Here is a 230,686-nt window from a genome sequence, read left to right as displayed (position 1 = left end):
CATAGATACAGGGTTGTACCGATCACAGCCAGGATGATGACCGGCAGGAGCCACGGTGTCGCGGTTTCCGCAGGCGTCACCACAGGCGTCGCCTGATCGAACCCGGGTATGAAGAGTTCGTAGGTGCTGAAGTGAGTGATCGCGGCAGAGACCCACACGTGGGTTTCATTCCCTTCGATCGATGCGATCGGGATCTCCTCCCATGCTCCAGCCGCCGAACCCTGCCACATGATTGACATGTTGGCCGTATCCAGCGTCGCCCAGACGTCCCGCGGGACGTTGAAGGTCAGGGTGATCGGGGAGCTGAAGGTCGCGCCGTCGGGTCCGACCCGGTAGGCGTACTGCCCGAAGAGATATGCGGAGGCGGTATCCTCCGTGACATCGTGCGCTTCGGTGAGGTTGACCGTATCCATAGGCTCGATGACGATCTCTCGCAGGGTCCCTCCGTGTGCGTCCCACCCCTGCACACCGCCGGGGATGGTCAGCACGCCGACCGTATCCGAGGCGACAATCTCGATGGTCTCCACAACCCTGCCTTCAGTATCCGTAGGCAGATCGGCTACGACCGGGACCGGCGCCGGAGTCGGGTTCGGGGTTGGGATCGAGGTCGGAGTCGGTACCGGGGTGGACGTGGGAGTCAGTACCGGGGTAGAGGTCGGAGTCGGCGCTGGGGTCGAGGTATCCATCGGAGTAACCCCTCCGCCTCCTCCGCCACGCCTGTGCGACGTGACGATAACTGCATCCGGCACCGTCTGGGTGTCCCATCCGTAGGCATTGCTGACATTCAGTGAGACCGTATAAGCGCCTGCAGGGGCGTAGATATGAGCAGGGCTCCGCTCAGTGGAGGTCGTCCCGTCGCCAAAATCCCAGCGCCACGTCGTGATGTCGCCAGTGGAGGTGTCCGTGAATGTTACGCCCAGAGGCTCGTTTCCTTCATTCGGGGTGTAAGCGAAGCTCGCCGCCGGGGCAGGAAGCACATTGACCGCATCCGCAACCGTCGAGATATTGAACCCGTAAGTGTTGCTCGCGTTTAGCGAGACCGTGTAGGTGCCCACGCTTGCGTAAGTGTGAACCGGGCTCCGGTCTGTCGACTCATTCCCGTCGCCGAAGTCCCAATACCAGGCAGTGACGTTGCCCGAAGAGGTGTCGGTGAAGGCTACGGTCAGGGGGGCATTTCCCTCGCCCGGGGTGCAGGTGAAGTTCGCTACGGGTGCCGGAAGCGCCAGGACGGCGTCCGTGACCGTAGAGACGTTCCAGCCGTAGGCGTTGCTCGCGTTCAGCGAGACGGTGTAAACTCCCGCGCTCACGTAGGTATGCACGGGGTTCTGTTCGGCGGAGGTCTGCCCGTCACCAAAAGCCCAGAGCCAGGCGGTGACGTTGCCCGAGGATGTGTCGGTGAAGGTCACTGCCAGGGGTGCATTTCCTCCCTCCGGCGTGTAAGCGAATCCAGCAACCGGTGCCGGAAGCGCCAGGACAGCATCCGTGACCGCAAAGATGTCGAACCCATAGGTGTTACTGGCATTCAACGAGACGGTGTAGGTGCCTGCGGTCGCATAGGTGTGCAACGGGCTCCGCTCGGCTGAAGTCTGCCCGTCACCGAAATCCCAATACCAGGCGGTGACGTTCCCGCTCGAAGTGTCGGTGAACTGCACCGCGAGGGGTGCATTCCCTTCGCCCGGCGCGTAGGCAAACCCTGCCACAGGTGCCGGGAGTACCCGGACGGCATCGGTGACCGCGGAGACGTTGAACCCGTAGGCGTTGCTCGCGTTCAGGGAGACCGTATAACTCCCGGCGCCCGCGTAAGTGTGCGATGGGTTCTGTTCAGTTGAAACCTCTCCGTCGCCAAAGTCCCAGACCCATGCTGTAATGTTCCCCACAGAGGCATCAGTGAACGTCACGGTCAGGGGCGCATTTCCTTCGTCCGGGACGAACGTGAACCCCGCTGAGGGAGCCGGAAGTACCCGGACTGCATCGGTAATCGTGGTGACGTTGAACCCATAGACGTTGCTGGCGTTCAGGCTAACCGCATAGATCCCGGCGTTCGCGTAGATATGGACCGGGTTCCGATCGGTCGAGGTATTCCCGTCACCGAAATCCCAGGCCCACGCCGTGACATTCCCGATGGAGGCGTCATTGAACTGCACCGCCAGGGGCGCGTTGCCTTCAGAGGGAGCGAGCGTGAAGCCCGCCGCGGGCGCCGGGAGCACCTGGACGGCATCCGCGACCGTGGAGACATCGAACCCGTAGGCGTTGCTGACATTCAGCGTGACGGTGTAGGTCCCCGCGTTCGTGTAGGTGTGGGTTGCGTTCCGGTCGGTGGCGGTCTGCCCGTCCCCGAAGTCCCAGAGCCACGCGGTAATGTTCCCGATCGAGGCGTCATTGAACTGAACCGTCATGGGTGCATTTCCTTCACCGGGCGTATAATTGAAGTTCGCGGCAGGTGGAGGGAGTACGAGAACCGTATCAGAAACGGTTGAGATATTGAACCCATAAGCGTTGCTGGCGTTCAGCGAGATAGTGTAGGTTCCAGCCGTCACATAGGTGTGCGACGGGCTCTGTTCACTTGACTCGTTCCCGTCACCGAAACCCCAATGCCAGGCAGTGACGTTGCCCGAAGAGGTATCGGTGAAGGCCACGGTCAGGGGAGCATTCCCTTCTTCCGGCGTGTAGGCGAAGTTCGCTACGGGTGCCGGGAGCACACTGACGGCGTCCGTGACCGTAGAGACGTTCCAGCCGTAGGCGTTGCTCGCGTTCAGCGAGACGGTGTAGGCCCCTGCATTCGCGTAGGTATGCACGGGATTCTGCTCGGCGGAAGTCTGTCCGTCACCAAAAGCCCAGAGCCACGCGGTGGCGTTGCCCGCGGAGGTGTCCGTGAACTGTACCACAAGAGGCGCGTTCCCTTCCTGAGGAGCGAGCGTGAAGCCCGCTACCGGGGGAGGGAGGACGAGAACCGCATCGGAAACAGTTGAGACGTCGGACCCGTAAGCGTTGCTGGCGTTCAGCGAGACGGTGTAGGTGCCGGCGGCCTCGTAGATATGAACCGGGTTCTGGAGCAAGGAGATGTTGCCGTCGCCGAAGTCCCAGGTCCATCCTGTTACATTGCCCGATGATGTGTCGTTGAACTGCACCGCCAGGGGCGCGTTGCCTTCAGAGGGAGCGAGCGTGAAGCCCGCCGCGGGTGCCGGGAGCACCTGGACGGCATCCGTGACCGTGGAGATGTTAAACCCATAAGCATTGCTCGCGTTCAGGGTAACTGTGTAGATACCTGCAGTCGCGTAAACATGCACGGGGTTCTGCTCAGACGATACGTTCCCGTCACCGAAGTTCCAGGTCCACGCCGAGATGTCGCCTGCCGAAGAATCGTTGAACTGCACTGTGAGAGGCGCGTTTCCTTCGGAAGGAGCGAACATGAACCCGGCAACAGGTGCTGAAAACACCCGGATATCGCTCGCTGCTGTGGAGACGTTGAATCCGTAGGCGTTGCTCGCGTTCAGCGAGACGGTGTAAGTCCCCGCAGTCGTGTAAGTGTGCAACGGGCTCACCTCAGTGGAGGTGTTCCCGTCACCGAAGTCCCAGGTCCACACGGTGACATTCCCGTTCGAGGCATCCGTGAACTGCACTGTCAAGGGAGCGTTCCCCTCGCCCGGACTGTAGATAAACTCCGCGACTGGTGCCGGAAGCACGTGAACAGCGCCTGCCGCCGTGGAGACATCGAATCCATAGGGGTTACTGGCGTTCAGGGTAACCGTGTAGGTTCCCGCACCTGTGTAGACGTGCGACGGGCTCGCTTCGGTGGAGGTGTTTCCGTCACCGAAGTCCCAGAGCCACGCCGTAACATTGCCCGCGGAGGTATCATTGAACTGCACCGTGAGAGGCCCGTTCCCTTCGGCCGGGGCATAGTTGAAGTTTGCTACCGGCGCGGTGAGAATGTTGATTGCGCCCGTGGTCGTGAAGACGTTGAACCCGTAGGTGTTGCTCGCATTCAACGAGACGGTGTACGTTCCGGCGGTCACGTAGGTGTGCGTGGGGTTCTGCTCGGCAGAGGTCTGTCCATCGCCGAAATCCCAGGACCATGCAGTGACGTTGCCTGCGGATGCGTCGTTGAACTGCACCGCAAGAGGCAGGTTTCCTTCAGAAGGAGTAAACGTAAAGTCTGCAACCGGAACAGGGAGAACGCTGATCGCATCCGCGACCATGGAAATGTTGAATCCATAGGCGTTGCTCGCATTCAGCGAGACGGTGTAGGTCCCGGCGATTGCATAGGCATGCGACGGGCTCGCTTCAGTGGAGGTGTTCCCGTCGCCGAAGTCCCACTGCCATGCCGTGACGCTCCCCGCAGAAGTGTCGATGAAGGTTACGGTCAGCGGTGTGTTCCCTTCAGCGGGCGCAAAGGTAAACCCGGCAGCAGGGGGCTCAAGCACCTGAACGGCGTTCGTAATCGTCGAAATATCGGATGCATAAGCATTGCTTGCGTTCAGCGAGACCGTATAGGCCCCGGCATCGGTATAAGTATGGCTCGGATTCTGCTCGGTGGATGTATTCCCGTCGCCAAAGCTCCAGAACCAGGCGGAAACATCCCCTGACGAGGTGTCATTGAACTGCACCGCGAGCGGAGCGTTGCCTTCGGAGGGGGCAAACGTAAAGTCCGCCGCCGGTGCAGAAAGCACCCGGATGCAATCGGCGACCGTGGAGACGTTGGACCCGTAAATATTGCTCGCGGTCAGGGAGACCGTGTAGTTTCCGAGAGCGGCGTAGGTGTGGACCGGGTTCTGCTCGGTGGAGGTCACCCCGTCGCCGAAGTTCCAGGCCCAGGCTGTCGGGTAACCAGTGGAGTTATCCGTGAACGCCACCGTGAGCGGGGCGATCCCGGCGGTGACGTTCGCAGTGAAGTTCACGGCCGGGACGGTGGGGCCGATGGCATAGACCTTGCCGTCGACACTCCCGACGTAGACGACGCCGTCGCTCACGCACGGGGAGGAGTATATTGCATCTCCCGTCGTGACGTCCCACTTCGGCGCACCTGTCGCGGCGTCGAGCGCGTAGACCTTTGCGTCGCAGCTGCCGACGTAGACGACTCCGTCGCTGATGGAGGGTGAGGACCAGACCGCATCCCCGGTCGGGAAGGTCCACAGCTCCGTCCCTGTCGCAGCATCCACTGCATAAATGTTGTTATCGGTGCTCCCGACGTAGACGACACCGTCGCTCACGCACGGCGAGGAGAAGACATACAAACCCGTCGTAAAGGCCCACTTCTGTGCCCCCGTTGCGGCGTCGAGCGCGTAGACCTTGCCGTCGCCGCTCCCGACGTAGATGACGCCGTCGCTCACGCTCGGAGAGGAATCAACCACGCTTCCGGTCGGGAAGCGCCATAGTTCCATCCCTGTCGCGGCATCGACGGCGTAGACGTTGTTATCGTAACTCCCGGCGTAAACGATGCCGTCGCTCACGCTCGGAGAGGAGATTACGGCATCCCCGGTCGCGAAGTTCCAGACATTCGTCCCGGTAGCGGCATCGATAGCGTAGACGTTGCCGTCGAGACTTCCGACGTAGACGACCCCGTTGCTGATGCACGGGGAGGACTGCACCGCTTCCCCTGTCGGGAAGGCCCATATCTTTGTCCCGGTGGCGATATCTATTGCGTGGAGACTGTTGTCGGCGCTCCCGACGTAGAGGACGCCGCCGCTCACGCATGCAGAGGACCAGACGACATTCTCCATCGCGTAGTTCCACACCTTCACGCCCGTAGCGGCGTCGATAGCATAGACGTTTGCGTCACTGCTCCCGATATAGACGATGCCGTCATACACGACCGGAGAAGGATATCCTACCGGACCTTCGGTTGAGAACGTCCACTTCACGGTGCCCGGGATATCCGCCCCGGTGTCGGGGTAGGCGCCACTCCGGTAGTGGTCGGCGCGGAACATTGACGGGGGAACGGTGTAGACCGTAAACCCACCGGCGAGAGTGCCGGTGCCGTTCGCGGTCGTTACGTTCACGTCGTACGCTCCCGCCAGAGCAGTCGCGAGATCGAAGGTGCAGGTGAGCTTCGTGTCCGAGACGATGGTGACGTTCGCGGCCGCGATCGTCGTCGCCCCGTCCACGAGGGCCACGTCAGGCATCCCGGTAAACCCGGTTCCCCGGACGATCCTGACCTTCGGGTCGCTTGATGCGGCCATCCCGAAGTCGGGCTCGATCCCGGTCACCGTCGGGGCGTCGATGACGGTGATGTAGCCGACGACTGTGGATGCGTTGCAGCCGCCGGCGTTGTATGCCTGCAGCGTTACCGAGTAGGTGCCCGGAGTTGTGTAGGTGTGCGACGGGCTCTGCTCCGACGACCCTGCGGGCTGGAGGCGCCACACGTCGTTCAGGCTGTCACTGTCGCCATCACCGCCCATGAGGACGATGCTGCCGTCCGGCAGTGCCACGCTGGTATGACACATTCGTGCCGTCCACCCGGCACCGGGTAACTGCGTCCAGGTCGCGCCGCCATCGGGCGACCGCCACACGTCGTTCATATTGATACCACCACTGGCAGACCCGCCCATGAAGACGATGTTCCCGTCCGGCAACGCCACGCTGGTGGCATACATACGCGGCGACCACCCGGCGCCGGGTAACTGCGTCCAGGTCGCGCCACCATCGGTCGACCGCCACACGTCGTTTTTAGTGTTGCCGCCCATGAGGACGATGCTCCCGTCCGGCAGCACAACGCTGGTATGGCCGTTTCGTCCAGTCCACCCGGCACTCGCGTTCATGCAGGTCCAGGTAACGCCGTTATCGGTCGACCGCCACACGTCGTTCAGACTGGCGGAGCCGTTACTGCCGCCCATGAGAATGATGCTGCCGTCCGACAGTGCCACGCTGGTATGACCGTTTCGTTCAGTCCACCCGGCACTCGCGTTCACGCACGTCCAGGTAACGCCGTTATCGGTCGACCGCCAGACGTCGTTCAACCGGCTGCCGCTGGTGCTGGTATACCCGCCCATGAGGACGATGCTCCCGTCCGGCAGTGCCACGCTGGTATGAGACCTTCGTGCCGACCAGCTGGCACTCGCGTTCACGCACGCCCAGGTCACGCCGCCATCGGTCGACCGCCACACGTCGCGCATACTAATGCCACCGCGAGTTCCCCCCATGAGGACGATGCTCCCGTCCGGCGTCACGACGCTGGTTGAGAAGTATCGTCCCGTCCACCCGGCGCTCGCATTCTGCTCTGTCCAGGCTTCGCCATACGACTCATCGCCGAAGAACCACGCCCACCCGGTCGGGCTCCCGGTCGATGCGTCGGTGAAGTTCACCGTCAGTGGTGCGATGCCGGTACGAGGCGTCCCGTTGAATGCGGCTATCGGCGGCGGGACCATGACCGTGACGTACCCGGTCCGGGAGAGGGTGTCGGTTCCCACCGCGTTGTCGGCCGTCAGGTTGACGGTGTAGGTCCCGGCGGTCGCGTAGGTGTGGACCGGGTTCTGTTCGGTGGAGGTCGCCCCGTCGCCGAACGTCCAGTTCCACCCGGTCGGACTCCCGGTGGAAGTATCGTTGAACTGCACCGCGAGCGGAGCCGTTCCGCCGGTGACGTTCGCGGTGAAGTTTGCGGTCGGGGGGGAGACGACGGTGATGTAGTCGACGGCCGTAGATGCGTTGCAGCCGCCGGCGTTGTATGCCTGCAGCGTTACCGAGTAAGTGCCCGGAGTTGTGTAGGTGTGCGACGGGCTCTGCTCCGACGATCCCGCGAACTGGAACCGCCACACGTCGTTCATATTGCCAATATCGGTGGCAAACCCGCCCATGAGGACGATGCTTCCGTCCGCCAGCGCCACGCCGGTGGCAAACACACGTACCGCCCACCCGGCGCTCGCGTTCACGCACGTCCACGTCGCGCCGCTGTCGGTCGACCGCCACGTGTCGTTCAGTTTGGTGCTGGTCATGTCGACACCGCCCATGAGGACGATGCTCCCGTCCGGCAGCGCAACGCTGGTGTGCATGTGCCGTCCCGTCCACCCGGCACTCCCGGTCATCTGCGTCCAGGTTGCGCCGCTGTCGGTCGACCGCCACACATCATTGAATGTAGTAGTGCCGTCACTGCCGCCCATGAGGACGATGCTCCCGTCCGGCAGCGCAACGCTGGCGGGGTTCCACCGCCCCGCCCATCCGGCACTCGCGGTCACCTCGGTCCACGTTGCACCGCCATCGGTCGACCGCCATACGTCGTTCTCATAGGCGTTGCCGACCCTGCCGCCCATGAGGACAATGCTCCCGTCCGGTAGCGCAACGCTGGTGTGGAAGATTCGTGCATCCCATCCGGCACTCGCGTTCACCTCTGTCCAGGTTGCGCCGGAATCGTGCGATCGCCACACGTCGTTCTCGCCGCCACTCCCCCCCATGAGCACGATGCTGCCGTCCGGCAGCGCCACGCTGGTGGCATACATACGCGCCGCCCACCCGGCACTCGCGTTCATGCACGTCCAGGTCGCGCCGTTATCGTGTGACCGCCACACGTCGTTCTCGCCGCTACTCCCCCCCATGAGGACGATGCTGCCGTCCGGCAGCGTGACGCTGGTGTGGCCATAGCGTGCATCCCATCCGGCACTCGCGTTCACCTCAGTCCAGGCTTCGCTGTACGACTCATCGCCGAAGAACCAGGCCCAGCAGGTCGGGCTCCCGGTCGATGCATCCGTAAAGGTTACGGTCAGGGGCGCCATGCCGCTGGTCGGCGCGCCGGAGAACGCCGCTGCCAGTGGGGCTGTGACCGCGACGTACCCGGCCCGGGAGAGAGTGTCGGTTCCCGCCGCGTTGCTGGCCGTCAGGTTGACGGTGTAGGTCCCGGCGCTCGCGTAGGTGTGGACCGGGTTCTGCTCCTCGCTGAAGGAGCCGTCGCCGAACGTCCAGTTCCAGGTGGTCGGGCTCCCGGTGGAGTTATCGTTGAACTGCACCGCGAGCGGGGCCAATCCAGCGGTGACGTTCGCGGTGAAGTTCGCGGTCGGGGCGGCCGGGGCGTCGATGACGTTAATGTAATCGACGGCCGTGGAAGCATTGTACCCGCCGGCGTTGTACGCCTGCAGGGTTACTGAATAGGTGCCCGGGGTCATGTAGGTGTGCGTGGGGTTCCGGTCCGGCGAACCTACGGGCTGGAGGCGCCATGTATCGTTCAGGGGAGCAAAGGTGCCGTCCAGACCACCCATGAGGACGATGCTCCCGTCCGCCAGCGCCACGCTGGTAGCATAGAAACGTCCCCCCCATCCGGCATTCGCGGTCACCTCCGTCCACATCGCGCCGTTGTCGGTCGACCGCCACACATCATTGAATGTAGTGGTGCCGTCACTGCCGCCCATGAGGACGATACTCCCGTCCGGCAGCGCCACGCTGATGGGACTTAACCGTGCCGGCCATCCGGCACTCGCGTTCACGCACGCCCACGTGGTCCCACCGTCCGTCGACCGCCAGGTATCGTTCTGCATGGTGAAAGTACCGTCCATACCGCCCGCAAGCACGATGCTCCCATCCGGCAGCGCAACACTGGCGTGATATCTGCGTGCCGTCCACCCGGCACTCGCATTCACCTCCGTCCAGGTTGCGCCGCCATCCGTCGACTGCCACACGTCGTTCTTGAGATTGCCACCCAAACCGCCCATGAGGACGATGCTGCCGTCCGACAGCGCCACGCTGGTGGGACCGTATCGTGCCGGCCACCCGGCATGCTCGGTCACCAGCGTCCAGGTTGCGCCGGAATCGGTCGACTGCCACACATCATTGAATGTAGTGGTGCTGTCCCAGCCGCCCATGAGCACGATGCTGCCGTCCGGCATCACGACGCTGGTGTGATCGTATCTTGCATCCCACCCGGCACTCGTATTCACGCATATCCAGGTCGCGCCGTCATCGGCCGACCGCCACACGTCGTTCAGGGGGTTGCCGTCATAACCCCCCATGAGCACGATGTTCCCGTCCGGCAGCGCGACGCTGGTTGAGAAGTATCGTCCCGTCCACCCGGCGCTCGCGGTCTGTTCAGTCCAGGCTTCGCCATAGGTCTCATCGCCGAAGAACCAGGCCCACCCGGTCGGGCTCCCGGCGGAGGTATCGTTGAACTGCACCGCAAGGGGGGCAGTCCCGCTGGTGGCGTTCGCCGTGAAGTTCGCGGCTGGGGCGGGGGTCGGGGTGGGAGCGGAGACCGCGATGTAGTCGACAGCCGTGGAAGCATTGTACCCCGCGGCGTTGTACGCCTGCAGGGTTACTGAGTAGGTGCCCGGTTCCGTGTAGGTGTGCGACGGGCTCTGGTCCGACGACCCTGCGGGCTGGAGGCGCCACACGTCGTTGGACTGGGTCCAGTCGGCACTCGTACCGCCCATCAGGGCGATGCTCCCATCCGGCAGCGCTACGCTGGTGTGCTCCATGCGTGCCGCCCACCCGGCATCAGGTAACTGTGTCCAGGTCGCGCCGCCGTCAGTCGACCGCCACACGTCGTTCTGCTGATCAATATCACCGTCCAGGCCGCCCGCAAGCACGATGCTCCCGTCCGGCAGCGCTACGCTGGTGTGCCCTTGCCGTCCGGTCCACCCGGCACTCGCGTTCACGCAGGTCCAGGTCGCGCCGGAATCGATCGACCGCCACACGTCGTTGTACCAGGTGGTGCCGTCAGACCCGCCCATGAGGACGATGCTCCCGTCCGGCAGCGCAACGCTGGCGTGGCTGAACCGTGCCGGCCACCCGGCACTCGCATTCATCTCCGTCCAGGTGGCGCCGTTGTCGGCCGACCGCCACACGTCGTTCTGCTGATTAATATCACCGTCCAGGCCGCCCGCAAGCACGATGCTCCCGTCCGACAGCACAATGCTGGTGTGAAAGGTTCTTGCCGCCCACCCGGCACTCGCGTTCACCTCAGTCCACGTGGCACCGTTGTCGGTCGACCGCCACACGTCGCTGAAGCAATTTAGGGCGTCCCGGCCTCCCATGAGTATGATGCTGCCGTCCGGCAACGCAACGCTGGTGTGGCCGAACCGCGCCGCCCACCCGGCGCTCGCGTTCACCTCAGCCCACGTGGTGCCGTTGTCGGCCGACCGCCACACGTCGTTCCTGATGTCGCCATCAGCCTCACCGCCCAGAACGAGGATGCTCCCGTCCGGCAGCGCGACCGCCGTGTGTCCCTGGCGTGCCGTCCACCCGGCGTTCGTGTTCTGCTCTGTCCAGGCTTCGCCATAGGTCTCATCGCCGAAGAACCAGGCCCACCCGGTCGGGCTGCCGGCGGAGGTATCGTTGAACTGCACCGCAAGGGGGGCAGTCCCGCTGGTGGCGTTCACCGTGAAGCTCGCGGCTGGGGCGGGGGTCGGGGTAGGAGCGGAGACCACGATGTAGTCGACGATGGTGGAAGCATTGTATCCAACGCCGTTGTACGCCTGCAGGGTTACTGAGTAGGTGCCCGGTTCTGTGTAGGTGTGCGTGGGGTTCTCTGCCGCCGATCCTGCAGGCTGGAGGCGCCGCACGTCGTTCAACAGGATCCAGTTGCCATCGTACCCACCCATGAGGATGATGCTCCCATCCGGCATCGCGACACTGGTGTGTCTGGCTCTTCTCGACCCGGCATCAGATAACCGTGTCCAGGTCGCGCCGTTGTCGGTCGACCGCCAGACGTCGCGCTTCCGATTTCCGTCATCGCCACCCATGAGCACGATGCTGCCGTCCGGCATCGCAACGCTGGTGGGGGAGTCTCGTGCCGTCCACCCGGCATGCTCGGTCATCTGCGTCCAGGTTGTGCCGTTGTCGGTCGATCGCCACACGTCGTTCAGGGTGCTGCCGTCCCAACCGCCCATGAGGACGATGCTGCCGTCCGACAGCGCAACACTGGTGTGATCGTATCTTGCATCCCACCCGGCGTGCTCGGTCACCCGCGTCCAGGTTTCACCACCATCGGTCGACCGCCACACGTCGTTCAGGGGGCTGCTGCCGTCAAAGCCGCCCATGAGCATGATGCTTCCGTCCGGCATCACGACACTGGCGTGGGCGTTCCTTGCCTCCCACCCGGCACTCGCGGTCACCAGCGCCCACGTTGCGCCGCCGTCGTCCGATCGCCACGTATCGTTCTGGTTGGCGTAGGTGTTGCCGTCATACCCGCCCATGAGTATGATGCTTCCGTCCGGCAACGCGACGCTGGTGTGCTGGGATCGTGCCGTCCACCCGGAACTCTCGTTCACCTTCGTCCAGGTTTCGCCACCATCGTCCGACCGCCAGGTGTCGTTGTACCAGGTGTTGTCGTCACGCCCGCCCATGAGCACGATGCTTCCGCTCGGCAGCACCACACTGGTGTGATCGGATCTCGCATCCCACCCGGCGCTCGCGGTCTGTTCCGTCCAGGCTTCGCCATAGGTCTCATCGCCGAAGAACCAGGCCCAGCCGGTCGGAGTACCGCCGGTCGAGGCGTCGGTGAAGGCTACGGTCAGAGGTGCCGGGCCGGATCTCGGCGTCCCGGAGAACGCCGCGGTCGGGGCGGAGGGGGGGATCCCGAAAGGGGCGCCAAACGCCTCAAACGCCTCAAACGCCGGCTCCTCGGGTGTGGCCGCCTCGATATAGTCTTCCCTGACAGCGGTCGCGGACTCTTCCGCATCCGCCACGGTCAGGGAGACGGTATACGTCCCCGCATCAGCATAGGTGTGGACCGGGTTCTGCTCGACGGAGACCTCCCCGTCGCCGAACTCCCAGAACCATTCGACCGGGGTGCCGGCGGACTCGTCCGTGAACCCGACCACAAACGGGACCGTCCCGGAGGTCGTGTTGGCCGAGAAGGAGGGGTCGAGCGGGTCTTCATCCCTGCCGGTCTCTGCCGTCAGGTCGAAGTGGACCGCGGTCGTCCCGCCGGCCATACCCTCGACAGTCTCGTTGATGCCGGAGAGGTAGCCGTCCAGAACGACGGTGACGTTATGCACCGAGAGGGACATGTCGCCGATCTCGGCCGGCGTGGTCGCCCCGGTATCGCTCCCGTCCAGAAGAATAGATGCACCGGAAGGATTCGAGGTGACCGAGAGGGTAAAACCGGCCACGGCCTCCGCAAGCATCATCGGACCATCCAGCAGGAGGTGCCAGAGGAAATCCATGGTGCCGCTCACGGCCCCGATGAAAGGGGTCGTCGCCATCCCGGGGGGGATGTTTTCTTGTTCAAAAGCCTGTACAGAGAAGATGCAACTGGCTACCAGCAGTAAACAGACAAAAAAGGCAAGTCGGTGGTGGGACATAACGTTCTCCACGATAGATATACACCTCTCTGCAGATCGGCGTAAAAAGGTATCTTAAACGATTTTATGTTCCGGAGACCCTTTCTAGAAAAATAGTTTCAAATTTTGACGAACACAGGAAATGCTAACGTCCCGACCTCCACAACCCAGACCGTGCATCGCAACAGTTTCAGGGCAGCGCTGCGCCGATTTCCACAATTCATGTGCGGGAGGCCGGAAAAGCTCACCCAGGAGGGCCGCCGGCCGTCGGAGACAGATCGTTTCCCCGCACCGGGACGGGTTTTGACCGGAGAGGGCTGCCGCCTTCCGGCCGGTCCCGGGACCCCGCTCACCCCTCGACCGTGACCTCCGAGATGTAGGCCACGCCCACCTTCGCCCGCCGGATCCTGGTGCTCTCTTTGAGATGCCGCATATCGACGAACTCGCCCTCGCTCACGATCCGCTCGATCTGCCGGGAGAGGTCAAGCGTCGCGTCCCACGGCACCCCCCGGAAGATGACGCCGTGATTGTGAAGCTGCAGTTGCTCCGTCTTTGGACGATTCCGGTCGATGAGGGCGGAGAGGTGCTCGGCGTTGCAGGCAGAGTAGTCTATCCCGAACCCGAAGCTGACCATCGTGTCTCCGTGGTACTTCGGCTCGTCATTATCCTCGAGCCATTCTTTCGCGTTCTCTTCAGCATTGATGGGAAGACCGTTTGCCGGAGCGGATGCAGCGACAGGCGATCTCTTCATGCTCAGACTGCAGACCCCATCGACGACGGCCCACATGGCAAGTGCGGCGATACCGGCAAAGTCACGCCTCTTCTCCCGGGCAAAGTCGAAGATTGTGCGGTATACATCAGAGAGTGCGATGCTGCCCTTATCCCCGGCATCGATGGTGACGATCTCGTGAAACGGCCCTTCGAGCGCTACGTTATATCCGGAGTAGATGGCAAGTTCCCCGGTCTCCTTCACCGGCGTAAAGAAATCCGGTGTGGCGTTCCCGTCCGTCGGCAGCCATACCACCGAGCCGTGCAGCGTGATCATCTCCCCAAGGAGCGGGAGCGTCTCCGCCACGCCCTCTCCGAGCGCGCCGATGCCGAGCGAGTAGTGGAGATCCGAGAACGGTATCGCACGGATATCGCCTTCGGTCAGGCGGGCGCGCAGCATCTTATCCAGACAGCCGGTGACCCGGAGCGACGAACTCCGTGTAGAGACCGGCTCGATGGTATAGGCGACGCCGTCCCTGACGACCGGGGTCCGGGCGATCTCGTTGATGACCGAGAGGCTGTCCTGCGATCTCCTGCAGGCGCTGACGGCCTCCTCGACCCCGGGGTAGAAGGAGAATATCTGCGTCACTCCCGCCATATCGAGGACATTCCTCGGGTACTCCTGCATCCCGGCCAGGGCCAGGGTGCCGCTCCGCTCCTTCAACCGCTTCTTTGCGGCGAGGAGAACCCGGATGCCCGCACTGCTCAGGTAACTTACTCCCGCAAGGTCGAAGACGATCGACCGGTCGTCGTCCTGCAGCGACGCCTGCAGGGCATCGGAGAGCCGGCTCGCACCGTAGCCGTCGAGCCTTCCGCGCATCACAAACGTCAGGATTCCGTCTCTTCTCTCGGTCGCTAGGTCCATGTGTATCCCGGTACAGGTATCGGGCCGGTCTCGGTTATTTGTTCCGGACCTGTTCCGGCTCGCAACACCCCGCCGCACCGGCAGGTCGTCGCCAGCCGGGACGGCGCTTCGCGTCGCCGCAAAAACACTTCAACAAACTCAGGAAAAGATAGAATGCGAGGGGAGCGATTCGAACGCTCGAACTCCTACGAGACTAGGCCCTCAACCTAGCGCCTTTGACCTGGCTTGGCAACCCTCGCACTGGTCTTCTCTATACAACGCTGTGCAACCTAAAATAGGTTGCTCTCCGGCCCGCCGGACAGACCTGCACCCGGGCGCCCCGATACCGGCTTCGGTGTATATTTATCTGCTCCGGCCCAACATTCCTGCATGTGGGCCGACATCTCACGGGAATTCGCCGATTCCCCTTCCCAGGGCCGGGTTGTCCGGTTCCTGCTCGAGAACGGGTTCGGCATCAATGAAGAGGGGCGTATCGTCTGTAACGGCATCGAGATCCCCGCGACGCACATAGGGAGGGCGATCGAGACCGATCGGAGGGTCGTGGACGCGACTGCCCGCCGGATCCTCGAGAATCCCGATTTGCGGGAGGTCTTCCTCAGGATGCGCGCCTCGCCCGACCTCTCACGGGTCGCCGAGGCCCTCGGCCTCTCGGTCATCACGCTCTACCCCAAAGACGCGCACCAGAAAGGGATCGTCGGCGCGGCGGTCAAGGTCCTGGTCGACCACGACCTCTCCATCCGCCAGATCTTCGTCACGGATCCCTATCTCGCACAGGACCCGAAACTCGTCTTGATCCTCGACGAGCCGCGGATCCCGGCATCGGTCTACGAAGACCTGCGCGCGCTCCCGCAGGTGAAACGGCTGATCATCTGAAGAGTTCCATCTCAAGGCCGAGGCGGCAGATCCGCTTCCTCTGCCGCCGGGGAAGAGCGATCGCGTGCATCATCCGCTCTTCCATCACGATGACGCGGGTCCCTTTCACCAGGTTGTCAGCGTGGGCGACGATCTTCTCCTCAAGCGTCTGAGGCATGCAGTCGCGCGGCAGAAGACCGAGGAGCGAGCACTCGTCGGCTGTCAGCCCTCCGCCGATGTGCCGCTCGACGATGGCGACGATCGCCTCGTCAAGGCCGAACGAACGGCATAACGCGCCGCCAACCTCGGCGTGACGGATCTCGTGCGTCGCGCCCCGGCCGATGTCGTGGAGGAGGGCGCCGGCCGCGACAAGGTCGCGGTCGACGAGACCGTCGGAGGCGTAGGTGAGGGCAAGGTCGCGCACCGCCCGGCAATGCGCGATGACCCCCTCTGAGCACCCGGCGCGCCGGAGGAGGGCGATGCAGTCCTCCTCACGCACTCCCGAGGCTCTCCTTGATCCGGTTGACTCTCCTCTTGAGAGCGGTGGCGATGAGTTCGTTGTCGAAGTGCTCGAGCATCACCTCGCAGTTCGGGCACTCGAAGTTCCAGTTCGCCGCGTCCGTGAAGGTGTAGATGACGCTGCAGTTCTTGCACATGTAAAAGTCGTTCTTCTCCTCGTAAGAGAGCCGCGCGTCGAGGTGCTCGAGCGCGTCGCGGATCTCCTCCTCGAGCACGTCGTGGACGCGGTCCAGGCGGAGGTGCCAGAGGTAGGTGAGCCAGCCGGTCTCGGTGTTCTTCAGCCTCCGATACTCGGCGAGGCGCTTCTCGTAGAGGGTGTAGAGGGTGTGGCGGACGGTGTTGAGATTGACCCCGGTCTTCGCGGCGAGATCCTCGTCGCTGTGCTCCCCCTCTTCGGGGAACCGCCTGAGGAGTTCGATGCCATCCTCCCCGATCATCCGCTGGATATAAGCGGTTATTGCCGGATCGTTTAACAGTTCGGTGACGGATACCATGCTCAGATCTCCCCCGTAAGTGATATTCTATAATAGATGTTGGGTTCGGTACCCAGCATACTGTGCGCTCAATATATAATTCCCTTTCCCGTCTCCGGGAGACGGGCGGCCTCTCCCGGCAGGGATAAAACCCGGCCGGGGCTCACGCCCCGATCAGTCGCCGGACGGCCGCAATATTCTGCTCCAGGGCATCGAACGCCGCCGCCTCGTCCGCTCCGCACCCGAAGACGCTCACGAGGGCCTGGCCCTCCTCGAATTCGGCCCCGGGCCAGGGGATATCGGCGACGTGAGGCGCAAGCACCGAGAGGTCCGCGTCGAGCCGGATGTCGCGCTCCGCAAAGAGGATCCGCCGGACCGCGACCTGACGGGGCCGCGGTCTCTCCGCCGGGAGCACCCCGCGGCAGGCGTCCATGTGCATCGCAAAGAGGTTCTCCCCGATCGCCATCTCGACCGTATCCACGGTCGCCTGGAACCGGGGGTTGATCTCGATCGCCCAGGGCTTCTCCCCGGCCATGAAGTCGATCCCGACCGAGCCCACGCAGCCGCTTGCCGCCGCGATCTGTTCCGCGACCGCGACCATCTCCCCGGCGAGCGGGTGGGCGAACGGGGTGACCGACCCGGCGAACCCGTGTGCGGATTCACCGTTCCCGCGCAGGATCTGGCGGTTGACCGCGACGGCCCGCGCGCGCCTGCCGTCCGCGACGCAGGAGACGCTCGAGGGGATACCGTCGACGAGGTGCTGCGCGACATAGGGCACGTCCGGCCAGGCCCCCTCCCACCGGCGGAGGTCTTCTGCGGTCTTCACGACGGCGTTCCGCCATCCCCCGGCTCCCCGCCGCGGCTTGACCATCGCCGGAAAACGATCGTTCCCCGCAAGCGGCGGGACCGGGACCTCCAGCCCCTCGAAGAACCGCTGGATCTCCAGTTTGTCGAGGAACCGCTCCACCTTCGCGGGCGGCGTGCCGCAGAGCGGGATCGTTGTCCCGATGGATTCGGCGCCCGATGTAACGACCAGCGCGTCGACCGGGTGGCGGGCGGCGAGTTCCGCGATCGTATCGGGAAGCTCGTCGAGTTCCCCGAACGAGAGACAGTCCTCCGTGTACCAGGCGAGGTCCTGGTCGCAGAAGTGGTCGACGGCGTAGACCGCATAACCGGCCCGGCGGGCCGACTGCGCCACGTGCCGCGTGGCGAACCCGGCAACCAGGACCCGGCCCTTCACCGCTCCACCGTCTTCTTGCCGACCTTCGTCGGCTCGATCCGGATCTTCGCGTCCGGGTACTCCCGGTTGAGCTCCTTCCCCTCGAAGAGGTGGTCGAGGAAGAGGGCGAGGCTCGATATCTCCGAGTGGGGCTGGGTGGTCACCGAGACGTTGTAGTCGGCGAGCCCGTATATGTCTCCCGGCACCTTCTCCGCCCCGACCACGATGAGCACCCGCTCCTCTCCGCGGATCTCGTCCATGACGTCGGTCATCCGGAGCCCGTACATCGTGAGGTGGGCGACCTTGCCGCCGTCCGCTTTCCAGTCCTGGATGCACCGCCGCCACTTCACGTCGTTCTCGACGAAGAACTCCCCTCCCCACCGGGAGGCCACGTCCTCGATGCTCTTGATGACGCCGGGGTCGTTTGCGGCGAGATACATCCCGCGGGCACCGAGCGCCCGCGCCGCAAGCCCAACATGGGTCGTCACCCGCTGGTCGCGTTCGGGCCGGTGGCCTATCCGGAGCACCGCTACGGTGGGCGTGTCGCTCAACTCTCTCGCCTCTTGGCCCTGACGACGCCGTTCTCGATGACGAACGGCAGGTCTTCCGTATGCCGGCACTGGCACTCGATCAACGACTCCTGGACGGAGAGGAGGCGCACCGCCTCCCCGGACCGCCGGATCAGGATATAGCGCTCGAGGCGCTCAAGCGATGCCGTGACCGCATCGGGTTCAAACCCGGTGACTGCTGCCAGGTCTTCGACCGTGGTGCTCCCGGTTTCGGGAATCCCGTGGTATACGGCCCAGTCCAGATCTTCCTCACGCACACCTATTCTTTTTTCCGGACGGACCGATATAGTTATTCATGCGCCGCCTGCACCGTTTCGGCCATCCGGCCGGTAATCCGGCCGGGGAGGGGTGCGGGCGGCATATGCCGTGGCGGGAAGACGTATGAGTACCTATGCTGAACTTGCGGACCTTGCCGAGGAGCTCTTCGAGGCAAGCGGCGACGACGACGAACGCCTCGCGAAGAGGCTCGATGCGCTTGATGCAGAGACACGGGAGGCGCTGCTTGCTTCCGACCTCCTCAATGCCTACCAGGCCTTCTACTACTACTTCCAGGAGACCCCTGACGAACTTACGATGGAGCGGATGCAGCTCCACGCGGCATCGGACCTCGCACGGGGGGTCGTCATCGAAGAGTTCGACATCTACGAGGTGGTCTTCCTCCGGCAGGACGCGACGCCCGTCCTCGTCCTCACCGACGGCGAGAGCGTGCTCGCCCGGTTCGAAGGGAAGGGGGCGTATGCGGAGATGGTCAGGCACCTGGATGAAGGTCTGTAAAAATCTTCCCCGTAAAGGCGATGGTGCCGCCCTCCATGAATGACGGGGATAGACCGGAAACGGACGAAAGATCTTTCGGAGCCCCCGCCTCGTCGTCTCACGCGAAGCCGCGAAGAACGCGAAGGACGACGAGAATAATCCTGACTTCGCGCCTTCGCGTGAGTCTGCACTGATACGTTCTAAACCGGCCGTCTGCCGGCTGTGATCAGCCGCTCGTCCACCCTTGCCCGGACGATCGGCGGGAGGTCTCCCCAGCGGATGACCGCGTCGCCGATGACAGCGAGCACCCCCCGGACGCCCGCTCCCGAAAGGGTGTCGAGGACGGAGGTGTCTTCCGCCGTGATCCGGTTGCAGATCGCCGTCGCCCAGGCGTCCGCGACGGCGACGTCGGGGGCAAAGACCGTCACGGCATCGGCAACGCCGAGGCTGATCGACGGGCCCACCGTCGCCGAGGAGGTGCAGATGCCGAGGATCTCCTCCTGCGGCGGGACGCGGAACGCTATCTGCCCGCTCAGGGGCGACGCGCCCGCAAAGACGCCCACCTTCACCTCCCGGTCGCTCACGAGGGCGATGTCCCCCCCGTTGTCGACGAGCCCGAACGACGCGCCGGCATCGACCATAGCCTCGACACCCGACCACGCGACGGCGCCCGCCACCGCCGCCATCGGCCCGACCCCGGCCCCTGCGGCGGCCCGGACCATCCGCCCGACGGCCTTCTCCGATGCCGTGACGGTATACGGCTCAAACGTCGCCTGAAAATAAGGGTCGAGGGCGATCCGCCGCTCGACCTCCTGCCGGGCAGCGAGCATCCCCGACTTCGCCGCCGCGACCGCCCCCGCATCGTCGGCGAGGATGGTCGCGATCGTCTGCCGGAACTCGAAATGCTCCCGGATCATTCCTGCTGCGAGAGGGCGCCGTGCGGGCACGCCCGGATGCACCTGCCGCAGAGGACGCACCGCTCGGCGTTCACCCTGAGGCGCCACCCGGGATCGAAGGAGAAGACCTCCTGCGGGCAGATGCTGATGCAGGCCCCGCAGTCGATGCACTCCGCCTCGTCGCGGGCAACGGCGTTCTCCATCACGCGGACCGAAACACCCATCTCCTCGAGGCGGCGCCTGACGAGGGCCGCGTCGGCGTCGGGGACGTCGATCAGGACCTCGCCGGCCATCGAATCGATGTTCGCCTTCTCGACGTTGATGAGGACCCCGGTCTCCTTCACCACCCGGGCGATCACCGGCTCCCGTCCGGGGTCGTACTGCCCCTTCCGCGAGAACGTCAGCAGAAGTTTCATCGCCGCCGCCTCCCGCCGAAGAGCTTCCCGAGATCGATCGCCGAGAGGATCCCGACCACCCGGTTCGTCGCGTCCACCACCGGAAGGGCGCTGATGTTGTTCTGCTCCAGTTTCTGCGCCGCGATATCCACCGGCTCGTCGGGGGTCGTCTTGATCACCTTCCGGGTCATGATGTCCTTCACCTGCTTTAACCTGCCGTCGTTCACCACGGCCTTCGAGACGTCGTAGGTGGTGATGATCCCGACGAGCGCCCCGTTGCCGTCGAGGACCGGGAGGTGGTTCGTCTCGTCCTTCAAGAGCCGCTTTGCCGCCACCCGGATCTCCTCGTCCTCCGTGATGCTGATCACCTGCCGGTTCATGATGTCGCTGACGCGGGGGGCGACCGCCGTCTCCCGCATGGGTTTTGCCCGCTTCGCCGGGTCGAGCCGACGGGTGGGAAGGGCGAGTTCCATCTTCCCCGCCTCGAGCCAGGCCTTCAACTCCTGCGCCACCGCCCGGGCTCCCCGGTAGCTCGAGAGCGATGACGCCCGGACCGTCTCGCCGCCGATCTCGACCGAACCGCTCTTTAAGTCGGCATAACTGACCCTCGCCATCGAGGGCCGGTCCCGCCGGGGCGTGCCGTAATCGATCACTTCGGTCATGATATCTTCGTCGCGGACTGCGGTGCTCCGGACGATCCTGGTATCGAGGACCGGGATCGGGACGCCGACGCCGATATAGAGCGTCACGCCGTAGCCGTTCATCACCGCCGCCCGGAGGAACTCCTGGCGCATCCGCTTCATGTCCCCGGTCACCATCAGCGTCCCAAAGCCGCCCCCGGCCGAGTGCTGGGTGCCCTCGCCGACGATCATCCCCTCCGCGCCGGCAAGGAAGATCGGGACCCCGCTCCCGATGACCCGGAAGCCGGGATCGTTCACCAGCGGCGAGAGGGTCCCTGCGCCGGAGTAGGAGACGTTCCCGCACCGCGGGAGGAGGGTGCCCATGTAGGTGTGGAGCGTCCGGTCGGTGGTGTTCGTCGCCGCGTTGTAGCGCTGGTAGGAGTTCCGCGGGTTGACCATGATCGCCTGGTTCATGTCCTCGAGCAGGAGCTCCGTCGTGATGCCCCGGCGCGGGTAACAGTCGGTCCCGCGGGAGGTCGCCCGCAGTTCGACGGTGCCTCCGGCGACGAGGTCTTCGAGGACATGGGCGCCGCCGTAGGGCCGGTCCTTCGTATCGGCCTCCTGGGTCGCACCCAGGTAGGCGTCGACCGCGGCTATCCCCGCGTACGCCTCAACGTCGTTGAGCCAGACGCGCTCCATCCTGATGGGGGGGTCGGCGTGCCCGAAGTTGAAGAAGGCGCCGGAGGAGCACATTGCCCCGAACGTCCCGGTCGTGACGACGTCGACCTCCTCCAGAGCCCCTTCCTCTCCCAGCTCGTCGACGATGCCCGGCATCTCGTCGGCGGTGACAACTCGTGCGCTACCGTCGCGGATCCGGGCATTGATGAGGTCAAGGGACTTTTCCATGAACGTATATTCATTTTGGAATATTTATAGATGTTGATTATTACTTTTAGTAATATTGTGCCCCGCTACCGGGGCATCCCGGGGGTTGTTCCCGATACAGAAGATGCACGTCGACCGATCTCTTCGCACCAAGTCCGGGAGCGGTCGGTATCGAAAAAAGGGGGAGTTTCTCGCGTTTCAGTCCCGCTTCCGCAGGCCCGCGAGGAGGCCGAGAACGGCGAGCGCACCGATCACGGCGAGGGGCGCCATGCCTGCGCTGGGGGCCTGGGTCGGGGTCGGTGCAAGCGAGGCCGAGACGGAAGCGGTGCTTCCGGCGCCGACCTGGACGCTGGTCGACCAGTCGCTGTATCCGCCGAGCGCCAGCATGACCGTGTGGGTGCCGGCACCGATACCTTCGACGGTCAGCGGGGTTATGCCCTTATAGGCGTTGTCGACGTAGATCTCGGCGCCCGAGGGGGAGGAGGTGACCGCGATGGAACCGGACGAGGTCACCGGGGCGGGCTGGAGAGCCGCGCTGACGTGGCTCGTGGTCGCCGGGCTGACGGTCGCCGAGGTCGTGTAGTCCTGGTAACCGGCGAGGGAGACCCTGACGGTGTGGGAGCCGGTCGCGACGTTCGAGATCACGTATGCTCCTGCCGAGGGGGTCTTCCCCTGCAGCTTGCCGTCGAGGTAGACGTCCGCGCCCGCCGGGTAAGAGACCACGTCGATGGCTCCGGCGGACGAGGGGAGGGCCGTGAGCTGGGCGTTGACGTAACGGGTCACGCCGGACGTCACCGAGACGGTCGTCGTCCAGTCGTAGTAGCCGGAGAGGTCGAGCTCGATGTTATGGTTCTGCGCCGAGACGCTGTTGAGCGTCAGGGGCGTCCTGCCCTTGTAGACCCCGTCCATGTAGACGTAGGCGCCGGAGGGGTTCGAGGAGATGCTGACCGAGCCGTACTGCTGGACCGGCGTCAGGGTGAACTGGACGGTCGACTGCTGCCCCGCCCGGACGGTGACGCTGCTCTGGTCGGAGAGGTAGCCGGCCCGGTCGGCACGGAGCGAGTAGGTGCCGGGGGAGAGGTTCGGGATCGTGAGCGGCGCCGTTCCCTGGTAGTTGCCGTTCAAGTAGATCGCCGCACCGGAGGGGCTCGAGGTGGCGTAGATCGAACCGGAGGTCTCGACCGGCTGCAGGGTCGCGTAGACGTTCACGGTATCACCCATCCCGGGGGCCGAGGGGAGGCTGCCGGAGTATGCCCGGTAGCCGCTCCTCTCGACACGGATAGTGTTGTAGGGCGTCCCGGTGCTGTAGACGGGCACGTAGAGCACTCCACCGGACGTGATACCCATGTACTGCCCGTCAAAGTAGACGGAGGCACCATCGACGTTGCAGTTGACGGCGTACCATCCTTCATCTCCTCCGATCTCTGCGGATACGGCGGGGATGCCGGCACAGAGGACGAGAAGCGCGATTCCAAGTAAAAACTTTCTGAACATGGTTCTATCTCCGATAGACAATACTCGAATGTCTATTTTTTTAGATATAACTCTTTCCTTTGCAGATTTCCAGAATTCGCGACGTTAGAATGATACTGCACGTTTTTTATCGGCGAGTTCTCAAACGTGCCGGGAGACAGGGGCCGCCGGGACGACAGGTATGCGCGAACCCTCCCAGTTGCCCTCATTCACCCTTTTTATTCTCCGGGGTCGAGGGGTATGGTATGGAGATTCAGAGGTTCGTCACCGCACTGGAGCAAATTGCTCCACCCGAACTGGCCGAGGAGTTCGACGCCGGGAGGATCGGCCTCGTCGTCGAGGGGACCGACGAAGTCGGAACCGTCTGTTGTGCGCTCGACGCCACGGAGCGCGTGGCGGAGGCCGCCGTCAGGGCCGGGGCGGATATGCTGGTCGTCCACCACACGCCCATCTGGAGCCCGGTCACGGCGGTCAGGGGCCCGATCTCGCATCTGCTCCGGACCATCCTTGCCGCCCGCATGAACCTCTATGTAATGCACACGAACTTCGACCACGCGGAGGGCGGGGTCAACGATGTCCTCGCGGAGAGGCTCGGTCTCACCGGAACGAAGCGGATGACCGCCGGCCTCGTCGGCGACTGCTCCCTCGACGCAGAAGAGATCGCCCGCCGCCTTCCCGGCGGGGGGATCCGGGTCTACGGCGAGGTGGAGACGATCCGGCGTCTCGCCGTCGTCGGGGGGAGCGGGTTTGACCCCGAACTCCTCCGGGAGGCCGTCGACCTCGGGGCGGAGGCCTTCCTTTCGGCGGAGTTGAAGCACAACGTCGCCCGCGCCTCGCCCATACCCTGCCTCGAGGCCACTCACTACGCGCTCGAAGCCCCCGGCATGGAGGCGCTCGCCTCCCGCATGGGGTGGCATTATATCCCCGACCCGCCACACGTAGTGGTAATTTTATGAGCGGGATCTGGCAGAAGATGGATCGGGACCAGAGACTGACGCCGGAGTTTCGCGCCTGCATCGAACAGGCCTACGGGGAGCGGGGGAGAAAAGCCCTTGCTGCAGTCGACGCCGGGCAGGTGAAACGCTACCGGGACTTCTTCGTCGTCGTCGGGCGGAGCGCCGAGTACGTCATCGAGGGCGACTTCTGCACCTGCAGCGATTTTCTCTTCCGGGGACGCGAATGCTGGCACATTCTTGCGGTACGCATCGCCGAACGGACGGGGTTATACGAATCCTACGATCTCTGGTACCAGGACACCTGGAAACCTTGAACAATCGGCACAAACAACTATATCGCTCCCAATCATACAGAATTATGCTGCGTGATTTTCAATGCTCGAGGAAGAATATACGCTCGACTATTTCAGAAGCCAGGGGTTTGAGCGGAAAGTCTGCAAGAGCTGCGGGGCAGCCTTCTGGACCCGCGACCCCGAACAGGAGCTCTGCGGCGACGCTCCGTGTGTTACGTATAACTTCATCGGCAACCCGGTCTTCAAGCCCCATACCGTCGATGAGATGCGGGAGGCGTTCCTCTCGTTCTTTGAGCGGCACGGTCATACACGCCTCGCACGATACCCCGTGGCCGCCAGATGGAGGGACGACATCTATCTTACGATCGCGTCCATCGCCGACTTCCAGCCCTTCGTCACGAGCGGGGTCGTTCCCCCGCCGGCAAACCCGCTGACCATCTCCCAGCCCTGCATCCGCTTGAACGACCTCGACTCCGTCGGCAGATCCGGGCGTCACCTGACGCTCTTTGAGATGATGGCTCACCACGCCTTCAACACCCCCGAAGAGCAGATCTACTGGAAGAACGAGACGGTCTCCCTCTGCGACGAGTTCATCGCGTCGATCGGGGGCGACCTCTCGCGGGTCACCTACAAGGAGCACCCCTGGTACGGCGGCGGGAACGCCGGAGCCTCTGTCGAGGTGCTCATCGGCGGCCTTGAGGTCGCGACGCTGGTCTTCATGAACCTCGGCCGCCAGAAGACCGATAAGCCGCCCGTCGACGTCAACGGGGTACCTTACTACCCGATGCGGCTGAACATCGTCGATACCGGCTACGGTCTCGAGCGGTTCGTCTGGGCCTCGAAAGGTTCCCCGACGATCTACGACGCGGTCTTCCCGAAGATGGTGAGCCGGCTGATGCGGTCGGCCCACCTCGAGGACCTCCTCGACAACCCGGAGTTCACGAAGATCATGGGCCTCAGCGCCCGGTGCGCCGGCGTGATGGACATCTCCGGGACGAACCTCCACAACTTGCGGAGGAAGGTCGCCGAGTCGATCGACGTCCCCGTCGATAGGCTCGAGCGGATCGTCGTCCCGATCGAGAAGGTCTACGCGATCGCGGACCACACCCGCTGCCTCGCCTACATGCTCGGCGACTGCATCGTCCCCTCGAACGTCCGCGAGGGCTATCTTGCCCGGCTCGTGCTGCGCCGGACGCTCAGGATGATGAACGATCTCTCGATGGACGAGGATCTCGGCGACCTGGTAGAAGCCCAGATGCAGGCCGTGGGGATCGCGAACTTCGGGCAGGACGCGGGCGTGGTCAGGGAGATCGTGGAGAACGAGAAGGTCCGCTACGCGAGCACGCTCGAGCGCGGGACCCGGATCGTCCAGAAGATCGCCCGGAACTACAAGGCGAAGAGCGCCAGCGTCCCGCTCGACGAGGTCATCACCCTCTACGACTCTCACGGCATCCCGCCGGAGATGATCAAGGACGTCGCCGCCGCCGAGGGCGCCGTGGTGGAGATCCCCGACAACTTCTACTCGCTGATCGCCGATGTCCACTCCGAGGCGCAGAAGGAGGCGGAGGGACAGGACCCGCTCGCTCCCTACCGGGAACGGGCAAAGACCCTCCCCCCGACGAAGAAACTCTACTACGAACTGCCGTGCGAGATCGAGTTCGAGGCGATGGTGCTCGACTACTTCGACGGGATGGCGGTGCTGGACCAGACGCTCTTCTACCCCGAGGGAGGCGGCCAGCCGTCCGATACCGGGACCCTGGTTGCGGCCAATCACATGGTGCGGGTGGAGGAGGCGACGAAGATCGGCGAGGTGATCCTCCACCGCGTCACCGGCGGCCCGCTGAGGCGCGGCGACCGGGTGAAGGGCATGGTGGACGAGGAGCGCCGGCTCTCGATGATGCGCCACCACACGGCGACCCACGTCCTCCTGCACGCCTCGAAAGTGGTGCTCGGCGCCCACGTTCACCAGGCCGGCGCCCAGAAGGGAAGCGAGGCGTCCCGCCTGGACATCCGGCACTACAAGCATATCACGACCGACGAACTGAAGCGGATCGAGGTCGAGGCGAACCGGCTGGTCATGGCCGATTCCCAGGTCTGCATCAAGATCGAGGAGCGGACGAAGGCCGAGCAGAAGTACGGGTTCGGCCTCTACCAAGGCGGCGTCCCGCCGGGCCGGGATATCCGGACGGTCCAGGTGGGAAGCGACGTCCAGGCATGCGCGGGAACGCACGTCCGGTCGACCGGGGAGATCGGGCCGGTCAAGATCCTCGGCCTCGAGCACATCCAGGACGGCGTCGAGCGGCTGGTCTTTGCGGCCGGCGTCGCCGCCGTGCGCGCGATGCAGGGCATGGAAGACCTCCTGCGGACCTCCGCCGAGGTCGTGAGCGTCCAGCCCGACAACCTGCCGGCGGCGGTGACGCGGTTCTTCGGTGAGTGGAAGGACCAGAAGAAGGAGATAGAGCGCCTCCAGAAGAAAGTGGTGGAGCTTGAGATGCAGAACCTCGACGGCGAGGTCGTGGACGGGATCCGGGTCGTCGTCCGGCAGGTGGATGCGGCCCAGAAGGAACTCGTCGCGCTTGCGACCACCATCGCGAACGAAGGCGGCGTGGCGCTCCTTGCATCAGGGGACGGGAACGTGAAGGTGGTGGCGACGTCGGGCAACCCGGCGGTGAACGCCGCAGAGATCGTGAGCGAGGTCTGCGGCGTCCTCGGCGGGAAAGGCGGCGGCAAGCAGGGCCTCGCGCAGGGCGCGGGAGCGGATGCATCCCGGCTCGGCCAGGCGCTCGAGCACGGGCGGAGCAAGATTCTCGAAGCACTCCATGGTTGACGATGTCGTAGTAATCCAGCCGGGCGATGAGCGGGCACAGAAGATCGCCCGGGCAATGGCGAGCCAGACGGCGAACGCGGTCATCCAGGCCTTCGGCGGAGGGCCGCTGACCTCGTCTGAGATCGCCCGGCTGATGAAGATCCCCATCACCACCGCCTCTTACCACATCGACAACCTCCTCGATGCCGGGCTCATCGAGGTGGCGGAGACCCGCTGGAGCGAGAAAGGGCGCGAGGTGAAGGTCTACGCCCTGGCAAACCAGGTCCTGATCATCGCACCGCCGGTGAGCGATCTCCGGTCGGTCCTCCAGAAGTACGCGACGCTTTTTGGCATCCTCATCTTCGCGAGCCTGAGCCTTCTGACGTTCCTTCCGCTGGTGCTCTCCGGGCTCCAGGGCATGCCGACGGGCCCCGGAGATTCGTCTGTCGACCCGAAGTTTGCCGGCGGGAACGGCGAGGAGTTCTCAACACTCCGGTCGGTTGCCTTCGAGACCGCAGGCGCCCCGCCGGTCCACGATCTCGTGATGGGCTTCTTCTTCGGGGCCTGCGCGGTGCTGTTTGCGCTGCTGGTCTACGAGGTCTATTACTGGTGGCGCACGTCGCCACGGGCAAAAAAGGAGCAGGAAGGATAAGGGAGAGCCGGGGAAGGCGTAATCGGAGCCTTCACCGCCGCCTCCCGGCAACTGCGGCTTCCTGCGGTCTTCCGCTCCCCGCTTCAACTTTCGCCCCGCATTTTGGGCATCTCGTCTTCTTCTCGTTGATCTCCGCACCGCAACTGTAGCACTTCATGGTGGTTCACCACGATGCCGGATCATGCTGTTCCATCATAAGGCTATCTTTGGGGGGTTGCGGCCGGTACTCCGGGAGTGGTTCGTAAGGCCCGGAAAGCCCGCCCGGAATGTACCGGACGGGGCTCTCCTTTCAGGGGGTTTCACCGGTTCGATTTATGGACCGGAGCGAGCTCTCCGACGAACTCCACCGGCATCAGTGTGCGTCCGGCGACCTCTTCGACGGAGAGCCCGCTTGCGAGGAGCCTCTTTGCCACGCTCTCCATGGGTTCCCCGACCTCGACGATGTGCTGGTCGGGGTCGTAGAACCTGACGACCCGCTGCTCCCAGGGCTGCTCCCGGAGCTCGTGTACGTAGTCGAGATCGACAGATTCAGGCCGCTCGAGAAAGGCGTCGAGATCGTCCTCCTCGAAGTAGAGTTCGGCGTTCTTCGGTCCCTCCACGATCTCGCTCTCATCGACGCCAATGAGGCCGGAAAAATGTGACCGGAGATGGATCGCAAACCCGCCCTCGAAGAAGACGTTCTCGCCGAGGTCGTAGAGAACTTTCTGGCCGAGCACCGTCTCATAGAAGGCTCTTGAGACCCCGATCTCGCGAACGACGATCAGGGGACATACAAACTTCATCCTGATTCCTCCATACGGCAGCCCCGGTTCCGTCTGCCGGACGGTCCTCCGCCCTGTAACGGCGATCCCGTGCCGGGCACCCCGGCTGCCCCGTATCTCTCATAGGAAAACGCCGAAGTTCAATCTTCCGGTACGCAGGGTGAAACCCGCGAAACCCGTTGCAGAAGAGGTTCCTGTAGGCCGGCCCGGCCGGGAGGCGGTCCACCCGCTGGAAACGCATATCTCCCTTCCTGCAAGATAACTCCTCATGCGAGTCAGCGAACAGACACAGAACCAGATCATGGAGATGCTCCGGCGCCTGACGGAGGCCACGGGAAAGAAAGACGTCGACGCCATCCTGGCTTTCACCGACCCTGAGTTCCGCGGTCTCGGGACCGGCATCGACGAGAAGGTGATCGGGAAGGAGGAGTACCGCCGGCACCTCGAACGCGACTTCGCGCAGGCCGAGGAGGTCGCGCTCGAACTCTCCGGGATTCATATCGGTGCCGAGGGGACGATCGCCTGGGTGATGGCCGATATGACCTACCGTTTCGTCGTCGACGGCGTTCCGCGGACCATGGACGGGCGGATGACGGCGGTGCTCCGGGGGACGGGACACGCGTGGATCTTTGCCCAGCTGCATTACTCCTTCCCGGCGGCGGGCGAGGAAGCCGGGCAGTCGTATCCGACGGCGTAACGGATTTTTATCTATAGAACCTCCCTGCGCCAAAACTCACGCGAAGGCGCGAAGTGCGACTATCCGTAGGATAGGAGCTCGAGCACCGTTCAGGTGCGAGGGACGCGAAGCCTGGTCGAGCGATGAGGGTGACTCCCTTCGCGGCTTCGCGCTCTTCGCGTGAGGCCCTATTGCTATCTGTTCCCGTTAGCTCGCGCGAAGCCGCGAAGAGCGCGAAGTTCGGTAAATGGGTGTGCAATGCTCCTCCGCACCTGACGGTGCTCCAACTCCGCTCCATAGGAGCATCGTCCTTCACGGCTTCGCGTCCAACGCGAGAGGCTGTATCACCCTGCCCGCATCTTCACCTCACACGAAGGTGCGTAGAACGACTCCCCCGGAGGGAAGGAATTCGAGCACCGTCAGGTGCGAGATCTGCTACCCTGCGTCCCGGAGAGACCCCCCGCCGGATTCCGGCGGAGTCGACGCTCACCCTTCCGCTTTGAAGAAGAGGATCGCCCGGCCGTTACCGTCGATGACCGCCAGGGTGTCGCCGACGATCCGGTAGCCCGCGGCCGTCCGGAGCAGGGCGAGGTAGGCGGCCTCCTGCTCCATGATCCCCGCGGGCTCGGTGGCGGAGGCTTTCGTCGCGACGATCCGCTCGACGGCGATCCCCGTCTCGTTGACCAGGTAGGGAGCCGAGTAGGCGTTGCACCCCGCAGACCCGGAGAGCGTGCCGTCGGGGTCGAACGTCAGGTTGACGCCGGTGCCGGGGACCGGCGAGGCGACGGTGCTGCCGGTCGTGCTGTAGCGGGCGAGTTGCCACTCCGTCCCGAGGAGCGGCACGCTCGCCGGCTCTCCTGACCGGGCAAAGATCAGCAGTTCCCTCCCTGACGGTCCGTAGAAGATCAGCCGGTCGCCTTCGACCCGGTAGGAGGCCGCCGCGACGAGGAGCTCATGGTAGCGGCTCTCCTGCTGCATGAGTGCCTGCGCCTTTGCGGGGTATGCCGCCGTGACGGCGACGGGCTCCACTTTGATGCCGGAGCCGTTGATCCGGTAGGTGGCCGAGTAGAGGTTACATCCTGCGGAGCCCGAGAGCGTGCCGCTGTCGCCGAAGATGATGAGCGGTTCGGCCCCGGAGAGGGGCGTGGCGACGGAGCCGTTATCGGCACGGAACGCGACGAGATCCCATGCCGTTCCCGCAAGCGGCTCCGCGACCCGGCCGACGCTGTCGGGGGGCGTCTCCGTCCCGCCGGAGTAGCCGACCGAGACGAGGCAGGCCGCCACGATGATCAGGAACGCAACCTTTGAGAGTATATTGTGCCCGCCTCCGCCCATCGGTACCACGGATAGGCGTGGGGAGCGGGGGAAGAAAAACTAACCGATTCCCATCGGAATTCTCTCAATCCCCCGCATCTTTACGGCAGAAAGGAGCCGGCGCCGATCCGCCGTGAGAGCCCGCTCCGGCACCGGAGATGCCGGATGGCCTTTACTACAGAGACGATCGAGAAAGGGGGGCGGGAGCAGGCCGGTCTCCGCCCCGAAGTCGGAGGGCCGATCAGGGCCGCGCCGCGCCGCCGGCCCGGTAGGAGAGCAGGGCCCGGCCGGACCCATCAAGGAGGTCGAGCCGGTCGCCGTCGATCCGGTAGCCCGTGACCGATTCAAGAAGACTGAGGTATCTATTCTCCTGTTCCATAACCCCTTCCGGTTCGCCGCAATGCATCTTCGTGCTGATCGGCGGCTCGACGGTGAGGTTCGCGCCGTCGAGCAGGTAGCCGGCCCCGTACCTGTTGCACCCGGCAGAGCCGGTGACGTTCCCGTCATCGCTGAAGGCCGCGGTGATCGCGGTCCCGGCGATCACCGAGGAGGCCGAGACCCCGTCGGTGCTGTAGGACTCGAGCGTCCACCCTGTCCCGGTGAGGGGGGCCGCCGGCACCTCTTCCGCCTGGACGAAGAAGAGGAGATCGATCCCCGCCGCGTCCGTGAGGGTCAGGCGGTCGCCCTCGACCCGGTAGGAGGAGACGTTCGCGAGGTGGCCGAGGTACCTCGCCTCCTGCTCCATGGTTCCCGCCGGCTCCTCGCAGTACATCAGGGTGCTGTAGACCGAGGAGACCGAGAGGTTCGTTCCATCGAGGAGGTAGTTGCCGCCGTAGTGGTTGCACCCGGCGTTTCCGGTGACGTTCCCGTCAGGCGAGAAGGTCGCGGTGATCGTCGTCCCGGCGATCACCGAGGAGACCGCGTCTCCCCCGGTGCTGTAGCCGTCGAGCACCCAGTCGGTCCCGGCGAGCGGGAGATCGGGCGTCGGGAAGACCGGTTCGAAGACCAGGATGTCGGTGCCGTTCCGGTCCGTGAGGATCAGCCGGTCGCTCTCCGTCCGGGAGGAGATGGTGGCGCCAAGAGAGATCCTCTCGCCGTTCTCCGTCACCCGCTCCACCCGGTAGGAGGCGGCTTCCGTCAGGAACGCGAGGTAGCGGTCCTCCTGGTCCATGAGACCCGGCGGCTCGCTGCAGTACATCTCGGTCCTTATGGGCGGTTCGATCCGGAGGTTCGCGCCGTCCACGGCGTAATCGGCGCCGTAACTGTTGCACCCGGCCGAGCCGCCGAGCCTGCCGTCGGCATCAAAGTTCGCCGTGACGTTCGTGCCGGAGATGACCGGGGTCATCGTGCCGTTCTCGCCGGCGAGGCTTGCGAGCCTCCAGGAGGTTCCGGAGAGTGCCACGGGTTCGGCTCCCTTCACGAAGACGAGCGTCGTCGCGCCGTCGGCACCGGTGATGAGGAGCCGGTCACCCTCAAGCCGGTAGCCTGCCGCCGAGCCGAGGAGGTCCAGGAACCGCTCCTCCTGCTCCATGATGCCTTCGGGCTCCAGGCAGAGTTTCAGCGTCCGGGCGAGCGATGAGACCGAGAGGCTCGTCCCGTCGAGACGGTAGTCGCCACCGTAACCATTGCACCCGGCCGAGCCGGTGACCTTGTCGTCAGGGCCGAAGGCCGCCGTGACCTCCGTTCCGGGCAGGGCCGGGACGAGCGTGCCGTTCCCGGCGAGGTAGGAGTCGAGCGACCACGAGACCCCGGTCAGCCCGGCAGTCGCACCGGGGGCGGACGTTCCTGCCGTGCATCCCGCGGTGATGATGCTCGCCACGACGATGACGAGGAGCGACGCCGTCGCGAGGATGTAGTTTCTGTTCCTTCTTCTGTTGGGTGCCATACACCTGCATATGGGCAGGAAAGGGAGATAAAAGCATGGTTGACTTCGAAAAAAATCGAACATATACGGGAGTTATTCAGCAAACCGGCAACGTATAGTGATTATCCCGGTTCAGGCCACCCCACGCCTCCGCCCGGGGCGTGGCCCGGCGGGTGGGAGCGGAGGAAGATCATATATACCGTCCTGTACAGTGGACCCCCTGTCCGAAGAGGGGGGAAGATTCATGACGGTTGTTTTCAACGAGTTCGGGCGGGCCGGGAGACGGGCAGCGGAAGGGTGGTACCCGCATGGTTAACCTCGTCTTCTTCGGCCTCGACGAGCACGAGCAGGAACTGGTCGGGGAAGCGTTCGCCGGTGAACGCGGCTACGACGTCGCCCTTCACGCCGAACCGCTCACGGTCGCGAACGCCCCGCTTGCCCGGAACGCCGAAGGCGTCGGGATCTTCGTCCGATCGTATGTCAACCGGGAGGTCCTCGACCGGCTGCCGAACCTCAGGGTGATCGCCGCCATGTCCACCGGGTTCGACAACATCGATCTCGACGCCTGCCGCGAGAGGAAGATCACCGTCTGCAATGTCCCGCGCTACGGCGACAACACGGTCGCGGAGTTTGCATTCGGGCTCATCCTGGCCCTCGCCCGGAAGTTTAGGCCGACGTTTGCGCGAACCGACCGGGGCAACTTCTCGCGGGCCGGCCTCGCAGGGACGGACCTCGCCGGAAAGACCCTCGGCCTGGTCGGGACCGGGAACATCGGGTCGCACCTCGCCCGCATCGCCCACGCGGCGGGGATGGAAGTGATCGCCTACGACCTGCGGCCGAACCCGGCGCTCACGGACGAGTACGGCGTCCGCTACGTGGACCTCGAGGATCTCCTCCGAGAGGCCGACGTCATCAGCCTGCACGTCCCCTACACGAAGGTGACGCATCACCTGATCGATGCGGACCGGCTGCAGCTCGTGAGGAATACCGCGCTCCTCGTCAACACCTCGCGGGGCGGCGTGGTGGATACGGGAGCGGTCGCGAGCGCCCTCCGCGAGGGCCGGCTCGGCGGGGTCGCGCTCGACACCTTCGAGGGCGAGGAGGTCTGGATCCAGGAGGAGTTCCAGGGGGCCGGCGAAGCGTCGGAGGACGAACTGCGGGATGCGCTCGATAGCTTCGGCCTGCTGCACTCCGATAAGGCGATCCTGACCCCGCACAACGCCTTCAACACGCGGGAGGCGGTCGACCGGATCCTGGCCACCAGCGTCGAGAATTTACGGGCATTCTTTGCCGGGAGCCCGCAGAACGTCGTCGCGGGGACCTACCCGGTTCCCGCGCCGCCGCCCGCAGGGGGCGGGGGAGGGTGAGTCAGGACGCGGCCTGCATCCGGCGGTTCGCCGAGACCGGGAGTGAAGGCGTCTGCCGGATCGCCCGGCGAGATGTGCGGCCCCGGTGCAGCAGCAGGGAGGCGCTCCGATCGGCCCAATTGTCCTCCGTAACACAGATGTTACAGAGAACTCCGGCAGCGTAACATAACTGTAACAGCCATACCCCCTCGCGTAACAAAACTGTAACACATAAATCCGCGGCCGGAAAACCTCTCCCTCATGTCGAAGGTCGTCCGGATCGACGAAGAGGCGCTGGAGGTCGCCCTCAAGTACGGGAAGAGCCTCTCAGTCGGGGTCATGAAGATGGAGGAACTCCTGAAGAAGCAGGAGAAGGCCAGACGCGACTACACCGCCATCGAGGAGATGGTCCGCCGGACCATCCGCGAGGAACTCGAGGCCCTGAGCAGGTACTGAAGAGGCCAGCAACGCCCTCGGAGGCAACTGATGCCAGAGCGTGCCCACAGAGGTTGGGAGGGTAAACGAAAACTCACGCGAAGCCGCGAAGAACGCGAAGATTGGTGATGGGTATGCAACTTGCCTCGCACCTGACGGTGCTCGAGCTCGCTACGCTCGTACTTCGCGGCTTCGCGTCTTTCGCGTGAGATAGCGGGTACGGATAACGATACGGCCCTATGCGAAGGCGCGAAACGTGGCGGGCCGGAGTGCGACTGGCCGAAGGGTGCGGGATCGCGATGGTTGTGGAACTGCGTTCTCCCTCCTCTTTGCGCTCTTCAAGGCTCACCCCCGCCCCGAGAGTTCCGTGAGCCCCCTGAGCCACTCGAACGGGGCCTCCTCGAACTCCTCCGGCGTCATCCGCCAGACCCAGTTCCCCTCGGCCGTTGAGGGGTAGTTCATCCGCGCCGCCGCGCCGAGGCCGAGGATATCCTGCATCGGAACGATGCAGGCCCGGGCGACCGAGGTCATCCCGAGCCGGACGAACTCGCGATGGACGGTATCCGCCCCCATCTCCTTCCCGATGTAGGCGTAGAGCCGTTCTCTGTCCTCTTCGGACGCCTCCTCCTCAAACCACCCCCGTGCCGTGTTGTTGTCGTGCGTCCCGGTGTAGCAGATGAGGTTTGGAATATAGTTGTGCGGGATGTGGGCGCTCTTTGCGATCCCTTCCCCGAAGGCAAAGAGGAGGATCTTCATCCCCGGCAGATCGAACTGATCGAGGAGCGCCTGGACCGCCGGGGTGTTCGCCCCGAGATCCTCGGCGACGATGGCAAAGCAGGGGAGCCGCCGGGCGAGCGCCTCGAAGAAGTCTGTCCCCGGCCCGTCGACCCAGGTGCCCCGTTCGGCCGTCGCGTCGCCCGCCGGGATCTCGTAGTAGTCCGCGAACGCCCGGAAGTGGTCGATCCGGAAGAGGTCGTAGAGCTCGCCGGAGCGGGCGGTCCGGCGCACCCACCAGTCGTAGCCCTGTCCCCGGAGCGCGGCCCAGTCGTAGACCGGGTTCCCCCAGAGCTGCCCGGTGCTGCTGAACATATCCGGGGGCACCCCGGCGACCACGGTCGGGCGGAGGTCGTCGTCCAGTTTGAAGATCCCCGAGTTCGCCCAGACATCGGCACTCTCGTAAGCGACGTAGATCGGTATGTCGCCGATGACCTGGACCCCGTGCTCCGTGCAGTGCCGGCGGAGGGCCGACCACTGCCGGTCCGCGAGGTACTGGAGGAAGGTCTCCTTCCGGATCCGGTCGGCGAGGCGCTCCCGCATCTCCTCGAGGGTCCCCGGCTGCCGGGTCCGGACCTCCTCCGGCCACCGGTTCCAGGGGAGGCCGTGGAGGTGGTCCGTGAGCGCGACAAAGAGCGCGTAATCGTCGAGCCACCATCCCGCCCCGGCGCGGAACGTCTCGTACCCGCTCTCCGGCTCCGATTCGGCGAACCGCCGGTAAGCGAGCGCGAGGAGCCGGTCCCGGTACCAGGCGGCCGCCTCAAAAGCGACCCGGTCCTCCGGGAAGTCGGGGTGCGGCTCCAGGTCTCCGGGGTCGACGAACCCGTCCCGGGCGAGGAGTTCCGGACTGATGAGGAGGGGGTTCGCGGCGAACGCCGACGGGCTGCTGTAGGGGGAGTTGCCGTAACGGGCCCGGGTCGGGTTGAGCGGCAGGATCTGCCAGTAGTGCTGCCGGGCTCGTGCCAGCGCCTCGACGAACCGGTATGCCGCCGGGCCGAAGTCCCCGATGCCGTACGCCGACGGCAGGGAGGTGATGTGCAGGAGTATGCCGCTTCCCCGTGTGTAGATCATCCTCTATCTCTCCCGATGAACGGCCCGGACTTCTGGCGTACATCCTGATATACCCTCGGGTCGGCGGGGAGAGGACCAGAGAGGTTCCCGCATACCGGGACAGAAGAGATGGTGCTCGAACAGCTGCCCGAACATCGCGACCGGGGCGACAGGGATGATAGTATGGGGGCCGGGTCAGGGTTTCCCGGCAAGCAGCCACCCGCGCCCGACCAGCCCCCGGCCGGCGGCCTTCTCCCAGAAGCCAAGCCCCCGGAGAGCGTCGTCGTAGGCCTCCTCCCCGATGAGCCCGACAATGTTATCCCGGCCGCGACGGAGCGCTGTAAGCATCTCACCGACCCGCCGGGCCGGATCGCCCGGAATCTCCCCCCGGCCGGTGACAGAGAACCCGTTCCGTTCGAGGACGTTTGCGTAGCTCTCGACCGTCTCAAGGTGCGGAAAGACCCTGAAGGTCTCCGGGGTGTGCCACTCCTCGTCGCCGGCCCGGACCTGGACCCAGTCGGTGAAGGCGAGGACGCCGCCGGGCTTTAAGACCCGGTAGATCTCGCGGATCATCCGGTCTTTATCGACGACGTAGCACCAGGCGTCCTCGCCCCAGACGGCGTCGAAGACCCCATCGTGAAATGTCATATCGAGGGCGTTCCCCTGCTGGAAATCGACCCTCGCGGGGAGTCCGGCCGCCTCCGTCCTCCTGACCGCCTCATCGACCACCTGCGGCACAGCGGCGAGGCCGATCGCGGTCGCGCCGTAATCCCGCGCGAGTTGCCGGGCGGCTTCCCCCGCCCCCGGCAGGAGGACGAGCACCCGGCTCCCCTTTCCGATCCCCGCTCGCTCCGCAAGGGTGCCGGTATCGCGCTCCGTCTCCTCGCCCGCGAGCATCTCCCAGACGAGCCCGACGGGTCCCCCATAGACCCGCTCGACTGCGCCTGCGTGGACGTCCATCATCGTCATCCACTTCCGGCGCACGATATCGCCCATAGACCCTCACCGTGCCGCCGCGGGCACCTCCTCGCGGGGGGTGAAGAGGTCGCGCAGGGAGTCTTTGATGCAGGCCTCGAAGATATCCCGCACGTGGGTGTGGGCGATCTCGAGCCAGTCAGCGACCCCGTCCGGCGGGACGCCCTGCCCTTCCGCGAGGAAGTAGTCGATGTTCAAGAGGAACGCGTTGTTCTCCGTCGATGCCGGGACGGCGTCGGTCAGTTCCACCCGACAGCTGTCCCGGTTGTCATGGAACATGAACTCGCACCCGGTGATGAACCCCTCCGGGACCCGCGGGAGTTCCGCAGGGAGGGTCGGGTAGAAGGCGAAGTAGTCCGAGAGCGTCACCTCCCGTTCCGGGATCTCGATGACGTTGACGTAGCGGAGGTTCATGGTCCCGATGGCCTCGACCCCGATGACGTCGCGGAACCGGTCAAAGACGCTCATGATCTGCTCCGAGAAGGCTTCCCAGTGGACGTAGGGCTTCTCGCAGCTCACCGAGAGGAGGCGGGACCCGACTTGGACGGCGCAGCCCTCGTCCTCGGCGAGGAAGATCGACCGTTCGGTGACCAGGAGTTCTTCGCGGAGCCCTTCGGGGCCGACGAGCATCACCACCTCCCGGACGTAGCGCTGGTCCCGCTTCGGGTAGGTCTCCTTCAGGCTGTTGTAGAGTACGCCGGGATACGTCATGTCCCAGGGAGTCTCCTGGGGGAACCGGAACTCGCATATCACCTCAGCCGCAGGCGGGTTCATGTATTTTCGTACCTCTGCCATGATCTTCTCCTCACGGGGTGTAGGATAGAAGGAGACTACTTTAAGGTGACTGCTGCCGGGGGAGCGACCGGGTCCCGGCGGCGGCGAGCACCCGTACTTTATCATCCGGGGCGGCCATCCTGGTGCGATGGGCGAGACGTTCCGCCAGACAGCCCACCTCCTGATGGGGGTCACCGGCGCCGGGGTCATCCTCCTCCTCGACGACCGGTGGGCGTTCATCTTCGTGAGCACCGTCCTCGTCGCCGTCTTCCTCCTCTGCGACGCCTTCACCCGCGGCTACGACGTCCCGGTCTTCTCGCGGATCCTCGGCGAGTCGGAACGTGAGGGGAAGATCCCGCTCAAGGGCGCCATCGCCTATACCGTCGGCGCCCTCTTCTGCCTCGCGGTCTTTTCACGGGAGTACGCCGCGGTCGGGCTCGTCACGGTCGGGGTGCTCGACAGCGTCTCAACGCTGGTCGGGCTCCGGTTCGGGAGGCACACCCTCCGGGGCAAGAAGTCGCTTGAGGGGACGGTTGCCGGGGCGGCGGCCGCCGCTCTCGCGCTCGCCCTTCTGGTCCCCTGGTGGGCGGCGGTGGCGGTGGCAGGGGTTGCCAGTATCGTCGAAGCCTACTCCCCGCTCGACGACAACGTCGCGGTCCAGGTAGGGGCGTGCGTGGCGCTCGCGGCGGTGGGAATTATCGCGGCGTGATTCTGAGGCAGAAGTTGAGAAGAGCAGGGCCGTCTAACTGCGGCGGAGGGGGGCACCCGGTGAAGAGGGGAAAAGGGGCCCCCTTCAGTGCTTGACGCCCCGCTTCTTGAGTTCCTCGGACTTCTTCTTCGAGCACTCCTCGCACCGGAACTCGGGTGCCGGGTCGTCGGACTTGTCGTAGTTCTCAGCCCGGACCAGGCGGTAGCCCCGCGCGACCTTGCCGCAGTCCACGCACCGGACCTCCTCCCTGACCTCCCACTGGGCGTCGAGCGCCCGGGAGGTGAAGATGAACCGGTCGACCCAGAAGAAGATCAGGCCGCCGATGAGGTTGGCGACGATGGTGGCGGCCAGTGCTCCGAGGCCCGCGAGCAGGTAGAGGACGCCGGCGAGGAGCGGGGTCGAAAGCTGCCACCGGACGAGATAAAGGCCGTATCGTTTAAAATTTACTTCCACATATAAAATTCGCCCGGGGACCTCTTAAAACCGGGGCCGGCATCGGTAATTCGCTAATGATCTTGGGGAAACCTCCTGCTCACACTTAGCCCGAGGTTCTACTTCCCCTCTACACCAAAAAACTCACGCGAAGCCGCGAAGTGCGACGTTCCGCAGGAACGGAGCATGAGCACCGTCAGGTGCGAAGAACGCGAAGTTCGGTAAGGGCGTACAACTCTCCTTCGCGGCTTCGCGGCTTCGTGTGAGATCGTATCGCTATCCGCACCCATTAGCTCGCGCGAAGCCGCGAAGAACGCGAAGCCGGTTGGTTGTTAGTAATTCCCTTCGCGGCTTCGCGGCTTCGTGTGAGACTGTATCGCTATATTCGAGCCGTAAATTCCGATATCTGGGTGCTGCTGACTCCGTGCCAGGGCATCACCCGAGCACCAGGATCCGGCGCGTCAGGCTCCTGTGGACGCGCTGCTCGTGCTCCTGGAGGACGGTGAAGTGCCGGGCGGCGATCGGCGCGATGTCGCGGTGCGTGACGACGACCGCGCGCCTCCCGGGCTTGAGGATCCGCCGGATCTCCGCGAGCGACCCGTCGTAGAGCCGGTCCATGCTCTCCCCGTGGATCCGGACCGACTGGCCGTAGGGGAGGTCGGTCACGACCGAATCGAGGGCGCCGTCGCAGACCGGGACCGCCGTGGCGTCGGCGATCATCACGTCCGAGCCGGGGAGGTTCTGCCGGTAGCCCGCGACCATCGCGGGGTCGAAGTCGCTGCCGAGAACCCGGACGCCGATCTCCCGCGCCTCGAGGAGGATCCCGCCGGTACCGCAGAACGGATCGAAGATCAGTTCGCCGGGCCGGACCAGGGAGATGTTGACGAGCGCGCGGCCCATCCGGGGCATCATCACGCCGGGGTGGAAGAACGGTCGGCGCATGGGGTTCCGGAACTCGAACCCGCCCCGGTCGATCCGCGCAATCACGCGGCCGAAGTAGCAGCGGTCATCCGAGACGACGGCGCGGTACTCTTCGACGGGGTCGCGGAGCGAGACCGGGCCGGCGACGAGCCCCCCGATCAGCTTCTCGACCTCAAGGCGCGGCACGTCCATGTGGGCTCCCTGGATCAACTTCACCCGGCCGGCAAACGGCTTCTCGGTCCGGATGGCAAGGTCGCGGAGGAGGCCTGTGAGCCCCTCCTTCGAGGGCTCGCACTCGCCGAGGTACTCCATCACCACGTGCGTCAGGGCAAGCCGCCCGACGGCCCGGGGGTCCGGGCACTCCGCGACCGCGACCTGGGTCCGCCGGTCGAGGACGGTGCCCACGCACTCCAGTTCAGCGGCCGGGAGGTCGGGGTGCTCGCCGGAGAGTTCGAAGAGCAGTTTCATTCGTATGATATTGGCCCTGCGGGGCGATAAAGCGGGGGGATGGGGAAGAAATGTATTTTGGTGTGTGCAGGGACATTCGCGCTCGTATTGTGCAGGACCTCACGCGAAGACGCGAAGGCCGCGAAGGGAAGTAACTGGCAACCTCACAGACTTCGCGTTCTTCGCGGCTCGAAGCCCAATAGCGTCTCACGCTCCGGTCCTGACGGACCATCGCGGCTCGCACCTTCGATGCTCAAAGTTACGCTTACGCTCGCACTTCGCGTGAGACGGAGTCACCGCCCCTACACCGACATTTCAGCGAAGTTCAGACAGGGATCGTGACGAAAACAGGAAGTTAAAAACCGAACCGCTGAAGCGAGAGGATCCCCCCCTCACTTCACCGACTCTTTCATCTTGTCGACGACGTCCTGGAAGAAGCCCTTGCCCTTCTTCGCGCCCTTCGCCGAGGGTTTCTTCCCCTCAAGCTCGAGCAGGCGCGTATAGAGTTCGCGCTCCTCGTCCGTCAGCCGTCCGGGCACGACGATCCGGACCCGCACCACCATATCGCCGGGCTTCGTCTGCCACCGCACGCCTTCGCCCGCGATCTTCAACCCGGTGTTGTGCTGCACCCCGGCCGGGACGTCCAGGACGACCGTCCGCCCGTCGATCGTCTTCACCTCGACCTCGGACCCCAGCGTCGCCTGGGCGGGGGTGATATCGATCGTCGTCTCGAGATCGTCCCCCCGCCGGGTGAAGGACCGGTGCTGGGAGACGCTGATCTCGATGTAGAGGTCGCCCGCCGGTGCGCCGTACTCCCCGGCGTCGCCGTAGCCCTCCATCCGGAGGCGCATGCCCGTGTCCACGCCCGGCGGGACCCGGACCTTCACCGTCTGCCGGGCACGCCGGTGCCCGCTCCCGCCGCAGGTCTTGCACCGGGACTCCGGCATCCTCCCCCGCCCGCCGCAGGCGGTGCAGGGGCTCATCCGGACGAAGTTCCCGAAGATGGACTGGCTCATCTGCCGCATCTGCCCGCTTCCGCCGCAGGTCGGGCAGGTCGTGAACTTCCTCGTCTCGCTCCCCGACCCGTCGCAGGCGGGGCAGGGCTCGATGTGCTCGACGGAGATCTCCTTCTCGGTCCCGAACGCCGCCTCCTCGAGCGTGATACGCATCCTCATCAGGAGGTCGGCGCCGGGGCGGGGGCCGGCGCTCTGCCTGCCTCCGCCGCCGAAGAACGAGTCGAAGATATCTCCAAAGCCGGAGAAGTCGGCGTTGAATCCCCCGGAGTATCCCCCGCCGCCGGCGTACGACCCCTTCGAGGCGTTGCTGTAGGCGCTGTGCCCCATCTGGTCGTACTGGGCCCGTTTCTGGGCGTCGGAGAGGACGCTGTAAGCCTCGTTGATGCTCTTGAACCTCTCCTCGGCCCCGTCCTCCTTGCAGACGTCGGGATGGTATTTCCGTGCCAGGTCCCGGTAGGCCTTTCTGATCTCCTTCTCGTCGGCGTCCCGCGAGACGCCGAGGATATCATAGTAGCTGTCCGGACCCATCAGCCTCACTCTTTGACTTCGTAGTCGGCATCAACGACGTTATCATCTTTCTTTGCGGCCCCTTCCGTCTTCTGCTGGGCAGCCTGCTGCTGCTGCGCCTGCTGGTACAGCTTCGTCGTGACCGCATATACCGCTTCGGTCAGGGCATCCATCTTCTGCTTGATGGCCTCGAGGTCGTCGCCCTCGAGCGCCTTCTTCAGGTCGGCGATCGCGGCCTCGATCTTCTCTTTGTCCGCGGCGTCGACCGTATCCTTCGCGTCCTTCATCGCGCGCTCGGCGGTGAAGATCGCGGTGTCGGCGGTGTTCCGCAGATCGATCTCCTCGCGCTTCTTCTTGTCCTCTTCCTCGAACTTCTGCGCGTCGCCCATCATCCGCTCGATCTCGGCCTCGGACGGCCGGGAGTCCTGCGGCTTGATGGTGATCGACTGCTGGTTCCCGGTGCCGAGATCCTTTGCCGAGACGTGGACGATGCCGTTCGCGTCGATGTCGAAGGTGACCTCGATCTGCGGGATGCCCCGGGGCGCGGGCGGGATGCCCGTGAGCTGGAACCGGCCCAGGGTGAAGTTGTCCTTCGCGAGCGCCCGCTCACCCTGCGCGACGTGGATCTCGACGGAGGTCTGGCCGTCCGCGGCGGTCGAGAAGATCTGGCTCTTCCTCGTGGGGATGGTGGTGTTGCGCTCGATCAGTTTCGTCGCGATCCCGCCGAGCGTCTCGATGCCGAGCGAGAGCGGGGTCACGTCGAGGAGCAGGACGTCTTTCGTCTCCCCCGTCAGGACGCCTGCCTGGATGGCGGCGCCGAGAGCGACGCACTCGTCGGGGTTGATCCCCTTGTCGGGATCTTTCGCGAGGAGCTTCTTCACTGTCTCCTGGACGAGCGGCACCCTCGTCGACCCGCCGACGAGGAGGACGTGGTCGATGTCGCCGGCGCTCATCTTCGCGTCGGCGAGGGCCTGCTTCACCGGCCCGACCGTCGACTCGACGAGGTCGCCGATGAGCTGCTCGAACTTTGCCCGGGTCAGATCGACGTCGAGGAACTTCGGGCCGCTCTCCGTCGTCGTGATGTAGGGAAGGTTGATGGTGGTCTTCTGGACGGTCGATAGCTCGATCTTCGCGTTCTCTGCCGCGTCGCGGAGACGCTGCATGGCGACCGGGTCTTTCCGGAGGTCGACGCCCTCCTTCTTCCTGAACTCGTCGGCCAGGTAGTCGACGACCAGCTTGTCGAAGTCGTCGCCGCCGAGACGGTTGTTGCCGGCGGTCGCCTTGACCTCGAAGACGCCGTCGCCGAGCTGGAGGATCGAGACATCGAACGTGCCGCCGCCGAGGTCGTAGACGAGAACCGTGGCCTCGCCTTCCCTGTCGATGCCGTAGGCGAGCGCGCTCGCGGTCGGTTCGTTGATGATCCGGAGGACCTCGAGGCCGGCGATGGTGCCTGCGTCCTTCGTTGCCTGCCGCTGGGCGTCGTTGAAGTATGCGGGGACCGTGATGACGGCCTTCGTGATCTTCTCGCCCAGGTAGGCCTCCGCATCGAGCTTAAGTTTCTGGAGGACCATCGCGGAGATCTCCTGCGGCGTGTAGCTCTTCTCGCCGATCTCGACCTTATCGCTCGTGCCCATCTTCCGCTTGATCGACTGGATGGTGCGGCCGGGGTTCGTGATCGCCTGCCGCTTTGCGACGTTGCCGACCAGCCGCTCGCCCTCCTTGGTGAAGGCCACGACGGACGGGGTGGTCCTGCCGCCTTCCGCGTTGGCGATGACGGTCGCCCGGCCGCCTTCCATGATTGCCATGCACGAGTTGGTCGTTCCAAGATCGATACCAAGGACTTTCTCTGAAACCATCTGTTTATTCCTCCTTTCCTCTAGATACCACAACTTTTGCGCATCTGATGACTTTATCCTGCATACAGTATCCGCGGATGGCCTCGTCGATGACGGTGCCTTCCTCTGCCTCCGAAGGGACGTAGGCGACCGCCTCGTGCCTCTCCGGGTCGAAAGGAAGGTTCCGGCACTCGATGGGCCGGATACCGTGCCGCTCGAGGATGGCAGCGAAGAGCTTCCTGATCTGCTCCATGCCCTCCCTGAGACCTGCATCCTCGGCTCTCTCTGCCCGCTCGAAGTTGTCCACGACGTCGAGCAACTCCACCGCAAACTCCTCGATGGCGAAGGTCGTGCGGGCGTCAAGTTCCCGGGCCATCCGTTTCCGGTAGTTGTCGAAATCGGCTGCGAGGCGGAGGTGACGGCTGTTTAAGTCGTCATACGCCTTCTGCAGCTCTTCAAGCGCCGGAGATGCTGCATCCGCTACCTTGCCGAGATCCTGCTGCTTCTCGTTTGATTCGGATGTATTCTCCTTCATACGCCTAACCTGCTTCAGAATGATTGTACCAATATTGGTCCGAATATTTATTGTAATGTAGTTCTATATAATATTAACGGATACGGCAGGCATCAGACCCCGGTAACCGGCCCGATCCCGGATTGGAGACTCATTCAGCGACATTCTCACGCCGATCAGTCCACCGACGGGAGAGGGGCTGCCTTCCCTCCCGCCGGCTCCGGCACCCCCGCAACCGGGCCGCGGCGGGATGCAGGACGGCCGGATCTGCGGGCAACGCCAGTTATATCTCCCCGTGCCGCTCACGTGTACCCATGAAGTGGGCACTGCTGTCCGTCTGGGACAAGACGGGCATCGTCGATCTTGCAAAGGTGCTTGTTGAGCACGATTACAGCATCCTGAGCTCCGGCGGCACCGGGGCGGCGCTCGCAGAGGCAGGCGTCCCGTATACCGACGTCTCGGCCTATACCGGCTCGCCCGAGATGATGCACGGGCGGGTCAAGACCCTCCACCCGAAGATCCACGGGGGCATCCTCGGCCGCCGCGGCATCGACGACGCCGTGATGCAGGAGCACGGCATCGACCCGATCGACCTCGTGGTGGTGAACCTCTACCCCTTCGAGGCGATGCGGGACGCGGGGCTCGGACCCGAGGAGATCATCGAGTACATCGATATCGGCGGCCCGGCGATGGTGCGGGCGGCGGCGAAGAACCACAAGTTCGTCGCGGTCGTGGTGGAGAGCGCCGACTACGCGACGGCCGCGGACGCCGTCCGGCGGGGCGGGTTTACGGCAGAGGAACGGCTGGCCCTCGCCGCGAAGGCTTTCGCCCGGACAGCGGCCTACGACGGCGCGATCACGAACTACCTCACCGGCATCGACCGGCCGTTCCCCGACGTCCTCACCGTCCAGTACCCGAACGGGAGGACGCTCCGCTACGGCGAGAACCCCCACCAGGCAGCCGCCGTCTACGGCGATGCCGGCATCGCGGGCGAGCAGCCCCTCCAGGGCAAGCAGATGTCCTACAACAACTACCTCGACGTCCACGCCGCGGTCGGCCTGCTCCGTGAGTTCGAGGAGTGCGCCGTGGTCATCGTCAAGCACAACAACCCCTGCGGCGTCGCGACCGGGGAGAACCTCCTCGATACCTACCTCGCCGCCCGCGAGGTCGACCCGGTCTCGGCCTACGGCTCGATCGTCGCGATGAACCGCGAGGTCGGGGCGGACGTCGCCCGCGAGCTCACCGGGACGTTTGTCGAGGTCGTCGTCGCCCCGTCCTACACGGTCGAGGCGCTCGAGATAATGAAGGCCAAGGAGAACATGCGGGTCCTCCGGCTCCCCGAACCGGTGGAACGGGACGAGATCCGGAGCATCGACGGCGGCGTCCTGGTCCAGCGGACGGAGGCCCACCGCGAGGACTGGCAGGTCGTGACCGAGCGTGAGCCCACCGCTCACGAGATGAAAGCGATGAAGCTCGCCATGAAGGTCTGCAAGCACACGAAGAGCAACGCCATCATCTTTGCAAACGAGAAGACGGTCATCGGGATCGGGGCCGGACAGATGAACCGGGTCGAGTCCGCGGAGATCGCGGTCCGGAAGGCCCGGAGCCCCCTCGCCGGCTCGGCGGTCGCCTCGGACGCCTTCCTCCCCTTCCCCGACACGATGGAGGTCGCGGCGGCGGCGGGCGCGACGGCGCTCGTCCAGCCCGGCGGCTCCATCCGCGACCAGGAAGTCATCGACGCGGCAAACCGGCTCAATATCGCGATGGTCTTCACCGGCGTACGGCACTTCCGGCACTGAGACCTGCCGGAACCCTCTTTTTAAACCTGTATTCCGAAGATCCTTATCAGCCGGGGTTACCATGAAGATCGAACAGATCCAGAGCAACAGGAAGCGGTTCCTTGACCTGCTGCTCGCAGGGGACGAGCAGGAATCCATGATCGATACCTACCTGGACCGGGGGGAGATGTTTGCCCTCTATGACGGCGGCCCGAAGTGTGTCTGCGTGGTGACAGACGAAGGCGACGGCATCTGCGAGTTGAAGAATATCGCCACCTACGAAGAGTACCGGGGACAGGGCTACGGCAGGCGGCTTGTGGAGCACATCCTTAAACACTACCGGAGCAGGTGCCGCGTCATGGTCGTCGGCACGGGAGACTGTCCCCGGATCCTCCGGTTCTACGAGCGTTGCGGTTTTACCGTATCCCATCGCGTCGAGGACTTCTTTGTCGACCATTACGACCACCCGATCTTCGACGGCGGCGAACAACTCGTCGATATGGTCTACCTGAAGAAGGAGTTGTGACCGTCCGGGCGTTCTGTCGAACCCCGGTTACGGGGCGGATTGCCGCCGTCGCCTCTTCGCGCCTTCGCGCCTTCGCGTGAAGCCGTATCACTGCTCATAAGCCGCCAGATCACGCGAAACCGCGAAGGACGCGAAGATTGGTTTAACTGAAAGTAACGCCCCTTCCCGTAAGATTTTATTGCCATCCCTATGACAAACCCACGTGAGATCGCGTCCAAACTGTTATATTCCCCGCCCCCTCTCCACGCTCGAAGGTGGTATCTCATATGAACTACGGCAGCCTCATCTCCGGGTCGGCCGGCTACATGAAAGACGCCCTCCTGGGGAAGTGGGGGCGGTGGCTCCTTCTCGTCCTCCTCTCGCTCGTCCAGACGTTCACGCTCTACCTGGTCCCGCTTTTTTCCGGCTACACCGTCCGGGTCCTCGCCGGCGAGCGCCCCGCTCCCGACGTGAAGGGGTGGGGCAGGCTCTTTCTCGACGGGTGGAAGAGGAACATCATCACCCTGATCTACCTGATCCCGGTCATCCTGGTCCTGGCAGTCTTCGGGGGGGTTGCGTTCGTCTCCTCCATAGCGGCGCGAGGGCTGGACAACCCCGACGTCTGGGCGTCGGCAGCCGCCGCCGCCGCCTTCGGGCTCCTCGCCGCGGGCGTCGTCTGGGTCATCATATCGTTCATATCACTCTTCGCCGTCGTGCGGTTCGCCCACACAGGAAGCCTCCTTCAGGCGTTCAACATCGTCGCGATCGCAAGACACATCGGGCGGATCGGGTGGGGGTCCTGGATCGTCGCGGTCCTCATCCTCGTCCTCATCCGCCTCGTCTACATGGTCGCGACCGCCCTCATCATGTCGGTACCCGTCGCCGGCTGGATCGTCAACCTCTTCTTAGGGGTGGCGTTCGGGATCTTTTACGCCCGCTACCTCGCGGCGGCTTACGAGAGCGTCCCGGCGCCGGCGTGACGCGGGGCTCTCCCCCCGCCCGCACCACCAGCGTTGACGGTAATATCCGGCGTATATATCCCGGCGCCCCACGAAGCGCTCTGCAACCCGATTGACCCGGATCTGCGTGAATTAACGCCGGATTTCAGCAAATAAAGGATATTAGGCAACAGATCATAGCAACGCTTTTATACCATCGTATCTCAAGAAGATTCGTAGGTGATATTCCTATGGATTTCGGAGAAATGCTGAGCGACTCGTTCGGCTATGCAAAAGACGCTGTCTGGGGCAAGTGGGGCCGGTGGGCCCTGCTCGTCGTCAGCACGATCATATTCCCGCTCATCATGGGATATATGGTCCGTATTTACAGCGGTGCAAGGTCTGCTCCCGAGGCGGATAACTGGGTAGGGATGTTCGTTGACGGCTTAAAACTCCTCGTCATCGGCATCATCTATGCCATCCCGGTCTTCATCATCATGGCCATCTTCATGGTCCCGGCGATCATCGCCGGCGGCAACGGAGACTCCATGCTCGCCCTCGGGTCGCTGGGTATCGGCCTGCTGCTCATGATCGTCGTCGCGATCATCATCTCGCTCGTCTCGGCGATCGGTATGATCCGGTTCGCGCAGAAGGACAGTGTGGGCCAGGCGTTCGCCTTCGGCGCCATCCTCGAGCACATCGGCAAGATCGGCTGGGGAAGCTACATCATCGCCCTCATCGTCCTCTGGATCGTCGGGATCGTCTTCTCGGTCATCACGACCATCCTGAGCGCGATCCCGATCCTCGGCTGGCTGATCACGCTCTTCCTGTACCCCGTCTGGATGATCTTCGCGGCGCGGTACATGACGCTGATCTACCAGAGCGCCCCTGCACCAGCCTAAACCCACACTCCTTTTTTCTGCCTCAAACCGACTTATCCCGTTCTCCCCCACGGCACGTGATCGCCGCAGTGCCGGCGCCGGAGCACGTACCGCGGCGCTCCCGGAAATATTATAGAGATTAAGGAGATTTCGTTTCCCAATTTCCGGAAAAAGCAGGGTTCCGCGTCCGGATTTTACCCATACGCATATATATCGACTTCTCACATCTACTCGTAGGTGAAACACCTATGGACTACGGAACTGTAATCTCCAGGTCATTCGAGTACACCAAGGATGCCCTGGTAGGAAAATGGATGCAGTGGGTCATCCTGGCCGTCCTGTCGCTCGTGCAGGGGCTCACGCTCTCGCTGATCCCGCTCCTCAGCGGATATACCGTGCGTATCCTCTCAGGAAAGACGCCGGCTCCCGAGATCGACGACTGGGTCAGGCTCTTTGTCGACGGGTGGAAACTGAACATCATCTCGCTGGTCTACATGCTCCCGGCGATCATCGTCTTCCTGATCTTCGGCGGGCTCGGTGCAATCGGGATGCTCGCGAGTGAAGCAGCGGGCGGCGACCCGGCAGCAGCAGGCGCTGCTGCGCTGAGCCTCATCGGAGGCGCCCTCATCGCGGTGGTCGTCGCGCTCATCATGTCGCTCATCGCCCTGTTCGCCATACTGCGGTTCGCCCACACGGACAGCCTCGGCGAGGCGTTCAACTTCAGCGCGATCTTCAGCCACATCGGCAGCCTCGGCTGGGGAACCTGGATCATCGCGGTCATCGTCCTCATCGTCATCGCGGCGGTCTACGGGTTCGTGGTCGGCCTTCTCGGTGCGATACCCTTCATCGGCTTCATCATCGCCCTCTTCCTCAACGCGGCGTTCGCCATCTTCTACGCCCGTTACCTGGCCCAGGCCTACGAGGAAGCACCCGCTCCCGCGTGATACGGGATAACCCATCCATTTTTCTGCAATCCGGCCCTCCGCCACCGGGCAGTTCCCCGATCGGGATTCATATTATCCGACGAGCAAAACAACGCCTTTATCCCTACAAACAAACGATCCTTCCCATAACATGCGGTGATATCCATGGATTACGTCCGATACCTCAACGAGTCCTTCGACTACACAAAGGAGGCCCTCTGGGGCAGGTGGGTCCGCTGGCTCCTCCTGCTCATCGCCTCGATCCTCTTCCCGTTCATCTACGGCTACAGCGTCCGGGTCATGAGCGGCGCAAAACCCGCCCCCGAACCAGAAGGCTGGATCGGCCTCTTCATCGACGGCATCAAGATGATCATCATCTCGCTCGTCTACACGATCCCGGTCTACGTCCTCGCGGCCGTATCCCTCCTCGCGTACCTCGTCCCGGTCTCGTCGACGACGACCCCGGCGGGAACGAGCTCCGGCGGGCTTCTCAGCCCCGAACTCAGCATCGTCGTGGTCCTCGCCATCCTGGTCCTCTTCGTCGTCGCCATCATCGTCTGCGGCATCCTCGCGACCTTCGGGGTGGCACGGTTCGCCCGGACGGGAAGGATGGGCGATGCTTTCAGGATCGGCACCCTCCGCGACCATATCGGGAGAGTCGGGTGGCTCGACGTCTTCATCGCCCTCGTCGTGCTGACGGTCGTCATCGCGATCGTGCAGTTCGTCCTGATGTTCATCCCGGTCGTGGGCTGGTTCCTCCTCTTCCTCCTCTCGCCGGCGTTCATCATCTTCGCCTCCCGCTACATCGCCCTCGTCTACGAGAGCGCCCCGGCGCCGGCGTAACACCCCCCTCTTTTTTGGTTCGCGGCTTCGCGTGATCTAACTTGTTCGGATAGCGATACAGTCTCACGCGAAGGCGCGAAGCCGCGAAGTGCGACTGCCTGCAGGGCAGGAGCATGAGCGCCGCCAGGTACGGAGGGGACTGCCAGCACCCATTCACCGAACTTCGCGTTCTTCGCGGCTTCGCGTGAGGGAAAGTACAGGGACTGATAAGATCTCACGCGAAGAGCGCGAAGCCGCGAAGTGCGACGGACGGGACGTCCGGAGTTCGAGCACCGAAGGTGCGAAGTGCGATGGCCCAAAGGACCGGAGCATGAGAAGCCCTCAGGCTTCGAACCGCGAAGGACGCGAAGAGCGAGGTTGGATTATCACCCGTCATACGAACTCCACATCTTCGCCTCAGCCGGTCGGCGATGGAGGGCCGGGACCCTGGCCCGGACGGGAGATCTTCCAGAAAATCTTTTATCCTGCACCAGATTCCCCGGCTGCCCAACCTTTAAGTAACGCCGCCGCCAATTCTTTGACGGTGAATTGCACTATGTGTGATTGTTTTATTTGGCGAATCGACACGCTTTTTTGACACCACGTTACGGGACGGCGAACAGACACCGGGTGTCTGCCTGACGCCGGCCGAGAAACTTGAGATTGCAACGTACCTCGCCGAGGTAGGCGTCCACGTCATCGAAGCAGGCTCCGCGGCCGCATCCGTAGGAGAGCGCGAGTCCATCCGCGCCATCGCCGATGCCGGGCTTGCCGCCGAGTGCTGCACCTACGTCCGGGCCCTTGCCGGGGACATCGACCTTGCCGCCGACGCCGGCGCCGACTCCGTCCACCTCGTCGTCCCGGTGAGCGATCTCCACATCGCCACGAAGCTTCGGAAGACCCGCGAGCAGGTCTGCGAGATGGCCTGGAGCGCCGTCGAGTACGCGAAGAGCCGCGGGCTTATCGTGGAACTTTCCGGCGAAGACGCGTCCCGCGCCGACCAGGCGTTCCTCGCGGAGGTCTTCCGGGAGGGGGTCGAGCGGGGAGCCGACCGGCTCTGCTTCTGCGACACCGTCGGGCTTCTCACGCCCGAGCGGGCCGCGGCGATCATACCGCCGCTCCTCTTTGCCCCACTCTCGATCCACTGCCACGACGACCTGGGGTTCGGGCTCGCAACCACCGTCGCCGCTCTCCGTGCCGGGGCCACCTGCGCCCACGTCACCGTCAACGGCCTCGGAGAGCGGGCGGGAAACACATCCCTCGAAGAACTGGTGATGGCGCTCGAGGTCCTCTACGGGAAGAAGACCGGGATCCGGACCGAGGAGCTCTACCACCTCTCGACCCGCGTCGCCCGGCTGACCGGGGTGCCGCTCGCGACCAACAAGCCGATCGTCGGCGAGATGGCCTTCACCCACGAGAGCGGGATCCACGCCCACGGGGTGATGCGGGACGCGAGCACCTACGAGCCGCTCCAGCCCGAGCGGGTCGGCAGGAAGCGCCGGATCGTCCTCGGGAAGCACTCCGGGTCGGCAGCGGTCGAGGCCGCCCTCCGCGAGATGGGGTATGCCCCGGATGCAGCGCAACTCGCCGAGATCGTCGCCCGGATCAAGCAGGTCGGGGATACCGGGATGCGGATCACCGACGCCGACATCATGGCGATCGCCGATACCGTGATGGAACTCGAGTTCACGCCCTGCCTCGCACTCCGCCAGTTCACCATCGTATCGGGGAGCAACGCGATGCCGACCGCTTCGGTGACGATGCTCGTCAACGGCGAGGAGGTCACCGGCGCCGCAGTCGGGACCGGACCGGTGGATGCCGCTATCCGCGCGCTCCAGCGATCGGTCGCAGACGTCGGAAGCGTACGGCTCGATGAATACACCGTCGACGCGATAACGGGCGGTACCGACGCCGTCGTCGACGTATCGGTGAAACTCAGCAAGGACGGAAAGACCGTGACATCGCGAGGTGTGAGGACCGACATCATCATGGCGAGCGTCGAAGCAGTTATCGTCGGGATGAACAGATTACTCAGGGAAGAGCATGAAGACCGGAGCCAGGACTCTGATTGAAGCGCTGCAGCGTGAGGGGGTCGATACCATATTCGGCTACCCCGGCGGCGTGGTGTTGCCGATCTACGATGAACTCTACGACTCGTCGATCCGGCACATTCTGGTAAGGCACGAGCAGGCAGCGGCGCACGCGGCCGACGGCTACGCGCGCGCGAGCGGCCGCGTAGGAGTATGCCTTGCCACCTCCGGCCCCGGCGCCTGCAACCTGGTCACGGGGATCGCGACGGCCTACATGGACTCGATCCCCGTCGTGGCCCTCACCGGCCAGGTGCCGACCGCGCTGCTCGGGAACGACGCCTTCCAGGAGTCGGACATCACCGGGATCACGATGCCGGTCACAAAACACAATTACCTGGTCAAGGACGCGAACGACCTCGACCAGGTGATCCGGGAGGCGTTCTACGTCGCCCGGACCGGCCGGCCCGGCCCGGTGCTGGTCGACCTCCCCAAAGACGTCAGCACGAGCGTGGTGAAGGGCAACAGGCCCCTTCCCGAGACGGTCTCCCTCAGGGGCTACCAGCCCACCTACGAAGGGCACGTCCGCCAGATCGACAAGGCCATCGACCTGCTCGTCGGAGCGGAGCGGCCGCTCGTCTACGCCGGCGGCGGGGTGGTCCTCTCGGAGGCCTCGCCCGAACTCCTGGAGTTCATCGAGACGGCCGCGGTCCCGGTGACGACGACCCTGATGGGCCTCGGCGCCGTCCCCGGCGACCACCCGCTCAACCTCGGGATGCTCGGGATGCACGGCACCCAGTCGGCAAACTACGCGGTTACGGAGTGCGATCTCCTGATCGCCGTCGGCGTCCGGTTCGATGACCGCGTGACGGGCAAGATCGAGACCTTCGCGCCGAACGCCGCGGTCGTCCACATCGACATCGACCCGGCAGAGATAGGAAAGAACAAGAAGGTCGACGTCCCGATCGTCGGCGACGTGAAGGCGGTGCTCCGGGCCATCCTCAGGCGGATGAAGAAGCGCGGCGACACGGCGAACTGGGTCGCCCGGATCAATACCTGGAAGGCGCAGTTCCCGCTCCGGTTCCGCGACGACGAGCGGCTCCACCCGCAGTACGTCGTCCGGCAGCTCTCCGACGTCCTGCAGGGCGAGGGGATCATCACGAGCGAGGTCGGCCAGAACCAGATGTGGACCGCCCTCTACTACCGATTCACAAAACCCCGGACCTGGATCACGTCGGGCGGCCTCGGCACGATGGGCTACGGGTTCCCGGCAGCCATCGGCGCCCACTTCGCCCGGCCGGACCTCCCGGTCGTCGACGTCGCCGGCGACGGGAGTTTCCAGATGAACATCCAGGAGCTCGGGACGGTGGCGCACTACAAGATCCCGGTCAAGGTCGTGATCTTAAACAACATGTACCTCGGCATGGTGCGGCAGTGGCAGGAACTCTTCTACGACCGCCGCTACTCCTACACGGAGCTCCCGCCGGTGGACTTCGTCAAGATCGCGAACGCCTACGGGGTCGAAGGGATCCGGGTCGAGGAGAAAGGCGGCGTCAGAGAGGCGATCGAGACCGCGCTCGCCACCGACGGGCCGTTCGTCCTCGACTTCCGGGTCGAGCGGGAGGAGAACGTCTTTCCGATGGTCCCGGCGGGTGCCGCAATCAACGAGATGATCGGGGTGCGTGAGGAATGAAGTCGCACACCCTGAGCGTTCTCGTCGAGAACCGGGCAGGCGTCCTGAGCCGGGTCGCCGGGATGTTCTCGCGGCGGGGGTTCAACATCGAGAGCCTCGCCGTCGGGCCCTGCGAGGAGCCGAACATGAGCCGGATCACGATCGTCGTGAACGGCGACGACGGCGTGGTCGAGCAGGTGACGAAGCAGACCAACAAGCTCATCGACGTCATCAAGGTCTCGGACCTGACGGAGCGGGAGAGCGTGGAGCGGGAACTCGCCCTCATCAAAGTGGCCGCCGAGTCGGGCACCTCCCGCGCCGAGATCCTGCAGATCGCCGAGATCTTCCGGGCCCAGGTCGTGGACGTCGGATCGAAGACCCTGGTCCTCCAGGTGGCCGGGGATACAGGGAAGATCGATGCGCTGGAGAAGCTCCTGCGCCAGTACGGCATCAAAGAGCTCGTTCGCACGGGTAAGATCGCTCTCCTTCGCGGGGCAAAGACCGTGAAGAGCTCAAAATAACTTTCTTTTGATCCGGTCGGCCGGGCCTTTCATCGGGGAGGGCTCCCCATCCCGATCGATCGTGTTATATGTTAGCATGCCACATAGTGACAGGCATGTTCTTCGCGCTACCTTTCCATACGGGAGTGATCGTGACCGGGGCGGTCGCCCTGGCCTTCGTCCTGCTCGCCCTCTGGGGGCTCCGATTCAAGGAGGTCTCATAATGGCGGACGCACTGACGCTCGCCCTGATCGTGCTCTACTTTGTCGTGCTCGTCGGCATAGGGAGCTGGGCATCGAAGAAGATCCACAGTACCGAGGATTACATCCTCGCCGGGAGGTCGCTCGGCTTCTGGGTCTTCACGATCCTGATCGTCTGCTCGATCTGCAGCGGGATGACGCTGCTCGGCGTCAGCGGTTTCGGGTACGCATCGGGCTGGCCGGGCATCTGGGAGCAGATCTTCGTCCCGCTCGCGGCCGCGTTCTGCATCATCTTCTTCGGGGTGAAACTGAACGCCATCGGGAAGACGCGGGGCTACCTGACCGTCCAGGACTACCTTGCAGAACGGTTCGAGAGTCCGCGGGCGCTCAGAGGCCTCTCCGCCATCGCGGGCATCGTCGTCTCGCTGATCTACCTTGTCGGGCAGTACGCCGCAATCAGCATCGTCCTCGTCTGGCTCTTTGAGATCCCCCACTGGGAGGCGCTGCTCATCTCCGGGGTCATCATCACCGCCTACACGGTCGTCGGGGGACTCTACGCCGTATCCTGGACGACCCTCTTCCAGGGCGGGATCCTGATCCTCGGCGTCCTCCTGATGGCGCCGGCCGTCATCATGAGCGCCGGCGGGCTTGAGCATATCAATACCGTCCTTGCCGGGGTCGACCCGAACTTCGTCGAGCCCTGGTTCCCGAGCCCGGCCTACGCCCCCTACGCCTACGCGACGCCGGAGTTCCTGGTCTCGTTCGGGATCCTCCTGATGGTCGGGCTCGCCTGCGCCCCGCACGTCATCAATAACGTCCTCGCCGCAAAGGAAGCCCGGTTCTTCAAGTGGGCGCCGCTCATCGCGTTCGGCATCTACGCGGTCGTGATGTTCTTCGTCAAGTTCAGCGGGTTCGCCGTCCGGTCGCTCGTCGAGGAGGGGACGCTGGTGCTCCCGCAGGCCGTGAACGCGCAGGACTACTCCTTCATCGTCGGTGTCGAGCACGCGATGCCGAGCGTGGCGTTCTGGGCGTTCTTTGCGGTGATCGTCCTTGCAGCGGTGATGTCGACGACCGACCGGCTCATGCTCACCGTTGGGACCTCGTTTGCGTGGGACGTCTACAAGAACATTCTCCGCCCCTCGGCATCAGACAAAGAGGTGCTCCTCGTCTCGAAGGTCGCCATCGTCCTCGGTGCCGGCGGTACGCTCCTCCTCGCCATCAACCCGCCGGCGATGCTCGCCTGGCTGATCTGGATGGGCATCGGGGTGATGCTCGCGACGTTCGCGGTCCCGCTGCTCGCCGGGCTCTACTGGCGCGGCGCGACCGGACAGGGTGCGATTGCGAGCATGGCGACCGGGCTCGTCGCGGCCGGCGTCTTCGGCTACTACTCCAAGTTCGTAGGATCGCTTCCGGTGCACTTCAGCCTCTACGCGCTCATCCTCTCGGCCGTCGCGATGGTCGTCGTCAGCCTCATGACCGCGAAGAACTCCGCGGAGATACTCGACAATACCCGGACAGGCTGGTTCATCCAGTCGCCCGGCCAGCCTTCACGAAAGAGCAGCCCGGGAGAGACCCTGTTCGTCGACCAGGACTCCCCCCGCCGGCAGTAACCACAGAACACTCCCGAAATCCCAATTTTTTCTAGCCCTCTGCTCTCGTCGTCTGTTTTGCAGATCAGGATCTCCGTCTGCCCCACAAAGAATATATCCGTATAAGCATACACTTATGCAGTTCACATGGACGACTGCAACGGGTGCGATCCCTGCACCGGACTCTGTAAGATTGCCCCGGAGATGGCCGGGGCCTTCAAGGCCCTCGGTGATGCGAACCGGCTCCGGATCATTCACCTGCTCGCGACGGACACGACCGGGACGCTGGGCGTCTCCGACCTTGCGGATATACTCGGCATCTCGCAGCCGGCCGCCTCGCAGCACTTAAAAACGCTGAAGAGCGAGGGGTTCGTGACCTCGCGGCGGGAGGGGTTCCGGGTCTATTTCTCGTTCAACCGCGACCGGGTACTGAAGTTCCGGGAGCACTTCGACCTGATGTGCGGGGCCGTCATGGACCGGTGCGACCGCGAACTCGTCCGGAAGACGGCGCAGAAGACGTCGCTGAATGCCTGCGTCGTCTTCTACTCGTATACCGGCGTGACCCGGGGCGTCGCGGAGCGGATCCGGAACGCCTGCGGGTGCGACCTCGTCGAGGTGAAGACAGTGACCGGATACTCGACGTTCACGGCGTATACGACCGGGGTCCTGCACTCCCGCCGGGGAGTCTGCGACCCGATCCTCCCCGACCGGATCGACGTCTCACGCTACGACCTGCTCGTCATCGGAACGCCGGTCTGGGCCTGGAAACCCGCGCCGGCCATCAATGCCGCGGTCAGGGCGCTCTCGGGCTGCGAGGGGAAGCGGGCCGTGGTCTTTTGCACGAACTGCGGCCAGCCCGGCGAGACCCTCCCGCTCCTCCGCTCGGCGCTCGCCTCGCGGGGGGTCGAGGTCGCGGCGGCGGTCAGCCTGACACAGGAGGACCTGGCGGCCCGGACGGCGGAGAACGACCTCATCGAGCGGATCGTCGAAGCATACCCGCTCCCGGTTGAGGACGGACAGAACACGAAAACCGGATTGACGTGATACCATGAAGACCGTCATCTACTATTTCACCGGGACCGGCAACTCGCTTGCAGCGGCAAAGAAGATCGCCGGGGCCCTCGGGGACTGCGAAGTCGTCCCGATTGCATCGTTTACGAATACCGTGGGGTCTATCACCCCGGATGCCGGCCGGGTCGGGATCGTCTGTCCTGTCTACTTCGCCGGGCTCCCGGCGATGGCGGCATCATTTGCAGAGCGGCTCGACCTCGCCGCGGCAGACTACGTCTTCTTGGTCGTCACGCACGGGGGAGGCGGAGGTGCCGCCGCCCTCCGGCAGCTCGACGGCATCCTCCGCGACCGGCAGGGCCGGGGGCTCGATGCCGGGTTCACGGTGCATATGCCGGGCAACTACATCCTGATGTACGAGTCGCCCGCAGGGGAGAAGCGGGACCGCCTGCTTGATGCGGCGGAGGCGGAACTCGATGCGATCGCGGGCCGGGTCCGGCAGGGTGAGAGGCCGAAACTCCCGAACTCGCCGGTCGTACGGATCGTCAAGGCCCTCACATACCCCTGGTTCCGCTCCCATGTCCACGGGGACGACCGCAAGTTCACGGTGAGCGAAGGGTGCACTTCGTGCGGCACCTGCGCGGCGGTCTGCCCGGCCGGCAACATCGAGATGGTCGACGGAAAACCTGTCTGGAACCACCGCTGCGAGCTCTGCTGCGGGTGCATCCACCTCTGCCCGGCGGAGGCGATCCAGGCAGGGAGAGGCACCGGGAAGAGGCAGCGCTACCGGAACCCCTCGGTCGGCATCGCGGAACTGAAAGGTCAGCGGGGAGACGAACCATGAAGACCGTCATCTACTACTTCACCGGGACCGGCAACTCCCTTGCCGCTGCAAGGAAGATCGCCGCATCCCTCGGAGACTGCGACGTCGTCGGAATCGCGTCGCTTGCGGATACCGCGGGCGCCGTCATCCCGGACACCGACCGGGTCGGTATCGTCTGCCCGGTCTACGACTTCGGGGTGCCGATCATGGTCGCCGGCTTCGCACGAAGACTCGACCTTTCGCGGGCGAACTATACGTTCGCGGTCGTCACGATGGGCGGCATGGGCGTCTCGGCACTTCACCAGCTCGACGGGATCCTCCGGGAGCGGCAGGGCCGGGGGCTCGATGCCGCGTTTGCGGTCAGGATGCCTGCCAACTTCCCGCCGCTCTTCCGGCCGCCGGAGAACAGGGAGCGCGATAAGGTCCTTATCAGAGCGGATGAGCGGCTCAGCGAGATCGCGAGGGAGATCGGGAGCGGCCGTGCCGTCTCCCCGGGGTTCGCACCCATCTCCCGGCTCGTGAGAGCCCTGACCTGCGGGCCGTTCGCAGCGAGCGCCCGCGGTGCGGGCGAGAAGTTCTCCGTATCGGACGCCTGCACCGGCTGCGGCACCTGCACGAAGGTCTGCCCGGCGGGCAACCTCACCCTCGTCGACGGTCGCCCGGCGTGGGGCCGGCAGTGCGAGATCTGCTGCGCCTGCCTCCACTTCTGCCCGACGGAGGCGATCCAGCTCCACGTGATGCTCGGGACCGAGGGCCGGGGGCGGTACCGACACCCGGACCTCACGGTTGCGGATATGGAGGCGCAGCGGGGGCAAAACGTGCCGGCTCCGGATACTCCGGCCGTGCAGAGACGGTTGCCTGGAACCCGGGGTGAGCGCCCGGGGGAAGTGTAATCATCAATAAATATCAGAGTATAACCGGATCAAAGTGACAGAGAACACTCTTTCACAGAAACCGCGACTCTCGCGCCAGAAAATCAGGAAAGCGCTGCTCATCGTCTCTTTCCTCCTCATTCCGGCCACGATCTTCTACATCTCGCCCATCGTCATCCTGATGGGGGCGGCCAAAGGCATCGCCACCGGCAGCCTGCTCCTCTTTGCCGCGCTCGCTGTCCTCTCGCTCGGCGTCTCCCGCCTCTGGTGCGGCTGGCTCTGCCCGATGGGAGCATGGCAGGAGATCTGTTCGCCCGTCATGAAGCGCACCGTCAAGGACGGCCGGCGCACCCTGGTCAAGTACGGCGTCACGGTGCTCTGGCTTGTGCTGATTGCGTACCTCTTCATCGGTGCCGGCGCGGTATCCTCGCGATCGATCCCCTTTACGGCACGGTAAACGGTCTCTCGATCACCTCCTTCGAGACCCTGATGATCGTGGGCTTCATCTTCTTCGGGATCTTCGCCGTCGCGTTCGTCATGGGCCGTCGCGGTTTCTGCCGTGTCGTCTGCCCGATTGCCGCCCTGATGATCGTCGGCCGGAAGATAAGGAACGCCGTCGGCTGGCCCGCCCTGCAGCTCGCCGCCGACGCCGGCCGCTGCATCGATTGCGGGAAATGCTCGCGGGCCTGCCCGATGGGCCTCGACGTCCACGGCAGGGTCCGGGAGGGGGATATGGAGAGTGCCGAGTGCATCCTCTGCGCTGCTTGCGCGGACGCCTGCCCGGAGGGGGCCATCACGTACGCGTGGACGGGGAGAGGGCCGTGACCACCTGCCCTCTTCAGGTCATCGATACGATCTCATCTGTCATACGAAAGATCTCCTCGGGAAGGGCGGTGCTCGCATCGTTCACCGCCTTCGCCACCCTCGCAGCCCTGATCAACGGGCGGCCGTTCGGTACCGCGCACCTTGAGGCGATCACGGGCGGTGCAGGTATTCTCGACATGGCGTTCACCTACACCCCCGAGCAGGCGTACGCGATGCTTGCGGCGCTCGGGGAAGCGGGGCGGGCGTTTTACCTGACGTCCATCGTGCCGCTCGACCTCGTTTTCCCGGCGGCATACACGGTCTTTTATGCCGTAACGATATCCTGGCTCCTCTCGCGCTGGCTGCAGGCAGAGAGCCCGTGGATGCGGTCAAATGTCGTCCCGCTCGTTGCAGGCGCCGCCGACTACTGCGAGAACGCCGGGGTTATCGCGATGCTCCTCGCATACCCGGCGGAACTCTACGGGGTTGCAACGTTCACCGCCGTGATGTCGCCGGTCAAGTTCACGTTCATCGCGCTCAGCATGCTGCTCGTCCTCGGCGCACTCGCCGGATGGGCCGCGAACATTCTACGGCGGCGATGAGGCGGTCACTGCCCGGGAGCGCCGGCGGAATGCCGAGGTCGGCCGGTTCGATCTCTGCTTGACCCTGCCGCCCGGTCTCTTGAAGCAGCCTTCCCGCGCGAAATATATAACCGGAGGCGGGTCGCCAACCCGAACATGCAACCCTTCACCATCGCCGTTCCGGAGACGACCCTCGACGACCTGCGCCGGCGGCTCGCCAATACCCGCTGGCCCGACGACGGCGCCGGGTGGGAGTACGGCACCGCCCTCTCCTATATGAAAGACCTCGCCCGTTACTGGGAGCACTCCTACGACTGGCGGGCCCGCGAAGCGGAGTTGAACCGGTTTGCTCACTTCATGGCGGAAATCGGCGGGACGGGGGTCCACTTCGTCCACGAGCGCGGGAGGGGGCCGGACCCGGTGCCGCTCCTCCTGCTCCACGGATGGCCCGACTCCTTCTACCGGTATCACCGCGTCATCCCGCTCCTGACCGATTCCTTCGACGTGGTCGTCCCGTCCATTCCCGGCCACGGGTTCTCCGACCGGAAGGCCATGACCACCGACGAGGCCGCCGACCTCTTCGCCGAACTGATGACGGACGTCCTCAAGTATCCGAAGTTCATCGCGGCCGGCGGCGACGCCGGGACGCTGATCGCTCAGTCGCTCGCGGAACGGCACCCCGATGCCCTGCTCGGCATCCACCTGACCGACGTCGGCTACCCGGACGGGTCGACCGACTTCTCGGCCCTCACGGAGCCCGAGCTAGCGTTCGCGAACTACATCCAGGAGTGGTGGATGAACGAAGGCGCCTTCAATATGGTCCAGTCGACCAAACCCCAGAGCCTCGCCTACGGCCTGGCCGACTCGCCCGCAGGCCTTGCGGCCTGGATCATGAGTTTCATGGTATCGGGAGCGACCGGCGAGGAGGTTGAAGCGCGCATCGGCCGCGACGACCTGCTCACGAACATCACGATCTACTGGGTCACGGAGACGATCGCCTCCTCCGTCCGCCGGTATTACCTCGACACCCACGCGCCCACCGGCCCCTGGCGGCGCACCCCCGTCCCGGCGGCCGTCGCCCACCCGCCCCTCGACGCCCCGCTGCCCCGCGAGTGGGCGGAGCGGAGGGTGAACCTCGTGCGCTTCACCGATCTGGCCCGCGGCGGGCACTTCGCGGCCTGGGAAGAGCCGGAACTCTACGCAGAGGACCTGCGGGCGTTCGCGAAGGAACTGCAAAAATTGTAGGCGGTCTTCCGTTCCCGGCCCGGTCCTGCCGAATTTTCACGCGAGAGAGGGGGCAACCCCGACCGGGCGGATGGTCAACCATATATGGCTTCGGCATAAACAGTATGAGCGTGAAATCGGCGGTACTGGGTGGCGGTCTCACCGGGGTCACGGTAGCCCGCCTGCTCCACGAGCAGGGCGACAACGTGACCGTTCTCGAACGCGACGGGACGATCGGGGGGCTCTGCCGCTCGAGAACACAGAACGGTTTCACGTTCGACACCGGGGGATCGCACATCATCTTCTCCCGCGATACGGAAGTCCTCTCCTTCATGCTCTCGGTCCTCGCCGGGAACGCCGACAGAAGGAAGCGGAACACGAAGATCCTCTATAAAGGCCGCTACGTCAAATATCCCTTCGAGAACGGCCTCTATCAACTCCCCGACGAAGACCGCTTCTTCTGCCTCAACGAGTTCGTGAAGAACCTGATCGCCGTCGAGAAGGGCGAGGTCCCCCCGCCGGAGAACTTCGCCGAATGGATCGTCCACACCTTCGGCCGGGGGATCGCCGACTGCTACATGCTCCCCTACAACGAGAAGATCTGGAACTATCCTGCGGAGCGGATGTCGCACCACTGGGTCGAGGGGCGGATCCCCCGGCCGCCGGTCGAGGATATCATCCGGTCGGCGGTCGGGATCGAGACCGAGGGCTACACCCACCAGGCGGTCTTCTCCTACCCGGTGGAGGGCGGGATCGAGGCGCTGGTCCGGGCGATAGCAGAGCCCGTCCTCCCCGCCGTCCGGACCGGTTTTTCGGTCGCATCCGTCCGCGAGGAGGAGGGGGGGTTCGCCGTCAGCGACGGGAAGGAGACCGTCCACGCCGACCGGCTGGTCTCAACGATCCCCCTCCAGAACCTCCTCCCCTGCCTTGCGGATGTCCCGGCAGAGGTGCAGGCGGCCTGCGACGCCCTCCGTTACAACTCGCTCTGCTCGGTCTTCATCGGCCTTGAGGGCTCTGTCCCCGACATCTCGTGGCTCTACGTCCCCGACCCGGCGACCGGCCTCTTCAACCGGATCTCGTTCCCCTCGAATTACAGCACGGCGGTCGCCCCGCCCGATCACGCCTCGATCCTCGCCGAGATCACCTACAACGACGGCGACGCGGTATCACAGATGACGGATGCCGACGTCATCGAGCATACGGTCGGTTCTCTCGTCGCCGCAGGGATCATTCCATCGCGGGATAACGTCGTCTACACCGGCGTCGCCCGCGAAAAGTTCGCCTACGTCGTCTACGATACGGAGTATCTCAGGAATATCGAGATCGTCAGGACGTTCTGCCGGGAGAAGGGGATCGACCTCGTCGGCCGGTTCTCGCAGTTCGAGTACCTGAACATGGACGGCTGCATCCGGAGCGCGCTCGACTTCGCGAGGGCGAGCCGATGAAGGTCAACATCTTCGTCGAGGACTTCCGCTTCCTGCGCTACATCGGGTGCGCGACGGCCGCACGGACCCTCCACAACCACCTTGCCCGGCTTCCGGGGATGGAGATCGCCCGCAACTCCTACTACGGCGACTTCGACCTGACCCACTACCACACCTTCGGCCCCTGGGCGATGTACCACCTGAAGTTCACCGAAGGGGTGAAGGTCCTGACGGCCCACTCGACACCGCGGTTGAACGAGGGAAACGTCGCGTTCTCCAAAAGGATCAACAAGATCTACCCGAAAATCTACCGCCAGTTCGACCACATCATCACGATATCGGACCCCTGCCACCGGGAGACCGAGCAGCTCGTCCCCGACGTCCCGATGACCCTCATCCCGAACGGGATCGACCGGGAATACTTCAGGCGGGACAGGAAGAAACGGCGGTCGTTCCGCGAGGAGTACGGGATCGACCATGACCGGCGGGTGGTCCTCTCCGTCGGGCAGCAGACCCCCCGGAAGGGGATCTACGACTTCCTCACCCTCGCCGACCAGCACCCCGATATGACCTGGGTCTGGGTGGGCGGGTTCCCCTACGGGACGCTCTCGAAGGATTACGCGAAGATCCAGATGCTAAAGGCCCACACCCACCCAAACGTCATCTTCACGGGGGTCATCGACGACATCTCCCGGGCTTACAGCGGCGCGGACGTCTTCTTCATGCCCTCGCACGCGGAGACCTTCGGCCTCGTGATCGTGGAGGCGCTCTCGGCGGGCCTCCCGGTCATCGCCCGCGACATTTACGAGTTCCGTGAGATCTTCGGGGACTCGGTCCTCTTCTTCCGGAACAACGACGAGGCCCGGGCCCTGGTCAACGACGACACGGCCCTGCACCACTGCGCCGGAGGAGCCCGCGCCTCGACGGAGCGATACGACATCACGCTTATAGCAAAACGGCATCAACAACTATACCGGGAGTTGATCGAGCGATGATCTCGATCGTCGTGCCGACGTACAACGAAGAGCAGAATATCGAGCGCTGCCTGCGGTCCCTGAACGACCAGACGGTGCCGAGGAACACCTACGAGATCATCGTCGTCGACGGGAACTCAAAGGACCGGACCCGGGAGCTCGCGGAGCCCCTCGCCGACAAGGTCTTCATCCAGACGAGCAAGCGGGTGGGGGGAGCCCGGAACGACGGGGCGATGGCCGCGGCCGGCGATATCGTCGCGACGACGGACGCCGACTGCATCCTTCCCCGGGACTGGGTGGAGCGGATCGAGAGGGATTTCGCGGAGAAGGAGATCGTGCAGCTCTACGGCACGGTCTACCCGATCGAGGGCGGATCCAGGAATCACCTCTCGCTCCTCGGCGCAAACACCTTCGCGCGCCTGGGCTATTACACCCGGACGATCTACTTCACGCTGGGCTGCAACACGGCCTTCGACCGGGAGGCGTTCATGCAGGCGGGGATGTACCGCTGCATCGACGCGGGGGACGACCTTGAGATTGCGCAGCGGATGAGGAAGCTCGGGAAGGTCTACCTCGATCCCGCTCTCAAGGTAGGGTTCTCGATGCGGCGCTACCAGCAGTTCGGGACCCTCAAGTCGATCTGGGAATGGTTCTATATCGTCCTCCGCGGCGGCAACGCGAAGGGCGTCTCCTACTCGCAGCGGGAGTACAAGTAGGCGTGACGGACGAGCGACCCATCCCGGAGGCTTACACCGAAGCGGTGCGCCGGTCCGAGACCTGTGGGTTTGCACGCCTCCTCGACCTGAAGGTGACGGCGATCGAGGCCGGCCGGGTCAGGGTCGCCATGCCGACCGCAGGCAGGGAGAACGCCCACGGCACGACTCACGGGGGCGCGATCTTCGCCGTCGCGGACCACGCCTTCGGGATCGCCGCGAACCTGGACGGGATCGACCAGATCGCGATCTCCGCGTATATTCAGTATTTTTCCGTGCCGGCGGAAGGGACGCTCGAGGCGGTCGCCTGGAAGGTCTCGGAGACGGAGAGGACGTCGCTTTACGCCGTCGAGGTCTACTCCGGCGAGCGCCGGGTCGCCACGTTCGAGGGCGTCGGGTTCAAGACCGGGGTCTACCCGAAGCCGGGGTAAGAGAGGACCTCTTTGCCTGCCCGGTTACGGAACTGCAGCCAACCGTAACTTCCTACAACACATGGTCTCACGCGAAAGACCCGAAGAAGAGTTACTCTCAGGATCTGAACTTCGCGTCCTTCGCGGCTTCGCGTGAGGTTGTCATAGAGACAGCACAAAGTCTCACGTGAAAGACGCGAAGCCGCGAAGGAGATCACCAGGTACCTATCCACCGGACTTCTGAGGGCTTCTCATGCTCGCTTTGCTCGCAAGTCGCACCTGAGGGTGCTCAAACTCCGCTCCTTATGGAGCGTCGCGGCTCACACCTTCGACGCTCGATCTCGCTTCGCTCGCATTTCGTGTGAAGCAAGAATCCAGCGCTCCTCGGCGACTTCGCCTTCCTACCACACCGTCCTGCAGTGCCCGCCCCCGCGCTTCGCGAAGTACTGCTGGTGATACTCCTCGGCCCGCCAGAACTCCTTCGCAGGCTCGATCGCGGTCACGATGGGACGCCGGAACCTCTTCGACCGGTCCGCCTCCTCCTTTGACTCCCGCGCCGCCGCCTCCTGCTCCGGGGTGTGGAAGAAGATCACGGACCGGTACTGCGCCCCGATGTCGGGCCCCTGGCGGTTCTGCGTCGTCGGGTCGTGGGCGCCCCAGAATACGTCGAGGAGTTCGCGGTAGGAGACCTTCCCGGGGTCGTAGGTCACCTGCACGACCTCCGCGTGCCCGGTCCGCCCGGTGCAGACGTCCTCGTAGGTCGGGTTCGCGCGGGTGCCCCCCATGAATCCCACCGCCGTCTCTACGACGCCGGGCACGCGCCGGAACGTCTCCTCGACGCCCCAGAAGCACCCGGCGCCGAAGGTTGCCTTTTGGGTCTTCTCCGATGCCATGGTAACCCGCCTCTCGGCGGGTCTCCGGGAAAAAGGTGTCGCCGGTCCGACCGGGCATACGCTTATCACGGGTCGGCGCCAGGTACTCCCATGGGTTTTGAATCAGACGCCGTGGAGACCGTCGCGAAGCTGATGACGCTCTCGGCGCGCACCGCCCCGAAAGCCAGGGGCAGCGACGTCATCGAGACGATGATCGTCAGCGGAGACGAGGAGAAGACGGCGCTCGCGGAGGCGATGCGGAGGTTCGGGGAGCAGCACGACGCGGGGTTCTTCATCCGGGACGCGGGCAATATTGCCGCAAGCGACGCCTGCCTCATCATCGGCTCACTCTTCAACGACGCCGTGGGCCTCGACTGCGGCGGGTGCGGGTATCCCACCTGCGCGGATATGCTCGAGGCGCAGAAGAGGGGCCTCCCGGCATCCGTCCCGTTCCAGGGCCCGAACTGCGTCGTCAGGATGGCGGATCTCGGGATCGCGGTCGGCTCCGCAGTCAAGACCGCGAGCCTCCACAACGTCGACAACCGGGTGCTGTACTCGGCAGGCGTCGGCGCGCTCTCGCTCGGCTGGCTGGAAGGATGCGGGGTAGCCTACGGAATACCGCTCCGGGCATCTGGAAAGGATATCTTCTTTGACCGCACACGCTGAAGCGAAGTGACATTATGCCCACCATGAAGATCCGGGGCGGGGACCTCGACCTCGTCGAGTACGAGTTCACCTCCTTCTCTCCGGGCGAGCATATCCGGCCGCGTGGCCTCCAGAAAGACTACCGGCTCGCGCCGGTGTCCGGCACCGTCGTCGTCGAGGCCCCAGCGAGGATTCACCTCACCGTCCTCGATATGAACCGGTTCTCTCCCGACCGCCCCGGCGGCGGAGGGATCGGGTTTGCCATCAGTGTCTACTGCACCGCCGAGGTCGAGTGCACGGTCTCAGGCCTTGAGATCGACTACTCCCGCGAACCGATCCTCCGGCACTTCGCGGAGGCGTTCCGGCAGGTCGTCGGCTACAAGGGCGGCTTTAAGATCCGCGCCCGCGACCACCGGTACGAGCACGTCGGGCTCGGCTCAACGAGCACCATCCTGATCGCGGTCGCGAACGCCCTCAACACCGCCGTGGGCTCGCCCCTGAGCCCCGACGAGCTCCGCATCCTCCTCGGCTGCAACTTCGTCGAGGAGACCGTGGGCGGGAGCGTCGCGTTCGGGTTCGAGACCGGCGTCGGGCCGGCGGCGAGCACCTACGGCGGGATGGCGGTGATGGGGGACGAACTGACCCTCGTCTACCGGCACCCGTTTGCCGAGGGCAAACAGGTCTACATCGCCATCCCGGCCACCGATGTCTCGTCGGCGGGGGAGAAGGAGTTCGACCTGCTGATGAACAAGGCCCGGACCCTGGACTACCGCGACCGCGAACTGAAGTCCTACCTCATCCTGATGGACCTCATCCCGGCGCTGGAGCGCGGGGATCTCGAGAAGATCGGGGATGTCATCTGGGAGATCGAGTTCCGCGGCTCGAAGCGGGCCGAAGTGGAGCACCACGGCTTTGAGATCTACCGCTACATGGCGGCGCTCAGAGACGCCGGCCTCGAGTTCGTCGGGATGAGCTCGGTGGGGCCCTCGATCGCGGTCGTCACCGCCCGGCCTGAGGAGGAAGTGGCGGAGATCCTGGCGGAGGCCGGGCTTCGGGTCGCGATCGCGACGACGGTGGACAACGAGGGGTTGAAGATCCGGGTGGAAGAAAAGGCGTGAGGGCCGGCTACCCAGACTCAAAATCTCTTCTTTAAGATATTTCGAGCAGATCGGGGTCCCTTATGGGCATGGGGAGACACGCGTGCAGCATGTGCTCCATTTACGCTGACTGCTAAGATTCATGCCTTTAGCCCAAATTCCCGATCACTCATAACGATGTGGAGAAAAATAAAGTATTATCTGCGCTTGATCGCTATTTAGGTGAAAAATTATTAGTATTCTGAAATATCGAATCTCGTTAGGTGTCAGGTACAACACATAACGGGTAAAATACATTTCTCAATGAAATTTACTCCGTTCGAAATTTAAGTCTAAATCCAGTCAATTTTTGTGAGCCTCGTTATGAATGGGCGGGGCTGTAGGATGAAAAGGAGTATTGTTACCAGCTGCCGTACTGTCGTATCCCGTCATTGCCGGTATACATTGGTACGTACATCTGACGGCTTGGTGCTCTACTATAAATAACCTTATCTTTATCTGAATCCAAAGAAAAATATGTATAATCCTAAAGCAGGTGTCATACTGACTCTTCTGTTCGTGGTGTTCATCACTGCAGCAGGATGTACCGCTCCCAACACCCAACTCCCTGAAGATGGAGAACCGGATTATCCAATAGATTCTCTGGTCCTGACAACACTCAACAGAACCGTTCTTCCCGTCCCCGTCCCTTCAACGTCGCCTGCCCTGGATCCGGATCAGGTCGCAAACTTTTCAGAGTATGGATATGGGATCTGGGAGTTCGGCGAGGGGCTGGATTATGAGAAGAGACTGGACCTCATGCCAGATGGATACACCCCTGCATCAGATACCAATACGGAGAAACTTTTAACCTTCTTTGCCATGAGTGATATCCATATCACCGACAAAGAGTCTCCTGCTCAGGTGGTCTATTATGGTTATGAATGGGGCGTAATTTCAGGATACTCTCCGGCTATGCTGTATACCACCCATACCCTCGACGCAGCAGTCCAGACGGCAAACGCCCTTCATAAAGAGAATCCATTCGACTTCGGCATATTCCTTGGCGATGCAATTAACAGCGGCCAGTACAACGAACTGCGATGGTATATCGATGTGCTTGACGGCAGGATAGTCAACCCCGACTCCGGTGACAAGGACGATCCAATCCCCGGCCCTCTCAATGATTACCAGGATGAATACCTTGCAGCCGGGCTTGATGAATCGATCAGATGGTATCAGGTTCTCGGCAATCACGATCACTTCTGGATGGGTCTCTTCCCTCCGGATGATTCTACCAGAAATGCCTTGACCGGCACTGCAATACTCGAATTAGGTAATATTTTCACCGACCCTCTCCGCCTAAAAAGCCGTGGTTTCTATATGGGAGTAATCGATGGTCGGACACCAGACGGTGAGATTATCGGTGCAGGCCCTGTCACCAACTTCACTGATGGCCCCCCAACAGTCCCGGCCGATCAAAATCGCCGTTTCCTCTCGAGAACAGAGTGGATCGGTGGATTTTTAGACTCCTCTTCAAACCCACAAGGGCATGGATTCAGCCAGTCCGATAGAACAACGGGATTTGCCTGTTATTCATTCGAACCGAGATCAGATATCCCGATAAAGGTCATTGTGCTTGATAATACCCAGAGGGACGATGATCCCAGCGAAGGGACCTCCGGATTTGGTTCTATCGATCAGGAGCGGTACGACTGGCTCGTACAAGAACTCGAGAGTGGTCAGGCTGAAGGAAAGCTCATGATCATCGCAGCCCACATCCCGATAGTCATCGAAAAGGATCAAACGGGTCTCAGTTCGGTCATGAAATGGAGTGAGTACGCTGCGGTATCTGATGTTGATCTGATAGCCAAACTTCAGACCTATCCAAACCTCATGGCATGGATCTCGGGGCATCGCCATCAAAATACCGTGATACCTATCGAATCTCCGGATTCTGACCGCCCTGAACTCGGTTTCTGGCAGGTTGAAACCGCATCGCTGCGGGAGTTCCCTCAGCAGTTCCGGACCTTCGAATTCGTCTATAACAGCGACAATACAATCTCAATCTTTACCACCAATGTTGATCCGGCGGTCAGAGACGGATCACCCGCTGCCAGATCGCGGTCGTATGCTATCGCAGCTCAACAGATATTCAAATCTCCAGTAGAGATGATGCCAAGCGGTGCATATAATGCAGAACTTGTTCTCCAGTTGACCCCGGAGATGCAGGAAATACTTCAGAAGACAGGAAGAGATCTATAGGCAGGCGATCATACTTCTACCAGGCCCGACCTACCGGTGAGCCATGATGGTAGGCCCTGACCTGCCACCCTTTTCTCATAAAGATCGAGCCTCCGCAACCGCTGACACACCGGAGATCGTGGTGGTTATTCAGCCGGATGCAGGTTCATCTGCTGGAGGGAACAGACGAAGCATCTGTGTATCCTCGCCCGTATCAACCCTGTCAACCTGCTACTCCTGCTTCATGAAACCAGGGGTGCGCTTTGCCCATCAGGTAGTAGTGCACCAGCCCCTGCGCCTTTGAACAGCATGTACATCCCAGCAGGTCTCTTCTACCGCCCGGCGGAAGATCGCATCCACACCACGGAGAGATCAACGAGATCGACCTCGCGGCCGAAGGCCCGGGCCAGGTCTTCGGCGAGGCCGAAGTAAGCCCGTGCATGCTCCACCGGGGCCATCGGCTCGAACTCGATGACGAGGTCGATGCCGGGTCGAACCGGTCCCCTGTCGCCGAACCGAAGATGCCGAGCCTTCTGGCGCGGTGACGTGCCGCGATGGGCCGAAGGGCCGGATCGTGAGCACCCGAAGGGTGGGGGCAGGAGCTTGAGCACCGATTGGTGCAAGCCCGAGGTTCGAGCATCGGAGATGTAAAGAAGCTGGCAACACCCGGACACCAGACTTCGCGTTCTTCGCGGCTTCGCGTGAGCTAGCGGGTGCGGATAATAATACACCCTCACGCGAATGCGCGAAGCCGCGAAGCACGAGCGAAGCGAGTTCGAGCACCGCCAGGTGCGAATAGAAGTCAGTGGTTTGACATCGGGGGGCTTTCCTGGAACTTTAGCGAAGTGCTGGGGCCCGATAGTGGGGGTCATACTCGTTGGGCGAAGTCACCGAGAGTTCAGTTGCTCGTCTATCTTCCCCCGCGCCTCGCGCTGAAAAGAACGACACCAACCCCGATGATGAGAGCAACCGCCCCGGCTGCCGCCCAGGTCGGCGATCCGCCCACGAGAGGTTCGCAGTCCGCGACACAGAGTATCGGACGCATCTCGATAATTGCCATACCCTGGAGGAACCAGAGCAGGCCAAGCGATGCAATAAAGGCGCCGATGAGCACACCCACAATTCTTACCGGTTTCATTCCCGATTCGGGTATAGGGACTTATTCTATATTAAAACCACCGCCAATACCGCCCCCTATAGTCTAAAGATAGCAAAAAGGGTTGAGTCAGGGGAGTATCGTGACAGATACATACCTGCTGGCTGCTGATGGCCATTCAAAGGGAGTAGAAGCCCAAACGCTCCATTTTCCCACGCCCAGATAATCTGTATGAACAGTAGCCGTGTAATGATTGTCGACGACATACGTTGTGATCGGTACGCGTGAGTATGGGGGACTTTCAAAGCCAATATCTATCATTGTTCCATCAGGAAGATTTTTCGTTGTTCCGGAAACCACAAGGTCCTCCCCGATATGGTATTCGCCCTTTACGGCATCGATCTTTACCATCCTGGGCTGGGCTGCCAGGCAGGGCGTGACCAGCAGCAGGGCAACGCATACGCACACGATCCCGATGAGCAGTAGCTTCTTCCTCAATCCATCGTCCTCCTGCCCCACAGGGCATACGCCAGTACGCCACCGGGATAAAATAGTTATTGACCGACGCCTTCCACCCGGCCACATAGAATTGCCGGCATCCTCCGGTGCATCTGGCCGGAATCCCACTGCCTCCCTCGCCTTGGAGAAGATGACAATAACCCTGCTTTCACGGCCAGGCTCGTTCCCCGCCCCGCTCAGACGCTATTCTTCCGCCAATCGTACTCCCCGCTCGCGATCCGCTCCATCACCGTCTCCCCGATGACGCCGAGCCGGTCCTCGGAGAAATACCCCGACGAGATGCTCGTCCCACCCCTCGAGGAGAGGAGGTATACCTCCGCCCTCGCGACCCCGAAGAGCCGGGCGACCGGTCCCTGGGTGACCTGAACCGTCTGGACCTTGTCGTAGTTCATCGTGACGGCCTCGCGGTCGACGGCGCCGTTCACGAACGAAAAAAGGTCCTTGCCGGCATCGAACTCCGTGATCCGGTAGGAGACGTGCGTCGCGTAGAAGATCGCGAGGACTGCGAGGACCGTCGCGAGCGGCAGCGCCCAGGGGAGGACCGCGCCGGCGACCCCGGCGAGATCCGCGGCCTCGCGGTAGACGTAGAGCGACGGCCAGGCCATCGCCAGAACGAGCGCGAGAGAGGCCGCCGCGGCCCGGATCCGGAGGACACTCCGCGCACCCGCGGGCTGCCTCTCCGGGTTCCGCTCGTAGACGAACTCCGGCACCAGTTCGCGGAGGAGCGTCTGCTGTGTCGCGTCGTCTTTCAGGAGGCAGAGGACGGGGCGGAGGCTCTCCCCGCTCCCGGACGCGAGCCCCACCACCTCCGCCTCGATCCACGACCGGTGCAGGAGCCGGGCCGCAAACGTGCTCTTGACCCGGACGGCGTTGACCCGTGAGACGTCGAATGATGTCCTGTAGGTCCGGAAGAGGCCGTGCTGGAGGTAGATCGTATCCCCCCGGCGGTATACCCGGTAGTTGTAGTAGCGGAAGATGAGCGAGACCGAAGGTCCTATCTGGACGATGAAGAACATCGTCAGCGAGGCCAGCGCCCTGCTGTCCGCCCAGAACCCCGCTCCCGCGGAGCCGTAGAGCTGCAGTACGGAGTAGACCAGGAAGACCGAGCCTATGAGGGTCTGGTAGGTCGGGACGCTGAGAAGACCGTGCACGACCACGTCCGCCGGGGAGAGCGTCGCGAGCGGCTCCGCTTCCTCGTCCTCGTCCGGAGCGGCCTCGCGGCCGTAGAGGCGGTCCGCGATCGCGGCCCGGATCTCCTCGGCCATGTCCTGCCGGAACGTCAGGACCGCCTCAGGGACCGTGGCGCTGCTCCCCGAGTTGATGTTGATCTGCAGCCTTGCGGTCCCGAAGAGCCGGTTTACGATGCCGCGGTTCACGTTGACCGACGCGATCTTCGCGTAGGGGAGGGTCTTCTTCAGCTTGAAGAGGGTCTCCCGCTCCACCACGATCTCCGTCTCGCTGAACCGGATCGTCGTCCGGCTCCACTGCCGGTAGTTGAAGAGCAGCAGCGCGGCGACGGCGGCCGCAAGCACGCCTGCTACCGCTGTCGTCTCGAACCGGCCAACGAGGAGCGCGAGGAGGACTACGATAGAGAGCGAGTTCTCCACGATGACGCTCGGGTGGCACCTCATCCTCTCGCCGGGCGCGATCATATCAGTCGCCTGCGGGCTCCGTCGCCGGCACGCGCCCCTTGAGCATCCGCCCGACCAGACTGTTCAACAGTTCGGCCACCCTCTCCGCCTCTTCAAGTTCGAGGTAGCTGAGCGTCGCCACGCCGCCGGCGGTGGTTATCGTGACCTCCGCAAGGCCGAGCGCGCTGTTGACCGGGCCGCGGGAGACCTCCACCTGGTGCACCCGCTCGATCGGCACCAGGATATGGCGCAGCACGAGGACGCCGGAGCGGACGTCTATCCTGTCGGCGGTGATCCGGTAGCGGTAGCGGGCATAGAAGACCGGCGGAGCCACCGCCATATAGACCAGAACGACGGCGAGGACCGCAATGAAGGCGTATCGGACGAGAACGTAGTTGGGGCCGAGGAACCTCTCTGCGTAGGTCTCGAGGAGGATGAACGCCCCAAGGAGGATCGCATAGGAGACGGCGTGGCCGAAGTATATCGAGAGAAGGGACTTCCGGTTCAGCCGCCGATAACCGTCCGTGCCCGTCCCGGAGTCCGGCGATCCTTCGTCGACCGGAGTTCGCCCGCTCACCGGGCCGGGAAACGACATGGTTATTCGTTGCCGTTCTGCTCACGTTAACTTATTGTCCGGGACGGCGTGCATCTCCGCGCCGCCGGGTAATTTTTGCCGGAAACACTTCGGCGGAAGAAGATATCGACCGACCTTAGAAGTCGGTCCTGATGCGGAACTACCTGCAAATAATCGGTCATTACAACAAAGCCCCCTCTCCGTGAAGAGTTGCGAGCTCGATTCCCGGTCGGCGCACTCAAACTTTAAGTTAGAATCCCTCATCTCCTATATTCTATCACCCTGCCTGCGCATCGCGAACCGCAACATTACCCCACACCTGCAGCGTGGCCGCCCCGGCAGCCCCGGCGGCGCCACCATCACGACCGATCTTGATCATCTCCAGATCCGGCTGATGCAGACCCTCGCCCGGTTGACGTCGCCCAGGAGGAACTCGCTGGACGCAGACCCGAACATCGCAGAGGCAACCTCGGTCGAGCATCTGCCTCTCAAGCCACATCGCGTTCATTACCGCGTACTGTCATCGAAACTCGACAGAGGAAGGCTCATGTCCTTCTCGGCCTCATGATAAGAACGATAGAAGTCACGATAGAGAGGAACCGCGTTCGCCTTCTGCTTTACGAGAACCTTCTGGAAGCCATACTTCAGGTAGAACCCTTCAGAGTCTGGTTTGGAATCGACCGTGATCATGCGACACCCCACATAGTGCGAGAGCCGCATGGCGATGGCCATCGTCTTTAATAGCATTGCCCGTCCGATACCCCGCCCTTCAAACTCCTGGTGTGTCGCCAGTCGTGCGATCTTCAGCGCTGGATAATGCGGATATGGATACCACTCTTCACCGTCATCATCGCTGACGCCTTTCCTGATGATACAGTCGTTGGTGAGTGTGAAAAAACCAGCAATCTGCCCTTCATATGACACGAGCCGCGTGACCGACAATCGGGCAACCTGGTTTTCAAGCGCATCCTCGATCAGGAATTCCGTCAGGTCCGGCTCTCTGCACCGGAATAACGAAATGTCAATGTCTTCATTGAGAAAAGAAAACAAGAGATCCCTGAAGGGTATTTTCATATTCAAAGTCGCATCTCACGGGCAAGGATGGCGGCCTCGCGGATCAGCTCGCGGCCGTCATCGGTGTCGGTGGGGTGGTCCAGGTAGTGCTGGAACCGCCGGGCATCTTCACCCTCCAGGACAAGTCCAAGTTCGATCGGTTTTGCCGTCTCCATCCCCTCCTGATACGATATAATATCCCGGCGTACATAAAATAGGTTTCTCCTGCCCCGGTTCAGATCTCGCCCCGTTCTCGCATCTCCAGGACCGCCCACGCCTTCTGGTTCTGGATCGTCGCGCCATCCGTGAGGAATCTCTTTGTTCCGGCCAGGGTCTTCACGGCCCCCCGATCGCCAGCTGCCCGCAATGATAGCGGATCCCGACTCGCGACAGGTGTATCGGATCCAGCTCACCACACGCCAGGCAGATGAGCGGCTGCTCTTCGCAGACTTCGCGCGAGTCTAATCGAAAAATAGGTGTATAGTTGTAATGACCGATTAAAAATCGGTCATGATCCTGAACTGGTCGATCTCTTCGGTGCTCAGTTCCTGGAGGAACTCTTCGGCCGCGTGCTGGATGTTCTTGCTCGCGGTGATGGCCCGGCCGACGACCAGGATGTCCGCGCCCGCCTTGAGCGCGTCCTTCACGACGCCCTGCCGGATGCCGCCTGCCGTCGCAACGAGCAGCCGCTCGCCACCGGCCTTCTTGATCGCCGGGATGTCTCCCCAGGCGTAGGCGGTCTCCTCGACGTCGATGCCGCGGTGGAGTTCCACGACGTCGGGCTTCACTTTCAGCTGCTCGACGACGGCGCGGGGGTCCTCGACGTTGAGCATGTCGACGACCGTGTAGATGCCGGTCTTCCGGGTGTCCTCGATCGCCTTCTCGATCGTCGAGATGGGTGCAAGGCCGGAGATCACGACGGCGTCTGCGCCGGCGTCGGCGGTCATCCGGGCCTCGAGGTTGCCCGTGTCGAGGGTCTTTAAGTCGGCCACGATGAACGCGTTCGGCCGGATCTCGCGGATCTCGGAGATGATCGAGAGCCCGAACTTCTTGATCAGGGGCGTGCCCGCCTCGATGATCAGGTGGTCGTTCTGGGGCAGGGACTCAAGGACCCGGCGCATGTGGTTCTTGTCGACGAGGTCCATGGCGACCTGGAGGTACGGCGGGTCCCAGAGGCGCTGGACCTTGAAGCCCATGACCGCGTGGGCGGCCCGGTCCTTCTCGTGCAGGAGCGTCTCGACGCTCGGGAACCTGTCGAGGGCCCGGCGGAGCGCGAGCTTCATCGCGCCGTAGTTGAACCGGTAGATCTTGTTGTAGTCTTGCGCGGTCGGGTGGACGAAGACGCTCGCCATGATGACGGTGTCCTCGAGATCGATCCCCTCAAAGACGCCTTCCTCGACCGAGTCGGCGACGGCCTTCGCAACCGCGGCCTGGACGGGCCCGAACATCTGGTTCACCTGGTACTCCTTCTTTAAGGTGACCTTGGGGATGACGAGCGTCGAGGGCTTCGTCGGCAGGTTCGGCCTGACGACCGCGAGGAGCGGGGTGTGGCCTCTGGAGAGCTGCGAGAGGGAGTTTGCGAACGCCTGCCCTACCGCGCCCTCTTTGTTTCCTATCAAGAGATCGATGTGCGCAAGTTCTGCGCCATCTCCAACCAGTGCTTCACCGATGAGATACATATGCATGCCCTCAGATTCTGCAGAAATATTGGTGAGGCTTCTATTAAAGACCTCCCGGTTGGCCTCCCAAACCCGCCCGACAGGAGGATATTCCCGCGAGGAAGAGCGGCAAAAGGGAGTATTACGCCCCGGAAACGAGCAGCCGCGTATGGGTGCGGACGCCCCCCGGCGGAGATACCGCCGCGGTGACGAAAGGTATAATCCATCCCGGTTCGCTCACCCCGACCATGTCGGACCTCTTCGTCCTCCAGACGCCGCTCCTCGAACTTGTCCTCCGGGCGGCGGTGATCTACTTCTTCCTGCTGCTCGTGATGCGGTTCATCGGCAGGCACGAGTTCGGGCAGCTGACCCCTTTCGACCTCATCCTCCTCTTGATCATCTCCGAAAGCATCTCGGAGGCGTTCACTGCGGGCGACACCTCCCTGCTTGCCGCGCTGGTCAGCGCCTCGACGCTCCTCGGCCTCTCGGTGCTCGTCTCCATCGGGCAGTACAAGAGCCGGCGGTTCCGCAGTATCGTCTCCCCCGAAGCCCTGAAGGTGATCGAGAACGGAAAGGTCATCGAAAGAAGCCTCCGGCGGGAGCTGATGACCCGCGACGAACTCGTCGAGCGGTTGCGTGCGAGGGGCATCGGCGGCATCGAAGAGGTGCGGATCGCCTACATCGAGAGCGACGGCGACATATCGGCGCTCACCTACCGCGAGACCGACAGGTACCGGGCGGCGGCGGCCGCGGAAGAGGATAAGTAGAAGGAGTGAACGGTGATGACTGGCAGGTCCGGCCAACCAGGAGTCTTCCGGTTTCAGCCTGAGAAGAATCTTGAAAAAGACACCCTGCGGTATCGGCAAAAGAACATAAGAATGTGGGGTCGGTGAGATTTGAACTCACGATCGACGGGTCTCTCCGACATGCATCAGTGCTCCAACGGGTCATCATCTCTCGATCAGCAGACCCATTGTTCATCACGTGCAAAGACCGCTGGAGCCCGTCGCCATTCCGGACTAGGCCACGACCCCCCGTCCTCAATACCATTAGCGCAGGGAAATATAATGGTTGCGCTGGGAGGAGAACCATTAATGATATAACGGTAACGCCACTCATTTATATAGAATGGTTGAGGGCAGTTACGCGTGTGGAAACTCGCAGATACCTCTGCTCGGCATCACGATCGGCGAGATGCTGAACCGAATCGCAGCGGCGCACCCGGATAGCGATGCGCTCGTCTCCGTCCACCAGAACATCCGCTGGACGTATGGGGAGTTTCTCGAGCGCGTCGACGCCCTTGCACGCGCCCTCATGGCGCTTGACGTGGAGCGCGGGGACCGGGTCGCGATCTGGGCGCTGAACTACGCGGAATGGGTGCTCGTCCAGTTCGCCACCGCAAAGATCGGCGCGATCATGGTGAACATCAACCCGGCCTACCGGACCTACGAGTTCGAGTACGCCATGAAGCAGTCCGAGGTCCAGACCCTCCTGATCCAGGGGCGGTTCAAGACTTCCGACTACGTCGGGATGTTCTACGAGTCCTGTCCCGAGGCGTTCGAGGCGAAGCCGGGCCGGATCAACAGCGACAAGTTCCCGTTCTTGAAGAACGTCATCTTCCTCGGCGACATCCCCTACAACGGGATGTACACCTGGGACGAACTCCACGAGATGGCCGCGCTCATCAGTCCCGATGAGCTCCGGGAGCGCGAGGTCTCGCTCGACTTCGACGACGCGGTCAACATCCAGTACACCAGCGGGACCACCGGGTTCCCGAAAGGCGTCGTCCTGACCCACCACAACATCTTAAACAACGGCTACATCATCGGCGAGGGGATGAAGTTCACCCATAAGGACCGGCTCTGCATCCCGGTGCCGTTCTACCACTGCTTCGGGATGGTCCTCTCGAACATGGCGAGCGTCACCCACGGCGCCGCGATGGTGCTCCCCGCGCCGGTCTTCAGCCCCGAGGCGGTCCTCCAGGCCATCCAGGACGAGAAGTGCACGGCGGTCCACGGCGTGCCGACGATGTTCATCGCCGAACTCTCCCACCCGGACTTCGCGAAGTTCCGGCTGGACTCGCTCCGCACCGGGATCATGGCCGGATCGCCCTGCCCGACCGAGGTGATGCGGGAGGTCAACAAGAAGATGAACATGTCCGAGATCGTGATCGTCTACGGCCAGACGGAGACCTCCCCCGGCGTGACGATGACGACGACCGTCGATCCCCTGGAGCGGCGGGTCTCCACCGTCGGGAGGCCGTTCCCCCACACCGAGATCAAGATCGTCGACCCGAACACGAAGAAGATCCTCCCCCGGGGCGAGACCGGCGAGATCTGCGCCCGCGGCTACTGCGTGATGCGGTGCTACTACAACAACCCGAACGCCACCCGGGCGACGATCGACGAGCACGGCTGGAACCACACCGGCGACCTCGGCACGATGGACGAGGAGGACTACATCAAGATCGTCGGCCGGCTGAAGGATATGGTGATCCGGGGCGGGGAGAACATCTACCCGCGCGAGATCGAGGAGTTCCTCCACAACCACCCGAAGGTTGCCGACGTCTACGTGATCGGGGTGCCGGACCAGAAGTACGGCGAGGAGCTGATGGCCTGGATCAGGCTGGAGGGCGGGGCGACCCTCACGGAGGATGAGGTGAAGGAGTTCTGCCGCGGCAGGATCGCGCACTTCAAGATCCCGCGCTACGTCAAGTTCGTCGACGACTTCCCGATGACGGTCTCGGGCAAGATCATGAAGTTCAAGATGCGCGATATGGCGATCGAGGAACTCGGTCTTGAGAACGCGTCGAAGATCGAGACCGCATAACTCCCTTTTTTACCATGCACGAGATGTTCGGCATCTATGAGATCCTCGAGGAGATCCGATCGATCCTCGCCGACCCGGACGTCAACCGGCTCGGCCCGGATGTCGCCGAGCCCGCCTGGGAGAGCCCGCTCATCGGCGTCTCCCGCGGCGACGATCCGCTGTATGCCGAGTTTCAGGAGACGATAGGATCGTTTCACTGGACGCCCCTCGAGGCGTTCCGCATCGGGTTTCCGGGTTCCGGCGTCGCGGCGTCCGATCTCGCGGTCGTCGTCTGGGCGCTGCCGCAGACCGCCGCGACACGGCGCGACCACCGTGCGTGCACCGCTCTCCCTTCGCGGCGCTGGAGCCTTGCCCGCCACTACGGGGAGGCGGTGAACGACCGCATCCGCGACCGTCTCGTCCGGGTGCTCGCCGATGCCGGATACCCGGCCGTCGCCCCGGCCCGGCTCCCGGCTTTTGGACGGGAGACCTCGGAGCGGTTCGGGATCGCCTCGCGCTGGTCGGAGCGGCACGCTGCCTACGCCTCGGCCCTCGGCACCTTCGGTCTCTGCGACGGCCTGATCACGGAGCGGGGCAAGGCGGTGCGTTTCGGGTCGGTCGTGGCCGCGATGGACCTTCCCGCAACCCCGCGACCCTACAGCGACAGGACCGCATACTGCCTCCGCCCCTCCGGGTGCGACGCCTGCATCCGCCGCTGCCCCGCGGGCGCGATCTCGGCGGAGGGGCACGACAAGGAGCGGTGCTTCGCGTACATCCGGGAGACGACGATGCCCTTCGTCGAGGACGAGCTCGGCCTCCCGGTCGCGAGCTGCGGCTTCTGCCAGACCGGGGTGCCCTGCGAGTCGCGGCGGCCACAATAAAGAACCCCTGCCTCGCACCAACGATCGAGACCACATAGCCCACCATTTCAACCGCGGCCACACACTGACCCCGACGGCGCCCGGGCATCACCCCGCCGCGATTTAAATAAATTGATTTTTATACTATGCACATATTCCCTCACCCCGGGGGAAAACAAGTGAAAGACGGATCCCTGTATTTTGTATGCATTGCCATAGCAATGCTGATGGTCGGGGTGAGCGGGGCAGAGGTCGGGGAGCCGGTGCAGGTGACGACGAACGGGAGCGACCAGGGCATCGCTGCCATCGATGGCGACCGGATCGTCTGGGTCGACGAGCGGCACAACGGCAGCGACATCTATCTCTACGATATCGCGGCCGGAACGGAGACCCGGATCACCAACGGGACCGGCCTCCCGATCTGGCCGGAGATCTCGGGGGAGCGTATCGTCTGGCAGGACAACCGGTCGGGAGCGCCCGAGATCTGGCTCTACGATATCGCGGCCGGCACGGAGGTCCGGCTCACCGATGAGCCCGGCGGTCAGGTCATGCCCGCGATCGACGGTGATAAGGTCGTCTGGCTCGACTTGCGGGCCGGCGACGCCGGCGGCATCTATGCCATGAACCTGACGGACGGCACCGTCGCCCGGGTCTCTTCGGGGCCGGTGCAGGGCAATCCCCTGATCGTCTCCCCCGACGTGTCGGGCGGGACAGTCGTCTGGGCGGACGAGAGCGGGGGGGACTATACCGTCTTCGTCAGCCGGGATGACGGGGAGCCCGTGGCACTCGGGAACGGCACCGTGAGGCAGGGCTTCCCTGCGGTCTCCGGCGACCGCGTCGTCTGGACGGAGATCGGGAACGGTTCAGCCTCGCTCGTCATCCACGGCCTCACCACGGGCAAGGAGGAGCGGGTTGCCGGCGGTTCGCCGGGGTTTGCCCTTTATCCCGATATCTCCGGGGATCTGGTTATCTGGCAGAACTTCACAGGCGGGATCATGGATGATATCTACCTGCTCGACCTTGCCGGCGGCGAGATCCGGCAGGTCACGGACGACGACGCATGGCAGTCCTTCCCGCGCATCTCGGGCAACCGGATAGCCTGGATGGACAACCGGTCGGGAGACTGGGATATCTGGCTGCTCACGCTCGAAGAGGAGGCCGGGGCCCCGTACGCCTTCGGCACGGAGCAGAACGGGGAGAACGTCACCGTCCCGGTGGAGAGCGAGGCCCTGGTCAGCCTTGCGGAGAACCCCTCCACCGGCTATTCCTGGAACGCCACGGCCTCACCGGGGCTCACCATCGCTGCCGACCGCTACGAGCAGAACGCGACACCGGGGACGATGGTCGGGGTCGGGGGAATCCGCACCTGGACCCTCGTGCCGGAGCACGCGGGGGTATTCACGTTCTCGGCCGTCTACCGGCGGCCCTGGGAGAACGTGACCGGGACGGAGAAACGGTTCGACCTCACGATAACGGCCGTAGGGGAGCAGGCTGAGTGATGCTCCCCCCGGCACCGGGGCCAACGCATATATACAGGTGCCGCCATCGGGGACCAGCGTGAGGGTATCCGGCCAGGACGCACACGCCACGGAGAGCCCTTCCCACCCGCATCCGCCCAATGGCCCATTCTCCCGGAGCACGCGCAACGCTCCGCAGACACCGCCGTTCAGCGCCGCGATGGAACTCAGACATCCACCCTCATGCCGGAGCCTCGCCCCGGTCCGGGGGCGGGGAGCGATCATGCGTATGATCAGGGAGATTGTGAGTTATGAGAGGAATCACGGTTAAGATGGCGGCGGTTCTCGTAATGATCGTCGCCGTCGGACTCATCGCGGGTGCGGCCTCCGCGCAGGCCTTCCCGCCGGGTTTGTTCCCGACCTCGACCCCGGCCGGGGCGGAACCCACCCCGACGTTCCCGGCAACGGGGCCGACCCAGACGCCGGCCGGGCCGGGGCCGACTCCGACGTTCCCGGCAGCGGGACCGACCCCGGCACAGGCCGGGGAGGCTGCGATCACGAGCGGGACGGGGGACAAAGAGTTCCCCGCGATCTCGGGAGACCTGGTGGTCTGGTATGACAACAACACCATGTCCGTCGGGATCTACGACGCCTCGACCGGGCGAACCTTGCCGCCCCCGAACGGGACGTACGTCGTGGGAGGCATGCGGCAGATCGACGTATCGGGAAACACCGCCGTCTGGACCGGCCTGAACGCCACGACGATGACGACCGACATCTACCTCTACGATATCGCGTCGGGAAGGCTTGGCCAGATCACGAACGACGAGGAGATCCAGATGTGGCCGAGCATCTCCGGCAACCTCGTCTGCTGGAACCGTATCGATTTCAACACCGGGATGGGCGAAGTCTACTGGCAGGACACCGACGTCGGGGGGACCGCCCCGCTTCTTCTCGCGAACGAGACATACAACCAGCTCTACCCGGTCGTCGGCGGGGACACCGTCGCCTGGCTTGACGACGGCGAGGTCGGCGGGCGCCTCGATCTCGCCTGGGCCTCCATATCGAGCGGCCAATCGATGCGCGCGAGTTCGCAGAACAACATCACCAGCCCGCCCGCGGTCTCGAGCGACGGAAGCCGGATCGTCTGGGTGGCCGAGAGTAACACGTCGTTCGTCGTGAACCTGCTCGACGTCGGCACCATGAACATCGAGCAGATCAGCGGCGAGGGGGCGCTGGCGATCGCTCCCGTCGTCGACGGCAACTACGTCGTCTGGACCGATTACCGGAACGGGAACGGCGACATCTACCTCTACGACATCCGGAGCGGGCAGGAGCGGCAGGTGACGTCAAGCAGCGCCGAGCAGGCCTTCCCCGACATCTCCGGCGACCGGATCGTCTGGATGGGCAACGACGACGGCCCCTGGAACATCTACCTCGGCAGCGTCGGTGCGGGGCCGCAGCCGACGGCGGGGCCGAGCCCGGTAGCTACCTCGGGACCGGTCTACCCGGCGGGGCAGCCGACCTACGGGCCGGTCTACCCGACCGGAGAGCCCACCGGGAATCCGACCGAAGAGCCGACCTGGTACCCCACTGAAGAGCCGACGTACTGGTACCCCACCGAGGACCGGTACTGAGCCCGGACCAAAAAAGGATCAGGAGGCCTGCCGGGCCCGCCCGACGAGCGAGCGTGCCGCGGCGGCGGCGCCCTCCAGGATCTCCTCCTCGCCCGGCACCGTCCGCTCGTGCATCAGGACCCTGCCCTGGCAGAGGACGGTCATGACCGCGTCGCCGTTGCAGGCGTAGACGAGGTTCGAGTCCGCGTGGTAGAGCGGGGTGTTGCAGACCGCGCGGGCGTCGACGAGGACGATGTCGGCCGGCGCGCCCACGGTCAGGGTGCCGGGGCCGGTGCCGAGCGCCCGGGCGCCCGCCGCGGTCGCCATCGTGACCGCCTCGCCCGCGGGCAGAAGGGTCGGCGAGTTCCAGGCGAACTTCTGCAAGAGGGCGGCGAACTTCATCTCCTCGAACATATCGAGATTGTTGTTCGAGGAGCAGCCGTCGGTGCCGAGACAGACGTTCGCCCCGGCCTGCTTCAGCCAGTGGTAGGGCATCGCCCGGTTGACGGCGAGTTTCATGTTGCTTGCCGGGTTGTGGGAGGCGGAGACCCCCCGCTCGGCAAGGAGCCGGCATTCGGCCTCGTCGAGCCAGCAGCAGTGCGCAGCGACCGTCCGCGGGGTGAGGCAGCCGCACTCGTCAAGGAGCGCCGCGGGGCGTTTGCCGGTCTGCGCGACGCAGTCGACGACCTCTTTCTCGGTCTCGGCGAGGTGGACGTGGATGCCGATCCCCTGCTCCTTCGCAAACTCCGCGCACCAGCGGAGGCCTTCGAGGGAGACGGTGTAGACCGAGTGGGGGCCGACGGCCGTCCTGATCCGGGGGTTGTCGAGCGATTGTATGTGGCGGGCGAGGCTCTCGGTCGCTTTGATCTCGGCCTCCCTTTTTTCGGGGATGGAGAGGTCGATGAACCCGTAGGCGAGCGTCGCCCGGATGCCCATCTCGTCGACGGCCTCTGCGGCCCGGTCCATGAAGAAGTACATGTCGTTGAACGCGACGGTGCCGCTCTTGATCATCTCAAGACAGGCGAGCTTCGTTCCCCAGTAGACATCGTCGCCGGACAGATGGGCTTCAAGCGGCCAGATCTTCTGCGAGAGCCAGTCCTGCAGGAGCATATCATCCGCGTAGCCCCGCAGCAGGCTCATCGCGGCGTGGGTATGGGTGTTGACGAGGCCGGGGACGGCGAGCCTCTCCGAACCGTCGATGATGATGTCGACGTCGATCGCCTCCCTCGCGCCCTCCCCGATCCCCGCGATCGTCCCGGTCTCGTCGATCGCGATATCCACAGTCGATCCGTCGATGATGGCGCCGGCGATCAGGACCGATCCCCGGGCGGTGAAGATGTCGTCAGATTCAGTCATGCAAGGTGCTCCACGATATTCTCAAGGATCCTCTCGGTCCTCTGCGCGTTCGCCCGCGAGGTCGCGAGGATGTGCTCGTAGGTGAGGGTCTCGTCGCCGAGGCCGTTTGCGTAGTTGTCCACGGTGCAGACGGCGGCAAACCGCATCCCGAGTTCGAGCGCGAGCGTCGCCTCGCTCGCGACCGTCATCCCGACGATGTCCGCTACGCGGGCGAGCGCCCTGACCTCGGCGACGGTCTCGATCCGGGGGCCGCGGGTCTGGGCGTAGACCCCGCCCACCCGGGCCTCCGGCACCAGGTCGCCGAGGGTGCGGACGAGGTCCGCGTCCAGTTCGGGGCGGACATGGCCGATGCTGCACTCGTGGATGGAGGGGATGTCGGTGACGCTCAGGTAGTCGGTCGGGATGACGACCGAGCCCGGCGGGATCGCCGGCTGCAGGGAGCCGGTGGAGCCGAAGGCGACGATCCGGTCCACACCGAGCAGGGCGAGCGCGGCGAGGCAGGCGGGGTAGTTGATCCGGTGCGGGGGGAGGCTGTGCTGGTGGCGCAGGAGGAGCGCGAAGTCTCCGCAGTAGACCTCCGCCTTTCCATAGGGGGTGGCGACGGTCTTCTTCTCAAGCGGCGGCAGTCTGGCGAAGAGGAGGCTCGTGCCCCCGATGATCCCGAGCATCTTCAGGCCCACCCTGCCCGTGCATACGCCCGTCCGTGTGACATTCAGTCTATCGGGTCGACGTCTTATCAGAAAACCCCATCTATTCGCGATACGGTTCGGAAGGGTTTACGTCTCCGGCGACGACCGGATCTGGCATGCGCAGGTTTCTGATGGTCGGCGAGGACGCCATCCGCGACGGGCGGTGCACCGACGTCTACTTCGAGCGGGTCACTGAGGTGATGGAGCGGGACGGCGTCAACCCGCACGTCACGATGGAGGTGACGGCGGCGGCGCTCCCGGACCCGTGGGGAGTCTTCTGCGGCCTCTCCGACGTCGTCGAACTCCTGGAGGGCGTGCCGGTGGACGTGGACGCGATGCCGGAGGGCGCGGTCTTCTCGGCGAACGAGCCGGTCCTCCGGGTCTCGGGGCGTTACCGGGACTTCGCGGTCTACGAGACGGCGATCCTCGGCTTCCTCTGCCACGCCTCGGGGGTGGCGTCGTCGGCGGCGCATGTCAGGCTCGCGGCACGGGGCAGGCCGGTCTACTCCTTCGGGTCGCGGCGGCAGCACCCGGCGATCGCGGCGATGGTCGAGCGGGCGGCCTGGATCGGCGGGGTGGACGCCGCGAGCAACACCTGTGCGCCGGAGGGGATCCCGCTCGCGGGGACGATGCCGCACGCCTTCGTGATGTGCTATCCCCGGCAGGAGGATGCCTGGCGGGCGTTCGCGCGGGAGGCGGGACCGGAGGTGCCGCGGATCATGCTCGCCGACACCTTCTACGACGAGAAGGTGGAGGCGGTCCGGGCGGCGGCATGCGGGGCGACGGCTGTGCGGCTCGACACGCCGCGGTCGCGGCGGGGGAACATGCGGGCGATCGTCGAGGAGGTGCGCTGGGAACTGGACGTCCACGGCTACCCGGACGTGAAGATCTTCCTCTCCGGGGGGCTCTCGCGCGAGGACGTCGCGGCCTACCACGACATCGCGGACGCCTTCGGGGTCGGGGGGGCAATCGCGAACGCGCCGGTGATCGACTTCGCGATGGACATCGTGGAGATGGAGGGGCGGCCCTACGCGAAGCGGGGGAAGCGGAGCGGCGTAAAGCAGGTCTACGAGACGGCGGAGGGCCGGCGGGTCACGCTGCCTCTCCGGGCTCCAGCGCCGGAGGGAGGGGCGCCGCTCCTCTCCCGGTGCATCGAGGGCGGCGCGGTGGTCGCGCGCCCGGAGATGGAGGATGCGCGGGAGCGGGTGCTCTCCCGGCTTTCGGGCCTTGAAAATGAGTGATAGGGGGGCGAGGGGCCGGAATCCTTTTTAACCGATCGCGATCAACATAGTAGGGTAACAGGGGCCGATAGATCAGGGGAAGATCGCTTCCTTGGCATGGAAGAGGCCGCGGGTTCAATTCCCGCTCGGTCCATCCTTTTTCGTGATAGAAAAAATATCACAGGCTGTATTCCGGAAATAGCATCTCTGGTTAGCGCATCCAAGAATCTACTGGCATTGCCAACGCGGTTTTTCAGGTAATCGTGGACTTCCGGGGAGACGGTGATTTAGATCCGCTTCCGGATACGCCGTTTTTGAGGTTTTCTTGGCATGTTCTCTGCTTCATCCGTTTTGAGTGTACGTACACTTGCACCTTTGTACGTACACTCCGGTGATCATGCACGGACGGCAGGTGGTCTTAAGGAGGTAGTAACATACGCTGTGAGATATGCGGTACGCGGCTGCTGAGGAGGCTGTGCTACTCTATTTCAGAAAGAGTGTGAACATGCAACTTTTAGATGTTCAGTGTTGTATCTAGGATTTAATCCTGTCATTTAAGATTTAAAATATTAATTCAATTTAAAAGGGTTTATATTGAGTTAGATCCGTGAATATTTGTTCAGAGGATGATGCATGCTTCCCATTGCTAATTTAGATCTAGGCTATAATGATGCTGAAAATTATAAGCGTCCAAGAGACAGAGAACTGTTTAATAAAATATTCATACATACTGACGCTTTAGACAAATTATGTGACGACAATGTTTATTTTTTGGTAGGGGAGAAAGGGACTGGTAAAACTGCATATGCAGTGTATTTCTCTAATAATGCCTATAAGGAGAATTACGGCGCCATACGATTTTTAAGGGAAACGGAATATCATAAATTTGTCACGCTGAAACAAGAAAATCAGCTGAGCCTCTCAGACTATAGAGATATATGGGAAATAATTATTTACTTCCTAATTTCCCAGCAAATCCTCGAAAATGAAGAGCCAAACTTTATTAGTAAGTATTTAAAGTTTAAGCAATTACAAGATATAATGAGGGAATTTTTCAAATCGGCTTTCTCTCCTGAAATTCCTTTTGCAATAAAACTAGTTGAAAACTCTGCTGTTGCCGCAGAAATTTTCTCTAAGTACGATCCAGCAGGCTTTAAATTCGGTGGTGAGGATAAAAAAACGCTCGAATCGACAGAGCATCGATATCAAGTAAAATTAATGACCATAAAGCAAAAGTTTCGAGAAGCATTAAGCACCCTTAATTTAACCAAGAATCATATTTTATTCCTTGATGGTATCGATATTAAGCCATATGGCATCGCCTTTGAGGATTACTTGGATTGTATAAAGGGGCTAGCTAATGCAATTTGGACCGTTAATAATGATTTCTTCTCTTTGATAGGAAGTGATAGTGGCAGTTTAAGAGCAGTATTGCTGGTTAGACCCGATATATTTAACAAATTCGGACTACAAAACCAAAATAACAGATTGCGGGATAATTCCGTGATATTAGATTGGAATACTACGGATAAAAATTACCGAACTTCTTACATCTTCAGCATAGCCGACAATCTCTTAAGATCTCAGCAAGATGAAGCCCTTGAGTCTGGAGCGGCGTGGAATTACTACTTCCCATATAAAATTCCAAATCGATCTGCCCGTAGGAGTAGTAACCATGATTTTGATGATTCATTCATCGGCATCTTAAGACACTCCTTGTATCGACCAAGAGATATTGTCACGATGATGAACATTTTAAGGGATATATCAGTTAATAGAAAAGGTAAGACTACTCAAGCATTCTCTCATGAGGATTTTAAAAATACAGATTTTCAAAGACAATTGGCAGACTATTATTTAGGAGAGATCAAAGACCAGATGTCCTTTTTTTATTCGGAAAAGGACTTTGAAGTGTTCAAAAAGTTTTTCGATTTCTTGAACGGTAAATCTGATTTTAATTACTCTGAATTCAATAGTGCATTTTTTAAATTAATTGAGTATACTTACGATTACAATTATAAGATCCCGCCATTCTGCTCTGATGCAGATACATTTTTACAGTTGCTATATGACCTTAATATAATCAGTTATCTAGAACGGACTCGCAATGAAGATTTCGGGAAATTCTGTTATAAACAGAGAACTTATGCTAATCTAGCACCAAAAGTTAAAACTCACTCTAAATACAGAATATTCATTGGAATGCGAAAAGCTTTGAACATTGGAAAACAAATTTTATAATGAGGTCATCCAGAAACGCCTCTGTCAAGAGGGGGGCATCCCCTCCCGGTCCCCCCCATGTGGCGATATCCAATGGGAAGCCGTATCAGTAGTCTGACATCGTATACTGCTCAATTATCGCAGGGGGAATCAAGTGTGACAACTACGAGCAGTTAGAGTTTTTAGGAAATTATGTCCTTGATTACGTAATTGCCGAGATTCTATTTAATTCATCGGAGTGCAACTAAAAAGACCTGAACAACCAATTAAAAGTGATTGAGAACACCAGTCTTGCTGATATTATGATGACCTCAATAATAGAGAGATAGCGACGGCGGACAACCGGGGCGTATGGGGCAAATATCTGGTTGTCGATGAATATCCAGGGGCTACGGTCATATCACTTAACGGTCTTGTCTATGATTTAACGTCACAAACAGAGATCAAAGAGTGCATCTTTGAGCAAAAGGTAAAACGGCGCACTAAGGCGAATGTGCCCACCCGTCAGTTGCACAGAATGTTTGACTGACTGAATCGAGGGATGTTTTACTCTCTGTCGGACTGGCGGTTACCCGTTCCTTATCAGCGGAATACATCACGCCAGTTATGGTGTCAGCGGGCGGCTCGCTCTCCCCGCAGTGTGAGCGTGGTTAAACACAACTCCCATGTGATTATGACTAAAAAAAGAAGCAATGTCTCTTTTCTTTTACTTACACTAAGTCAGCGCCCAAGAGTTTTTAGGCCGATAGTAAGCACAGCAAACATTGCTAGAAGTAAACAGTATATTCCGTACATTAAAACTAGGAAGGGAGCGGCCATATCTTCAGTTCGAAGTGAGGGCAAAGATCCCCAAAAATTCACATAGAGTCCGGCCATCAATGCCACAAATGCGAACAGGTAGGTAAAACGAAGAGAATTTTTGCTATCTTCTATTCTATCTTTTTCAAGTGTAATAACGGCGAATACTGCAGATAGAAGAAAAGTTGCTGCGACGATCAGTTGCGATGAGGTATTCCCGATAAAGGACTGAACGTCCTCTCCTAACGAAGGGTCTGAAAGTGAATTTGCAGCAAAACAGTAATCTTTTGAGAGCATGGCAATCCAAAGAGTAACTATGGCCGATATCAAGATGATTATAAGGTGTATCACAAAATCGTCTTTAGGGTCTTTTTTCTTGTCCTTATTCTTCAAGCTGTTTTTAGGAGGACTTCTACTCGTATCGTACCACCAATAAAATTATCGAGCAAGGGTTACTTAATATTTATCTATGTTCTCCTAGCGGGATTTATGAAAAAAGATACGTTGAAATATCAAATCGGAAATTTTTCGATGAGTTTTTCATACTCTTCTGTCGCGTTCAGGACCTTATTACCAGCATCGAGATAGTGCCGGCCCCTGCCCGGAGAATAACGAATTTGTTATATAACAGATTCGTTATATACCAGATCTGTCTGGTGTCGTACATGCTGCCCGTAGGAAGCCCCGCAACAGGAGACGACTTCGTCGACCGCGAACGTGAGACCGCGTTCATCCTGAGCACCATCAAGAACGACCACGTCATGCTCGTCGCCCCCCGGCGGTTCGGCAAGACCTCGATCATGCGAAAGATCGAGAGAGACCTCGCGAGCAGAGACCAATCGTGCGTATTCCTTGAGGTCGAGAGCGTCAACTCCCCGGGGGAGTTCATCACCGATCTCGTCACGGCGCTCGTCGAGTGCGAGGGGGCGAGCCCCGGAGCCCGGATCTCCTCGGCGCTCGGCAAGGCGTTTGCCCTGGTGCAGGAGAATATCGACGAGATCGAGACCCCGGCCTTCAGGGCAAAGCTCCGGGGCCGGCTGCGAGCGGAGTTCTCGGACGACTGGCACGAGAAGGCAAAGAAGGTGGATGAGATCTTTGCAGGGCTCACCGGGCCGGTCTGCATCATCCTCGACGAGTTTCCGGTTGCCATACAGAATATGGAGAGAGAGGATGCGAGGAAGTTCCTGCAGTGGTTCCGGCGGCTGCGGCAGGTCTCGGCAGGGGTGAGGTTCATCGTCGGGGGCTCGGTCAGCATCGACCACGTCGTCTACCATATCGGCGGGACCCCGGTCATCAACGACTTCCGGAGAGTCACCATCGGCGGGTTCAGCGAAGATGTCGCGCTCTCCGTCGTCGAACGCGTCTTTCGGGGAGAAGGGTGGGAGTATTCGCCGGAGATCGGGCGGGCGGTTCTCGACTGCGTGGGCGAGCCCTACATCCCCTACTTCCTCATGATCGTCCTCTCCGGCCTGAAGGAAGAGGCGGATATCTCCGGAGGGGTGCCCTCCCCGGCGCTGGTCGAGCGGGTCTACAGCAGGAGGATCCTCGGCAGCGAGGGGCGCCACTACTTCGAGCACTACTCGCGCCGCCTCCAGACGACCTACTCCGGGCAGGAGGCGAAGGCCGCCCGCGCCATCTTAAGCAGGGTGAGTCTCGCGGAGTCCCTGCCCGCGGGTATCGCCTACGAGATCTTCCGGCAGAGCACCGCGTCGGAGAGCGAGGATGCGTTCAGAGCGCTGCTGGCACAACTGAACCACGACTTCTACGTCACTTCGGAGACCCCTGGCGAGTTGCGGTTCTACTCAAAGATGCTCCGGGACTGGTGGAGGATCTATTATGCCGGCACCTGGTAGGTGTTACCGCTACTTCCCCGCGGCCCTTGAAAGGGAGACGCTCGAGCACCTTCTCGTCGGCCGGCAGGAACTCCTGGAGAGCCTCTTTTACGAAGCGGACCGGGCGTCCGCGAGCAGAACGCCGCGGTTCTTCCTCCTGGTCGGGTCCCGGGGCGCCGGGAAGTCCCACCTGATGAGCCTGCTCTGCCGGAGGATACGCGACGAACTCTCCGGCCTGGTGATCCCGGTAGACCTTGCAGAGGAAGAGTACTCGATATTCAGGGCGTCCGACTTCTTTCTCCGGGTGCTCGCGGGGATGGGGGTCGAGACCTCCGACGTGGCCGCGCTCGGCGAGGATTCGCTGGTCCGCGAGGCCGCGGTCGAGAGGATCGCCGCAGCGGCCGGGGAGCGGCAGGTCGTGGTCTTCGTCGAGAACATCCACGAGGTCTTTGACCAGATGGAGAGGCGCGAGGTCCGGGCGCTGCGGTCGGTCTTCCAGCGGACAGATTATCTCTCGGTCATTGCGTCGGCACCGTCGCTCTTCCCCGGAGTCCTCGACCATGAGGAACCGTTTTACAACTTCTTCCGGGTCTTTCACCTCCGGGAGCTCGACTGCGCCGAATCAAAGGACCTCATGCGGAGGGTCGCGGAGGTCGACGGCGATACCGCCTTCATCGAGAACTTCGGGGACTACGAGCCCGGCATCGAGGCGCTCCGGCACCTCATCGGCGGCAACCCGGGGCTGGTGATCCGGCTGTACGAGATCCTCTCGCAGTGCGGGGCCGGCAGGGCGGCGGAGGCCTTCTTCAGGCTGGCGGACGAGCAGACGCCCTACTACCGGGAGGTCTTCCGGAGGCTTCCGGGGCAGCGGCGGCTCATCCTCGATACGATCCTCACCGCAGAGACCCCGCTCACCCCGAAAGACGTCGCAGAGCGCGCCCGGCTGAACCTCGCGACGGTGAACGCGCAGCTCCGGAGGCTGGAGGCCGAGGGCTACGTCGTCTCCCGCCCGATGAAGAAGAGGACGACCTACGAGGCCCGGGACCGGCTTTTTTCGCTGTGGCGGGCGATGCGGAGGCCGGCCGGCCGTGACCGGGTGTTTGTCCTCATCGGATTTCTGGAGGCCTGGCATGGGCATCCGGCGGCCGTCGATATACCATACCGGGGGGCATCGGGCGTTATGGAGGGCGTTGCCCTGCCGGACCGGATCGCGGCCGGGAGGCGGGAGGATGTTCTGGCGGGATTAAAGGAGGCCGGGGAAGAACCCGACGACCCGGACCGGCTGGCGCGGTCCGTGGAGATCACGCTCGATCTCGCGGGGGAGGAGCTGCTGGCCGGGAACCGGGCAAACGGCCTCTCGTTAATCAGACTGGCATATGCGCACGCGGGCCGCCTGGACCCGGCAACGGCACGGAGGATGACGGCAGGGTTCCTGAAGCGGCTAATCGGGGCGGGGGAGGTCTCCGCTGTCGGGAGCGCCGTCCGCGAGATCGTTCTATCCGGGGGCGCCGGGTACGAGGGGTTCTTGAAGCCGGTCGCGGATGCCGTGGCGATCGTCGAGGCGAAGGATACTAGGCTGTACTATACGAGGCTGCAGCCGGAGGAGCGGGCGGTCGTTGCCGGGATTGTCCGGGAGATCACGGGGTCGGAGGAGCTGGGGGCGGGGGTTTAGGGATTGTTGGGTTGTTTGGGCGGAGTCTTCGATTCCCGCCCGGTCCATCTTGTTTTGTGAAAGCACTGTTATCGATGGTTGAATCGATAGAGTGGCGTTGCTGATGGTCGTATCGATGAATAGGCTGACGTTGCCGATGCGGTTTTTCAGATAGTCTTGGACTTCAGGGGAGACTGGGATGTGGAGGCGTTGCCGGACGCGGTTTTTGCGCGGTTCGTTTGGCATTTTCTCTTTCTATCGGGCTCTTCCTTCTGGGTACGTACACTTGCACCTTTGTACACTCCGGTGATCATGCGTGGGCGGCGGGAGGTCTTAGAGAGGTAGTATAACATACGCTGCGGGGCGCGTGGTTGTCGGGAAGGTCGGAGAGGGTGAGAGACGAGGTGTGTTATGACATGCTCGGGTATCTGTACTGTTAGTGACTCACTCCAATTTTCTTGGAATCCTCTATAACTTCAGGATTTTGGCTTCATAGAATAGCGGAAATAGTTCTCCGATGGCCTTTACCTCTTAAAAGTAAAAACAAAACCTTAATGGGGAGAGTTTATCACAATACTCCTTGCCGTATGCCAGAAGAAGTTAAAATCACCACTGAAGGCATTATTACTGCCTTGAGCAAATTAAAATTCACTGACAAAAATTTCCCCAAAGCAGTGGCCGAGTATATTTGGAATGGCTTTGATGCTCGTGCGTCCATAGTTGAGCTCGACTATGAGTTTAGCGCAGGGGGGCTACGAAGGCTTGTTATCAGGGACAATGGTCATGGTATTCCCCATGACCAACTCAATCTTAAATTTCAACCCATTTTTGAATCGGATAAACTCAAAGACGACGGCAATAACCGAAACACATCACAGTACCATGGGAAAAATGGATTGGGTAGATTAACGTTTGTTACTTTCGCACGAAGAGCTCGATGGGAAACGGCGTACCAGCAAGGGGAGAAGACATACTCATATTCTATTGAAATATTAGGTAACAAGCTTGAATTATTTTCGGGATTAGATGAAAATCCCGAAGAATCCAATAAACAACCAAGCACAGTGGTGACATTTTCTGACTTTAAGGAGTACAACCACAATAAATATGGGAAAAACGTAGGGGAAACCGAATTATTAGAATATTTAAAGCGGGAATTTTGCTGGTTCTTGGAGTTGAATAAGTATAAAGGCTACAAATTAATTATTAATGGCGTAAAGTTAGATTATAGTCCTCTTATAGGAGATGAAGAAAATTTTACTTTGACAGGGAAACGACAAGGAGAAATGTTTTCTATACGTTATGTTAGATGGAAAATACCATTAAACCAGGAATATTCAAAGTATTACTATTTAGATCATAATTGCAACGAACTCCATAAAGAGTATACGACATTGAATAAGAAGGGAGATAGGTTTTATCACAGCGTTTTCATCGCAAGTAAATACTTCAGGAACTTTAAATTTGACTCCACAGAAGACCAAGAGAATATCACTGGATTTGGGCGCTCGGATGAGACATTCAAACAATTAACTGAACAACTACAGGGATATTTACGAAGAAAAAGGAAGCCATTTTTACGACAACATGCCAAAAAAGTCATCGCAGACTTTGAGAGAGAAGGTATTATCGCAAAAAAGGATGCCGATTCCTTTCAGTTAATCCAGATAGAGGATCTGGAAGAAGTAATTCAAGAGATATATACAACCCAGCCACGAATCTTTTTGGATTTAAGTCAAGAGCAGCAAAAGATGCTCATAAGCCTCTTAAATGTCGTACTAAATTCTGAAGATCGAGATGAAATCTTGAAAATTATTGAGGATATTGTGGAGCTCGATGCTGACGAGAGGGGAGAATTGGCCGAGCTGCTCAAAGTAACTGAAATGCAGAAAATTGTTAAGACAATAAAATTAATCGCCGATAGACAAATGGTACTGAAACTGATAGAAGAATGTCTATTCAACGACTCCTTTGGGGCAAATGAGGTAGATCACATCCAAAAAATTGTGGAAAGCAATACATGGCTTTTTGGGGAACAATATGCCCTGGTGGCGGCAGCTGAAGACACCTTCGAGAAAGCCCTTCGCAATCAGATTCGCATACTATCGGCAAAGGATGAAAAAGTTCACATTGATAATCCTGATAAGAATAAACAGGTCGATATCTTCATCTGTCGGCAAAATAAGCACCATAAAGGCGTTCACAATGTTATTATCGAACTTAAGCACCCAAAAAAGCGAATTGGGTTAGAGCAGTTAAATCAAGTAAAAACCTATTTAAGCGTGGTATTATCCGAACCTCGGTTTAATGGTGATAGCTTTTCGTGGGAATTCATCTTAGTCGGAACGAAATACGATTCAAGGGGCCTCATTGAGAGGGAGATAAAAAGTTATGAGGGGAAGGGAGAAAGAGGGATAGTCCAAGATTTAGAGAATTGTAAAATATACATTCGGAAGTGGAGCGATATATTAAGCGATTGTGAAATTAGGCACAGTTTCGTAAACAATCAGCTTGAAATACAAAAGAATAGGCTCATTGAAAAAACGAAAACCGCAAGTGAAGCAGTTAAACAAGCAAATGCCTCTTCAGCGGCGATGTGATTTGATGTTGACATATAGCGTTGAAAGCCAGAGTGATTCAGGGTGTCAGAGTGAAGAGTGCCTCACTAAAAAAAACGATTATAATTATTAGATATTACTAGTAACAATATTCTGTACAGTACAGTTAGTAGTAGGCAATTTTCCTGAAGGTTTCCAATAATCCCTCAAAAATCGGTATTCTTCTGATTCTGTGTATCTGGTACTGAAGTGACTGCTCATAGTCGGCTATCGTTTCAGGGTCTTTCAACAGTCTCTCAGACAGTGTAACCTGTCAAGACTGACCGACTCATTCACAGGATCTCACAGCCTTTCCGAATCACGACACCAGAATACAGAGATTATCCTGTCAAAGGCAGACCTGTTCAAACAATTCTCGGAGATTCGCCTTGATTGTTGAATATCGAAGCAGAATTATTAACCGATAGTTTCAAAACCGAAGAAAAGACAATCCTTACGAAAAGTAATCTGGTGGGAGATTGGAATTCAAAGAATCTGAAGATTACTTACTGGAACTGTCCAGAATTCATCTGAATAAAGGTAATAGTCATAATGATCATAAACCTAACGTCGACTACCGAGAAAGCGGCTATGCAATCGTCAACTTTTATCAATTACTAATATATCGACTTGGAACTGAACTTAATTTGGATGTGAAGGAATCCTATAATTTAGATAGAAACTGGTTTTTACTCGTTTATGAGCTGGATCCCAAAGCAGTGACTCAATACCAAGAATTAATAAAAAAAGTCAATGAAGTGAGAAATAAATTAGCGCACACAATATTTGCTGAACCTCAAACTCGTGATTTAGAATACTTAATCAATCAAGCAAAGGGATCAAAATCGGGACTGGAATCACTGGTAGGCGAGAGGAAGAGAGGACTTCGCGACAGAAGAACATTGGCAAATGAGTATTCGAAAAAAATTGAATTTACTAAACTATGGTTCAAAACCCCTGAGCCAGATTACGGGGAAAGCATAAGAACTAATGAGGCCCTTAAAGAACAACTCCAACAACTCAAAAATTTTGAAAAAATCAATATTGGGCGCTTGGATCCTGAATCGCTAGAAAGTTTGATTTCAATTCTTGATTACACAGTTAATAAGATTGAAACGATGATTGAGTCAATTTACAGTTATTGTCCCAAATGTGGTGGAAAAATTATTGCAACAACCGAGACTACAACGCATTACCGCGGTATTGGCGAAGATATCGAACCCTACTCTTACACGGTCTGGACTGTAATAAAATGTGAAAAATGTGGGAAGTTATTTGAAAAAAATGAAGAAACGACGGACTATATATAAACATCAATGATGACATGATCTTTTTGTTCTGGAAGAGGAGCCGCTCAAGGTCTTTCTGTGCATGGAAACCCTTCAGCAGCCGGGGCGGGTAGCGCTCCCGGTCTCAGAACCATATCTTGTAGCCATTGGAGAGGAAGATCAAGACGCCTCTGCCGGTCTGCCGCTTGATGTCGTCAGCGCACTGTTCCGACACTTCTCCGGCTCAACGATCGCCTCCGCTCCCGGGGTCGCCTGCTGTCACGGTCCGTTGTCGTTCTTCCGGTCTTCCTGTCCAGGTGCCGCTGCGCATATGCCGGCATTGAGACGGTGCCGGCCCCCGGAAGCAGGCCCGGCCGAAAAACAACGGATTTTTTATATAGCAGATTTGTTATACGTCGCGGCCACGAGGCGGGAGGATGCACTGGCGGCGCTGCAGGAGGCCGGGTCGACCTGCGGTCGAATCAGCCAGAGTGGGATGCCAGCATAGAGCAGGGCGAGGACATAGGGAGGAGGAATGCCCCGCCGCCGTTATCGTAACAGATATAGGGGAACCGCCAGAGGTTTCCGAGGCCCACCGCCGCCCCTATGTGCAGTGAGGCGTTACGCATGTGACAAGCAACTGAGTTAAGCTGCCACAGCCGTCTCCCGCACGGCCTTGAGCACCCGGATTAACTCATCCATCTCAGCCGACTGGAACAGACCCTCCGGCCCCTGCGGTGTGAGGTCCGTGAACGGCGACTCGTAGAGTAGGGCGGGTTCCATGACCCCGTGCTCGGTCAGGTGGTCCACGATCAGGTTGACGAACTCAAGCTGGTTCGCAGTGAATGGTTTTCCTCTGATGAACCCTCCTAGCGCATTTTTGGCCGCGCTCCTATCCATCCCCACGAGTGACCGCACAAAGAGACCTAGCCCATGGGCTTCGTCCGCCGCCCGACGGATATCATCCAATCCACCTGTACCACTCTCACCGAGCAAACGCTCCAGTTCTGCGAGATCAGGGCAGGTAAGCGGCTGGTTCATCCGCAGTTTGGCAATCACAGTGTGATCGAGGTGCTGGTTCAGGAACGCTCGCGCTTTTGCGACAAACTTGGCTTGATCGGTACCCACCGTGCAGCCGGGCAGGGTGAAGTCAGTCTCGCTCCCCATCAGGTCCTCGAAGTCCGTATAGACTGGCTTGCGTTGGCGCTTGTCGATGAACTGCACTAACTCGCGCAACCGGCGCCGCATCACTTCCAGCATCGGCACTGTGACATCTTGCCACCACTCATCGCTCTGTACATCCTGGATCAGGGCCATCTGTTCGCGGACCAATGGAATGGCATCCTTCTCTTCCAGCAGTCCGGCAATCTTCATGACATGGTCGCGCAGACGTGGAAATCCGGGTTCGGCATGCAGTAAGGCGAGTTGTAACCTCAGGGCAAGTAGATCGAAGCGCTTCGCCTCTTCGTTCTCAGGATCGAGCTGTGTAGGAAGCCCTGCTAGTTCACAGGAAAGCTCCGAGAGAGCCTCTCCCGCCAGCGCTACCCACGCTTCGGGCTTAGCATACTCCTCGACCAGGCGCCGGTGCGGGCGAACAACGAAGTTGTCAACGTTCATTGACGCCACCTCGCGTTGCAGCAGTTCCGAGACGGACTGCCTCACCTCATTGTTCGTCCTCGGATCACCGTATGTCGCCGTCGACTCCCCAACTGTCGCGACCGGCATGTTCTGAGCACGGCTATCCAGTGCTGCGACCAGTTCCAGCCGTGCGTTGAAGAGCCGCTTGCCCAGCGACGCTGCCGCCGAACCCTCAGTTGCCGGCATATCCTGGCTGAAGTACTCGAGGTTCTGGCAGTAGTCAAAGAGATAGAAGAACTCCTTGTGCTGTCCCGGGCCGAACAGGTCCGGGCACAACCGCGTACCGCGCCCGACCATCTGCCAGAACTTAGTCCTTGACCGCACAAGCTTGAAGAAGACAAGGTTCCCGACCTCCGGCACGTCGATACCCGTGTCGAGCATGTCCACCGAGATCGCGATATGCGGTGCCTTCTCCTTGTTGGAGAAGTTGTCGATCAGGTTCTGCGCATACTCGGTTTTAAAGGTGATGACGCGTGCGAACTCGCCCCGGTAGTGTGGGTAGTTAACGTTGAAGCGCTCGGCGATGAAGTCGGCGTGCTGCTGATTCTTAGCAAATATGATCGTCTTACCCAGCCGGTCGCCGCCCGCAACCGTGAGGCCACGCGTCATCAGATGCGCCAGCACCTTGTCCACGGTATCTTTGTTGAAGAGCCACCTGTTGACGGCCTGAGCCTCGACCCGGTCCGGCACGGTGCCTTCGTCATCCCACTCCAGCGTATCCCACTGGTCCTTCTCCTCCTCCGAAAGCTCGTCATACGTGATACCCTCGCGCTGGAACCTGAGCGGCACCGAAACGGCCTGCGGCGGCACGAGGTAGCCGTCACGCACGGCCTCCTCCAGTGAGTAGGCATCGGTCGGCACGCCGCTTTCGAGGTCGAAGAGCCTGTAGGTGTTGCGATCCAACTCGTCCTTCGGCGTCGCCGTCAGTCCGATGAGCAGCGAGTCGAAATAATCGAAGATCGCACGGTACTTCTGGAACACCGACCGGTGCGCCTCGTCGATAATTATGAGGTCGAAGTGTCCGGGGCCAAAGCGTCGCTGACCGTCCGCGGCCTGGTCGATCAGACCCATCATGGTAGGATAGGTCGAGACGAAGACGCGCCCCTCGGTGTCCTTTTCGGCGACCAGGTTCACGGGCGACGAATCGGGCAGGTGGCGCTTGAAAGCGTTCACTGCCTGATTCACGAGCGCCACGCGATCGGCGAGGAAGAGCACGCGTTTCACCCAGTTGCAGCGTATCAGTAGGTCGCAGAGCGCGATCACCGTGCGCGTCTTCCCGGCACCGGTCGCCATCACGAGCAACGCTTTGCGATCGTGGTCGCGCTCGAACGCCTCGGCAATACGACGAATGGCGCGTGTCTGGTAATAACGTTCGGCGATCGCTGGATTGATCGGCGCCTCGGCGAGCCGCCGCCGCGTCTCGCGGCGCTGAACCAGCAACTCCAACTCCGACTTTTTGTAGAAGCCCTGCACCTGGCGCGGCGGGTAGCGCATGTCGTCCCAGATCCAGTGTTCGTAGCCGTTTGAGTAGAAAATGACCGGCCGACGGCCGAACTGACGCTCCAGGCAATCGGCGTAGAGCTTGGCCTGTTGCTGCCCCACCCGAGCATCGCGGCGCGTGCGTTTGGCTTCGATCAGTCCAAGGGGCTTCCCGTCGTCCCCCCAGAGCACGTAGTCGACGTAGCCCTTGCCCTTATTGTTGGGCATGCCGCTGACCTCGAACTCGCGGTCGCGAGGCTGGTCAAGCGGCCACCCGGCCTCCTTGAGCAGCAGGTCGATGAAGTAGTCCCGCGTCTCGGCTTCGGAGTAGTCGTGCGTGTCGGGCTGTGCCTCGGCGGCCTTCTTCGCCTTCGTGACTTCGGCGCGTAGGCGCTTCAGCTCTTCATCGAGCGCGGTCTTGTCCACTAGCAACGCCGAGAGGCTTTCGTCACGCTCCCGCAAGCGCACTTCTAGAGCCTGCAACTGCTCCGCAGTCTGCGTCGCCGCTGGCGCGGGCCGGGGCAGCGCCGCCGGATCGAACGCGAGCCCGGGCGCCGGTCGCTCGGCGCGTGCGTAGGTGCGGGCGAACCAGTAGGCGACGTGGAACATCTCGAGCACCGCCGCGAGCGCGTCCGACTCCGGTACTGGGCGACGGCTATGCACGGCGCGGTTACCGAGCGTGTTGATCACCCGCGCCTTGTTGAACACCGCCTCGCCCGCAGTCTGCTTGAAGCTCGGTTCGTGGATCAGCGCCGAGATGTTGTCCTGGTACGGGAGCCGCAACGCTGCGTCATGCTTGTAGGCCCAGCTCACCGCGAGCTCCAGCGCACGGCGGGCATAGAAACAGGCCGTCCTTGGGTCGGCGTGGACCGCCGCCTCGGCCTTCGACGCTGCCTCGAACACGACGGCCCATTCGTGCTGGAGGAAGGCGAACTGGCTCATCTCATGCCCCCCGATACACTTGGTCGGCGTCGAGCCCATTGCTCAGGTACGGTGTGAAGCCAGCGAACACGATAGAAATCGCAACCAAATCGCGCATGTCCACATTGCGTAACGCGCTTTCGGCATTGCCGCCGTGTCGGATTCCGGGGTAAGAAGATGCAAACCCGTAAAGATTCCCTAGAGCTGCTCTTACCGCAGGGTGTGGCCAGCTTTTAATCTGGCCGCACATACTCCCGAGCTCTCCATCTTTGACACCAGGATATGTCCCCCCGATGGCTTCTAACAAGTTTACTTGCTTTTGAATACAGGTCTTGATGTGGCCCTCAGAGCAATCGTGCTGTAGATTGCGGATCGCGTTCTCGAACTCCTTCATTAGGGTGTCGAGGTGCGGGTCGGTGGCGGCCAGTGCTTGTAGGTTTCGAACAAGGCTCACGAAGACACCGGGGAGGTTCGGACAGAGTCTGCACGGAGGACACAGATCGTAGCGGAGGCTGAACTTCTCGATAAAGACGGCGAGCAGGTCGAAGTAGGTGTTGGTCAGATCGTTACAGTCGAGTTCTTTCAGCGCATCGGGCACGGATTCGAGAAATCCGACCAGCGCCCGCTCCCCGGCGAGGTCTTCGGCTCTTGTATTCTCAAATGCCTCGCGGCTCTTCTGCTGATCGTTAATTATCCGTTCGAGTGCGCGCCGCCTCGCTGCCTCAACCCTCAAGGGATCCTGCACGAGTTCGTGCAGTTGTGCATCCAAGAGCGGAGCTGCAGGTTGTCCGAGCAGAGTTGTCAGCGCAGCTTCGACAGCCGTTCTTCTTTCTCCGGCATGTATAAGCTCTGTAGCGCCCGATTGACTGAATGCCTCATCTACTTGCTCAAGTACCAGTTGTTGACCTGATCGATGCGCACTGAGTTCGAAAGCCTCTTTCAATGTGACAGCGTCCTCAACGAGCAAGACGATCGCACTATCGTCTGTTGGCCTCTTTAGAGCCTTGGCGAGCTCGCGGTACAACTCACAAAAGATGTCCGCCGGCACGCCCTCTTCGTTCTCATCAAGCGGCTGCTCTATGAGCGGTAGCCAAATCCCTCGCCACATCTCCGACCACACGCCGATAAGCTCTCCGCGCATGGCTATAGATCCCCCCGGAAGGCACAGTGCTGGAGTGAAGCGAACATTCCATCAAGTCGGTGAAGTGAGGTTTGGAAACTTGCCTCCACATTTTCGATGGAAGTGACGCGGTTCGCGAACTCTTGTTGTAGGGACAACGGCGGCAGCATTGTTGGCAGCACCGCCAGTTTCTCGCCCGTCAGATGTGCGATCGTCGCAGACGTCACGCCGCTAAGCATGCCCGCCTGATTAAGGAACCACAACAACCAGGCGAGATACTCAGCCAATGCCAGATTGGGATTAGGGCGAGCACGATGAAGCGCCTTCTGGAAATAGCATTCCTCAAGCTCGCCTCGCCACACTGCCGCACGTCCAGGCTCACCCCCCTCGCAGATCAACAGATCCCCAGACTGAAGTCGGAAAATACGACGATCGTCATCATCAAAGTCCATTTCGAACAGGCTGGTGATGTCAAATCTGAACCACTGCACGTTTGCGTTGCGCAGATAGGGACGCCGATGCTTACCAGTCTGTTGCTTTTGGTCGAGCATCTTCCCAAGCCTGGTTTCACATACTTCACCGAACGCTCTCTTCGGCCACCTCTTCGGATTCGTGGCGGGGTCGCCGAACAGATCGAGGAAAATGGATTGGATGAGGGTGTCAAGCTGGGCGAGGGCGGCGCGGCGCTTGGTCCGTAGCGCATCCGCCTTGTCTAGGATCTCCGCAATTCGCCGCTGCTCAGGGAGGGGTGGAAGCGAGATACGAAGACGCGCAACATCCTTGGGATAAAGATGGATTCCCTTGACCATGTCCCGAATCGCTCGCCGCGTATCAGGGCTATTTACCCAATGGAACATAAATCCTGGATCTAGTCGAGACTCTACTGGACGGAGAACCAACCATTCGCCGGTTGCGAAAGCCCCCACGGTGGGGCGTTGCACACGGAAGGTTTTCGAGGCCACATAGTTCGCGTTGTGCGCAGCATTAAGAATCAGCGTATCGCCTTCGCGGAGCTGTTTGTTTGCGTAGGCATCGGCGAGCTCAGGATCAATGAATGAGTCGAATGTGCCTCGGAACTCACCTAGGTCGCTCACATCCTTAATCTTAAGCACAGGATGCCCGCGACTTCGCTGTTCTGACTTGGATGGTGTCTTTCCATTGAAGACTTCCGCAACTTCAACGAGGGGAACGCTGTTCCGTACACTCATCCGAACAACCTCTCCAGTTCCTTCATCCCCCGTTGGATCTCGTCCTCCAGCTTCCACAGATCGGCGAGGATCTCCTTCGGCGAGCGGTGTTCGGCGGCCTCGTACACCACCTCCTTGTACCGGTTGAGCGAGAGGTCGTAGCCCTGGGCGGCAATATCATCTTTTGGCACGCAGAAACTCTGCGCAGTGCGCGGGCGGTTCCGTTCGGCGCCGGCTCGCTGCGGCCAGCGTGCGAGCACATCGGGCAGGTTGTTCATCGCGTACTCGTCGTCGGTTAGCGCCGTGCAGGGTACGGAACCGAGCTTGTCTTCAGACAGGAGCGGTGTGCGCTTGTCGTCGAGGCTCCAACCGTCGGCCTCAACATCATAGAACCAGATAAAGTCGGTGCCGCCGGAGTTGGTCTTGGTGAAGACGAGGATCGCCGTCGAAACGCCCGCGTAGGGTTTGAACACACCGCTAGGGAGCTTCACCACGGCATCGAGTTTCTGATCCTCGACCAGGATGCGGCGCAACTCCTTGTGCGCCTTGCTCGACCCGAAGAGCACGCCTTCGGGCACGATCACCGCTGCACGTCCGCCGGACTTCAAGAGGCGGAGGAAGAGCGCGAGGAAGAGCAACTCAGTCTTCTTGGTCTTGACAATCTGGAGGAGGTCCTTGGCGGTGTTCTCGTAGTCGAGGCTGCCCGCGAAGGGCGGATTGGCAAGCACCAGCGTGTACTTCTCTTCCTCTCCCGCATGGTCCTGTGCAAGCGAGTCGCGGTAACGAATATCCGGGCCCTCCACACCGTGCAGCAGCATGTTCATACTGGCGATGCGCAGCATCGTGTTGTCGAAGTCGAAGCCGTGGAAGAGGTGGTAGTGGAAGTGTTTGCGCAATGTCTCGTCGTGGAGCAGGTTCGGGTAGTGCTTGCGCAGGTATTCACCCGCCGCGACCAGGAAGCCCGCCGTGCCGCAGGCAGGGTCGCAAATGACGTCGTTCGGCTGCGGTGCCGTGAGTTCGACCATCAGTTGGATGATATGACGCGGGGTGCGGAATTGCCCATTCTGCCCAGCGGTCGCGATCTTGGCAAGCATATACTCATAGATGTCACCCTTGGTGTCGCGATCTTCCATCGGGACCTTGTCGAGCATATCAACCACCTTGGCGAGCAGCGCCGGCTTCTGGATAGTGAAGCGAGCGCCCTCCATGTGGTGCGCATAGGTGGAGTCTCCGTTGCCAAGCTGCTGCGCGAGATCGTCGCGTAGGAAAGGGAAGACGTGCTCGTCGACCACGGTGAACATCTCGGCCGGGGCGAAGTGCTTGAAGCGGGACCAGCGGAAGTCCTCGTAAGCGCGGCCCTTGGCATCATTGCCCTGCGGGAATACCCGCCGTTCCATCGGTCTACTGAGCCGGTTGGCCTTGTTCTCTTCCAGAGTGTGAAGGTCGTCGAGGCGGCGGATGAAGAGCAGGTAGGTAATCTGCTCGATCACTTCCAGTGGGTTTGAGATACCGCCGGACCAGAAGGCATCCCAGATGTGGTCGACTTGATTCTTGATTTCGCCGGTGATCATGCTACTCTCCCTTTAACATGGTTGCTATGTAACGCTGAGTATTCCTCGTCATTGGCGTGCCTACGTGCTTGGACTCAGTCGCGTCTACGCTGCAGCGCAAAACGTCGACCATCTGCCAGAGCAGAGCTTCGGATCCGATGGTGACGGCGGTGTCGCCGGGGGATGTTGCGTTGTTCGTTTTTCGAGTCAAGGCATGCCTCTGGCTCCCAGTGCTCGGCCGTCAACGGGGAAATTAATCATTACGTTGAACTGCAGCGCACAATTGACGCGGATCGTGCCTCCGTTTGGCAAGAGCCGTTACAATAGCACTGTTAGATAAATATGTGTTGTTGAGAGCGTATCAAGACTCTGGTCTTGAAGATGATTATGTAACTCCACGTGTATTTCTTCGCCTGCGCCTCCCGCGACCAATACACCGCCCTCTTCCCCCCGCAGACATCGCACCGGCCGATCTCCACCTTCACCCGCGCAAACATCCGGTGGACCGGAAAATCAGAGATTTTCCTCACTGCGTTCCAGCACCCCCGACAGGGGCTCTTGCAGCACGGACCACCGCTTTGCACCGGTTTCCAGCGCGTTGCAGCCGGCGATGCGACTTAACGGACGCGTTTCTAGCGCCTGATCCGGATTTCCTCCCCCAGGCTGCCGGATAGCCGGATCACTTCCGGCATTCCGGATATCGCACACACACGCACCCGCACCCACCCCGGCATCGGTGCCGGGGACTGTGTGTGCCTTCTGCTGTACTTCAGTACTAAGAGAGAGACGCATCTCTCTATCTGTACAACGTCCTACTGTCCCCCGGGAGGGTTACCAGGATGACCGGCGCAAAGACCACCAGGAAACTCGTTTACGAGACGGATTGCCGTGCTGAGCGGAACCGGCGGGGAGCGTTCTGCTGCGGAGAGCACCCGGGAGATGAGGCGGGCGTGAGCAGAGCGAGTTGTCAGAAAAAGGGTGATTTCTGTTTATCCGTCCGTCCTGCAGGAACTGCAGCCCCCGGCGGAGCCAGCTTGCTTCTGCACGGGGGGCCGGCAGGGTCCTGCTGCGGGAGACCGCGCGATCTGTTCCCTGACCACCTGCTCCGCCACCTGGTAGGCGTACACCGTGAACATCTCGTCAGGGACCTCGTCGATGCCGAACGGGAGATCGCGGTCGTAGATCAGGTCCGCCCTGACGATCTCCGGTTTTAGGTCGGCGATAACGCCGGCCATCATCCGCGAGGAGCAGTTTATGAAACAGCCCTCGATCGCGATCACCCTCTCTGCCCGACGCACGAGGTTCCGCTGGCCGGTGTCCTTGGTGAACGCTCCGCCGAGGCAGATCCGCACCGTCTCGTCGCGGGCAAGCCGGTGTGCGACCAGGTTTGCCGCACGACGGGCGACCTCGCCCCGTGCACACGCACCCTCGCAGGCCATCACCGCAATCTTCGGCGGTGTGGTTGCATTCTTCTCAGCGTATTCTTCGCAGGCCGCACATTTCCCGGCCACTTTCGCAATTTTTGCAATTTCGTAGTCCATTGCTGCACCTTCTACATGATGCGTGGGAAGCGCTTGGATATATATCCCGGAACCGGATTTCAAAAAAGGTTGAATCGTTGCGCGGGTTTTATATGCCTTTCCCGGGGCCGGCGGCCGTAAGAACGTATTAATCTCTGCCGGGTCATTGTGTACCATGGCAACCGCCCGCTGCTGTCCCGCCGACTGCGCCCTCCGGAGCGACTGGGAAGACGAACTCGCCCGGGAGAAAGCCTCGCTTTCCGGGGGCCGGGTCGAGGAGCTGAGCGGACTGATGAAACTGCTCGCCCATCCGACCCGCATCAGAATTCTCCTGATGCTCCTCAACCGCGACCACTGCGTTTGCGAGTTTTTTTACGTCCTCGAAGAACCGCAGAACCTTATCTCGTACAACCTGAAGAAACTCAGAGACGGCGGACTCGTCGAGTCCTATTACCGGTCGAACCACAAGATCTACAGGCTGAAGGATACGGCCGCACCGGCAATACGGAAGATCGCCGGAGCAATGAACGGCTAAAGCCAACACAGGAACGTATTCGGGATACTGCCACCCGCAATATACTGCATTACACCCGTCCGATCTGCCCGGCGTTCGGGCGAAAATCGGAATAGTAATCGCGCTTCTCCTGGCAAATTGCATGCGCAAGCGGCTTTGCTATTGTATAACGCTTTTCTTTTGATCGAGCAAATCTCTCAGCGTTACGTCCGGTGCCAGTAGTAGTAATGTACCAGTATTCTCTAATTCAGCGCCGTCCGGGGGAGATCGATCCTTACAGCACCTGCTGAAACTCTGCTCAAAACCTGCTGTAATGCTGAAAGAGTCGCCGGGCCCGGACCACCCTCCCCCCCGCCGTCATCAAGCCAGACCTCCGTCCCCCGCACCCACTGCGGGTAGAACTCGGCGTCGAACGTGAAGTACTGCTCCCGGCAGCGGACCGTGGTCCCGGACACGCCGGTTCACGGGGTGCGGCCCGGGCGTTCACCCCGGGACTTCGACGGTGAGCCTGTATTCCAGGTACCCTTCTTCGGTCGGAACGTCTTCCCCCCTCTCCCGCAGGCTCTCGATATAGACCTCGACGGCCTCCCGTGCCATCGCTATCGCCTCGTCGACGGTCTCTCCGAAGGTGATACAGCAGGGCAGGGCCGGCACTATAACCGTATACCCGCCCTCCGGCTCCGCCCGGAGGAGGATATGGTACTGCAGGTTTTCCATTTCGTGCTTGCCGACGGTGCTCATGGCATGTCTTCTCCAGAACCGGGTTTTGCCAGCGCAGCCCGGCCCTTCTCAGTCAGGCGGTATTTTTGATGCCGACTGCCGGGTTTCTCAGGGATGGTGTATTCGATCATCAGGTCATCGAGCAATTGACGGACGACCTTGTTCAGCTGTCCCGAGATCTCTTTCTGCCCGAGTCCCCTTGACAACTCCGCTTTGGACCTGGTGGCAACCGCCAGAAGCAAAAGGACTCTCTTTTCCAATGACTCTGGCCGCGACTCTGGCTGCGACTCTGGCTGCGTCCTCTGGCCGGGAGCCAGAGTCCGGCGGATGATCGTCTGGAACCCGTCGCTGACGGCAAACTCCGGCTCCGGCAGCCCGGCCTCGGTGCAGTGCCGGATCATGTCCCGTGTCCCCGTGCCCATCCGCTCGATATAGCCGGTAAGGTACATCGGCTCCGCAAGGAGCGGGTTGCCCGGCACCGACCCGTGGGCCTGGCGGAGCTTCTCGAGCGTCAGGGACGGCGGGAGCGTGCCCGGGTTCCAGATCTCCAGGCGGTCGGCAAAGAGCATCACCTGCACGCTGCCGTTGCTCGTGTAGTCACGGTGGGCGACGGCGTTGACGATCGCCTCCGCCACCACCTCTTTGGGGATCTCGTAGCGCACCGGGGCCTGCGGGCCGGCCTCGCGGGTCCCGACCGAGAGGGCGATCTTGCTCAGGACGAAGTCCACCGCCGCGTCCACGAGATCGAAGACCGTGCCCTTGTAGACCTGGTAGGACGGGATCGGTTTGGCCACCTCGGTGCCGTGGAAGTGGGCGCACTTGATCTCGGAGGAGATCAGGAACCGTTGCGGCTGCTTCCCGAAGAGGAGGACCGCGGCGTTCGTCAGGTGTCCGTCGTCGAGCAGGTTCAGGTGCTCCAGCAGGTCAGCGGAAGAGGCATTGGGGGCGAGGGAGAACCGGCGGGTCGCTCTGGCCGTGCGGAGGAACCACGCCATACGTTCAGGGTCCAGGTGTTCGAGTGTCGCCTTCGTGCACGGGGCCGCATCGAAGGGACCTGAGCGGATGAGCTGCTTCTCCTCCAGGTATTCGACCAGCGCCGCATACAGCCCGGCGACCAGTTCAGAGGGAGTGTTGAACCGCTTCCGGATCAGGCCCGCCTGCGCTCTGCGAACAAGCGCACGCATCTTCGGTTGGCGGGCATCGTCGTCCATGCCCCTGACGTAGATGAGCCGGTACTTCCCTTCGGTGGTGGCGAGATCGAACTCCCGTTCGGTCGGGGAGACCCCTTCGGCATTCTCGGAGCCGTAGTCGTTCCCGAACAGTCCGACATAGATATCACAGCGCCGGACCTCGTCGAGGTACTGATCGTCGGTACGGCGGTCGGCGGCAGGGACGTCCTCGAAGAGGAAGACCTCGAAGAACCGCCGCATCAGTGCATCGCCCTGCAGATAGTCGCGAAGGGCAGCACGCTCCTCGGCGAACTCCTTCTGCACACTGCTGATGAAGATGCGGACGGGGGTCATGCCCCTGCCTCCTCATCAATTCCTGAAGACTGGTGTGCGGCATGCCGGGCGGATGATGCCCCGAACCATTGTGCATCCCTCTGGGGTACACTGTTTCCACCTGAAAAAATCGATCCTCGTAGTGATCGAGACAGAGCACGAAGAGGTAAGCAGGTCTTCAATCGCATTTACTTTCTCCAGCAAAAGGGCATCTGTAAAGAACTATATGGGAGTCTCTGTCACGAAGGTGTACCGTTTCACACCGGGTCCCACTCGTCCCGCAGGTTTCGGGTCTCAGCCTCCAGGTCGAGATCCAGGTCCCGGTATATGCCCCGGTATCTCGCGGGCTCGGCAACCCCGATAGGTCTGTCTGCAGGTTTTTCGGCGGTCAGGCTCTCCCAGAGACCGATCGGCACGATAACGTCGGTCTTTCTGCCTTCTGCATCACAGATGTAGTGCACTCCCATGCCGCACACTCCAGAATATGCGTATGTGGGTGCTCCGGACGGATTATAGTTGTCCCCCTCTAACCCTTTCATTAAGGGAGGGCCACTCTCCTGCTCCTTCGTGACGGGCAGTTGTAACGGGGCAGATTCGCTATGCAACAAAGGGGCGGAGGCTTTTACCTGGTCGGAGAGGGGACCGGGTTGCGACGGTTCGTCGTCGCGGAGAACTGCACCTCCCGGGCACACGGGCGGAGACTGGAGGCACTCCCCTTTGAGAACCCTCCAGACTTCCAGCGGCTCACCGTGTGCAACATTTACAATACTGTTATGGCTGCGACCAAGAGAATTCCCGTTTCAGAGGGGGTCTGGGCAGCGATCTCCGAGCTGAAGCACCCCGGCCAGACCTTCGATGACCCCCTCTCCTCCATGGTGGAGCAGGAGAAGAAGCGCCGGTTCATCGAAGACATGGACCGCATCGAGGCCGAAGGAGATTTCGTGGAGCTGAATGTTGACGTTCCGGATACTGATGAACCGCAAGGCCCTTGAGAATATCCGGAGCCTCAGCGAGAAGGGCTGGCGGATCGTCATGGAGAATCTGAAAACCCTCCAGGAAGGCCCGTATCCCGGCAGCGGGAGCGACAGGGAGTGCCTGCACGTGCACGGCCGCGAAGACACCCATAGACTTCATATCAGCCGGACATTCACGGCATTCTATCGCATCCATGAGCAGGAGTTGGAAGTCCATGTTCTCGCCGTGATGTCAATCGAGCAGGCGCATAAACGGTACGGACGGTTCCGACCTCTCTTCGGCTCTATTGAAATGCTTCACACCCTCTAGAGAACGCCCGGGTACCACGAGATGGTGGTGATGTGACCTCACGCGAAGCCGCGAAGGCACGAAGCCTGAATAGATACTGACAGCCTCCTTCGCGTTCTTCGAAGCCTGAGGGCTTCTCATGCTCGCTTTGCTCGCACTTCGCACCCGATAGTGCTCGAACTCCGGCCCTTTGGCCCATCGCACTTCACGGCTTCGCATGAGTCGAGTGGTCTGGAGAATTCTGCAGACGATTCGATCTCAGGGAGGGATTCAACAAAGCCCTCTTTTCATTTTGCGACTGAGATTCGGGCGTGCATCCGCTCAGACGATTTTTGTATTGATTCATACAGCGGTGAGATCGCGCGGAAATAGCGCTCTACAGCTATCCTGTTGCCTGCGGGAAATGTCCGATCTCGGCGCGCCCCCAAACACTTTCCCGCGTCGTCATGCCGTGCGTGTATTCTCTGAATACCGTTCAAACGATAGATTCCGCGAATTTATTCAGACCGCGGCAGGGGAACTCCCCGGCATGGAAGAGACCACGGGTTCAACTCCCGCCCGGCCCATCATCTTTTGCGTCCTCACACTCCAGAATAAACGCTCCCTGATACCCGCACTGCCGACAATGATACAGCGTCGCGTACAGGCCACGGGCGTCCCAGTAGATGTCGGTGCTCCGGCATATCGGGCAGCGCATAACCTTCCGGGTCGTTTCACTCATGCTACCATCCTGGGGTCCTTCAGGGTTTGAGGGTATTGGATCTCCCCTGCGCAACCCCGGCGGCTTTTTCATTCCCGCACACCCACGGCATCGAGGCCTTCTTACCCAGTACCGTCGCGGTTGCGCCGTATCCGTGCCGGTTCTTCCCGCGGTGTGTCCACAGAGGGCATGCCCAGGATCGGCGGTGACGAACGTCGTATCCTGTATGATGCAGCGCTTGATGGTGAGGCCCGGTGCTTGCCGCTGGCACTCAGCCCGGATCTCAACGTCTTTCCCGGTTTGCGCCAGGCGCTCTCGTGATTGTCAGACCGGCAACTGGTCCGAGGTGGTCCCGGAATGCCCCGGGAAATGGCAGAACGAGATCCGATCCGTCGCCTGGCGCTCAGAGTCAGGGAGAGCATACCACTGCCGGTGCACTCACGAACAAAGTCGTCATTCGGCCTCATAAGTCGCCGAAACAGACATATAGTTCTCCGGATATGGACGATCATGAAGATCATACTGACCAATGTATTTGTAAACGATCAGGACAGGGCTCTGAAATTCTACACCGAAGTGTTGGGCTTTGTGAAAAAGAGTGACGTTTCTGCCGGAGATTATAGGTGGCTTACCGTCGTTTCTCCTGACGATCAGAGCGGGACTGAGCTGTTGCTTGAGCCGAACAGCAATCCGGTAGCACAGGCGTACCAGGAAGGAATACGTGAACAAGGCATCTCTGCCGCGTCTTTTGGTGTCGAAGACATCCATGCGGAATATGAAAGACTCAAAGAACGGGGCGTGAAGTTCACGATGGAGCCGACAGAAGTTGTTGACCAGGTGACCATAGCGGTCTTCGACGACACCTGCGGCAATCTCATCCAGATTCAAACAATGCAGAAATAAGCGGTATCGTTGGGGGCAGCCTTCTCCAGAACCGGTGAAACTCCTCTATGTTCTATCGGCTCACCCACGTGCGGGATTGTAAATATGGCAAAATCTTACGATCCTGCCACAGTAGCGACCAGGAGGATTCCCGTCCTTGATTCAAAAAAAAGTCAATACTGGTGAGGACAGAGAAAAGAGTTGGTACGAGCATCTCCACCGCCGGAAGGCTCCATTCCTCAAGGCTGGAGATGCCTCAATCAATCCAGCAGGAACGGTACGAGCCATGGAAATTCACAAGGAGATTCTTGCCGCCTTCCCCGGCCTCTCAGTTGCAGAAGGTGATGTCGGACCGCTCTCGATCCAGGAGAAGAGCCCGCCCCTGGAAGCCCTGAAGGATGAGATCGTCTGCTCGGTAAGGGAACGGTATACGCTTGAGCAGGTCAAGGATGAACCTCTCTTCAGGGCTTATCGGGACTTCTTCTGGAGGGTGGGCGTCGATCCGACCAGGACGCGGCCCGCCTCGGAAGCGCTGGTGAGAAGGATCCTGGCCAAAAAGATGCTCCCGACGATCAACACCGCGGTGGATGCCTATAATCTGGCCTCGATCCGCACAGGCATACCCATTGCCGCTTTTGATGCCGATACCCTGGGCGGGGAACTCTCCATGCGGTTTGCAGAAGAGGGTGAAGAGTTCCTCGGCATCGGGATGGCAAGACCCGCCGTTCTCCATAAGAACCAGGTTATCCTGACAGATGACGACGAGATCGTCGCCGTCTACCCGTACCGTGACTCGGATGCAACAAAGATCACCCTCGCCACAACGATGGTGCATATTGTGGCATGCGGCGTGCCGAAGGTTGAGAGAGAGAAGGTGCATTCGGCATACGAACTGGCTGTCGCATACCTGCGGGAATACGCTTCCGGCACCCGGTGAATCTTCGACCGGATCAGAGGCCATCGCCCACTACCCGACAACCGGGATAGCCAGGGGAAGCGACCGGAGGCCGGTCTGCAGAAAAAAAGCAGAATAGCGCGGGCTGTGCTCCCCCCTCACCACGCCTGGCCGCAGTGCGGGCAGCGATCCCGGTGAACAGAGAGGATGGATCCGCACTGCGGGCATCTCCAGCGGACTTCCTCCTGCTCGACGAACGCCGCGACGCCCCGTTCCCGGATCTCGCGAAGGTTCTCCAGCATGCTCATCCGGTACTTTGTCGTGTAGCGCTTGTCCAGGCGTTTCAGCCGCGGGCAGGGATATCCGGCGCAGTCGTAGCAGTAGTCTCCCGTGCGGTCTTCGCAGTTCCTGATCCTGCATTCGGCACAATACCGGGGCAGTCTGGCGGCATCCTCCGTCCGGCAGCCCGGACATTGGTTCTTCTCCCGGAGATAGGCGATGCAGAGCCCGCAGTTCATTCCGCAGGAGGCGATCAGGTCGGAGGAGAGGTGGGTCATTAGTTCCCGTATGATCGCGGCAGGGCAAGAACATTCTCGTTTGGGTCCGCCGCAGGATGAAACGGAGGTGACTGCGAACTACCGCACGTATCATCCTTCATCGGAGAGCGTGATCGATGACCCGCCGTGCGGCGGCATCACTCCCCGGCCGCCGGTTCGGCCTGCGGCCCGCCGTCTCTGCCGGGTCCGCCTCCGAGCACCCGGGATACCGCGACGGCGACGATCGGGGTGCCGAGGACGAGCGCCAGTCCCACTGCCTGCGCGAGGGGCGGATACCCCCCGTACGGCGTGCCGATCCTCTCGACGAGGCTCGCGGCGACCGCCACGATCAGGACGGCGGGAACGAGATACCTGATACTGAGGTCCCACCACCTGCCGACCGGGCGCGATGCCGATGCGTTCATGAACCCGCGGAGCCGCCCGGCACCGTACAGGTGTCCGATCACGATCGTCTCCAGGATGCCGACGACGAGAATCGCAAACGAGCTGTAGTAGGCGTCGATGAGATCGATCCAGTACAGCCCGCCATTCGTCATGAAGAGCAGGCCGACAAGGAAGATCCCGGCGGAGACCAGGGCGGAGAGGAGCGCGGGCGGTATGCCGATGTAGTCCTCGAGCGATATGCTGATGCCCTCGACCGCGGCGAAGATGGAGTCGACGGCAAGGGTGACGAACATCAGGAAGAAGAGGACGCCGAAGATCTCGGGGGCCACGGGCAGGAGGCTGATGACCGTCGGATAGACCACGAACGCGAGCTCGATGCCCCCTTTCACGACTTCGGGGACCGGCACGCCGGTGGTGTGGGCGAGGTAGCCCAGGGTCGAGAAGACGGCGATCCCGGCGATGAACGACGTGACGCTGTTTGCGATGCAGATCAGAAAGCCGCTCCTGACGAGGTCGTGGCGGTCAGGGAGATACTTCGCGTAGGCGATCATGATCCCCATGCCGATCGAGAGCGAGTAGAAGATCTGGCCGAAAGCGGCCCCCCAGACCTCGGGCCTCGCGAGCGCTCCAAAGTCCGGCGTCAGGTAGTATACGAGCCCGTCGATCGCCCCCGGCAGCGTCACGCCCCGGACGACCAGGACGATCAGGCAGGTCCAGGGGAGGAGGACCGTCAGCCAGACGACCTTCTCGACGCTCCGGATCCCGCGGAAGATCGAGAGGTATACCGCTATCCAGGAGATGACGGCACCGAGGACGACCGGCCAGTTCATGCCGCCGAGCGTGAAGATATCGGGCGAGAGGCGGAGGAAAGTCTCGTAGAAGAACCCTTCGGGGTCCGACCCCCAGGCCAGCGTCGAGGCAAACCCGATGTAGTTCACGCCCCAGGCCATGATCACCGAGTAGTATGCCATCAGGATCACGGTCAGGATCACGACGAGCCAGCCGATCCACTCGGCCTTCCGGCCGACGAGCTTCTTGAACGAGCCGGGGACTCCGGCCCGCGCCCGGTACCCGAGAGCGCTCTCCATCAGCCAGAGCGGAATGCCGGCAAAGAGCAGGGCGACGATATAGGGTATAAGGAATGCCCCGCCGCCGTTGTCGTAGCAGATATAGGGGAACCGCCAGAGGTTTCCAAGGCCTATCGCCGCCCCTATCCCGGCGAGTATGAAGGTGAGCCGGGAGCTCCAGCGCTCTTCTGCACTCATTAATCAGATATCTTGCGTCCGGGGCAGGAAAGAGGTATCGTTATCATTCGTGGATTTTTTCAGCCGGAGGAGCAGGAGATCGTTGCCAGGATAGTCCGGGCGGTCACGAAGTCGGAGGACCTGGTGCCGGAAGTTCAGGTTCCGCCGGTTTGAGGGCATGGAGGGCCTGCCCGGACGAGTTTTCTCCTGCCGGAGCCTTCTCCCCGCCTCTCCCCGGTCGCAGGATGGGCGGTGTGCGTCTTCTGCCGTACTCCTGGTCCAGCCCCATAACCTAAAGTTACAAAATAACCGACAGTTATAATATAACCGAGAGACAACAATCTGGTAGACTACCTTCGGGCAGCCTGGAGTTAGACCTCCCCGGTGGGGGAGGGATGAATCGGATGGAGACTCAACAGAGAGAATGGGAATCCCGTGGAGACGTGTATGGAATCGAAAGGCCCGGGATCATGGGAATTGGGGGTTTTTATGGAGCATAGAGCAAGGTTTGCAGTCGGCTGTCTGCACAAGCAGTACCCGGAACCGGACCGGCTCCCGGAAGATGCATGCCTGGTGTTTGTCCGTGACGGGGGGGTCTGCGTCAGGAGCGGCAGCACGCCGACCATCTTTCAGGAGACACTTCCGGACCTTCCGGAAGGACTGAAGAAGGATGCCCGTTACCTCGGCCACCGGGGGCTCGTTCCCTGCTATGCCGTCGAGGTCCCCGGCGACCTCCCCCTGCCCGAAGGGCTGGCATACTCCGGCGTGCGCGAACTTGCCGGCCTCATCCCGGACGAGGAACTTGCCGTTGCCGCGCTTGCTGCTCAGATCATCGACTACGACCGGACCACCCGGTTCTGCGGGAGGTGCGGTGCGGCAACGGAACCCGTAAAAACAGAGCGGGCCAGGGTCTGCCCGTCCTGCCACCGGATCGTGTATCCCCGGCTCTCCCCGGCGATCATCGTCCTGGTGAGAATGAACGACACCATCCTCATGGTCCGGGGGATCAGGGCGCCACCCGGCAGGTACAGCCTCGTCGCCGGGTTCGTCGAGCCCGGTGAGTCGGTCGAGGATGCCGTGCGCCGCGAGGTCCGTGAGGAGACGGGGATTACAATCAAAAATATCCGGTATCGTGCAAGCGAACCGTGGCCGTTCCCCGACTCGCTCATGCTCGGCTTCGTTGCCGATTACGACGGGGGAGAAGTCGCCCCGGACGGCGTCGAGGTCGAGAGCACCGTATGGGTTGACCGCGACCATCTCCCGACTCTTCCGCCGAGACTCAGCCTCACCCGTGCGCTCATCGACGACTGGGCAACGGAGCCCCGGAGCGCGGATGAGATCAAAGGAAGGGGTGAAGGGAGATGAGAAGACTGAAAGTCGTTGCATTCAACGGAAGCCCCCGGAAGGACGGCAACACGTCCATCCTGATCCGGCGGATCCTTGACGAACTCGAGAACGAGGGCATCGAGACGGAACTCGTCCAGGTCGGCGGGCAGATGATCCGCGGATGCGCTGATTGCCGGAGATGCTTTGAGAACCGGGACCTGCGGTGCGCTTTTGACGACGATATCGTGAACGACTGCATCGAGAAGATGATCGATGCCGACGGGATCGTCCTCGGCTCGCCGGTCTACTTCCTCGACGTCACGTCCGAGATGAAAGCCCTGATCGACCGGGCGGGCGTGGTGGCCAGGGCGAACGGCCGGCCCTTCCAGCGCAAAGCGGCGACCGCCGCGGCAGCCGTGCGGAGATCCGGTGCAAACCATACCGTCGACACCCTGCTCCACTTCATGCTCTACAGCGGGATGACGGTCCCGGGAGTCCCGGTGATCGGTATCGGCCGGGATATCGGGGACGTCCTGAGGGACGAAGAAGGCATGGCAAGGGCGAAAGAAGCCGGAAAGAACATGGCGTGGCTGCTGAAGACGATCGCGGCCGCAGACCGGACGGAGGAGAGAGTATGAAGATTGAATCGCTGAAACTGGTATGTTTCTCGCCTACGGGAACATCAAAGACGGTTATCCAGGGTATCGCACGGGGAATAAACCACGACAAGGCGGAAATCATCGACATCACCACGCCGGACGCGAGGAGAGAGCCGCTGGAGACATCGGAGAACGAACTGCTCGTCGTTGCGGTCCCGGTGTACATGGGAAGGGTGCCGGCCCTCCTGGTGGAGTGGTTGCAGGCGATCAAAGCCCATGACACGCCCGCGGTAGGTGTCGTCGTCTACGGCAACCGCGTGTATGACGATGCGCTCATCGAGTTGAACGATATGCTGGCTCAGCGTGGCTGCAGACCGATCGCCGGCGCAGCGTTCATCGGGGAACACTCGTTCTCCAGCGCCGAGACGCCGACGGCAGAAGGGCGCCCGGATGCAAGCGACCTGCGCCAGGCAGAGTTGTTCGGGTGTAAGATCCGGGAGAAACTCAACGCCGTCCCGTCGGCCGACCGGATTGATGTAGCGATACCCGGCTGCCGCCCTTACCGGGGAGACCCGACACTCTGGACGGTTGACTTTGTTGCAGTCAGCGATGCGTGTACCGGGTGCGGGGTCTGTGCAGAGGGATGCCCCACCGGCGCCATCGACCCGGAAGACGGCTACTCGGTCGATACGGAGAAGTGCATCACGTGTTGCGCCTGCATCAAGAACTGTCCCGCCCACGCGAGAACGATGAAGCCCGGTCTGGTCAGGGACGCTTCGGTGCGGCTGAGTACACTGTACCGGGAACGAAAGGAGCCCGAGTATTTCTTATAATGGCCGGTTTCCCGCGGTTACATTGGGGATTTCAATAAGGATCGGGTGAAGCTATGGGAGTCGCCGATAGGAGACAGCGCGAGAAGGAGCAGCGGAGGAACGAGATCATCGATGCAGCCGAGCGCCTCTTCTTCTCCCGGAGTTACGAAGACGTCTCGATGGAGGGCATAGCCCGGGAGGTTGAACTGAACAAGGCGACCATCTATCTCTATTTCAAAAACAAAGAGGCTCTCTTCGCCGCTGTCGTGCTCCGCGGCGTCGAGATCCTCAAGGCGAGATACGCGGAGTGCATGGAAAGAGAGGTCCCCGGCATCGTCAGGGTGGTCCTGATGGGCCAGGCCTATTACCGGTTCGCACAGGAACACCCCGACTACCTCCGGCTCATCCACTTCTATGGGTCCGAACGGTTCTCGAGGGAGAACCCCTGCGCCGCAGAGATCGGGAAGGGCTACGGCACCTGCCGCCTGATCCTGGCGGACGCAATAAAGGAGGGGATCGAAGACGGGACGATCCGGCCGGATCTCGATCCGTTCCTGACCTCGATGTATCTCATGACGTCCTTCATGGGCATTCTCTCCATGGAGAACAAATGGAAGATGGTGATCGAGGCGGAGGGATTCAGCTACGAGCAGTTCGCGAGCGAGTTCTTTCGGTTCATCATCCCGGCAATCGCCCCGGGGTCTCACAACGTGGATGTCAGGGACTTTGAACCGTTCGGGCTCTCTCTGACCGGGCCGGCGGCGCCTGAGAAGGAAGAGAGGAGACGATCTTAATTTTTCAGGCGGGGCCTGCCGGGAGGCAGGGGCGAGACCCCGCTCGATCGGAGCCGGAGACCAAAGAAAAGCGATATGTGAGCCGCCGCCGAGTACGTATGACTATCCGCCGACCGCACCAGGCGCCCGGACGAAGTTACCATGACCGCACGAACATCGCCCCTTATCCCGGTCCTCATGCTCATCTGTACCGTCACGATAACAGTCCTCTCTGCAGGATGCACCGCAACGGCCGATCCCGGCCCCGTCCGGATCGGGGTCCTGCTGCCCGCGAGCGGGCCGCTTGCCACGCACTCGATCGAAGGGCTCGCCTGGGCGGTGGACGCGCTGAACCGGCATGGCGGCGTAGACGGCCGCGCGATCGAACTCGTCTACCGGGACACGAGCGCCGGCAACATCTCCGGATACGCCGAGGAACTTGCCGGGCGGGAGGATATCGACGTCATCATCGGCCCCGCGACGAGCGCGGAACTCGTCCGGATCGCGCCTCTCGTCACGGAACGGGGCAAGATCCTCATCTCGCCGAGCGCCACGTCGGGCCTCGTCACGGCCGAGTACCGGGAGAACGAGCTCGTCTGGAGGACCTGCTCCGCCGACGGCGAGCAGTTGAAGGCGATCTTCGGGACCCTCCGGGATACCGGCGTCCGGAACGTCTCGCTCGTCGCCGCGAACACCACCTACGGGGAGACGTTCGCACGGCTTGCCCCTGCGGCGGCGGCGATGACCGGGGTCCGGCTCACCGGAACGACCATCGTCGAGGTCTCCGATAACTTCACGGAAGTGGCCGCACGGATAGGCGAGGAAGGGCCCGATATGGTCGTCGCGGCCGTCTACCCCGAGGAGGCGGCCGGGATCGCGGACGCGCTCGCCGCAACGGGCTCGCCCGCCGGTCTCTTCCTGACCGACGCCGCCCGCTCGCCCTACCTGATAGAGAGCCTCGGCGAGCGGGCGGAGGGAATCCGGGGCACGTCGCTCTCTTCCGACCCCTCGACCGGCTACGCGATCGCCTACGAGGAGGTCTTCGGCGAGGCGCCGCCGGCGTTTGCCGCTCAGACCTACGACGCCCTCCTCCTGGCCGTCTACACCGCGGCCCGGCAGGAGGCGGCCCCGAAGGAGTCGCCCGCCGCCTCCCTGCGCCGGGTCGTCTCCGGCGACGGCATCGTCAAAGGCTGGGACCCCCAGGAGGCGAGCGAGGCCGCAACGATGATCCGGGCGGGCGCTCGCCCCTCCGTCACCGGCGCCTCGGGCCCCCTCCGGTTCGGCGAACACTCCTCGGCAGGCCCGCTCGCCGGCTACTATACCCGCTGGACGGTCGAGGGCGGGGAGTTCTGCGAGAACACCCCGGTCGCGTCCGCGGACGTAACCCCGCGCCTCCCCGGCCTCTCCTCGCCCGGTGCTGCCGGCGACGGCCCGGTGATCTGGATGGTCTACCCGCTGGCAAAAGGCGACCGGTCGTTTGCCGACACCGCGTACCGGGGCCTCTTCCGGGCGCAGGAGTCGTATGATTTCACGAAGCGGGAGTTCTCGTATGACGATCTCGCGCTCCTTGACGCCGTCTTTGCCGCGCGGAACTTCACCGAGAAGCCCGACCTGGTCATCACCGAGGGGTTCCAGTTCGCCGACGCTTCCCGGGCGTGGGCGGAGACGAACCCCGATATCCGGTTCTTCACCCTCGAACAGGCGAATTACGGCCTCCCGAATGCCTGTGACGCCGTGATGGTTCCCTACGGGGCATCCTACCTCGCGGGCGTGATGGCGGCGAACATGACGGAGACGGGCAGGATCGGTGCGATCGCCGGTGCGCCGGTCGCCGTCATCGACCCCTTCGTCGAGGGGTTCCGGGCAGGGGCGGCGGCATACGACCCCTCCGTGAACGTCACGGTCCGCTACGTCGGCGAGAGTTTCGAGGGGTTCGGGATGCCGGAACGTGCGGGCGCGATCGCCCGTGACCTCCGCAGGGAGGGTGTCGACGTCGTCCTGATGATCGCGGGCTCCTCGAACACCGGGATCGTGGACGCCGCCCGCGAGACCTCCGACGTCTACCTCATCGGGGAGGACACCGACCAGTCCTATCTCGCCCCGAACCTCGTCGTCGCCTCGGTGGTCAAGGAGATCGACGCGATCGTCTACCACGCGGCGGCAGGCGAGGTCGACGGCACGTTCACGCCTGGGCAGGAGGTCTGGACGCTCGAGAACGGCGGCACCGGGCTCTTCGTCTCCCCGCGGTTTTCGGAGTATGGATGGGTCGCCGCCGACTGGCAGGAGCGGGCGGTCGCCGCGGAGAAAGACTACCTCGGGACGGCAGCCGTCTGACCCGGGACCCGCCCGGATCTGCCGATCTGATATGTTCGCACGTCGATATCTCTATGCTGTGCCGCGTGCGCACGGGTGATCAAGACGACCTGGCAGGACTTCGCCATAACCGGCATCACAGTACTCTTCGCGGTCATGCTCCTGCCGCAGCTCCGCGACGTGATCTCGCGCGGGGCCGTGCTGAACTTCTTCTCGGCGCTCTTCACGAGCCTCCTCGGCTACGCCATGGCCATGGTCTTTGCCACCCTCGGCCTCTGGATATCGGTGATCGGCCAGGGGCTCGTCGCGACGGCCTGGATGCTCCTCGCATACTTCTCGCTCCGGAACGTGCGCGAGCATATGTTCCCGGAAGAGACGCTTGGATCCGTCGCTCTCGATTTCTTTACGGTCTGGGTCAGGGGAGTGGCCTTCATCGTCGCAGGCGGCGTGAAGGGGATCGTCTCGCGGATCAGGCAGGGCTGATTGCCGGAGAAGCCGGGCCGGACCCGATCCCGCTTCACCCGGCAGAGCGGTTATCAAGCGGCCCTTTCATTCCGGAAAGGATAACTCCCCGGCATGGCAAGAACGTATCATGGAGCGGACGGCAAGAACGGGCCGGATGGATCTCCTCAGGGAGATCGATGCGTTCACCGATGAGTATGGGGATATCCTCGCCCGGTATCACACGTATACCATGGGCGACCTCAACCGCATCGAACAGGAGTGCCACAGGCTGCACGACGAGGCGTGCAGCAGGGGCGCCTGCGGGACCGCCGGCGGACTGGTGAAACTGGAGTATCTCATCTGTCGGGCGAAGGAGATGCGGGCGAAGATGATGGAGGAGGAGAGAGGGCCGGGATAGCCGCAATAGCAGGGTTCCCAGTCTCCCGGCAGCAGGGTTTAAGTACTTCAGCCCGATCCATTCCCGCAGGGAGTGGGAGTATCATGCCAGAAAGAGCAAACCGGGAACGGATCGGCCTCAAATTCATCGCCGGGGGGTTCACCATGCCCGTCGCGCTCGCGTCCCCCGCCGACGGGACCGGGCGGCTCTTCGTCGCGGACCTCCCGGGCGTCGTCCGGGTCATCGGCGCCGACGTTGATGGGACCTTCCTCGACATCGCCGATCGCGTCGTCGACCTCCGCACCGGCTACGACGAGCGCGGGCTCCTCGGCCTTGCGTTCCACCCGAAGTTCAGGGAGAACGGGAGGTTCTTCGTCTACTACAGCGCTCCGCTCAGGGCCGGGGCGCCGGAGGGCTGGGACCACACGAGCCGGGTCTCGGAGTTCGCCGTCGCTACCCCCGACCGGGCGGACCCCGGCTCAGAGCGGGTGATCCTGGAGGTCGACCAGCCGCAGTCGAACCACAACGGCGGCTCGATCGCCTTCGGCCCCGACGGCTATCTCTACATCCCGCTCGGCGACGGCGGCGGCGCGAACGATACCGGGAGAGGCCATCCGCCGGGAGGAAACGGGCAGGATATCGAGACGCTGCTCGGGAGCATCCTGCGGATCGACGTCGACGGCCCCAGACCCTACGGGATCCCGCCCGACAACCCCTTCGTCGGCAGAGCGGGGCGGGACGAGATCTGCGCCTACGGCCTCCGCAACCCGTGGAGGATGACGTTCGATGCCGGAGGAGAGTACCGGCTCTTCGCCGCCGACGCCGGGCAGTACCTCTGGGAGTCGGTGAAGATGATCGTTCCGGGCGGGAATCATGGATGGAACCTCCGGGAGGGCAATCACGCCTTCGACCCCGACAACCCCCGCGAGTCGCCGGCGGACGTGCCCCGGACCGGCCGGCGGGGCGAGCCCCTCGTTCCGGCGATCATCGAGTACCCGAATGCCAACCAGCCCGGCGGCATCGGGGCGGTCGTCATCGGCGGGTATGTCTACCGCGGGAAGGCGCTCCCCGGGCTCGTCGGGCGCTACGTCTTTGGGGAGTGGAACCGGGCGGGGGCCGACGGCGACGGGATCGTCTTCGCCGCGACGCCTCCGGAACGGGCCGGTGGGATGTGGGAGTTTGATGAAGTCGAGGTGGCCGGGAGCCGGAGCGTGGGGGCATACGTCCTCGCATTCGGGGAGGACGCGGAGCACGAACTCTACATCCTGACCGCAGAGGAGCGGGGGCCGACCGGGAAGACGGGGCGCATCTACCGGCTTGTCCCGCCGCCTCCCGGATTTACATGATGCTCCAGAAGAACGCACGGATATCTCCGGCGAGCAACTCCGGCTCCTCCATGGCCCCGAAGTGGCCGCCGCGCGGGATCTCGGTCCAGTGCTGCACGTTCATGCTCCGTTCGGCATATTCACGAGGGATGCCGACGTGCCGGGTGAAGATGCCGGCCCCGACCGGCACCTCGATCCGCTCGCCGGGAGCAAGCACCGGGGTCGCGAAGGTGTTCTCGAAGTATGTCCGTGCCGCCGAGCCGGCGGTCTCCGTGAGCCAGTAGATCATCACGCTCGTGATCAGCTCGTCCCGGGTGAAGCGCGTTGAGAGATCGCCGTCGCAGTCGCAGAGGTCCCGGAACTTGTCGAGCAGCCAGGCCGCGAGACCCACCGGCGAGTCGTTCAGGCCGTACGCCAGGGTCTGCGGGCGATTGCTCTGGACGATCGCGTATGCGGCGCCGGGCGTCCAGAGCCACCCCTCCGTCCCTTCCAGGTACGCCCGCTCGGCGTAGGTAAGGTCGGGGAGAGCGTCCTGGCCGGGCGTGAAGTCGGGGTAGGCGAAGTTGAAGAGGTATATCCCCGTCAGCGCTTCCGGGTACCGGGCCCCGAGCAGCCTCGAAACACCGCTCCCCCAGTCGGTCCCGCCGGCGGCGTACCGCTCATAGCCGAGCACGTCGGTCATGAGGGTGTGCCAGAGGTCGGCGGTCCTGCCGATATCCCAGCCGGGCTCATCGGGCCGGGCGGAGAACCCGAACCCCGGCATGGACGGCACGACCAGATCGAACGACCGGCCGTCGCGGCCCGCGGGGTCCGTCAGGAGCGGGATGAGTTTGTAGAACTCGTAGAACGAGCCCGACCAGCCGTGCGTCAGGATAAGGGGTATCGGCTCAGGGCCCCTGCCGCGCTCGTGCACGAAGTGGACCTCCATGCCGTCGAGCTCCGCGGTGAACTGCGCGAACCGGTTCAACTCCGCTTCGCGGGTCCGCCAGTCGTATTCGTGCTGCCAGTAGTCCGCGAGCTCCTTCATGAACCCCGGGTCTGTGCCGTACTCCCACCCCGCACCCTTCACCTCGTCGGGCCAGCGCGTGGCCTCGAGCCGGCGTGCCAGATCTTCGAGCTCTTCGTCGGGGATATCGATCTTGAACGGTCTTGCTCCCATCATCGCCTCCGGAGTGCGTACCGGAGACATTCTCCCCTTCTCCGCCACATCCGCTCGCTTCTGACAGCCTATCGATATTCAAGGTATCGCCGGTACACTCACGGCTCCTGGACACCCCGCATGGTCGTCTCGAAATCCCGCATGCGACCAAAGTCCGGCGTGGTAGAGACCAGGCGATACCCGTCGGGGTCGCTCACCAGGACGTCGCGGGTGCTCAGGTCCGTTCTATCGGGCCTTCGACGACGACGCCGGACAGAAGCGCTCACATCATCAAGAAAGCGAAAAATTCCTGGTGACTGCAGATCTGCGGCGCTGAAATGTTCAAGAATGTCACATTTTACGATCTACCAAAACGTATCCGTCCATATCATTTATACAGACACATATAATCATGGCAAATTTCCAAATGTTTAAGTTCAAACCCCAATAATGCAAATCCCTGAACGGAGCGTATATTGTGACGCAACAGAATATTCTGATCGGAGCGATCACCGCCCTCGTGGCCCTGATCATCGTCGCAGCAGGAATTATGATTGCACTTGGACCGGGAGAGATGGAACCGGCGCCCGCACAGGCGCCCTCGGTGCCGAAGGTCCCGACGTCGGACGAGATGAAGGCTCTCGCGGCGGAGATTGCAGGGCGGATCGACGGCGACGCTCTCGCCGCGCTCAAGCCCGGCGACGAGAACACCCCGGCGTATACCACCATCCACGACCAGCTCAATGCATTCCGGTCTGCAAACCCCGAGATCATCTACATCACTACGATGCGCAGAACGGGGAACGCCATCGAGCAAGCCGTTGATGCAGACTACAACAACACCGGTGCATACGCAATCGGCGGGGGATACCATGTTGCGGACCCGGAAGCCTGGTACCTCGCCGGCTTTGAGAAACCCACCGCCGAGGTTTATTCTGCCATTTACGGATATGCCCCGATCCTGAACGCGAGCGGAGCCGGCGTCGGGCTGGTCTGCCTCGAGCCGGGAAGTCCGATCGCGCAGAAGCAGCTGGAAACTCTCGCGGCGGAGATTGCCGGCAAGATAGACGGTGACGCTCACGCCGCTCTCCGGTCTGGCGATGAGAACGGATCGGCGTATATTGCTATCCACGACCGGCTCGATGCTTTCCGGACCGCAAACCCCGAGATCACCTACATCTATACGATGCGCAGGGTCGGGAATACCGTCGAATATGTTGTGGATGCAGACTACGGCAGCGACGACAACGCCGTCGCGATAGGCGAAGGCTATGCCCTGACAGACCTCGACACCGTCCTCCTTGCTGGCTTTGAGGAACCCACGGCCGAAATTTATTCCGTCATCTATGCGTATGCCCCGGTAACGAACGCGAGCGGTGCCGGCACCGGGGTGGCAGGCATCCAGGCGGGGAACCCGATCACGCAGGAACGGCTGAAAGCCCTCTCAGCGGAGATTGCCGGCAAGATAGACGGTGACGCTCTCGCCGCGCTCAAACCCGGCGACGAGACGACGCCGGCGTTCACCGCCATCCGCGACCGGCTCGATGCCTTCCGGGGCGCGAACCCCGGAGTCATCTACATTTACACGATGCGCAAGACCGAGAACGCCACCGAGTACGTTGTGGACGCGGATTACGGCAGCGGTAACGGAGCCACGATAGGCGAGATCTACGTGCCCACGGAGGAGGACGCCCCGTTCCTCGCCGGCTTTGCGGAACCCTCCGCAGATCCCGGGTTCTACATCGGAGAGTGGGGCAACGAGACCGCCGTCCTCATCACCGGGTACGCCCCCGTGAAGAACTCGACGGGCGCCGTCGTCGGACTGGTGGGTGTCGACATGGGGAAACTGTGGTGATCGGTAATAATCTGAGTAACACACGTATGGGGTAGCAGAAACCTGCTCTCGCCTTACGGCACAACGGGGGGTTCTGCTCCCTTCGCCGCCCTTATTATCTTTTGCCGGAGTCTCAGGGTCCAGAACAGGGACCCGGAGTCCCGCCCTTCGCAGGTTCCCTCCGGAGATACTGCGGGGTTGTTATGCGACCCCGCATCCATGCAGTCTCCGGCATGGAGAAGAGCATGATCAGGAGAGATCCTGTGCTCGATCGTTTCCGTGCGCCTCCTCTCCGTCGACAGCGGGGAGCCGGGTATCGACCGTTCCCGTTATGGTCCTCCGGATCCGTCCTGCACCGGATCGTAGATCATGGTCAGGACACTGAGAATCCGAAACGGCACCCACGCCCTGTGAGCGGACACGGTACGAAGCCCCGCTCTCTCATACAGCCGCACCGCCAGGGGATTGGGGGCGATGACGGAGAGGACAGTCCTCCCGCCCCCGCGGGACCGGACCTGCCGGACGGCGCCTTCGAGCAGGGCGGCGCCGATCCCCCGGCCCCGCTCTGCCGGGACGACCGAGAGGCCGGAGATGTAGTATTCGGGCTCCGTGGTCCTCTTCAGGTAGTGTGGTGCAAAGATCAGCAACTCGGCGAGGAGAAACCGGGCCGCTGTGACGGGGCCGGCCGCACGGGCGATGACGAGAGATTCCTCCCGGAGGCCGGGGGCATCCGGGGCCTGCATGACCAGGACCCCGGCGACCCTGCCTGCCCGGACGGCGCAGGTGATACTGTCGTGCCCGAAGGCATTGCCGCCCGCCAGAATCAGGCTCTCAATCTTCAGAAGAGCCTTCTCGCGGTCCCTTCCAAAGACGAGCGGGAAATACGCCGGCTCGGTATCGTAGATGAGGCCGGCAACCTCCTCAATGGAATGTCTTTTCGGATTGAACGGTTCGAGGATCATCGCCCTGGCTGTGGTTCCCTCCCGGTATGATCCTCTCAAGGTTCATATGCCTGTCACGGCCGTCCCTTCCACTCCCAGAGTCTTGTATGGGTATTGCCGTCGGCGTCAACGGTATATTCGACCATGACGGCAATTCCATTGAGACGGGCCCATTTCGGGGTGGACGAGCGGAACACGAGCATGCCATGAAAACTGGTCTCCGGGCTTCCCGCACTACCCTTACCAGTACCCGATCCGGTGTACATGGCCATCTCGCCGTCTTTTGATGTGGTTACCCCCATACCCTCTGCGTAGAAGGTATCCGGAGACCGCCACACACTCCACGCAGTTGACATGTCCTCCGCATCGAGATCCAGCAGTTTGCCGGTCGATTGGTCTGTGGTCTCGATCTTCGGGCTGGTCTCGAGGAGTTCAACGATCCTCGTGCCGATGATCTTTCCTCGTGACTCACCGATCAGTTCGCCTGGCATCTTCAATCTCTCCTGCTGCTGCATTCGTTTACACCTCTCATCGTTCGGCGCCGACAGAATTCCGGGGACCGTGTCCGGTCCCGTCTCGTGAGAGAGCGCCGGCCAACCTATCCTTAACGGGATAAAAATGTATGTCCGGATTCCTCCGGGGAGATGTTCGGATACTCCTCCGGAGCCCCGGCGGCTTGCGTCGGGGGAAGGGCCCGGACGCCCTACGACTCCAGAGCAGCGTAGAGAGCGCAGATACCCTCGAGCGTCTTATAGCCCTTCCCGGTGATGATGTAGTCTCCCCGCTCGTGCCGCTGCAGGATCATCCCGGCATCCTGGAGTTTTTTGAGGTGGAAGAGCAGGTTTCCTCCCCGGAGTCCCGTCAGGTCCGAGAGAGCCGAGAACGTCTGCAGCTCGGCGGCGAGCGCCTGCACGATCCTGAACCTGTGCCGGTTCGCGAGCGGTTCAAGGATCTCTCCGACCAGCACCTCATCAGGAAGGTCCCCGATAGACGGAGAAGTCTCCCGGTTCCTCTGGTAGATCCCGAGCGAGCGCATCAGTTCGAGCTGTTTCTCGAAGAGACGGTTCGTCTCGGCAAAACAGGTGGAACAACTGTCGAACTTCCCGCTCTTCCGCATCTCCGCGAGCCGGTCGCGATAGGACAGGACGATCTCTTCGCTCACCTCGCCGTCCCTGATATGCTCCGCAGAGGTCTTGAGAAACTCGTAAAACGCGGTATAACACCGCTCCCGCATCGGGCAGTCCCGGATCATCCGCTCCCGGAGCCTCTGGTCGGCGTCGGAGAGGTGCTGACCGATAAAGACGCCCGCATACTCCTCGCGAAGCCTGCCGATGATGGTTTCGATGTTTTGCCTGTTCGCATGCTCTATAAACCGCCGGAGCTCGCTCCTGAGGCCGGCAATCTCGGATTGAATCTCCCGGATCTCTCTGCCGTAGCGCTCTTCCGCCCTGTCGGCTACCAGATCTCCGGCACTCCGATCAGAGTCATGCTCTTTACAGTTATGAGAGTGTAGCACGAGAATCCGGTATAGTTTAATGACGGTCATCTATATTATTCTAACCATCCAACGAGGAGGACGGTGAGAACGTGCCTGAATGGAGTTACACCGGAGCGTCCGTATCGGACGAGAAAGTAGAGCAGGCGCTTACTGCAGTGAAGAGCGCCTGTTTCGGCTGCGAAGAACACAGCGACGACTGCTCGCTGGCAAAAGCCGCCCGGGATATCGCCGGGATGACGGAGGCGAAGCAATGAACGTCAGAGAAGAGATCCGTGCACAGATTGTCGGCGCCCTCGCCGGCGCGAAGTTTCCTATCGAAACACCCGAAGACCTCCTTGCCGCATTCCCGGCCGGAGCGGCGACAACCTGCAGGGCAGGCGGCGTCGAGATGACCGCCGGCGAAGCAGGCACTCTCTTGAAGCCGGAGGACTTCCCCTTCACGAGCCCCGGAGAGGTGGCCGAGACCATCCTCTCCCGGGCGGGGATGTAACTTTTTTCTCATCCCTTCCGCCTCCTCCCCACGGAGTACATGACGGAGCCGGGTTTCCCCGCAACCCTCGTCTCAGACCGAATGCGAAGGGTGTCGGCACCCTCCCAGGCGGCCGTGATCGTCTCTTCCATCCCTCCGGGGCCGCTCCAGTGCAGTTCCAGGGTGTCGGGGTCCTTTCACCTGCCGGTATGGTCGTGCGTGCTCCCGTCGGAGCCCGCCCCGAACATGTGGACCGTCCCCTTCTCGCGGTCGTAGGTCCAGAGGTCCGTCTCCTGGTAGGGCTTCCCGCCGAGCGTGAACGAGAGATCGTTCTGGATGCCGTAGCCGCCGGCAACCTCCCGGGCCGTGGCCGTGCCCGTGCCTGCAAGGGTGCTGCCGTCGGGCATCCGGAGGGTCACGTCGAGGTCCCACTCCCCCACGAACCGGTCCCTGAGCCGATCCAGACCTTTCGGTTCCTGCATGCTGTATCCCTTCCCGGCCCCCGACTGACGCCGCGATCCCAAATAGGTTTCTGTCCCTTATGAGGGGAAAAATGAACAATCTTAGTAGTGCCCGGGACTGCGTCACCCTTGTCCCGCAAGAGCAGGGAAGGGGGGTGCCCCCCGCTCAGAGGTTGTGTGCCGGGACGAACCGGTTGCCCGCGTAGTGCATGACCGGTCCCGGCAGCGCGACGTTGAGCGCCTCGCGGAGGACGTCCTCGATCGTCTCCACCGTGACGAAGACGAGGTCGCGCCGGACGTCTTCGGGCACGTCCACGAGGTCCCGCTCGTTCTCCTGGGGCAGGACGACCTTCTTGATCCCCGCCCGGTGAGCGGCGAGGACCTTCTCCTTGATCCCGCCCACAGGGAGGACGGCGCCGGAGAGCGTCACCTCGCCGGTCATCGCGGTCGTCGGGTCGACCGCTCTTCCCGTGATGAGGGAGGCGAGGGCCGTGAACAGGGTCACGCCCGCCGAGGGGCCGTCTTTCGGGGTCGCTCCCGCCGGGACGTGGATGTGGATGTCGCTTCCGAAGAAGTCGAACCCGGGGGCAGCGGCCGCGAACCGTGACCGGATAAGGCTGAGCGAGATCTGCGCCGACTCCTTCATCACGTCCCCAAGCTGGCCCGTCAGGGTGAGCTTCCCTTTGCCGGGCATGAACGTCCCCTCGATGAAGAGGATGTCGCCGCCGACAGGGGTCCATGCGAGGCCCGTGACGACGCCGGGCGGGCTCTCCTTCCTCGCCACGTCCTGCCGGACCGTCTCTTTCCCGAGAACCTCCGGGAGCATCTCCGCCGTCACGACGTACGGGAGGGTCGCGGTCCCCGAGACGATCTTTTCGGAGACATACCGTGCGGCCCGGGCGATCTGCTTCTTGAGCGCCCGGACGCCGGCCTCGCGGGTGTAGCGGTCGATGATCGCCGCGAGGGCCTCGTCCTCGAACCGGAGTCTCTCCGCGTCGAGGCCGTGCTCCGCGAGGGTGGTCGGGACCAGGTGATCTTTCGCGATCGCGAACTTCTCGCTCTTGGTGTAGCCCGAGATCTCGATCAGCTCCATCCGGTCGAGGAGCGGGGCCGGGATCGTCGCGAGGCTGTTCGCGGTCGCGATGAAGAGCACATCGGAGAGGTCGTAGGGAACCTCCAGGTAGTGGTCCGAGAACGTGCTGTTCTGCTCGGGGTCGAGGACCTCGAGGAGGGCGCTCGCCGGGTCGCCGGAGTAGGAGACGGCGAGTTTGTCGATCTCGTCGAGGATAAAGACCGGGTTCTTCGTCCCTGCCTTCTTCATCCCCTGGATGATCCGGCCGGGGAGCGACCCGACGTAGGTCCGCCGGTGCCCCCGGATCTCCGCCTCGTCCTTGACGCCGCCGAGGCTGATCCGGACGTATTTTCTCCCCAACGCGTCGGCGATGCTCCGGCCGAGGCTCGTCTTCCCCGTGCCGGGCGGGCCGGTGAAGAGGAGGATCGAGCCCTGCTTCTCCTCCTTGAGCTTCATGACCGCGAGGTGCTGGACGATCCGCTCCTTGACCTTCTCGAGACCGTTGTGGTTGCTCTCGAGGACCTGCCGGGCCTCGTTGATATCGATGCTCTTCCTCTCCTCGACCGTCCAGGGCAGGTCGAGCAGGAGATCGAGGTAGTTCCGGATACCCTGGCTCTCGTGGTGCTGGCTGCCGCCGCTCTCGAGTTTCTTCAGTTCGGCGAGCGCCTTCTTCTTCACCTCTTCAGGCATCGTCGAGCGCTCAATCCGCTCCCGGTAGCCGTCTTCGCCGTCGGAGCCGTCGCAGCCGTTGAGCTCGTCCTGGATCACCTTGAGCTGCTCGCGGAGCATCGCCTCGCGGTTCGCCTTGCCGACCTTCTCGGAGGTCTTCTTCGCGACCTCGATCCGGATCTCGATCCCCTCCTTCACGCGGGTCAGGAGGTCAAGGAACGCGGCGTAACGGCCGCGGATCGAGGTGATCTCGAGGAGCTCCTGCTTCTCGGCGAGGTCGACGGGGAGGAACGGCATGACGAACCCCATGATCTGGTCGATGGAGTCCATCTTCTCGATGGGGCGGGTGAACTGCTCGGAGCCCTGGAAGTGGCCGCTGACGTCGCGGATGACCGCCCGGATCTTCGCGAGGAACTCCGCCCGGCTCCCCTCGTCGAGGTCGAAGAGGTCGGGAACGGGTTCGCAGAAGGCGGAGAAGAGCCCGTCGGCCTCGATCAGCCTCGTGGCCTTCACCCTTGCGACGGCCTCGCCGAAGACGAGGTAGCCGTCGTTCGCGGGCTGGACGTGTGCGATCTCGATCAGGCTCCCCGTGCGGTAGAGCGAGTCGGCCGAGGCTTCCGAGGGGTCCATGCCCTCGCGGACCGTAAGGCCGACCGCATGGGTCGAGCCGGCGCTGTTCACCGCGGCGAGCAGCACCTTTCCGGTCCCGGTGCCGACCTTGAACTTCGTCCGGGCGCCGGGGTAGACCACGGCCTCGAAGAGCGGTATGACCATTCTCTCTCTGGTAACGTCAAGTTGTGATGGATGCATGATAACCCAAGTAATTAGTTCGTGTTCACCTAACCATTCAGCCGGCGAAAAAATTACCGGACTTTCCCGAGGATCCCGACCAGGAGGTCGATCTCGTCTTCGTCGAGTGTCTGCACCATTCTCTCGACCATCCGGGAGAGGGCGTTCCGTTCGGCCTCCGCCACCATCCGCCCCTTCTCGGTCAGGCGGATGTAGGCGACCCTCCCGTCGTCGGGGCATCGTTCCCGGTAGACGCATTCCATCCGGACGAATTTGTTGATCGTCTCCGTGACGGTGGGTTTCGAGGTCCCGGTGATCTCGGCGAGCCGGCTGAAGGTCACGTCGGCGTGGCCGTCGATCGCTTTCAAGTACGCGATCTGCTTCACGGTCATCTCCGCAAGGCCGCACTCGACGAAGATCTGGCTGGAGCACTCATTTCTGATGGCGATCAGGCGGTCAAAGACTTCGAACAGGTGCTCAACTCTCGCCGCCATAGTTGATACCCATTAGTTAGGGCAGACCTAACTATAAAGGTTGCGATCCAGGGAAGCAACCGCCCGGCGATGAGGTCCAGTTCGGTCGGGTTGTTGCCCGGAGAGACCGATCAGAAACCGGGATCGCAGGCTCGATCGTCCGCCGGCACCGGACCCGGATCCCGCGCCTCGTCTCGCCGGTCACGTGCAAGATAACTGCAGATCAATGCCGGAACGGTGAGGGCGGCGGCAAACAGGATCGTGGCGTCGGAGCCGCTCTTCATGAGCGCCGGGCCGCTGGCGATGAACATGGCGGCTCCGAGGGCCTGCAGGACCCGGGCCACGATCAGGGCCAGGATGTCCCATGCGAGGAAGCAGAGGAGCGATGCGATCGAGAAGAGGAGAATGCCCTCAAGAAAGGTGCGTTTCAGGCCGCGAGTATCCGCAAGCCTCCCGATGATGACGCAAAATCCGGCAAGGACGAGCATGTACCCGTTCAGCACCCAGGAGACCACACCCAGCGTCGAATCGAACTCCTGCATGATGAGGGGAAGAGCGATGCTGATGCTGCTCATGGCCGCCGTTCCCATGAACGCACTGAGTGCGATGACGAATACGCTGAGCAGGTCTTTCTCTGTCAGGGCTATGAGCAGTCACTTTATGGGGCGGGGAAGGATCGTGTGCAAGGGAGCCCTATGATGGAGGTTTTGGTTTGTAGTCCTTTAAACGTGCCGGTTGGTTGCTGCAACGCACCAGGTCGCTTCCCGGCACCTCGCGGGTCTTTACGGCCCTCAAGGAATGGAGAATCGTCCCGTTAGAGTTTCGGGTCGCGTGCGCCCGGCGCATCGCGACGACTGCCGCCGGGATGTCCGGGCCTGCTCTTCCGACTTCCCGATGACCCCAGACCATATTTCAGGAATAAAGCGAGACCTGACTCCCTGCGCATATTCGCGATAACCACCAGGCTCTGTGAGAAGCGTAGCATCCCCTGCCGGTCCTCACGACGAAGAGGGCTGCCGCGATCCCGGCCGACCGGGTCAGCGCCGGTCGCCCGGCTGTTTTACCGGATGTAGCCGATACCGACCGGCGGATTCTCTGCAATACCGGGCTTTGCCAGGGGCCTGATGAACCGGAATCCCCGTTCCGGGTGGAAGATGTTAGCCGATGCGGAGCTTCTGACGAGCCATGCAGTATCAAGCCCGCGTTCCGTTCCGGCACAGCAGATCACCGGGGTACCTTCGGGGATCAACCCGGCATCTACGGCCATGAGAACGCATTCCATCCCGACCAGGGTCCCGGGTGAGAAGAATTCGAGGGTCTTTGCCATGATATCAAGAGAAGAGATATGGCCCAGGTGGACCCGCATGGAAAAACTCGGGCCGAAGAACGGAATCGTGCCCCGGATAACCGCAACTCCCGCCTCGTCGAGAAGAGCCTTGTTCTGCGGCGAAATCTCCATGGGTACCCTCGCCAGGCCTCCGGATTTCCACCCGTCGCGAATATTACGGAGTTCCGGTATATCGGCAAAGATTCCCGTATCCATCCCGTCGACCTCCCATGCCATCCCCTGCGGGCATGAGACGCAGGCGATCCGCTTTCCTGCAACCACACGGGCGATCTTCAGCGCACTCTCGCCGGTAATGGAAGCGACGATGATCGCCTCCGCAAGATAGGCATTCTCCCTAACGGCGTTCACAACGCTCTCCGTATTGACCGGACCGGGGCGATCGAAGATAAGCATGGCAGTCTCACCAAATCCAGGTGAGGGTTCTTTCTGTCGAGGTTTATAAAGTGCCGACTTCTCCCTGCGGTCGGTACGCTACCCCCCCCTCCGGGACGCCCAACTTCAACGGCTCCCCCTGCTCTACCTGCCGGCGTCTCGCCGGTGTGCGTATCTCCACCCGGCGAGCGTCTCCGGCCCCCGGAGGAACACGACGACGACGGCGACCGCCGACGCGATCGCCCCGGAGACAACGGGATCGTAGTGGGAGCCGAGGTTCGGGAACGAGAACTCAGCAACGTTCATCATGCCGTGAAAGAGGGTCGCGGCAAAGACGCTTTTGCGGGTGTTGTTGTAGAGCCAGACGATGAGGACCCGGAGCGCGACCGTGGAGAGGGCCTGCCCCGCCGCCCAGGTGGGGGTGTTGAGGAGGAGCCAGGGGATGGAGTGCCACGCCGCCCAGACCGCCCCGATGATCAGGGCGGTCGTAAGAGCGCTCCGCCGCTCCTGCAGGGGGTCGGCGGCATACCCCATCCAGCCTATCTCCTCGAACGCGGCGGCGATAAAGAAGAGGGGGACGAAGACCGGGATCAGAAGATACGGGACGAAAGGATCGGCAGGGAGCGGCCGGCCGGAAAGGAGCATCACGCCGTAGGAGAGGAGCATGATCGCGGGCATCAGGAGGAGGATGGGGAGGTACCAGACCGCCCGGATCTTCCGGAAGTCGGCGACCCGTGCAAGCAGCCTCGCAACCCCACCGGCCCCCTCTTCCCGCCGGACCAGGATCGAGGCCGCCAGGGCCGGGCAGACGATCATGAACGCGCTCACGGGGAGGTTCAGCGGACCGGGGAGAGGTGTTCCGGCGAAGAGGAGGAACGGAATGGAGAGGACAAAGACCAGAAGAAAAAAGGTAAGGGGCGACCGCCCGGCGTTCATCCCCGCCCGGCCTCCGGGGCGGGCGCGTCGAGGAACTCCCCGATCATCTCTAGCAGCCAGTCGGTGCGGTCGATGAGCGTGATATGGGTCGTGCCGGGGAGAACCGCGAGCCTTGAGACCGGGAGCCCGACGAGATCTCCCGGCACGCCGCCGCCGAGCAGCCGGAAGATCTCCACCGCATGCTCGGGAAGAACGACGTCGGAGTCGCCGATGATGGCGAGCACGGGCGCCCGGATCGACCGGACCTCATCAGCCGTCCAGCCCCGGAACTCCCGGTCCAGTTGTTTCACCTTCTCGACAAGCACGGGCCAGTCCCCCGGGTTCGGCGCCGTCCGGGCATACTCTTCCACGAACGGGGTGTCGGCCAAGTCCTCGGCCTTCAGGTTCTCTTCCCCCTCGTACATCTCGGCGTAGGCCCCTTCTCTCGTGTAGCTCGGTGAGGCGAGAACGAGTTTGTGCACGAGGCCGGGGTGCCGGACGGCGATATCGAGGGCGATGGCGGCCCCCATGCTGTAGCCGAAGAAGTCGGCGTCTCTGATCCCGAGTTGTCGGAGGAGTTCGACGGTATCCGCCGCCATCCCCTCGTAGGTCAACGGTCGATCGATATCGCCGGTACGGCCGTGAGCCTGCTGCTCGACGGCGATGACCTGCCGGGCCCCCGCGAGGGTGGGGAGCATCCTCTGAAACGACCCCTCGATCGTCATGAAGGCGCCGTGGAGGAGGACCAGCGGGCGGCCGGCCCCGTGGGTCTCGTAGTACATCGAAAGTCCGTTGACGGGCGCATAGCGCCCGGGGGCTGCTGTCGTTGCCATCTTTTGTGCCATGATCGTCTCGGCTTACCTTCCCTGCAGCTCGTTCAGGAGAGCGGCGAGACGGTCCAGGGTCTCGTTCACCCCCTCCTCCATCCCCGACTGGACCATCCCGTCGCGATCCTCGACCGACTGGGCGACCGTGCGGTTCGTCATCTTCGTCCTCCCGCCGCCGAGGTCCTCGAAGGTCACCGTCTCGAGCATGACGTGCCCCGGCATGCCCTCGAACTCAAAGGTGTCGACGACCCGATCGGGCGGGCTGACCTCATGGTAGACGCCGTGGAACGCGTACTCGTTCGCCTCGGCGTCGCGCTGGACAAAACGCCACATCCCGCCCGATCGTGCATCCATCACATCGACCGTGGTCGTAAACCGTCCCGGCCCCCACCACCGGGGCAGCAGTTCCGGGTCCATGCTCGCTTTGAATACAAGGTCGCGCGGCGCGTCGAAGATGCGGGTGATGACGATCTCCTGTTTTCCCGGCTTGGCGGTGAGGCTGGTTGCGAACCCCTCCTCAAGGACGTTTGCAAGTTTCTCGAGCGACTCGCTCCACCCGCCCTCGGTCTGCTCGAGCGGCTCGCCCGCAGGAATGCCTTCATGCCGCAGGATCATCTTCGTCCCGCCGCCGTGCTCCTCAAACGTCACCGTCACCAGGAGTTCCCGCGGCCAGTCCCCGCTCATCCCGTATGCCGAGGCCGGGACCACGTTGCCTTCCGCGTCCGCAAACGAGTCGGTGAAGACGAGCTGTTCCATCGGGACGATCTCGCGATACTCGCCGGTGCTCCAGGACTCCTGGCCCTCGGGCGAGCGCATGGAAAAATGGTACCTGCCCCCCTTGCGGAGGTCGACCCTGACGACCGGCGCCGTAAAGCCCGCCGGTCCCCACCACTGCGCTATCATCTCCGGGTCGGTCCACGCCTTCCAGACGCGTTCCCGCGGTGCCGCGAAGATGCGCTGGATGGATAGTCTTCCTCTCTCCTCTGTCAGTGTTGCTTCTGCCATCTTCTTCCTCTCCTTTTTTCCGGACATCGGAGGTCCTGTATGAAAAACTTTCCTCCCGTGGGAGCACCGATGAGACGATGTGCGATGACGGCGGATCGGACACCGTGTACCCCGGCCGGAGCCCCCGGAGAAGCAGGGGACGCTGACCGTGACGGACCTCCTCTGCGCGGAGAGGGACGTAGAAAGAGAAGAGATGCTGGTGCGCCGGGTGGGGTCGGTCCGGGAGATTACCCCCGACCGCCCCCGGACTGCTGCGGCCGCTACGGGTTTACCGTGCCGGCGCGGCCTGTTTCTGGGTCTTCAGGTTCTCCAGAACGCCGGCGAGCAGGTCCAGGGTCCCGACCATGCCTTCCTTCATATCCTGCTGGAGCATCGCGTCGCGGTCCTCGACCGACTGGAAGACCAGGTGGTCCGTCATCTTCGTTCTCCCGCCGCCGAGGTCCTCGAGCGTCTCCGTCTCGAGCACGACATGGCCCGGCATGCCCTCGTACTCGACGGTGTCGACGATCCGCTCGGACGTAACGTCGTGGAAGACGCCGTGCATCGCGAACGTGTTGCCCTCGGTGTCGCGCTGAACGACACGCCACGTGCCGCCCGGCTTCGCGTCCATCTTCTCGACCGCGGTCGTGGTGCCCTTCGGCCCCCACCACTGCGCTACCAGGTCCGGTTCCGTGCATGCCCGGAAGACGAGGTCACGCGGCGCGTCGAACTCCCGCGTGATGATGATATCCTGCCTTCCCGCCTCTGCGGTGAACTGTGTCTCTGCCATGACAATGCCTCCAATGTATGGGCTCCTGCGGAGCCGCGCCGGGAGAAACGCTGCCGCCCGTGCCGGCCCCGTGGCCCCTCCGATCCCGGTGGCCCCTCTCTTTGAAGCAACCACCTGCCGGATCAAGGGCTCCCCAGCACGTTCACCACACTTAAAGGTCGTGTCGCCTCACCCGGGAGTCGCGCGGGACGGCAGGTGCAGCCTGAGATCTGGAGAGATCGCAGAGGCCCGCTGCCGTTGCCGGGACTCTCGCCTCCTGTATCCGGAGTCCGCCGGCCTACTTGCCCTCTTCACGGACCGGGATCTCGATCCCCTGCTTCCCGGGAACCTTTCTCAACCGCACCGCCAGCACGCCGTTCCCGAGGGTAGCCGTCGCACCCTCTTCCGTGACGTCTGCCGGGAGGCTCACAACCCGGGTCATCTCGCCGGACTGCCTCTCCCTGAGAGCGTAGCCCCCCTGTTCCTCCTCCGGCGCCAGGAGCCGCCGGACAGTGATCCGTAGCGTGCCCGGGCCGGTGAGCCGCGTTGCGACATCGCCGCTCTCCACCCCCGGCAGGTCGGCGAAAAGCACGATCTCATCCTCAAGATCCCGGAGATCGACCGGAATCCCTGCACCCCGGATCACGGGCATTATCCGCTGCCCGGGGACCGCTATCTGTTCGTGAAGCCGCCTGTGCATGCCGCGCATCCCCGGACCAAAGATCCTCTGAAACGGGCACGACAATTCATTCTCCGTCATATCCAGAACTCCTCCAGTTGTCGTGCAGCCTACATGCTCCCGCTCATATAAGTTGTTCCCGGGGCTTCCCATCCTGACGACCGGACGACCGCTCCGTCCTTCACCCTCAGCCAACCCGTCGCACCGGCACGGAGACCCGGAAGAGCACGATGCTCTTCCTGAGCGCTGTTGACGCGATTACAATCACCGTTCCGGTTACAACCCCGAAGCGGGGAGCCCGGTTGTGAATACTCTGGTATCCGTAAACCCGGTTGCGTGTAGCAAAACTCCGATGCAGTATACACATATATACAGGATGGAGGTTGTGCGACACGAAGTGGGGTTTCATGTCGCACAAAATGTCCTGTGCGACACCGGTGACCCACAATGATCGGACCCGGCCGGCCGCCGGGACCGCGGTTTGCGGCGAAGAGGTGGCAGCGTGGGCACGGAGGCGGACGAAACAACTATTGTATGACGTAGCGTTTCCACCCGGCTTTCAGGGGTAACTCCAGAGCAGCGGATACGTTTCATCACCCATGGACCTCCACTTCTGCCGCCGCTACCCCGGCGACGGCACGCCGCCGTCGAACCGCTACTGCAGGCGGGTAACGATCAGCCGGGCAGATCAACGGGAAACCGCCGGCCGCGTGTAGACCGGAAGCGCCCCGGGGATCGCCGGGAAGAGGCACATCTCCCTCGCCGGCCCTCTCCAGACTCCCGACGAGGAGGCGGAGCGCCCCTGCTCGTGAACCTCTGTCCGTTATCGAGCGTCCTCAATAACAGATGGGCATACTTGCATTCTCTTCTTCCGAGATTCTGTCCCGATCGTCTGCAACCTCGTAACTCCCTCTTGAGTACGTATCGGTGTAGCGCGTCACCGTCCGGTAACCGCAGTAGAGTTCCTCAGTGTATATCGTCACAACGGCATGCGTCGAGTTTATCACGACCTTCGGTCTCTCCGGAGATTCGAGAACGGTCTGCTGGGGCCATCCGAGCCATGCATGCCACCACGCGTTGATCGCGTATAACTCCCTGAGAAATACCGACGCTTGAAGATATGATTCAGGCGAGTCATCTCCCTCGAGATACCGCGAGATATTCGTATCCGCTCCCTCCGGCAGACGGATATCGTCAGGGAAGGCGGGAGCGTCCGTTATGGCCGGAGAGGATACGGTCATGTTATGCTCTACCACAAACGGGACCGTATACGCTCCCATGGTATCATACACCCAGTGGCCCTCGATCCTGTATCCATCTTTCAGCCGGATACGGGTATACAGAGCAAGAGCATCACTGAGATTGTTCGGACATACGATCACGCTGGTGTTCTCAAAATACTCAATGGCGAACGGAGTAATCGTATTTCGCGTCGCATCCCGGAGATCCTCAACCTCACCGGCGGAGAAGAACACGACCGCCGTCCCGTTGCTATCAGCGCTCCCTGCGGGAACGGCGGCCGGGGGAGTTGTGACGCCCGTCCTGGCGATCGATTCCTCCGCCTGCCCGACAGGCAGCCCTCTGTCCAGTGCACCGCCCGGATACCCGCCTGCAGGCGTCGCTGCAAGGAGAAGCATTCCGGCAACGCAAGCCATAACGATGCAGATACCAGTTCTCTGCATATTCTTCACGCCCTCTGGCGGCCTTCTCCACGAGTATGGCGGATAACCTTTACGGCCGTGCAGGGATCCCTGATCCGTACAGGTCCGGGGGCGACCGGGAAGCGGAGGTGAAGTGCAGCGCCGGCCTGCAGGATGGCGTAAGGATAAGTTTCTGCTCTCAGGCGACAGAGATCTCTCATGGACCAGGAGACAGCCGCGATGCTCGACCATGTCAGGAACGTGCTCCAGGATTCGGGGGCCCACGGGTTCGACCACACCCTCCGGGTCGTCCGCCTCTGCGAGGAGATCGGCGCCCGCGAGGGTGCCGATATGAAGATCCTCATCCCGGCAGCCGTCTTCCACGACATCGCGAGACCCCTCGAAGAGAGGACAGGCGTCCCCCACGAGGAGGAGGGGGCGCGGATGGCGGCGGAATACCTCGAGGCCGCCGGCTGCCCGGCGGACCTTATCGCGGGCATCGTCCACGCCATCCATGCGCACCGCTACAGCACGGGCATCGAACCCGGGACGCTCGAGGCCCGGATACTCTCTGACGCAGACAACCTGGACGCGATGGGCGCGGTCGGGATCGCGAGGACGTTCATGCAGGCGGGAGAACGGGGGACCGGCATTGCGGATGCAGCCGACCATTTCCATGACAAACTGCTGAACCTGAAAGACCGCATGTATACCGGGAGCGCCCGGGAGATCGCCGGGAGACGGCACGCGCTCCTCGTCGCGTTTCTCGAGGCTCTGGAGGACGAGGCGCAGACCCGGCCCCTCTCCGTTCCGGAAAGAAAATAATTAACAGTTTTCCGGGCAGAACTCTCTCATGGATACCCGCATAATCGCCTCATTCCTCATCGGAGCCGTACCGTCGCCGGCGCCGCTGCCATGAGCCGGGAAGGCCCGGCCCCGCCTCCCTGTTTCAGGTCAAAACTCACGCAGAGCCTATGACAGACATGCTCTTTCCCTTCGCGTCCTTCGCGCCTTCGCGTGAGAACCCGCTGCAATCTCTACAGCGAGGCTGCGTCACCCAATGCCCGACAGTGTCCGCGTCCGCATCCCCAACTCGTTGAACCGTGTGATCTCCGCGGATAGTATCCCTGGAACCGGCGCGAGCCTCCCTCACGCATCCGAGCAGATCTTCAGCCCGATAATCCCCGATACGATCAGGAAGACGCAGAGGAGGCGGGCGACGCTCCGAGACTCGCCGAAGAGGACGATCCCGGCGATGACCGTCCCGACCGCCCCGATCCCCGTCCAGACCGCATACGCCGTCCCGAGCGGGAGGCCCGTGAGCGACCGCGACAGGAGGTAGAAACTCCCGGCCATCAGGACGATGGTCGCCACCGACGGCCCGACCTTCGTGAACCCTTCGGTATACTTGAGGCCGAGCGCCCAGCCGGCTTCGAGAAGCCCGGCAAAGAAGAGGGTTATCCAGGCCGCATTCTGCATAATCCTCATAGGTCCGGTCGGGCGGGGGATATACCTTTCCGGCGTGCGGGCGGCGCCCGGGATCCCGCGTATTCCCCCGGAGACTCATGGAGGCTGTCTGCTTCCGTCACCTTTAACATGGAGAAGGGTCCTTCCCGACAGCAACGGAGGTATGAAACGTGGTGAAGGTTACCATCGACAGGCCGGGATGTATCAGCTGCGAGTCGTGCTGGACGCTCTGCCCCGACGTCTTCGAGAAGGACCCAAAGGACGACTTGAGCTCGGTTACGGAGCAGTACCGGGTTGACGCCAATCCCGCCGAAGGCGAGGTGCCCGACGACCTCGCCGACTGCACCCTGGAGGCTGCCGACTCGTGCCCGGTAACGGTCATCATCGTCGAGGAGTGAGGTGACTGGCCCCCTGCGGCGCCGGCAGGCCTATGCGGCCGGATCAATAGTCATTCTCATGGCCGGATAAGAACTATAGCCCATCAGAGCTACTGGCGGGTTGCCTGGGAGAGGGATCAGCGAGGAGGTGCACTGCCCGGATGCAGATGTTCGCAGGCCAAGGCGGTTAAGGTCTGCGAGCACCGGATATCAATATTGCATCCGTGGACCGAACCGCACCCCGGAGAACGGAACCCAACCCCCGGGCACCTCTTTTTCCGATCTTCACCGGCGATGCCCCGCCACGTCGACGAGTGTATTCATGTCGTCGCTCTTTTTGATCACCGAGAAGTTTCCGTTCGTCTCAAGGACGATCACCGCCACGCTCTCGAGGGAGCCGATCCCCTCCGACCGCAACGCCTGCCGGATCTCGCTCTCGGCGATCCGCTCCCGCTTCATCGTCTCCTTCATGAACTCGCCGTCGCGGAAGATGATGCGGGGCTCCGACTTCACCGCCTTCTGGACCGTCTCCGACCTGACGGACGACCAGGAGACGAGGTACTGCAAGCCGACCAGGATGCCGAGGGCGATGACCCCTTCGGCGAGCGAGACGTCCCGCGAGACGATCGTCGAGGCGAGGACCGAGCCGATGGCGACGTTCACGATGAAGTCGAAGGCGTTCATCGACGAGAGCGTCCGCTTCCCCGAGAGGCGGACGATGATCACGAGAGCCGCATACCCGAGGATACCGATGATCAGGACCCGGACCAGGAAGGCGGGCTCGCCGAAGAAGATCTCGTCCAGAAACCCGGCCCAGCCGTTGTTCATACCCCGGACTCTGCGGGGGATGCTATAGCATTTTCTACGTGAGGCGTGTCAAAAAAGGGTTATGTCAGAGCGCGGGTCTGCTCTTTAACGCCTCGACGAGGAGCCGGATCCCGGCCTCGATATCGGCGGTGTCGACGACCTCGACCGGCGAGTGGATGTAGCGGGCCGGGATCGAGAACGGGATGCTGGGGATGCCGCCCCGCTCGAGGTGGATGATCGTGGCGTCGGTGTTGCCGCCGGTCCCGACCTCGATCTGGCAGGGGATACCGTTCTTCTCCGCGGTCCCCCGGAGCCAGGCGGTCATCCGGGGATCGGCCATGAGCCCCCGCCCGCTCGCGCTGACGATGACGAGGACGGGGCCTTTGCCCATCTCGATGCTCGCGTCCCTCTTCTCGATACCGGGGTGGTCGCCGGGGATCGTGACGTCGGTCGCGATCGCGCAGTCGGGGTTTAAGGAGTAGGCGCTGACGCGGGCGCCTTTCAGCCCGATCTCCTCCTGGACCGTGAATACGGCGTGGAGGGTGTGGGGCGACTTCGCCTGCTGGAGCGCCCGGATCAGCATCGCGACGCCGACCCGGTTGTCGAAGGCCTTCCCGGTGATGCGGGTGCCGGCGAGCTCCGCAAACTCGCGGTCGATGGTGATCGGGGTGCCGATCTCGATCCCGAGGTTCTTCACCTCCTCCTCGCTCGTCGCGCCCACGTCGATGAAGAGGTTCTCGACCTTGACCTCCTTCTTGCGCTCCTCGTCCTTCATGACGTGGGGGGGCTTCGCGCCGAGGACGCCTATGACCGGCCCGTTCCTGCCGTGCAGGACCACCCGCTGGCAGTAGAGGACCGGCCCGTACCAGCCGCCGATGGGAACGACCCGGATGAACCCCTTGTCGTCGATATACTGGACCATCAGCCCGATCTCGTCCATGTGGGCGGCGAGCATGATCGAGAAGTCGTCGCCGCGCTTCGTGGCGATCAGGTTCCCCATCGTGTCCTCGCGGATCTCGTCGACGACCCCTGCAAGTTCGGCCCTGACGATCTCACGGATGCTTCCTTCGCTGCTCGAGACGCCGTGGGCGTCCGAGAGTCTTCTGAGTAACTCTTTGACCATGATCCTCTCACTCCATCAGCGTCTTGAGCCTCGCCACCGCCCGCGAGAGGTTCTCGCGGGAGGTCGCGTAGCTGAAGCGGGCGTGATCGGGTGCCCGCGAGCCGAACGCCCCGCCCGGCACGATGACGACGCCCGCATCGATGGCTCTCTGTATAAGGGTTCGCCCCATCGGGACAAACATATAGAACGCGCCCTCCGGCCGGGGGAAGTCGAGGCCGAGGCCGGTGAGGCCCTCGTAGAGGAGGTCGCGCCGGGCCCGGTACTCCTGGCGCATCCGCGCGACCGGCTCCTGGTCGCCGGTATACGCAGCGAGCGCAGCGTACTGCGATATCGAGGTCGCGCACGCCTGGGCGTACTGGTGCACCTTAAGGAACTCGGGGATGTAGTCTTCGGGTGCCGCGAGGTAGCCGACCCGCCAGCCCGTCATGGCGTAGGTCTTGCTCGCGGCGTTGACGGTGATGACGTCCTCGCCGAACCGGGCGGCGCTGACATGCTTCTTCTCGTAGACGAAGTGCTCGTAGACCTCGTCGGAGATGACCGTGACTCCCCGGTCGTTTGCGTATTCGACGAGGGCGCGGATGGACTCCTCGCTCTCGACCGAACCGGTCGGGTTTGCGGGGGAGTTCAGGACGAAGACCCGTGCCCCGTCCATCTGCTCCTTCGCCCGCTCGATATCGATGTGCAGGGTCGCATCGAGCCCCACCCCTTCGGGCCGCCCGCCCGCGAAGGTCGCGAGGGCGGCGTAGGAGACGAACCCCGGATCGGTGAAGAGGACGCGGTCGCCCGGGTTTACGAGGGCTTCCATCGCGAGGTGGAGCGCCTCGCTCCCGCCTGCCGTGACCAGGATCTGGTCCGGCCGGTACATAAGGCCGTTCTCCCGCTCGAACTTCGCGCAGATCGCCTCGCGGAGCTCCGGTATCCCGGCGTTCGGGGTGTAGCCGGTCTTGCCCTCCCTTATCGCGGCGATCGCGGCCATCTTGATATGGTCGGGGGTGTCGAAGTCCGGCTGCCCGATGCCGAGGTTGATCGCGTCGGGTCCTCCGGCCTCGAAGAGTTTCCGGATCCCCGACATCTCCACTCCCCTGACCCGGTCGGCGTACCTGTGCTCGCGCATGTATATCTCCTCACTCGATGTTCGCGTGCCGGCACTGGAGGTCTTCGGGCCTGCACTGGGTGATCTCCATCAGCCGGGATATGAGCGCATCGGCAAAGACCATGGCGGTCGTCTCGAAGATGGTGCCGAGCGGCGCGAAAGACTTGTGCTCGCCCATCATCTGCCGGATCTCGAACTCCACCGACTCGTCGGGGACCCTGTCCCGCTGGCTCTCGATGATGACGATGCAGTCGGCGATACGGCCGATCCTTGATTCCCGCTTGGAGGTGATGAGGCAGACCCGCCCGCCGATCTCCTTTGCGGTCTCGGAGATATCCGCGACCGTCTTGGTCGCGCCGGAGCCGGAGAAGGCGATGATGACGTCTCCCGGCTTCATGGCCGGGGTCACCGTCTCCCCGACGACGAACGCCGAGAGGCCGAGATGCATCAGGCGCATGGCAAACGCCTTCGCCACGAGGCCCGAGCGCCCGGCGCCCATGGTGTAGATGCGGTTCGCGTTGAGGATCTCGTTTAGGAGCGCATCGATCTCGTCGTCGGACATAACGTCCGCGATGGTCCGGATCTTCGTCGCCATCAGCCGCATCATATTTTTTACCGGGTGAGTTGTCATTGTAGTTCCTCTCTTACGTTTCACGAGATCCTACATTAGAATATCTCAAATGCCCCGGTACGTGAGGCGATTGGAGGGGCTCGCGGCCCTGCGCGATCCGGCGGCGCGATTGGCGTAAAACCCCGGACGAGTGTGCCCTGGAGAAACGGCGGCGACGGCATGCGGCCGGGATCGGGGATGGCGGCACAAACGGCACGATAAGCGATAATCAGGAGAAAAAATCCCCCATTTGCGTCACATCCCATACCCATCCCGGCGTCGGCCGGCACAAAGACTATACCGGATGGTTCCAGAATATATACAAAGTTCGGCGCGGCGTCCGGGGCAAAAGAGTCGCGGAATCACGGAAAACAGGGGATTATCCGCAGACCTGAGCCCCGATAAGAGGCATTGCGCCGATGTTTGTTTAATCCCCCGCACGAGGGGTCGATCAGGAATTGCACGGGCCAGCCGCTCCCGCAACCGGATGCGGGAGTGCGCACGGCGGGACCCGGAGCGACAACAGCGAGTGACGGAAGATGGCGGGGCAGGAAGGGTGCCAGGACGGGGAGATCCTCGATCTCCTCGACGAGAACGTACGGGAATGGTGCATGCAGAGGCTTGGAGGACGGTTCACGCCGCCGCAGAAGATGGCGGTTCCACTCATCCACGATGGAAGGAATGTCCTCATCTGCTCGCCGACGGGGTCGGGGAAGACCCTCGCGGCGTTCCTCGCGATCATCGACGATCTCTTCGTCCGGGCACGGAACGGCGGGCTTGAAGACAGCGTCTACTGCCTCTACATCTCCCCGCTCAAGTCGCTCGCAAACGACATCCACAAAAATCTCAGCCTGCCGCTCGAGGGGATTGAGGAGATCGCCCGCGAGCGGGGGGTCCCCCACACCCCGGTCCGGCACGCCATCCGGCACGGGGACGTCTCGCGGGCCGAGAAGGCAAAGATGGCGCGAAAACCCCCGCACATCCTCAACATCACCCCCGAGACCCTCGGAATCCTCCTGAACTCCCCGAAGTTCCGCGAGAGCCTCCGGACGGTCAGGTGGGTCGTCGTCGACGAGATCCACTCCCTCGCGGGCTCAAAACGCGGGGTCCACCTCTCGGTGAGCCTCGAGCGCCTCGAGGACCTGGTGAAGGAGGCCGGCGGCGGCTTTACCCGGATCGGGTGCTCGGCGACGATCGAGCCCCTCGACGAGGTCGGCCGGTTCCTGGTCGGCGCCGGGCGCGAGGTCGAGATCGTCGATACCCGGTTTGCCCGGGAGTTCGACCTCTCCCTCATCTGCCCGGTCCCCGACCTCATCGAGACGAACCCCGAGGACCTCGCCGCGAGCCTGTACGCGACGGTCCACGGCCTCATCCAGGAGCACCGGAACACTCTCGTCTTCACGAACACCCGGAACGGCGCCGAGCGGATCCTCCAGAACCTCCGGGTCCGCTACCCGGCGTCATACACCGAGGAGAACACCGGGTGCCACCACGGCTCGATGGGGGCAGAAGGAAGGCTCCTCGTGGAGGAACGGCTCAAGACCGGCGCCGTGAAGGTGGTGACGACATCGACCTCGCTCGAACTCGGCGTCGATATGCCCCACGTCGACCTCGTCCTCCAGGTCGGGTCGCCGAAGTCCGTGGCGGCGCTCCTCCAGCGGGTCGGGCGGGCCGGCCACCGTCTCGGCGAGGTGGTGAAAGGAAGGATCGTCGTCCTCGACCGCGACGAGCTCGTGGAGTGTGCCGTGATGCTCCGGGAGGGGCAGAACGGGTTCGTGGACCGGATCCACATCCCGGAGAACTGTCTCGACGTCCTCTCCCAGCACGTCCTCGGGATGGCGCTCGAGGGGGAGCAGCGGGTCGAAGGGATGCTCGAGGTCTTCCGCCGGTCCTACTGCTACCGGAACCTCGAGGAGGAGGACCTCGCAAGCGTCGTCCGTTACCTCGCCGGGGAGTATGCGGGGCTCGAGGAGCGGAAGGTCTACGCGAAGGTCTGGCACGACCCGGAGACCGGGACGGTCCGGAGGCGGGGGAAGAACGCCCGGATGATCTACTTCTTAAACTCCGGCACCATCCCCGACGAGTTCTCCTGCGACGTCCTGACCCGGGACGGGGCTTTTGCCGGCAGCCTGGATGAGAAGTATCTCGAACGGATGAACAAGGGCGACGTCTTCGCCCTCGGCGGGCAGCGCTACCGGTTCGCCTACCGCCGGGGCGGGAAACTCTACGTCGACAAGACGAACGACCGGCCGACGATCCCGAGCTGGTTCTCGGAGAAACTCCCGCTCTCGTTCGACCTCGGCCTCCACGTCCTCGCGTTCAAGGAGAGGATGCTCGAAGCGATGGAGACCGCGGGGACGGAGGAACTCGTCGAGCGCCTCCTTGCCGACTACCCGGTCGACGAGAACAGCGCCCGGAGCATCTGCGCCATCTTCGAGCAGCAGGTCCTCTACATGGGGGGGGAGGCCGTCCCGACGCCGGGCCGGATCGTCGTCGAGGAGCAGGTCGACCGGGAGAGCCGGCGCCGGCTCTACTTCTTCATGACCAACTACGGGCTCCGGTTCAACGACGGGTTCTCCCGGATCGTCGCCTATATGATTGCCCGGGACGTGACAGCAAACGTCTCGGTCGGGATCAGCGACACCGGGTTCTCGGTCTCGATACCGCTCGAGAAACGAGCCGATCCCGCCCGGATCCTCCGGAGCATCCGGGCCGATGAGTGCCGTGCGATCCTGGAAGAGGCCATCGGGGAGACCCAGCTCTTAAAGAGAGTCTTTCGGATCAACGCGGCCCGGTCGTTCATGATCCTCCGAAACTATATGGGCAGGAGGAGGAGCGCCCGGCGCCAGCAGGTGAGCGCCGATATGCTGATCAAGTTTGCAAAACAACTCCCGAACTTCGCCGTGATGCGGGAGACCTACCGCGAGGTGATCGACGACCGGTTCGAGGCGGAGAACATCCGGCGGATCGCCGACGGGATCGGCGCAGGCGAGATCGAGGTCGCCCTGACCCGTGCGGCGTCCCCAAGCCCGCTCGCGTTCGGGATCGCGACGCTCGGCGTCTCGGACGCGGTCTACGCCCAGGACAGACTCACGATGCTCCGCGAGTTCCAGCGCCGCGTGATGAGCAGCATCGAGGGCGGGGCGGCGGCATGAGCGCGGTCGCCGAGGCCGACCTCCTCTGCCGGTTCGGCTTCTACAAGGGCGCGCTCTTCGTCCGCGACCAATCCCTCTGCGTCGTCTCCGACGTCCACATCGGGCTTGCGGAGGCGCTCCGGCGGGAGGGGCTCCACTTCCCGCTCCACGAGGAGGAGACGCTGCTTGAGCGGTTCGAGGCGATTCTCGGCCGGTTCAACCCGGCGGTCTTCGTCCTCGACGGCGACATCTTCCACGCCTTCGACCGGGTGAGCCGGGCCACGAAGGAGACGTTTGAGACGATCCTCTCAAGGCTCCGACGGGAGTGCGAGGTGGTCCTGATCAGGGGGTCGCACGACACCATGCTCCCCGCTATCGCGGGAGGGACAGTCGAGCGCTACGACCGCGGCGGCTACACGGTGGTCCACGGCGACAAGGCGGTCGATGAGCACGGGACGCTCGTCATCGGCCACGACCACCCGGCGATCGAGATCGATCTGGCCCGATTCCCCTGCTTCCTCTATGGCGAGAGCGCCGTCCGGGGCAAAGACCTCGTCGTGATGCCGGCGTTCAACCCGCTCTCCCCCGGCGTCGTGATCAACTACGCGAAGGGCCGCGACTTCCTCTCCCCCATCCTCCGCCGCGTCGATGCGGGCGCCCTCCAGCCCGTGGTGGAGGTCGACGGCGAGGTGGTGGTCCTCCCGCCGCTCGCGGGGATCCGGCGGTTCGCATGAATCATGGACGGCGATTCCGGCTCACGCGGGGTGGGACGTTCCATCAGGAGCGGAGCATGAGCACCGCCAGGTGCGAGGTGCGGCGGTTCGTTAGAGCCGGAGATCGAGAAGACCGAAGGACTTCAAGTCGATGTAGTCTCGCGCGAAGGCGCGAAGGCGCGAAGTTCGGCAGGTGGGCGTACAACTCTCTTCGCACCTGCGGTGCTCATGCTCCGGACGCCCCGTCCATCGCACCTCATACCTGACGGCACTCATCTCCGCTTGCGCTCGCCCTTCGCGCTCTTCACGGCTTCGCGTGAGATCAGTCTATGTCCCGCCTTCGCGTGAGGCGTCAGTACAAAAAGGAGAACTCGTTTTTGTTCTCAGACAACTCTCCGGTACAGGCCGATATCGAGCGGGCCGGCAAACAGGGGCCCCGCCCTCTCCCCGAAGCCCTTGAAGTGCGGGGTCCCATTGTGGGCGTCGATCGCGGCCCGGTCCTTCCAGGCCTCGATGAACGTGAACTTCGCGGGGTTTGCGAGGTCCGCATAGAGGTCGTAGGAGACGTTCCCCTCCTCGCCCCGGCTTGCATCGACGAGGTCGAGGGCGATCTTCATGAACTCATCGATCTTTTCCGGCTTAACCGTGCATTTCGCAACAATGGTTATCATATGGCTTTTCCCCGCGCTCGCAATATCGCTGGAGAGACTATAAACCTGTGCACCCGGTCCGGAAAATACCGGAACGGTATAGCGCCGGAGACTCAAACCGGATCCCCGGGCAGACCATGTGGATTGCAAATCTCATCGGCGGAGCGGTCATGCTTCTTGTCGGGATCGTCGTCAAGGTCTTCAACGCGAGCAGCCTCGTTGCGGGCTACAACACCGCGTCCGCAGAGGAACGGGCGAAGTACGACGAAAGAGCACTGACGAAATTCGTGGGCGATTTCCTGATCGCTGCTTCCGTTGTCCTGCTCGCCGGGGGGGGCTGCTACCCGTAGTTCTCGGCGCACCGGAGGTTGTGGCCGGCATATCGTGGCTCGTCTTCGCGGCGATCGTCATCGGGGGCGTCGTCTACATGAATACCGGCGACCGTTTCCGACGGTGAGGAACGAGCGCCCGCTCCGCACCTCAGGCACAGTACTTGGCCAATTCTGGCACCAGGCAATGAGCGATACGGCTCGTGCGGCGCCGCAAAGTGTGAGCGTAAGCGAGTTCGAGCACCGTCAGGTGCGAAGTGCGACTTTCCCGAAGGGAAAGGAGTTCAAGAAGACCGGAGTCTGCGAAGTGCGACTGTCGGAACGACAGGAGCATGAGTGCCGTCAGGTGCGAAGAGGAGTTGGTAGCACCCGGACCCGGACTTCGCGTTCTTCGCGGCTTCGCGTGAGGTAATGGTGGGGAAGGAATGAAATCTCACGCGAAGGCGCGAAGGCGCGAAGGCCGCGAAGAGCGAGCGAGCGAAGCGAGCTTGAGCACCGAAGGTACGAAGTGCGACGTTCTGTAGGAACAGGGCTTGAGAAGCCGTCAAGCTTCGAAGAAAGTCGGTGGTTTGACCTCCGGTCAGCTTCCTCGAAAATTTTAGCGAAGTACCGACGCAGGTCCCGCGAGACTCGCTCTCTTCTCCGCGTAATCCGGGTACCGGGCCGAGAAGACCGCGCCGCCGACGATCGGGAGCCAGATACAGATATCCGTGACGACCCCGAGCGCCCCGGGGTAGAGGACGTAGAGGACCTCGCTCGTGAGCCCGACGACGAACATCAGGCCCCAGAAGACCGTCAGCTGCCGGTTCAGCCTGAGGAAGAAGGGGTCGGTCCACTCCTCCTCGGAGACCTCGCGCCGTGCGTACTGCTCGGTGAACGGGGCCCCTGCAAGGAGGCTCCCCACCGTGACGAGGAGGAGAACCCCGTTCGAGGCGACGCCGAGGAGCGGGACGATCTCGAACAGGCCGATGACCAGCACGAGGACGGAGACGACCGCAAAGAATAGCGTCGTCGTCCAGGCGATGATGAACCGGTCCCTGAGGTCGCGGTAGCCGACGAGGAGGGAGGCGGCGAGCGATGCGAGGAGGGTGATCTCGAACGGCACCGGGGTGTAGACGACAAGGGCGGCGAAGATGAGCCAGGGAGAGAAGGATACGAGAAGGTCGAGCGTCTTCATGGGGGCAACAGATCCTGTATTGAGAGTTTCCCGGCGGCCTGATGAATTTTTTGAAACGAGCCCGGAGACGATACACCCCCGGCCCCCGGGAGTAACGCCTATATACGCTCCCGCCCTCCGGAATCCCGGAGATGACCTTCATGTCACGCAGAACCGTTATCATCCTCGTCGCCGTCGCGGTGCTCGCCCTCCTCGGCGTCGTCGTTGCCGTCATGCTGCCGCAGGGAGGCGCCGCCGGCCCTCTGCCGCTCGATACGATCACCCTGCCTGCGGGGTTCGAGATCGACGTCTACGCCGGGAACGTCACCGGGGCGCGATCGCTCGCGCTCTCACCGAACGGGACGCTCTTCGTCGGGACCCGCGGCGCCGGGAACGTCTACGCCATCCCCGACCGCGACGGCGACGGGAAGGGAGACGAGGTGATCCTCATCGCCAGCGGCCTGAACTCTCCGAACGGGGTCGCGTTCCGGAACGGCTCGCTCTACGTCGCCGAAATCAGCCGCATCCTCCGCTACGACGATATCGAGGCGAACCTGGAGGACCCGCCCGAGCCGGCGGTCGTGAGCGACGCCTTCCCCGGTGATGCTGCGCACGGCTGGAAGTTCATCGCCTTCGGCCCCGACGGGAAGCTCTACGTCCCGGTGGGCGCGCCCTGCAACGTCTGCGACCCCGAAGACGAGCGGTTCGCCGCGATCCACCGGATGAACCCCGACGGGACCGAACTCGAGGTCTACGCCCGGGGCGTCCGGAACACGGTCGGGTTCGACTGGCATCCCGAGACCGGCGAACTCTGGTTCACCGACAACGGCCGCGACTGGCTCGGTGAAGACGTCCCGCCCGACGAACTGAACCGGGCACCGGAGGCAGGGATGCACTTTGGGTTCCCCTACTGTCACGGCCGGTCGATCGCCGACCCGCAGTTCGGGACGGAGCGGTCGTGCGAAGAGTTCACGCCCCCCGAGCAGGAGCTCGGCCCGCACGTCGCCGCGCTCGGGATGCGGTTCTATGACGGCGAGCAGTTCCCGGAGGAGTACGCGAACAGGATCTTCATCGCCGAGCATGGTTCCTGGAACAGGCTCGAGCCGATCGGCTACCGGGTGATGATGGTCGCGCTCGAGAACGGCACACCCGCCTCCTACGAGGTCTTCGCCGAGGGCTGGCTCCAGGGGCGGGACGCGTGGGGAAGGCCCGTGGACGTCGAGGTCGCCGGCGACGGCTCGCTCCTGGTCTCCGACGACCGGGCAAACGCCGTCTACCGGATAACCTACGCGGGGGTCACTTCCCCTTCCGCATGACCCTGCCGAGATGGAACGGGGTCAGGCCCGGCGAGATGACCGGGAACGTCCCCTCCGCCGCCCGCCGGACGTCCTCTATCGAGTAGAACGCCTTGGGGTTGAATTCGTGGATGGCGTCCTCCACGTCCTTGATGTTCTTCCTCTTGACCACCGAGAAGATGACCTTGCCCGGCCCCTGCTTCCCCTGGGCGTCGAGGACCGTCACCCCATAGCCCGCGGCCCGGAGATAGTCGATGAGGTTCGTCGCGTCGCGCTGGGTGATGATCCGGATGAGCGCAAGCCCCATCGCGAGTTTCTCCTCGACAAGCATCCCGACGTAGTTCCCGGTGGCGAACCCGGCCGCGTAGGCAAAATAATTGAGCGGGTTCGTGAGGTTCTGGAAGATCTGACCGACGGCGACGATCCAGATGAAGACCTCGAAGAACCCGAGAACCGGGGCGATCATCTTCATCCCCCGCGATACGAAGATGATCCGCATCGTCCCGATGGTGACGTCGCAGATACGCGCAAGGAAGATGAATGCCGGGACGATGACCAGGGAGAAGACCCCCGGATCGATACCCGGGACGATGCCGAGCATAGATCAGGATTGATGAGCGGGAAATATAATTCTATCCATATGTAAATATTTGCCGGGGATCAAAAATCCCTGAAATTTCGTTATATCGGATATAGTTGGAAAATTATAGAAGATCGGGTAGGAGCGGGAAGCAGATCCTCCTGCCGGGCGCGGCGCTCGCAGGGCGCCTACTCCTTCGCCCGGAGTTTCTCGATCTCCTCCTCGACCTCCTCCGCACCCTTCTCGTAAAACTCCTTCTCCTGGGGGTCCAGTTCGATGAGCAGGCGGTAGAACTCGCCCGCATGCACCTTCTCCTCGTCCGCGATGTCCCGCAAGACCTCGCGCGCGAGTTCGTTGTCGGTGGCGTCGGCCATCTGGTTATAGAGCTGGATGGCCTCGAACTCGGCGGCGATCGTGTAGCGGATGGCGCGGATGAGTTCGTTGTGGCTCATCGCCCGGTCGATGTTGTTTCCGGAAAACGGGTGGGCAAATTCAGGCATGCGATTAACCTCACGAAAATTGCCCGGCACACGTAAGGATGCCGGCGATCAAGCGGTTTGCCGTGATAGGATATATGCCGGTCGATTTTGCCCGCGGCGATGTGAAAGTGGGGTCGGCCGTCGCAGAGGCCCTGCGCGTCATGTCGCCAGACATGAACTGGGAGGTGGGAAGATCCCTCCACCAGGCAACGACGAGAGAGATTTTTTTCAATATTATCCCGATAATATGCAATACTATCCACCAAAGAGCATCGTCAGGGTTTGGATATTTTCCATATGCCTAAATACTATTCCACGAAAGCTACGTCTGAACCCAAAAACACAGGTGATGAGAATGGATAACAGCCGGGTGAAGGGAACTCGCCCGATTATGCTTCTTTTTGCGCTGGCAGTGCTTATTTGCGCGATGCTGATAGCACCGGCAGCTGCAGATACCCTGCCCGACAGGGTCTACGTGAACGCATCGTATAACGAAGAGACGCCCGACTACGGGTACCTGAACTTCTCGGCCATCCAGGAAGCCGTCGACAAAGTCGCGGACGGCGGCGAGGTGTGGGTCTACAACGGGACGTACAATGAGCCGGTCGTGATCGACAGAAGCATGACCGTCACGACCGTCTCGCACCTGGTATGCCCCGGCCTAGACGGAGTGACCATCGACGCCATGGGTGAGCCGGTAGGCATCGAGATCAACGCAGACGATGTCTCGATTTACGGGTTTGAGGTCGTGAACGCCTCCGCCGTCGGGATCAACGCCCACAACGCCAAGGCGGTCACCATCGAGTACAACTCGGTCGCGGTCCTCAACGACACCTACGAACTCACCTGCGGCATCTACATCGAGGGTGGCGAGGGAGTCTGCATCGGCAACAACGAGGTGCTTGTCATAGGGAGCAGCGGACAGGGCGGCATCATGGTCGAAGGCGTCACCGAAGCCTGTATCCACGACAACCACGTCGTAGCGGTCTCGCGGCACACGACCGGCGAGGTCGTCGGGCTTGAGGCCAACGAGGTCATCACCGCCTTCGTGCCGGATGAGGAACTCCTCTTCACCGCAGTGGAGAATAACCCGGTGCTGGAACCCAACGGAATCCTGATCGTAGATAGCACCTCCGTCCTCGTCGAGAGCAACCGGGTTGTCTCCGTGGGTGCCTGCATCCCGGACGAGCAGGACCCGCACTACGCGGCCGTGGACGCCTGGGGTATCAGGTCCGGCAACTCGGAGAACCTGAAGGTCCTGGAGAACGACGTCACGGTCGTCGGTGTTGCAGCCGACGCCGCCCGGACGGTCGGCATCCTGGGAACCGGGAACCTCGCGCTCATCCAGGGCAACACGATCGAGATCTACACCGAGTCCATGGTCGTCCAGCCGGTAGGTATCGTGCTCGACCGGGCATATAAGGGACGGGTCCTCGATAACGAGATCGAGATGGAGGCCGAGTGCCTCGGCACGGCCGGAGAAGAGTGGACGGAGTCCGCCGGTATCGTTGCCGTCGAATCTTACAAGGCCCAGGTCCTCGGAAACGACATCCACTACACGCTCCTCGCCGCCGGACCGGGCAACCTTGCCATGGCGGAGATCGAAGGCATCGACATCGTCAGGTGCGACGAGCCCCGGGTGAGCGAGAACATCGTCATCGTTATGTCCGAGATCGCCAAATTACCGACCGGCGACGAGGAACCCGTGGAGGGTGAAGCGTCCGCCACCCTGGCGTTCAGCAGCGTTACGGGTATCGACGTCGAGATGAGCGACGAGCCCGAGATCCTCGATAACGTCGTGCACGCCTTCGGCGCCACCATAGCCTATGGTGGGGCAACTGCAGACGAACCCCTCGCGGCTGCCTTGAGCCAGCTCGACCTGACAGGCATCTGGGTCTGGGGCGACTGTGACGAACTCGTCGCGAGCCCCGTAGTCCACGACAACGTGGTCGTGGTCCTGGCGCAGGACGTAGCGATCGCCGGCGTGAACCCCTACTATGAGGAGGTAGAGGCCGCTATCGCCGACAACAGCGATCTTGCGGCCCGCTATGCCGCCATGATGCAGGACAGGGAGGAAGGATCTTCCGCCGCGGCATGCCTCTCGTCATACCTCACCGACGCTGAAGGTCTCCCCGTCGTCGCAGAGGGCGTCCTTGATTTCAGACCGAGCATCGTAGAGGTTTCCCTCGTCCAGGCCCGTGTCGCAACGGCCGGCATCGTCCTCGAAGACGTCGTGGACCCGACGGTCTGCCACAACTACGTGCCGGTGTACCAGAACATCATCGTCTATGCAGTCGGGGAGTCGCAGCCCGGGAATGTCGGGCTCTTCGCGAGCACCCTGCCGGTAGGGCTTATCGAGCAGATCGTCACGGGAGAGCAGATGCAGCAGGCTACCCTGCTCAGCCTCATCGACGAGAACGACAGCGAGTGGCAGAACCTTCCCGAAGCGGACAGAACGGCAATCATCGGCGCCGTCCTCTCCGGCGATGAGGACGTCCTTGCCGCCTACGCAGAGAACGAGAGCCTCTTTGCCGCCGACTCCGACGTGGCGGACGCACTCCTCGAATACCGGGCGCTCCTTCTGGACGGGAACACGTTCGAGTTCCTGAACGCGACCAGGCTTGCAGCCACGGTCCCGTACTCGACGAGTTACGGTCTCCTCTTCTACGACGCCGAAGGTGACCTGGAGATCCACGGAAACGAGTTCAAGATCGAGACCACAGCCCTCAGCATTGCAGTCGCCGAGAGCGACTCCGAGGTGCCCGATGCCGCGGCAGGGTCCGCCGGCCTTGTTGCGGCCTTCGGTATCGCCGGATATGGCGACAGCATCGATATTGAGGAGAACTGCATCCACGTAACCACCCAGGGTACATTCCTGAACTACGCCGTTGGAGGCGACAACGAGACCGCCGACGCGGCGGCAGGGTCCGCACACCTCCTCCTCGCGGTGGGAGTCCTTGCAAACGCAGACAACGAAGCGATCCTGAACAACGACGTCACCGTCACGCAGGGCAGCTCGAGCATCGCCGAGGCCGTCAACCGGGTAAAGGATCAGGCGGCCCTGAGCGTTGCCGCTACGGCGGGCGTGGGCGTCGGTATCATCCTCGATGCGGATGAAGTCTTTGATCCCGAGACCTACGAGCCCGCTCCCCCCGAGCCGAGCGAGTGGTTCGCGGACGCTATCGAGGGCAACACCGTCATTGTCACGAACGATATCGATGTCATCTCGATCGCCGAGGTGCTGCTCGCCGGACCCCTCGACGGGTCGTCCAGCGCGCTCGCCGGCGCGGTAGGAGCCGCAGCGAGTTTCGGTATCGTCGCACCCGAGGCGGTCATAGCGGATAACGTCGTCACGGCAACCGCGAGCCAGAGCAGCATCGCAACAGCGGCCGTCAGAGAAGCACCTTTCCTCGCCGTGCAGGCAGCGGAGATCAACCTCCCCGGCGCCGGGGCCGCGAACCTGGGAGTCGCCGTCTCCGGGGGTATTCTGACCCTGCGCTCGTACGTCGTGGACAACGACGTCTTTACCACAGCGAACTCCGAGGGAGTCGTTGAGGCGGTGACGGAGGAACTCCTCGAGGACGCCGTCGCCTTCGCCGGTATCGGGGTGGTCAACGTCGGTATCGTGAGCCTGAGCCCCTCCTTCATCGACGGGAATACCGTGGACGGAGAGGTATTCGGACTCATGCTCGGCACGGTCGGGGGCGACCGGGTGGACACAGGGATCCTTGTCCTGGCCCTGGACCTCGGCATCCTCTCGCGGGGAAGCGACGCGACGTTCAACAACATCTACAACGGCTACGTCGGGCTCCCCTACTACTACGAAGGCGAGGAGTACGAGCCCTACGCCTTCTACAACTGGTGGGGCGACGCGAGCGGCCCGTCGGGCTTCGGCCCCGGCACGGGAAGCCCGGTCCTCGGCACCAACTACGAGCCCTGGCTGACGAGACCGGCGGACGTCGTTCTCGAGACCAAAAAATCCTACTTCGGCCTTGAGATCGGGTCGCCCAACATCGGCGGCGACGGCTACCGCGACGGCCTCGAACCGGGCTGGAACACCCTCTCGTTCCCGCTCGCGCTCGAGAACAACACCTGGCAGGCGGTCACCCACGCCGGCAACGGCCTCGACTACGCGATAGCCTACTCCTGGGACGCTATCAGCCAGCGGTGGGTCCAGGTGACCGATAACACCCGGATCAACCCGCTCGATGCGGTCTACATCAAGATGAACGACTACGACCGCCTCCCTGTCGCGATCAGCCCGGAGATCACGAACCCGCCGGTGAAGACGCTCCGGGCCGGGTGGAACCTGGTCGGCCCGGCGTACGACCTGAAAAACGGTCAGACGGGCGGGACCTACCTCTGGTGGGGAGAGCCCTACGGGACCTCGGTCAAGAAGGCGCTCACCTCCGTCGAGAAGACGCCGGGAGGCCTGACCGGCTACACCGTCGTCGTTTCCCCGCCGATCAACTCCGAAGCCTGGGTCTACACGCCGGGTGACGCGACGGAGCCTGATATGGACGCGACCCGCGGCTACTGGGTCTACATGAAGAACCCCGACATCCTTGCCGGGTTCTCCTCGACCCCCCTCCCCATGCCCGTATGGGCCTGGGACCTCTGAGGAGGGTCCCCAAACCTATTTTGAGGAACAACCATGAAGCGAAGACCAGCACCACGAATTACAGCCACCCTCATCCTCCTCATCACAGTCAGCCTCCTCGCCGTCCCCGTACTTGCGGACGACAGTAACCCGTCGACGTCCCCCCACGCCTTTTACGGGCGGGTCTATAACGTAGACGGCTCGAACGCCCCGGCAGGCTCGATCGTCGTTGCATCGGTCGCGGGGAACCCCGCGGGAACGATCACCGTGACCCAGGCCGGGCAGTACGGGACCGATTACGAGGGCGGCGCCAAACTCATTGTCTGGACTCCAACCCTGTACCCGGGCGACACCATCGCCTTCTACATCAATGGAATCGAGGCAAAGGAGTCGGCAGTCTACGAGAGCGGCGGCATCACGAACCTGACGCTCACCGCGAGCGCGGCCCCCCCCACGCCGACGCCGTCTCCGACAGGTGGTGGCGGAGGTGGCGGAGGATCGCACGGGTCCTCCCCGACCTCCGCCCCGACCTCTGCCCCCACCCCGGTAGCGACAGTCGGGCAGGCGTCTCTCCCCCTCTCGGAGACCGGTAAAGTCAGCGAATCGGTGACGGTCCAGACCGGCGACGGCGTCGGCTCCCTGACCGTCGGCGAGGGGACGCTTGCCCGCGACGAAAACGGCGCCCCGCTCGGCGAAGTAACCGTAGCGCGTGCCGAGGCCGCCGGGCTGCCCCCGAACCCCCCGGGGACGGCGATCGGCTTCGCCCTCAACTGCGGACCGGCCGGCGCCACCTTCGACCCACCGGTCACCCTCACCTATACGCTCTCCGAGGAGGAGTGGGAAGGGATCGATGACCCTGCCGCCACTCTGAAGGTGATGTGGTACAACCCCGGGACCGGCGAGTGGCAGGAGGTCCCCGCAACCGTGGACCCGGCAACCCGGACGGTGACGGCGCAGGTCTCGCACTTCAGTATCTATGCCCTGACGTGGGCCGCCAAACTACCGGCGGAGGCAGCCACTCCGGCAGTGACCGGAGCGCCGGGAGTCACCGCCGGTGCAGAAGTCACGCAGGGTGAACCGGGGCAGGCAGCCACCGGGGACCTCCCGATGGCCGCCATCGCCATGGTCCTCGGGACCATCGCCGTCATCGCAGCGGGATTCCTGCTGCTCCGGCGGCGCTGACACCCGCCCTTTTTTTACTCATCCCGCGGGAATGCGGGTAAGAACACTCCGGATATCAGGCAAAGCGCCTACATCGCGGTCTGGTTCGCGGCCGCGGGAGTCACGTTCCCGGCAGTGGGAGTCATGTTCCCGACAACGGGAGTCATGTTCCCGACAACGGGAGTCACGTTCCCGGTTACATTGCCGGTCATGTTGCCCGCAAGTTCGGTCAGGTTCTTCACCGTGAAGTTATCGGCTGTGATGGTGAAGTTCGCCGACACCGGTTCACCGTCGACCATCTGCGGGAGGTCGATCGCCGGATACTCAAAGACGCCCTCCTGGCCGAGGTCCTTGTGCAGCTCGGCGATGAGCTGGTCGGTGGCGGCGAGGGTGTCTATCGTGACCGTGACGTTACTGTTCGTGCCGGACTCGACCGGTGAGAATCCTATCACCCCGCCGAGGGTGCCGAAGAGACTGTTGTGAATGACAATCCAGCCCGGACCGTCGCTCACGACCTCATCGATGGTGACGTTCGCGATGGTCTCGTTGCCCTCGACAGTCTGGTTGCTCGTTACGTTGATCGAAGGGGTGACGTTCTCCTCCATTCCCGGGGTAACATTCTCCTCCATTCCAGGAGTGACGTTCCCCTCCGTTGCAGGGGTGACGTTCTCTCCCGCCGGGATCTCGTTCCCCGTGGGCATCACCTGACCCCAGGCCACGCCGGCCAGGGAGATGATCAGGACCACTGCAACTATCCACTTCAATTTGCTCATACTTCTGCCTCCATTGCTTGCGCCCCATCGCACCGCTCTCCTGTTCCGCTGCCAGAACGGCCTGCGGAACCGGCGGTCGGGTCTCGCAGATTGTTTCACTTCCCCCGAAGGGGACGAGCGGATGGATACATCAGCCTATATATCTTTTGGGGACTGCGGGTATGCCGCCCGGAACCTTGATGGGACGAGGGGAGAGACCCTGAAAAAGGACTCTACATCGCCATGATCCTTCCACCTGCATTCTACGAACGGGATACCGTCGCCGTCGCAGGGGACCTCCTCGGGTGCCTGCTCGTCCACCGCGAGGCGGCGGGGACGACGATGGGCTGGATCGTCGAGACCGAGGCCTACCTCCGCGACGACCCGGCAGCCCACTCATTCCGGGGCGAGACGGCGAGGAACCGGGCGATGTTCGGGCCGGCCGGGCATGCCTACGTCTACCGGATTTACGGCCTGCACACCTGCGTCAACATCGTGACCGGACAGGAGGGCGTGGGGGAGGCGGTCCTCGTCCGGGCACTCGAACCGGTTGCCGGGATAGAACTGATGCGAGAGCGGCGGGGGACGGACGACCCGCTCGCGCTCTGTAGCGGCCCCGGAAAACTGACGCAGGCGCTCGGCATCACGATGAGCCTCGACAGGACCTCCCTCTCCGAGGGCCCCCTCCAGGTCAGGTCGCCCGGGAGCCTTCCCGGTCGGCGGCCGGAGGGCTGGCCGGGAGAGGTCGTGCAGACGACCCGTGTAGGGATCACGAAGGCGGCGGACCTCCCCCTCCGGTTCTACCTCAGAGGGAGCCGCTACGTCTCGCGGCGCTGAGCCGCTCCGGGACCCGGCCGACGGACCAGACTCCCCTCCACCGCCTGCCCCTGGAGCGTGATGGTCTGTTCGGTCACCGGGATCTCCTTTCCCGCACGCTCGAGGGCCGCGTCCACGACGTGCCGCACCCCGCTGCAGCAGGGCACCTCCATGTGCAGGACCGTGATCGACCGGATGGTGTGCCGCGAGAAGATATCTGCGAGTTTCGTGACGTAGCCGGCGACGTCCGCGTCCAGTTTCGGACAGAAGATGAGCGGGACCCTGTCCCGCAGGAACTCCCGGTGGAACTCCGCGTAGGCATACGGGACACAGTCCCCGGAGACGAGGAGGTCCGCGTCGTCGAAGTAGGCGGCGCCGGGGTTTGCGAGCGTCAACTGGATCGGCCACTGCCGGAGTGCCGACTCGATCCTTCCGGCCGGCCCCGCCTCCGCGGCCTCCCCGGCGGGGAGGCTCCGTGCCGTGGAGCCCGGGCATGCCGCCGGGGCGGAAGCGGTCCCGTGCGGCGGAACCGGGATCTCGTAAGCGTTCAGGTAGTCTATCGCCCGGCGGTAGAGGGCCTCCTCGTTGTGGCCGAGGAGGTGTTCGAGGTGCGCCCGGATGACGGCCTCCCCCTGCGGCACGATCTTCTCCATCACCGCCTCCTCGCTGTACGGCCCGGCCTCCCGCTCGACGACGCAGATCGCCCCCTCCGGGCACGTCCCGATACAGGCGCCGAGTCCGTCGCAGAAGAGGTCGCTCACGAGCCGTGCCTTCCCCTCGATGACCTGGAGCGCTCCCTCCGGGCAGTCCGGGATGCAGAGCCCGCACCCGGTACACTTCTCCTCGTCGATCTCGATGATCTTTCGCTTCATTGGCTGAGTATCTACCCGGTCCCCGCCCAAAAACATTTGCAGCCGGGGGATTTACGCCCCGGCCGGGGTCTCGCTCTCGTGCCCGGAGGCTCGTGGAGCCCTGCGCAGCACCAGGGCGGCGACCGCGGGCATGATGACGATCCCGCCGACGAGCGAGAAGAAGATCGTGATCACGGTCGTCTGCCCAAAGCCCGATACCAGAGAGAACGAGGACGCGAGCATGGCCGAGAACCCGAATATCGTCGTCAGCCCCGATATGGTGACGGGAGTTCCGATCCGGGTCACACCCTCGCGGATGGCATCGTAGAGGTCGGCGCCCTTGTCGAACTCCTCCCGGCACCGCTCGAGGATGAGGACCGTGTACTCCATCGCAAGGCCGATGGTCATCGAACCGAGACACGCCGTGAGCGGCGTGTTCGCGATATCGAGAGCGTACATGATGAGGTCGTTCCACCCGATGATCATGACGACGGGGAGGAGCGGCGCGAGGGAGTCGAACCTGCGGTAAGTGAGAACCATGAACGCGGCTATCAGGAGGAGGCCGAGGGCGGTCATCCGGTTCTTGGAGAGGACGATGCCGGAATAAAGGTCCCCGTAGACCGCAGGCTTTCCGGTGGGCTGGAGGTCGAGTCCTGCCGGCGGCTCGAGCCACGCGATGTCGCTCCGGACCTGGTCGACGAGGGCGCTTGTCCGGTCCATCTCCATATCGGCCGTCGAGAACTCGATCACCGCCTCCGTGTTCCCGCTGAGATAGTGTTGCAGGGTCGCCTCCGGGATACGCGCAACGGCCGCCTCGATCTCCCGCCGGGTTCCGGGGATCGACCCGCCGTTGTAGCCCCGGATCAGGGTGACGATGCTGGTATGACCGACAATCTCGTCCCGGTGCTCCGTCTCGTAGGTCCCGAACGCATCGATCCACCCGATGACCTCCGGGTCGAGGATATCCCCGCCTCTCGCGATCACCGGGACGGTGGACGTCCCCCCTATCGCCCGCTCCACCTTCTCAAGGCTGACCCGTGCGGGCATCGTCTCCGGGACGAAGGACTGCTGGTCGACGTTGATCCCGATGGCGCCGTCGTACTGGATACCCGCGACGGCGATGAGCGAGAAGAGGATGAGGACCGGGATGGGGTGCTTTGCCACGCTCACCGCGAGGTTGCCGAGGAACCGGTCGTAGCGTCCGATCGCGCCCGTCCCTGCGGGAGTCGCCGGAGCGGCCTGTTTCCCGTAGCCAAAGAGCGCGAAGAAGGCGGGGACGATGAGGACCGCAAGCACGAAACACGAGACGACACCGATCAGGCAGGCGGTCCCGAAGTCGCGGATCATCGGGACCGGGGAGGAGAGGAGGGCCAGAAAGCCGAGAGCGGTCGTGCACATGGCGACCAGGATGGGGCCGGCGTGGGAGAGCGTCGCGACGATCGCCTCGTGCAGGCTTCTGTCCCGGACCTCCTCGTGGAACCTTGAATGGAACTGGACGCCGTAGTCGATCCCGAGACCGATGATGACGGGGAACGCCCCGATGACCGGCGAGGTCACCCGGAGGTTGAAGAACCCGATGATCCCGAACGTCAGGACGATTCCGCAGAGGACGATCCCCACGGGGAGGAAGCGGTAGCGGACGTGGCCGAAGAGCAGCCCGATCGCGATGACCATCAGGGCGAGCGCGATCCCGATCAGCGTGCCGATCTCCCTGCTCATGGCCGCCTGCATCTGCCTGTCGAACGCTGGATCACCGGAGACCGAGACGCTCACGCCCGGAGGCGGGGACGAGACCGCGACGAGGGTCTCGATGGTCGCAAGGACCCGGTCGCCGGCGTCGTCGGAGAGGTCCGGCTCGAGGATGACGAAGAGGAGCGTCATCGTTCCCGACGGGACGCAGCGTGTTCGTATTTCGTCCGGGAGACAGGCGATCGCCTCGGCGACGCCGGCCTCCGTCGCGGGGAGGAGGCCGCCGTTCGCTGGACGTATCGCGGCCGGAAGAGACCGTGTCCCGCTCACGTAGCGTTCGTCGGCAATATCCGCCTCGAGGCGGTCGACGTACCGGAGGACCTCGGGGTCACGGACGTTATCCGACTCGACGATCAGGACGACCAGATCGGCCCCGAAGGTCCCCATGTAGCGGTCGAGCAGCACTCCTTCCGGCGAGTCCGTATCGACGAAGGTCTCAAGCCCCGTCTCCATCGCGATCGAGGATGCGCCGTAGAGGGAGAAGACCATCAGCGAGACGACCAGGCCCGCGACGAGGTATGGCCGACGGGCGATGAACCGGCCCAGGTGCGCGAACGCCGCCGTCACTGTTCGCCCTCCCGCTCGACCGCCCGGTGAAGCAGTTCGACGACGGCGCGATAGAGCGCGGGCGGCCTGCTGCCGCTCTCGCCCCATACGGCCGACGTCAGGTAACCGCTCTCAGGGCAGTCGAGGCACTCGAAGAACCCCACCCCGCAGTACTCCCTGACCAGGGCCTCGAAGAGCGCGAGATCTGCCTCTCCCGCGAGGCTCTCAGAGACTGACGTTTGTGTAACAATATTAGACACAACTGTCATTATTGGAGATACGGGACGAACGTATATAAGATTACTGACACACGTGTTAGTATCATGCCGAAGGTCGTGCCCGAATATAAGGACGAGGCGAGGCGGAGGATCATCGAGGCCGCGATAGCCGAGGCCGACGAGAAGGGGTTTGCCAGCCTCAAGATGGAGGACGTCGCCGCCCGGCTCGGCATCTCCCGTGCGACGCTCTATCTCTATATCAAGAGCAGGGACGACCTCGTCTCGTCCGCACTTTTCTTCATCAGGTCGCAGCTGGCCGGGAGCCTGGAAGGTGCCCGCTCCAGCGATACGCTTGAGGGCACGCTCTCTGCTATCTTTGAGAAGATCATCTATCCCGAGGGCGGAACAGGGATGAACGCGGTCATGGAACTCTTTGCCGGCGCCGTGCGGGACGAGCAGCTTCAGGCGGCCGTCAGGAAGAACTACCGGGCCATGCACGACCTGATCGCCGGGACCCTCGATGAAGAGAGAACCGCGGGCCGCCTTCCCGCCGACCTCGACACGGACCTCTCCGCGAAGATCATCATCTCCGTCGCCCTCGGCATCAGGATGGGAGCGGCGGCGGGGCTCGAAAGGGACGAGGCAGAGCGGATCTGGGATGCGGCCGTCCACCGGATACTCGCGCCGCGGGGTTCTCCGGCAGAATAAGAAGAGGAGAGGGACCGGGGATTACCTGAAGACCTCGATGGCGGTGGTGATCTCTTCCGTGGCGGAACCGTTGCTGACGAGGTAATCGTTGACACCTGCAAGGACGTCGTCGAGGAGACCGCTGATGAGCCGCCAGGACGGTATCACGGACTCCGGGAGGTACCGTTCGACCACCCTGCTGAGGGACCCGTCGTCCCCGGTATACCTCTCGACGAAGACGGCCAATCCATCGGTCCCGCCCTCAAGCAGCGTCTCGCCGGGCCTGTCGACCAGCGTGAGCCTGACGAAACTTCCGGGCTGCACGGAGATCATGTCGCCGTGAAGGAGCGTCTCCCCGACCGCTGCGGGAATGATACGCGCTTCACGGCAGACGTAGACAGACCCGCCGGTGTCGAAGGAGGTGATCCGGCCGAGCGTGGCGTCCCCGGTCTGCACCTGCAGCACCGTCCGGTAATCGTCGACCCTGAAGGGGTTCTCCTGCCCGGCGGCGCACGCCGCAGGCACGGCGATGCCCGCCGCTATAACAGCCGCCACGAGGAAGAGAATGTATCTGCTCATAGCCATTTTTGAGCATGGAACTATTTATTCACTCTCACTGGCTCAATATGCAGATCACTTCCCATAACAGCGAGTTTTCATAAGATCCGGTGCAAAATCTTTCCACCGCCCGGGACCCGGAATACCGGGTCTCCCCGTACCGGAGACACCCTCAGTCGGGCACACCCGTTCGGCCGGGGATCCCGGATCTCGGGGAGGAAAGCAGTTATCCCCGAACCATGAGATTATAGAGTGATGACTCTCCCGCCGGTCCGCTATCCTGCACCAGCCTTCGACGTCTTCAACGTCCACTTCGAGCGCATCTACGACCCGACGATGCACGCCGTCTTTCTCTTCGACGGCGGGCTCGATGCCGGGGTCCTGCGGGAAGCGACGATGCGGCTGATCGGGTCCGACCCCTACCTCCGGTCCCGTTACGCGGAGGCGGACGGACGGCCCGTCTGGGAGGAGATTCCCAGGGAACAGTGGGAAGGGGCGTTCGCTATGGCCGCGGCCGGCGGAGAGGAGCCGCTCGAGACGCCCCCGCCGCCACTCGACGTCCGTGCCGGGCCGCAGGTCCAGGTCGGGCTTTACCGGGGAGCGGAGGGGGATATCGTGGCCGTCACCTGCCACCACGGTTTCTGCGACGCCTCCGGCGCCATGAGCCTCGCCCGCGACCTCTTCGCGATATACCGGGGGATCGCGGCGGACCCGGCGTTCTCCCCCGCACCCCGCGAGGCCTACGAGCGGGGCACGGACCGCGTCCTCGCCCTCTACTCCGCGGAGGAGCGGGGCCGGGCGCTCGCCGAAGAGGAGCCCTTCGTCGACCGGTGGCGCTTCCCGGTCGAGCGGACCGGGAGAGGGACGGCCCGGATCGCCTCCCGGACGCTCGCCCCCGGACGGCTGGGGCGCATAAAGGCGTTCGGGAAGGAGCATGGGGCCACGGTGAACGACGTCATCCTGGGTGCATTCTTTCTCGCCTTCGCCAAAGTCCGGAGCGACCCCGCGGACCGGGAGGCGCCCCGGTCAATCCTGACCTCGGCCGACCTCCGGAGGAGACACCCCGCACTCAACGGGGAGAAACTCCCCGTGAACCTCTCCGTCGCCTACGAGGTCACGCTCCCCGCCGGGGTGGGGGCGGAGCTGGAGGATGTTGTCGGGCAGGTGGCGGCGGTGACGGCCCGGCGCAAGACTGGTGGCACCGGCGTCGCCTCCATCCTCTTCTACGAGGAGATCGTGGCGGACGGGATGCCGGCGGTGAGAGCGTTCTTTGAGGAGATGAACGGGAGATACCGGACGTCCGGCCTGAAGAACCCGGTCTTCTCGAACCTCGGCATCTTCGATCCCGGCGACTACCTCCCGGTCCCGGGGGAGGACGGGAGGATGCTCGACCTCCTCGACGTCCGATACCTTCCCTGCGTCTGCTGGCCCTACGGGTTCCTGATGATCGCCTCCACATTCCGCGACCGCCTGACCCTTGCGACGGCCTACGAGGAGGGGCCCTACTCGACGGCGGCCGTGGAGCGGTTTCTCGAGTGCGTGGACGAATACCTTCCCTGAGGCGTGCAACCCTCCCCCGGGGGAGAGTCAGAGCCTTTTTCTCCTGCTGCGCGCACCATTGACGTAAAGGAGACCGCAGGTATGGAGATGCGCACGTTCAGCGTCAAACCGGTCGGCACCGTGCATGCCGACGAAGGATCGTTCTGGATCGAGATTGCCGGGCCGTTCCGGCCCGCCCTCAAGGGGCTCGAGGGGTTCAGCCACATCCAGGTCCTCTGGTGGGGCGACCGGACCGATACGGAGGAGCGCCGGAGCGAGACCGTCTGCACGAAACCCTACACCAGGGGCCCGGAGACGATCGGGATCTTCGCGACCCGGTCGCCGGTCCGGCCGAACCCGATCGCGCTCTCGGCGGCCCCGGTGCTCGGCGTCGATCCCGCTGCGGGCATCGTCAGGGTGGCGTATATCGACGCCGACGACGGCACGCCGGTGCTGGACATCAAGCCCTACCTCCCGTGCGCCGACCGGGTCAGGGATGTGGAGGTGCCGGCATGGTCCTCCCACTGGCCGGAGTGGTACGAGGAGAACGAGGGGTTCGACTGGGCGGCGGAGTTCAACTTCGAGGAGTGAGCGGGGTTATACAGCCGGTGCGGCATGACCCCCGCAGAGCGGCCGGTAGAAGCCTGACGCCATCCTGCCGGCTCATCCCCGGGGACACCCGCACCACTCCCGGACGTAAACACTTTTTCCCTCGCCGCCTGCCTACTGCGGCAGATAATTTCGTCGCCGGCGCCATCCCCATCGAACAGGCTCTGGAAAAATCAAAAAATGACCGAGCAGGGCACTATTATTTCCAAAAACATCAAACATTATGAAGGTGAAATGGAAAAACCTACGGTGAGATGGATACCTACTGGAAAGAGACGTTACGGATACGGGAACTGCTGAACGCACATCCACGGGGCATGACCATCTCCGAACTCTCACGCCGACTGCAGGTTACCAGAAACTCCGTGGCAAAATACCTCGACGTCCTCCTCTCGACCGGCCAGATCGAGATGCAGAAGATCGGCTCGGCGAAACTCTACTTCCTTTCCGAGCGGATTCCGCTCTCCGCTCTCCTTTACCTCCATTCCGACGCCATGGTGGTCCTGGACGACGAAGGCCGCATCGTCCTTGCAAACGATCCGTTCCTGAACCTCGCGGCCGTATCACGCGAGAGCATCCTCGACCAGGAGGCGCGGGCACTCGATATCGCCCCGTTAAACGATCCCCGGATCGTCTCCGCTATCGGGACCCTCTCCCGGGGACCGCTGACCGTCCCGAACCTGGTCCACGTGGACGGGGACGTCGGGGCCTACCTGCGGGTGAAGATCTTCCCCACGGTCCTTGAGGGAGGGAGGCCGGGGACCAGCATCGTGTTCGAGGACGTCACCGACCAGATACGCGTCCACCTGGAACTCGGCACCGAGCGCGCCCGGCTGAGAGCGATCTTTGACAGCGCACCGGAAGCGATCGTGGTGACCGACGAGGACGGCAGGGTCCGGATGCTGAATCCCGCAGCGGAGAGTCTTGGCATTGCACCGAGGCTCTCGGACCGAGAAGACGAAACGGCGGCGTCTTCACAGATCCGGCACCCCTGTGACCGGACATGCGACCCGCACGACCTGCCTCTCGTCCGGTCCGCAAAGCACGGCGAGACCGTCCGCGGGGTGCATCTCCGGCTCGTCTGCACGGACGGGGAAGACCGGGAGATCCTTGCCAACACCGCGCCGATCACCGAAGCCTCCGGCCGGAGGATCGGCGCGGTCGGGATCTTCCAGGACGTCACCCGGGAGAAACGTACCAAAGAGGCTCTCCGGGCGAGCCAGGAGCGTTACCGGGTGCTGGTCGAGAACTCTCCCGATATGATTGCGACCCACGATGGGGAGAAGTACCTCTTCATCAACCCTGCCGGCCTCCGGCTGCTCGGCGCGGAGAAGCAGGAGGACGTCCTCGGAAAGCCGGTGACGCAGTTTCTCCACCCGGACTCACACGACGTGATGCAGATCCGGCTCGGGCAATTACAGAACCGGACCGAGAACATCCCCCTGGTCGAGGTGAAGCTGCTTCGCCTGGACGGCACCGTGGTCGACGCAGAGTCGTCGGGCCATACGCTCGTGCATGAAGGCAGGACCCTGATGCAGATCGTCGTCCGCGACATCACCAGGCGCAAGCAGGCCGAGAAGGCGTTGCGAACGAGCGAATCCCAGATCAGGCTCGCCCTCCAGGGCGCACCGATCGCCCTCTCCCACCAGGACACCGATCTCCGCTACACGTGGGCATTCAACGCTTCCATCGGGTTCTGCCGCGAAGAGATCGTCGGCAGCACCGACGACGACCTCTTCGCGGCCGAAGATGCCGCACTCCTCACAACGATAAAGCGGCGGGTTCTTGCGAGCGGAAGCGGAGCGCGGGAAGAGGTGTGCCTGGAGATCGGGAGAGAGAGGCGCTGCTACGACCTGACTGTGGAGCCGTTGCGGGACGAAAGGGGAGGGACGACCGGAGTCCAGTGCGCCATCCACGATATCACCCGGCAGAAGCGGATGGCGGAGGAGTTGTATACCAGTGAGGAGAGGGCGTGGGCGCTCCTGAACGCACCGCAGGAGTCCGCACTGCTCCTCGATCGCGAGAGGACCATCCTCGCGCTGAACGAAGTGGCGGCCGGGAGGTTCGGCCGGAGTACGGAGGACCTCATCGGAAAGCAGGTGGACTACCTGCTCCCGCGGGATCTCGCGATAGCCCGCAGGGAGAAGAGCGAGATGGTCTTTACGTCGGGACGGCCGCTCCATTTCCTCGATGAGCGGGACGGCAGGGCGTTCGAGAACACCCTCTTCCCCGTCAGGGACGCGGGGGGCAACGTCCACCAGCTCGCGATCTTCGCCCGCGACGTCACGATGCAGAAGCAGCTCGAAGCAGCCCGGCGGGAGGCCTGTGACCGTATCCGGCGGAGCGTCGATGCACTCACCATCCAGAGTGACGGTATCCGCCAGCCCCTCCAGGTGATCCTCGCCCTGGCGGACCTTATGGACGACGAGGAGACCGGCGGAAAGATCCGGAACCAGATCAGACGGATCGATGCGCTCATCAGGGAGATTGACCGGGGAGGGGCAGAGTTTTCCGAGATCCGCGAAGCCCTCCGCAGGGTAGGGCCGGACCGGGAGACAAGCCTCCCTGGAGCATGAGAACTCCGGCACCACGGCGCCATGCAACGGCGCACAGCAGCTCCGGTGCGCACCGCCGCGTTGCCACTATTCATGCATTTGCGGAACAAATAGAACGTAAGGGACATCCGGGCGTTCGGAACAGGGATCCGCGAACGCCGGAACCGACAAACCTGTTGTACCTTCTGGCCTCGCTCTGGAGAGCAGATGCTCCGTCCGGCCTCTATCGCCGGCGGAGAGCCGGAGTGCAACCTCCACGCTGTTCATTGCAGTTTCCCCTGCGGATTCCACTCAAACGGACTGATGTACATGAGTGAAGGAGAGATACTCGATACCCTCACGAGGCTCCGGAACGGAGACCTGAACGCCCGGATTGACGAAGAGCAGGTAGACCCCGGGATGCGCCCCCTGGCGGAGATGATCAACGCAACGATCGAGCGGTTCAGAAGACAGTTCGAGGAATCTGCAGCCGTACAGGCCGAGGCCGCTGCGCTCAAGAGACAGTTTACGCAGATGATCCGCGACAACCCGCTTGCCATTGCGGTGCTTCGGGCCGACAGGAGCCGGATCGAGATCAACGACGAGTATGCCCGGATGTGGCGGGGCACCCGCGAGGAGACCCTCGCGAAGAAACTCTACGACTACGACATCACCGTCCTCGACGGCGAGCACTTCTACGCCTGCTACGAGACGAAGAAGCGGGCGAGGACGAACGTGCTCGCGAAGTGGCCCGACGGCGTCAAGAAGTACCTGGCCCTGAACGCCATCCCGATCCTCGACGAGAAGGGCGAGATCGAGATGGCCTTCTACGTCTGGAACGACTGGACGGAACTGCACGACAGAATGGAGGAGACCGGGAAGGCGCAGGCCCGGATGGACACGATGATCCGGGACAACCCCCTTGCCATTGCTATCCTGAACCGGGACCGCCACAGGATCGAGATCAACAGGGCGTATGAGGCGGTCTGGCACGGAACCCGCGACGAACTCCTGAATAAGAATCTCTCCGACTTTAAGCCCGAGATCCTCAGCGGCGACGGGTTCTACGCCACCTTCGACGAACAGCGCAGAATGTCCAACGAGTTCTCGGTCACACTCACCGATGGGACGAAAAAGACTCTCCAACTTCACGGCATCCCGATCTTCGACGAAGCGGGCAGCGTCGAGATGGCGTTCTACATCTATGTCGACGTCACCGAGCAGCGGAAGAAAGAAGGGGAAGTCCTGCAGGTGATGAAGGACACCGGAGAGGTGCTCGACGCTCTTGAGACGGTCCCGGTGATGAAGATCGACCGCGACTTCACGGTGCAGATGATCAACAAGGCCGGAGCCGCCCTGATCGACAGAAAACCGGCCGATGTCGTCGGGATGAAGTGCTACGATATCTTCAAGACCGACCACTGCCGGACCCCGGAGTGCCGGTGTGCCCGCGCGATGCAGTCGCGGCGGATGGAGCGCGGCGAGGCCGTCGCCCGGCCATCGGGGAAAGAGATCCCGATCATGTACGACGGAACCCCGCTCTTCGACGAGAAGGGCAGCGTGGTCGGGGCTGTCGAGTACGTCGTCGACCTGACGGAGGTCAGGGAGAAGGAGCGCCAGGTACAGATCCTGATGGACGAGGCGCAGGAGAAGGCCAAGTCCCTCGACAGGAGCGTGCAGGACCTTGCCATGGCCCTTGCTGCGGTCGCGAAGGGCGACCTGACCCGGGTCGTGGCAATCGGAGAGGACGACCCGCTGGCGAAGGTGAAGGGCGACTTCAACAGTGCCATAGGCACCATCGCAGCGGCAATCAAGGAGATCAACCGGGCGATCGTCCAGGTCGAGGAAGGGACCGCGGAGACTGGCAAAGGGTCGGAGGAGATCGCGAAGGCGGCCGAGCAGGTCTCGAGCACCAGCCAGCGGTGCGCCGATCTTGCCAAGCAGGTGCTTGCCCGGATCGAGGCCGTCGACCGGCAGATGGCCGACCTCTCGGCCTCGAACGAGGAGATCGCGAGCACCTCGCAGAACGTCCTCGAACGGGCCCGGAACGCGGCCCGGCAGGGCCACCAGGCGCAGGATCTCGGCGACGAGGCCTCAAAGAAGATGCAGATCGTCGAGGGGATCGCAAAGCAGAGCGTCGAGGAGATCGAGGGCCTGAACGCTCAGATGCGCGAGATCAACAACATCGTCAAGCTCATCACCGATATCGCGAACCAGGTCAACCTTCTCGCCCTGAACGCCGCGATCGAGGCCGCCCGGGCAGGAGAGCACGGGCGCGGGTTTGCGGTGGTCGCCGGGGAGGTCCGGAACCTCGCCGGGGAGGCGAAGAGCGCGACCCGGCACATCGAGCAGGTGATCGACGGCATCCAGACGAGCAGCCAGAAGACCGCGGCCGCGATCAAATCGGCGCACAGTGAGATAGAGACGGGGGTGTCGAGCGTGAACAAGACGATCGAGGCGCTCAACACCATCATCAGCGAGGCCGAGGTGGTCGCCCACGGCCTCGGCGAGATCGCCCGCGCCACCGAGGACCAGGCGAACGCCACGAACAGCGTCGTCCAGGGGATGGCGGAAGGCACGCTGCTGACCAAGGATACCCAGGAGCAGATGGACGACCTCGCGGCCCTCGCAGAGGAGGCGAGCGCCTCGACCGAGGAGATCGGGAGCGCCGCCCACGAGATCAGCCAGATGGTCGGGGACCTCAGCACGAAGATGCAGCGGTTCCGGGTCTGAGCGAGGAGGGGAACGGATGACAGAGATCACCGATGTGGTGGAGTTCCGGCTCGGAAGCGGGCACTACGCGCTGGACATCCAGCTTGCCCGGGAGATCGTGGAGATGATCCCGATCACTCCTCTCCCCCGCTCGCCCGCGTATATCCAGGGGATCATCAATCTCCGGGGCGAGATCACAAACATCATCAACTTAAATATCCTCCTCGGCCTCGCCGACGGCGAGGTCATCGCGAACAGAAAGATCATCGTTCTTGTCCCGGAGGCCGCCGGGGGGTCGAACGTCGGGATCATCGTCGACGACGTCAGCAGCGTCCGCCAGGTGGCCGGGCAGGACGTCGACACAATGGACAGCGCCGTCTCGGCATCCGGCTACATCAAAGGCATCATCAAGCAGGGCGCCGAGGCCGAGGCCGACGACAGAAACGCCGACCGGAACAATCTTACCGTATGGCTCGACGTCCGGCGGCTCCTGCAGGAGCAGGTGATGAACACCTGAACCGCTTGAACACGTCCATGATATCGATTCTCTTCATCAACGGCGACCCCGCACACCAGATGCTTGCGAAGATTTACCTGGAGCGATCGGGCGGAGCGGCCGTCACGACCGCCGGACGGGCAGGGGAGGCCCTCGCCCTCCTGAAAGCACAGGCGTTCGATGCCGTCGTGACGGATTACTTCCTGCCGGACGTAGACGGTGCGGCGTTCATCGCCGGGATCCGGAGCAGGTGGGAGAGGCTGCCGGTCATCGTCTTCTCGGTCTGGGACCGTCACGAGATCGGGGAGGAAGCGTCCGCCGCCGGGGCCGATGCGCTGGTCCATATCGGGGGGATGCCGATTCCGCTTTACCAGGGCCTTCTTGCCGAGATCCGGGCGCAGGTCCGGCGCAGCACAGCCGGACATCTGTAGAGAGAGGGGATCGTCTCCGCCCGGAACAGGGGCGGCGGGTGCGATGGGGTCCCGGCTACCCTTCCCGGCGCAGTGGGGCAGGACCGGTCACGTATTCCCATCTCTCCCGGAGGCACACGACTCTCGAACTGTGCCCGGTTCCCGGGCTCTCTCGTTTCCGCGATCGCCATCCCGGCCATCGAGAGGGGTTCTCCGACAAAGGATAGGTCGATTCAGGTCTTCTTCATGCATTTGCGCTGGAAGAACTGCTCCTTCTCCGTGCCAGAGATCCCTGGGCCGTTGTCCGCACGGGCAGTTCACGAAGATCCGGTAATCACGAGGACAGAATAACCATACCCGATCCGACCGCGAGACCTATCACCCCCGGGTGCCCAACCCCGGCCCATGACGAGGATACTCGCGTTCAGCGATCTCTCCTGGGGGACGAAGGAGCGGGGCGCGCCCGGCGGCCGGAAGGTCGACCGGGACTCGTTCCTCCGCCTTATCGAGGAGACTGACCCGGAGGTCATAGTTTTCGCCGGGGATGGTGCCTACGACCGGTGCTCGCGCTCCGGGCTCGACGAAACGGAGCTCTTCCTCGGCCTCCTCCGCGAGATCGCGGCGGCGGGGAGGCACTGCGTCGTCGTCGAGGGGAATAACGACGACACGATGGGCACCTACGGCCGGGTCCGGGAGGCGGCGGAGGCGAGCCCCCGCATCCACGAGATCTCGGGGAAGAGGGAGACCGTCTGCGGCATATGTTTCCTCGGCGTTCCGACCAGGCGGGAGAAGAGGATGGCCGGGTCGGCCCGTGAGGAGGCCGATATTGTGGTGGCCCACGCACCTCTCGCCGACCGGGTCTGGCTCTTTGACCTCCCCGCGGCGTGTGTCGTCACCGGCCACTATGGTATGCTGGTCTCAGAGATCGCCGGGAAAGCCTACGTCGCCCTCGATTGCTCCCCGGCCTCCTACGTGACGATCGAGTGGGAGGACGGGTGGCGGCGGATCGAATACGCTGCCGGGGCATGCCGGATCACCATGCGCCCGGGGGAGGGGATCGCCGCGACCGGGTGCGACCCGGCGCTCCTCCGCGACCTGACGGAGGGGACGGGCCCGCTCCCTTATCCCGACGAAGTCGAGGCGCTACGGCGGGCGAAAGAGGAACTTGCGACCCTCGGCCGCGAGGAGGTCTTTTTGCGCCTGCTCGCGATGGGGATCAGAAAGACGCACATCGAGCGGTACCTCGGCAGTCGTGGGAAGAGGACCCGTCCCGCACGGTAGTCCCTCAACAGCCTCCGGCCAGCCGGACGCCCAGCTCGAAAGCCCGCCTGCAGTCCTCCGGAAAGACTGTCCTGTACCGTTCCCGCCGCTCCTCCGGGTCGAAATAGCCGGAATCCACCATATCATAGTCCTCGAACTGGAGCGTCTCGAACGAGCAGAGCGATTCTGTCCGGCCGAACAGCCTCTCGAGCGCGGACCTGTTCTCCCGGATGTGTGCCGCGTAGTTCTCCCTCGCAACCGCTTCAGGGGCGTTCATCGTATAGATAAACGCGGCACGGCCCCTCCCATGAAAGAGCGACCGCGGCGGCCGCGTGTAGATCAGGTAGGGGAAGAGCAGTCGCTCCATGAAGGATCGCATCTCTCCGCTAACGGTGCCGAAGTAGATCGGCGAACCGAGGATGAGCCCATCCGCTCCGCCAATCCGGTCGAGGACAGGCGCCAGATCGTCGCACACGGCGCACCTCCCGTAACTCTTTCCACCTTTCATCTTGCAGGCAAAGCAACTCGTGCACCCCTTAAAGTCGAGGTCGTAGAGGTGGACGAGTTCCGTCTCCGCCCCCGACGACGCGGCGCCTTTGAGCGCATGTCCAAGCAGCGTTGCCGTGTTCCACGTCTTCCGTGGGCTTCCATTGATGCCAATGACCGTCGTCATATCATCCTACTCCTGTCCTGACCGGACGTCACTCCACCCACCGCACCTTCCGCCCGAGGTCCGGGTCGTGGCGCGGCCTAGGCGGGGGCGCCTCGTCGGGGTACCCCAGCGGCGTGACGGCCACGATCTCCTTTTCAGCGGGGATATCGAGGATAGTGCGCAGCGACCGCTCGTCCTGGAGCGGCCCGGTCATCCAGCAGGTGCCGAGGCCGAGCGCGGTCGCGGCGAGGAGCAGGTTCTCCATCGCGGCGCTCGCGCTCTCGAGGTTCGCCCTCTGCATGTTCGGGGCGTCGGCCGCATCGGTCAGGACGACGATCACCGCCGGTGCACCCCCGTAGGTCCGGGCAAACCGGAGGAACTCCTCGCCGCCGGGCGGGGAGGCGCCTTCCCGTGCATATCCTCCGACGATCGCGTGGAAGCTCTCTCCCATTTCACGGATCTTCTTCCCCGTCACCACCAGGAACTCCCACTGCTGGAGGTTCATGGCCGAGGGAGCCCAATTCGCGGCGTCGAGGATACGGTAGATATCCTCTCTCGCGACCGGCCGGGGAAGATACCGGCGAACCGCACGCCGCCGGTGGATAGCGTCGAATATATCCATATTCATCCACGCTCCTTACCGCCACGCCACCTGCAGGGGTTTTCGGCGGGGGATGCCATGAACCGCATACTGTGGATTCCCAAAGAGCATCGCGTAGGCGCTCTTACGCCCGGCGGGGATGCCGAGTTCCCGCTGGAGCGGCTCGTAGGACGCGGCCGCCATCGCGACGAACCCCGCCCAGCAGGTGCCGATGCCGAACGCCGGGGCGGCGATATCGAAGTGCGCGAGAGCGATGATCGCGTCCGTGGACGCGACCGGGTTTCCCTCCGGGATATGGGCGACGAGGAGGTGCGGGGCGCCGCGGCAGACGACGTCGTGCCCCGCCTCCCATGCACGGATGAGCCCCGGCACGTAACCGCTCATCGGGTGGCTGCTCCCCACAAGGGTCTTCATCCAGCCGACCGTCAGGGCGGCGACCTTCCTGACCTTCTCCGGGTCGTGGACGACGAGCCATTCTACCGGCTGCCCGTTCCCTCCCGACGGCGCGTACCGGACGATATCGAGGACCGCGAGGATCGTCTCCTGCGGGACGGGCTCGCCCGTGTAGCGGCGCACGGAGCGGCGCTTCTGGAGGTAGACGCCGAGGTCTTCGGCCGACAGGGTCCCGGCGCCCGCCGGAACAGACTTCCTCTCCTCCGGCCTGACGTTCAGGAGGAGCGCCTGCGCCGGGCAGAAGGCCTCGCAGTGGCCGCAGGCGATGCACATCCCGGCCTTCTCCCCCGGAACTCCGGGAAGGGTGTCCTCACCCGCCGAATCGATGATCGAGGACGGGCAGACGGTCGAGCAGATCCCGCAACGGGTGCAGAGGTCCGGGTCTACGAGTATGGTCTCCATCCGGTACCCCTTCAGGTCCTCTGCACCAGGCTTTTGCCGGCGCTCCAGGCGTCGCCGGCGTGCTCTCCAAGCCTCGAGTAGCGATTGTCGGGCATGGTCAGGAGGAGCGGATCGATAGCCGCATAGTCCGGTTTACCGTCCCGGAGCACCCCCTCATCCGCATACGCCCCGACGATCTCGCCGATGAAGACCGTGTGGGTCGGGAGCGGGACGGCCTGCACGAGCCGGCACTCGAGGTTGACCGGGCACTCCCGGATCATCGGTGCGGTCTTGAGCGTGCCGTAGAAGACGTCGAAGACGGCCGACTTGTCGACCGTGTTACCGGAGACGATCCCGCAGTAGTCGGTCTTCTCCAGCAGGGCCGACGACGGGAGGTTCACCGAGAAGGTCTCCGTCTCTGCGATTCCTTTAGGCGTGTGGTGGGAGTTTGCGATCCCGCAGAGGATCATCGGCGGGTTGCCGTTCGCCCGCGAGCACCAGCCCACGGCCATGAAGTTCGCCTTTCCGTTCACCTGCGTCCCGACGAGCACGACCGGCATCGGGATGAAGAAGTTCTTTCCAATCTCGTTCTTTTCCATGGTTGTACCTCACTCCCGGCAGGGTGCCGGGCGCGTCAGCATAGATAGTCCTTTCGCCTCAGGCGTTACGGATCATCAGGGTAAAATACTCCATAAGAGGAGATATAGGGAATACAGGCACTCGGGTAACTTACTTTCATTGGTGCAACCATGACATACACGAAGAACGGCAGGACCTTCCACTGCCCGGTCGAGGCGGCGCTCGACGTCATCGGCGGCAAATGGAAGCCGCTCATCCTCTGGCACCTCTGCGACGGAGTCAAACGGTTCTCGGAACTGCAGAGGGAACTCCCCGGTGTCAACGCAAAGATGCTCACCCGGCAACTCCGGGAACTGGAGGAGGACGGGGTCGTGCAACGGACGGTCTACCCCGAGGTGCCGCCCCGGGTGGAGTATGCCATCACCGGGTTCGGCCGGACCCTGCTCCCGGTCATGGAGGCGCTCTGCGCCTGGGGGACGCAGTACCTCGGCATCGACGAAGCGGCAGCACCCCGGTGCCCGGCGAAGGCGGGGGGAGAGGAGGCATGACCCCACCGGTGCTCCCGATCGAGTACCGCACCACGGACTTTGCCGGGATCGACGTTATCCGCCCGCTCTGGAACCGGATCTGCGAGCACCACCGCATCCGGGCACGGACGTTCCGGGCCTTCTTCGAACGCGTGACCTTCGACGACCGGAAGGCGTACTTTGCCCGGTGTGCAGAGGCAGGAGACCTGCGGGTCGACCTGGCCTGCGATCCGGCGGCGGGCCGGTGCGTGGGCTACTGCGTAACCTCGCTCTCGGCGGAGCGCATCGGGGAGGTCGAGTCTCTCTACGTCGACGAGGCCTACCGCTCGCAGGGCGTTGGCACGGCGCTCATGCACCGGGCACTTGCGTGGCTTGACGAGAACGGCTCGATCGAAAACGGGGTCTCGGTCGCGGAGGGAAATGAGGAGGCCTTCCCGTTCTACCGGAGGTTCGGGTTCTACCCCCGCCGGACGATGCTCGAGCAGGTGCGGGGGAGTGCGTCCACCCGGCCGGCAGGGGACGCGAGAGCTCCCGGCGCGGCGTGCAGTATACGGGAGATGACCGCCGCCGACTGGGATGAGGTCCGCCGGATCTATCTCGAGGGGATCGCCACCGGCAACGCGACGTTTGAAGCGGAAGCGCCGTCCTGGGAGCGCTGGGACGCGGGCCATCTTCGGCCCTGCCGCTTCGTTGCGGCCAACGGTGAGCGGATCTTCGGCTGGGTGGCGGCGAGCCCCACCTCCGGCCGCCCGGCCTACGCCGGCGTGGCCGAGGTCAGCGTCTACGTCGAGCGGGACGCCCGCGGGCAGGGAGTCGGGAGCGCGCTCCTCGCCGAACTCATCGCCGCGTCGGAGCGGGAAGGGTTCTGGACGCTCCAGGCCGGCATCTTCCCGGAGAACGCACCAAGCCTCGCCCTTCACAAGAAGCACGGCTTCCGGGTCATCGGCCGCCGCGAACGTCCGGGCCGGATGAAGGACGGCAGGTGGCGGGACGTGCTGCTCCTTGAACGGAGGAGCAGGAAGGCAGGCCTCTGACTCGCGCCGGGACGCCTTCGAGCCTCCCGGAGCGTTTATCCGTCGCCTCTTCGTAGATCTCCACATGGATCCGGTCATCGAGGCGATACGGCAGGAGTTCGCGGCGCACGCGGACCCCGAGATCCGCGAGAAAGGCCAGCGGTTCTTCAAGGAAGAGGTCCGGTGCTACGGGATGAAGACGGCAACCGGAGTTGCGATCGCGAAGAAGTACTGGAAGGACGTCAGAACCCGCGAGAAGCAGGAGATCTTCGCCCTCTGCGAGGAACTCTATTCGTCGGGGATGATGGAAGAGGCGTTCGTCGTCTCCGAGTGGGCCCCGCGGCTCGCGGACCGCTACGAACCAGGCGACATCGCGGTCTTCCGGCACTGGATCGAGAACTACATCACCAACTGGGCCACCTGCGACGGCCTCTGCAACCACGCCGTCGGGGATTTCATCGTCCGGTTCCCGGAACATATCGAGGAGCTGAAGCGCTGGACGCAGTCGGAGAACCGCTGGATGCGACGGGCGGCGGCGGTCTCGCTGATCGTGCCGGCAAAGCACGGCGAGTTCCTCGACGAGGCCATCGCGATCGCCGGTCTCCTCCTGACCGATACGGACGACCTGGTGCAGAAAGGCTACGGCTGGCTCCTCAAGGAGGCGAGCCGGAAGCACACGGACGAGGTCTTCTCCTACGTCATGGCAAATAAGAGAGTCATGCCCCGGACGGCGCTCCGGTACGCGATCGAGCTGATGCCGAAGGAGTTGAAGGCTGAGGCGATGAAGAAAGATTGGTGAACCGGCGGGAACGGGGGAGAGGGCACGGGCGTCCGGGGCCATTTTCGCAACACATTAATATTAAAACATGGAACTGTACTTCCACCCATGCAGAGAGACGAACCGGCCACCGACGCCTTCCCGGAACCATATGCAGAGCAGCCGGCCGTGACGCCGGGACGGTGCGGCACGGCTCGCCCGGCAACAGGCGCAGATCCCAACCCCGGCATGCTGCTCTTCCTCCTCTTCACCATCTACCGGGTGCTCGACGAGTTCGAGGACGGGATTGTCATCGTCGACGAGGCGAACCGGGTCAGGTGGGTGAACGCGAGCATACGGCACCTCTTCGACCTGGGAGAGTCCGACGTCGCCGGGATGCCCGCCGGGACGTTCACGCAGCGGTTCATCGTCCCGCTGACCGGGGGTCCGGGTACAGCCGCTGGCAACCGCGAGCTGCACCTCCGTAAGCCCGGCGGCGAGGAATGCTGGCTCGAGTGCACGAGCCACCCGATGCGCCTCTACCCCCTCTGCAACAACAGGCTTGAGATCTACCGGAAGATCACGCGCTGGAAACTCGCAGAGCGGCACCTCGGCGAGAGCGAGGAGCGCTACAGGACGCTCTTTGAGAAGGGGAACGACGCCATCCTCGTCTTCGAGCTCTCCCCGGAGTCGGTGCCGACGCGGTTTGTCGAGGCAAACGAGGTCGCCTGCAGGAGGCTCGGCTACACCCGCGACGAACTGCTGGTACGGTCGCCGCTCGATATCGTCCCGCCGGAGAGGCTCGGCAGCGTCCTTGCGATCTTAAAGCAGTTCCGCCTGAACGACCGGATCCTCTACGAGAGCGAGCACGTCGCAAAGGACGGGAGCCGGGTGCCGGTCGAGATCAACTCGCTCCATTTCCCCCTCCAGGGGAAGACGACCGTTCTCTCCATCTCCCGCGACATCTCGGAGCGCAGGAAGATCGAGGAGGTACGGCGGAAGGCGTTCGACCAGATCGAACGGAACATCGAGCAGTTCGCCACCCTCGGCGACCAGGTCCGCCAGCCCCTCCAGGTGATCGCGGGGCTTGCCGGGATGGACGACTCAAAGTACTCGGCGGAGATTGCTACGCAGGCCGCCGCCATCGACGCCCTCATCGACCGGCTCGACCAGGGCTGGATCGAGTCGGAGAAGGTCCGGAGATTCCTCCGGCGGCATTATTAGAAAAAGAGGGAGAGGCCCCTGCACGCCTAGAACCTGACGCGGGGCGCCTCGGCCTCCCGCATATTGTATTCCATGGTCCAGAAGTACGCCTCGCCGTGGGCCACGCGGAAGACGGCGAGTTTCGGGTCGGCGGGGCCGGTGACCCCTATCTGGAGGAGCCACGGCCGCTCTTTGACGAGGCGCTCTTTCAAGGCCGCGTCCTCGACGAACTCGACCGACCCCGCGACCCGCATCATCTTCCCTGCATCGCCGGGTGCATAGAAGCAGAGCTCGACCTTCGGGTTCTCCCTGAGCTGGCGCCAGACGGCCTTCGGGGTCCCGGTGTGGTAGTAGAACCCGGTCTCGTCGGCAAACCACATGGCGAACGCCCGGACCCGGGGCTGGTCGCCCTCCGTTGTCGCGATGTGGGTCACGGGGTTTTCGTTTGCGAATTTCACGCACTCGGAAAAGTCCATTCTTCTTCCTCATACATCCATACGGAGGGTGAGTACAAAATAATTCCGGGGACCGTCGGGCTGCGGCTCCGCACGGCCGCCCTCAGGGGCCGGGCCCTGCACCCTCCCCGTGCCACCGTGCCATATGCTCCGCGTGGGTCCGCAGGTACGCTCCTTCCCTGAAGAACCGATCGTAGAACGCGAGGTCGAGATGGTGGGCCTGGAGGTAGGTAAGGAGGAAGATCGAGGGCACGGTGCCCGGGAACTTGCCGAACCGGTCGTAGACATACTGCGCCATCGTCGAGACGCAGTCGACGAACTCCTCGCCGTGCATCTCCGCGCTGCCCCGGACACGCCCGCTCTCCTTCCAGGGGCCGGGGGTCGCGGGGTGGAACGGCCCGCCCTCACCGAACTTCCGGCGGACGAACGCTTCGACGGCCCGCCGCATGTCCGGGTAATGGGGCGGGCAGAACCCCTCAAAGACGCCGGCGAGGCCGGTCGGGTTCGGCACCGTCCAGCGCTCGTCGGTGTCGTACCGAAAGCCGAGCCCCGGGACCTCCGGGTCGCCGCTTGCGCCGAGGACCGAGAACGGGTTCATGCCGTCGAACATCCACCCCCCAAGCCCCGTCGCCTGGAGCATCAGCGCGCCCGCGTAGCATGACGTCGCAAGTTCGGCGGTAGCCTCGGCGACGGCGAACATCTCTATGAACGAGAGCGGGATTGGGTTCTCGACGTCGACGAGGCGGCCGAAACGCTCGATGCCGGGGATCTTCTCGCGGTGGATGTCGTCGTAGATGCAGTAGCCGTTCCGGACGTAGTAGCAGAGGGTGGCGATGAGCTCCTGCGCGAGGTCGCAGACCGGTATGACGAGCAGGCTGCCCGGCCGGTTGACGCACCAGGTGTTGTGCCCCTCGATATGCGGCTCGGCCGCCGGGATCTTCAGGCGGCCGTCAGCGAGTTTGCGGATACGCGGGCGGACCGCGGCAAGGATGCTCTCGACGTCGAAGACGCCCCCTGGCGGGGGGCTTTCGGCCGGGGCGGGGGCGTCGCGGGTCGAGAGGAAGTAGACGCCGGTATCGTCGGTGAAGAAGAAGTCGGAGGTCTCGAATCCCGCCGGCGAGGGAAACGGCCGGCCCACTGCCGAACCGGCGTAGTCGGGGAGGTGCGGGGCGTACCGGGCGTTCCGCATGATCAGGTAGTTCCAGCCCGATACGCCGCCCACTGCCGCGAGGACGAGGGCCCGCTCGAGTTCGGTCAGGGGCACCGGATCTCTCTCCGAGGTATAGGCAAAGACCCCGTCCGGGATGGAGGCGCCGAGGGAGAACCGCCGGGAGCGCCGCCCGAAGAGCGCCTCGACGAGCGGGAACTTCAGCACCTCGTTGAGGTGAGGGGGGATATCCTGCATGGAGGCCCAGACTGGAGGGCGGCCCCGATAAATGTTGGGGCGGAGGGCGGATGAATAGGTTTTAACATCTTTAGAGAGAATCTCGCTATAATGAAGAGCCCTTTTCACATCATGATCATCCCCACGCTCGGGTGCCCCTCAAAATGCCATTACTGCTGGAGTTCGGATGAGACCTCCCCGAAGATGAGCATCGAGACGGTCAGGGAGATCACGGAGTGGCTCAAGGACTACCGGTCCGACCAGGTCACCATCACCTTCCACGGGGGGGAACCGCTCCTTGCCGGCGCGGAGTTCTACCGGCAGGCGCTTCCCCTCATCTCCGGGGAACTCGCCCATCTCAAACCGACGTTCGCCCTGCAGAGCAACCTCTGGCTGCTCACCCCCGAACTGGCACAGGTGCTCGCGGAGTATCGTATCCCCATCGGCTCCAGCATCGACGGCCCCGAGGAGATCACCGACGCGCAGAGGGGGAAGGGCTACTTCGAGAAGACGATGCGGGGCTACGAGATCGCGCGGGCGAACGGCCTGGAGGTCCGGTTCATCTGCACGTTCACCAACCGGTCGGTCGAGGAGAAAGAGGCGATCTTCAACTTCTTCCTCGAGCGGGGGTTCCCGCTCAAACTCCACCCGGCGCTGCCGTCGCTCCGGAGCGAGGACCCGAAAGAGTGGGCGCTCGAACCGGAAGAGTATGGGCAACTGCTGGTCTACCTCCTCGACAGGTACCTGGAGAACCTGGGCAGAATCGAGGTCATGAACATCAACGACCTCTGCAAGTGCATCTTCACCCGGCGGGGCACCGTCTGCACGTTCGTCGACTGCATGGGAACCACCCTCGCCGTCGGCCCGGACGGGAGCATCTACCCCTGCTACCGGTTCATCGGGATGCCGGAGTACGTGATGGGGAACGTCCGCGACCGGCCCACGCAGGAAGACCTTGCGCAGTCGGAGGCCTGGAAACTCATGCACGCGTTCAAGGAGTACGTCGACCGAGAGTGCGCAGGATGTTCCCACATCAAATACTGCCGGGGCGGGTGCCCCTACAACGCGATAGCGCCTACGGACGGCGAGGTCCGGGGCGTCGACCCCCACTGTATCGCCTATAAGCGGATATTCGACGAGATCACCGACCGGTTAAACGAAGAGATGTACGGTTCCGGCGATATGGAGATGGGCGGGTTCGGCTTCCCGCCCCGGAAAGGGGCAAAACCAGGGATCATGTCGATCCTCCGGACGATGGCGACGAAGTAGGTGCCGGGTTACCACGAGGGCGGCAGGAGATATGAAGGAAGAGCCTCCATCTCCCTGGTATGCATGAAACTGATCCGGCGGACAGCGACCGGACGGTTGCAGGGATACTGTTCTTCCTGCTCCCGGCCCAGTTCCTGACCGCGCTCATGGCAGGGGCGGCCATCGCGCCCGGCTACAGCATCAACACGAACGCGATCAGCGATCTCGGCGTGATCGACTCGACGGCGTGGCTCTTCAACGCCTCCCTCTTTCTTGCGGGCCTCCTGAATATCGCCGGCGGCTACTTCCTCTACCGATTCTACGGCAGGGGCTGGATCCTCCCCGTCTTTCTCCTCGCGGGTCTGGGAGCGATCGGCGCCGCCATCTTCACGCTCGATATCCCCGGCATCCACGGCCTCTTCGCGCTCGCGGCCTTCGTCTTCTTCAACATCGAGGCTATCGCCGGCTCCACTCTCGTCCGGGGGCCGATGAAGGCGATCTCGATCGTCGCGGGCGTCCTGGGCCTTGCCTTCCTGGTGACCCATGCCGCAAGCGACTTCGGGATCCTGGAACTCTACGGCCCCATCGGCCACGGCGGGTCGGAGCGGATGATCGTCTACCCCGCGCTGCTCTGGCTCATGGCGTTCGGGGGCTACCTCATGGCGCCGGCTACTTCCTCCCGGTCGCCTTGAAGAACGTGTAGCAGAAGACCCCGTCCGATCCTGCGGTACGGTAGAGGTCGGCTACCCCCCGCTCCCAGTCCTCCCGGCTCATCAACCCCCGGCCCACCGCGTCCTCGCCGACGCCCTCGACCATGGCGGTGAAGGTCAGCCGGGTGAATCCCCTGACGAGGTCCGGCCGGGAGGAGTCCACGTAGACCATCCGCGGGGAGACATGGACGTCGCGGTAGCCGGCGCCGGTGACGAGGGGATAGAGTTCCCGCCCGATCAGGGCGTTGCCGCCTGCCTCACGCTGGAGATCGACGAGGCACCCGATCGCCCGGCGGGCGTAGGGACTGTCGGGGTGGAAGTATGTCGAGCCGTGGTCCCCCTCGATCGCGGTGATCGTGCCGCCCTCGCGGAGGAGCGGACGGAGGCGTTCGAGCGCGCCGCGGGGGTCAGCAAGGTGTTCGAGGACGAAGCAGAGGAAGATGTGGTCGAAACTCCCCGGCTCGTAGGGGAGGTCGAAGATGTCCCCGGCCTCGAAGGTGACGTTCTTGAACCCCGCATCCCGCACGCGCTTTCTGGCCGCCTCAAGCGATGCTTCGGAGATATCGACCGACGTGATCCGGGCGTCAGGACTGTTTCTCGCCAGGATGACCGTCTGGGCGCCGGTGCCGCACCCGGCCTCGAGCACCCTTGAACCCGCCGGGTACCGGGTGTCGCCGTGGAGGAGCCCGGTCAGGGTCTCCGCCTGATCGTGCAGCCGCTCCGCTTCCCGTTCCGTGTAGCCGTGGACGTAGTTGCCGCTCATTCTGCGCTCCTGCAGAGATCTATTTCATGAGACCCGTATTAAGGGCATCTGCGGTCACGGCCCTTCCGCGCCGCGGCCGCCTCCACGGGGAAGCCCGCCTTGCGCGAACCCGCGAGAACGGCCGGAAGGCCTCCTTTTCCGCCCGTTCCGGATCAAAAGTGCGAATTCGAAAGCAAAGCGTTTCAAGGGAGCAGAACGTAGATCCACGACAGTCATCCGGTGAGCTCTCCCGATCTCCGGGAACGCGACGGTGCGGTCCGAGGGAGACCTGACGGTGCAAGGGCGTGAACGGCCGTGCCTGACATCTTCACGATTCTCTTTCCGATCCTGGTCGGCTTCTGCGCCGTCTCGGCGTTCATTACCTACGGCCTTGGAATCTATGTTTTCGCACAGAGCCCCTCGTCGGTCGTCAACCGCCTCTTCCTTGCATTAACGCTCACCGCAACCTACTGGGCTCTCGGAGAGTTCCTCATCTGGCACTCGACCGGTTACGACGGTTACCTCTTCTGGGTGAGGGCCAGCTCGTTCTGGCCCCTTGTCGTCGCGTTCACCGTCCATTTCACGCTCGCCTTCACCGATCACCCCCTCGCACAGGAGAAGAAGCGCGGGGTCCTCTTCGCCGCCCTCTACCTGCCGGCCCTGCTCTTTGCCCTGATCGGCCTTTTCACCGACCTGATCTATACGGTGGCGTTCCTGCCCGGGACGGGATACGTCTACCTGCCGGTGTCCACGAGCCCGGTCTATCTGGTCGAGAGGGCCTATGTCCTCCTGGCGATGGTCTGGGTGGCCTACATCGGCATCTCATCCTGGCGGGGAGCGCCCCGGGGGAGGGTCCGGAGCCAGAACCGGCTCTTCTGCGCCGGCATTACAGCCGTCGTCGGTTTCGGCGCTCTCTCCGGACTGATTCTCCCGGCTCTCGGGATCTACACCGTCAACCTCGTCTTCATCGGGATTGTCGTCTTCTCTCTCCTGATCGCTCACGCCGTCCGGAGGCACGGGCTGTTCGTCCTGAGTCCCCAGACGGCGGTCCCGGAGATCGTCAAAACGATGCCCGACGGTCTCATCCTTGCCGACATGGACGGCAGGATCGTCACGGCGAACGCATCTGCCGCGGAGATCTTCGGCGTTGCCGAAGCGGAGCTGGTCGGGCAGTCGGTCGGACGACTCCTCCCTGAGACGGCTTGTGCCGCGATCCGGGCCGCCGTCGCAGAGCAGGAGAGGTTCTCGGACCTCGAGGCGACACCCGACTGCAGGGAGGGCAGCATCGTCAGTATCGACGGAGCACCAGTCCGGGACCCGGACGGAGAGCCCGCGGGGTTCGTCATGATCGTCAGGGACGTTACCGATCGGAAAATAGCGGAGACGGCCCTCCGGACGGCAAACCAGAAGTTATCCCTCCTCTCCCAGGTCACCTGCCACGACATCGGCAACGACGTCACGGGCCTCGCCTGGTACCTGAGCCTTCTTGCAGAGGACCGGATGCACCCCGACGGCGAGATGTATCTCGACCGGTCGGTCAAACTTGCGGAAAACATCAAGAAGCACCTTGAATTCTCCCGCGAATACCAGATGATCGGCGTATACCAGCCGGTCTGGCAGCCGCTCGAGCCGATGATCGCCCGGGCCGTCGACGGCATCCCCCATCCGGGAGTCGAGATCGCCGTCCGGGTCGCCCCGGTGGAGGTCTATGCCGATCCGCTCTCGCCGAAGGTCATGTATAACCTGCTCGAGAACGCGCTCCGGCACGGGGGAGGCATCACCCGGATCGATCTCTCGACGGACGAGCAGGCCGACGGGACGCTCGCGGTGATCTTCGAGGACGACGGCGCAGGAATCCGGGACGACGAGAAGGAGAAGATCTTCCGGTGCGGTTACGGGAAGAACACCGGCCTCGGGCTCGCCTTCGCCCGGGATATCCTCTCCGTGACCGAGATCACCATCCGCGAGACCGGGAGGGCGGGCCGGGGAGCACGGTTCGAGATCCTGGTCCCTCCCCGGGCGTGGAGACCGGCCGGGAGGACGGACCCCGACCTGCCGTGCCGGGGAGAGACACCATAGTGCAGGAGAACCGGGACCTCCCACAGCGGAACGGGCCCGGAGAGGAGCCGATCTCCGGCCCTCAGAGGTCTGCAGCGCGAATCCGAAAGCAAAGCGTTTTCAGGGGAGCAGGGCAACAATATCCACGACAATCCTGCAATGATCTCTCACGATAGCCGGGGACAGAACGGAACGGTTCGAGAAAAATTCCAATGGCACAAGGGCGTGAGCGGCTGTGCCTGATATCCTCGCGGCTCTCTTTCCGGCCCTCGTCGGCTTCTGTATCGTCTCGGCATTCATCACCTACGGCCTTGGGGCGTATGTCTTTGCACAGAGCCCCTCTTCGGCCGTCAATCGCCTCTTCCTCGTGCTGACGTTCTCCGCGACCATCTGGGCCCTGGGAGAATCCCTCTTCTGGAACTCTACCGACTACGACAACTGCTTTCTCTGGGTGAAGGCCGGCTCGTTCTGGATCTTCGTCGTCGCGTTCATGGTACATTTCACGCTCGCGTTCACCGATCATCCTCTCGCGCAGGAGAAGAAACGCGGGGCTCTTCTCACGCTCCTGTACCTGCCGGCCCTGCTCTTTGCCCTGATCGGGCTCTCCACCGACCTGATCTACACGGTGGGGCTCCTGCCCGGGGCAGGATACGTCTACCTGCCGGCGTCCGCGAGTCCCGCCTACCTGGCCGAGAGGGCCTATGTCCTCCTGGGCCTGGGCTCGGCGGCATACGTCGGCATCGTATCCTGGCAGAGAGCGCCCGCGGGGAGGGTCCGGAGCCAGAACCGACTCATCTGCATCGGCATCGCGACCGTCATCGGGTTCGGCGTTCTCTCCGGGGAGGTCCTCCCGGCCCTCGGAGTCTACATCGTCGATCTCACCTTCATCGGGGTCGTCGTCTTCTCCTTCCTCATCGCCCACGCCGTCCGGAGGTACGGGCTGTTCACCCTGAGCCCCCAGACAGCGGTCCCGGAGATCATCAGGACAATGCCCGACGGTCTGATCCTTGCCGACAGGAACGGTAAGATCGTCATGGCGAACATGTCGGCCGCGGAGGTCTTCGGCGTCGGCGAAGCGGATCTCCCCGGAGAGCCGGTCGGGCAGTTCATCCCCCCTGCGGCGTGTGCCGCGATCGGGGCCGCCGTCGCGGGACGGGGGAGGTTCTCGGACCTTGAGGCGGCACCCGACGGCAGGGAGGGTATGGTCGTCAGTCTCGCCGGAGCGTCCGTCCGGAACCCGGACGGAGAGCCCGCGGGGTTCGTCCTGATCGTCAGAGATATCACCGACCGGAAAGCGGCGGAGACAGCCCTCCGGACGGCGAACCAGAAGTTGTCCCTCCTCTCCCAGGTGACCTGCCACGACATCGGCAACGACGTCACGGGCCTCGCCTGGTACCTGGGCCTCCTCAAAGAGGACCGGATGCACCCCGACGGCGAGGCGTATCTCGACCGGTCGATCAGACTCGCGGAGAACATCAGGAAACACCTCGAGTTCGCCCGCGAATACCAGATGTTCGGTGTGTATCAGCCGGACTGGCAGCCGCTCGAGCCGATGATCGCCCGGGCCGCCGGAGGCATCCCCCACCCGGGGGTCGAGATCGCCGTCCGGGTCGCTCCGGTGGAGGTCTACGCCGACCCGCTCTCGCCCAAAGTCATGCACAACCTGCTCGAGAACGCGCTCCGGCACGGGGGCGGGATCACCCGGCTCAGTATCACCACCGACGAGCAGGCTGACGGGGCGCTCAGGGTGGTCTTCGAGGACGACGGCGCGGGAATCCGGGACGACGAGAAGGAGAAGATCTTCCGGTGCGGTTACGGGAAGAACACCGGGTTCGGGCTCGCCTTTGCCCGCGATATCCTCTCCGTGACCGGGATCACCATCCGTGAGACCGGGGCGGCGGGCCGGGGAGCCCGGTTCGAGATCTCCGTCCCCGCCGGGACGTGGAGGCCGGTTGACGGGAGAGAAACCGGCCCGAACCCGGGCGAATAATACGAGCATACAGGCGTGGTGCCGGTCACGCGCTCCCTGTTCCCGTCGCCTCTTCCTCGCCCGGTCCACTCAACAGGGCGGTGTCGAAGAACGCGATCACCCTCTCCTCGTACCCGGCGGGGTGGCGGCCGAACGCACCCGTGTGCCCGGCATCCGGCGCGACCCACAGTTGCGCACGCTCGCCCGCGGTCCGGGTGAAGACCTCATTGAACGCGACCTCCTGGGGCACGTTGCCGCCTGCGATCAGCAAAAACCCGGTCGACTCCGCCGCGGCCATCGAGTCGAGGAGCGGCTCGGGCGGCGCGGTCCCGCTCGCGATCTGCACAACGCCGTACAGCACCCGGGCGGTGAAACTGCGGTAGAGAGGCCGCTCGGACTCCAGCGCATGCAGTTCCTCGACGGAACGCTGGGTCGCACCGTCGGCGACGATCGCCCTCACCTGCGGATACTCCGACGCCGCGCCGAGGAGCACCTCGCCGCCGAGGGAGAGGCCCATGCCCCCGATAGCATCGACCCCTTCCTGTGCTTCAAGGAACTCAACAGCAGCCCCCACGTCGCGGGTGCCCCCCCACCCGAACCTGTTGGTCGGGCCCCCACTCCCGCCGTGCCCGGCAAGGTCCAGCGCAAGCACGCCGTAGCCATGACGGGCGAGCATTGCGGCGTAGGGCCGCACCGCCTCCCGTGAGGCGCCCGCCCCGTGGATGAGGACTATTGCGGCGCCGTTATCGGGGGGCGCATACCACGCCTCCAGGACGATGCCGTCGTCGGACGTGAGCGTGACCTCGCGAAACCCCTCCGGCGGTGCACCGACCTCTTCGCGGAGAGGCAGGACGGCGAAGATGCCGAGCGCCGCCGGGAGAACGAGGTAGAGCACGAAAATCGCGAGCAGGACGAGCACGAGAACCCGGCGGAGGATACGCCGGCGACCGGGGAGGGTGGGGGACATACGTTACGGTAGTGATGACATCTCCTGGTATATAGCGCCGCGCCGCCGCCGCTCTCCGAAAACCGCGACCGCAAAGCACTTGCCGTTCTGTCCGCATCTCTGTATGGAGTTTACGATTCTCATGCAACCCACTTCCCGATGCGGAGAAGACCCGTCCCATACGCTCAACGACCTCGGCTGGACGGAAGAACACGAGAGAGCATTCTCGAAATACACCGGGCCGTACCTCCCCGGCCGCGTCGCCTGCCGGCAGAAGACGGTCTGGGAAGTGCTCATCGACGGCGGGTCCGTCACGGCCGGGATCTCCGGGGCCCTGCGCAGACTCGGCCGGTTCCCCGCGGTGGGGGATTTTGTCGTGATCCTCCACCAGCCGGAGGCCGGCACCTCGACGATCGTCGACATCCTCCCGCAGAAGACTCTCTTCTCGCGCGGGACACCGGGCCGCGACGGCGCCGACCAGGTCATCGCGGCGAATATCGATACCGTCTTCATCGTCACGGCCGCCGGTCACGACCTCAACGCCCGCAGGATCGAGCGCTACCTCGCGATCGCCCACGCATCCGGCGCCCGGCCGGTGGTCGTCGTCAACAAGTCCGACCTCGCTGGCGACCCCGCAACGCTTGCCGCCGACCTCGCCTCCGTTTCCCCCGGCACACCGGTCATCCTGATCAGCGCCATGAGCGGGGAGGGCGTCGACCGGCTCGACCCCTACCTCGCGCCGGGAACGACGATCGCCCTCATCGGCTCGTCGGGTGTCGGGAAGTCCACCCTGATCAACCGGCTCATGGGCCGCCCGGTGCAGGAGACCTCGGATGTCAGGGAGTGTGACGAGAGAGGCCGGCATACCACCACCGTCCGCCAGCTCTTCGTCCTCGCCGGCGGGGCGCTCATGATAGACAACCCCGGCCTGCGGGAGGTCGGGATCGGGACGGCATCCGCCGGCATCGCCGAGACGTTCCCCGAGATCCTCGAACTCGCCGAAGGCTGCAGGTTCTCGGACTGCCGGCACGAGGAGGAGCCGGGCTGTGCGGTCCAGGCGGCCGTCGCGGCCGGGACGCTTCCCGCGGCACGGCTGGAGAGTTACCGGAGGCTCGCGCGGGAACTCGCGTTCGAGCAGGAGAAAGCGGAGATTGGGCTTGTACAGCTCGAGAGGAAACGCTGGAAAGCGATCGGCAAAATGCAGAGGGATATCGGGAAGACAAAAGGGAGGTGACGGCCGCCGGAGGATAACCTCCCGACCGGATCACTCCTTCTTCCGCAAAATGAAGAACTCGTAGCCGTACTCGCTGCCGTGCTCCCGGTGGACGGCGATCTCCCGCTCCTCGAACGCGATGAGGGCCTCGGCTTCCGGGTTGCCGGCGGCCGCCGCCCGAAGGTTCGCAAGCCGCTCGATCATCGGGGTGTAGTAGTCGTCCCACCACGCGGACGCAGGGAGCGGGAAGGTCGCGACGACCTCGTAGCCGGCGTCTTCGGCGATAGCGCGGTTTGCCGCGACCGTTTTTATCGCCGGGTAGCAGTCGTTCCAGAACGCCGCCGCCTCCGGCGAGGGGTCTTTGACAAACCAGGCGGCCTCGGTGAGACAGAGGTAGCCGCCCGCCCGGAGGAGCCGCCTCCAGGCGGCAAGCCCTTCCCGGAATCCTATGATGAAGATCGAGCCCTCTGCCCAGAGGACGTCGAACGACGCGTCGGGAAACGGCAGGTCGTCCATCGAGGCCCGGACCGTGGTGATCCGGTCCCTCACCCCCGCCGATGCCGCGCTCCCGGCAAGTTGATCGAGGTAGGGCTGGTGGACGTCGGTGGCGGTGATGCGGCAGCCGGGGCAGACCCGGGCCACCTCAACCGTCTGCATCCCGGCACCGCACCCGATGTCCAGGACCTCCGGCTGGGCCGGAAGATCGGCAAGTATCGAAAAGGCCTTTCTGGTACACTCGTTACTGCCCGGCCCCTGGCGGGGCAGGCCCTCGTGCATGGTAAAGATAAAGGGAGTTTCCATGATGGGGATACGTGCGCCGCGCGACCTCATAAACCCGCATGAAGCGACCGCTGCCGTCCATCGTAAATACCATCGCCGCCCAATCATGCGTATGGAGCAAAAGACCCCTGCCCTCGAACTCCGGGACCGCATGGAGCGGTTCCGGCTCCGCATGGACAGGGAAGATCCGTCGTGGGAGTTTGCCGCGATCTTTGGGAGGACAAACCAGTTCTACTTCACCGGGACGATGCAGGACGGGGTCCTCCTCGTCCCCAAAAACGGCGAGGCCGTCCTCTGGGTGCGCCGGAGTTATGAGCGGGCGCTCGATGAGTCGCTCTTCCCCGATATCCGGCCGATGAAGAGCTTCCGCGACGCCGCCGGCGGGATGGGGGCGTGCCCGGCGACGGTCCACGTGGAGACGGAGGTGGTGCCCCTCGGCCTGCTCGAGCGGTTCCGAAAGTACTTCCCCGTCCGCGAGACGCGATCGCTCGATTCACAGGCAGCAGGGGTTCGGGCAAGAAAGAGCCCTTACGAACTCGAGATCATGGAGCGAGCGGGGAGGATCCACCGGCACGTGCTCGAGGACTGTGTCCCCGCGATGCTCCGGGAGGGGATGAGCGAGGCCGAACTCGGCGGCGAGGTCTTCTCCCGCATGGTCAGAGAAGGGCATCACGGGATCGCCCGGTTCGAGAGGTTCGGGACGGAGATGATCCTCGGGCAGCTCGGCTTCGGGGAGAACTCCCTCTACCCGACCGGTTTCGACGGGCCCGGCGGGTGCCGGGGGGCGGCCCCCGGCGCCCCGGTCCTCGGCAGCCATGACCGGAAACTCAAGAGCGGGGACCTGGTCTTCGTCGACTGCGCCTGCGGGGTGCAGGGCTACCACACCGACAAAACCGTGACGTATATGTTCGGGCAGGCGGTCCGCGACGAGGCTATCGAGGCCCACCGGCGGTGCGTGGAGGTTCAGGACGAGGCGGCCGCGCTCCTGCGGCCGGGAATCGCGCCCTCCGAGATCTACGAGACGATCCTCGGTGGTCTCGACCCCGCGTTCCTCGAGAACTTCATGGGCTACGGTGACCGGCGGGCGCAGTTCCTGGGCCACGGGATCGGTCTCGCCGTCGACGAGACGCCGGTGATCGCGAGAGGCTTCGACGAGCCGCTCGAGGAGGGGATGGTCTTCGCCCTCGAGCCCAAGAAAGGGGTCCGGGGCGTCGGGATGGTCGGGATCGAGAACACCTTCGTCGTCACCCGCGGCGGGGGCCGGTGCATCACCGGGAATAACGCCGGGCTGGTCCCGGTATACTGAGCGCACGCTCACGAGAGTCCGGCAACCGGCTCCAGCGGCCGGGCCCGCTCTCTGAGGAAGTCCAGCAACTCCCGGTTGACCTCCGCGGCGTGGGTCCACGTGATCCCGTGCGGCCCGCCCTCAACCACCACGAGGCGCCCTTCCCGGACCAGGCCGGGGGTGCGCTTCCCCGACGCGGCGAAGGGGACGATCCGGTCGGCGTCGCCGTGGATGACGAGGACCGGCACGTCGATGCTCGCGAGATCGCTGCGGAAGTCGGTCAGCCACGCGGGAACGCAGTCGAGCGTGCCTATCGGGGAGGCGGCCGCCGCGACGTTCCAGCTGAGACGGACGACCTCGTCGCTGACGCGGTCGCCCCCGAGGGCGTCGACGTTGTAGAAGTTCGAGAGGAACCCGGAGAGGAACGCCGGGCGGTCGGCGGCGATGCTCTCCATGATCCCGTCGAATACGCTCCCCTCGACCCCTTCGGGGTTCTCGGAAGTCTTCAGGAGGAACGGCGGGACCGCGGAGATGAAGACGGCCTTCTCCACGCGGTCGCTCCCGTAGGTGCCGAGATAGCGGGCCACCTCGCCGCCGCCCATCGAGAACCCGACGAGCGTGGCGCCGGTGAGGTCGAGTTCCGTCATGAGCCTGTGCAGGTCTTCGGCCAGGGTGTCGTAGTCGTAGCCGGTGGCCGGTTTCGCGGAGTTGCCGAACCCTCTCCGGTCGTAGGCGACGACGCGGTAGCCCGATTCAAGCAGCGCCGGGACCTGCTTCTCCCAGGACTTGCTCGAGAGCGGCCAGCCGTGGATCAGGACGACCGGCTTGCCTGTGCCATGGTCCTCGTAGTAGAGGTCGATGGTGCCTGAATTTTCCTTACCGACAGTGATGTAGGACATAGGTTATCTCCTCTACGGGCTCCCCACGCCGGCCATACTATATAACGATGCGGTCGCGGAGTGGTTCGGGACCCCAGCCAGCCGAAGGCATCTCCCTGCTCACGAACCGATGATAGACGTATTCTTCAAAAACAGATAGGTATAATACCGGCAACTCCCAGATCCCCTCATCAGCAATGGGAAAATGGTCGAATGCGCTGGGTCTGGTGCTCGCCGGGGCGGGTATCCTCGTAGCGCTCCTGTTCATATGTCTGGTGCTGCTTGCCGGGTTTCTGGGCCAGTCGTCATCGGAGAGCTTCAGTTCGATGTATCACTACGAGTTGCAGATCTCGACGACAGGCCCCATCGAAGACGCGGTTCTCCTGATCCCCATCCCATCCCGTTACGACCCGGAGACCGGGGCAAACGTCACTCCCATCGACCTCTCTCGTGCGAGTTTCAGCAATTTCGACAGGAGCGGGATATCGGTACGGATCGAGGACGTCGACGGGATCCCCATGCTGAATATCTCGGCCGACCGGATCGACCCGGTCTACAAAAACCGCATCGAGCCGATCGCGATCATGCCGGGGCAGAACGAGTCCGAACTCCCGGTGCCGACCCATATCTACTCCGACCGGTACTCGGAAGAGACGCCGGTGCTCGTCGGGATGGAACTCTCCATGCTCGATACCAGCCCCGGCCACGAGATCGAGACCAGAACGCCGGTAGGAGCCGAGCCCCTCTTCATGCCGTACCGGATCGTCGGCACCCTCAACGATTCCGGCGGACCCGTCGACGATTATTACGTGAGCCCCGGTTCCTCCGGGTATATCGTCGAGGTCCCGTTCATCCTCTCGTTCGACGCCGAGGATGGGAACGTCCTCACTATCTCGTCCTATTTTCAGGGGGCAAACCAGTGGTGGGTTTTGGGCTGGCAGTCGAATTCGTACCGCGAGAGGGTGCATCACGAGTTCACGGGTCCGTGCAACGGCACGTACCTGGCAAGGGGGATCCTTGTGACAGGCGAGGGCGTATACTGATCCTCTCCGGCAGAAAGAGAACCCGCGGAATACCCCTACAGCAATCCCGTTCGCCGTGCAAGCGAAAACACTAAATACTCGCCTGAGACTCAGGAGTGAGTCAAACGAGGTGAGTTCACGCAGGATTCAGATTATCAACGCGACGCCTGGGACGAGGTGAATGCGCGGCATCTCCACCATCCGCTCAGAGCAGTGATCAGCGTCGACGACCAGAACAACGCGTACATCGACGGCAGCCAGAAGCGCCTCGTCTCAAGGGCGGTCAGGCTGGAGCCGCACTTCTCCGTGCTCGACTACGGGTGCGGCGTCGGCCGGTGGACGCTCTGGTTCGCGCCGCAGGTGCAGCGTGTCGTCGGGGTGGACCTCTCGCCGAAGATGGTGGAAGCGGCACGGCAGGCGGCGGAGCAGGCAGGCATCCGCAACGTCGAGCACCGTGCCGTCGAGGGGATGCCGCTGCCCTTCGAGGACGGTGCGTTCGACCTCGTCAATGCCGTCTGGGTTCTGCGATACATTACGGACGATGGGGAACTTGTACGCACCGTCCAGGAGATCTGCCGCGTGGTCCGGCCGGGGGGCCACGTCACGTTCATCGAGATGATCGCCGACAGAGAGCGGGAGTTCAAGGAGCACGAGGGTGAATTCACCGGGGCAGCGGTCTACCGGCAACTGGAGCAGTACCGCTCGCTCTTTGAGGGATGCGGCATGACGGTGCAGGAGAGCGCGGTCTCAAGCGCATCGCCCCTGTACTGGCCCTACGTCGCCGCCCGCAACGCTGCAAAACGCAGGAACCTGCCGGACCTGTCGCCTCTGGCTCCCCCGCTCGTCTCCCTGAGCCTCGCAGGTGAGGGCCTGACCACGAGACTGATGCAGTTCCTTGCCGGGCACAGCATCGTCCGGTGCCGGCACCGCTTCCTCTGCTTCCAAAAGCCGGAGGGTAGCTCCAACCGGTGATAAGCGTCACAGGAAGAGGCCTATTCTCCTTTTTAGCCCCGGCAGGACCGTCCAGCCCTTCTGTGCGGCGACAACGCAGAAACCAGCCGCAGACTCGGTCTCTGCCACGCAAAATTCTCGCGAGCCTGCTTTCCGTGGCCGCGCCGCGGGGCGTCGTTCCAGCCATACGAGTCCCATCCCCTTGCAGTCGCCGGGAGGCATAACGACTGCTGCGATAGTTAACTTATTTGCACCGGCGCAGGAGAGGCGCCCCCCGGCCCCCTCCCACCGGGAAAACAGAGGAGACGTTCCCGGCGGCGATGGCGACGCAGCCGGATAAGCATGATTTATGCCCGATTATGGTTAACTATAATTGATACCGGCGAACCCCCCGTCAATAGATCGGCCCGGAAGTTACATTTACAAGCACTCAGGAGCAGGCAACGCCCATGGCACCGGTAAGCAGCACCGACAGGCGGATCAACTGGCGGCCTATCCAGCACCTGCTTGCCGCCGTCCCCGTAATTCTGCTGGCAACAGTTCTCATCGTCCAGTCCGCCGTGAATATCCCGTTCGACCACGTCGTCTCCTTCCAGGCGGAACTCAATATTCTCCCCAACATCGGTTTCATCATCCTCGCCGTACTCGCGGCATGGGTCATGATGAAGACCGGCCGGTCGCAGCTCGTCTGGATGGGATCGGGCGTTCTCGTCCTGGGCCTCGCCATCCTCCTGGCGAACGCGTTCGGGACCCCGTTCAGCCTGAACGCCGGCGTGCAGATCCAGAACCTCGGTGCCCTTCTCGCCGGAGCCCTGCACCTGGTCGGCGCCCTGATTGCCCTCTTCTCGACCGGCCTCGTCAGGACCGGTCTCCGGCAGCGGCTCATAGATCTCACAGCAGGCTACGGGGGCGGGATAACAGCGGTGCTGCTGATCGTCATCCTTGCCAGAACAGAGGTGCTTCCCGAGTTCTTCATCGTCGGCGAAGGAGGCACCCCGATCCGGCAGGTGGTCATCAGCCTCGCTGCAGCCCTCTTCGCCATCTCCGCGCTGGTCGTCTTCATGCAGTATGTCCGGTCGCGCTCACCGTTCCTGTATATGTACGGCCTGGCGCTGGCGTTCCTGAGCCTCGGCCAGATCGCATACCTGATGACGGTGACCCGCGGGGATATCATGGCCTGGATCGGCAGAGCGGGCCAGTGGGGGGCCTCCATCTATCTCCTGATAGGCCTGATCCTGGTGCTGCACCTCTCGCGCAGCCGTCAGGCAAACGTCCACCAGGTGCTGGACAGCGTCTTTCCCCCCTCCGGCGAAGGCTACAGGTTCCTGATCGAGGCCTCCCCCGATGCGATCATCGGCCTGGATACCGGGGGGACCGTGCTGGTCTGGAACTCCGCGGCGGAGAGCATCCTCGGCTACAGCAGCGGTGAGGCGGTGGGCAGACCCCTTGAGGACCTGATCGGCCTCCGGTTCTCGGGAGAGCCGGAGGCCTCCCCGGGCGGGCGACGGGAACTGCTCTTTCGGCGGCGGGACGGCAGGGAGGTGTGGCTCTCGATCTCCGTGGCGCACGGCACCGTACGCGGGCACCCGATCGCCACCGTCAACATCATAGACATCACGGGACGCAAGCAGGCGGAAGAAGCGCTGGAGCGCCGTACAGAAGACCTCATCCGGGTCAACAGGGAGGTCGAGGCGGCACGCGGCGAGGCGAACATCTACCTCGACATTCTGACCCACGATGTGCGAAACGCAAACAACGTCGCGAACCTCTACGCCGACCTCCTCCTTGGCTGCCTGGACGGCGAGGCGGCCGGATATGCAGAGAAGCTGTACGCAAGCATCGACCGGAGCAACGAGATCCTCCAGAACGTCGCCACCATCCGGCGGGCCTCGGAGGAGCCGGGGAACCTCGCGCCCGTGGACCTCGATGCGGCCATCAGAGAGGAGCTCGGGAGCTTCCCCGACGCATCGATCCGGTATCCGGGCGCTCATGCCGAGGTGCTGGCGGACGGCCTCCTCCCGACCGTCTTTAACAACCTCATCGGCAACGCGGTCAAGTTCGGGGGTCCCGACACCGAGATCACCGTCCGGGTCGAGGAGCAGAGCGACGGGGTGCTGGTCTCGGTCGAGGATACCGGCCCCGGTGTCCCGGACGAACTGAAAGAGAGGCTTTTTTCCCGGTTCGGGCGGGGCATGGCGAGGGAGAGCGGCCAGGGGCTCGGCCTCTTCATCGTCCGGACCCTGGTGGAACGCTATGGCGGCAGGGTCTGGGTCGAGGACCGCATACCCGGACACCCCGGGGAGGGGGCGGTCTTCCGGTTCACGCTGGTGAAGGCATGAGACGCGGGAGAGGGGGCACGGGTCTCTCCGTCCCGTTCGCCGGGGTTGCTTGCGCCTGAGACGCTCCGCCCGGTATGCCCGCACCGTTGAGGGCGATCGGCATTACTATGTGAATAGAGGTCTAACCTGCCTCCAGAAACCTTCCGATGGATATCGAGACGCATGGCAGCACCAACCCCGATTCTGAAGAAAGAGCATGAGTAGTAGACAGAGCGAGAGAGGGCCGGCGGGAGACTGTCCTGACGCCGAACTCATCGCCCGGCTGCAGGCTGAGAACGAGGCTCTTCGCCGGGAAAACGCGGAGTTCAGGCAGGCGGAATCCGGGCGCAGGCGGGCGGAAGAGAGCCTTCTCTGGCGCAGGCGCCGTGAGGAGCTCCTGGCGGACGTAGCGAGCCGGCTCCTCTCGACCGAAGAGCCCCAGCAGATCGTCAACGACCTCTGCGGGAAGACCATGGCCTTCCTGGAGTGCGACGTCTTCTTCAACTACCTTGTGGATGCGGAGAGGGACTGCATGTACCTGAACGCCTCGGAGGGCATTCCGGAGGAGGAGGCGGAGCGGATCGCCTGGCTCGACTACGGCGTCGCCGTCTGCGGGTGTGCGGCCCGGGACGGGTGCCGGATCGTTGCGGAGGATATCCCGGCCACACTCGATCCCCGGACAGACCTGGTCAGGTCCTACGGCGTGCAGGCGTATGCGTGCCACCCCCTCGTCGTCGAGGGAGTCGTCCTCGGCACGCTCTCCTTTGGAACCCGTTCTCGAACCCGGTTCCGTGACCGGGATCTCGAGGTGATGAAGACCGTCGCCGACTACATCGCCATCGCCATGCACCGCCTCATCTCGAAGCGTGCCCTTGAGGAGAGCGAGGAGAGGTTCTTCGTCATATTCGACAGAGCGTCCTTCCCGATCGCCCTGCTCCGGCAGAGCGATGACACGTTCGTCGACGTCAACGAGGAGTGGGTGAAGACGTTCGGCCACACCCGGGAGGAGGCGCGGGGGAAGACCTCTCTTGCGCTGGGCATCGACCGGGATCCCGGCACCCTCTCCCGCATCCGCACCGGGCTCCTCCGGGACGGGACGGTGCGGGACCTGGAACTCACCCGGTTCACGAAGGCCGGGGAGGCACGTATCATCTCAAACAACCTGGATATCGTGACCGTGGACGGAGAGCAGTACGTGCTCACGGTGGTGCAGGACATCACCCGCCGGAGGCAGACCGAGGATGAACTGCACACAAGCCTGGACCGGCTGGCGCTGGCGCTGGACGCCATCTCGGCAGGGGTCTCGTTCTGGAACATCGAGCACGGCTGGTCCGAGTGGAACCACCGGCAGTACGAGATCCTGGGGTATGCGCCCGGAACCGTCGAGCCCGGTCTTGACGCGCTGCTTGAGCGGGTGCATCCCGGCGACCGCGACCGGGTCATCGCGGAGCTCGACCGGTCTATCCGCGAACAGAAGGACTACGCGATGGACTACCGCGTCAGTCTGCCCGGCGACGAGGAACGCTGGGTCCATTCCGTTCGCAAGTTCGCCTATGATGCCGAAGACCGCCCCGTAGCCAGCCACGGCATCATGTACGACATCACCTACCGGAAGCGGTATGAGGCGATCCGGCAGGAGGCATACGCCCAGATCGAGAGGAATATCGAACAGTTCGCAGTCCTGGGCGATCACATCCGTCACCCGCTCCAGGTGATCCTGGCGAGAGCGGATCTGCTCGAGGACGCCACGGCCGCGGCGAGCATCCAGGAGCAGGTGCAACGGATCAACGGTATCGTCAGGCAACTCGACCGGGGATGGGTGGAGTCCCGCTCGATACGAAGGTTCCTCAAGCGCAACGAGAGGGCATGACGCCGGCCGCCGGGCCAGACGGCGACGGCCGGGAGTCCGGGGGGCCGCAGGGGAGCGGCAGCACCGGGAGGTGCTCAAACCTCCGCTCGAAGGTTGCGTGAGGCCATATCCCCGGCCCCCGCCGTACCCGGAGGCGCGAGCGGGGTTCGGCCCTGAAAAAGAGAAGGTCCCGGCCGGTCACTCCTCCACGATGACGACCGGTTTGATCAGGTCCTTTGGCTTCTCCTTCATCAGGAGGAGAGCCTCCTCGAGCTTGTCAAAGCCCTTGAAGACATGCGTCGCCATGAGGGCGGGGTCCATGCGCCCGCACATCACCACCTCGGCCAGCCGCTCCATCCGCACCCTTCCGCCGGGGCAGAGTCCGGTCATGATGTTCTTGTCGGCCATGCCAAAGCCCCAGCCGATCCGGGGGAGGGGTATGACGTCCTGGTCGCCCATGCCCGAACCGAAGTAGTTGATGTTCGAGACGACCGAGCCGGGTTTTGCCACGTTGATCGCGTCCATCATCACCTCATATCCGCCGCCGGCCACGATGACGGCGTCGACGCCCTCGCCGTTGGTCGCGTTCCGGATCTGCTCGACGGTGTCTCCTTCCTTGTAATTGACGATATGCGTGGCGCCGTACTCCTTTGCGACCTTCACCGAAGCGGGCCTCGTGCCGACGGCAAAGATCCTCCCGGCGCCCCGGAGTTTCGCACCGGCGATGGCGGAGAGGCCGACCGGCCCGATGCCGAGGACCGCGACCGTGGACCCGAACTTGATGTTTGCGTTCTCGGCGCCTGCAAAGCCGGTGCTGAGCATATCCGGGAGCATGACCCCGGCCTCAAGCGACATCCCCTTCGGCAGGTGCGCGAGGTTGTAGTCCGCCAGGTTCACGTGGAAGAACTCCCCAAAGACACCGTCCTTGGAGTTCGAGAACTTCCAGCCCCCGAGCGGGCCGCCGGTCTGCGACGGGAACCCGCGCTGTGCGGCATCCGTCTCCCAGTCGGGCGTGATGGCCGGGACGATAACCCGGTCGCCGGACTTGAAGTCTTTGACCTCGCTGCCCACTTCGTCGACGATCCCGAGCGCCTCGTGCCCCAGGATGAGGTTGTGCCGGTCCCCGATCGCCCCTTCCCAGACGGTGTGGATGTCGGAGGTGCAGGGCGCGAGCGCCAGAGGTCTCACGACGGCGTCCCTCGGCCCGCAGGCGGGCCGCTCTTTCTCGATCCATCCGATCTCGCCGATCTTTAACATTGCCAGGCCTTTCATGATCCCTACCTCTCTTGGTCGCGGCGGTAAGGACGGGGTACTATAAAAAGAACAGGATCCGGGGGAGATGCCGGCTTCATGAAGAGCGGTCCGTTGCGGCATACCGCCGCCGGGCCGTCTCAACCCCGCAGTTTCGGGGAGTTGAACCAGAGCCCGTGGAGTTCGTGCGACGGATCATCCTTCCGGAAGACGAACCGGAGCGCCACGCCGTCCTCCCCCTCGAACTTCGCCCTGTAATTGACAGCGATATACTCGCCGGCATCCGTGACGACGGGGCTCTCCTTTGCGACGTACAGCCCGATCTTCGATCTGGTGAGGTCGCGGTTCCGCTCAAACGCGGCCGCATCCAGGCTCCGCTTCATCTCTGCGGAGAAGTCGCGGGAGTACATCGTATAGTTGCCTTCGTTGAAGCCCTGCATGACGTTCTCGGCGATCGGTTCGGCGTAGGCAAGCACCTCTGCCGCCTCCTCGCCGGAGACCACGGTCTCCGGGCTCATGCAGCCGCATGCCGAAACAGTGGCGAAGACTACCAGGACGGCGAGTAACGGGATGTGAGATAGACCCATGATAAAGAATCGGACAGGAGGGTGATTAACATACGGATTGAACCGCAGAGGGAGCGTAGCGTACCAAAGACGGGAGCGATCAGGCCGACCATCGACATGGAAAGGTTTCAGCGGAGATCCGGAGGCAGGTGCAGACGAAGAGGGAGCTCGCAATGGATACCGGCAGGTGATGTACGATCTACCGGAACGTCTCAGCGGTTCTCCGCTGTTTTTGTAAGCGTGAACCGGAACGCCGCCCCGCGTTCGGGATAACCCGGCACCCGGTCCTCGACCCAGATCCGGCCGCCGTAGCGCTCGACCAGGATCTGCACGAGGTAGAGGCCGAGCCCCTCGCCGACGCCCCGTTTCTGCTGTTCGTAGAGGTGGAATATATCTTCCTTCCGGTCGTCCGGTATCCCGGGGCCAGTATCCTCCACCGATACCGTTACTGCGCCGTCCTCCTCCGTCCGGACGGTGACCGCCACGCCGGGGCCGCCGAACTTGACCGCGTTGTCGATGAGGTTTGAAAAGATCTCCGGGAGAAGGTCGTCGGCCCGGACCCGGACGGAACCGCCCATGTAGCGGATGCTCCTGTCGGGGTAGCGGTCGATCTCTCTACGTACGACCTCTTCGAGTTCGACCGGTCTGAGGTGTGACGGGGCGTGATGAATCCGGCGGATCTTTCCGACGGTGCCCAGGATCTTGATGCTCCTCCCGATGCTCCGCCGGAGGTTCTCCGCATACCCGGCTGCCTCGCCGTCCAGACAGTCGGCGAGCAGGTCGGCGTAGAGGTTCGCGACGTTGTTGGTGTTCCCGAGATCGTGGGACAAGATGTCCAGGTAGAGGTTTGCCTCCCGGTTCGCCGATCCCAGGTCCCGCTGGGCCCGGGCGAGGTCTTCAGCGCGGGTCCTGAGGGCTTCTTCGGCCCGCGTACGATCGGTGACGTCCCGCAGGATGCCCCCGGCACGGTATCCCTGCCGTGTCTTCGTCGTGAATACCCGCTGCTGGAGATACCGGACGTCTCCCGGCGGGATGCGGATCTGCACGTCAAGGAGCGTGTCGTGCGACGGAAGCGTACCCTCCTGCAACAACCCTTCCCAGGATGCGCGGTATTGGGCGCGAGGATCGGGCCCCGACCACTCCTCATCTGCCATCCACGACTGGACTTCCCATGCCGGCTTCCCCAGTGCATCGCTGGCCGCAAGGCCGGTGATCATCTCCATGCCCCTGTTCCAGGTGGTGATCCGTCCGGTCTCATCGGTGATGATGATGCCGTCCGCGGAACTTTCGATCAGGTCCCGCAGCTGCCTCTCACGCTCTTTCACGGACTCCTCGGCGCGCAGTAACCGGACAGTCCTCTCCTTCTCGCGCCGGAACATCTGCACGTACTCATAGAATAGACCATAGAGGACGATCAGGCCGCCCCCCATGAGAATGGCCCGGAGCAGGTACCACCAGAGATCGTAACGCCTCATTCCGCTCAGCGTCGTGAGCAGGGCGAAGGCAAGCGCCGTCTGGGCAAAGGCGACGTACCCGACAAGCGCGTCCCCGGTACGCAGGTAACGCCGGGTTGAGAGCACAGCGCCTCCGGCAAACAGGACCGCCACGACTGCGTTCCAGACGAGGACGAACTCGGTGAAGACGCCGGTTGGGGTGACGAGTGCAGGCAGAGATTGTTCGACCCGGACGACGAGCGTGAACGCGATCGCCAGGGAGACTATCCAGGCAGCCGCGAGCCCGGGCAGGCGCCGGCCCGCCAGGTCTTCGCCCCCCGGCCGCCGGGCCAGAACGGCCACGAGGAGGAAGGTGCCGAGAATGGTGATGCCGAGCTGCAGGAACCATGCCGAGGTACCGGAAAGCCTCGCGACGACAGATCCGCCGTCTGACAGGAGACTTGCCCCGCTGAGGGCGTAAAAGACGAGCGCGACGGCGAAACCTGCCGCGCCCATCCCAATCCAGAAGGAGGCTGCGTCTTTTAGCACGCTGTAGCGTCCCAGCGCCAGGAACCCCACCGAGAAGAGGATGAGCGCCTGGAACAGGCTGATCACGGGGATGAACCAGGGGATGACGGCAAGCGTGGGCCCCACCTCCTCTCCGCGGAGGAACAGGACTATGAGGAGGACTGCAAGCCCGGCAGCCATACCGACGATAGCCCGGTACAGCCAGTCCGCAGATTTTTGATCGTCGACGTTTTCGGCCATCATGCTCCTTCCTCACCGGCGTACTCCCGACCGGGGCCTCGCCTACCGTTCCCCGGCCTCTGCGCGGAACCGGGCAACGTACCCATTATCCGGGCGACCCTTCATCCCGGCCCGCTCGCCGGGATCGCCAACCCCGCCTGTTTTCCGGCGACACAATGGTGCAGCCATGAGCGTATCCATTTCCTTCAGGGGTGGAGAGCGTGAGATAGTCTGTCTCCCCATATCAGTTTCCCCTCTCACGGTGCCGGCCATGACCCGGGGAGGATATCGTTCAAATCGCGTACCACACCCGGGATAGCCGTCGCTCATGCTGCGGGCAGCAGGGGAGGGCCGCTGGATCCACTCCGTCCGCAGGTTCACCTACGACACCGACGGCCGTGCCGTCGCAAGCCACGGGATCATATACGACATCACCGATCAGAAGCACCACGAGAAGGTCCGACGGCAGGCATACGCTCAGATCGAACATAATATGGAGCAGTTCGCGATCCTGGGCGATCACATCCGCCCCACTCTAGGTGATCCTGGCGAGAGCGGACCTGCTCGATGATGCAGAGACCGCGGCAAGTATCGGTGAGCAGGTGCGGCGGATCAACGATATCATCAGACCGCTCGACCGCGGGTGGGTGGAGTCCCGGGCGATACGGAGGTTCCTCCGGCGCAACGAGATGGCGTGACCCAGGACGCATACCTGCCCTTCAAACGGACGCTTGCCACCGGCCCCGGTGTTCCCGGCGGAAAGGTTAGAGCGGGCACCGGGGGCGAAAGGGATAGTGCAGGCAGGGAGCGCCCGGACGCTCTGACTGTCGTTTTGGCAAAACGACCGGAGAGATCTCGTTTTGCCCGGCCTTTGAAACATTCATGCACTACTATAATAACGGGTCCCGCAGAGGATGGTCGGCACCCAATGGATCCACCCTGCCCACTCCCACCGGAAGTGCTATCGGCACTGGCTGTACTCGACGCACTCGGCGAGGGGGCGCTCCTCATCGATCGTACCGACCGGGTGGCCGGAGTCAACCGCCCGCTCGAGCATCTTCTCGGCATCGACAAAGACGCCTTCTGCAGCAGCGATATCGACCGTTTCGTGCACCGGTACCTGACGCCGCGCGTCACGGACGGGGAGAGCACGGCGGGGATTGTGGCATTGCTCTCGAACCGGCACGACGTCGCCGGCCTCGCCTGCACCATCCGCACCGCTGGCAACCAGGAGCGCCGGTTTTCCATCTCCAGTAACGGCATCCGGGAAGGACTGCTCCGGGGTACCCGAGTCGTCCGACTCCAGGACATCACCGAACTGAAGCGCACAGAAGAGGAGCTGCTAGAGAGCAGGAAGAAGTACCGGACCATATTCGATTCCCTCGACTCAGGGTTCTGCATCATCGAGATGATCTTTGATCCCGGCGGTCGACCGGTCGATTACCGCTTCCAGGAGACAAACCGGGCGTTCGAGAGGCTGACGGGCCTCTCCGACGTCGTAGGAAAGACGATGCGGGAGCTTGCCCCGGGCCACGAAGAGCGCTGGTTTGAGATCTTCGGCGCCGTTGCCAGAACCGGTGAGGCCAGACGCTTCGTCCAGACTGCAAAATTCCTTAAGGAGGGGTGGTACGAGGTCTACGCCTTCCCGTTCGAGGGGCCGGACGGCAACAGGGTGGCTGTTCTCTTCGATGATATCACCGACCGGAAACAGGCGGAAGACAGGCTGCGTGAGAGCGAGGAGAAGTTCCGGCAGGTCTTCGAATCGATGGGAGCGGGATTTGTGATTCTCGAGGCGGTCTATGGTGATAAGGAGCAACCTGCCGACTTCATCATTCTCGACGTCGACCCCGCCTACGAGAGCATCACGGGTTCGAAGCGCGATCAGGTCATCGGCAGGCGTGTCTCCGAGGTCGCACCGGGTATCGGGAGGAACTGGGTTGAGCGCTGCACTGAAGGTCTCGGCGCCGACAGGCCAGTGCGGTTTGAAGAGTATAACTCGATCAGGGACCGGTGGTACGGCATCCACGCCGGTCCGATACCCGGGAAAGACCGGTGTGCATTCATCTTCACCGATATCACCGACAGGAAGCACACGGAGGAAGCGTTGCGCAAGAACGAGGAACTGCTCCGCACGATCATCGAACACTCCCGTGACGGCATCAACATGCTCGACCTCAAGACAGGGCGTTATATCTTCATAAGTCCATCCCTGGCAGAAATAACCGGCTTTTCTGCCGAAGAGATCGACAATATCTCCGCCGAGGAGGTCTTTAGCCGCGTGCATCCCGCCGACCGCGAGATCGCGATCACCCAGCAGGAGGTGCTGGCAGCAGGGCTGGAACCGTCCAGCATCGTCGAGTACCGCTGGAAGGTCAAGAGCGGCGAGTACCACTGGTTCAGCGACAGCCGCAAGGTCGTCCTCGACGAACGGGGGCACCCCGTAGCGCTGGTGGGAATCATCCGTGACGTCACCGATCGGAGGCGGGCGGAAGGAGCCCTGCGGGAGAGTGAGGAGAAGTTCCGGGCTCTTGTCGAACACTCCCTTGACGGGACTCTCATCCTTGATCCGATGGGAAAGATCCTCTTCGCGAACCATGCTGCAGCCCGGCTCGTGGGAATCAAAGATCCCGGCGAGGCGATCGGGAGAAGAAACGTCATGGAATTTATCGCCCCCGAGTCACAGGGCGATGCCATCAAAGACTTCGGGGAGGTGGCAAAAGGAATTGACGCGTTTATTGCACGCTATAAGGTCCTCACGGTGGCCGGGGCGGAGCGGTGGTTCGAGAGTATCGGGAAATCCATTGTCTTTGAGGGGGCTCCGGCAATCCTCATCTCGCTACGGGACATCACCGAGCGGCAGCGGGTAGAAGAGGCGATCCGGCAGAGCGAAGAGAAATACCGGACCCTCTTTGACAGCGCAAGCGACATCATCATCATCCACGATCTCGATGGGAAGTTTCTCGATGCGAACAGGGTGGCGACGGAACGCCTCGGCTACTCGCGGGAAGAACTGCTGACCATGAATCTCTCGATGATCGTTACGCCGGAGTTCGCCGCTCTCGTGCCCGAACGAATCGGGGAGGTTGTCGAGAAAGGCCACACGGTCTTTGAGACCGCCGATGTGACCCGCAAGGGGAGGCATATTCCTGCTGAGGTCTCGGCGCGGCTCATCTCTTACCAGGGGAGGCCTGCAGTCCTCTCCATCGTCCGGGACATCACCGAACGAAAGCGGGCTGAGGAGGCCGTGCGACAGAGCGAGGAGCGGTTCCGGCTGCTCACCGAGAATGCCTCGGACATCGTCGTCGTCCTCGATCACGAAGGACGCATCCGGTATGCGAGCCCGTCGGTGAAGACGGTCGGAGGGTATGCGCCAAAAGACCTCATCGGGAGAAGCGTCCTCGAACTGACGCATCCGGACGATCTGGCACTCGTGCTGGACGCCCTCCGCACTGCTACCGCCCATCCGAAGGGGCGGGTCACCCTCGAAGTCAGGATCCGGCATGCCTCGGGCTACTGGTCGTATCTCGAGGTCACCGGCGCCAACCTCCTGAGAGAGCCAGCCGTCCGGGGGCTCCTGGTGAACGCACGCGACATCACCGATCGCAAAAAGGCGGAAGAAGCCCTGGTGCGCCGCACCGACGACCTCATCAGGGCGAACCGGGAGGTCGAGGCGGCCCGCGACGAGGCGAATGTATACCTCGACATCATGACCCACGACGTCCGGAACGCGAACAACGTCTCGAGCATGTACGCCGACCTCCTGATGGATCTCTCCGAAGGCAACCTGAAGACCTATGCCGAGAAGTTGCATGCGAGCATCGACCGGAGCAGCGAGATCCTCATGAACGTCGCCACCATCCGGCGGGCTTCCGAGGAACCCGGCAACCTGGTGCCGGTGAACCTCGATGCGGTCATCCAGAGCGAGATCGCGGGCTTCCCCGATGCAGCGATCCGGTACCGGGGCACCCGCGTCGAGGTGCTGGCGGACGGCCTCCTCCCGACCGTCTTCACGAACCTCATCGGCAACGCCGTCAAGTTCGGCGGTCCCGACGTTGAGATCGTGGTCCGGGTCGAGGAGCAGGACGGCGAAGTGCTGGTCTCGGTCGAAGACACCGGCCCCGGCATCCAGGACGAGGTGAAGGGGAAGCTCTTCACCCGGTTCGAGCGGGGTATGGCACGGGGGAGGGGCCAGGGGCTCGGCCTCTTCATCGTCCGGACATTGGTGGAGAGGTACGGCGGGAGGGTCCGGGTCGAGGACCGCATACCGGGCCACCCGGAGTGCGGGGCGGCGTTCCGGTTCACATTGAAGAAGGCCGCATAACTGCGGCGTGCCGCAACGCCGCCACTAACGACGCGCTTCGAGCGCTTTCGCTCAGGTTTTGCTCCTCTCCGACCGGCCGGAGGCATGCAGTCCCGCCCGGTTGCCGCTGCCCCTTTCGCACCTGCATCGCTCCGCCCCCTTCTCCGTGCGGGGGCCGGATCGCCTGACCCACTGTGCCCGGAGTCATCGCCGCCCCGTTGCCCACGGACAACCCGTATTTCCCTCAGAGCCGGTATGCCCCGCGGGGCACGCGCATCTCAAACCGTGCCCCCTTCCCGGGCTCTCCCGTCTCCCTGATGCCGATCCCGGTGATCCCGAGGATCTCCCGGATCAGGAAGAGGCCGAACCCCGTATTCTTCCCGACACCCCGGTTAAAGATCTGCTTCTTCTCCCCTGCAGGAACGCCGACGCCGTCGTCCTCCCAGATGAGGGCGAGGCTCCCGTCCTCCTCCGGCCGATACCGGACGCGGACCCGGGTCGCCGACTCTCCGTGCCGAATAGTGTTGTCCATCAGGTTCGAGAAGACCGTCGCAAGCATGGGATCCGCGTAGACGACAAGGTCCCCGGCCTCTTCCTCGACCGGCAGCCCGTGAAGCGCCGCAGACCCGATCGCGTCGCCGACCCGCTGCCATTCCGGCGACCGAACGCCGAGCTCGGTGTAGTCCCGGGTGAACTCGATCTGGCGGCGTATCCGGTCGGCGGCGCTCTGCACCCGGGCGAGGTACTCCGAGATCTTCAGGTCCTGCACGGCCTCCTCTGCAAACGAGAGGTTGCCGAGGAGGATCGTCAGCTGGTTCAGGATGTCGTGCCGGGTGATGCTGCTCATCAGGCTGAGTTTCCTGTTCGCGACCGCGAGGCTGTTCGTCTGCCGGGCAAGCTCCCCGGCGTGATACTCGATCTCGCGCTCCATCGCCTTGCGCTCGGTGATGTCCAGGACGGTGAATGTCACGCCCCGGAAAAAAGCCCCCGAATCGAGAGGCGTGCCCGAGAGCAGCACATCGATGATCGTACCGTCCTTGCGCCGTGCACGGGCCTCAAGCGTACACGTCCCGGTCTCCCGGATCTGTGTGCGCATCTGCTGCAGGGCAGATTCATACTTCGCGTCGTCCGGGTAGAGCAGCCGTGCAGGCCGGCCGATGAGTTCGTCGCGGGTGTAGCCGACGATATCGCAGAGCCGCCCGTTGACCTCCCTGAGGACTCCGTCCACCACCATGCCGATACCGGTGGGGGCGGCGCGGAAGATGCTCTCCATCCTCTCTGCAGTCTCCCGCAGCGCTTCCTCGGTCTCCTTCTGCTCCGTGATGTCCTGCCACCCGCCGTAGAGCCGGACGTGGCCATCTTCTCCTCCGATGCAGTTGGCCGAAGCGCGGAGCCACCGGACGGAACCGTCCCGGCGAACGATCCGGATCTCAAAGAGCGATGACTTGCCCGGAAAAAGACCGAGGGTCTCGCGCTCAAAGATAGGCAGATCGTCTGGATGGACGATAGCCCGCCAGCACCGCATCGCAAGAAGTTGCTCTTCGGTATACCCGGTGATCTCGTGCACCGCCCCGGCGATCCAGTCGAGGGCGTACCCGCCCATATCCGGAAGGACGCAGGAGTACACGACGTCCGAGATGCTCTCGGAGATCCGCCGGTAGCGCTCTTTGCTCTCCAGGAGCCGGTGCTGGCTCCTTGCGAGGTCGTCAAAGCCCGTCCGGAGCTCCTCCTCGACGGAGGCGAGCTGCGCGTAGGCTACCTGGAGCTCCTCGTGCCTGTGCAGCCGTTCGAGTTCGGCGAGTTTACGGTCGGTGACGTCGTGCACCATCCCCACAGAGCGGACGATCGCTCCGGACCCGTCCCGGAGATGCTCGCACCGCTCGACGACATGCCGGACCTCGCCGGTATCGTTGCGGAGGATCCGGTGCTCGATCTCGTAGGTCTCCCCGCCGTCCGCGATCGAGGTGGAGTAGGTGGTATCGACCAGGGCCCGGTCGTCCGGGTGGACCAACGAGAGGAACATCTCGTAGCCCGGCGCCCCCCCCGCGGGGTTGACGCCGAAGATCTGGAAGGTCTCATCCGACCAGGTCAGCCGCCGGGTCCGGTGGTCGAACTCCCAGCTGCCGATATGGGCGATCTCCTGTGTCCGGGCGAGCCTGCCCGCGGTCTCCTCGAGCGTCCTTGTCAGGGCGTCCCGCTCCGCGAGCGACCGGGCCAGGGTGATGTTGCTGTAACTCAGGCGCGAGATGAGGCCGGCAAACTCCCGCAGAAATGCCAGGGCGGCGTCTATATGCGCTTTGCTCAGCCGGGGAACGGCCCTGAGCGCGGTGAGATACCCCTCCTCATCGAAGCCGTACCGTCGCGCCTGCGACCGGAAGATCTCGTAATCCGGCTCTTCGCCCTCGAAGAAGAACTGCCCGGTGTAGACGTTGCCAAGATGCCTCTCGCCCACGACGATCGGCGTTGCCACATCCCACATATTGTTCCGGCACCGGTACATCCTCGATTCGCCGGCGGGGATCCCTGCGGAGAGGACGGTGTCGCTCTCCGTACAGTGCCTGCAGGTCTCGGGGTGAGCCCGGTGGTACTTCGTGCAGATCTCCTGCCACCCGGCATCGATCAGCACTCGGCCCCGGGTGTCGGCGATGGCCACCGGGATCTTCGTAAGGCCGTAGAAGTCATCCATGAGCGACTGGACCGCGGGCACATCGATGATCTCGGCGAGGTCCAGGCTGCCGATATCGCCTCTGGGGGAGAGGATGCTCTCAAGTTTCTTCCGTACGCTTCCTTCGCTCTCTACGAGCCGCTCTTCTGCCTGTTTCGCTTCGGTGACGTCTCTGCCGATCCCTTCAAGTCCGATGACCCTTCCTGCGGAGTCGAGGACCGGGATGTTGCGCTGCTCGACCCAGACGGTACCTCCGTCTTTGCGGACCCATCTCAGCGTGAGCGGCCGGTCTGCGATCGAACCCACACCAAGGGATGCAATCCGGTTGCGATCGTCAGGATGGATCGTCCGTTCCGCAAGACTTGCATCGGCGTAGTACTCTTCCGGCATGTACCCGAGCATCCTGGTGATCGCCGGGTTCACGTACGCAAACCGCACCTCCGGCAGGAACTCGATCCGGTAGATGATGTCCTCCGCATTCTCCGCGAGGCGGCGGTAGCGCCCCTCGCTCTCTTTGAGGTGCCGCTGGCTCCCGGCAAGGTCATCGAAGCTCGTCCGGAGTTCTTCCTCGATGGAGGCGAGCTGCTCGTAAGCGGCCTGCAGTTCTTCGTGCCTTTGCAGGAGCTCGACCTGTGCCTGTTTACGGGCGGTGATGTCCGTTCCCTGCGCAATCGTTGCAATAGGTCGATCCGTGCCGTTCTGGGTGACGTTTGCAGAACTCCAGAGCACCGTCCTGGCACTGCCCGACCGGTTCTGGATCGGGATCTCCACGTCATCCCACTGCTCGCCTGCCATTGCCCGCCGGATCTGCTCCATCGATTCACTCCGGCTCTCTTCCGGAAAGAGGATCTCAAGCCTCGCTCCGACGGCTTCGTCCGCAGGAATACCGGTCAGGCTCTCAAAGGCCCGGTTGAACCGGGTGATGACGCACTCAGGGCTCCAGACGATGATTGGGGCGTTGGCGCGATCGATCAGGTTCTCAAGATAGTCTTTCGTCGTCCGCAGGTCGGCCTCAACCCGTTTCTGCCCGGTGATATCCCGGATCGTCTCGACCGCACCGACACACCTGCCCTTCCGGTCATAGAGGGGCGAAGCCCTGAGCCTGAGGACTGTGTCCTTGCCGCCGGGGCGGGCGAGAGACGTCTCGCTTTCAAGGAGCTCTCCATCCCTCGCTATGATCCGGTAGGGGCAGTCAGCCATTCTGTCGGGATGGAGGACGTAGTCGATCAGGCCCGGGCGTGCCTCGCCATAGAACGGAACCGCATACGCATGATCGCCCCTGCCAAGCACTTCCGCTTTCGGAACGCCGGTCAGCTCCTCGACTGCACGGTTCCAGGCGACAACGTGGCCGTCCGTGTCGATGACAAAGGCAGCGTCCGGGAGGAACTCAATGATGTCGGCAAACCTGCGTTCACTCTCCTGGAGCCTGTGCTGGCTTTCCGCAAGGTCGTCGAAGCTCGTCCGGAGTTCCTCCTCGATGGCGGCGAGCTGCTCGTACGCCGCCTGGAGTTCCTCGTGCCGGGACAGCAACTCAAGTTCGGCGAGTTTACGGACCGTGATGTCGTGCACCATCCCGACGGAGCGGACGATATCGCCGGAATCGTCCCTGATATGCTCGCACCGTTCGATGACATACCGGGACTCCCCGGTATCGCTGCGGAGGAGCCGGTGCTCGATCTCATAGGTACTCTCTCCGTCCGCGATCGAGGCGAAGTACGTAGTATCGAAAAGGGTCCGATCGTCCGGGTGGACCATAGAAAGGAACGTCTCGTAACTTGGCGGCTGCCCTGCCGGATCAAGGCCGAAGATGTGGTAGACTTCGTCCGACCAGACAAGCCGCCCGGCCCTGTGGTCGAACTCCCAGCTGCCGAGGTGCGCGAGACTCTCGGCCTTATGCAGCATCTCTTCGCTCTCACGGAACGCTGCCTCTGCCCTCCGCCTCCCGGCCAGCTGCCTGACCGCGTTTGCAAGCTCGGCAAACTGCGTCTTCGGGTTGCCGCCTTTCTGGATGTAAAAGTCGGCGCCGTTGTTCAGCGCCTCGATCGCCACCTCCTCGCGCCCCCTGCCGGTGAAGATGATGAAGGGTACCCGGGATCCTGCTTTCCGGACCTCCTTTAAGAGGGCGATTCCGTCCATCTCCGGCATCTGGTAGTCCGAGACGATCGCGTCGTACCGGCCGGAGAGAATCATGCGAAGCGCCTCAAGGGGGCTTGCAGTGATATCGACGACGATGCCGCCCGCTCGCTCGAGGAATATACGGCCGATATCGAGTAGCGCCTCCTCGTCGTCGACGTAGAGGATGTGGTCGGGGCTGGCGAGGGTATGCACGATGTACCTAATGAGGAAGGGCTCGAATGTCGTTTATACGTTTCGGATAACAAAACCCAGGTTGAGACGGATTTTGCAATTATATGAGTATAATATAAGGCATTTTTATATGAATCGGCCCTTAACGCCGAGATAGAGTGAGTGCGATCCGTCCCCGCGCAAGCACGATCGGGCACCCCTTCACAAACACCTGTTTCCGGAAACACCGGTGACGGCATCGGCGGAGCGCACCGGGAGTCCCGGCAGAGCGGGGGCCCGCGGCCGGGCTACCGCACCTTCGCGACCATCTCGATCTCGACCCTTGCCCCCTTCGGGAGGCCGGCGACCTGCACCGTCGCCCATGCGGGGTACGGCTCATTGAAGTACTCTGCGTAGACTGCGTTGACCGTACTGAACTCCGCGAGGTCCGTTAAGTAGATCCGGGTCTGGACGACATCGGAAAAGTCGAGACCTGCTTCGAGGAGGACCGCCCGCAGGTTCTCCATCGTCTGCCTCGCCTCGCAGGCAACGGTATCGGAGAGGTTGCCGGTGGCCAGGTCCAGGCCGATCTGTCCCGACATGAAGAGGTAGGACCCGCAGCGTACGGCCTGGCTGTACGGCCCGATGGGCTCCGGCGCGTCCGCCGTGTAGAGAGCGGTTTGCTGCGGGTCCGACGGGACGGGAGATAGAACTGCGTATACGCCGAATCCTGCAAGGATGCCGCATACGAAGGCGAGGGCCAGCACCGGGGTCTTCACGCTGCCGCCCGTACCTATCGCCGCCTGCCCGGGCCCGGTGCGTCCATACAAAGGGTTCGATGCGCCGATACGTATACCTTTGCGGCAGACCGGCGGGTGCTGTTGGCGTCGAGGCCCCGGGGAGCGGGCCGGAACCGGCGACACCGCTGATCAGGGCAGCCAGGAGCCGGCTCTTCCGGCTCGCCGGAAGCAGGAAGACCGGTGCGAGGGATCGGTTGAGCGAAAAGACCGGGTGCCCGACCCGATCACTGCGCCGCTCGCTTCTCCTCCACCGGACGGTTCTTGATCGTCACGTCAAGCGTCTTCGAGTTTTTGCCGCGAATCTCCACTTTGTAGGCGCCCGGTTCGGGGAACTTGTGCGCAAAGAACGTGTAGGTCTGCGGACCGCTGCCCGCAAGTTCCTGTTTCTTGCCGGCCGGTTTGCCGTTGATCCACAACTCCGCCGTGAAGAACGTGTCCCAGTTCGAGGAGGGGACGCCCTCGTTATCGAACCAGTAGCCGATGCTCACCGAGGCGTTCGGGAAGTAGTACGGGTTGCCGCTCTCGTCGAGACCGCCGTCCTTACTTCCGCTGACCGTTGCACGTGCTTCGACGGCATTGATCGTTGCAGGCCGGTAGGTGGTGGACATACGTCAGCAATTATAAAATAAGTATAATAAATTTTGTATCGGCGTGTTATCTCCATCAACCTCGTCGGCATGGCTTCACGGGGGTGATGCTGAAGGGGGGCGGAGCACTCGCCCGGTTCGACCGCTTACGGTGCGGCGGTGATCGTGAACGGCAAGACCGGGATGCGGCGGCTCCGTGCCGGAGAGGTAGCGTCACAACATCGTTCGAGATCGACCCTCATATTGTTGGGATTCTCCGGGCAGACATCCATCGCCGATGAAGATGGCAGTTCAATACGTGACGGATCATGGAAGGGCAATTCAGAAGAAGAAACTACCGTCCCAGACGAGGACGGTAGCGCGTATAACAGGTACGCATTCTGCCCTGTAACATAAGAGATTTTCGATACTCAATGAATCCGGAATGCGAGGGATGGGATTCGAACCCATGGACCCCTGCGGGAGTGGATCTTAAGTCCACCGCCTTTGGCCGGGCTTGGCTACCCTCGCTCTAAAAGATCCTATACCTATTATCCGTTGCAGGTATTAAGCCCAACGCCCGGCAAAGCCCCCGCCTAACCCGAAGGGAGCGGCCGCCTTTCTCCACCGCGACGCCGGGTGCCGGGAAGCATCGGGCAGCCGGAAAGTATTTGGGGCAGGCTCCCGATCTCCGGCACATCCGTAACGCAAACAGGGGTCACCATGAAGACCGATCGTAACCCGCAGGACGACAGGCCCGAAGTTCCCTACTGGCACGTCCGGACCGACGAGGACGGCGTGAGCCGGCAGGACCGCTGCCGGCTTGCTAATTTCTCGTTCGCGAGCGTATCGGAGGGCGCGGCGCCGTCGTGGATCGAGAGGCTCGCCGGCCCGGCCGCCCGGGTGGTCGTCCTCGTCCTCCCCGCGGGCTGGGTGGGCGAGTGGCACGAGAACCCGGAGCCGCAGTGGATCGTCCCTCTATCGGGCCGCTGGTTCGTCGAGACGATGGACGGCACCCGCGTGGAGATGGGGCCGGGGGAGCTCTCGTTTGGGAACGACCAGAAGACCCGGCCCGACGGGCAGGGGCGCAGGGGCCACCGGTCGGGGACGGTGGGCGACGAACCGGCGGTGCTGATGCTCGTCCAGATGAAGGGGGGACCCGCCCCCGGCCGGCCCTGCCTGCCGGAATAGCAAGACCTGATAGGGAGACACACACCCATCTACTGAACTTCGCGTTCTTCGCGGCTCGAAGCCTGATGGCTTCTCAAGCTCGCTTCGCTCGCACTTCGCGTGAGATGGCAGTTTATGAGCGATGATACGGGCCTCACGCGAAGCCGCGAAAAGCGCGAAGCCGCGAAGGAGATACAAACCAGGAGAGAACGATGACAGGGACCAGGACCCATCTCGCGGTGCTCTCGCTCGTGATCGCAGGCGTCTGCTTCCTCGTGTACCCCGCGATCCGGCCATACACCGACGAAGCCTCCCTTGCGGGCGCCGGGGCGTTCGCCTCTCCCGCCTGGCTTCTCTCGCACTCGCTCGCCATGATCGGGTTCATCCTGCTCACGCTCGGGCTGCTCGGCCTCTACGGCCGTCTCCGCGAGACGAAGGCCGAACCCTGGGGCCTCGCTGCCCTCGTCCTGACCTGGGCCGGCGTCGGGCTGGTCCAGCCCTATTACGGGGCCGAGACCTTCGCACTCGACGCCGTGGGCCGGGAGGCGATCCGGCAGGGCAGCGTCGACCTGCTTGTCACGCTCACGGACGCGATCCGGTTCGGGGATGGCGTCTGGTTCTTCGGGGCGGGCCTCCTCGCTCTTGCCGCCGGCACGATCCTGTTTGCGGTCGCGATCTGGCGGTCGGGTCTCTTCGCTCGATGGAGCGGCATCCCTCTCGCGCTCGGCTTCGCGCTCTTTCTCCCGCAGTTCTTCACGCCTCCGGCGGTCCGGGTCGCCCACGGGCTGCTGGTCCTGGTCGGATGCTGGCTCGTGGCGTGGGGCATGGTGAGGTCAAAACCGGGAAAAAGAGACTGATGAAAGGCGGCACACTACGGCGGCCGGCCTAACCCTCACCGCCGCCGGAGCGACCACGCCGAGGCCATAAGAATCCCGGCGACCGCGAGCACCGCGCCGACCGGCGCCGCGGGGGTGGGGGCGGCCGCCTGCATCGCCGCCGCCAGGTCGTCCTGGGTGGTCGGCATGCCCGGCCAGGGGAGGCTGTAGCCGGGGTCGAGGTCGAGCGAACGGTTCAGCGCCGCGGCCGCCCCCGTGGCGTTCCCGGCGGCAAGGAGGATCTCGCCCCGGACGTGCCAGAGGTGGGCGCTCGCCGGGGCGAGGGCGAGTCCCCGGTCGACGGCCGACTCCGCACCGGCAAGTTCGCCCGCTCCGGCGAGCGCCATCGCCTTCACGCCCCAGGAGGTGGCGTCCGCGGGGTCGAGGAGGAGCGCGGCCTCCGCATCGGCGAGCGCGGCGGAGTAGTTCCCCATCGCGAGGTAGGCGTAGCCCCTGTTCGAGTAGCGGACGGGTTTCGGGTCGAGGGCGATCGCCTCGCTCACCACGGCCGCCGCCTCCAGGTAATTCCCGAGTTTGCGCAGCGCGTAGCCCCGCATGCAGAGGAGAGTGACGTTGCCGGGCTCGGCGGCCAGCCCTTCGTCGGCCGCGGCGAGGACGCCGTCCCAGTCCCTCTCCGCGACGGCGGACGCGGCACGGGCGCCGGGGCCGTCGGCGGCGAGAGAACAGCAGGGGACGAGGAAGAGGAGGAGAAGGAGAGCGGTGCAGGCAGGAAGAAAACGGATAGGAGCCATTGAAGAATACAGGGTTTTCTCGGCCGTTAAATATTGCGAAACGGGGGGAGATCAGACCAGCCGCCGCACCACCCGCGCCAGCCGGTGCATCCCCTCCGTGATCTCCTCCTCGCCCGCCGCCGAGAAGTTCAGGCGGATCGTATCCTCCCCGCCGCCGTTGACGTAGAACGGCGTACCGGGGAGGACCGCGACGCCCTCACGCACGCCCTCGCGGAAGACGTCCATAGACGAGACCCCGGAGGGGAGGGCAGCGGTCATGAACATCCCGCCCTCGGGGTTCGTGTGAGTCGCGCCCGGCGGCATCAGGTCGTCGAGGAGGTCGCACATCAGCCGGCAGTGCCTCCCGTAGACCGCCGAGACCCGCCGGACGTGGGCGTCGAGGTCGTGGGTCGCGAGGTAGCGGTGGAGGATCACCTGGCAGAGGAAGTTCGAGTGGAGGTCGGCCGCCTGCTTTGCGACGTTGAACTCCCGGAGGACCGGCGCCGGAGCATAGATCCAGCCGATCCGCATCCCGGGAGCGACGATCTTCGAGAACGAGCCTGATATCACCGTCTGGTCGGGGAGATAACGCTTCACCGGCAGCCGCGGCTGCCCGTCGAAGAAGAGCTCCCCGAAGGCGTCGTCCTCGTAAAAGACCGTCTCCGTCTCATCGAGGATCTCCGCGATCCCCCGCCGCCTCTCCTGCGAATACGTCCTCCCCGACGGGTTCTGCGAGTTCGGGATGCCGTAGAAGAACTTCGGCGCGTGATCGCGGATGAGCGATCCAAACGCCTCAAGGTCCGGCCCGTTCTCATCGAGCGGGACCGAATGAAAGACCGGCTCGTAGAGGGAGAAGGCCTCGATCGCGCCGAGATAGCCGGGCCGCTCCATCCCGACGGCGTCGCCGGGGTCGAGGAAGATCTTCGCGACGAGGTCCAGGCACTGCTGGGAGCCGTTCACGATCTGGATCTCTTCGGCCGTCGCCGGGAGGCCGAGCCGCTGCCGGTAGCGGCCGGCGATGAACTCGCGGAGCGGGAGGTAGCCGTCCGTCGTCGTATACTGGAGCGCCGTCCGTCCCTCGTCGGCAAAGACCTCGCGGGCAGCCTCCCGGATCCCCTCGACGTCGATATAGGCCGAGCCCGGCAGGCCTCCTGCAAACGATATCACCCCGGGGACCGCCGAGACCCGGAAGAGTTCTGCAAGAAACGACTCCGGGACACGCCCCATCCGACCAGCGAACCGGTAGTTCATAGAAGATATTGGGCACGCGAAAAGAAAAAAGCCGTTCCTGTCCTACTGGAGCAGGAGGTAGGCAAATACCGAGAGCAGGAACGCGAGGACGAGGATCATGAGGCTCAGCGGGGCGATGAACGCGAGCATCGCGTTGACGGTGCTTGCGAGCTGCGAGACCCGCTGCGACCCGAAGACCGTGATCCCCTCGCACGAGGCCGTCGCCGCCCCCACCCGGGCCGGCGCGAGGTCGGCGACCGCCTCCCTGACCGCCTGCTCGATGTAGGGGACGATCTCCTCCGCAGGCACCGTGTAGCCGACCGGGTTCTTCCCGCTGATCGTGTTCACCGTGTGCGTATCGGTCGTCATGATCTCGCCCTCGTCGACGTGGGCGAGAACCGTGGGCAGCAGACGCTCCCGGACGCCCTGCGCCATGTTGTTCCCGTCGACAAGGACGTAGGCCACTTTCTTCCCCCCGACCTCCGTCGCCATCACCTGCACTCCGAGCGACCCGAACCCCTGCTCGCGGGTGAACGGGACCCGGACATGCGAGACCCCGACCGCCAGCGGCTCGTGGGGGAGATCGCGGGCGGCGGCAAAGCCCTCGCGGGCGGCCGCGATGTACTCCGTCGCGATCTTTGTCGCCGGGAGGACCGGGGAGCCCACGGAGGTCATGCAGTTGTGGGCGTCGACGAACGCGATCTCCGAGAAGGCGCATCGTCCTTCGGCCATGATCGCCATCCCGATCGAGTAGTCGAGGTCCTCCGTGCGCTCCGGCGACCGGGTGCTCACCATCAGGAGGGCGTTCCCGAACCGCTGGCAGAGGATCGAGACCGAGCCCGCCGAGACCCGGACCGGCCGGCTCGCGGTGGCGGAGAAGGCGAGCCCCTTCCGCGACGCCTCCACGGCCCGGGCGATCTTGGCGATCTCGCTCTCCGAGACCAGGTTGAAGTCGTGGGTGGCGCAGCCGTGGGCGACCAGCGTCTCTTCGGGGAAGGTGTCGTGGAGGATCCGGGGGAGGTTGCCGCCGCCGACGTCGCCCATCGGACCGGGATGGACGTTCGGGACCGTGAAGAGGACGCCCCTGCCCGTCTCGCGGGAGAAGAAGAGCGAGACCTCCGGGACGTAGACCTCCTCGCCGATCTCGCGGAAGAAGTCCTCCATGTTCTTCGAGCCGTCGGTCAGGTGGGCGATGAAGGTGTTGAGGAAGTTGAGCCCGCTGATCTGGAACGCACGCTTCAGCGGCCGCTCGATCAGCCAGATCAGGAAGACGAAGACCATCCCGAAGACCGCCTGGAGGAGGAGGGCGTAGGGGGCGAAGCCGGGCGTGAAGAGCCAGGCACCGACCGCTATCCCCGCCGCGCCCTGGAAGAACGCAGGGAGCACCATCCGGCTGATCCGGTAGTCGGCCACGGCCACGAGGACCAGCAGCCGCAGCCCGAAGGCCAGGCCGAGCGCGATCGCGTAGAGTGCGGGAAAGAGCGCCCGCCCGAAGACCAGGGTCGGCGAGAGGCTCAGGATGACCATAAGGACCATGCAGGCCAGGGCGAGGAGGGCCGAGCGGTTCCAGGTGATCTGCCGGCCGGAGGCCCGGACCAGCGGCACGGTCAGCAGGAAGGCGACCAGTGCCGGGACCGCAAAGCCGAGGCTGCCGAGCAGGAAGAACTCGTGCCCGACCCGGTAGGTGGCGGCGTCGATGGCGAGGCCGAGCACGACGATGAGCGCCAGCGACCGCGGCCAGGACGGGGCGGAGAAGATGTAGCGGGTGAGCCGCTCGACACGCACGTCGGGGCCGGAGTCCATCAGACGCCCCCGGGTTTTAGGCCGGGAGGTAACGCCGGCACCATCCGGCCGGCAGACCGCACGTTATACCCCATAATTCAGGAAATTATTTTCCCGGGCTCGCCAAAGACCTTCCGGTATCGCTCAAGCATCCTGCCCCAGTCGGGAAGGTTCGTCTGGGTGCCCGTCCTCTCTACGACGAAGGACGAGACCACCGCACCCGCGCGGCAGCAGTCGATCGGGGCGTAGCCCTTCCGGAATGCCGTGAGGAAACCGGCCCGGTAGCCGTCGCCGGCCCCGGTGGGGTCGACGGCATCCACCCGGACGGCCGGGACGTGGTGCTCCTCGCCGTCCATGCAGAGGAGGCTCCCCTCCGATCCCCGGGTCGTGACGACCATCGGGACCGAGGCGACGAGCGCCCGGCGCTCCATCCCGAGCATCTCGCACATCCGGTCCATCTCGTGGTTGTTCGAGAAGAGGATGTCGATGTTCGCGAGGATGATCTCGAGCTGGTCCGGGGTGTAGCGGAGGAGGTCCTGTCCCGGGTCGAATGATGCGAACGTGCTCGTCTGGGCGACCCGGACGTTGAAGTCGGGGTCGGCCGTCGCCATGTGGACGAAATCGAGGGCGGGAGCCTCCGCCGTAGCGAACGCGACGGACGCCCCCCACTCAAAGAAGGTCTCCTGGTCGCCCCCGTCATCCGTGAAGATGAACGCGGTCGCGGTGCGGGTGTCCTTCACCTGGGTGAAGTCCTGCACGATCCCGAGGTCGTGCAGCCAGAGGTCGTAGTCGCTCCCCGGGAAGTCCCCGCCGACCGTGGAGACCAGGCGGCAGCGCTCGCCGAGCATCGCAATTCCCGCCGCGATGTTCGCCGCCCCGCCGCCGAAGTAGACCTTATGATCGGTGATATAGGTCGAGTTGTGCCGCCCGGGAAGTTTCGGCACCCGGAAGAGGTGGTCGATGGCGGTATGCCCGACGACGGCGATCATAGTTCTTGCACATCCTGGACTTTCAGCGGGACGTCGCGGAGCGCTTTCCCGACGACCGACTTCGCGATCCGGGCCGCGTGCTCCCCCGACTCCGCACGGAAGACCTTCATCTGGAGCACGAGCCCGACGAGGGCGGTGTTCGCCACGACGAGGGCGCTATCGAGTTCTCCCTCGCAGAAGGGGCAGGCGCTCATCCCGGCCTCGATCTCGACGAACTTCGCCGAGGGGTTGAGCCGTTTCCCGGCCTCGCTGATCGCGATGCTCACGGCGTCGTCTAAGGACTTGACATCTTTCAGTATCCACGCTGACTCAAGCGTAACCAAATAATCCGGCATAATCTCTCCAAGAGTGTTATCCTACCAGGTCTCACGGTGTACGTGCTCGTCCACCGGCATCCGTTTCATGGGTTCGAGCGGCGGCGTCCCCTTCCCGACCGCAAGGAGCGCGACGGGGCGGATATGCTGCGGGAGGCCGAGGAGTTCTCTGACCTCGTCCTCTTCGAACGCCCCGGTCCAGCACGAGTGCAGGTCGCGGGCGTGGGCGGCAAGCATCATGTAGGTGCAGGCGATTGCAGCGTCCTCGACCGCGTAGAGGATTCCCCGCTCCCCGTACTGCGTCATGGATCGGACATAGTTCGCGCAGACCACGAAGACTGCGGGAGCGTCCCGGACGTGCACCTGCTCGAGCGCCGCGAGCGCGAGCTCCAGCCTGATGTCCTCGTCGGTGACGACGACGACGTCCCAGGCCTCCCGGTTGCCGGCGCTCGGCGCCGTGCTCGCGGCGGCGAGGATATACTCGATATCCTCGGGGTCGAGCGGCTCCCCGGAGTATTCCCGGACCGACGACCGCGCTTTCAGGAAGCGGAAGAGATCAGAGGAGTTCATGTTCCTTGAGCATTTCCCATGCTTCCTGGGCAGCGGTCGTGGCGGCGCTGACGGCCCTGCTCATCCGCTCCGACGCGGCGCCGAGTTCCATGCTCTCGGTCAGGCTGATCGCCTCGTTGAGGTGGTCGATGGCCTTCCGGAATTCACTGTGCCCCGTGTCGCCGTGAGCAAACTCGAGCTCCGAGCGGATCGACTCGAGCACCATCAGGAGCATCCGTTTCCCGCCGGGCTTCTCCTGGACCGGAAACTGGATCAGGGCCGTCGTCAGATGCGACCCGACAATCAGTTCCGATTTCGCCCGTTCAGCAAACTGGTACGTCCTGATGGCCGTTTTGAGATCCATACCACATACTGGAACTCGCAACTATAAAAAGTATTGAAGAGAAGAAGGAGACGGCTTATCTCGATTTCTGCTTGGTTCCGAGAGCCGAGACCTTGGCGCGCCGCACGCACTTGCGTACCCGCGGGTCGACCGTCGGGCCGCCTGCTCCACCTCTGCTCCCGCCGCGTCCGCCACGTCCGCCGCGTCCGCCGCGTCCGCCGCGCCGGGGGTCCTGGCCTTCCCGGTTCGCACGCTTCTGGATGTCTGCTGCCGGCTTGAACCGCTGGTTCGGGCCGGGTCTCTTCACTTCGCCTTCACTTGCGGGGACGAGCCTTATCTGCCCCTTCACGCCCTTGACCTGGGCCCACTGAACAGTTCCTGTCTTTCCCATGGGTAAAACTCCTTTATATTTATGAGCAGACCCGATGATAAAAGTTACCCGGAACGGGTCGCCCCGCACCTCACGAGAGGAGGTGCTTGAGCTCCCGCCGGAGGGCCTCGCTGACGACTTTCCCGTCCACGCTCCCCCGGACCTCCTGCATGACGATACCCATCAGGGGACCGAGCGCGCCCATACCCCGCTCGCGGGCGAACGCCTCCCGTTCGGCCACGACCCGGCGGACGATCGCCTCCACGTCCGCCTGCGAGACGGCGGGGGCCATCTTTGCGATGGCGGCATCCACCCGCTCGCGCGGTTTCCCGGCGCCGGCGCCCGCTGTCTTTGCGAGCTCGGTGATGAGGTCGGGGATCGCCTCCTTGGCGGCTCCGCCGGCCTCGACGGCCGAGAGGAGGGCGAGGAGGGTCTCTTCGTCCACCCGGTCGACGGCGACGCCGTCGCGGGCGAGCTCCCGGCAGGTGGCAAGGAGCGTCCGGGCCGCGAGGGTGGGACGGACGCCGGCGGCGACCGCTCTCTCGAAGATCGGCAGCCGCTCGGAGAACGCAACCTGCCGCGCCAGAGCCTCGTCGAGCCCGAACTCCCGGACGAACCGGGCCGCACGGCCGGTGAGAAGTTCGGGGACGGCAGTCCGGTCCCAGCGGTCGGCGTCGATTGCGACCGAGAAGACGTCGGTCTCGGGATACATCCGGGCGGCGCCGGGGAGCGGGCGCATGTAGGCCGTACTCCCCTCTTCGAGCATCTTCCGGGTCTCTTCGGGGACGCCCGATAGGGCCATCTCCGCCCGGACGATGACCTGCTCGATCGCGCAGCCGGCACGCTCGCGCCCTGCCGCCACGATGACGACGCAGTCGTTCTCCTCCGCACCGACGAGCGAACGCAGGCGCTCCACCTCGTCGGCGGTGACGCCGTAGGCGGGGAGCTCGTCGGTGTGGAAGATCCCGCCGACGCCGCACTTCTTCGCGTAGTCCGACATCTCGCTCCCGAGCCGGCGGCCGGGCTGGATCTCCCGCCCGACAAGTCCGGCAAACCCGCAGAGCCGGATGGCGAGGACGGCCTTCGCCTTCTTTAAGATGGCGGATTTCGTCTCGGCAAAGAGGGCTGTGACGTCGACGACGTTACGGTCGACCGTGGCGCCCCTCTCCCGGAGTTCGTCACGGATCGCAAGGAGGCTCGTCTGCCGCTCGACCTCGCGGCGGACGACCTCGGCGATCAGGCCGAGCTCCTGAACGCCCTTGATCTCGACCCGGGCGCCGCCCGCGATCGAGATGTTGACGTCCTGCCGGATCGTGCCGAGGCCGCGCTTCACCCGGCCGGTCGAGCGGAGGACCATCCCGATGTACTCGGCGACCTGCTGGACGGCCTCGGGGGTGTGCATGTCGGGGGCGGTCGTGATCTCGACGAGCGGGATCCCCAGGCGGTCGAGGGAGAAGGTCTCGCCCTCCACGCGCTGGGCCGCCTCCTCCTCGAGGCAGATCGTCTCGATCCGGCAGCCGTCGGGGAGGGCGCCGGAGAGCGCGACGAGCGCCGTCCGCTGGAACCCGCTGGTGTTCGAGCCGTCGATGACGAGTTTGCGCATCGTGTGGACCTGCTCGACGGGCGTCATGCCGAGCATCTTTGCGATCGTGAGGCAGACCTCGAGCGCCTCGGGGTTCATCGGGGTCGGGGGCTCCTCGTCGTGCTCCACCAGGCAGACCGTGTCGTAGGTGTAGTAGCAGAACTTCCGCACAAGCCGCATCTCTTCCCGTGCCGCCCGGTCGATCTCCCCGAGCTCGCTCTCCGTCGCCCGGAGGTAGCGGTGGAACTCACCCGTCCGCTCGGCGGTCTCCCTGAGGCAGGTGGGGCACCGGCAGAAGAGTTTCTCGGCAGTGTCGAGCTGCTGGTGGATCTCGATACCGGCCTTGAGGCCGAGGTTCTGGTAATCCATCATATCGACCTCCGCCGGATCTCGCCCGCAAGGTCGGTCCGCATCAGCGCTCGTGCCTTCTCGGGGTCGGGTTCGTTCCCGAGCACCCACATCAGCTTGACGAGCGCCGCCTCGGGAAGCATATCCTCGCCCTCGACGACGCCGGCGGCAAGGAGGTCTCTCCCCGTGTTGTAGACCCGGTCGCAGACCCGGCCGTGGAGGCACTGGGAGGTCATGACGACGGTCGTCCCGCCCTCGATCATCTCGGTAAGCCGGGGTATCCACTCCGTCGAGACGTGGCCGAGGCCCGTTCCCGAGAGGACCAGGCCCTTATAGCCCTCGAAGGCGTCAAGGACTGCGGGAGGCATGCCGGGATAGAAGTGGAGGAGAGCGCACCGCTCCTCGAGCGCGTCGCGGAGTTCCGGCTCCTCTGCACCCCGCCGGACCGCCTCGTCCGAGAGGCCGACGGAGAGGGTGGGGTAGTCGACATAGCCGAGAGGCTCCATCCCCATGCTCTGGAAGGCGTCCCGCCGCGAGGTGTGCATCTTGCGGACTCTCGTCGCACGGTGGATGGCGCATCGGTCGTCGTTCGTCGTCGCGTGCATCACGACCGCGACCTCGCCGAGGTCGCCTGCGGCGACGGCGGCGCTGCAGAGAGCGTTCATGGCGTTGTCGGAGCTCGGCCGGTCGGCGGACCGCTGAGAGCCGACGAAGACGACCGGCACCGGGGTCCTGAGCATGAACCGGACCGCCGCCGCCGAGTAGGCCATCGTGTCGGTGCCGTGAGTGACGATCACCCCGGCGACGCCGTTCCGGACCTCCTCATAGACCGCCCGGGCAAGGCTCTGCCAGAGGTCCGGGCGCATGTTCTCCGAGAGGATGCTCGCGACCTGCCGGTCGCGGTAGCGGGCGATATCCCCGAGTTCGGGGATCGCCCGCAGGATATCGCTTGCCGAGAACTGGCTCATCACCGCTCCCGTCCGGTAGTCCACCCGGCTCGCGATCGTCCCGCCGGTGGATATGACGGCGAGGTCCGGGAGGTCGGGGTTCTGGACGACGACCCCCGCGCCTGCCGGCGGCTGCGGAGCTGCCCGCCCGACGAACTCGATCTTTTCGGGGGATGTCCCGATGTTATAGCCGTTCCCCAGTTTGACGACGGCCATCCCATCCCGCTCGGTGATGTAGGTGCCGGTGAGGGCGGTCCCGCCGTTCACGTACCGCACCAGATCGCCGGTCTGAAGTGTCTCGGTTATGCTATCAGCCTCCGTGATTCAAGGATAAGGTGTTCGAATGCGCTCGATAACGCCGCACCGGTCTCCTCCGCCCATGCCGTATCCCGGGCGAGGAGGTCCTGCTGCTCCGAAAGTTGCACCGCGACCGCCGCGGGCGCCGGGCCGCCGACGATATTCCGGACCGCGACTGCGTGGACGGGGTCGAGGACGGAGGCGATCTTCTCCTCCGTCACGCCCAGCTCCACGACCGAGATCCCGGCGGCCTCCCGTGCGGCGGCCTCGACGGTGGCGAGGTCGAGCGACCCGTGCCTCACCGCCCGCCCGACGATCCGGTGGGCGGTGCGGAAGGGAAGCCCGTACTCCCTGACCAGGACGTCGGCGAGCTCCGTTGCGGTCGAGAAGCCCCTGCCCGCCTCGGCAGCCATCCGCTCCGTCCGGAAGGTCGCGGTGCCGATCATGCCGGCAAGGAGGGGGATGCTCTGCCGGGCGGACTCCACGCCCCGCCAGAGGTGCGGGGTCAGTTCCTGGAGGTCGCGGTTGTAGCTCATGGGGAGGCCCTTGACGATCGTGATCGCCGCGGCGAGCGAACCTGCGGCCGATCCGGCCTTCGCCCGCATGATCTCCGCCACGTCAGGGTTCTTCTTCTGGGGCATGATCGAGGAGGTGGAGCAGTAGGCGTCGTCGAGCTGGACGAACCCGACGAACGCGGTGCTCCAGATGACCAGTTCCTCGCAGAGCCGGCTCGCCGTCGTCATCGAGACGGCTACGCCGGCAAGCACCTCGATCGCGAAGTCCCGGGCGGCGACCGCGTCCATGCTGTTTGGCGCCGGCCGGGAGAAGCCGAGGAGTCCGGCCGTGTAGACGCGGTCGAGGGGAAAGCCGGTCGAGGCGAACGCCGCGGAACCGAGGGGCGATACGTCCACCCGTGCGTATGCTTCGCGCAATCTGGCCGTATCCCGCGAGAAGGCCTGCTCGTAGGCGAGGAGGTAGTGGGCCAGCGTCGTGGGCTGGGCGTGCTGGAGGTGGGTGAAGCCCGGCATCACCGTCTCCGTGTGGGCGGCGGCGACGTCGAGCAGGGTCCGCCGGAGATCGTCTAGCGACCGCACGAGGGCGATAAGCTCCTGCTTCAACCGAACCCGTATGCAGGTCGCGACCTCGTCGTTCCGGGACCGGCCCATATGGAGGCGGCCGCCGAAGTCCTCGCCGACCCGGTCGATGAGGTAGGCCTCCTTCCCGGCGTGGATGTCCTCGAACTTCTCGTCGAACGCCTCCTCCGGGAGCCCGTGGTCGTGGAGGTCGAGGAGCGCCGCCATCAGCGCCCGTGCCGGGGCCTCGTCGATGATCCCCTGCCGGCGAAGGCCGAGGAGGTGCGCCATATCCACGAGGAGGTCCGCCTCCGCAATCCAGCGGTCGGCCTCCATCGATGCAAGAAAGTGCTCGAGGTCGCCCGAACGCTCGCCGGAAAGACGGCCCTGCCGAATCTGATCCGAACGCATTCTATCAACAGTCCTGTCTGTACCGTTTGGCCGCGAGGGAGATTAAAACCACGCACGGGGGGCCGGTGGGTTCTGTAACCGGCGGGAACCAGCACCCATATACTCCTTCGCGCTCTTCGCGGCTTCGCGTGAAGCCTATAGTACGGGCAAAACCTCACGCGAAGGCGCGAAGCCGCGAAGTGCGAGCGGAGCAAGCTTGAGCACCGAGAGGTGCGAGGGGGGAGCATCCCCCTCCACCCTAAAGGCGATACACCCACGGTCTAGTGTATGGGATTCTTTCCTCGTTCCAGTGTTCCACTCGACAAAACATGCCCCGTGATGCCCAAACCCCCACCGTGCCACCAGCAAACGCCACCCTGGTAATCGTACCCCCCATCCCCAAAAGTACGCCCAACCGACCTTTTCAACTTCCATGAATCACCCCCATAAGGAGAATTTCTGCACATGGATTTATACTACAATATAACATAATCCCCGTTTTTCGACAATACTATATACCCTCGACGTCAAGACTAACCGTATACCATTATACAGATGGAGAGATTATGAGATCACTAACCGCAACCCTTCTGGCCGCGGCCCTCGTCGCGGCATTCATCCTCGCCGCCGGGTGCACGGGCACCGGCGACGTCTCGAACCTTCGGATCGGCTACCAGCCGAGCACTCACCAGACCGCCCACTTCACCGCGATGGAGAAGGGGTGGTGGCAGGAGGACCTCGCGAACCTCGGCATCACGCGGGTGACCGACTACCAGTTCGGCACCGGCGCGCCCGAGATGCAGGCGATGCTCTCCGGGGACCTTGACATCGCCTACGTCGGCTCCGCCCCGTTCATCGCGGCCGTCAGCAACGGGCTCGACGCAAAGATCGTTGCAGCGGTCCAGACCCAGGGCTCCGACCTCGTCATCAGGAACGGGGTCGCGTATTCGACTCCTGCCGACCTCGCAGGGAAGAAGATCGCCACCTTCCCGCCCGGAACCATCCAGGACACCATCCTCCGGACCTGGCTTGAGGAGAACGGCGTCGACCCCGCGAGCGTCACCATCGTCGCCATGGACCCCGGCGCCGCAACCACCGCCATCTCCGCCGGCCAGGTCGACGGCGTCTTCCTGCCCCACCCGTCCCCGTCCATCATCGTGGCGGAGGGCGTGGGAAGGACCGTCGTGAAGTCGGGCGAGATGATGAAAGACCACGCCTGCTGTGTTCTCGTTGCGAGCGGCTCCCTGATCCGCGATCACCCCGAGATCGTCGAGCAGATCGTGAAGACCCACATCAGGGCGACGGAGTACAACCTCGAACACCCGGACGAGGCTGCATCCATCTACTCCGCAAAGACCGGACAGAACGTCGAGACCGTGAAGGCGTCCTTCAGGGACTGGGACGGCTCCTGGACCGCCGACCCGCACGTCATCACGACCTCGGTCGTGGAGTACACGAACCTCCAGCACGAGCTCGGCTACATCAGCAGGCCGCTCACGCAGGACGACCTCTTCGACCTCTCGTTCTACGACAGGGCCCGGGCATAACCCGGGACCTCCCCGTTTTTCTACAAAAGTATCTTTTACGGCGATGCCGATGAAATATAAGATAAGATTCCGGAGCAGACCGACCAGCGATCCGCTCCGGCACCAATCATGAGCAGCGGAACAGAGACATGAACCGACAGACACAGAAACAACTCCTCGGCGCCGTAGCGCTCGTCATCGCGGCGGTGATATGGCAGATCATCGCCGAGTATATAGTAGGCCGGTCCTTTATCCTCCCGAGCTTCACCGACGTCGCCGGCGCATTCATCAACCTCCTCGGCTCAGGCACCCTCTTTGCCGACACCATGGTCAGCCTCGAGCATTTCGGGATCGGGCTCATCGCGGCGCTCCTCCTCGGC

The 230,686-nt window shown here is 63.1% G+C and carries 202 protein-coding genes and 4 tRNA genes (3 of these 206 running past the window's edge); 100 read left to right on the top strand and 106 right to left on the bottom strand.

Features of this window, described 5'->3' with window-relative positions:
- Window positions 1-3, bottom strand: the 5' end (the start) of a protein-coding gene (locus F8E02_RS08375; RefSeq protein ID WP_317065037.1) for a hypothetical protein. The gene continues 222 nt to the left of window position 1, outside the view; the window shows 3 of its 225 coding nt (coding positions 1-3); the start codon lies at window positions 1-3; its stop codon lies beyond the left edge, outside the window.
- Window positions 1-13,118, bottom strand: partial view of a PKD domain-containing protein gene (locus F8E02_RS08370; protein ID WP_317065036.1) — the 5' portion only. 31 nt of this gene lie to the left of the window's left edge; the window shows 13,118 of its 13,149 coding nt (coding positions 1-13,118); it begins with the start codon at window positions 13,116-13,118; its stop codon lies off the left edge, out of view. The genes F8E02_RS08375 and F8E02_RS08370 overlap by 34 nt, the downstream gene beginning before the upstream one ends.
- Before the next feature lie 427 nt (window positions 13,119-13,545).
- A complete protein-coding gene (locus F8E02_RS08365; protein WP_317065035.1) occupies window positions 13,546-14,829 on the bottom strand; it encodes an STAS domain-containing protein in 1,284 nt (427 codons plus the stop codon).
- Window positions 14,830-14,983: 154 nt separating this feature from the next.
- A tRNA-Leu gene (locus tag F8E02_RS08360) sits at window positions 14,984-15,068 on the bottom strand.
- Between the two features lie 130 nt (window positions 15,069-15,198).
- On the opposite strand from F8E02_RS08360, the gene F8E02_RS08355 reads away from it, so the two are divergent.
- Window positions 15,199-15,702, top strand: a complete 504-nt coding sequence (locus F8E02_RS08355; RefSeq protein WP_317065034.1) for a regulator of amino acid metabolism, contains ACT domain protein — start codon at window positions 15,199-15,201, stop codon at window positions 15,700-15,702.
- Here F8E02_RS08355 and F8E02_RS08350 read toward each other — a convergent pair.
- From F8E02_RS08350 to F8E02_RS08330, 5 genes are all read right to left on the bottom strand, one after another.
- Window positions 15,695-16,180: an HDIG domain-containing metalloprotein gene (locus F8E02_RS08350; protein WP_317065033.1), complete on the bottom strand. Its 486-nt coding sequence runs from the start codon at window positions 16,178-16,180 to the stop codon at window positions 15,695-15,697. The genes F8E02_RS08355 and F8E02_RS08350 overlap by 8 nt on opposite strands.
- Window positions 16,173-16,694 (bottom strand): transcription factor, encoded by a 522-nt coding sequence (locus F8E02_RS08345; protein ID WP_317065032.1) that lies wholly within the window; start codon window positions 16,692-16,694, stop codon window positions 16,173-16,175. Before F8E02_RS08345 ends, F8E02_RS08350 begins: the two co-directional genes overlap by 8 nt.
- Before the next feature lie 142 nt (window positions 16,695-16,836).
- Window positions 16,837-17,913: an ATP-grasp domain-containing protein gene (locus tag F8E02_RS08340; protein ID WP_317065031.1), complete on the bottom strand. Its 1,077-nt coding sequence runs from the start codon at window positions 17,911-17,913 to the stop codon at window positions 16,837-16,839.
- Window positions 17,910-18,443, bottom strand: a complete 534-nt coding sequence (locus tag F8E02_RS08335; RefSeq protein ID WP_317065030.1) for a tRNA (cytidine(56)-2'-O)-methyltransferase — start codon at window positions 18,441-18,443, stop codon at window positions 17,910-17,912. The genes F8E02_RS08340 and F8E02_RS08335 overlap by 4 nt, the downstream gene beginning before the upstream one ends.
- Window positions 18,440-18,718: a MarR family transcriptional regulator gene (locus tag F8E02_RS08330; RefSeq protein ID WP_317065029.1), complete on the bottom strand. Its 279-nt coding sequence runs from the start codon at window positions 18,716-18,718 to the stop codon at window positions 18,440-18,442. The genes F8E02_RS08335 and F8E02_RS08330 overlap by 4 nt, the downstream gene beginning before the upstream one ends.
- Window positions 18,719-18,842: 124 nt before the next feature.
- On the opposite strand from F8E02_RS08330, the gene F8E02_RS08325 reads away from it, so the two are divergent.
- Window positions 18,843-19,235: a hypothetical protein gene (locus F8E02_RS08325; RefSeq protein WP_317065028.1), complete on the top strand. Its 393-nt coding sequence runs from the start codon at window positions 18,843-18,845 to the stop codon at window positions 19,233-19,235.
- Window positions 19,236-19,414: 179 nt separating this feature from the next.
- Here the strand turns inward: F8E02_RS08325 and F8E02_RS08320 are convergent, their stop codons facing one another.
- The 4 genes from F8E02_RS08320 to F8E02_RS08305 all read right to left on the bottom strand — a co-directional run bounded on the left by F8E02_RS08320 (window position 19,415) and on the right by F8E02_RS08305 (window position 23,504).
- The gene (locus F8E02_RS08320; RefSeq protein WP_317065027.1) at window positions 19,415-20,131 is read right to left on the bottom strand and encodes a UPF0280 family protein; all 717 of its coding nucleotides are present in this window, start codon (window positions 20,129-20,131) and stop codon (window positions 19,415-19,417) included.
- A complete protein-coding gene (locus F8E02_RS08315; protein WP_317065026.1) occupies window positions 20,128-20,526 on the bottom strand; it encodes a 4Fe-4S binding protein in 399 nt (132 codons plus the stop codon). The genes F8E02_RS08320 and F8E02_RS08315 overlap by 4 nt, the downstream gene beginning before the upstream one ends.
- Window positions 20,523-22,031 (bottom strand): homocysteine biosynthesis protein, encoded by a 1,509-nt coding sequence (locus F8E02_RS08310; RefSeq protein ID WP_317065025.1) that lies wholly within the window; start codon window positions 22,029-22,031, stop codon window positions 20,523-20,525. Before F8E02_RS08310 ends, F8E02_RS08315 begins: the two co-directional genes overlap by 4 nt.
- Window positions 22,032-22,208: 177 nt before the next feature.
- The gene (locus F8E02_RS08305; protein WP_317065024.1) at window positions 22,209-23,504 is read right to left on the bottom strand and encodes a PEGA domain-containing protein; all 1,296 of its coding nucleotides are present in this window, start codon (window positions 23,502-23,504) and stop codon (window positions 22,209-22,211) included.
- A 224-nt stretch (window positions 23,505-23,728) separates the two neighbouring features.
- Here F8E02_RS08305 and F8E02_RS08300 point away from each other — a divergent pair, with 224 nt between their 5' ends.
- The 4 genes from F8E02_RS08300 to F8E02_RS08285 all read left to right on the top strand — a co-directional run bounded on the left by F8E02_RS08300 (window position 23,729) and on the right by F8E02_RS08285 (window position 28,190).
- Window positions 23,729-24,439 (top strand): Nif3-like dinuclear metal center hexameric protein, encoded by a 711-nt coding sequence (locus F8E02_RS08300; protein ID WP_317065023.1) that lies wholly within the window; start codon window positions 23,729-23,731, stop codon window positions 24,437-24,439.
- Complete coding sequence (locus F8E02_RS08295; RefSeq protein WP_317065022.1) at window positions 24,436-24,753, top strand: SWIM zinc finger family protein; 318 nt, start codon at window positions 24,436-24,438, stop codon at window positions 24,751-24,753. Before F8E02_RS08300 ends, F8E02_RS08295 begins: the two co-directional genes overlap by 4 nt.
- Before the next feature lie 61 nt (window positions 24,754-24,814).
- Window positions 24,815-27,559 carry an alanine--tRNA ligase gene (alaS, locus tag F8E02_RS08290; RefSeq protein WP_317065021.1) on the top strand — a complete coding sequence of 915 codons (2,745 nt, stop codon included), beginning with the start codon at window positions 24,815-24,817 and terminating at the stop codon, window positions 27,557-27,559.
- Complete coding sequence (locus F8E02_RS08285; RefSeq protein WP_317065020.1) at window positions 27,552-28,190, top strand: ArsR/SmtB family transcription factor; 639 nt, start codon at window positions 27,552-27,554, stop codon at window positions 28,188-28,190. Before alaS ends, F8E02_RS08285 begins: the two co-directional genes overlap by 8 nt.
- A gap of 31 nt (window positions 28,191-28,221) precedes the next feature.
- Here the strand turns inward: F8E02_RS08285 and F8E02_RS08280 are convergent, their stop codons facing one another.
- Together F8E02_RS08280 and F8E02_RS08275 are read right to left on the bottom strand one after the other, a co-directional pair.
- Window positions 28,222-28,347 (bottom strand): hypothetical protein, encoded by a 126-nt coding sequence (locus F8E02_RS08280; protein ID WP_317065019.1) that lies wholly within the window; start codon window positions 28,345-28,347, stop codon window positions 28,222-28,224.
- Window positions 28,348-28,489: 142 nt separating this feature from the next.
- On the bottom strand, window positions 28,490-28,972 hold the full coding sequence (locus F8E02_RS08275) for a VOC family protein (RefSeq protein WP_317065018.1): 483 nt from the start codon (window positions 28,970-28,972) through the stop codon (window positions 28,490-28,492).
- Between the two features lie 247 nt (window positions 28,973-29,219).
- On the opposite strand from F8E02_RS08275, the gene F8E02_RS08270 reads away from it, so the two are divergent.
- Window positions 29,220-29,648 carry a nuclear transport factor 2 family protein gene (locus tag F8E02_RS08270; protein ID WP_317065017.1) on the top strand — a complete coding sequence of 143 codons (429 nt, stop codon included), beginning with the start codon at window positions 29,220-29,222 and terminating at the stop codon, window positions 29,646-29,648.
- Between the two features lie 465 nt (window positions 29,649-30,113).
- On the opposite strand, the gene F8E02_RS08265 is transcribed toward F8E02_RS08270, so the two are convergent.
- Both F8E02_RS08265 and F8E02_RS08260 read right to left on the bottom strand, forming a co-directional pair.
- Window positions 30,114-30,962: an META domain-containing protein gene (locus F8E02_RS08265; protein WP_317065165.1), complete on the bottom strand. Its 849-nt coding sequence runs from the start codon at window positions 30,960-30,962 to the stop codon at window positions 30,114-30,116.
- A 220-nt stretch (window positions 30,963-31,182) separates the two neighbouring features.
- Window positions 31,183-32,826 carry an META domain-containing protein gene (locus F8E02_RS08260; RefSeq protein ID WP_317065016.1) on the bottom strand — a complete coding sequence of 548 codons (1,644 nt, stop codon included), beginning with the start codon at window positions 32,824-32,826 and terminating at the stop codon, window positions 31,183-31,185.
- Window positions 32,827-33,113: 287 nt separating this feature from the next.
- On the opposite strand from F8E02_RS08260, the gene F8E02_RS08255 reads away from it, so the two are divergent.
- Both F8E02_RS08255 and F8E02_RS08250 read left to right on the top strand, forming a co-directional pair.
- Complete coding sequence (locus F8E02_RS08255; RefSeq protein WP_317065015.1) at window positions 33,114-34,172, top strand: NAD(P)-dependent oxidoreductase; 1,059 nt, start codon at window positions 33,114-33,116, stop codon at window positions 34,170-34,172.
- A 240-nt stretch (window positions 34,173-34,412) separates the two neighbouring features.
- Complete coding sequence (locus F8E02_RS08250; RefSeq protein ID WP_317065014.1) at window positions 34,413-34,607, top strand: hypothetical protein; 195 nt, start codon at window positions 34,413-34,415, stop codon at window positions 34,605-34,607.
- 324 nt (window positions 34,608-34,931) lie between these two features.
- Here F8E02_RS08250 and malQ read toward each other — a convergent pair whose 3' ends face one another.
- From malQ to F8E02_RS08235, 3 genes are all read right to left on the bottom strand, one after another.
- Window positions 34,932-36,431, bottom strand: coding sequence for a 4-alpha-glucanotransferase (gene malQ / locus F8E02_RS08245; RefSeq protein WP_317065013.1), 1,500 nt, complete (start codon window positions 36,429-36,431; stop codon window positions 34,932-34,934).
- Between the two features lie 174 nt (window positions 36,432-36,605).
- On the bottom strand, window positions 36,606-37,406 hold the full coding sequence (locus F8E02_RS08240; protein WP_317065012.1) for a class I SAM-dependent methyltransferase: 801 nt from the start codon (window positions 37,404-37,406) through the stop codon (window positions 36,606-36,608).
- 6 nt (window positions 37,407-37,412) lie between these two features.
- Window positions 37,413-38,180 (bottom strand): TIGR04255 family protein, encoded by a 768-nt coding sequence (locus F8E02_RS08235; protein ID WP_317065011.1) that lies wholly within the window; start codon window positions 38,178-38,180, stop codon window positions 37,413-37,415.
- A 127-nt stretch (window positions 38,181-38,307) separates the two neighbouring features.
- Between F8E02_RS08235 and F8E02_RS08230 the strand changes: the two genes are divergently transcribed.
- Window positions 38,308-38,868: a diacylglycerol/polyprenol kinase family protein gene (locus F8E02_RS08230; RefSeq protein ID WP_317065010.1), complete on the top strand. Its 561-nt coding sequence runs from the start codon at window positions 38,308-38,310 to the stop codon at window positions 38,866-38,868.
- Between the two features lie 84 nt (window positions 38,869-38,952).
- On the opposite strand, the gene F8E02_RS08225 is transcribed toward F8E02_RS08230, so the two are convergent.
- The 5 genes from F8E02_RS08225 to F8E02_RS08205 form a co-directional block, all read right to left on the bottom strand.
- Window positions 38,953-39,321 carry a hypothetical protein gene (locus tag F8E02_RS08225; RefSeq protein WP_317065009.1) on the bottom strand — a complete coding sequence of 123 codons (369 nt, stop codon included), beginning with the start codon at window positions 39,319-39,321 and terminating at the stop codon, window positions 38,953-38,955.
- A 414-nt stretch (window positions 39,322-39,735) separates the two neighbouring features.
- A complete protein-coding gene (locus F8E02_RS08220) occupies window positions 39,736-40,689 on the bottom strand; it encodes a methyltransferase domain-containing protein (protein ID WP_317065008.1) in 954 nt (317 codons plus the stop codon).
- Window positions 40,690-41,060: 371 nt separating this feature from the next.
- Window positions 41,061-42,212: a molecular chaperone DnaJ gene (dnaJ, locus tag F8E02_RS08215; protein WP_317065007.1), complete on the bottom strand. Its 1,152-nt coding sequence runs from the start codon at window positions 42,210-42,212 to the stop codon at window positions 41,061-41,063.
- A 5-nt stretch (window positions 42,213-42,217) separates the two neighbouring features.
- Complete coding sequence (dnaK, locus tag F8E02_RS08210) at window positions 42,218-44,047, bottom strand: molecular chaperone DnaK (protein WP_317065006.1); 1,830 nt, start codon at window positions 44,045-44,047, stop codon at window positions 42,218-42,220.
- Window positions 44,048-44,051: 4 nt separating this feature from the next.
- Window positions 44,052-44,561, bottom strand: coding sequence for a nucleotide exchange factor GrpE (locus tag F8E02_RS08205; RefSeq protein WP_317065005.1), 510 nt, complete (start codon window positions 44,559-44,561; stop codon window positions 44,052-44,054).
- A gap of 293 nt (window positions 44,562-44,854) precedes the next feature.
- Between F8E02_RS08205 and purH the strand changes: the two genes are divergently transcribed.
- From purH to F8E02_RS08100, 21 genes are all read left to right on the top strand, one after another.
- Entirely contained in the window at window positions 44,855-46,339 is a 1,485-nt protein-coding gene (gene purH, locus F8E02_RS08200; RefSeq protein WP_317065004.1) for a bifunctional phosphoribosylaminoimidazolecarboxamide formyltransferase/IMP cyclohydrolase, read from the top strand.
- 61 nt (window positions 46,340-46,400) lie between these two features.
- On the top strand, window positions 46,401-46,844 hold the full coding sequence (locus tag F8E02_RS08195; RefSeq protein ID WP_317065003.1) for a GNAT family N-acetyltransferase: 444 nt from the start codon (window positions 46,401-46,403) through the stop codon (window positions 46,842-46,844).
- A 266-nt stretch (window positions 46,845-47,110) separates the two neighbouring features.
- Window positions 47,111-47,803: a DUF4013 domain-containing protein gene (locus F8E02_RS08190; protein WP_317065002.1), complete on the top strand. Its 693-nt coding sequence runs from the start codon at window positions 47,111-47,113 to the stop codon at window positions 47,801-47,803.
- 209 nt (window positions 47,804-48,012) lie between these two features.
- Window positions 48,013-48,663 (top strand): DUF4013 domain-containing protein, encoded by a 651-nt coding sequence (locus F8E02_RS08185; RefSeq protein WP_317065001.1) that lies wholly within the window; start codon window positions 48,013-48,015, stop codon window positions 48,661-48,663.
- A 227-nt stretch (window positions 48,664-48,890) separates the two neighbouring features.
- Window positions 48,891-49,586 (top strand): DUF4013 domain-containing protein, encoded by a 696-nt coding sequence (locus F8E02_RS08180; protein WP_317065000.1) that lies wholly within the window; start codon window positions 48,891-48,893, stop codon window positions 49,584-49,586.
- Window positions 49,587-49,730: 144 nt separating this feature from the next.
- Window positions 49,731-50,408, top strand: a complete 678-nt coding sequence (locus F8E02_RS08175) for a DUF4013 domain-containing protein (RefSeq protein WP_317064999.1) — start codon at window positions 49,731-49,733, stop codon at window positions 50,406-50,408.
- A 539-nt stretch (window positions 50,409-50,947) separates the two neighbouring features.
- Window positions 50,948-52,459, top strand: coding sequence for a 2-isopropylmalate synthase (locus F8E02_RS08170; RefSeq protein ID WP_317064998.1), 1,512 nt, complete (start codon window positions 50,948-50,950; stop codon window positions 52,457-52,459).
- Entirely contained in the window at window positions 52,431-54,107 is a 1,677-nt protein-coding gene (gene ilvB, locus F8E02_RS08165; protein WP_317064997.1) for a biosynthetic-type acetolactate synthase large subunit, read from the top strand. Before F8E02_RS08170 ends, ilvB begins: the two co-directional genes overlap by 29 nt.
- Window positions 54,104-54,607: an acetolactate synthase small subunit gene (gene ilvN, locus F8E02_RS08160; RefSeq protein WP_317064996.1), complete on the top strand. Its 504-nt coding sequence runs from the start codon at window positions 54,104-54,106 to the stop codon at window positions 54,605-54,607. Before ilvB ends, ilvN begins: the two co-directional genes overlap by 4 nt.
- Before the next feature lie 202 nt (window positions 54,608-54,809).
- Window positions 54,810-56,396: a sodium:solute symporter family protein gene (locus F8E02_RS08155; protein ID WP_317064995.1), complete on the top strand. Its 1,587-nt coding sequence runs from the start codon at window positions 54,810-54,812 to the stop codon at window positions 56,394-56,396.
- A 126-nt stretch (window positions 56,397-56,522) separates the two neighbouring features.
- Window positions 56,523-57,419 (top strand): metalloregulator ArsR/SmtB family transcription factor, encoded by an 897-nt coding sequence (locus tag F8E02_RS08150; RefSeq protein WP_317064994.1) that lies wholly within the window; start codon window positions 56,523-56,525, stop codon window positions 57,417-57,419.
- Window positions 57,420-57,423: 4 nt separating this feature from the next.
- A complete protein-coding gene (locus F8E02_RS08145; RefSeq protein WP_317064993.1) occupies window positions 57,424-58,227 on the top strand; it encodes an EFR1 family ferrodoxin in 804 nt (267 codons plus the stop codon).
- The gene (locus F8E02_RS08140) at window positions 58,224-59,099 is read left to right on the top strand and encodes an EFR1 family ferrodoxin (RefSeq protein ID WP_317064992.1); all 876 of its coding nucleotides are present in this window, start codon (window positions 58,224-58,226) and stop codon (window positions 59,097-59,099) included. Before F8E02_RS08145 ends, F8E02_RS08140 begins: the two co-directional genes overlap by 4 nt.
- Window positions 59,100-59,133: 34 nt before the next feature.
- Window positions 59,134-59,535 carry a 4Fe-4S binding protein gene (locus tag F8E02_RS08135; protein ID WP_317064991.1) on the top strand — a complete coding sequence of 134 codons (402 nt, stop codon included), beginning with the start codon at window positions 59,134-59,136 and terminating at the stop codon, window positions 59,533-59,535.
- Between the two features lie 32 nt (window positions 59,536-59,567).
- Complete coding sequence (locus F8E02_RS08130) at window positions 59,568-59,903, top strand: 4Fe-4S binding protein (RefSeq protein WP_317064990.1); 336 nt, start codon at window positions 59,568-59,570, stop codon at window positions 59,901-59,903.
- Entirely contained in the window at window positions 59,900-60,484 is a 585-nt protein-coding gene (locus F8E02_RS08125; protein ID WP_317064989.1) for a hypothetical protein, read from the top strand. The genes F8E02_RS08130 and F8E02_RS08125 overlap by 4 nt, the downstream gene beginning before the upstream one ends.
- Window positions 60,485-60,619: 135 nt before the next feature.
- Window positions 60,620-61,708: an epoxide hydrolase family protein gene (locus tag F8E02_RS08120; RefSeq protein ID WP_317064988.1), complete on the top strand. Its 1,089-nt coding sequence runs from the start codon at window positions 60,620-60,622 to the stop codon at window positions 61,706-61,708.
- A gap of 104 nt (window positions 61,709-61,812) precedes the next feature.
- Window positions 61,813-63,132 (top strand): protoporphyrinogen/coproporphyrinogen oxidase, encoded by a 1,320-nt coding sequence (locus F8E02_RS08115; protein WP_317064987.1) that lies wholly within the window; start codon window positions 61,813-61,815, stop codon window positions 63,130-63,132.
- Window positions 63,129-64,106: a glycosyltransferase family 4 protein gene (locus tag F8E02_RS08110; protein ID WP_317064986.1), complete on the top strand. Its 978-nt coding sequence runs from the start codon at window positions 63,129-63,131 to the stop codon at window positions 64,104-64,106. Before F8E02_RS08115 ends, F8E02_RS08110 begins: the two co-directional genes overlap by 4 nt.
- Window positions 64,103-64,801: a glycosyltransferase gene (locus F8E02_RS08105; RefSeq protein ID WP_317064985.1), complete on the top strand. Its 699-nt coding sequence runs from the start codon at window positions 64,103-64,105 to the stop codon at window positions 64,799-64,801. Before F8E02_RS08110 ends, F8E02_RS08105 begins: the two co-directional genes overlap by 4 nt.
- 2 nt (window positions 64,802-64,803) lie before the next feature.
- On the top strand, window positions 64,804-65,229 hold the full coding sequence (locus F8E02_RS08100; RefSeq protein ID WP_317064984.1) for a PaaI family thioesterase: 426 nt from the start codon (window positions 64,804-64,806) through the stop codon (window positions 65,227-65,229).
- Between the two features lie 380 nt (window positions 65,230-65,609).
- On the opposite strand, the gene msrA is transcribed toward F8E02_RS08100, so the two are convergent.
- Window positions 65,610-66,101 (bottom strand): peptide-methionine (S)-S-oxide reductase MsrA, encoded by a 492-nt coding sequence (gene msrA / locus F8E02_RS08095; protein WP_317064983.1) that lies wholly within the window; start codon window positions 66,099-66,101, stop codon window positions 65,610-65,612.
- Window positions 66,102-66,191: 90 nt separating this feature from the next.
- Here msrA and F8E02_RS08090 point away from each other — a divergent pair, with 90 nt between their 5' ends.
- The 3 genes from F8E02_RS08090 to F8E02_RS08080 all read left to right on the top strand — a co-directional run bounded on the left by F8E02_RS08090 (window position 66,192) and on the right by F8E02_RS08080 (window position 70,066).
- Window positions 66,192-66,746, top strand: a complete 555-nt coding sequence (locus F8E02_RS08090; RefSeq protein ID WP_317064982.1) for a ferredoxin domain-containing protein — start codon at window positions 66,192-66,194, stop codon at window positions 66,744-66,746.
- A gap of 14 nt (window positions 66,747-66,760) precedes the next feature.
- A complete protein-coding gene (locus tag F8E02_RS08085) occupies window positions 66,761-67,843 on the top strand; it encodes a GHMP family kinase ATP-binding protein (protein ID WP_317064981.1) in 1,083 nt (360 codons plus the stop codon).
- 495 nt (window positions 67,844-68,338) lie between these two features.
- Window positions 68,339-70,066 (top strand): TIGR03768 family metallophosphoesterase, encoded by a 1,728-nt coding sequence (locus F8E02_RS08080; RefSeq protein ID WP_317064980.1) that lies wholly within the window; start codon window positions 68,339-68,341, stop codon window positions 70,064-70,066.
- Between the two features lie 311 nt (window positions 70,067-70,377).
- Here F8E02_RS08080 and F8E02_RS08075 read toward each other — a convergent pair whose 3' ends face one another.
- The 7 genes from F8E02_RS08075 to F8E02_RS08045 all read right to left on the bottom strand — a co-directional run bounded on the left by F8E02_RS08075 (window position 70,378) and on the right by F8E02_RS08045 (window position 76,597).
- A complete protein-coding gene (locus F8E02_RS08075) occupies window positions 70,378-70,503 on the bottom strand; it encodes a hypothetical protein (protein ID WP_317064979.1) in 126 nt (41 codons plus the stop codon).
- 767 nt (window positions 70,504-71,270) lie between these two features.
- The gene (locus F8E02_RS08070) at window positions 71,271-71,660 is read right to left on the bottom strand and encodes a hypothetical protein (protein ID WP_317064978.1); all 390 of its coding nucleotides are present in this window, start codon (window positions 71,658-71,660) and stop codon (window positions 71,271-71,273) included.
- Between the two features lie 176 nt (window positions 71,661-71,836).
- Window positions 71,837-73,312, bottom strand: coding sequence for a PH domain-containing protein (locus F8E02_RS08065; RefSeq protein WP_317064977.1), 1,476 nt, complete (start codon window positions 73,310-73,312; stop codon window positions 71,837-71,839).
- 1 nt (window position 73,313) lies between these two features.
- Window positions 73,314-73,886, bottom strand: coding sequence for a PH domain-containing protein (locus F8E02_RS08060; RefSeq protein ID WP_317064976.1), 573 nt, complete (start codon window positions 73,884-73,886; stop codon window positions 73,314-73,316).
- 486 nt (window positions 73,887-74,372) lie between these two features.
- Window positions 74,373-74,939, bottom strand: coding sequence for a GNAT family N-acetyltransferase (locus F8E02_RS08055; RefSeq protein ID WP_317064975.1), 567 nt, complete (start codon window positions 74,937-74,939; stop codon window positions 74,373-74,375).
- 2 nt (window positions 74,940-74,941) lie between these two features.
- A complete protein-coding gene (locus F8E02_RS08050; protein ID WP_317064974.1) occupies window positions 74,942-75,094 on the bottom strand; it encodes a hypothetical protein in 153 nt (50 codons plus the stop codon).
- Between the two features lie 321 nt (window positions 75,095-75,415).
- Window positions 75,416-76,597 (bottom strand): bifunctional 5,6,7,8-tetrahydromethanopterin hydro-lyase/3-hexulose-6-phosphate synthase, encoded by a 1,182-nt coding sequence (locus F8E02_RS08045; RefSeq protein ID WP_317064973.1) that lies wholly within the window; start codon window positions 76,595-76,597, stop codon window positions 75,416-75,418.
- 185 nt (window positions 76,598-76,782) lie between these two features.
- On the opposite strand from F8E02_RS08045, the gene F8E02_RS08040 reads away from it, so the two are divergent.
- On the top strand, window positions 76,783-77,343 hold the full coding sequence (locus F8E02_RS08040) for a DUF421 domain-containing protein (protein ID WP_317064972.1): 561 nt from the start codon (window positions 76,783-76,785) through the stop codon (window positions 77,341-77,343).
- Window positions 77,344-77,457: 114 nt separating this feature from the next.
- On the opposite strand, the gene F8E02_RS08035 is transcribed toward F8E02_RS08040, so the two are convergent.
- A tRNA-Trp gene (locus F8E02_RS08035) sits at window positions 77,458-77,610 on the bottom strand.
- Between the two features lie 94 nt (window positions 77,611-77,704).
- Here F8E02_RS08035 and F8E02_RS08030 point away from each other — a divergent pair.
- From F8E02_RS08030 to F8E02_RS08015, 4 genes are all read left to right on the top strand, one after another.
- Window positions 77,705-79,405 carry an AMP-binding protein gene (locus tag F8E02_RS08030; RefSeq protein ID WP_317064971.1) on the top strand — a complete coding sequence of 567 codons (1,701 nt, stop codon included), beginning with the start codon at window positions 77,705-77,707 and terminating at the stop codon, window positions 79,403-79,405.
- Between the two features lie 23 nt (window positions 79,406-79,428).
- Complete coding sequence (locus F8E02_RS08025; RefSeq protein ID WP_317064970.1) at window positions 79,429-80,265, top strand: 4Fe-4S ferredoxin; 837 nt, start codon at window positions 79,429-79,431, stop codon at window positions 80,263-80,265.
- 206 nt (window positions 80,266-80,471) lie between these two features.
- Complete coding sequence (locus F8E02_RS08020; RefSeq protein ID WP_317064969.1) at window positions 80,472-81,743, top strand: protease inhibitor I42 family protein; 1,272 nt, start codon at window positions 80,472-80,474, stop codon at window positions 81,741-81,743.
- A gap of 269 nt (window positions 81,744-82,012) precedes the next feature.
- Window positions 82,013-83,338, top strand: a complete 1,326-nt coding sequence (locus F8E02_RS08015; RefSeq protein ID WP_317064968.1) for a hypothetical protein — start codon at window positions 82,013-82,015, stop codon at window positions 83,336-83,338.
- A gap of 18 nt (window positions 83,339-83,356) precedes the next feature.
- Here the strand turns inward: F8E02_RS08015 and F8E02_RS08010 are convergent, their stop codons facing one another.
- Both F8E02_RS08010 and F8E02_RS08005 read right to left on the bottom strand, forming a co-directional pair.
- Window positions 83,357-84,673: an amidohydrolase gene (locus F8E02_RS08010; RefSeq protein WP_317064967.1), complete on the bottom strand. Its 1,317-nt coding sequence runs from the start codon at window positions 84,671-84,673 to the stop codon at window positions 83,357-83,359.
- Window positions 84,670-85,341, bottom strand: coding sequence for an MTAP family purine nucleoside phosphorylase (locus F8E02_RS08005; protein WP_317064966.1), 672 nt, complete (start codon window positions 85,339-85,341; stop codon window positions 84,670-84,672). The genes F8E02_RS08010 and F8E02_RS08005 overlap by 4 nt, the downstream gene beginning before the upstream one ends.
- Window positions 85,342-85,478: 137 nt before the next feature.
- On the opposite strand from F8E02_RS08005, the gene F8E02_RS08000 reads away from it, so the two are divergent.
- The 3 genes from F8E02_RS08000 to F8E02_RS07990 all read left to right on the top strand — a co-directional run bounded on the left by F8E02_RS08000 (window position 85,479) and on the right by F8E02_RS07990 (window position 88,823).
- Window positions 85,479-86,603 (top strand): nicotinate phosphoribosyltransferase, encoded by a 1,125-nt coding sequence (locus tag F8E02_RS08000; protein WP_317064965.1) that lies wholly within the window; start codon window positions 85,479-85,481, stop codon window positions 86,601-86,603.
- A 61-nt stretch (window positions 86,604-86,664) separates the two neighbouring features.
- Window positions 86,665-86,736: transfer RNA gene (locus F8E02_RS07995), tRNA-Ala, on the top strand.
- Between the two features lie 479 nt (window positions 86,737-87,215).
- Window positions 87,216-88,823, top strand: coding sequence for a P-loop ATPase, Sll1717 family (locus F8E02_RS07990; RefSeq protein ID WP_317064964.1), 1,608 nt, complete (start codon window positions 87,216-87,218; stop codon window positions 88,821-88,823).
- A gap of 699 nt (window positions 88,824-89,522) precedes the next feature.
- On the opposite strand, the gene F8E02_RS07985 is transcribed toward F8E02_RS07990, so the two are convergent.
- Window positions 89,523-89,993, bottom strand: a complete 471-nt coding sequence (locus tag F8E02_RS07985) for a hypothetical protein (protein ID WP_317064963.1) — start codon at window positions 89,991-89,993, stop codon at window positions 89,523-89,525.
- A gap of 272 nt (window positions 89,994-90,265) precedes the next feature.
- Between F8E02_RS07985 and F8E02_RS07980 the strand changes: the two genes are divergently transcribed.
- The 4 genes from F8E02_RS07980 to F8E02_RS07965 all read left to right on the top strand — a co-directional run bounded on the left by F8E02_RS07980 (window position 90,266) and on the right by F8E02_RS07965 (window position 96,990).
- Entirely contained in the window at window positions 90,266-91,453 is a 1,188-nt protein-coding gene (locus F8E02_RS07980; RefSeq protein ID WP_317064962.1) for an ATP-binding protein, read from the top strand.
- Window positions 91,437-93,104, top strand: a complete 1,668-nt coding sequence (locus F8E02_RS07975) for an AAA family ATPase (RefSeq protein ID WP_317064961.1) — start codon at window positions 91,437-91,439, stop codon at window positions 93,102-93,104. The genes F8E02_RS07980 and F8E02_RS07975 overlap by 17 nt, the downstream gene beginning before the upstream one ends.
- Window positions 93,105-93,670: 566 nt before the next feature.
- Window positions 93,671-95,683: an ATP-binding protein gene (locus F8E02_RS07970; RefSeq protein ID WP_317064960.1), complete on the top strand. Its 2,013-nt coding sequence runs from the start codon at window positions 93,671-93,673 to the stop codon at window positions 95,681-95,683.
- 476 nt (window positions 95,684-96,159) lie between these two features.
- A complete protein-coding gene (locus F8E02_RS07965; RefSeq protein WP_317064959.1) occupies window positions 96,160-96,990 on the top strand; it encodes a hypothetical protein in 831 nt (276 codons plus the stop codon).
- Window positions 96,991-97,430: 440 nt separating this feature from the next.
- Here F8E02_RS07965 and F8E02_RS13095 read toward each other — a convergent pair whose 3' ends face one another.
- From F8E02_RS13095 to F8E02_RS07940, 6 genes are all read right to left on the bottom strand, one after another.
- Window positions 97,431-97,577 carry a hypothetical protein gene (locus F8E02_RS13095; protein WP_394357917.1) on the bottom strand — a complete coding sequence of 49 codons (147 nt, stop codon included), beginning with the start codon at window positions 97,575-97,577 and terminating at the stop codon, window positions 97,431-97,433.
- Between the two features lie 16 nt (window positions 97,578-97,593).
- Window positions 97,594-101,007 carry a DEAD/DEAH box helicase family protein gene (locus F8E02_RS07960; protein ID WP_317064958.1) on the bottom strand — a complete coding sequence of 1,138 codons (3,414 nt, stop codon included), beginning with the start codon at window positions 101,005-101,007 and terminating at the stop codon, window positions 97,594-97,596.
- Window position 101,008: 1 nt separating this feature from the next.
- The gene (locus F8E02_RS07955; RefSeq protein ID WP_317064957.1) at window positions 101,009-102,127 is read right to left on the bottom strand and encodes a hypothetical protein; all 1,119 of its coding nucleotides are present in this window, start codon (window positions 102,125-102,127) and stop codon (window positions 101,009-101,011) included.
- 2 nt (window positions 102,128-102,129) lie between these two features.
- On the bottom strand, window positions 102,130-103,314 hold the full coding sequence (locus tag F8E02_RS07950; RefSeq protein ID WP_317064956.1) for a restriction endonuclease subunit S: 1,185 nt from the start codon (window positions 103,312-103,314) through the stop codon (window positions 102,130-102,132).
- Entirely contained in the window at window positions 103,311-104,864 is a 1,554-nt protein-coding gene (locus F8E02_RS07945; protein WP_317064955.1) for a type I restriction-modification system subunit M, read from the bottom strand. The genes F8E02_RS07950 and F8E02_RS07945 overlap by 4 nt, the downstream gene beginning before the upstream one ends.
- 968 nt (window positions 104,865-105,832) lie before the next feature.
- Window positions 105,833-106,384: a putative zinc-binding protein gene (locus F8E02_RS07940; protein WP_317064954.1), complete on the bottom strand. Its 552-nt coding sequence runs from the start codon at window positions 106,382-106,384 to the stop codon at window positions 105,833-105,835.
- A 154-nt stretch (window positions 106,385-106,538) separates the two neighbouring features.
- Here F8E02_RS07940 and F8E02_RS07935 point away from each other — a divergent pair, with 154 nt between their 5' ends.
- Window positions 106,539-106,898: an ArsR/SmtB family transcription factor gene (locus tag F8E02_RS07935; RefSeq protein WP_317064953.1), complete on the top strand. Its 360-nt coding sequence runs from the start codon at window positions 106,539-106,541 to the stop codon at window positions 106,896-106,898.
- Between the two features lie 462 nt (window positions 106,899-107,360).
- Here F8E02_RS07935 and F8E02_RS07930 read toward each other — a convergent pair whose 3' ends face one another.
- The 3 genes from F8E02_RS07930 to F8E02_RS07920 all read right to left on the bottom strand — a co-directional run bounded on the left by F8E02_RS07930 (window position 107,361) and on the right by F8E02_RS07920 (window position 109,566).
- Window positions 107,361-107,618: a type II toxin-antitoxin system HicB family antitoxin gene (locus tag F8E02_RS07930; protein ID WP_317064952.1), complete on the bottom strand. Its 258-nt coding sequence runs from the start codon at window positions 107,616-107,618 to the stop codon at window positions 107,361-107,363.
- Window positions 107,615-109,120, bottom strand: a complete 1,506-nt coding sequence (locus tag F8E02_RS07925; protein WP_317064951.1) for a DUF4062 domain-containing protein — start codon at window positions 109,118-109,120, stop codon at window positions 107,615-107,617. The genes F8E02_RS07930 and F8E02_RS07925 overlap by 4 nt, the downstream gene beginning before the upstream one ends.
- A gap of 236 nt (window positions 109,121-109,356) precedes the next feature.
- Window positions 109,357-109,566: a hypothetical protein gene (locus F8E02_RS07920; RefSeq protein ID WP_317064950.1), complete on the bottom strand. Its 210-nt coding sequence runs from the start codon at window positions 109,564-109,566 to the stop codon at window positions 109,357-109,359.
- Between the two features lie 180 nt (window positions 109,567-109,746).
- Here F8E02_RS07920 and F8E02_RS07915 point away from each other — a divergent pair, with 180 nt between their 5' ends.
- The 4 genes from F8E02_RS07915 to F8E02_RS07900 all read left to right on the top strand — a co-directional run bounded on the left by F8E02_RS07915 (window position 109,747) and on the right by F8E02_RS07900 (window position 112,881).
- Complete coding sequence (locus tag F8E02_RS07915) at window positions 109,747-110,091, top strand: hypothetical protein (RefSeq protein WP_317064949.1); 345 nt, start codon at window positions 109,747-109,749, stop codon at window positions 110,089-110,091.
- Window positions 110,072-110,383, top strand: coding sequence for a hypothetical protein (locus tag F8E02_RS07910; protein WP_317064948.1), 312 nt, complete (start codon window positions 110,072-110,074; stop codon window positions 110,381-110,383). Before F8E02_RS07915 ends, F8E02_RS07910 begins: the two co-directional genes overlap by 20 nt.
- A gap of 1,189 nt (window positions 110,384-111,572) precedes the next feature.
- Window positions 111,573-111,965 (top strand): VOC family protein, encoded by a 393-nt coding sequence (locus F8E02_RS07905; protein ID WP_317064947.1) that lies wholly within the window; start codon window positions 111,573-111,575, stop codon window positions 111,963-111,965.
- A gap of 136 nt (window positions 111,966-112,101) precedes the next feature.
- Window positions 112,102-112,881 carry a B3/B4 domain-containing protein gene (locus F8E02_RS07900; RefSeq protein ID WP_317064946.1) on the top strand — a complete coding sequence of 260 codons (780 nt, stop codon included), beginning with the start codon at window positions 112,102-112,104 and terminating at the stop codon, window positions 112,879-112,881.
- Window positions 112,882-112,997: 116 nt separating this feature from the next.
- Here the strand turns inward: F8E02_RS07900 and F8E02_RS07895 are convergent, their stop codons facing one another.
- Together F8E02_RS07895 and F8E02_RS07890 are read right to left on the bottom strand one after the other, a co-directional pair.
- On the bottom strand, window positions 112,998-113,396 hold the full coding sequence (locus F8E02_RS07895; RefSeq protein WP_317064945.1) for a DUF3795 domain-containing protein: 399 nt from the start codon (window positions 113,394-113,396) through the stop codon (window positions 112,998-113,000).
- 137 nt (window positions 113,397-113,533) lie between these two features.
- Window positions 113,534-115,045 (bottom strand): sodium-dependent transporter, encoded by a 1,512-nt coding sequence (locus tag F8E02_RS07890; RefSeq protein WP_317064944.1) that lies wholly within the window; start codon window positions 115,043-115,045, stop codon window positions 113,534-113,536.
- 468 nt (window positions 115,046-115,513) lie between these two features.
- Between F8E02_RS07890 and nudC the strand changes: the two genes are divergently transcribed.
- From nudC to F8E02_RS07850, 8 genes are all read left to right on the top strand, one after another.
- Window positions 115,514-116,389 carry an NAD(+) diphosphatase gene (gene nudC, locus F8E02_RS07885; protein ID WP_317064943.1) on the top strand — a complete coding sequence of 292 codons (876 nt, stop codon included), beginning with the start codon at window positions 115,514-115,516 and terminating at the stop codon, window positions 116,387-116,389.
- The gene (locus F8E02_RS07880) at window positions 116,386-116,988 is read left to right on the top strand and encodes a flavodoxin family protein (protein ID WP_317064942.1); all 603 of its coding nucleotides are present in this window, start codon (window positions 116,386-116,388) and stop codon (window positions 116,986-116,988) included. The genes nudC and F8E02_RS07880 overlap by 4 nt, the downstream gene beginning before the upstream one ends.
- Window positions 116,985-117,782: an EFR1 family ferrodoxin gene (locus F8E02_RS07875; protein ID WP_317064941.1), complete on the top strand. Its 798-nt coding sequence runs from the start codon at window positions 116,985-116,987 to the stop codon at window positions 117,780-117,782. Before F8E02_RS07880 ends, F8E02_RS07875 begins: the two co-directional genes overlap by 4 nt.
- 53 nt (window positions 117,783-117,835) lie before the next feature.
- Entirely contained in the window at window positions 117,836-118,555 is a 720-nt protein-coding gene (locus F8E02_RS07870; protein ID WP_317064940.1) for a TetR/AcrR family transcriptional regulator, read from the top strand.
- 141 nt (window positions 118,556-118,696) lie between these two features.
- Complete coding sequence (locus tag F8E02_RS07865) at window positions 118,697-120,868, top strand: BMP family ABC transporter substrate-binding protein (protein WP_317064939.1); 2,172 nt, start codon at window positions 118,697-118,699, stop codon at window positions 120,866-120,868.
- Window positions 120,869-120,943: 75 nt separating this feature from the next.
- Entirely contained in the window at window positions 120,944-121,330 is a 387-nt protein-coding gene (locus tag F8E02_RS07860) for a hypothetical protein (RefSeq protein ID WP_317064938.1), read from the top strand.
- Between the two features lie 109 nt (window positions 121,331-121,439).
- On the top strand, window positions 121,440-121,709 hold the full coding sequence (locus tag F8E02_RS07855; RefSeq protein WP_317064937.1) for a hypothetical protein: 270 nt from the start codon (window positions 121,440-121,442) through the stop codon (window positions 121,707-121,709).
- Window positions 121,710-121,792: 83 nt separating this feature from the next.
- Complete coding sequence (locus F8E02_RS07850) at window positions 121,793-123,034, top strand: PQQ-dependent sugar dehydrogenase (protein WP_317064936.1); 1,242 nt, start codon at window positions 121,793-121,795, stop codon at window positions 123,032-123,034.
- On the opposite strand, the gene F8E02_RS07845 is transcribed toward F8E02_RS07850, so the two are convergent.
- Both F8E02_RS07845 and F8E02_RS07840 read right to left on the bottom strand, forming a co-directional pair.
- A complete protein-coding gene (locus tag F8E02_RS07845) occupies window positions 123,027-124,202 on the bottom strand; it encodes an epoxide hydrolase family protein (protein ID WP_317064935.1) in 1,176 nt (391 codons plus the stop codon). The genes F8E02_RS07850 and F8E02_RS07845 overlap by 8 nt on opposite strands.
- 68 nt (window positions 124,203-124,270) lie before the next feature.
- On the bottom strand, window positions 124,271-124,438 hold the full coding sequence (locus F8E02_RS07840; protein ID WP_317064934.1) for a hypothetical protein: 168 nt from the start codon (window positions 124,436-124,438) through the stop codon (window positions 124,271-124,273).
- A gap of 191 nt (window positions 124,439-124,629) precedes the next feature.
- On the opposite strand from F8E02_RS07840, the gene F8E02_RS07835 reads away from it, so the two are divergent.
- A complete protein-coding gene (locus F8E02_RS07835) occupies window positions 124,630-126,006 on the top strand; it encodes a hypothetical protein (RefSeq protein ID WP_317064933.1) in 1,377 nt (458 codons plus the stop codon).
- A gap of 308 nt (window positions 126,007-126,314) precedes the next feature.
- Here the strand turns inward: F8E02_RS07835 and F8E02_RS07830 are convergent, their stop codons facing one another.
- From F8E02_RS07830 to F8E02_RS07820, 3 genes are all read right to left on the bottom strand, one after another.
- Window positions 126,315-126,947 (bottom strand): GNAT family N-acetyltransferase, encoded by a 633-nt coding sequence (locus tag F8E02_RS07830; RefSeq protein ID WP_317064932.1) that lies wholly within the window; start codon window positions 126,945-126,947, stop codon window positions 126,315-126,317.
- Window positions 126,948-127,000: 53 nt separating this feature from the next.
- On the bottom strand, window positions 127,001-127,417 hold the full coding sequence (locus F8E02_RS07825) for a hypothetical protein (protein ID WP_317064931.1): 417 nt from the start codon (window positions 127,415-127,417) through the stop codon (window positions 127,001-127,003).
- A gap of 212 nt (window positions 127,418-127,629) precedes the next feature.
- Window positions 127,630-128,442, bottom strand: a complete 813-nt coding sequence (locus tag F8E02_RS07820; RefSeq protein ID WP_317064930.1) for a winged helix-turn-helix domain-containing protein — start codon at window positions 128,440-128,442, stop codon at window positions 127,630-127,632.
- Window positions 128,443-128,513: 71 nt separating this feature from the next.
- On the opposite strand from F8E02_RS07820, the gene F8E02_RS07815 reads away from it, so the two are divergent.
- The gene (locus tag F8E02_RS07815) at window positions 128,514-128,678 is read left to right on the top strand and encodes a hypothetical protein (RefSeq protein ID WP_317064929.1); all 165 of its coding nucleotides are present in this window, start codon (window positions 128,514-128,516) and stop codon (window positions 128,676-128,678) included.
- On the top strand, window positions 128,675-128,914 hold the full coding sequence (locus tag F8E02_RS07810) for an MTH865 family protein (RefSeq protein ID WP_317064928.1): 240 nt from the start codon (window positions 128,675-128,677) through the stop codon (window positions 128,912-128,914). Before F8E02_RS07815 ends, F8E02_RS07810 begins: the two co-directional genes overlap by 4 nt.
- A 176-nt stretch (window positions 128,915-129,090) precedes the next feature.
- Here F8E02_RS07810 and F8E02_RS07805 read toward each other — a convergent pair whose 3' ends face one another.
- The 11 genes from F8E02_RS07805 to F8E02_RS07755 form a co-directional block, all read right to left on the bottom strand.
- Window positions 129,091-129,375, bottom strand: a complete 285-nt coding sequence (locus tag F8E02_RS07805; protein WP_317064927.1) for a DUF1579 family protein — start codon at window positions 129,373-129,375, stop codon at window positions 129,091-129,093.
- 145 nt (window positions 129,376-129,520) lie between these two features.
- Window positions 129,521-131,869, bottom strand: coding sequence for an endopeptidase La (gene lon, locus F8E02_RS07800; RefSeq protein WP_317064926.1), 2,349 nt, complete (start codon window positions 131,867-131,869; stop codon window positions 129,521-129,523).
- 89 nt (window positions 131,870-131,958) lie between these two features.
- The gene (locus tag F8E02_RS07795) at window positions 131,959-132,378 is read right to left on the bottom strand and encodes a MarR family winged helix-turn-helix transcriptional regulator (protein ID WP_317064925.1); all 420 of its coding nucleotides are present in this window, start codon (window positions 132,376-132,378) and stop codon (window positions 131,959-131,961) included.
- A gap of 110 nt (window positions 132,379-132,488) precedes the next feature.
- Entirely contained in the window at window positions 132,489-132,965 is a 477-nt protein-coding gene (locus F8E02_RS07790; RefSeq protein ID WP_317065164.1) for an MFS transporter, read from the bottom strand.
- Between the two features lie 452 nt (window positions 132,966-133,417).
- Complete coding sequence (locus F8E02_RS07785) at window positions 133,418-134,098, bottom strand: pyruvate kinase alpha/beta domain-containing protein (RefSeq protein WP_317064924.1); 681 nt, start codon at window positions 134,096-134,098, stop codon at window positions 133,418-133,420.
- Window positions 134,099-134,221: 123 nt separating this feature from the next.
- Window positions 134,222-135,013 carry a CPBP family intramembrane glutamic endopeptidase gene (locus tag F8E02_RS07780; RefSeq protein ID WP_317064923.1) on the bottom strand — a complete coding sequence of 264 codons (792 nt, stop codon included), beginning with the start codon at window positions 135,011-135,013 and terminating at the stop codon, window positions 134,222-134,224.
- A complete protein-coding gene (locus tag F8E02_RS07775) occupies window positions 135,010-135,837 on the bottom strand; it encodes an alpha/beta fold hydrolase (protein WP_317064922.1) in 828 nt (275 codons plus the stop codon). Before F8E02_RS07775 ends, F8E02_RS07780 begins: the two co-directional genes overlap by 4 nt.
- 12 nt (window positions 135,838-135,849) lie before the next feature.
- Window positions 135,850-136,824, bottom strand: coding sequence for an SRPBCC domain-containing protein (locus F8E02_RS07770; protein ID WP_317064921.1), 975 nt, complete (start codon window positions 136,822-136,824; stop codon window positions 135,850-135,852).
- A 268-nt stretch (window positions 136,825-137,092) separates the two neighbouring features.
- Window positions 137,093-137,593 carry an SRPBCC family protein gene (locus F8E02_RS07765; RefSeq protein ID WP_317064920.1) on the bottom strand — a complete coding sequence of 167 codons (501 nt, stop codon included), beginning with the start codon at window positions 137,591-137,593 and terminating at the stop codon, window positions 137,093-137,095.
- Window positions 137,594-137,870: 277 nt separating this feature from the next.
- Window positions 137,871-138,332: an Hsp20/alpha crystallin family protein gene (locus F8E02_RS07760; RefSeq protein WP_317064919.1), complete on the bottom strand. Its 462-nt coding sequence runs from the start codon at window positions 138,330-138,332 to the stop codon at window positions 137,871-137,873.
- 755 nt (window positions 138,333-139,087) lie between these two features.
- Window positions 139,088-139,942, bottom strand: a complete 855-nt coding sequence (locus F8E02_RS07755; protein WP_317064918.1) for a hypothetical protein — start codon at window positions 139,940-139,942, stop codon at window positions 139,088-139,090.
- Between the two features lie 168 nt (window positions 139,943-140,110).
- Here F8E02_RS07755 and F8E02_RS07750 point away from each other — a divergent pair, with 168 nt between their 5' ends.
- A complete protein-coding gene (locus F8E02_RS07750; RefSeq protein ID WP_317064917.1) occupies window positions 140,111-140,716 on the top strand; it encodes an HD domain-containing protein in 606 nt (201 codons plus the stop codon).
- Between the two features lie 324 nt (window positions 140,717-141,040).
- Here F8E02_RS07750 and sugE read toward each other — a convergent pair whose 3' ends face one another.
- Window positions 141,041-141,370, bottom strand: coding sequence for a quaternary ammonium compound efflux SMR transporter SugE (gene sugE / locus F8E02_RS07745; RefSeq protein WP_317064916.1), 330 nt, complete (start codon window positions 141,368-141,370; stop codon window positions 141,041-141,043).
- Between the two features lie 158 nt (window positions 141,371-141,528).
- On the opposite strand from sugE, the gene F8E02_RS07740 reads away from it, so the two are divergent.
- The gene (locus tag F8E02_RS07740) at window positions 141,529-141,756 is read left to right on the top strand and encodes a ferredoxin (RefSeq protein WP_317064915.1); all 228 of its coding nucleotides are present in this window, start codon (window positions 141,529-141,531) and stop codon (window positions 141,754-141,756) included.
- 264 nt (window positions 141,757-142,020) lie between these two features.
- Here F8E02_RS07740 and F8E02_RS07735 read toward each other — a convergent pair whose 3' ends face one another.
- From F8E02_RS07735 to hxlB, 4 genes are all read right to left on the bottom strand, one after another.
- Window positions 142,021-142,563 (bottom strand): DUF421 domain-containing protein, encoded by a 543-nt coding sequence (locus F8E02_RS07735; protein WP_317064914.1) that lies wholly within the window; start codon window positions 142,561-142,563, stop codon window positions 142,021-142,023.
- Between the two features lie 64 nt (window positions 142,564-142,627).
- Window positions 142,628-143,665 carry a M42 family metallopeptidase gene (locus F8E02_RS07730; protein WP_317064913.1) on the bottom strand — a complete coding sequence of 346 codons (1,038 nt, stop codon included), beginning with the start codon at window positions 143,663-143,665 and terminating at the stop codon, window positions 142,628-142,630.
- Window positions 143,666-143,672: 7 nt separating this feature from the next.
- A complete protein-coding gene (locus F8E02_RS07725; protein WP_317064912.1) occupies window positions 143,673-144,779 on the bottom strand; it encodes a pyridoxal phosphate-dependent aminotransferase in 1,107 nt (368 codons plus the stop codon).
- A gap of 10 nt (window positions 144,780-144,789) precedes the next feature.
- Window positions 144,790-145,389: a 6-phospho-3-hexuloisomerase gene (gene hxlB / locus F8E02_RS07720; RefSeq protein WP_317064911.1), complete on the bottom strand. Its 600-nt coding sequence runs from the start codon at window positions 145,387-145,389 to the stop codon at window positions 144,790-144,792.
- A 518-nt stretch (window positions 145,390-145,907) separates the two neighbouring features.
- On the opposite strand from hxlB, the gene F8E02_RS07715 reads away from it, so the two are divergent.
- Together F8E02_RS07715 and F8E02_RS07710 are read left to right on the top strand one after the other, a co-directional pair.
- Window positions 145,908-148,523 carry an ATP-dependent helicase gene (locus F8E02_RS07715; protein ID WP_317064910.1) on the top strand — a complete coding sequence of 872 codons (2,616 nt, stop codon included), beginning with the start codon at window positions 145,908-145,910 and terminating at the stop codon, window positions 148,521-148,523.
- Window positions 148,520-149,236: a metallophosphoesterase gene (locus F8E02_RS07710; protein WP_317064909.1), complete on the top strand. Its 717-nt coding sequence runs from the start codon at window positions 148,520-148,522 to the stop codon at window positions 149,234-149,236. The genes F8E02_RS07715 and F8E02_RS07710 overlap by 4 nt, the downstream gene beginning before the upstream one ends.
- Before the next feature lie 362 nt (window positions 149,237-149,598).
- Here F8E02_RS07710 and F8E02_RS07705 read toward each other — a convergent pair whose 3' ends face one another.
- Window positions 149,599-149,886 carry a putative quinol monooxygenase gene (locus F8E02_RS07705; RefSeq protein WP_317064908.1) on the bottom strand — a complete coding sequence of 96 codons (288 nt, stop codon included), beginning with the start codon at window positions 149,884-149,886 and terminating at the stop codon, window positions 149,599-149,601.
- A 116-nt stretch (window positions 149,887-150,002) separates the two neighbouring features.
- Here F8E02_RS07705 and F8E02_RS07700 point away from each other — a divergent pair, with 116 nt between their 5' ends.
- Window positions 150,003-150,215 carry a DUF3784 domain-containing protein gene (locus F8E02_RS07700; protein ID WP_317064907.1) on the top strand — a complete coding sequence of 71 codons (213 nt, stop codon included), beginning with the start codon at window positions 150,003-150,005 and terminating at the stop codon, window positions 150,213-150,215.
- 577 nt (window positions 150,216-150,792) lie between these two features.
- On the opposite strand, the gene F8E02_RS07695 is transcribed toward F8E02_RS07700, so the two are convergent.
- On the bottom strand, window positions 150,793-151,371 hold the full coding sequence (locus F8E02_RS07695; RefSeq protein WP_317064906.1) for a hypothetical protein: 579 nt from the start codon (window positions 151,369-151,371) through the stop codon (window positions 150,793-150,795).
- A gap of 140 nt (window positions 151,372-151,511) precedes the next feature.
- Here F8E02_RS07695 and F8E02_RS07690 point away from each other — a divergent pair, with 140 nt between their 5' ends.
- Window positions 151,512-152,666: a PQQ-dependent sugar dehydrogenase gene (locus F8E02_RS07690; RefSeq protein WP_317064905.1), complete on the top strand. Its 1,155-nt coding sequence runs from the start codon at window positions 151,512-151,514 to the stop codon at window positions 152,664-152,666.
- Here F8E02_RS07690 and F8E02_RS07685 read toward each other — a convergent pair.
- Both F8E02_RS07685 and F8E02_RS07680 read right to left on the bottom strand, forming a co-directional pair.
- A complete protein-coding gene (locus F8E02_RS07685) occupies window positions 152,647-153,246 on the bottom strand; it encodes a DUF2179 domain-containing protein (protein WP_317064904.1) in 600 nt (199 codons plus the stop codon). The genes F8E02_RS07690 and F8E02_RS07685 overlap by 20 nt on opposite strands.
- A 167-nt stretch (window positions 153,247-153,413) precedes the next feature.
- Entirely contained in the window at window positions 153,414-153,725 is a 312-nt protein-coding gene (locus tag F8E02_RS07680) for a ferritin family protein (protein WP_317064903.1), read from the bottom strand.
- A gap of 38 nt (window positions 153,726-153,763) precedes the next feature.
- Between F8E02_RS07680 and F8E02_RS07675 the strand changes: the two genes are divergently transcribed.
- The 3 genes from F8E02_RS07675 to F8E02_RS07665 all read left to right on the top strand — a co-directional run bounded on the left by F8E02_RS07675 (window position 153,764) and on the right by F8E02_RS07665 (window position 159,486).
- Window positions 153,764-154,009: a hypothetical protein gene (locus F8E02_RS07675; RefSeq protein ID WP_317064902.1), complete on the top strand. Its 246-nt coding sequence runs from the start codon at window positions 153,764-153,766 to the stop codon at window positions 154,007-154,009.
- A 122-nt stretch (window positions 154,010-154,131) separates the two neighbouring features.
- The gene (locus F8E02_RS07670; RefSeq protein WP_317064901.1) at window positions 154,132-158,325 is read left to right on the top strand and encodes a right-handed parallel beta-helix repeat-containing protein; all 4,194 of its coding nucleotides are present in this window, start codon (window positions 154,132-154,134) and stop codon (window positions 158,323-158,325) included.
- A gap of 33 nt (window positions 158,326-158,358) precedes the next feature.
- Window positions 158,359-159,486: a hypothetical protein gene (locus F8E02_RS07665; protein WP_317064900.1), complete on the top strand. Its 1,128-nt coding sequence runs from the start codon at window positions 158,359-158,361 to the stop codon at window positions 159,484-159,486.
- A 68-nt stretch (window positions 159,487-159,554) separates the two neighbouring features.
- On the opposite strand, the gene F8E02_RS07660 is transcribed toward F8E02_RS07665, so the two are convergent.
- The gene (locus F8E02_RS07660) at window positions 159,555-160,238 is read right to left on the bottom strand and encodes a DUF7282 domain-containing protein (RefSeq protein ID WP_317064899.1); all 684 of its coding nucleotides are present in this window, start codon (window positions 160,236-160,238) and stop codon (window positions 159,555-159,557) included.
- A gap of 222 nt (window positions 160,239-160,460) precedes the next feature.
- Between F8E02_RS07660 and F8E02_RS07655 the strand changes: the two genes are divergently transcribed.
- Complete coding sequence (locus tag F8E02_RS07655; protein WP_317064898.1) at window positions 160,461-161,054, top strand: DNA-3-methyladenine glycosylase; 594 nt, start codon at window positions 160,461-160,463, stop codon at window positions 161,052-161,054.
- Here the strand turns inward: F8E02_RS07655 and F8E02_RS07650 are convergent.
- From F8E02_RS07650 to F8E02_RS07640, 3 genes are read right to left on the bottom strand one after another with little or no spacing between them, the layout of a single operon-like run.
- Complete coding sequence (locus tag F8E02_RS07650; protein ID WP_317064897.1) at window positions 161,036-161,905, bottom strand: ATP-binding protein; 870 nt, start codon at window positions 161,903-161,905, stop codon at window positions 161,036-161,038. The two genes, F8E02_RS07655 and F8E02_RS07650, sit on opposite strands and share 19 nt — an antisense overlap.
- A gap of 51 nt (window positions 161,906-161,956) precedes the next feature.
- A complete protein-coding gene (locus F8E02_RS07645) occupies window positions 161,957-164,200 on the bottom strand; it encodes an efflux RND transporter permease subunit (RefSeq protein ID WP_317064896.1) in 2,244 nt (747 codons plus the stop codon).
- Window positions 164,197-164,448: a hypothetical protein gene (locus F8E02_RS07640; protein WP_317064895.1), complete on the bottom strand. Its 252-nt coding sequence runs from the start codon at window positions 164,446-164,448 to the stop codon at window positions 164,197-164,199. The genes F8E02_RS07645 and F8E02_RS07640 overlap by 4 nt, the downstream gene beginning before the upstream one ends.
- A 54-nt stretch (window positions 164,449-164,502) precedes the next feature.
- On the opposite strand from F8E02_RS07640, the gene F8E02_RS07635 reads away from it, so the two are divergent.
- Window positions 164,503-165,105, top strand: a complete 603-nt coding sequence (locus tag F8E02_RS07635; RefSeq protein ID WP_317064894.1) for a TetR/AcrR family transcriptional regulator — start codon at window positions 164,503-164,505, stop codon at window positions 165,103-165,105.
- Window positions 165,106-165,126: 21 nt separating this feature from the next.
- Here F8E02_RS07635 and F8E02_RS07630 read toward each other — a convergent pair whose 3' ends face one another.
- Window positions 165,127-165,663, bottom strand: coding sequence for a hypothetical protein (locus F8E02_RS07630; protein WP_317064893.1), 537 nt, complete (start codon window positions 165,661-165,663; stop codon window positions 165,127-165,129).
- Window positions 165,664-165,897: 234 nt separating this feature from the next.
- On the opposite strand from F8E02_RS07630, the gene F8E02_RS07625 reads away from it, so the two are divergent.
- From F8E02_RS07625 to F8E02_RS07595, 7 genes are all read left to right on the top strand, one after another.
- Window positions 165,898-167,202, top strand: a complete 1,305-nt coding sequence (locus tag F8E02_RS07625) for a condensation protein (protein ID WP_317064892.1) — start codon at window positions 165,898-165,900, stop codon at window positions 167,200-167,202.
- Between the two features lie 81 nt (window positions 167,203-167,283).
- The gene (locus F8E02_RS07620) at window positions 167,284-167,772 is read left to right on the top strand and encodes an SAM-dependent methyltransferase (protein WP_317064891.1); all 489 of its coding nucleotides are present in this window, start codon (window positions 167,284-167,286) and stop codon (window positions 167,770-167,772) included.
- A gap of 272 nt (window positions 167,773-168,044) precedes the next feature.
- Window positions 168,045-170,366 carry a PAS domain S-box protein gene (locus F8E02_RS07615; protein ID WP_317064890.1) on the top strand — a complete coding sequence of 774 codons (2,322 nt, stop codon included), beginning with the start codon at window positions 168,045-168,047 and terminating at the stop codon, window positions 170,364-170,366.
- Window positions 170,367-170,654: 288 nt separating this feature from the next.
- The gene (locus F8E02_RS07610; RefSeq protein ID WP_317064889.1) at window positions 170,655-173,057 is read left to right on the top strand and encodes a methyl-accepting chemotaxis protein; all 2,403 of its coding nucleotides are present in this window, start codon (window positions 170,655-170,657) and stop codon (window positions 173,055-173,057) included.
- Window positions 173,058-173,073: 16 nt separating this feature from the next.
- Window positions 173,074-173,553: a chemotaxis protein CheW gene (locus F8E02_RS07605; RefSeq protein ID WP_317064888.1), complete on the top strand. Its 480-nt coding sequence runs from the start codon at window positions 173,074-173,076 to the stop codon at window positions 173,551-173,553.
- A 17-nt stretch (window positions 173,554-173,570) separates the two neighbouring features.
- Window positions 173,571-173,963, top strand: coding sequence for a response regulator (locus F8E02_RS07600; protein WP_317064887.1), 393 nt, complete (start codon window positions 173,571-173,573; stop codon window positions 173,961-173,963).
- Window positions 173,964-174,347: 384 nt separating this feature from the next.
- Entirely contained in the window at window positions 174,348-175,223 is an 876-nt protein-coding gene (locus F8E02_RS07595) for a metallophosphoesterase (RefSeq protein WP_317064886.1), read from the top strand.
- 4 nt (window positions 175,224-175,227) lie between these two features.
- On the opposite strand, the gene F8E02_RS07590 is transcribed toward F8E02_RS07595, so the two are convergent.
- From F8E02_RS07590 to F8E02_RS07575, 4 genes are read right to left on the bottom strand one after another with little or no spacing between them, the layout of a single operon-like run.
- Window positions 175,228-175,875, bottom strand: coding sequence for a flavodoxin family protein (locus F8E02_RS07590; RefSeq protein ID WP_317064885.1), 648 nt, complete (start codon window positions 175,873-175,875; stop codon window positions 175,228-175,230).
- Between the two features lie 28 nt (window positions 175,876-175,903).
- Entirely contained in the window at window positions 175,904-176,476 is a 573-nt protein-coding gene (locus tag F8E02_RS07585) for a nitroreductase family protein (RefSeq protein ID WP_317064884.1), read from the bottom strand.
- 15 nt (window positions 176,477-176,491) lie between these two features.
- The gene (locus tag F8E02_RS07580; RefSeq protein WP_317064883.1) at window positions 176,492-177,310 is read right to left on the bottom strand and encodes a nitroreductase family protein; all 819 of its coding nucleotides are present in this window, start codon (window positions 177,308-177,310) and stop codon (window positions 176,492-176,494) included.
- 11 nt (window positions 177,311-177,321) lie between these two features.
- Entirely contained in the window at window positions 177,322-177,888 is a 567-nt protein-coding gene (locus F8E02_RS07575; RefSeq protein ID WP_317064882.1) for a flavin reductase family protein, read from the bottom strand.
- 150 nt (window positions 177,889-178,038) lie between these two features.
- Here F8E02_RS07575 and F8E02_RS07570 point away from each other — a divergent pair, with 150 nt between their 5' ends.
- The 4 genes from F8E02_RS07570 to F8E02_RS07555 all read left to right on the top strand — a co-directional run bounded on the left by F8E02_RS07570 (window position 178,039) and on the right by F8E02_RS07555 (window position 181,389).
- Window positions 178,039-178,416 (top strand): winged helix-turn-helix transcriptional regulator, encoded by a 378-nt coding sequence (locus F8E02_RS07570; RefSeq protein WP_317064881.1) that lies wholly within the window; start codon window positions 178,039-178,041, stop codon window positions 178,414-178,416.
- The gene (locus F8E02_RS07565) at window positions 178,413-179,429 is read left to right on the top strand and encodes a GNAT family N-acetyltransferase (RefSeq protein ID WP_317064880.1); all 1,017 of its coding nucleotides are present in this window, start codon (window positions 178,413-178,415) and stop codon (window positions 179,427-179,429) included. Before F8E02_RS07570 ends, F8E02_RS07565 begins: the two co-directional genes overlap by 4 nt.
- 64 nt (window positions 179,430-179,493) lie before the next feature.
- Complete coding sequence (locus F8E02_RS07560; RefSeq protein WP_317064879.1) at window positions 179,494-180,207, top strand: DNA alkylation repair protein; 714 nt, start codon at window positions 179,494-179,496, stop codon at window positions 180,205-180,207.
- Window positions 180,208-180,294: 87 nt separating this feature from the next.
- A complete protein-coding gene (locus F8E02_RS07555; protein WP_317064878.1) occupies window positions 180,295-181,389 on the top strand; it encodes a PAS domain-containing protein in 1,095 nt (364 codons plus the stop codon).
- A gap of 26 nt (window positions 181,390-181,415) precedes the next feature.
- On the opposite strand, the gene F8E02_RS07550 is transcribed toward F8E02_RS07555, so the two are convergent.
- Both F8E02_RS07550 and F8E02_RS07545 read right to left on the bottom strand, forming a co-directional pair.
- Window positions 181,416-181,844 carry a pyridoxamine 5'-phosphate oxidase family protein gene (locus tag F8E02_RS07550; RefSeq protein ID WP_317064877.1) on the bottom strand — a complete coding sequence of 143 codons (429 nt, stop codon included), beginning with the start codon at window positions 181,842-181,844 and terminating at the stop codon, window positions 181,416-181,418.
- Between the two features lie 82 nt (window positions 181,845-181,926).
- Window positions 181,927-183,228 carry a hypothetical protein gene (locus F8E02_RS07545; RefSeq protein WP_317064876.1) on the bottom strand — a complete coding sequence of 434 codons (1,302 nt, stop codon included), beginning with the start codon at window positions 183,226-183,228 and terminating at the stop codon, window positions 181,927-181,929.
- 90 nt (window positions 183,229-183,318) lie between these two features.
- Between F8E02_RS07545 and F8E02_RS07540 the strand changes: the two genes are divergently transcribed.
- Window positions 183,319-184,476 carry a TIGR04083 family peptide-modifying radical SAM enzyme gene (locus F8E02_RS07540; protein ID WP_317064875.1) on the top strand — a complete coding sequence of 386 codons (1,158 nt, stop codon included), beginning with the start codon at window positions 183,319-183,321 and terminating at the stop codon, window positions 184,474-184,476.
- Window positions 184,477-184,535: 59 nt separating this feature from the next.
- A complete protein-coding gene (locus F8E02_RS07535) occupies window positions 184,536-185,147 on the top strand; it encodes a DUF998 domain-containing protein (protein WP_317064874.1) in 612 nt (203 codons plus the stop codon).
- Here the strand turns inward: F8E02_RS07535 and F8E02_RS07530 are convergent.
- Window positions 185,125-185,928 carry a methyltransferase domain-containing protein gene (locus tag F8E02_RS07530; protein ID WP_317064873.1) on the bottom strand — a complete coding sequence of 268 codons (804 nt, stop codon included), beginning with the start codon at window positions 185,926-185,928 and terminating at the stop codon, window positions 185,125-185,127. The genes F8E02_RS07535 and F8E02_RS07530 overlap by 23 nt on opposite strands.
- A gap of 294 nt (window positions 185,929-186,222) precedes the next feature.
- Between F8E02_RS07530 and F8E02_RS07525 the strand changes: the two genes are divergently transcribed.
- Together F8E02_RS07525 and F8E02_RS07520 are read left to right on the top strand one after the other, a co-directional pair.
- Window positions 186,223-187,986: a PAS domain-containing protein gene (locus F8E02_RS07525; RefSeq protein WP_317064872.1), complete on the top strand. Its 1,764-nt coding sequence runs from the start codon at window positions 186,223-186,225 to the stop codon at window positions 187,984-187,986.
- Window positions 187,987-188,200: 214 nt separating this feature from the next.
- Complete coding sequence (locus F8E02_RS07520; protein WP_317064871.1) at window positions 188,201-189,955, top strand: histidine kinase N-terminal 7TM domain-containing protein; 1,755 nt, start codon at window positions 188,201-188,203, stop codon at window positions 189,953-189,955.
- A 25-nt stretch (window positions 189,956-189,980) separates the two neighbouring features.
- On the opposite strand, the gene F8E02_RS07515 is transcribed toward F8E02_RS07520, so the two are convergent.
- On the bottom strand, window positions 189,981-190,901 hold the full coding sequence (locus F8E02_RS07515; protein WP_317064870.1) for an alpha/beta hydrolase: 921 nt from the start codon (window positions 190,899-190,901) through the stop codon (window positions 189,981-189,983).
- Window positions 190,902-191,022: 121 nt separating this feature from the next.
- On the opposite strand from F8E02_RS07515, the gene rsgA reads away from it, so the two are divergent.
- Entirely contained in the window at window positions 191,023-192,114 is a 1,092-nt protein-coding gene (rsgA, locus tag F8E02_RS07510) for a ribosome small subunit-dependent GTPase A (protein WP_317064869.1), read from the top strand.
- A gap of 30 nt (window positions 192,115-192,144) precedes the next feature.
- Here the strand turns inward: rsgA and F8E02_RS07505 are convergent, their stop codons facing one another.
- Window positions 192,145-192,894 (bottom strand): class I SAM-dependent methyltransferase, encoded by a 750-nt coding sequence (locus F8E02_RS07505; protein ID WP_317064868.1) that lies wholly within the window; start codon window positions 192,892-192,894, stop codon window positions 192,145-192,147.
- Between the two features lie 91 nt (window positions 192,895-192,985).
- Between F8E02_RS07505 and F8E02_RS07500 the strand changes: the two genes are divergently transcribed.
- Window positions 192,986-194,179, top strand: coding sequence for a M24 family metallopeptidase (locus F8E02_RS07500; RefSeq protein WP_317064867.1), 1,194 nt, complete (start codon window positions 192,986-192,988; stop codon window positions 194,177-194,179).
- Between the two features lie 8 nt (window positions 194,180-194,187).
- Here the strand turns inward: F8E02_RS07500 and F8E02_RS07495 are convergent, their stop codons facing one another.
- Window positions 194,188-195,057 carry an alpha/beta fold hydrolase gene (locus F8E02_RS07495; protein ID WP_317064866.1) on the bottom strand — a complete coding sequence of 290 codons (870 nt, stop codon included), beginning with the start codon at window positions 195,055-195,057 and terminating at the stop codon, window positions 194,188-194,190.
- A 176-nt stretch (window positions 195,058-195,233) separates the two neighbouring features.
- Here F8E02_RS07495 and F8E02_RS07490 point away from each other — a divergent pair, with 176 nt between their 5' ends.
- The 4 genes from F8E02_RS07490 to F8E02_RS07475 all read left to right on the top strand — a co-directional run bounded on the left by F8E02_RS07490 (window position 195,234) and on the right by F8E02_RS07475 (window position 201,197).
- The gene (locus F8E02_RS07490) at window positions 195,234-196,079 is read left to right on the top strand and encodes a hypothetical protein (RefSeq protein WP_317064865.1); all 846 of its coding nucleotides are present in this window, start codon (window positions 195,234-195,236) and stop codon (window positions 196,077-196,079) included.
- 156 nt (window positions 196,080-196,235) lie between these two features.
- Window positions 196,236-197,030: a class I SAM-dependent methyltransferase gene (locus F8E02_RS07485; RefSeq protein WP_317064864.1), complete on the top strand. Its 795-nt coding sequence runs from the start codon at window positions 196,236-196,238 to the stop codon at window positions 197,028-197,030.
- A 428-nt stretch (window positions 197,031-197,458) separates the two neighbouring features.
- Window positions 197,459-199,348, top strand: a complete 1,890-nt coding sequence (locus F8E02_RS07480; RefSeq protein WP_317064863.1) for a sensor histidine kinase — start codon at window positions 197,459-197,461, stop codon at window positions 199,346-199,348.
- Window positions 199,349-199,544: 196 nt separating this feature from the next.
- Entirely contained in the window at window positions 199,545-201,197 is a 1,653-nt protein-coding gene (locus F8E02_RS07475) for a PAS domain S-box protein (RefSeq protein WP_317064862.1), read from the top strand.
- Between the two features lie 177 nt (window positions 201,198-201,374).
- On the opposite strand, the gene F8E02_RS07470 is transcribed toward F8E02_RS07475, so the two are convergent.
- From F8E02_RS07470 to F8E02_RS07460, 3 genes are all read right to left on the bottom strand, one after another.
- On the bottom strand, window positions 201,375-202,448 hold the full coding sequence (locus F8E02_RS07470; protein ID WP_317064861.1) for an NAD(P)-dependent alcohol dehydrogenase: 1,074 nt from the start codon (window positions 202,446-202,448) through the stop codon (window positions 201,375-201,377).
- Between the two features lie 119 nt (window positions 202,449-202,567).
- Window positions 202,568-203,014: a DUF3887 domain-containing protein gene (locus tag F8E02_RS07465; protein ID WP_317064860.1), complete on the bottom strand. Its 447-nt coding sequence runs from the start codon at window positions 203,012-203,014 to the stop codon at window positions 202,568-202,570.
- A gap of 191 nt (window positions 203,015-203,205) precedes the next feature.
- Window positions 203,206-205,197, bottom strand: coding sequence for an ATP-binding protein (locus tag F8E02_RS07460; RefSeq protein WP_317064859.1), 1,992 nt, complete (start codon window positions 205,195-205,197; stop codon window positions 203,206-203,208).
- A 304-nt stretch (window positions 205,198-205,501) separates the two neighbouring features.
- Here F8E02_RS07460 and F8E02_RS07455 point away from each other — a divergent pair, with 304 nt between their 5' ends.
- Both F8E02_RS07455 and F8E02_RS07450 read left to right on the top strand, forming a co-directional pair.
- Window positions 205,502-205,744: a hypothetical protein gene (locus F8E02_RS07455; RefSeq protein ID WP_317064858.1), complete on the top strand. Its 243-nt coding sequence runs from the start codon at window positions 205,502-205,504 to the stop codon at window positions 205,742-205,744.
- Window positions 205,745-206,131: 387 nt separating this feature from the next.
- Window positions 206,132-209,494, top strand: coding sequence for a PAS domain S-box protein (locus F8E02_RS07450; protein WP_317064857.1), 3,363 nt, complete (start codon window positions 206,132-206,134; stop codon window positions 209,492-209,494).
- A gap of 223 nt (window positions 209,495-209,717) precedes the next feature.
- On the opposite strand, the gene F8E02_RS07445 is transcribed toward F8E02_RS07450, so the two are convergent.
- From F8E02_RS07445 to F8E02_RS07430, 4 genes are all read right to left on the bottom strand, one after another.
- Window positions 209,718-214,466, bottom strand: a complete 4,749-nt coding sequence (locus tag F8E02_RS07445) for a PAS domain S-box protein (protein WP_317064856.1) — start codon at window positions 214,464-214,466, stop codon at window positions 209,718-209,720.
- Window positions 214,467-214,732: 266 nt separating this feature from the next.
- Complete coding sequence (locus tag F8E02_RS07440; protein WP_317064855.1) at window positions 214,733-215,254, bottom strand: Rid family detoxifying hydrolase; 522 nt, start codon at window positions 215,252-215,254, stop codon at window positions 214,733-214,735.
- Between the two features lie 194 nt (window positions 215,255-215,448).
- The gene (locus F8E02_RS07435; RefSeq protein WP_317064854.1) at window positions 215,449-215,832 is read right to left on the bottom strand and encodes a hypothetical protein; all 384 of its coding nucleotides are present in this window, start codon (window positions 215,830-215,832) and stop codon (window positions 215,449-215,451) included.
- Between the two features lie 404 nt (window positions 215,833-216,236).
- Window positions 216,237-216,321 (bottom strand) — tRNA-Leu (locus tag F8E02_RS07430).
- A 192-nt stretch (window positions 216,322-216,513) separates the two neighbouring features.
- Between F8E02_RS07430 and F8E02_RS07425 the strand changes: the two genes are divergently transcribed.
- Together F8E02_RS07425 and F8E02_RS07420 are read left to right on the top strand one after the other, a co-directional pair.
- Entirely contained in the window at window positions 216,514-216,981 is a 468-nt protein-coding gene (locus F8E02_RS07425) for a cupin domain-containing protein (RefSeq protein WP_317064853.1), read from the top strand.
- Between the two features lie 191 nt (window positions 216,982-217,172).
- A complete protein-coding gene (locus F8E02_RS07420; protein ID WP_317064852.1) occupies window positions 217,173-217,817 on the top strand; it encodes a hypothetical protein in 645 nt (214 codons plus the stop codon).
- 35 nt (window positions 217,818-217,852) lie between these two features.
- Here the strand turns inward: F8E02_RS07420 and F8E02_RS07415 are convergent, their stop codons facing one another.
- From F8E02_RS07415 to argH, 11 genes are all read right to left on the bottom strand, one after another.
- A complete protein-coding gene (locus tag F8E02_RS07415) occupies window positions 217,853-218,587 on the bottom strand; it encodes a tetratricopeptide repeat protein (RefSeq protein WP_317064851.1) in 735 nt (244 codons plus the stop codon).
- A 51-nt stretch (window positions 218,588-218,638) separates the two neighbouring features.
- Window positions 218,639-219,817 (bottom strand): aminotransferase-like domain-containing protein, encoded by a 1,179-nt coding sequence (locus F8E02_RS07410; RefSeq protein WP_317064850.1) that lies wholly within the window; start codon window positions 219,815-219,817, stop codon window positions 218,639-218,641.
- Window positions 219,818-219,859: 42 nt separating this feature from the next.
- A complete protein-coding gene (locus F8E02_RS07405) occupies window positions 219,860-221,599 on the bottom strand; it encodes a DUF2070 family protein (protein ID WP_317064849.1) in 1,740 nt (579 codons plus the stop codon).
- Between the two features lie 77 nt (window positions 221,600-221,676).
- Window positions 221,677-222,567: a carbohydrate kinase family protein gene (locus tag F8E02_RS07400; protein WP_317064848.1), complete on the bottom strand. Its 891-nt coding sequence runs from the start codon at window positions 222,565-222,567 to the stop codon at window positions 221,677-221,679.
- Window positions 222,564-222,902, bottom strand: a complete 339-nt coding sequence (locus F8E02_RS07395) for a DUF555 domain-containing protein (protein WP_317064847.1) — start codon at window positions 222,900-222,902, stop codon at window positions 222,564-222,566. Before F8E02_RS07395 ends, F8E02_RS07400 begins: the two co-directional genes overlap by 4 nt.
- Window positions 222,903-222,923: 21 nt before the next feature.
- The gene (locus F8E02_RS07390) at window positions 222,924-223,451 is read right to left on the bottom strand and encodes a nitroreductase family protein (RefSeq protein WP_317064846.1); all 528 of its coding nucleotides are present in this window, start codon (window positions 223,449-223,451) and stop codon (window positions 222,924-222,926) included.
- Complete coding sequence (locus F8E02_RS07385) at window positions 223,438-223,794, bottom strand: hypothetical protein (protein WP_317064845.1); 357 nt, start codon at window positions 223,792-223,794, stop codon at window positions 223,438-223,440. The genes F8E02_RS07390 and F8E02_RS07385 overlap by 14 nt, the downstream gene beginning before the upstream one ends.
- Before the next feature lie 55 nt (window positions 223,795-223,849).
- The gene (locus tag F8E02_RS07380; protein WP_317064844.1) at window positions 223,850-224,164 is read right to left on the bottom strand and encodes a DUF5350 domain-containing protein; all 315 of its coding nucleotides are present in this window, start codon (window positions 224,162-224,164) and stop codon (window positions 223,850-223,852) included.
- A 70-nt stretch (window positions 224,165-224,234) separates the two neighbouring features.
- Window positions 224,235-226,094 carry a Glu-tRNA(Gln) amidotransferase subunit GatE gene (gene gatE, locus F8E02_RS07375; RefSeq protein ID WP_317065163.1) on the bottom strand — a complete coding sequence of 620 codons (1,860 nt, stop codon included), beginning with the start codon at window positions 226,092-226,094 and terminating at the stop codon, window positions 224,235-224,237.
- Complete coding sequence (gene gatD / locus F8E02_RS07370; protein WP_317065162.1) at window positions 226,094-227,326, bottom strand: Glu-tRNA(Gln) amidotransferase subunit GatD; 1,233 nt, start codon at window positions 227,324-227,326, stop codon at window positions 226,094-226,096. The genes gatE and gatD overlap by 1 nt, the downstream gene beginning before the upstream one ends.
- Window positions 227,323-228,801 carry an argininosuccinate lyase gene (argH, locus tag F8E02_RS07365; protein ID WP_317064843.1) on the bottom strand — a complete coding sequence of 493 codons (1,479 nt, stop codon included), beginning with the start codon at window positions 228,799-228,801 and terminating at the stop codon, window positions 227,323-227,325. The genes gatD and argH overlap by 4 nt, the downstream gene beginning before the upstream one ends.
- A gap of 545 nt (window positions 228,802-229,346) precedes the next feature.
- Here argH and F8E02_RS07360 point away from each other — a divergent pair.
- Together F8E02_RS07360 and F8E02_RS07355 are read left to right on the top strand one after the other, a co-directional pair.
- Window positions 229,347-230,327: an ABC transporter substrate-binding protein gene (locus tag F8E02_RS07360; RefSeq protein ID WP_317064842.1), complete on the top strand. Its 981-nt coding sequence runs from the start codon at window positions 229,347-229,349 to the stop codon at window positions 230,325-230,327.
- A gap of 128 nt (window positions 230,328-230,455) precedes the next feature.
- A protein-coding gene (locus F8E02_RS07355) for an ABC transporter permease (RefSeq protein ID WP_317064841.1) crosses the window boundary here: on the top strand, window positions 230,456-230,686 show its start. It continues 546 nt past the right edge of the window; only the first 231 of its 777 coding nucleotides appear in the window; it begins with the start codon at window positions 230,456-230,458; the stop codon falls past the right edge of the window.

This window comes from Methanoculleus caldifontis, assembly GCF_032842345.1.
GTDB classification, from domain to species: Archaea; Halobacteriota; Methanomicrobia; order Methanomicrobiales; family Methanoculleaceae; genus Methanoculleus; species Methanoculleus caldifontis.
This window is presented reverse-complemented; position numbering and strand designations above follow the sequence as displayed.

Bases quoted from the DNA above. Each gene is read 5' to 3' on its own strand.
- F8E02_RS08205 (WP_317065005.1), bottom strand. From the start codon at position 44,561: ATGAAGGAGAATACATCCGAATCAAACGAGAAGCAGCAGGATCTCGGC.
- F8E02_RS07400 (WP_317064848.1), bottom strand. From the start codon at position 222,567: ATGATCGCCGTCGTCGGGCATACCGCCATCGACCACCTCTTCCGGGTG.
- F8E02_RS07865 (WP_317064939.1), top strand. From the start codon at position 118,697: ATGACCGCACGAACATCGCCCCTTATCCCGGTCCTCATGCTCATCTGT.
- F8E02_RS07905 (WP_317064947.1), top strand. From the start codon at position 111,573: ATGAAGATCATACTGACCAATGTATTTGTAAACGATCAGGACAGGGCT.
- dnaJ (WP_317065007.1), bottom strand. From the start codon at position 42,212: ATGGGTCCGGACAGCTACTATGATATCCTCGGCGTCTCGCGGGACGCC.
- F8E02_RS08235 (WP_317065011.1), bottom strand. From the start codon at position 38,180: ATGGCAGAGGTACGAAAATACATGAACCCGCCTGCGGCTGAGGTGATA.
- sugE (WP_317064916.1), bottom strand. From the start codon at position 141,370: ATGCAGAATGCGGCCTGGATAACCCTCTTCTTTGCCGGGCTTCTCGAA.
- F8E02_RS08105 (WP_317064985.1), top strand. From the start codon at position 64,103: ATGATCTCGATCGTCGTGCCGACGTACAACGAAGAGCAGAATATCGAG.
- F8E02_RS07405 (WP_317064849.1), bottom strand. From the start codon at position 221,599: ATGGACTCCGGCCCCGACGTGCGTGTCGAGCGGCTCACCCGCTACATC.
- F8E02_RS07475 (WP_317064862.1), top strand. From the start codon at position 199,545: ATGAGTAGTAGACAGAGCGAGAGAGGGCCGGCGGGAGACTGTCCTGAC.
- F8E02_RS07575 (WP_317064882.1), bottom strand. From the start codon at position 177,888: ATGGAAAAGAACGAGATTGGAAAGAACTTCTTCATCCCGATGCCGGTC.
- F8E02_RS07805 (WP_317064927.1), bottom strand. From the start codon at position 129,375: ATGCAGGAACCGAAAGGTCTGGATCGGCTCAGGGACCGGTTCGTGGGG.
- F8E02_RS08005 (WP_317064966.1), bottom strand. From the start codon at position 85,341: ATGCTCGGGATCATCGGGGGCACGAGCCTCCTCTTCGCCAGACTGCCG.
- F8E02_RS07710 (WP_317064909.1), top strand. From the start codon at position 148,520: ATGAGCGCGGTCGCCGAGGCCGACCTCCTCTGCCGGTTCGGCTTCTAC.
- F8E02_RS07620 (WP_317064891.1), top strand. From the start codon at position 167,284: ATGGAGATGCGCACGTTCAGCGTCAAACCGGTCGGCACCGTGCATGCC.
- F8E02_RS08295 (WP_317065022.1), top strand. From the start codon at position 24,436: ATGAGCGGGATCTGGCAGAAGATGGATCGGGACCAGAGACTGACGCCG.
- F8E02_RS07465 (WP_317064860.1), bottom strand. From the start codon at position 203,014: ATGGGTCTATCTCACATCCCGTTACTCGCCGTCCTGGTAGTCTTCGCC.
- F8E02_RS07535 (WP_317064874.1), top strand. From the start codon at position 184,536: ATGCATGAAACTGATCCGGCGGACAGCGACCGGACGGTTGCAGGGATA.
- F8E02_RS07870 (WP_317064940.1), top strand. From the start codon at position 117,836: ATGGGAGTCGCCGATAGGAGACAGCGCGAGAAGGAGCAGCGGAGGAAC.
- F8E02_RS07760 (WP_317064919.1), bottom strand. From the start codon at position 138,332: ATGACGGAGAATGAATTGTCGTGCCCGTTTCAGAGGATCTTTGGTCCG.
- F8E02_RS07495 (WP_317064866.1), bottom strand. From the start codon at position 195,057: ATGTCCTACATCACTGTCGGTAAGGAAAATTCAGGCACCATCGACCTC.
- F8E02_RS07515 (WP_317064870.1), bottom strand. From the start codon at position 190,901: ATGTCCCCCACCCTCCCCGGTCGCCGGCGTATCCTCCGCCGGGTTCTC.
- F8E02_RS08355 (WP_317065034.1), top strand. From the start codon at position 15,199: ATGTGGGCCGACATCTCACGGGAATTCGCCGATTCCCCTTCCCAGGGC.
- purH (WP_317065004.1), top strand. From the start codon at position 44,855: ATGAAGTGGGCACTGCTGTCCGTCTGGGACAAGACGGGCATCGTCGAT.
- gatE (WP_317065163.1), bottom strand. From the start codon at position 226,094: ATGGATTACCAGAACCTCGGCCTCAAGGCCGGTATCGAGATCCACCAG.
- F8E02_RS07490 (WP_317064865.1), top strand. From the start codon at position 195,234: ATGGGAAAATGGTCGAATGCGCTGGGTCTGGTGCTCGCCGGGGCGGGT.
- F8E02_RS07650 (WP_317064897.1), bottom strand. From the start codon at position 161,905: ATGAAGCGAAAGATCATCGAGATCGACGAGGAGAAGTGTACCGGGTGC.
- F8E02_RS07700 (WP_317064907.1), top strand. From the start codon at position 150,003: ATGTGGATTGCAAATCTCATCGGCGGAGCGGTCATGCTTCTTGTCGGG.
- F8E02_RS08265 (WP_317065165.1), bottom strand. From the start codon at position 30,962: ATGGGCGGAGGCGGGCACAATATACTCTCAAAGGTTGCGTTCCTGATC.
- F8E02_RS07850 (WP_317064936.1), top strand. From the start codon at position 121,793: ATGCCAGAAAGAGCAAACCGGGAACGGATCGGCCTCAAATTCATCGCC.
- F8E02_RS07560 (WP_317064879.1), top strand. From the start codon at position 179,494: ATGGATCCGGTCATCGAGGCGATACGGCAGGAGTTCGCGGCGCACGCG.
- F8E02_RS07725 (WP_317064912.1), bottom strand. From the start codon at position 144,779: ATGCGCGAGCACAGGTACGCCGACCGGGTCAGGGGAGTGGAGATGTCG.
- F8E02_RS08090 (WP_317064982.1), top strand. From the start codon at position 66,192: ATGGGTTTTGAATCAGACGCCGTGGAGACCGTCGCGAAGCTGATGACG.
- F8E02_RS07690 (WP_317064905.1), top strand. From the start codon at position 151,512: ATGTCACGCAGAACCGTTATCATCCTCGTCGCCGTCGCGGTGCTCGCC.
- F8E02_RS07500 (WP_317064867.1), top strand. From the start codon at position 192,986: ATGGAGCAAAAGACCCCTGCCCTCGAACTCCGGGACCGCATGGAGCGG.
- rsgA (WP_317064869.1), top strand. From the start codon at position 191,023: ATGCAACCCACTTCCCGATGCGGAGAAGACCCGTCCCATACGCTCAAC.
- F8E02_RS07660 (WP_317064899.1), bottom strand. From the start codon at position 160,238: ATGAGCAAATTGAAGTGGATAGTTGCAGTGGTCCTGATCATCTCCCTG.
- F8E02_RS08085 (WP_317064981.1), top strand. From the start codon at position 66,761: ATGCCCACCATGAAGATCCGGGGCGGGGACCTCGACCTCGTCGAGTAC.
- F8E02_RS07845 (WP_317064935.1), bottom strand. From the start codon at position 124,202: ATGTCTCCGGTACGCACTCCGGAGGCGATGATGGGAGCAAGACCGTTC.
- F8E02_RS07480 (WP_317064863.1), top strand. From the start codon at position 197,459: ATGGCACCGGTAAGCAGCACCGACAGGCGGATCAACTGGCGGCCTATC.
- F8E02_RS08365 (WP_317065035.1), bottom strand. From the start codon at position 14,829: ATGGACCTAGCGACCGAGAGAAGAGACGGAATCCTGACGTTTGTGATG.
- F8E02_RS07735 (WP_317064914.1), bottom strand. From the start codon at position 142,563: ATGAACAACGGCTGGGCCGGGTTTCTGGACGAGATCTTCTTCGGCGAG.
- F8E02_RS07730 (WP_317064913.1), bottom strand. From the start codon at position 143,665: ATGGTCAAAGAGTTACTCAGAAGACTCTCGGACGCCCACGGCGTCTCG.
- F8E02_RS07715 (WP_317064910.1), top strand. From the start codon at position 145,908: ATGGCGGGGCAGGAAGGGTGCCAGGACGGGGAGATCCTCGATCTCCTC.
- F8E02_RS08280 (WP_317065019.1), bottom strand. From the start codon at position 28,347: ATGAAGTGCTACAGTTGCGGTGCGGAGATCAACGAGAAGAAGACGAGA.
- F8E02_RS07530 (WP_317064873.1), bottom strand. From the start codon at position 185,928: ATGAGCGGCAACTACGTCCACGGCTACACGGAACGGGAAGCGGAGCGG.
- F8E02_RS07605 (WP_317064888.1), top strand. From the start codon at position 173,074: ATGACAGAGATCACCGATGTGGTGGAGTTCCGGCTCGGAAGCGGGCAC.
- F8E02_RS08080 (WP_317064980.1), top strand. From the start codon at position 68,339: ATGTATAATCCTAAAGCAGGTGTCATACTGACTCTTCTGTTCGTGGTG.
- F8E02_RS07940 (WP_317064954.1), bottom strand. From the start codon at position 106,384: ATGGACTACGAAATTGCAAAAATTGCGAAAGTGGCCGGGAAATGTGCG.
- hxlB (WP_317064911.1), bottom strand. From the start codon at position 145,389: ATGACAACTCACCCGGTAAAAAATATGATGCGGCTGATGGCGACGAAG.
- F8E02_RS07775 (WP_317064922.1), bottom strand. From the start codon at position 135,837: ATGGCACAAAAGATGGCAACGACAGCAGCCCCCGGGCGCTATGCGCCC.
- ilvB (WP_317064997.1), top strand. From the start codon at position 52,431: ATGAAGACCGGAGCCAGGACTCTGATTGAAGCGCTGCAGCGTGAGGGG.
- F8E02_RS07980 (WP_317064962.1), top strand. From the start codon at position 90,266: ATGCTGCCCGTAGGAAGCCCCGCAACAGGAGACGACTTCGTCGACCGC.
- F8E02_RS08030 (WP_317064971.1), top strand. From the start codon at position 77,705: ATGGTTGAGGGCAGTTACGCGTGTGGAAACTCGCAGATACCTCTGCTC.
- F8E02_RS07695 (WP_317064906.1), bottom strand. From the start codon at position 151,371: ATGAAGACGCTCGACCTTCTCGTATCCTTCTCTCCCTGGCTCATCTTC.
- F8E02_RS08320 (WP_317065027.1), bottom strand. From the start codon at position 20,131: ATGATCCGGGAGCATTTCGAGTTCCGGCAGACGATCGCGACCATCCTC.
- F8E02_RS07785 (WP_317064924.1), bottom strand. From the start codon at position 134,098: ATGCTTATCTTCGATCGCCCCGGTCCGGTCAATACGGAGAGCGTTGTG.
- F8E02_RS07875 (WP_317064941.1), top strand. From the start codon at position 116,985: ATGAAGATTGAATCGCTGAAACTGGTATGTTTCTCGCCTACGGGAACA.
- F8E02_RS07420 (WP_317064852.1), top strand. From the start codon at position 217,173: ATGACAGGGACCAGGACCCATCTCGCGGTGCTCTCGCTCGTGATCGCA.
- F8E02_RS08155 (WP_317064995.1), top strand. From the start codon at position 54,810: ATGGCGGACGCACTGACGCTCGCCCTGATCGTGCTCTACTTTGTCGTG.
- F8E02_RS07395 (WP_317064847.1), bottom strand. From the start codon at position 222,902: ATGCCGGATTATTTGGTTACGCTTGAGTCAGCGTGGATACTGAAAGAT.
- F8E02_RS08220 (WP_317065008.1), bottom strand. From the start codon at position 40,689: ATGAAACTGCTCTTCGAACTCTCCGGCGAGCACCCCGACCTCCCGGCC.
- F8E02_RS08325 (WP_317065028.1), top strand. From the start codon at position 18,843: ATGAGTACCTATGCTGAACTTGCGGACCTTGCCGAGGAGCTCTTCGAG.
- F8E02_RS08075 (WP_317064979.1), bottom strand. From the start codon at position 70,503: ATGGCCCCGGTGGAGCATGCACGGGCTTACTTCGGCCTCGCCGAAGAC.
- F8E02_RS07505 (WP_317064868.1), bottom strand. From the start codon at position 192,894: ATGGAAACTCCCTTTATCTTTACCATGCACGAGGGCCTGCCCCGCCAG.
- F8E02_RS08315 (WP_317065026.1), bottom strand. From the start codon at position 20,526: ATGAAACTTCTGCTGACGTTCTCGCGGAAGGGGCAGTACGACCCCGGA.
- F8E02_RS07765 (WP_317064920.1), bottom strand. From the start codon at position 137,593: ATGGCAGAGACACAGTTCACCGCAGAGGCGGGAAGGCAGGATATCATC.
- F8E02_RS07580 (WP_317064883.1), bottom strand. From the start codon at position 177,310: ATGGAGACCATACTCGTAGACCCGGACCTCTGCACCCGTTGCGGGATC.
- F8E02_RS07935 (WP_317064953.1), top strand. From the start codon at position 106,539: ATGGCAACCGCCCGCTGCTGTCCCGCCGACTGCGCCCTCCGGAGCGAC.
- F8E02_RS07890 (WP_317064944.1), bottom strand. From the start codon at position 115,045: ATGAGTGCAGAAGAGCGCTGGAGCTCCCGGCTCACCTTCATACTCGCC.
- F8E02_RS08285 (WP_317065020.1), top strand. From the start codon at position 27,552: ATGGTTGACGATGTCGTAGTAATCCAGCCGGGCGATGAGCGGGCACAG.
- F8E02_RS08275 (WP_317065018.1), bottom strand. From the start codon at position 28,972: ATGAAGTTTGTATGTCCCCTGATCGTCGTTCGCGAGATCGGGGTCTCA.
- F8E02_RS07615 (WP_317064890.1), top strand. From the start codon at position 168,045: ATGGATACCTACTGGAAAGAGACGTTACGGATACGGGAACTGCTGAAC.
- malQ (WP_317065013.1), bottom strand. From the start codon at position 36,431: ATGATCTACACACGGGGAAGCGGCATACTCCTGCACATCACCTCCCTG.
- F8E02_RS08015 (WP_317064968.1), top strand. From the start codon at position 82,013: ATGAGAGGAATCACGGTTAAGATGGCGGCGGTTCTCGTAATGATCGTC.
- F8E02_RS08110 (WP_317064986.1), top strand. From the start codon at position 63,129: ATGAAGGTCAACATCTTCGTCGAGGACTTCCGCTTCCTGCGCTACATC.
- F8E02_RS07610 (WP_317064889.1), top strand. From the start codon at position 170,655: ATGAGTGAAGGAGAGATACTCGATACCCTCACGAGGCTCCGGAACGGA.
- F8E02_RS07895 (WP_317064945.1), bottom strand. From the start codon at position 113,396: ATGACCCACCTCTCCTCCGACCTGATCGCCTCCTGCGGAATGAACTGC.
- F8E02_RS07825 (WP_317064931.1), bottom strand. From the start codon at position 127,417: ATGCCAGGCGAACTGATCGGTGAGTCACGAGGAAAGATCATCGGCACG.
- F8E02_RS07955 (WP_317064957.1), bottom strand. From the start codon at position 102,127: ATGCGCGGAGAGCTTATCGGCGTGTGGTCGGAGATGTGGCGAGGGATT.
- F8E02_RS07970 (WP_317064960.1), top strand. From the start codon at position 93,671: ATGCCAGAAGAAGTTAAAATCACCACTGAAGGCATTATTACTGCCTTG.
- F8E02_RS07380 (WP_317064844.1), bottom strand. From the start codon at position 224,164: ATGGGAAAGACAGGAACTGTTCAGTGGGCCCAGGTCAAGGGCGTGAAG.
- alaS (WP_317065021.1), top strand. From the start codon at position 24,815: ATGCTCGAGGAAGAATATACGCTCGACTATTTCAGAAGCCAGGGGTTT.
- F8E02_RS07990 (WP_317064964.1), top strand. From the start codon at position 87,216: ATGCTTCCCATTGCTAATTTAGATCTAGGCTATAATGATGCTGAAAAT.
- F8E02_RS07545 (WP_317064876.1), bottom strand. From the start codon at position 183,228: ATGCAGGATATCCCCCCTCACCTCAACGAGGTGCTGAAGTTCCCGCTC.
- F8E02_RS07855 (WP_317064937.1), top strand. From the start codon at position 121,440: ATGGAGCGGACGGCAAGAACGGGCCGGATGGATCTCCTCAGGGAGATC.
- F8E02_RS08175 (WP_317064999.1), top strand. From the start codon at position 49,731: ATGGATTACGTCCGATACCTCAACGAGTCCTTCGACTACACAAAGGAG.
- lon (WP_317064926.1), bottom strand. From the start codon at position 131,869: ATGGTCATACCGCTCTTCGAGGCCGTGGTCTACCCCGGCGCCCGGACG.
- F8E02_RS07810 (WP_317064928.1), top strand. From the start codon at position 128,675: ATGAACGTCAGAGAAGAGATCCGTGCACAGATTGTCGGCGCCCTCGCC.
- F8E02_RS07675 (WP_317064902.1), top strand. From the start codon at position 153,764: ATGCCGGCGATCAAGCGGTTTGCCGTGATAGGATATATGCCGGTCGAT.
- argH (WP_317064843.1), bottom strand. From the start codon at position 228,801: ATGCGTTCGGATCAGATTCGGCAGGGCCGTCTTTCCGGCGAGCGTTCG.
- F8E02_RS08140 (WP_317064992.1), top strand. From the start codon at position 58,224: ATGAAGACCGTCATCTACTACTTCACCGGGACCGGCAACTCCCTTGCC.
- F8E02_RS08120 (WP_317064988.1), top strand. From the start codon at position 60,620: ATGCAACCCTTCACCATCGCCGTTCCGGAGACGACCCTCGACGACCTG.
- F8E02_RS07770 (WP_317064921.1), bottom strand. From the start codon at position 136,824: ATGGCAGAAGCAACACTGACAGAGGAGAGAGGAAGACTATCCATCCAG.
- F8E02_RS07780 (WP_317064923.1), bottom strand. From the start codon at position 135,013: ATGAACGCCGGGCGGTCGCCCCTTACCTTTTTTCTTCTGGTCTTTGTC.
- F8E02_RS07600 (WP_317064887.1), top strand. From the start codon at position 173,571: ATGATATCGATTCTCTTCATCAACGGCGACCCCGCACACCAGATGCTT.
- F8E02_RS08115 (WP_317064987.1), top strand. From the start codon at position 61,813: ATGAGCGTGAAATCGGCGGTACTGGGTGGCGGTCTCACCGGGGTCACG.
- F8E02_RS07590 (WP_317064885.1), bottom strand. From the start codon at position 175,875: ATGACGACGGTCATTGGCATCAATGGAAGCCCACGGAAGACGTGGAAC.
- dnaK (WP_317065006.1), bottom strand. From the start codon at position 44,047: ATGGTTTCAGAGAAAGTCCTTGGTATCGATCTTGGAACGACCAACTCG.
- F8E02_RS07945 (WP_317064955.1), bottom strand. From the start codon at position 104,864: ATGATCACCGGCGAAATCAAGAATCAAGTCGACCACATCTGGGATGCC.
- F8E02_RS07390 (WP_317064846.1), bottom strand. From the start codon at position 223,451: ATGAACTCCTCTGATCTCTTCCGCTTCCTGAAAGCGCGGTCGTCGGTC.
- F8E02_RS07960 (WP_317064958.1), bottom strand. From the start codon at position 101,007: ATGAGCCAGTTCGCCTTCCTCCAGCACGAATGGGCCGTCGTGTTCGAG.
- F8E02_RS07425 (WP_317064853.1), top strand. From the start codon at position 216,514: ATGAAGACCGATCGTAACCCGCAGGACGACAGGCCCGAAGTTCCCTAC.
- F8E02_RS08050 (WP_317064974.1), bottom strand. From the start codon at position 75,094: ATGGAGACGGCAAAACCGATCGAACTTGGACTTGTCCTGGAGGGTGAA.
- F8E02_RS08145 (WP_317064993.1), top strand. From the start codon at position 57,424: ATGAAGACCGTCATCTACTATTTCACCGGGACCGGCAACTCGCTTGCA.
- F8E02_RS07570 (WP_317064881.1), top strand. From the start codon at position 178,039: ATGACATACACGAAGAACGGCAGGACCTTCCACTGCCCGGTCGAGGCG.
- F8E02_RS08025 (WP_317064970.1), top strand. From the start codon at position 79,429: ATGTTCGGCATCTATGAGATCCTCGAGGAGATCCGATCGATCCTCGCC.
- F8E02_RS08345 (WP_317065032.1), bottom strand. From the start codon at position 16,694: ATGGTATCCGTCACCGAACTGTTAAACGATCCGGCAATAACCGCTTAT.
- F8E02_RS08130 (WP_317064990.1), top strand. From the start codon at position 59,568: ATGATCGTGGGCTTCATCTTCTTCGGGATCTTCGCCGTCGCGTTCGTC.
- ilvN (WP_317064996.1), top strand. From the start codon at position 54,104: ATGAAGTCGCACACCCTGAGCGTTCTCGTCGAGAACCGGGCAGGCGTC.
- F8E02_RS07595 (WP_317064886.1), top strand. From the start codon at position 174,348: ATGACGAGGATACTCGCGTTCAGCGATCTCTCCTGGGGGACGAAGGAG.
- F8E02_RS08300 (WP_317065023.1), top strand. From the start codon at position 23,729: ATGGAGATTCAGAGGTTCGTCACCGCACTGGAGCAAATTGCTCCACCC.
- F8E02_RS07555 (WP_317064878.1), top strand. From the start codon at position 180,295: ATGCAGAGAGACGAACCGGCCACCGACGCCTTCCCGGAACCATATGCA.
- F8E02_RS07455 (WP_317064858.1), top strand. From the start codon at position 205,502: ATGCTGCGGGCAGCAGGGGAGGGCCGCTGGATCCACTCCGTCCGCAGG.
- F8E02_RS13095 (WP_394357917.1), bottom strand. From the start codon at position 97,577: ATGCGTAACGCCTCACTGCACATAGGGGCGGCGGTGGGCCTCGGAAAC.
- F8E02_RS08310 (WP_317065025.1), bottom strand. From the start codon at position 22,031: ATGGAAAAGTCCCTTGACCTCATCAATGCCCGGATCCGCGACGGTAGC.
- F8E02_RS08180 (WP_317065000.1), top strand. From the start codon at position 48,891: ATGGACTACGGAACTGTAATCTCCAGGTCATTCGAGTACACCAAGGAT.
- F8E02_RS08195 (WP_317065003.1), top strand. From the start codon at position 46,401: ATGAAGATCGAACAGATCCAGAGCAACAGGAAGCGGTTCCTTGACCTG.
- F8E02_RS07665 (WP_317064900.1), top strand. From the start codon at position 158,359: ATGAAGCGAAGACCAGCACCACGAATTACAGCCACCCTCATCCTCCTC.
- F8E02_RS07705 (WP_317064908.1), bottom strand. From the start codon at position 149,886: ATGATAACCATTGTTGCGAAATGCACGGTTAAGCCGGAAAAGATCGAT.
- F8E02_RS07655 (WP_317064898.1), top strand. From the start codon at position 160,461: ATGATCCTTCCACCTGCATTCTACGAACGGGATACCGTCGCCGTCGCA.
- F8E02_RS07640 (WP_317064895.1), bottom strand. From the start codon at position 164,448: ATGACAGTTGTGTCTAATATTGTTACACAAACGTCAGTCTCTGAGAGC.
- F8E02_RS08190 (WP_317065002.1), top strand. From the start codon at position 47,111: ATGAACTACGGCAGCCTCATCTCCGGGTCGGCCGGCTACATGAAAGAC.
- F8E02_RS07910 (WP_317064948.1), top strand. From the start codon at position 110,072: ATGAACCGCAAGGCCCTTGAGAATATCCGGAGCCTCAGCGAGAAGGGC.
- F8E02_RS07950 (WP_317064956.1), bottom strand. From the start codon at position 103,314: ATGAGTGTACGGAACAGCGTTCCCCTCGTTGAAGTTGCGGAAGTCTTC.
- F8E02_RS07470 (WP_317064861.1), bottom strand. From the start codon at position 202,448: ATGAAAGGCCTGGCAATGTTAAAGATCGGCGAGATCGGATGGATCGAG.
- F8E02_RS08065 (WP_317064977.1), bottom strand. From the start codon at position 73,312: ATGATCGCGCCCGGCGAGAGGATGAGGTGCCACCCGAGCGTCATCGTG.
- F8E02_RS08045 (WP_317064973.1), bottom strand. From the start codon at position 76,597: ATGTATCTCATCGGTGAAGCACTGGTTGGAGATGGCGCAGAACTTGCG.
- F8E02_RS07750 (WP_317064917.1), top strand. From the start codon at position 140,111: ATGGACCAGGAGACAGCCGCGATGCTCGACCATGTCAGGAACGTGCTC.
- F8E02_RS08020 (WP_317064969.1), top strand. From the start codon at position 80,472: ATGGTCGGGGTGAGCGGGGCAGAGGTCGGGGAGCCGGTGCAGGTGACG.
- F8E02_RS08240 (WP_317065012.1), bottom strand. From the start codon at position 37,406: ATGGGCGATATCGTGCGCCGGAAGTGGATGACGATGATGGACGTCCAC.
- F8E02_RS08260 (WP_317065016.1), bottom strand. From the start codon at position 32,826: ATGGCACCCAACAGAAGAAGGAACAGAAACTACATCCTCGCGACGGCG.
- F8E02_RS07670 (WP_317064901.1), top strand. From the start codon at position 154,132: ATGCTGATAGCACCGGCAGCTGCAGATACCCTGCCCGACAGGGTCTAC.
- F8E02_RS08000 (WP_317064965.1), top strand. From the start codon at position 85,479: ATGCGCAGGTTTCTGATGGTCGGCGAGGACGCCATCCGCGACGGGCGG.
- F8E02_RS07795 (WP_317064925.1), bottom strand. From the start codon at position 132,378: ATGGCGGCGAGAGTTGAGCACCTGTTCGAAGTCTTTGACCGCCTGATC.
- F8E02_RS08305 (WP_317065024.1), bottom strand. From the start codon at position 23,504: ATGTTCAGAAAGTTTTTACTTGGAATCGCGCTTCTCGTCCTCTGTGCC.
- F8E02_RS08150 (WP_317064994.1), top strand. From the start codon at position 56,523: ATGGACGACTGCAACGGGTGCGATCCCTGCACCGGACTCTGTAAGATT.
- nudC (WP_317064943.1), top strand. From the start codon at position 115,514: ATGGAGCATAGAGCAAGGTTTGCAGTCGGCTGTCTGCACAAGCAGTAC.
- F8E02_RS07625 (WP_317064892.1), top strand. From the start codon at position 165,898: ATGACTCTCCCGCCGGTCCGCTATCCTGCACCAGCCTTCGACGTCTTC.
- F8E02_RS07410 (WP_317064850.1), bottom strand. From the start codon at position 219,817: ATGAACTACCGGTTCGCTGGTCGGATGGGGCGTGTCCCGGAGTCGTTT.
- F8E02_RS08250 (WP_317065014.1), top strand. From the start codon at position 34,413: ATGTCGAAGGTCGTCCGGATCGACGAAGAGGCGCTGGAGGTCGCCCTC.
- F8E02_RS07435 (WP_317064854.1), bottom strand. From the start codon at position 215,832: ATGTCCACCACCTACCGGCCTGCAACGATCAATGCCGTCGAAGCACGT.
- F8E02_RS07565 (WP_317064880.1), top strand. From the start codon at position 178,413: ATGACCCCACCGGTGCTCCCGATCGAGTACCGCACCACGGACTTTGCC.
- F8E02_RS08270 (WP_317065017.1), top strand. From the start codon at position 29,220: ATGCGAGTCAGCGAACAGACACAGAACCAGATCATGGAGATGCTCCGG.
- F8E02_RS08055 (WP_317064975.1), bottom strand. From the start codon at position 74,939: ATGAAAATACCCTTCAGGGATCTCTTGTTTTCTTTTCTCAATGAAGAC.
- F8E02_RS08255 (WP_317065015.1), top strand. From the start codon at position 33,114: ATGGTTAACCTCGTCTTCTTCGGCCTCGACGAGCACGAGCAGGAACTG.
- F8E02_RS07975 (WP_317064961.1), top strand. From the start codon at position 91,437: ATGCCGGCACCTGGTAGGTGTTACCGCTACTTCCCCGCGGCCCTTGAA.
- F8E02_RS07630 (WP_317064893.1), bottom strand. From the start codon at position 165,663: ATGAGCAGATACATTCTCTTCCTCGTGGCGGCTGTTATAGCGGCGGGC.
- F8E02_RS07830 (WP_317064932.1), bottom strand. From the start codon at position 126,947: ATGATCCTCGAACCGTTCAATCCGAAAAGACATTCCATTGAGGAGGTT.
- F8E02_RS07360 (WP_317064842.1), top strand. From the start codon at position 229,347: ATGAGATCACTAACCGCAACCCTTCTGGCCGCGGCCCTCGTCGCGGCA.
- F8E02_RS08060 (WP_317064976.1), bottom strand. From the start codon at position 73,886: ATGTCGTTTCCCGGCCCGGTGAGCGGGCGAACTCCGGTCGACGAAGGA.
- F8E02_RS07385 (WP_317064845.1), bottom strand. From the start codon at position 223,794: ATGGATCTCAAAACGGCCATCAGGACGTACCAGTTTGCTGAACGGGCG.
- F8E02_RS07415 (WP_317064851.1), bottom strand. From the start codon at position 218,587: ATGGCTCCTATCCGTTTTCTTCCTGCCTGCACCGCTCTCCTTCTCCTC.
- F8E02_RS07460 (WP_317064859.1), bottom strand. From the start codon at position 205,197: ATGATGGCCGAAAACGTCGACGATCAAAAATCTGCGGACTGGCTGTAC.
- F8E02_RS07925 (WP_317064951.1), bottom strand. From the start codon at position 109,120: ATGACCCCCGTCCGCATCTTCATCAGCAGTGTGCAGAAGGAGTTCGCC.
- F8E02_RS07930 (WP_317064952.1), bottom strand. From the start codon at position 107,618: ATGAGCACCGTCGGCAAGCACGAAATGGAAAACCTGCAGTACCATATC.
- F8E02_RS08185 (WP_317065001.1), top strand. From the start codon at position 48,013: ATGGATTTCGGAGAAATGCTGAGCGACTCGTTCGGCTATGCAAAAGAC.
- F8E02_RS07880 (WP_317064942.1), top strand. From the start codon at position 116,386: ATGAGAAGACTGAAAGTCGTTGCATTCAACGGAAGCCCCCGGAAGGAC.
- F8E02_RS07635 (WP_317064894.1), top strand. From the start codon at position 164,503: ATGCCGAAGGTCGTGCCCGAATATAAGGACGAGGCGAGGCGGAGGATC.
- F8E02_RS07550 (WP_317064877.1), bottom strand. From the start codon at position 181,844: ATGGACTTTTCCGAGTGCGTGAAATTCGCAAACGAAAACCCCGTGACC.
- F8E02_RS07920 (WP_317064950.1), bottom strand. From the start codon at position 109,566: ATGGGAGTGCACTACATCTGTGATGCAGAAGGCAGAAAGACCGACGTT.
- F8E02_RS07585 (WP_317064884.1), bottom strand. From the start codon at position 176,476: ATGGATATATTCGACGCTATCCACCGGCGGCGTGCGGTTCGCCGGTAT.
- F8E02_RS07680 (WP_317064903.1), bottom strand. From the start codon at position 153,725: ATGCCTGAATTTGCCCACCCGTTTTCCGGAAACAACATCGACCGGGCG.
- F8E02_RS07540 (WP_317064875.1), top strand. From the start codon at position 183,319: ATGAAGAGCCCTTTTCACATCATGATCATCCCCACGCTCGGGTGCCCC.
- F8E02_RS08230 (WP_317065010.1), top strand. From the start codon at position 38,308: ATGGGCGAGACGTTCCGCCAGACAGCCCACCTCCTGATGGGGGTCACC.
- msrA (WP_317064983.1), bottom strand. From the start codon at position 66,101: ATGGCATCGGAGAAGACCCAAAAGGCAACCTTCGGCGCCGGGTGCTTC.
- F8E02_RS08010 (WP_317064967.1), bottom strand. From the start codon at position 84,673: ATGACTGAATCTGACGACATCTTCACCGCCCGGGGATCGGTCCTGATC.
- F8E02_RS07685 (WP_317064904.1), bottom strand. From the start codon at position 153,246: ATGCTCGGCATCGTCCCGGGTATCGATCCGGGGGTCTTCTCCCTGGTC.